Annotated in this window: 264 protein-coding genes, 1 pseudogene, 2 riboswitches and 1 other annotated feature (1 of these 268 only partly in view); of the genes and pseudogenes, 45 read left to right on the top strand and 220 right to left on the bottom strand. The window is 40.4% G+C overall.

What is annotated here, in order from left to right; all coding sequences use genetic code 11:
• From spoIIIAF to MPH60_RS05820, 10 genes are all read right to left on the bottom strand, one after another.
• On the bottom strand, positions 1-472 hold the 5' portion of the coding sequence (spoIIIAF, locus tag MPH60_RS05865; protein WP_241589693.1) for a stage III sporulation protein AF. 137 nt of this gene lie to the left of the window's left edge; 472 of the gene's 609 nt are visible here — the first part of the coding sequence; its start codon is at positions 470-472; its stop codon lies beyond the left edge, outside the window.
• A 16-nt stretch (positions 473-488) separates the two neighbouring features.
• Positions 489-1,697 carry a stage III sporulation protein AE gene (gene spoIIIAE / locus MPH60_RS05860; protein ID WP_241589694.1) on the bottom strand — a complete coding sequence of 403 codons (1,209 nt, stop codon included), beginning with the start codon at positions 1,695-1,697 and terminating at the stop codon, positions 489-491.
• Between the two features lie 33 nt (positions 1,698-1,730).
• Positions 1,731-2,111, bottom strand: coding sequence for a stage III sporulation protein AD (spoIIIAD, locus tag MPH60_RS05855; protein ID WP_241589925.1), 381 nt, complete (start codon positions 2,109-2,111; stop codon positions 1,731-1,733).
• A gap of 23 nt (positions 2,112-2,134) precedes the next feature.
• On the bottom strand, positions 2,135-2,338 hold the full coding sequence (gene spoIIIAC / locus MPH60_RS05850) for a stage III sporulation protein AC (RefSeq protein ID WP_034308319.1): 204 nt from the start codon (positions 2,336-2,338) through the stop codon (positions 2,135-2,137).
• Between the two features lie 21 nt (positions 2,339-2,359).
• Positions 2,360-2,875, bottom strand: coding sequence for a stage III sporulation protein SpoIIIAB (gene spoIIIAB, locus MPH60_RS05845; protein ID WP_101222536.1), 516 nt, complete (start codon positions 2,873-2,875; stop codon positions 2,360-2,362).
• The gene (spoIIIAA, locus tag MPH60_RS05840) at positions 2,868-3,800 is read right to left on the bottom strand and encodes a stage III sporulation protein AA (protein WP_241589695.1); all 933 of its coding nucleotides are present in this window, start codon (positions 3,798-3,800) and stop codon (positions 2,868-2,870) included. The genes spoIIIAB and spoIIIAA overlap by 8 nt, the downstream gene beginning before the upstream one ends.
• 774 nt (positions 3,801-4,574) lie before the next feature.
• Positions 4,575-5,132, bottom strand: a complete 558-nt coding sequence (efp, locus tag MPH60_RS05835) for an elongation factor P (protein ID WP_034308328.1) — start codon at positions 5,130-5,132, stop codon at positions 4,575-4,577.
• Between the two features lie 26 nt (positions 5,133-5,158).
• Positions 5,159-6,220 carry a M24 family metallopeptidase gene (locus MPH60_RS05830; RefSeq protein ID WP_241589696.1) on the bottom strand — a complete coding sequence of 354 codons (1,062 nt, stop codon included), beginning with the start codon at positions 6,218-6,220 and terminating at the stop codon, positions 5,159-5,161.
• Complete coding sequence (gene aroQ / locus MPH60_RS05825) at positions 6,221-6,667, bottom strand: type II 3-dehydroquinate dehydratase (protein ID WP_137016305.1); 447 nt, start codon at positions 6,665-6,667, stop codon at positions 6,221-6,223.
• Between the two features lie 93 nt (positions 6,668-6,760).
• On the bottom strand, positions 6,761-7,273 hold the full coding sequence (locus tag MPH60_RS05820; RefSeq protein ID WP_241589697.1) for a YqhR family membrane protein: 513 nt from the start codon (positions 7,271-7,273) through the stop codon (positions 6,761-6,763).
• Positions 7,274-7,606: 333 nt separating this feature from the next.
• On the opposite strand from MPH60_RS05820, the gene MPH60_RS05815 reads away from it, so the two are divergent.
• Positions 7,607-8,560 carry a DUF1385 domain-containing protein gene (locus MPH60_RS05815; RefSeq protein ID WP_241589698.1) on the top strand — a complete coding sequence of 318 codons (954 nt, stop codon included), beginning with the start codon at positions 7,607-7,609 and terminating at the stop codon, positions 8,558-8,560.
• 138 nt (positions 8,561-8,698) lie between these two features.
• Positions 8,699-9,073, top strand: a complete 375-nt coding sequence (locus MPH60_RS05810) for an SA1362 family protein (protein ID WP_241589699.1) — start codon at positions 8,699-8,701, stop codon at positions 9,071-9,073.
• Between the two features lie 26 nt (positions 9,074-9,099).
• On the opposite strand, the gene MPH60_RS05805 is transcribed toward MPH60_RS05810, so the two are convergent.
• Both MPH60_RS05805 and splB read right to left on the bottom strand, forming a co-directional pair.
• Entirely contained in the window at positions 9,100-9,981 is an 882-nt protein-coding gene (locus tag MPH60_RS05805; protein ID WP_241589700.1) for a patatin-like phospholipase family protein, read from the bottom strand.
• A gap of 84 nt (positions 9,982-10,065) precedes the next feature.
• On the bottom strand, positions 10,066-11,091 hold the full coding sequence (gene splB / locus MPH60_RS05800) for a spore photoproduct lyase (protein ID WP_241589701.1): 1,026 nt from the start codon (positions 11,089-11,091) through the stop codon (positions 10,066-10,068).
• 143 nt (positions 11,092-11,234) lie between these two features.
• Here splB and MPH60_RS05795 point away from each other — a divergent pair, with 143 nt between their 5' ends.
• Positions 11,235-11,420, top strand: coding sequence for a hypothetical protein (locus MPH60_RS05795; RefSeq protein ID WP_241589702.1), 186 nt, complete (start codon positions 11,235-11,237; stop codon positions 11,418-11,420).
• Positions 11,421-11,571: 151 nt separating this feature from the next.
• Here MPH60_RS05795 and MPH60_RS05790 read toward each other — a convergent pair whose 3' ends face one another.
• Both MPH60_RS05790 and MPH60_RS05785 read right to left on the bottom strand, forming a co-directional pair.
• Entirely contained in the window at positions 11,572-14,142 is a 2,571-nt protein-coding gene (locus MPH60_RS05790; protein WP_241589703.1) for a vitamin B12-dependent ribonucleotide reductase, read from the bottom strand.
• Between the two features lie 388 nt (positions 14,143-14,530).
• Positions 14,531-15,367, bottom strand: a complete 837-nt coding sequence (locus tag MPH60_RS05785; RefSeq protein ID WP_241589704.1) for a lipoate--protein ligase family protein — start codon at positions 15,365-15,367, stop codon at positions 14,531-14,533.
• Positions 15,368-15,570: 203 nt separating this feature from the next.
• Between MPH60_RS05785 and MPH60_RS05780 the strand changes: the two genes are divergently transcribed.
• A complete protein-coding gene (locus tag MPH60_RS05780; protein WP_076365383.1) occupies positions 15,571-15,954 on the top strand; it encodes a rhodanese-like domain-containing protein in 384 nt (127 codons plus the stop codon).
• A 139-nt stretch (positions 15,955-16,093) separates the two neighbouring features.
• Here the strand turns inward: MPH60_RS05780 and gcvPB are convergent, their stop codons facing one another.
• From gcvPB to gcvT, 3 genes are read right to left on the bottom strand one after another with little or no spacing between them, the layout of a single operon-like run.
• Positions 16,094-17,551: an aminomethyl-transferring glycine dehydrogenase subunit GcvPB gene (gene gcvPB / locus MPH60_RS05775; protein ID WP_241589705.1), complete on the bottom strand. Its 1,458-nt coding sequence runs from the start codon at positions 17,549-17,551 to the stop codon at positions 16,094-16,096.
• Positions 17,544-18,890: an aminomethyl-transferring glycine dehydrogenase subunit GcvPA gene (gene gcvPA / locus MPH60_RS05770; protein ID WP_241589706.1), complete on the bottom strand. Its 1,347-nt coding sequence runs from the start codon at positions 18,888-18,890 to the stop codon at positions 17,544-17,546. Before gcvPA ends, gcvPB begins: the two co-directional genes overlap by 8 nt.
• 17 nt (positions 18,891-18,907) lie before the next feature.
• Entirely contained in the window at positions 18,908-20,014 is a 1,107-nt protein-coding gene (gene gcvT, locus MPH60_RS05765) for a glycine cleavage system aminomethyltransferase GcvT (protein ID WP_241589707.1), read from the bottom strand.
• Positions 20,015-20,154: 140 nt separating this feature from the next.
• A riboswitch (glycine riboswitch) is annotated at positions 20,155-20,238 on the bottom strand.
• A gap of 3 nt (positions 20,239-20,241) precedes the next feature.
• Positions 20,242-20,329: riboswitch (glycine riboswitch) on the bottom strand.
• Between the two features lie 376 nt (positions 20,330-20,705).
• Between gcvT and MPH60_RS05760 the strand changes: the two genes are divergently transcribed.
• Both MPH60_RS05760 and MPH60_RS05755 read left to right on the top strand, forming a co-directional pair.
• Positions 20,706-22,394: a DEAD/DEAH box helicase gene (locus tag MPH60_RS05760; protein ID WP_241589708.1), complete on the top strand. Its 1,689-nt coding sequence runs from the start codon at positions 20,706-20,708 to the stop codon at positions 22,392-22,394.
• A complete protein-coding gene (locus tag MPH60_RS05755; RefSeq protein WP_241589709.1) occupies positions 22,372-23,169 on the top strand; it encodes a YqhG family protein in 798 nt (265 codons plus the stop codon). Before MPH60_RS05760 ends, MPH60_RS05755 begins: the two co-directional genes overlap by 23 nt.
• Before the next feature lie 46 nt (positions 23,170-23,215).
• Here the strand turns inward: MPH60_RS05755 and MPH60_RS05750 are convergent, their stop codons facing one another.
• The 12 genes from MPH60_RS05750 to MPH60_RS05695 form a co-directional block, all read right to left on the bottom strand.
• Positions 23,216-23,401: a YqzE family protein gene (locus tag MPH60_RS05750; RefSeq protein WP_063233067.1), complete on the bottom strand. Its 186-nt coding sequence runs from the start codon at positions 23,399-23,401 to the stop codon at positions 23,216-23,218.
• Positions 23,402-23,518: 117 nt separating this feature from the next.
• Positions 23,519-23,905 carry a competence type IV pilus minor pilin ComGG gene (gene comGG, locus MPH60_RS05745; protein WP_241589710.1) on the bottom strand — a complete coding sequence of 129 codons (387 nt, stop codon included), beginning with the start codon at positions 23,903-23,905 and terminating at the stop codon, positions 23,519-23,521.
• Positions 23,898-24,380, bottom strand: a complete 483-nt coding sequence (gene comGF / locus MPH60_RS05740; RefSeq protein ID WP_241589711.1) for a competence type IV pilus minor pilin ComGF — start codon at positions 24,378-24,380, stop codon at positions 23,898-23,900. Before comGF ends, comGG begins: the two co-directional genes overlap by 8 nt.
• On the bottom strand, positions 24,328-24,666 hold the full coding sequence (locus tag MPH60_RS05735) for a hypothetical protein (RefSeq protein ID WP_241589712.1): 339 nt from the start codon (positions 24,664-24,666) through the stop codon (positions 24,328-24,330). Before MPH60_RS05735 ends, comGF begins: the two co-directional genes overlap by 53 nt.
• The gene (comGD, locus tag MPH60_RS05730; RefSeq protein WP_241589713.1) at positions 24,653-25,096 is read right to left on the bottom strand and encodes a competence type IV pilus minor pilin ComGD; all 444 of its coding nucleotides are present in this window, start codon (positions 25,094-25,096) and stop codon (positions 24,653-24,655) included. Before comGD ends, MPH60_RS05735 begins: the two co-directional genes overlap by 14 nt.
• A gap of 7 nt (positions 25,097-25,103) precedes the next feature.
• Positions 25,104-25,415 carry a competence type IV pilus major pilin ComGC gene (gene comGC / locus MPH60_RS05725; RefSeq protein ID WP_272492797.1) on the bottom strand — a complete coding sequence of 104 codons (312 nt, stop codon included), beginning with the start codon at positions 25,413-25,415 and terminating at the stop codon, positions 25,104-25,106.
• 78 nt (positions 25,416-25,493) lie between these two features.
• Complete coding sequence (comGB, locus tag MPH60_RS05720) at positions 25,494-26,528, bottom strand: competence type IV pilus assembly protein ComGB (protein WP_241589714.1); 1,035 nt, start codon at positions 26,526-26,528, stop codon at positions 25,494-25,496.
• Positions 26,512-26,961, bottom strand: a complete 450-nt coding sequence (locus tag MPH60_RS27700; protein ID WP_336275382.1) for an ATPase, T2SS/T4P/T4SS family — start codon at positions 26,959-26,961, stop codon at positions 26,512-26,514. The genes comGB and MPH60_RS27700 overlap by 17 nt, the downstream gene beginning before the upstream one ends.
• Before the next feature lie 180 nt (positions 26,962-27,141).
• Positions 27,142-27,792 (bottom strand): hypothetical protein, encoded by a 651-nt coding sequence (locus tag MPH60_RS05710; RefSeq protein ID WP_241589715.1) that lies wholly within the window; start codon positions 27,790-27,792, stop codon positions 27,142-27,144.
• On the bottom strand, positions 27,698-28,828 hold the full coding sequence (locus MPH60_RS05705; RefSeq protein ID WP_241589716.1) for an FtsK/SpoIIIE domain-containing protein: 1,131 nt from the start codon (positions 28,826-28,828) through the stop codon (positions 27,698-27,700). The genes MPH60_RS05710 and MPH60_RS05705 overlap by 95 nt, the downstream gene beginning before the upstream one ends.
• A 55-nt stretch (positions 28,829-28,883) precedes the next feature.
• Positions 28,884-29,120 carry a hypothetical protein gene (locus MPH60_RS05700; RefSeq protein WP_241589717.1) on the bottom strand — a complete coding sequence of 79 codons (237 nt, stop codon included), beginning with the start codon at positions 29,118-29,120 and terminating at the stop codon, positions 28,884-28,886.
• Between the two features lie 184 nt (positions 29,121-29,304).
• Positions 29,305-29,487 (bottom strand): hypothetical protein, encoded by a 183-nt coding sequence (locus MPH60_RS05695; RefSeq protein ID WP_241589718.1) that lies wholly within the window; start codon positions 29,485-29,487, stop codon positions 29,305-29,307.
• A 258-nt stretch (positions 29,488-29,745) separates the two neighbouring features.
• Here MPH60_RS05695 and MPH60_RS05690 point away from each other — a divergent pair, with 258 nt between their 5' ends.
• On the top strand, positions 29,746-29,958 hold the full coding sequence (locus tag MPH60_RS05690) for a helix-turn-helix transcriptional regulator (protein WP_336275662.1): 213 nt from the start codon (positions 29,746-29,748) through the stop codon (positions 29,956-29,958).
• Positions 29,955-30,590, top strand: coding sequence for a hypothetical protein (locus MPH60_RS05685; protein WP_241589720.1), 636 nt, complete (start codon positions 29,955-29,957; stop codon positions 30,588-30,590). The genes MPH60_RS05690 and MPH60_RS05685 overlap by 4 nt, the downstream gene beginning before the upstream one ends.
• A 441-nt stretch (positions 30,591-31,031) precedes the next feature.
• Here the strand turns inward: MPH60_RS05685 and MPH60_RS05680 are convergent, their stop codons facing one another.
• Genes MPH60_RS05680 through MPH60_RS05670 form a run of 3 tightly spaced genes read right to left on the bottom strand, consistent with a single transcriptional unit; the run spans position 31,032 to position 32,773 of the window.
• Positions 31,032-32,168, bottom strand: a complete 1,137-nt coding sequence (locus tag MPH60_RS05680; RefSeq protein WP_241589721.1) for a zinc-dependent alcohol dehydrogenase — start codon at positions 32,166-32,168, stop codon at positions 31,032-31,034.
• Positions 32,169-32,182: 14 nt separating this feature from the next.
• On the bottom strand, positions 32,183-32,545 hold the full coding sequence (locus MPH60_RS05675; RefSeq protein ID WP_241589722.1) for a spore coat protein: 363 nt from the start codon (positions 32,543-32,545) through the stop codon (positions 32,183-32,185).
• A gap of 12 nt (positions 32,546-32,557) precedes the next feature.
• Positions 32,558-32,773 (bottom strand): spore coat protein, encoded by a 216-nt coding sequence (locus MPH60_RS05670; RefSeq protein WP_241589723.1) that lies wholly within the window; start codon positions 32,771-32,773, stop codon positions 32,558-32,560.
• Positions 32,774-33,162: 389 nt separating this feature from the next.
• Here MPH60_RS05670 and MPH60_RS05660 point away from each other — a divergent pair, with 389 nt between their 5' ends.
• The gene (locus MPH60_RS05660; protein WP_241589725.1) at positions 33,163-33,462 is read left to right on the top strand and encodes a spore coat protein; all 300 of its coding nucleotides are present in this window, start codon (positions 33,163-33,165) and stop codon (positions 33,460-33,462) included.
• Positions 33,463-33,988: 526 nt separating this feature from the next.
• Here the strand turns inward: MPH60_RS05660 and MPH60_RS05655 are convergent.
• From MPH60_RS05655 to MPH60_RS05640, 4 genes are all read right to left on the bottom strand, one after another.
• A complete protein-coding gene (locus MPH60_RS05655) occupies positions 33,989-34,570 on the bottom strand; it encodes a cupin domain-containing protein (protein ID WP_241589726.1) in 582 nt (193 codons plus the stop codon).
• A gap of 115 nt (positions 34,571-34,685) precedes the next feature.
• The gene (locus MPH60_RS05650; RefSeq protein WP_241589727.1) at positions 34,686-35,834 is read right to left on the bottom strand and encodes a peptidoglycan-binding protein; all 1,149 of its coding nucleotides are present in this window, start codon (positions 35,832-35,834) and stop codon (positions 34,686-34,688) included.
• Between the two features lie 52 nt (positions 35,835-35,886).
• Entirely contained in the window at positions 35,887-36,159 is a 273-nt protein-coding gene (locus MPH60_RS05645) for a holin (protein WP_405389433.1), read from the bottom strand.
• A gap of 4 nt (positions 36,160-36,163) precedes the next feature.
• Positions 36,164-36,520 (bottom strand): hypothetical protein, encoded by a 357-nt coding sequence (locus MPH60_RS05640; protein ID WP_241589728.1) that lies wholly within the window; start codon positions 36,518-36,520, stop codon positions 36,164-36,166.
• A gap of 419 nt (positions 36,521-36,939) precedes the next feature.
• Here MPH60_RS05640 and MPH60_RS05635 point away from each other — a divergent pair, with 419 nt between their 5' ends.
• Positions 36,940-38,025, top strand: coding sequence for a GerAB/ArcD/ProY family transporter (locus tag MPH60_RS05635; protein ID WP_241589729.1), 1,086 nt, complete (start codon positions 36,940-36,942; stop codon positions 38,023-38,025).
• Between the two features lie 218 nt (positions 38,026-38,243).
• Here the strand turns inward: MPH60_RS05635 and MPH60_RS05630 are convergent, their stop codons facing one another.
• The 29 genes from MPH60_RS05630 to MPH60_RS05495 all read right to left on the bottom strand — a co-directional run bounded on the left by MPH60_RS05630 (position 38,244) and on the right by MPH60_RS05495 (position 64,163).
• Complete coding sequence (locus MPH60_RS05630) at positions 38,244-39,122, bottom strand: YitT family protein (protein WP_405390715.1); 879 nt, start codon at positions 39,120-39,122, stop codon at positions 38,244-38,246.
• Between the two features lie 107 nt (positions 39,123-39,229).
• The gene (locus MPH60_RS05625; RefSeq protein WP_241589730.1) at positions 39,230-39,763 is read right to left on the bottom strand and encodes an acyltransferase; all 534 of its coding nucleotides are present in this window, start codon (positions 39,761-39,763) and stop codon (positions 39,230-39,232) included.
• A gap of 86 nt (positions 39,764-39,849) precedes the next feature.
• Positions 39,850-41,256, bottom strand: coding sequence for a hypothetical protein (locus MPH60_RS05620; protein WP_241589731.1), 1,407 nt, complete (start codon positions 41,254-41,256; stop codon positions 39,850-39,852).
• 17 nt (positions 41,257-41,273) lie between these two features.
• A complete protein-coding gene (locus MPH60_RS05615) occupies positions 41,274-43,115 on the bottom strand; it encodes an Ig-like domain-containing protein (RefSeq protein ID WP_241589732.1) in 1,842 nt (613 codons plus the stop codon).
• A 38-nt stretch (positions 43,116-43,153) separates the two neighbouring features.
• Positions 43,154-43,354, bottom strand: a complete 201-nt coding sequence (locus MPH60_RS05610) for a hypothetical protein (protein WP_241589733.1) — start codon at positions 43,352-43,354, stop codon at positions 43,154-43,156.
• Positions 43,351-43,608, bottom strand: a complete 258-nt coding sequence (locus MPH60_RS05605; protein ID WP_241589734.1) for a hypothetical protein — start codon at positions 43,606-43,608, stop codon at positions 43,351-43,353. The genes MPH60_RS05610 and MPH60_RS05605 overlap by 4 nt, the downstream gene beginning before the upstream one ends.
• A gap of 10 nt (positions 43,609-43,618) precedes the next feature.
• A complete protein-coding gene (locus MPH60_RS05600; RefSeq protein WP_241589735.1) occupies positions 43,619-46,510 on the bottom strand; it encodes a phage tail spike protein in 2,892 nt (963 codons plus the stop codon).
• A gap of 12 nt (positions 46,511-46,522) precedes the next feature.
• A complete protein-coding gene (locus MPH60_RS05595) occupies positions 46,523-47,239 on the bottom strand; it encodes a distal tail protein Dit (RefSeq protein WP_241589736.1) in 717 nt (238 codons plus the stop codon).
• 4 nt (positions 47,240-47,243) lie between these two features.
• Entirely contained in the window at positions 47,244-48,542 is a 1,299-nt protein-coding gene (locus MPH60_RS05590) for a peptidoglycan DD-metalloendopeptidase family protein (RefSeq protein ID WP_241589737.1), read from the bottom strand.
• 34 nt (positions 48,543-48,576) lie between these two features.
• Positions 48,577-51,777, bottom strand: coding sequence for a phage tail protein (locus tag MPH60_RS05585; protein ID WP_241589738.1), 3,201 nt, complete (start codon positions 51,775-51,777; stop codon positions 48,577-48,579).
• A complete protein-coding gene (locus tag MPH60_RS05580) occupies positions 51,778-52,011 on the bottom strand; it encodes a hypothetical protein (protein ID WP_241589739.1) in 234 nt (77 codons plus the stop codon).
• Positions 52,012-52,103: 92 nt separating this feature from the next.
• Positions 52,104-52,625, bottom strand: coding sequence for a hypothetical protein (locus tag MPH60_RS05575; protein ID WP_241589740.1), 522 nt, complete (start codon positions 52,623-52,625; stop codon positions 52,104-52,106).
• A gap of 70 nt (positions 52,626-52,695) precedes the next feature.
• A complete protein-coding gene (locus MPH60_RS05570; RefSeq protein ID WP_241589741.1) occupies positions 52,696-53,265 on the bottom strand; it encodes a hypothetical protein in 570 nt (189 codons plus the stop codon).
• Between the two features lies 1 nt (position 53,266).
• Positions 53,267-53,677, bottom strand: coding sequence for a minor capsid protein (locus tag MPH60_RS05565; protein WP_241589742.1), 411 nt, complete (start codon positions 53,675-53,677; stop codon positions 53,267-53,269).
• Positions 53,674-54,168, bottom strand: coding sequence for an HK97 gp10 family phage protein (locus MPH60_RS05560; protein WP_241589743.1), 495 nt, complete (start codon positions 54,166-54,168; stop codon positions 53,674-53,676). Before MPH60_RS05560 ends, MPH60_RS05565 begins: the two co-directional genes overlap by 4 nt.
• Positions 54,168-54,533: a hypothetical protein gene (locus tag MPH60_RS05555; RefSeq protein WP_241589744.1), complete on the bottom strand. Its 366-nt coding sequence runs from the start codon at positions 54,531-54,533 to the stop codon at positions 54,168-54,170. Before MPH60_RS05555 ends, MPH60_RS05560 begins: the two co-directional genes overlap by 1 nt.
• A complete protein-coding gene (locus MPH60_RS05550) occupies positions 54,534-54,893 on the bottom strand; it encodes a hypothetical protein (RefSeq protein ID WP_241589745.1) in 360 nt (119 codons plus the stop codon).
• Positions 54,894-54,902: 9 nt separating this feature from the next.
• Positions 54,903-55,070 carry a DUF7210 family protein gene (locus MPH60_RS05545; RefSeq protein ID WP_241589746.1) on the bottom strand — a complete coding sequence of 56 codons (168 nt, stop codon included), beginning with the start codon at positions 55,068-55,070 and terminating at the stop codon, positions 54,903-54,905.
• A gap of 36 nt (positions 55,071-55,106) precedes the next feature.
• Positions 55,107-55,367 carry a hypothetical protein gene (locus MPH60_RS05540; protein ID WP_241589747.1) on the bottom strand — a complete coding sequence of 87 codons (261 nt, stop codon included), beginning with the start codon at positions 55,365-55,367 and terminating at the stop codon, positions 55,107-55,109.
• A gap of 18 nt (positions 55,368-55,385) precedes the next feature.
• Complete coding sequence (locus MPH60_RS05535; protein WP_241589748.1) at positions 55,386-56,405, bottom strand: major capsid protein; 1,020 nt, start codon at positions 56,403-56,405, stop codon at positions 55,386-55,388.
• 44 nt (positions 56,406-56,449) lie between these two features.
• Positions 56,450-56,809: a hypothetical protein gene (locus MPH60_RS05530; protein WP_241589749.1), complete on the bottom strand. Its 360-nt coding sequence runs from the start codon at positions 56,807-56,809 to the stop codon at positions 56,450-56,452.
• A gap of 11 nt (positions 56,810-56,820) precedes the next feature.
• Positions 56,821-57,468 carry a phage scaffolding protein gene (locus MPH60_RS05525; protein WP_241589750.1) on the bottom strand — a complete coding sequence of 216 codons (648 nt, stop codon included), beginning with the start codon at positions 57,466-57,468 and terminating at the stop codon, positions 56,821-56,823.
• A gap of 77 nt (positions 57,469-57,545) precedes the next feature.
• Complete coding sequence (locus tag MPH60_RS05520; RefSeq protein ID WP_241589751.1) at positions 57,546-58,661, bottom strand: phage minor capsid protein; 1,116 nt, start codon at positions 58,659-58,661, stop codon at positions 57,546-57,548.
• A 6-nt stretch (positions 58,662-58,667) separates the two neighbouring features.
• Positions 58,668-60,281, bottom strand: coding sequence for a hypothetical protein (locus tag MPH60_RS05515; RefSeq protein WP_241589752.1), 1,614 nt, complete (start codon positions 60,279-60,281; stop codon positions 58,668-58,670).
• 57 nt (positions 60,282-60,338) lie between these two features.
• A complete protein-coding gene (locus MPH60_RS05510; protein WP_241589753.1) occupies positions 60,339-61,112 on the bottom strand; it encodes a TRADD-N-associated membrane domain-containing protein in 774 nt (257 codons plus the stop codon).
• A gap of 83 nt (positions 61,113-61,195) precedes the next feature.
• Complete coding sequence (locus MPH60_RS05505; RefSeq protein WP_241589754.1) at positions 61,196-62,473, bottom strand: PBSX family phage terminase large subunit; 1,278 nt, start codon at positions 62,471-62,473, stop codon at positions 61,196-61,198.
• Positions 62,460-63,302, bottom strand: coding sequence for a terminase small subunit (locus MPH60_RS27695; protein ID WP_272492798.1), 843 nt, complete (start codon positions 63,300-63,302; stop codon positions 62,460-62,462). Before MPH60_RS27695 ends, MPH60_RS05505 begins: the two co-directional genes overlap by 14 nt.
• A 244-nt stretch (positions 63,303-63,546) precedes the next feature.
• Positions 63,547-63,681 (bottom strand): hypothetical protein, encoded by a 135-nt coding sequence (locus tag MPH60_RS27690; protein ID WP_272492799.1) that lies wholly within the window; start codon positions 63,679-63,681, stop codon positions 63,547-63,549.
• 59 nt (positions 63,682-63,740) lie between these two features.
• A complete protein-coding gene (locus MPH60_RS05495) occupies positions 63,741-64,163 on the bottom strand; it encodes a hypothetical protein (protein ID WP_241589755.1) in 423 nt (140 codons plus the stop codon).
• A 360-nt stretch (positions 64,164-64,523) separates the two neighbouring features.
• On the opposite strand from MPH60_RS05495, the gene MPH60_RS05490 reads away from it, so the two are divergent.
• Positions 64,524-64,907 (top strand): hypothetical protein, encoded by a 384-nt coding sequence (locus tag MPH60_RS05490; RefSeq protein ID WP_241589756.1) that lies wholly within the window; start codon positions 64,524-64,526, stop codon positions 64,905-64,907.
• Between the two features lie 42 nt (positions 64,908-64,949).
• On the opposite strand, the gene MPH60_RS05485 is transcribed toward MPH60_RS05490, so the two are convergent.
• The 21 genes from MPH60_RS05485 to MPH60_RS05385 form a co-directional block, all read right to left on the bottom strand.
• Positions 64,950-65,372 carry an ArpU family phage packaging/lysis transcriptional regulator gene (locus MPH60_RS05485; protein WP_241589757.1) on the bottom strand — a complete coding sequence of 141 codons (423 nt, stop codon included), beginning with the start codon at positions 65,370-65,372 and terminating at the stop codon, positions 64,950-64,952.
• Between the two features lie 873 nt (positions 65,373-66,245).
• Positions 66,246-66,641: a hypothetical protein gene (locus tag MPH60_RS05480; protein WP_241589758.1), complete on the bottom strand. Its 396-nt coding sequence runs from the start codon at positions 66,639-66,641 to the stop codon at positions 66,246-66,248.
• The gene (locus MPH60_RS05475; RefSeq protein ID WP_241589759.1) at positions 66,638-66,829 is read right to left on the bottom strand and encodes a hypothetical protein; all 192 of its coding nucleotides are present in this window, start codon (positions 66,827-66,829) and stop codon (positions 66,638-66,640) included. Before MPH60_RS05475 ends, MPH60_RS05480 begins: the two co-directional genes overlap by 4 nt.
• A gap of 161 nt (positions 66,830-66,990) precedes the next feature.
• The gene (locus MPH60_RS05470; protein ID WP_241589760.1) at positions 66,991-67,542 is read right to left on the bottom strand and encodes a crossover junction endodeoxyribonuclease RuvC; all 552 of its coding nucleotides are present in this window, start codon (positions 67,540-67,542) and stop codon (positions 66,991-66,993) included.
• The gene (locus MPH60_RS05465; protein ID WP_241589761.1) at positions 67,520-67,675 is read right to left on the bottom strand and encodes a hypothetical protein; all 156 of its coding nucleotides are present in this window, start codon (positions 67,673-67,675) and stop codon (positions 67,520-67,522) included. Before MPH60_RS05465 ends, MPH60_RS05470 begins: the two co-directional genes overlap by 23 nt.
• A complete protein-coding gene (locus tag MPH60_RS05460; protein WP_241589762.1) occupies positions 67,675-67,812 on the bottom strand; it encodes a BH0509 family protein in 138 nt (45 codons plus the stop codon). Before MPH60_RS05460 ends, MPH60_RS05465 begins: the two co-directional genes overlap by 1 nt.
• Positions 67,805-68,077, bottom strand: coding sequence for a MazG nucleotide pyrophosphohydrolase domain-containing protein (locus MPH60_RS05455; protein ID WP_241589763.1), 273 nt, complete (start codon positions 68,075-68,077; stop codon positions 67,805-67,807). Before MPH60_RS05455 ends, MPH60_RS05460 begins: the two co-directional genes overlap by 8 nt.
• Entirely contained in the window at positions 68,077-68,295 is a 219-nt protein-coding gene (locus MPH60_RS05450) for a hypothetical protein (RefSeq protein ID WP_241589764.1), read from the bottom strand. The genes MPH60_RS05455 and MPH60_RS05450 overlap by 1 nt, the downstream gene beginning before the upstream one ends.
• Before the next feature lie 4 nt (positions 68,296-68,299).
• A complete protein-coding gene (locus tag MPH60_RS05445) occupies positions 68,300-68,917 on the bottom strand; it encodes a sigma-70 family RNA polymerase sigma factor (protein WP_241589765.1) in 618 nt (205 codons plus the stop codon).
• Complete coding sequence (locus MPH60_RS05440) at positions 68,898-69,173, bottom strand: hypothetical protein (protein WP_241589766.1); 276 nt, start codon at positions 69,171-69,173, stop codon at positions 68,898-68,900. The genes MPH60_RS05445 and MPH60_RS05440 overlap by 20 nt, the downstream gene beginning before the upstream one ends.
• Positions 69,174-69,289: 116 nt before the next feature.
• Positions 69,290-69,778, bottom strand: a complete 489-nt coding sequence (gene ssb, locus MPH60_RS05435) for a single-stranded DNA-binding protein (protein ID WP_241589767.1) — start codon at positions 69,776-69,778, stop codon at positions 69,290-69,292.
• A 102-nt stretch (positions 69,779-69,880) separates the two neighbouring features.
• Positions 69,881-70,060 carry a hypothetical protein gene (locus MPH60_RS05430; RefSeq protein WP_241589768.1) on the bottom strand — a complete coding sequence of 60 codons (180 nt, stop codon included), beginning with the start codon at positions 70,058-70,060 and terminating at the stop codon, positions 69,881-69,883.
• Positions 70,041-70,550, bottom strand: a complete 510-nt coding sequence (locus tag MPH60_RS05425) for a hypothetical protein (RefSeq protein ID WP_241589769.1) — start codon at positions 70,548-70,550, stop codon at positions 70,041-70,043. Before MPH60_RS05425 ends, MPH60_RS05430 begins: the two co-directional genes overlap by 20 nt.
• Positions 70,551-70,552: 2 nt before the next feature.
• On the bottom strand, positions 70,553-71,470 hold the full coding sequence (locus MPH60_RS05420) for a hypothetical protein (protein ID WP_241589770.1): 918 nt from the start codon (positions 71,468-71,470) through the stop codon (positions 70,553-70,555).
• On the bottom strand, positions 71,445-71,723 hold the full coding sequence (locus tag MPH60_RS27685) for a DUF3310 domain-containing protein (RefSeq protein ID WP_241589771.1): 279 nt from the start codon (positions 71,721-71,723) through the stop codon (positions 71,445-71,447). The genes MPH60_RS05420 and MPH60_RS27685 overlap by 26 nt, the downstream gene beginning before the upstream one ends.
• A 146-nt stretch (positions 71,724-71,869) precedes the next feature.
• Entirely contained in the window at positions 71,870-72,553 is a 684-nt protein-coding gene (locus MPH60_RS05410) for a hypothetical protein (RefSeq protein ID WP_241589772.1), read from the bottom strand.
• Between the two features lie 13 nt (positions 72,554-72,566).
• Positions 72,567-72,911: a hypothetical protein gene (locus MPH60_RS05405; protein WP_241589773.1), complete on the bottom strand. Its 345-nt coding sequence runs from the start codon at positions 72,909-72,911 to the stop codon at positions 72,567-72,569.
• 17 nt (positions 72,912-72,928) lie between these two features.
• Positions 72,929-73,753 (bottom strand): DnaA ATPase domain-containing protein, encoded by an 825-nt coding sequence (locus MPH60_RS05400; protein WP_241589774.1) that lies wholly within the window; start codon positions 73,751-73,753, stop codon positions 72,929-72,931.
• Positions 73,713-74,510: a DnaD domain-containing protein gene (locus tag MPH60_RS05395; protein ID WP_241589775.1), complete on the bottom strand. Its 798-nt coding sequence runs from the start codon at positions 74,508-74,510 to the stop codon at positions 73,713-73,715. Before MPH60_RS05395 ends, MPH60_RS05400 begins: the two co-directional genes overlap by 41 nt.
• A gap of 97 nt (positions 74,511-74,607) precedes the next feature.
• Positions 74,608-75,276: a Rha family transcriptional regulator gene (locus MPH60_RS05390; protein ID WP_241589776.1), complete on the bottom strand. Its 669-nt coding sequence runs from the start codon at positions 75,274-75,276 to the stop codon at positions 74,608-74,610.
• Positions 75,276-75,482: a helix-turn-helix domain-containing protein gene (locus MPH60_RS05385; RefSeq protein ID WP_241589777.1), complete on the bottom strand. Its 207-nt coding sequence runs from the start codon at positions 75,480-75,482 to the stop codon at positions 75,276-75,278. The genes MPH60_RS05390 and MPH60_RS05385 overlap by 1 nt, the downstream gene beginning before the upstream one ends.
• Before the next feature lie 164 nt (positions 75,483-75,646).
• Between MPH60_RS05385 and MPH60_RS05380 the strand changes: the two genes are divergently transcribed.
• Positions 75,647-75,868 carry a helix-turn-helix domain-containing protein gene (locus MPH60_RS05380; RefSeq protein WP_241589778.1) on the top strand — a complete coding sequence of 74 codons (222 nt, stop codon included), beginning with the start codon at positions 75,647-75,649 and terminating at the stop codon, positions 75,866-75,868.
• 29 nt (positions 75,869-75,897) lie between these two features.
• Here MPH60_RS05380 and MPH60_RS05375 read toward each other — a convergent pair whose 3' ends face one another.
• Genes MPH60_RS05375 through yyaC form a run of 4 tightly spaced genes read right to left on the bottom strand, consistent with a single transcriptional unit; the run spans position 75,898 to position 77,645 of the window.
• Positions 75,898-76,296: a hypothetical protein gene (locus MPH60_RS05375; protein WP_241589779.1), complete on the bottom strand. Its 399-nt coding sequence runs from the start codon at positions 76,294-76,296 to the stop codon at positions 75,898-75,900.
• A complete protein-coding gene (locus tag MPH60_RS05370; protein ID WP_241589780.1) occupies positions 76,293-76,505 on the bottom strand; it encodes a hypothetical protein in 213 nt (70 codons plus the stop codon). Before MPH60_RS05370 ends, MPH60_RS05375 begins: the two co-directional genes overlap by 4 nt.
• Positions 76,506-76,552: 47 nt before the next feature.
• Positions 76,553-77,071, bottom strand: coding sequence for a hypothetical protein (locus MPH60_RS05365; protein ID WP_241589781.1), 519 nt, complete (start codon positions 77,069-77,071; stop codon positions 76,553-76,555).
• A 31-nt stretch (positions 77,072-77,102) separates the two neighbouring features.
• Positions 77,103-77,645 (bottom strand): spore protease YyaC, encoded by a 543-nt coding sequence (gene yyaC / locus MPH60_RS05360; protein WP_241589782.1) that lies wholly within the window; start codon positions 77,643-77,645, stop codon positions 77,103-77,105.
• A gap of 657 nt (positions 77,646-78,302) precedes the next feature.
• Here yyaC and MPH60_RS05355 point away from each other — a divergent pair.
• Positions 78,303-78,542, top strand: a complete 240-nt coding sequence (locus tag MPH60_RS05355) for a hypothetical protein (protein ID WP_241589783.1) — start codon at positions 78,303-78,305, stop codon at positions 78,540-78,542.
• A 430-nt stretch (positions 78,543-78,972) separates the two neighbouring features.
• Here MPH60_RS05355 and MPH60_RS05350 read toward each other — a convergent pair whose 3' ends face one another.
• The 9 genes from MPH60_RS05350 to MPH60_RS05310 form a co-directional block, all read right to left on the bottom strand.
• Positions 78,973-79,179 carry a hypothetical protein gene (locus tag MPH60_RS05350; RefSeq protein ID WP_241589784.1) on the bottom strand — a complete coding sequence of 69 codons (207 nt, stop codon included), beginning with the start codon at positions 79,177-79,179 and terminating at the stop codon, positions 78,973-78,975.
• Between the two features lie 91 nt (positions 79,180-79,270).
• On the bottom strand, positions 79,271-79,702 hold the full coding sequence (locus MPH60_RS05345; protein WP_241589785.1) for a hypothetical protein: 432 nt from the start codon (positions 79,700-79,702) through the stop codon (positions 79,271-79,273).
• A 26-nt stretch (positions 79,703-79,728) separates the two neighbouring features.
• Entirely contained in the window at positions 79,729-80,352 is a 624-nt protein-coding gene (locus MPH60_RS05340; RefSeq protein ID WP_241589786.1) for an ERF family protein, read from the bottom strand.
• Between the two features lie 77 nt (positions 80,353-80,429).
• Positions 80,430-81,002: a host-nuclease inhibitor Gam family protein gene (locus MPH60_RS05335; RefSeq protein ID WP_241589787.1), complete on the bottom strand. Its 573-nt coding sequence runs from the start codon at positions 81,000-81,002 to the stop codon at positions 80,430-80,432.
• The gene (locus tag MPH60_RS05330; RefSeq protein ID WP_241589788.1) at positions 80,999-81,178 is read right to left on the bottom strand and encodes a hypothetical protein; all 180 of its coding nucleotides are present in this window, start codon (positions 81,176-81,178) and stop codon (positions 80,999-81,001) included. The genes MPH60_RS05335 and MPH60_RS05330 overlap by 4 nt, the downstream gene beginning before the upstream one ends.
• On the bottom strand, positions 81,171-81,638 hold the full coding sequence (locus MPH60_RS05325) for a YopX family protein (protein WP_241589789.1): 468 nt from the start codon (positions 81,636-81,638) through the stop codon (positions 81,171-81,173). The genes MPH60_RS05330 and MPH60_RS05325 overlap by 8 nt, the downstream gene beginning before the upstream one ends.
• Complete coding sequence (locus tag MPH60_RS05320) at positions 81,635-81,931, bottom strand: hypothetical protein (RefSeq protein ID WP_241589790.1); 297 nt, start codon at positions 81,929-81,931, stop codon at positions 81,635-81,637. The genes MPH60_RS05325 and MPH60_RS05320 overlap by 4 nt, the downstream gene beginning before the upstream one ends.
• Before the next feature lie 47 nt (positions 81,932-81,978).
• Complete coding sequence (locus MPH60_RS05315; protein WP_241589791.1) at positions 81,979-82,167, bottom strand: helix-turn-helix domain-containing protein; 189 nt, start codon at positions 82,165-82,167, stop codon at positions 81,979-81,981.
• Positions 82,168-82,210: 43 nt separating this feature from the next.
• Positions 82,211-82,396, bottom strand: a complete 186-nt coding sequence (locus MPH60_RS05310) for a helix-turn-helix transcriptional regulator (RefSeq protein WP_241589792.1) — start codon at positions 82,394-82,396, stop codon at positions 82,211-82,213.
• Between the two features lie 199 nt (positions 82,397-82,595).
• On the opposite strand from MPH60_RS05310, the gene MPH60_RS05305 reads away from it, so the two are divergent.
• From MPH60_RS05305 to MPH60_RS05300, 3 genes are all read left to right on the top strand, one after another.
• A complete protein-coding gene (locus tag MPH60_RS05305; RefSeq protein ID WP_241589793.1) occupies positions 82,596-82,931 on the top strand; it encodes a helix-turn-helix domain-containing protein in 336 nt (111 codons plus the stop codon).
• A gap of 188 nt (positions 82,932-83,119) precedes the next feature.
• Positions 83,120-83,251 (top strand): hypothetical protein, encoded by a 132-nt coding sequence (locus MPH60_RS27680; protein ID WP_272492801.1) that lies wholly within the window; start codon positions 83,120-83,122, stop codon positions 83,249-83,251.
• Entirely contained in the window at positions 83,220-84,341 is a 1,122-nt protein-coding gene (locus tag MPH60_RS05300) for a site-specific integrase (protein ID WP_241589794.1), read from the top strand. Before MPH60_RS27680 ends, MPH60_RS05300 begins: the two co-directional genes overlap by 32 nt.
• Positions 84,342-84,404: 63 nt before the next feature.
• Here the strand turns inward: MPH60_RS05300 and MPH60_RS05295 are convergent, their stop codons facing one another.
• Entirely contained in the window at positions 84,405-85,061 is a 657-nt protein-coding gene (locus tag MPH60_RS05295) for an ATPase, T2SS/T4P/T4SS family (protein WP_336275383.1), read from the bottom strand.
• Positions 85,062-85,157: 96 nt separating this feature from the next.
• Entirely contained in the window at positions 85,158-85,538 is a 381-nt protein-coding gene (locus MPH60_RS05290) for a Spx/MgsR family RNA polymerase-binding regulatory protein (protein WP_241589795.1), read from the bottom strand.
• A gap of 214 nt (positions 85,539-85,752) precedes the next feature.
• Here MPH60_RS05290 and MPH60_RS05285 point away from each other — a divergent pair, with 214 nt between their 5' ends.
• Positions 85,753-86,454 (top strand): helix-turn-helix transcriptional regulator, encoded by a 702-nt coding sequence (locus tag MPH60_RS05285; RefSeq protein WP_241589796.1) that lies wholly within the window; start codon positions 85,753-85,755, stop codon positions 86,452-86,454.
• Between the two features lie 85 nt (positions 86,455-86,539).
• Positions 86,540-86,782 (top strand): DUF2626 domain-containing protein, encoded by a 243-nt coding sequence (locus tag MPH60_RS05280; protein ID WP_076365317.1) that lies wholly within the window; start codon positions 86,540-86,542, stop codon positions 86,780-86,782.
• 52 nt (positions 86,783-86,834) lie between these two features.
• Here MPH60_RS05280 and MPH60_RS05275 read toward each other — a convergent pair whose 3' ends face one another.
• A complete protein-coding gene (locus MPH60_RS05275) occupies positions 86,835-87,935 on the bottom strand; it encodes a class I SAM-dependent methyltransferase (RefSeq protein WP_241589797.1) in 1,101 nt (366 codons plus the stop codon).
• Positions 87,936-88,272: 337 nt separating this feature from the next.
• Complete coding sequence (locus tag MPH60_RS05270; RefSeq protein ID WP_241589798.1) at positions 88,273-88,899, bottom strand: MBL fold metallo-hydrolase; 627 nt, start codon at positions 88,897-88,899, stop codon at positions 88,273-88,275.
• Between the two features lie 233 nt (positions 88,900-89,132).
• On the opposite strand from MPH60_RS05270, the gene MPH60_RS05265 reads away from it, so the two are divergent.
• A complete protein-coding gene (locus tag MPH60_RS05265; RefSeq protein ID WP_034308396.1) occupies positions 89,133-89,306 on the top strand; it encodes a DUF2759 domain-containing protein in 174 nt (57 codons plus the stop codon).
• 41 nt (positions 89,307-89,347) lie between these two features.
• On the opposite strand, the gene MPH60_RS05260 is transcribed toward MPH60_RS05265, so the two are convergent.
• From MPH60_RS05260 to MPH60_RS05240, 5 genes are all read right to left on the bottom strand, one after another.
• Positions 89,348-90,520 (bottom strand): hypothetical protein, encoded by a 1,173-nt coding sequence (locus tag MPH60_RS05260; RefSeq protein ID WP_241589799.1) that lies wholly within the window; start codon positions 90,518-90,520, stop codon positions 89,348-89,350.
• Positions 90,521-90,693: 173 nt separating this feature from the next.
• The gene (locus MPH60_RS05255; protein WP_241589800.1) at positions 90,694-91,860 is read right to left on the bottom strand and encodes a M14 family metallopeptidase; all 1,167 of its coding nucleotides are present in this window, start codon (positions 91,858-91,860) and stop codon (positions 90,694-90,696) included.
• 134 nt (positions 91,861-91,994) lie between these two features.
• Positions 91,995-93,848: an LTA synthase family protein gene (locus tag MPH60_RS05250; protein ID WP_241589801.1), complete on the bottom strand. Its 1,854-nt coding sequence runs from the start codon at positions 93,846-93,848 to the stop codon at positions 91,995-91,997.
• A 179-nt stretch (positions 93,849-94,027) separates the two neighbouring features.
• Entirely contained in the window at positions 94,028-94,999 is a 972-nt protein-coding gene (locus tag MPH60_RS05245) for an ROK family glucokinase (protein ID WP_241589802.1), read from the bottom strand.
• Between the two features lie 14 nt (positions 95,000-95,013).
• Entirely contained in the window at positions 95,014-95,223 is a 210-nt protein-coding gene (locus MPH60_RS05240) for a YqgQ family protein (protein ID WP_101222565.1), read from the bottom strand.
• 215 nt (positions 95,224-95,438) lie between these two features.
• Between MPH60_RS05240 and MPH60_RS05235 the strand changes: the two genes are divergently transcribed.
• The gene (locus MPH60_RS05235) at positions 95,439-96,296 is read left to right on the top strand and encodes a hypothetical protein (RefSeq protein WP_241589803.1); all 858 of its coding nucleotides are present in this window, start codon (positions 95,439-95,441) and stop codon (positions 96,294-96,296) included.
• Here MPH60_RS05235 and MPH60_RS05230 read toward each other — a convergent pair.
• From MPH60_RS05230 to MPH60_RS05210, 5 genes are all read right to left on the bottom strand, one after another.
• Positions 96,291-97,829: a rhomboid family intramembrane serine protease gene (locus MPH60_RS05230; protein ID WP_241589804.1), complete on the bottom strand. Its 1,539-nt coding sequence runs from the start codon at positions 97,827-97,829 to the stop codon at positions 96,291-96,293. The genes MPH60_RS05235 and MPH60_RS05230 overlap by 6 nt on opposite strands.
• A gap of 165 nt (positions 97,830-97,994) precedes the next feature.
• Positions 97,995-98,183 (bottom strand): hypothetical protein, encoded by a 189-nt coding sequence (locus tag MPH60_RS05225; RefSeq protein ID WP_101222568.1) that lies wholly within the window; start codon positions 98,181-98,183, stop codon positions 97,995-97,997.
• Between the two features lie 75 nt (positions 98,184-98,258).
• The gene (locus tag MPH60_RS05220) at positions 98,259-98,831 is read right to left on the bottom strand and encodes a 5-formyltetrahydrofolate cyclo-ligase (RefSeq protein ID WP_241589805.1); all 573 of its coding nucleotides are present in this window, start codon (positions 98,829-98,831) and stop codon (positions 98,259-98,261) included.
• 155 nt (positions 98,832-98,986) lie between these two features.
• The gene (gene rpmG / locus MPH60_RS05215; protein WP_028391797.1) at positions 98,987-99,136 is read right to left on the bottom strand and encodes a 50S ribosomal protein L33; all 150 of its coding nucleotides are present in this window, start codon (positions 99,134-99,136) and stop codon (positions 98,987-98,989) included.
• Positions 99,137-99,254: 118 nt separating this feature from the next.
• Positions 99,255-99,863: a hypothetical protein gene (locus MPH60_RS05210; protein ID WP_241589806.1), complete on the bottom strand. Its 609-nt coding sequence runs from the start codon at positions 99,861-99,863 to the stop codon at positions 99,255-99,257.
• A gap of 424 nt (positions 99,864-100,287) precedes the next feature.
• Between MPH60_RS05210 and MPH60_RS05205 the strand changes: the two genes are divergently transcribed.
• Together MPH60_RS05205 and MPH60_RS05200 are read left to right on the top strand one after the other, a co-directional pair.
• The gene (locus MPH60_RS05205) at positions 100,288-100,668 is read left to right on the top strand and encodes a hypothetical protein (protein WP_241589807.1); all 381 of its coding nucleotides are present in this window, start codon (positions 100,288-100,290) and stop codon (positions 100,666-100,668) included.
• Positions 100,669-100,670: 2 nt separating this feature from the next.
• Complete coding sequence (locus MPH60_RS05200) at positions 100,671-101,123, top strand: hypothetical protein (RefSeq protein ID WP_241589808.1); 453 nt, start codon at positions 100,671-100,673, stop codon at positions 101,121-101,123.
• A 69-nt stretch (positions 101,124-101,192) separates the two neighbouring features.
• Here MPH60_RS05200 and phoU read toward each other — a convergent pair whose 3' ends face one another.
• From phoU to MPH60_RS05155, 9 genes are all read right to left on the bottom strand, one after another.
• Positions 101,193-101,846, bottom strand: a complete 654-nt coding sequence (phoU, locus tag MPH60_RS05195; RefSeq protein ID WP_241589809.1) for a phosphate signaling complex protein PhoU — start codon at positions 101,844-101,846, stop codon at positions 101,193-101,195.
• A gap of 20 nt (positions 101,847-101,866) precedes the next feature.
• Positions 101,867-102,688, bottom strand: coding sequence for a phosphate ABC transporter ATP-binding protein PstB (gene pstB, locus MPH60_RS05190; protein WP_405390713.1), 822 nt, complete (start codon positions 102,686-102,688; stop codon positions 101,867-101,869).
• A 21-nt stretch (positions 102,689-102,709) separates the two neighbouring features.
• Positions 102,710-103,588, bottom strand: coding sequence for a phosphate ABC transporter permease PstA (pstA, locus tag MPH60_RS05185; protein WP_241589811.1), 879 nt, complete (start codon positions 103,586-103,588; stop codon positions 102,710-102,712).
• Positions 103,589-103,591: 3 nt separating this feature from the next.
• Positions 103,592-104,491 (bottom strand): phosphate ABC transporter permease subunit PstC, encoded by a 900-nt coding sequence (pstC, locus tag MPH60_RS05180; protein WP_241589929.1) that lies wholly within the window; start codon positions 104,489-104,491, stop codon positions 103,592-103,594.
• Between the two features lie 138 nt (positions 104,492-104,629).
• Positions 104,630-105,592 (bottom strand): PstS family phosphate ABC transporter substrate-binding protein, encoded by a 963-nt coding sequence (locus tag MPH60_RS05175; RefSeq protein WP_241589812.1) that lies wholly within the window; start codon positions 105,590-105,592, stop codon positions 104,630-104,632.
• 207 nt (positions 105,593-105,799) lie between these two features.
• Positions 105,800-107,968, bottom strand: a complete 2,169-nt coding sequence (locus tag MPH60_RS05170; RefSeq protein WP_241589813.1) for a peptidoglycan D,D-transpeptidase FtsI family protein — start codon at positions 107,966-107,968, stop codon at positions 105,800-105,802.
• Positions 107,969-108,162: 194 nt separating this feature from the next.
• Positions 108,163-109,383 carry an MFS transporter gene (locus tag MPH60_RS05165; protein ID WP_241589814.1) on the bottom strand — a complete coding sequence of 407 codons (1,221 nt, stop codon included), beginning with the start codon at positions 109,381-109,383 and terminating at the stop codon, positions 108,163-108,165.
• 699 nt (positions 109,384-110,082) lie between these two features.
• A complete protein-coding gene (gene sodA / locus MPH60_RS05160; RefSeq protein ID WP_034308436.1) occupies positions 110,083-110,691 on the bottom strand; it encodes a superoxide dismutase SodA in 609 nt (202 codons plus the stop codon).
• Positions 110,692-110,833: 142 nt separating this feature from the next.
• Positions 110,834-111,319, bottom strand: coding sequence for a DUF456 domain-containing protein (locus MPH60_RS05155; RefSeq protein WP_241589815.1), 486 nt, complete (start codon positions 111,317-111,319; stop codon positions 110,834-110,836).
• A 162-nt stretch (positions 111,320-111,481) separates the two neighbouring features.
• On the opposite strand from MPH60_RS05155, the gene MPH60_RS05150 reads away from it, so the two are divergent.
• The 4 genes from MPH60_RS05150 to ispG all read left to right on the top strand — a co-directional run bounded on the left by MPH60_RS05150 (position 111,482) and on the right by ispG (position 114,511).
• Complete coding sequence (locus MPH60_RS05150; RefSeq protein ID WP_241589816.1) at positions 111,482-112,249, top strand: DUF1189 domain-containing protein; 768 nt, start codon at positions 111,482-111,484, stop codon at positions 112,247-112,249.
• Between the two features lie 347 nt (positions 112,250-112,596).
• Complete coding sequence (locus tag MPH60_RS05145) at positions 112,597-112,740, top strand: anti-repressor SinI family protein (RefSeq protein WP_336275661.1); 144 nt, start codon at positions 112,597-112,599, stop codon at positions 112,738-112,740.
• A gap of 114 nt (positions 112,741-112,854) precedes the next feature.
• A complete protein-coding gene (locus MPH60_RS05140) occupies positions 112,855-113,187 on the top strand; it encodes a hypothetical protein (protein ID WP_241589817.1) in 333 nt (110 codons plus the stop codon).
• 214 nt (positions 113,188-113,401) lie between these two features.
• Positions 113,402-114,511, top strand: coding sequence for a flavodoxin-dependent (E)-4-hydroxy-3-methylbut-2-enyl-diphosphate synthase (gene ispG, locus MPH60_RS05135; RefSeq protein ID WP_241589931.1), 1,110 nt, complete (start codon positions 113,402-113,404; stop codon positions 114,509-114,511).
• Positions 114,512-114,602: 91 nt separating this feature from the next.
• Here ispG and MPH60_RS05130 read toward each other — a convergent pair whose 3' ends face one another.
• Complete coding sequence (locus MPH60_RS05130) at positions 114,603-115,073, bottom strand: DUF308 domain-containing protein (RefSeq protein ID WP_241589818.1); 471 nt, start codon at positions 115,071-115,073, stop codon at positions 114,603-114,605.
• A 168-nt stretch (positions 115,074-115,241) separates the two neighbouring features.
• On the opposite strand from MPH60_RS05130, the gene MPH60_RS05125 reads away from it, so the two are divergent.
• Complete coding sequence (locus tag MPH60_RS05125) at positions 115,242-115,826, top strand: 5' nucleotidase, NT5C type (protein ID WP_241589819.1); 585 nt, start codon at positions 115,242-115,244, stop codon at positions 115,824-115,826.
• Positions 115,827-115,862: 36 nt separating this feature from the next.
• Here the strand turns inward: MPH60_RS05125 and MPH60_RS05120 are convergent, their stop codons facing one another.
• From MPH60_RS05120 to MPH60_RS05110, 3 genes are read right to left on the bottom strand one after another with little or no spacing between them, the layout of a single operon-like run.
• Positions 115,863-116,288 carry a Fur family transcriptional regulator gene (locus tag MPH60_RS05120; protein WP_241589820.1) on the bottom strand — a complete coding sequence of 142 codons (426 nt, stop codon included), beginning with the start codon at positions 116,286-116,288 and terminating at the stop codon, positions 115,863-115,865.
• A 15-nt stretch (positions 116,289-116,303) separates the two neighbouring features.
• Positions 116,304-117,137: a metal ABC transporter permease gene (locus MPH60_RS05115; RefSeq protein ID WP_241589821.1), complete on the bottom strand. Its 834-nt coding sequence runs from the start codon at positions 117,135-117,137 to the stop codon at positions 116,304-116,306.
• Between the two features lie 21 nt (positions 117,138-117,158).
• Complete coding sequence (locus MPH60_RS05110) at positions 117,159-117,923, bottom strand: metal ABC transporter ATP-binding protein (RefSeq protein WP_241589822.1); 765 nt, start codon at positions 117,921-117,923, stop codon at positions 117,159-117,161.
• Between the two features lie 214 nt (positions 117,924-118,137).
• On the opposite strand from MPH60_RS05110, the gene MPH60_RS05105 reads away from it, so the two are divergent.
• Complete coding sequence (locus MPH60_RS05105) at positions 118,138-118,398, top strand: DUF2624 family protein (protein ID WP_076365270.1); 261 nt, start codon at positions 118,138-118,140, stop codon at positions 118,396-118,398.
• 96 nt (positions 118,399-118,494) lie between these two features.
• Here MPH60_RS05105 and MPH60_RS05100 read toward each other — a convergent pair whose 3' ends face one another.
• Positions 118,495-119,391, bottom strand: a complete 897-nt coding sequence (locus MPH60_RS05100) for a deoxyribonuclease IV (RefSeq protein ID WP_241589823.1) — start codon at positions 119,389-119,391, stop codon at positions 118,495-118,497.
• Positions 119,392-119,403: 12 nt separating this feature from the next.
• Positions 119,404-120,717 carry a DEAD/DEAH box helicase gene (locus tag MPH60_RS05095; RefSeq protein ID WP_098369785.1) on the bottom strand — a complete coding sequence of 438 codons (1,314 nt, stop codon included), beginning with the start codon at positions 120,715-120,717 and terminating at the stop codon, positions 119,404-119,406.
• A 401-nt stretch (positions 120,718-121,118) separates the two neighbouring features.
• Here MPH60_RS05095 and MPH60_RS05090 point away from each other — a divergent pair, with 401 nt between their 5' ends.
• Positions 121,119-121,805, top strand: coding sequence for a YqfQ family protein (locus tag MPH60_RS05090; RefSeq protein ID WP_241589824.1), 687 nt, complete (start codon positions 121,119-121,121; stop codon positions 121,803-121,805).
• A 104-nt stretch (positions 121,806-121,909) separates the two neighbouring features.
• On the top strand, positions 121,910-122,854 hold the full coding sequence (locus tag MPH60_RS05085; RefSeq protein WP_048685698.1) for a 4-hydroxy-3-methylbut-2-enyl diphosphate reductase: 945 nt from the start codon (positions 121,910-121,912) through the stop codon (positions 122,852-122,854).
• Between the two features lie 51 nt (positions 122,855-122,905).
• On the opposite strand, the gene MPH60_RS05080 is transcribed toward MPH60_RS05085, so the two are convergent.
• The 26 genes from MPH60_RS05080 to rpsU form a co-directional block, all read right to left on the bottom strand.
• The gene (locus MPH60_RS05080; protein ID WP_241589825.1) at positions 122,906-124,024 is read right to left on the bottom strand and encodes a Nif3-like dinuclear metal center hexameric protein; all 1,119 of its coding nucleotides are present in this window, start codon (positions 124,022-124,024) and stop codon (positions 122,906-122,908) included.
• Positions 124,021-124,728 carry a tRNA (adenine(22)-N(1))-methyltransferase gene (locus tag MPH60_RS05075; RefSeq protein ID WP_241589826.1) on the bottom strand — a complete coding sequence of 236 codons (708 nt, stop codon included), beginning with the start codon at positions 124,726-124,728 and terminating at the stop codon, positions 124,021-124,023. The genes MPH60_RS05080 and MPH60_RS05075 overlap by 4 nt, the downstream gene beginning before the upstream one ends.
• Positions 124,729-124,944: 216 nt before the next feature.
• Complete coding sequence (cccA, locus tag MPH60_RS05070) at positions 124,945-125,313, bottom strand: cytochrome c550 (RefSeq protein ID WP_034308472.1); 369 nt, start codon at positions 125,311-125,313, stop codon at positions 124,945-124,947.
• 219 nt (positions 125,314-125,532) lie between these two features.
• On the bottom strand, positions 125,533-126,069 hold the full coding sequence (locus tag MPH60_RS05065; RefSeq protein ID WP_241589827.1) for a hypothetical protein: 537 nt from the start codon (positions 126,067-126,069) through the stop codon (positions 125,533-125,535).
• Positions 126,070-126,245: 176 nt separating this feature from the next.
• Complete coding sequence (gene rpoD / locus MPH60_RS05060; protein WP_034308477.1) at positions 126,246-127,379, bottom strand: RNA polymerase sigma factor RpoD; 1,134 nt, start codon at positions 127,377-127,379, stop codon at positions 126,246-126,248.
• A 35-nt stretch (positions 127,380-127,414) separates the two neighbouring features.
• On the bottom strand, positions 127,415-129,220 hold the full coding sequence (gene dnaG / locus MPH60_RS05055) for a DNA primase (RefSeq protein ID WP_241589932.1): 1,806 nt from the start codon (positions 129,218-129,220) through the stop codon (positions 127,415-127,417).
• 51 nt (positions 129,221-129,271) lie between these two features.
• The gene (locus MPH60_RS05050; RefSeq protein ID WP_101223469.1) at positions 129,272-129,727 is read right to left on the bottom strand and encodes a YaiI/YqxD family protein; all 456 of its coding nucleotides are present in this window, start codon (positions 129,725-129,727) and stop codon (positions 129,272-129,274) included.
• Positions 129,728-130,239: 512 nt separating this feature from the next.
• Positions 130,240-131,049, bottom strand: a complete 810-nt coding sequence (locus tag MPH60_RS05045) for a pyruvate, water dikinase regulatory protein (RefSeq protein WP_101223470.1) — start codon at positions 131,047-131,049, stop codon at positions 130,240-130,242.
• Between the two features lie 28 nt (positions 131,050-131,077).
• On the bottom strand, positions 131,078-131,716 hold the full coding sequence (locus MPH60_RS05040; protein WP_034308483.1) for a helix-turn-helix transcriptional regulator: 639 nt from the start codon (positions 131,714-131,716) through the stop codon (positions 131,078-131,080).
• Between the two features lie 160 nt (positions 131,717-131,876).
• Positions 131,877-133,946 carry a glycine--tRNA ligase subunit beta gene (gene glyS / locus MPH60_RS05035; RefSeq protein ID WP_241589828.1) on the bottom strand — a complete coding sequence of 690 codons (2,070 nt, stop codon included), beginning with the start codon at positions 133,944-133,946 and terminating at the stop codon, positions 131,877-131,879.
• Entirely contained in the window at positions 133,933-134,829 is an 897-nt protein-coding gene (gene glyQ / locus MPH60_RS05030) for a glycine--tRNA ligase subunit alpha (RefSeq protein WP_034308488.1), read from the bottom strand. The genes glyS and glyQ overlap by 14 nt, the downstream gene beginning before the upstream one ends.
• A 97-nt stretch (positions 134,830-134,926) precedes the next feature.
• Positions 134,927-135,103, bottom strand: a binding site (T-box leader).
• A gap of 58 nt (positions 135,104-135,161) precedes the next feature.
• Positions 135,162-135,914, bottom strand: coding sequence for a DNA repair protein RecO (recO, locus tag MPH60_RS05025; RefSeq protein ID WP_241589829.1), 753 nt, complete (start codon positions 135,912-135,914; stop codon positions 135,162-135,164).
• Positions 135,915-135,947: 33 nt separating this feature from the next.
• A complete protein-coding gene (locus MPH60_RS05020; protein WP_076365246.1) occupies positions 135,948-136,091 on the bottom strand; it encodes a YqzL family protein in 144 nt (47 codons plus the stop codon).
• A gap of 99 nt (positions 136,092-136,190) precedes the next feature.
• Entirely contained in the window at positions 136,191-137,120 is a 930-nt protein-coding gene (gene era / locus MPH60_RS05015) for a GTPase Era (RefSeq protein ID WP_241589830.1), read from the bottom strand.
• A complete protein-coding gene (locus tag MPH60_RS05010) occupies positions 137,113-137,511 on the bottom strand; it encodes a cytidine deaminase (RefSeq protein WP_214743874.1) in 399 nt (132 codons plus the stop codon). The genes era and MPH60_RS05010 overlap by 8 nt, the downstream gene beginning before the upstream one ends.
• Before the next feature lie 39 nt (positions 137,512-137,550).
• Complete coding sequence (locus MPH60_RS05005) at positions 137,551-137,928, bottom strand: diacylglycerol kinase family protein (protein ID WP_089361538.1); 378 nt, start codon at positions 137,926-137,928, stop codon at positions 137,551-137,553.
• Positions 137,906-138,382 (bottom strand): rRNA maturation RNase YbeY, encoded by a 477-nt coding sequence (gene ybeY / locus MPH60_RS05000; protein WP_241589831.1) that lies wholly within the window; start codon positions 138,380-138,382, stop codon positions 137,906-137,908. The genes MPH60_RS05005 and ybeY overlap by 23 nt, the downstream gene beginning before the upstream one ends.
• The gene (locus MPH60_RS04995; protein WP_241589832.1) at positions 138,379-140,541 is read right to left on the bottom strand and encodes an HD family phosphohydrolase; all 2,163 of its coding nucleotides are present in this window, start codon (positions 140,539-140,541) and stop codon (positions 138,379-138,381) included. The genes ybeY and MPH60_RS04995 overlap by 4 nt, the downstream gene beginning before the upstream one ends.
• A 178-nt stretch (positions 140,542-140,719) precedes the next feature.
• Positions 140,720-141,682 (bottom strand): PhoH family protein, encoded by a 963-nt coding sequence (locus tag MPH60_RS04990; protein WP_241589833.1) that lies wholly within the window; start codon positions 141,680-141,682, stop codon positions 140,720-140,722.
• Between the two features lie 3 nt (positions 141,683-141,685).
• Positions 141,686-142,873: a sporulation protein YqfD gene (yqfD, locus tag MPH60_RS04985; protein WP_241589834.1), complete on the bottom strand. Its 1,188-nt coding sequence runs from the start codon at positions 142,871-142,873 to the stop codon at positions 141,686-141,688.
• A gap of 15 nt (positions 142,874-142,888) precedes the next feature.
• Positions 142,889-143,173 carry a sporulation protein YqfC gene (yqfC, locus tag MPH60_RS04980; protein ID WP_034308511.1) on the bottom strand — a complete coding sequence of 95 codons (285 nt, stop codon included), beginning with the start codon at positions 143,171-143,173 and terminating at the stop codon, positions 142,889-142,891.
• A gap of 131 nt (positions 143,174-143,304) precedes the next feature.
• Positions 143,305-143,799 (bottom strand): hypothetical protein, encoded by a 495-nt coding sequence (locus MPH60_RS04975; RefSeq protein ID WP_241589835.1) that lies wholly within the window; start codon positions 143,797-143,799, stop codon positions 143,305-143,307.
• A gap of 22 nt (positions 143,800-143,821) precedes the next feature.
• Positions 143,822-144,811 (bottom strand): flotillin-like protein FloA, encoded by a 990-nt coding sequence (gene floA / locus MPH60_RS04970; protein WP_405390709.1) that lies wholly within the window; start codon positions 144,809-144,811, stop codon positions 143,822-143,824.
• A 50-nt stretch (positions 144,812-144,861) separates the two neighbouring features.
• Positions 144,862-146,187 (bottom strand): NfeD family protein, encoded by a 1,326-nt coding sequence (locus MPH60_RS04965; RefSeq protein ID WP_241589836.1) that lies wholly within the window; start codon positions 146,185-146,187, stop codon positions 144,862-144,864.
• Positions 146,188-146,484: 297 nt separating this feature from the next.
• Positions 146,485-146,928, bottom strand: a complete 444-nt coding sequence (locus tag MPH60_RS04960; protein WP_241589837.1) for a GatB/YqeY domain-containing protein — start codon at positions 146,926-146,928, stop codon at positions 146,485-146,487.
• A gap of 14 nt (positions 146,929-146,942) precedes the next feature.
• Entirely contained in the window at positions 146,943-147,116 is a 174-nt protein-coding gene (gene rpsU, locus MPH60_RS04955; protein WP_028391853.1) for a 30S ribosomal protein S21, read from the bottom strand.
• 235 nt (positions 147,117-147,351) lie between these two features.
• On the opposite strand from rpsU, the gene MPH60_RS04950 reads away from it, so the two are divergent.
• The gene (locus tag MPH60_RS04950) at positions 147,352-148,284 is read left to right on the top strand and encodes a Na/Pi symporter (RefSeq protein ID WP_241589838.1); all 933 of its coding nucleotides are present in this window, start codon (positions 147,352-147,354) and stop codon (positions 148,282-148,284) included.
• Positions 148,285-148,916: 632 nt separating this feature from the next.
• On the opposite strand, the gene deoC is transcribed toward MPH60_RS04950, so the two are convergent.
• The 13 genes from deoC to gpr all read right to left on the bottom strand — a co-directional run bounded on the left by deoC (position 148,917) and on the right by gpr (position 164,102).
• The gene (gene deoC, locus MPH60_RS04945) at positions 148,917-149,588 is read right to left on the bottom strand and encodes a deoxyribose-phosphate aldolase (protein ID WP_241589839.1); all 672 of its coding nucleotides are present in this window, start codon (positions 149,586-149,588) and stop codon (positions 148,917-148,919) included.
• A 163-nt stretch (positions 149,589-149,751) separates the two neighbouring features.
• On the bottom strand, positions 149,752-151,089 hold the full coding sequence (mtaB, locus tag MPH60_RS04940; protein WP_241589840.1) for a tRNA (N(6)-L-threonylcarbamoyladenosine(37)-C(2))-methylthiotransferase MtaB: 1,338 nt from the start codon (positions 151,087-151,089) through the stop codon (positions 149,752-149,754).
• A 6-nt stretch (positions 151,090-151,095) separates the two neighbouring features.
• Entirely contained in the window at positions 151,096-151,848 is a 753-nt protein-coding gene (locus MPH60_RS04935) for a 16S rRNA (uracil(1498)-N(3))-methyltransferase (protein ID WP_241589841.1), read from the bottom strand.
• A gap of 138 nt (positions 151,849-151,986) precedes the next feature.
• Positions 151,987-152,928, bottom strand: a complete 942-nt coding sequence (gene prmA, locus MPH60_RS04930; RefSeq protein ID WP_241589842.1) for a 50S ribosomal protein L11 methyltransferase — start codon at positions 152,926-152,928, stop codon at positions 151,987-151,989.
• A 36-nt stretch (positions 152,929-152,964) separates the two neighbouring features.
• Positions 152,965-154,080: a molecular chaperone DnaJ gene (gene dnaJ / locus MPH60_RS04925; RefSeq protein ID WP_241589843.1), complete on the bottom strand. Its 1,116-nt coding sequence runs from the start codon at positions 154,078-154,080 to the stop codon at positions 152,965-152,967.
• Between the two features lie 302 nt (positions 154,081-154,382).
• On the bottom strand, positions 154,383-156,221 hold the full coding sequence (dnaK, locus tag MPH60_RS04920) for a molecular chaperone DnaK (protein ID WP_241589844.1): 1,839 nt from the start codon (positions 156,219-156,221) through the stop codon (positions 154,383-154,385).
• 37 nt (positions 156,222-156,258) lie between these two features.
• On the bottom strand, positions 156,259-156,849 hold the full coding sequence (grpE, locus tag MPH60_RS04915; protein WP_336275385.1) for a nucleotide exchange factor GrpE: 591 nt from the start codon (positions 156,847-156,849) through the stop codon (positions 156,259-156,261).
• A gap of 99 nt (positions 156,850-156,948) precedes the next feature.
• Positions 156,949-157,977, bottom strand: a complete 1,029-nt coding sequence (hrcA, locus tag MPH60_RS04910) for a heat-inducible transcriptional repressor HrcA (RefSeq protein ID WP_034308538.1) — start codon at positions 157,975-157,977, stop codon at positions 156,949-156,951.
• Positions 157,978-158,101: 124 nt separating this feature from the next.
• Entirely contained in the window at positions 158,102-159,253 is a 1,152-nt protein-coding gene (hemW, locus tag MPH60_RS04905; protein WP_241589845.1) for a radical SAM family heme chaperone HemW, read from the bottom strand.
• An 89-nt stretch (positions 159,254-159,342) separates the two neighbouring features.
• The gene (gene lepA / locus MPH60_RS04900; RefSeq protein WP_241589846.1) at positions 159,343-161,178 is read right to left on the bottom strand and encodes a translation elongation factor 4; all 1,836 of its coding nucleotides are present in this window, start codon (positions 161,176-161,178) and stop codon (positions 159,343-159,345) included.
• Positions 161,179-161,352: 174 nt separating this feature from the next.
• Positions 161,353-161,676 carry a YqxA family protein gene (locus tag MPH60_RS04895; RefSeq protein ID WP_241589847.1) on the bottom strand — a complete coding sequence of 108 codons (324 nt, stop codon included), beginning with the start codon at positions 161,674-161,676 and terminating at the stop codon, positions 161,353-161,355.
• A gap of 21 nt (positions 161,677-161,697) precedes the next feature.
• A complete protein-coding gene (gene spoIIP / locus MPH60_RS04890; protein ID WP_241589848.1) occupies positions 161,698-162,897 on the bottom strand; it encodes a stage II sporulation protein P in 1,200 nt (399 codons plus the stop codon).
• 86 nt (positions 162,898-162,983) lie between these two features.
• Positions 162,984-164,102, bottom strand: coding sequence for a GPR endopeptidase (gene gpr, locus MPH60_RS04885; protein WP_241589849.1), 1,119 nt, complete (start codon positions 164,100-164,102; stop codon positions 162,984-162,986).
• 274 nt (positions 164,103-164,376) lie between these two features.
• On the opposite strand from gpr, the gene rpsT reads away from it, so the two are divergent.
• Positions 164,377-164,643: a 30S ribosomal protein S20 gene (rpsT, locus tag MPH60_RS04880; RefSeq protein ID WP_034308554.1), complete on the top strand. Its 267-nt coding sequence runs from the start codon at positions 164,377-164,379 to the stop codon at positions 164,641-164,643.
• An 88-nt stretch (positions 164,644-164,731) separates the two neighbouring features.
• Here rpsT and holA read toward each other — a convergent pair whose 3' ends face one another.
• Positions 164,732-165,745, bottom strand: a complete 1,014-nt coding sequence (holA, locus tag MPH60_RS04875) for a DNA polymerase III subunit delta (protein WP_241589850.1) — start codon at positions 165,743-165,745, stop codon at positions 164,732-164,734.
• A gap of 343 nt (positions 165,746-166,088) precedes the next feature.
• Between holA and MPH60_RS04870 the strand changes: the two genes are divergently transcribed.
• Positions 166,089-166,223: a YqzM family protein gene (locus MPH60_RS04870; protein WP_034308559.1), complete on the top strand. Its 135-nt coding sequence runs from the start codon at positions 166,089-166,091 to the stop codon at positions 166,221-166,223.
• 76 nt (positions 166,224-166,299) lie between these two features.
• Here MPH60_RS04870 and MPH60_RS04865 read toward each other — a convergent pair whose 3' ends face one another.
• From MPH60_RS04865 to MPH60_RS04855, 3 genes are all read right to left on the bottom strand, one after another.
• Positions 166,300-168,606, bottom strand: coding sequence for a DNA internalization-related competence protein ComEC/Rec2 (locus MPH60_RS04865; protein ID WP_241589851.1), 2,307 nt, complete (start codon positions 168,604-168,606; stop codon positions 166,300-166,302).
• Positions 168,607-168,624: 18 nt separating this feature from the next.
• Positions 168,625-169,185: a ComE operon protein 2 gene (locus MPH60_RS04860; RefSeq protein ID WP_241589852.1), complete on the bottom strand. Its 561-nt coding sequence runs from the start codon at positions 169,183-169,185 to the stop codon at positions 168,625-168,627.
• A 78-nt stretch (positions 169,186-169,263) separates the two neighbouring features.
• Positions 169,264-169,899, bottom strand: a complete 636-nt coding sequence (locus MPH60_RS04855; protein ID WP_241589853.1) for a helix-hairpin-helix domain-containing protein — start codon at positions 169,897-169,899, stop codon at positions 169,264-169,266.
• A gap of 109 nt (positions 169,900-170,008) precedes the next feature.
• On the opposite strand from MPH60_RS04855, the gene comER reads away from it, so the two are divergent.
• Positions 170,009-170,839 (top strand): late competence protein ComER, encoded by an 831-nt coding sequence (gene comER / locus MPH60_RS04850; protein WP_272492802.1) that lies wholly within the window; start codon positions 170,009-170,011, stop codon positions 170,837-170,839.
• A gap of 103 nt (positions 170,840-170,942) precedes the next feature.
• Here comER and MPH60_RS04845 read toward each other — a convergent pair whose 3' ends face one another.
• Genes MPH60_RS04845 through MPH60_RS04810 form a run of 8 tightly spaced genes read right to left on the bottom strand, consistent with a single transcriptional unit; the run spans position 170,943 to position 175,956 of the window.
• Positions 170,943-171,686: a class I SAM-dependent DNA methyltransferase gene (locus tag MPH60_RS04845; RefSeq protein ID WP_241589854.1), complete on the bottom strand. Its 744-nt coding sequence runs from the start codon at positions 171,684-171,686 to the stop codon at positions 170,943-170,945.
• Entirely contained in the window at positions 171,683-172,039 is a 357-nt protein-coding gene (gene rsfS, locus MPH60_RS04840) for a ribosome silencing factor (protein WP_101222622.1), read from the bottom strand. The genes MPH60_RS04845 and rsfS overlap by 4 nt, the downstream gene beginning before the upstream one ends.
• Positions 172,039-172,611: a bis(5'-nucleosyl)-tetraphosphatase (symmetrical) YqeK gene (gene yqeK / locus MPH60_RS04835; RefSeq protein ID WP_241589855.1), complete on the bottom strand. Its 573-nt coding sequence runs from the start codon at positions 172,609-172,611 to the stop codon at positions 172,039-172,041. Before yqeK ends, rsfS begins: the two co-directional genes overlap by 1 nt.
• Positions 172,601-173,170 (bottom strand): nicotinate-nucleotide adenylyltransferase, encoded by a 570-nt coding sequence (locus tag MPH60_RS04830; protein WP_241589856.1) that lies wholly within the window; start codon positions 173,168-173,170, stop codon positions 172,601-172,603. Before MPH60_RS04830 ends, yqeK begins: the two co-directional genes overlap by 11 nt.
• An 11-nt stretch (positions 173,171-173,181) precedes the next feature.
• Positions 173,182-173,472 (bottom strand): ribosome assembly RNA-binding protein YhbY, encoded by a 291-nt coding sequence (yhbY, locus tag MPH60_RS04825; RefSeq protein WP_241589857.1) that lies wholly within the window; start codon positions 173,470-173,472, stop codon positions 173,182-173,184.
• Positions 173,466-174,308, bottom strand: coding sequence for a shikimate dehydrogenase (gene aroE, locus MPH60_RS04820; protein ID WP_241589858.1), 843 nt, complete (start codon positions 174,306-174,308; stop codon positions 173,466-173,468). The genes yhbY and aroE overlap by 7 nt, the downstream gene beginning before the upstream one ends.
• Before the next feature lie 20 nt (positions 174,309-174,328).
• Positions 174,329-175,438 carry a ribosome biogenesis GTPase YqeH gene (gene yqeH, locus MPH60_RS04815; protein WP_405389378.1) on the bottom strand — a complete coding sequence of 370 codons (1,110 nt, stop codon included), beginning with the start codon at positions 175,436-175,438 and terminating at the stop codon, positions 174,329-174,331.
• Entirely contained in the window at positions 175,435-175,956 is a 522-nt protein-coding gene (locus MPH60_RS04810) for a YqeG family HAD IIIA-type phosphatase (RefSeq protein WP_101222627.1), read from the bottom strand. Before MPH60_RS04810 ends, yqeH begins: the two co-directional genes overlap by 4 nt.
• A 465-nt stretch (positions 175,957-176,421) precedes the next feature.
• On the opposite strand from MPH60_RS04810, the gene MPH60_RS04805 reads away from it, so the two are divergent.
• Positions 176,422-176,562 (top strand): sporulation histidine kinase inhibitor Sda, encoded by a 141-nt coding sequence (locus MPH60_RS04805; RefSeq protein WP_034311351.1) that lies wholly within the window; start codon positions 176,422-176,424, stop codon positions 176,560-176,562.
• Between the two features lie 52 nt (positions 176,563-176,614).
• Here the strand turns inward: MPH60_RS04805 and MPH60_RS04800 are convergent, their stop codons facing one another.
• Positions 176,615-177,400, bottom strand: coding sequence for a phosphatidylserine decarboxylase (locus tag MPH60_RS04800; protein WP_241589860.1), 786 nt, complete (start codon positions 177,398-177,400; stop codon positions 176,615-176,617).
• A gap of 136 nt (positions 177,401-177,536) precedes the next feature.
• Between MPH60_RS04800 and pssA the strand changes: the two genes are divergently transcribed.
• Positions 177,537-178,076, top strand: coding sequence for a CDP-diacylglycerol--serine O-phosphatidyltransferase (gene pssA, locus MPH60_RS04795; protein WP_241589861.1), 540 nt, complete (start codon positions 177,537-177,539; stop codon positions 178,074-178,076).
• 65 nt (positions 178,077-178,141) lie between these two features.
• Here pssA and MPH60_RS04790 read toward each other — a convergent pair whose 3' ends face one another.
• Positions 178,142-179,932 carry a M3 family oligoendopeptidase gene (locus MPH60_RS04790; protein ID WP_241589862.1) on the bottom strand — a complete coding sequence of 597 codons (1,791 nt, stop codon included), beginning with the start codon at positions 179,930-179,932 and terminating at the stop codon, positions 178,142-178,144.
• 161 nt (positions 179,933-180,093) lie between these two features.
• On the opposite strand from MPH60_RS04790, the gene MPH60_RS04785 reads away from it, so the two are divergent.
• A complete protein-coding gene (locus tag MPH60_RS04785; protein WP_241589863.1) occupies positions 180,094-180,396 on the top strand; it encodes a hypothetical protein in 303 nt (100 codons plus the stop codon).
• A 192-nt stretch (positions 180,397-180,588) separates the two neighbouring features.
• On the opposite strand, the gene sigK is transcribed toward MPH60_RS04785, so the two are convergent.
• The gene (gene sigK / locus MPH60_RS04780; protein WP_034308596.1) at positions 180,589-181,311 is read right to left on the bottom strand and encodes an RNA polymerase sporulation sigma factor SigK; all 723 of its coding nucleotides are present in this window, start codon (positions 181,309-181,311) and stop codon (positions 180,589-180,591) included.
• A 180-nt stretch (positions 181,312-181,491) separates the two neighbouring features.
• On the opposite strand from sigK, the gene MPH60_RS04775 reads away from it, so the two are divergent.
• The gene (locus MPH60_RS04775; protein WP_241589864.1) at positions 181,492-181,677 is read left to right on the top strand and encodes a hypothetical protein; all 186 of its coding nucleotides are present in this window, start codon (positions 181,492-181,494) and stop codon (positions 181,675-181,677) included.
• A 299-nt stretch (positions 181,678-181,976) separates the two neighbouring features.
• Here the strand turns inward: MPH60_RS04775 and MPH60_RS04770 are convergent, their stop codons facing one another.
• The 6 genes from MPH60_RS04770 to MPH60_RS04745 form a co-directional block, all read right to left on the bottom strand.
• Positions 181,977-182,117: a YrzI family small protein gene (locus tag MPH60_RS04770; protein WP_072273247.1), complete on the bottom strand. Its 141-nt coding sequence runs from the start codon at positions 182,115-182,117 to the stop codon at positions 181,977-181,979.
• A 485-nt stretch (positions 182,118-182,602) separates the two neighbouring features.
• A complete protein-coding gene (locus tag MPH60_RS04765) occupies positions 182,603-182,869 on the bottom strand; it encodes a YrhC family protein (protein ID WP_241589865.1) in 267 nt (88 codons plus the stop codon).
• A 105-nt stretch (positions 182,870-182,974) separates the two neighbouring features.
• Entirely contained in the window at positions 182,975-184,111 is a 1,137-nt protein-coding gene (locus MPH60_RS04760; RefSeq protein ID WP_241589866.1) for a bifunctional cystathionine gamma-lyase/homocysteine desulfhydrase, read from the bottom strand.
• A 1-nt stretch (position 184,112) separates the two neighbouring features.
• Positions 184,113-185,036 carry a PLP-dependent cysteine synthase family protein gene (locus MPH60_RS04755; RefSeq protein ID WP_241589867.1) on the bottom strand — a complete coding sequence of 308 codons (924 nt, stop codon included), beginning with the start codon at positions 185,034-185,036 and terminating at the stop codon, positions 184,113-184,115.
• A 94-nt stretch (positions 185,037-185,130) separates the two neighbouring features.
• Positions 185,131-185,826, bottom strand: coding sequence for a 5'-methylthioadenosine/S-adenosylhomocysteine nucleosidase (gene mtnN, locus MPH60_RS04750; protein WP_241589868.1), 696 nt, complete (start codon positions 185,824-185,826; stop codon positions 185,131-185,133).
• A gap of 16 nt (positions 185,827-185,842) precedes the next feature.
• Complete coding sequence (locus MPH60_RS04745; protein WP_241589869.1) at positions 185,843-186,481, bottom strand: class I SAM-dependent DNA methyltransferase; 639 nt, start codon at positions 186,479-186,481, stop codon at positions 185,843-185,845.
• 159 nt (positions 186,482-186,640) lie between these two features.
• Here MPH60_RS04745 and MPH60_RS04740 point away from each other — a divergent pair, with 159 nt between their 5' ends.
• Positions 186,641-186,853 carry a DUF2536 family protein gene (locus MPH60_RS04740; protein WP_241589870.1) on the top strand — a complete coding sequence of 71 codons (213 nt, stop codon included), beginning with the start codon at positions 186,641-186,643 and terminating at the stop codon, positions 186,851-186,853.
• Between the two features lie 63 nt (positions 186,854-186,916).
• On the opposite strand, the gene MPH60_RS04735 is transcribed toward MPH60_RS04740, so the two are convergent.
• The 8 genes from MPH60_RS04735 to mltG all read right to left on the bottom strand — a co-directional run bounded on the left by MPH60_RS04735 (position 186,917) and on the right by mltG (position 195,280).
• Positions 186,917-187,621: a YrrS family protein gene (locus tag MPH60_RS04735; protein WP_241589871.1), complete on the bottom strand. Its 705-nt coding sequence runs from the start codon at positions 187,619-187,621 to the stop codon at positions 186,917-186,919.
• Positions 187,622-187,708: 87 nt separating this feature from the next.
• Positions 187,709-189,460 (bottom strand): peptidoglycan D,D-transpeptidase FtsI family protein, encoded by a 1,752-nt coding sequence (locus MPH60_RS04730; RefSeq protein WP_241589872.1) that lies wholly within the window; start codon positions 189,458-189,460, stop codon positions 187,709-187,711.
• 123 nt (positions 189,461-189,583) lie between these two features.
• Complete coding sequence (greA, locus tag MPH60_RS04725; protein ID WP_101222638.1) at positions 189,584-190,060, bottom strand: transcription elongation factor GreA; 477 nt, start codon at positions 190,058-190,060, stop codon at positions 189,584-189,586.
• 301 nt (positions 190,061-190,361) lie between these two features.
• Positions 190,362-191,000, bottom strand: a complete 639-nt coding sequence (gene udk / locus MPH60_RS04720; RefSeq protein ID WP_034308619.1) for a uridine kinase — start codon at positions 190,998-191,000, stop codon at positions 190,362-190,364.
• 1 nt (position 191,001) lies between these two features.
• The gene (locus tag MPH60_RS04715; protein ID WP_241589873.1) at positions 191,002-192,273 is read right to left on the bottom strand and encodes a peptidase U32 family protein; all 1,272 of its coding nucleotides are present in this window, start codon (positions 192,271-192,273) and stop codon (positions 191,002-191,004) included.
• Between the two features lie 32 nt (positions 192,274-192,305).
• Positions 192,306-193,235: a peptidase U32 family protein gene (locus MPH60_RS04710; RefSeq protein WP_241589874.1), complete on the bottom strand. Its 930-nt coding sequence runs from the start codon at positions 193,233-193,235 to the stop codon at positions 192,306-192,308.
• Positions 193,222-193,887: an O-methyltransferase gene (locus MPH60_RS04705; protein ID WP_241589875.1), complete on the bottom strand. Its 666-nt coding sequence runs from the start codon at positions 193,885-193,887 to the stop codon at positions 193,222-193,224. Before MPH60_RS04705 ends, MPH60_RS04710 begins: the two co-directional genes overlap by 14 nt.
• A gap of 256 nt (positions 193,888-194,143) precedes the next feature.
• Positions 194,144-195,280 carry an endolytic transglycosylase MltG gene (gene mltG, locus MPH60_RS04700; protein WP_241589876.1) on the bottom strand — a complete coding sequence of 379 codons (1,137 nt, stop codon included), beginning with the start codon at positions 195,278-195,280 and terminating at the stop codon, positions 194,144-194,146.
• A gap of 430 nt (positions 195,281-195,710) precedes the next feature.
• Between mltG and MPH60_RS04695 the strand changes: the two genes are divergently transcribed.
• On the top strand, positions 195,711-195,866 hold the full coding sequence (locus MPH60_RS04695; RefSeq protein ID WP_241589877.1) for a hypothetical protein: 156 nt from the start codon (positions 195,711-195,713) through the stop codon (positions 195,864-195,866).
• Between the two features lie 58 nt (positions 195,867-195,924).
• Here the strand turns inward: MPH60_RS04695 and MPH60_RS04690 are convergent, their stop codons facing one another.
• The 14 genes from MPH60_RS04690 to cymR form a co-directional block, all read right to left on the bottom strand.
• Positions 195,925-196,215: a DUF1292 domain-containing protein gene (locus tag MPH60_RS04690; RefSeq protein ID WP_063232962.1), complete on the bottom strand. Its 291-nt coding sequence runs from the start codon at positions 196,213-196,215 to the stop codon at positions 195,925-195,927.
• 11 nt (positions 196,216-196,226) lie between these two features.
• A complete protein-coding gene (gene ruvX / locus MPH60_RS04685) occupies positions 196,227-196,652 on the bottom strand; it encodes a Holliday junction resolvase RuvX (protein ID WP_034308633.1) in 426 nt (141 codons plus the stop codon).
• The gene (locus tag MPH60_RS04680) at positions 196,652-196,921 is read right to left on the bottom strand and encodes an IreB family regulatory phosphoprotein (protein WP_034311358.1); all 270 of its coding nucleotides are present in this window, start codon (positions 196,919-196,921) and stop codon (positions 196,652-196,654) included. The genes ruvX and MPH60_RS04680 overlap by 1 nt, the downstream gene beginning before the upstream one ends.
• Positions 196,922-196,987: 66 nt before the next feature.
• Positions 196,988-199,624 carry an alanine--tRNA ligase gene (gene alaS, locus MPH60_RS04675; RefSeq protein ID WP_241589878.1) on the bottom strand — a complete coding sequence of 879 codons (2,637 nt, stop codon included), beginning with the start codon at positions 199,622-199,624 and terminating at the stop codon, positions 196,988-196,990.
• 310 nt (positions 199,625-199,934) lie between these two features.
• Complete coding sequence (locus MPH60_RS04670) at positions 199,935-201,011, bottom strand: AI-2E family transporter (protein WP_241589879.1); 1,077 nt, start codon at positions 201,009-201,011, stop codon at positions 199,935-199,937.
• A 226-nt stretch (positions 201,012-201,237) separates the two neighbouring features.
• Entirely contained in the window at positions 201,238-201,453 is a 216-nt protein-coding gene (locus MPH60_RS04665; RefSeq protein WP_034311361.1) for a hypothetical protein, read from the bottom strand.
• The gene (locus MPH60_RS04660) at positions 201,443-201,901 is read right to left on the bottom strand and encodes a PRC-barrel domain-containing protein (protein ID WP_241589880.1); all 459 of its coding nucleotides are present in this window, start codon (positions 201,899-201,901) and stop codon (positions 201,443-201,445) included. Before MPH60_RS04660 ends, MPH60_RS04665 begins: the two co-directional genes overlap by 11 nt.
• A 146-nt stretch (positions 201,902-202,047) precedes the next feature.
• On the bottom strand, positions 202,048-202,815 hold the full coding sequence (locus MPH60_RS04655; RefSeq protein WP_241589881.1) for a TPM domain-containing protein: 768 nt from the start codon (positions 202,813-202,815) through the stop codon (positions 202,048-202,050).
• On the bottom strand, positions 202,815-203,384 hold the full coding sequence (locus tag MPH60_RS04650) for a LemA family protein (RefSeq protein ID WP_373567490.1): 570 nt from the start codon (positions 203,382-203,384) through the stop codon (positions 202,815-202,817). The genes MPH60_RS04655 and MPH60_RS04650 overlap by 1 nt, the downstream gene beginning before the upstream one ends.
• A gap of 80 nt (positions 203,385-203,464) precedes the next feature.
• Positions 203,465-205,870, bottom strand: a complete 2,406-nt coding sequence (recD2, locus tag MPH60_RS04645) for an SF1B family DNA helicase RecD2 (protein WP_241589882.1) — start codon at positions 205,868-205,870, stop codon at positions 203,465-203,467.
• A gap of 36 nt (positions 205,871-205,906) precedes the next feature.
• Positions 205,907-206,572, bottom strand: a complete 666-nt coding sequence (locus MPH60_RS04640; protein WP_241589883.1) for a tetratricopeptide repeat protein — start codon at positions 206,570-206,572, stop codon at positions 205,907-205,909.
• A 122-nt stretch (positions 206,573-206,694) separates the two neighbouring features.
• On the bottom strand, positions 206,695-207,810 hold the full coding sequence (gene mnmA, locus MPH60_RS04635) for a tRNA 2-thiouridine(34) synthase MnmA (RefSeq protein ID WP_101222649.1): 1,116 nt from the start codon (positions 207,808-207,810) through the stop codon (positions 206,695-206,697).
• Positions 207,811-207,839: 29 nt separating this feature from the next.
• Positions 207,840-208,985, bottom strand: coding sequence for a cysteine desulfurase family protein (locus MPH60_RS04630; RefSeq protein ID WP_241589884.1), 1,146 nt, complete (start codon positions 208,983-208,985; stop codon positions 207,840-207,842).
• 60 nt (positions 208,986-209,045) lie between these two features.
• Positions 209,046-209,465: a cysteine metabolism transcriptional regulator CymR gene (cymR, locus tag MPH60_RS04625; RefSeq protein ID WP_034308657.1), complete on the bottom strand. Its 420-nt coding sequence runs from the start codon at positions 209,463-209,465 to the stop codon at positions 209,046-209,048.
• Positions 209,466-210,052: 587 nt separating this feature from the next.
• Here cymR and MPH60_RS04620 point away from each other — a divergent pair.
• The 3 genes and pseudogenes from MPH60_RS04620 to MPH60_RS04610 all read left to right on the top strand — a co-directional run bounded on the left by MPH60_RS04620 (position 210,053) and on the right by MPH60_RS04610 (position 213,819).
• Positions 210,053-211,033: a nuclease-related domain-containing protein gene (locus MPH60_RS04620; protein ID WP_241589885.1), complete on the top strand. Its 981-nt coding sequence runs from the start codon at positions 210,053-210,055 to the stop codon at positions 211,031-211,033.
• Positions 211,034-211,240: 207 nt separating this feature from the next.
• Positions 211,241-211,990, top strand: a pseudogene (locus MPH60_RS04615) (AAA family ATPase); the annotation flags it as partial.
• A gap of 521 nt (positions 211,991-212,511) precedes the next feature.
• Positions 212,512-213,819, top strand: a complete 1,308-nt coding sequence (locus tag MPH60_RS04610; protein ID WP_241589886.1) for a replication-associated recombination protein A — start codon at positions 212,512-212,514, stop codon at positions 213,817-213,819.
• A gap of 506 nt (positions 213,820-214,325) precedes the next feature.
• Here the strand turns inward: MPH60_RS04610 and MPH60_RS04605 are convergent.
• Entirely contained in the window at positions 214,326-216,575 is a 2,250-nt protein-coding gene (locus MPH60_RS04605) for an AAA family ATPase (RefSeq protein ID WP_241589887.1), read from the bottom strand.
• A 526-nt stretch (positions 216,576-217,101) separates the two neighbouring features.
• Between MPH60_RS04605 and MPH60_RS04600 the strand changes: the two genes are divergently transcribed.
• A complete protein-coding gene (locus MPH60_RS04600) occupies positions 217,102-217,509 on the top strand; it encodes a hypothetical protein (protein ID WP_101222655.1) in 408 nt (135 codons plus the stop codon).
• Positions 217,510-217,728: 219 nt separating this feature from the next.
• Here MPH60_RS04600 and MPH60_RS04595 read toward each other — a convergent pair whose 3' ends face one another.
• Both MPH60_RS04595 and MPH60_RS04590 read right to left on the bottom strand, forming a co-directional pair.
• The gene (locus tag MPH60_RS04595) at positions 217,729-218,460 is read right to left on the bottom strand and encodes a DNA-methyltransferase (protein WP_157831005.1); all 732 of its coding nucleotides are present in this window, start codon (positions 218,458-218,460) and stop codon (positions 217,729-217,731) included.
• A 733-nt stretch (positions 218,461-219,193) separates the two neighbouring features.
• The gene (locus MPH60_RS04590; RefSeq protein WP_101222657.1) at positions 219,194-220,858 is read right to left on the bottom strand and encodes a DUF262 domain-containing protein; all 1,665 of its coding nucleotides are present in this window, start codon (positions 220,856-220,858) and stop codon (positions 219,194-219,196) included.
• A gap of 177 nt (positions 220,859-221,035) precedes the next feature.
• On the opposite strand from MPH60_RS04590, the gene MPH60_RS04585 reads away from it, so the two are divergent.
• A complete protein-coding gene (locus tag MPH60_RS04585; protein WP_101222658.1) occupies positions 221,036-221,347 on the top strand; it encodes a helix-turn-helix domain-containing protein in 312 nt (103 codons plus the stop codon).
• Positions 221,348-221,742: 395 nt separating this feature from the next.
• Here MPH60_RS04585 and MPH60_RS04580 read toward each other — a convergent pair whose 3' ends face one another.
• The 7 genes from MPH60_RS04580 to copZ (MPH60_RS04550) form a co-directional block, all read right to left on the bottom strand.
• Entirely contained in the window at positions 221,743-222,009 is a 267-nt protein-coding gene (locus MPH60_RS04580; protein ID WP_241589888.1) for a hypothetical protein, read from the bottom strand.
• 336 nt (positions 222,010-222,345) lie between these two features.
• On the bottom strand, positions 222,346-222,678 hold the full coding sequence (locus MPH60_RS04575; protein ID WP_101222660.1) for a (2Fe-2S) ferredoxin domain-containing protein: 333 nt from the start codon (positions 222,676-222,678) through the stop codon (positions 222,346-222,348).
• A gap of 27 nt (positions 222,679-222,705) precedes the next feature.
• The gene (locus MPH60_RS04570) at positions 222,706-223,575 is read right to left on the bottom strand and encodes a hypothetical protein (protein ID WP_241589889.1); all 870 of its coding nucleotides are present in this window, start codon (positions 223,573-223,575) and stop codon (positions 222,706-222,708) included.
• Between the two features lie 27 nt (positions 223,576-223,602).
• Positions 223,603-226,023 carry a heavy metal translocating P-type ATPase gene (locus MPH60_RS04565; protein ID WP_101222662.1) on the bottom strand — a complete coding sequence of 807 codons (2,421 nt, stop codon included), beginning with the start codon at positions 226,021-226,023 and terminating at the stop codon, positions 223,603-223,605.
• A 91-nt stretch (positions 226,024-226,114) separates the two neighbouring features.
• Entirely contained in the window at positions 226,115-226,354 is a 240-nt protein-coding gene (copZ, locus tag MPH60_RS04560; RefSeq protein WP_101222663.1) for a copper chaperone CopZ, read from the bottom strand.
• Positions 226,355-226,473: 119 nt separating this feature from the next.
• A complete protein-coding gene (locus tag MPH60_RS04555) occupies positions 226,474-226,641 on the bottom strand; it encodes a cation transporter (RefSeq protein ID WP_405389360.1) in 168 nt (55 codons plus the stop codon).
• Between the two features lie 154 nt (positions 226,642-226,795).
• Positions 226,796-227,002 carry a copper chaperone CopZ gene (copZ, locus tag MPH60_RS04550; RefSeq protein ID WP_241589890.1) on the bottom strand — a complete coding sequence of 69 codons (207 nt, stop codon included), beginning with the start codon at positions 227,000-227,002 and terminating at the stop codon, positions 226,796-226,798.
• Positions 227,003-227,120 lie beyond the last annotated feature (118 nt).

Below are 227,120 nucleotides of genomic sequence, written 5' to 3'. Positions count from 1 at the left end.
CCTCTATCTCCGAGTTTTCTTTCCCTTCTGCCTTTTCCAATGAGATGGTTATGTTCTGCAGATCATCAGCACCAGGTGCTTCCTCATTCTTGACCCCTACATCAATTGAACTAATTTTCATGTTATAATCCACCATCAGCTCCTCTTCCACTTCTGCCTGTAAGTCAACAGCCATTTGTTTTAAAATATATGCACCCTGGGTAGCTTGTATTTCTTTTTTCTTCATTTCTGTCAAATTTCCTAAATCTTTTTTTTTCTGATCCTCAAATTCACTAGTAGCCGCAGTGAGAATATCATCAAAATCCTTGTTGAATAATCCCAATATAGGAGTGATGATGATCGCAATCAGTAAAAGCCCGATAACCATTTTGGCATACTTTTGTAAAGCTGAATTCGGAAGAAGCATATCGATCACAGTAGCCAGCAATACAAATATGATGATGTTGGATACCCAGCCAGCTAAAAAACTCACCAAGCCTTCCTCCTTTCTAACGAACCATCAGAGTAATGTTTCCAGATGCGATAATTACTGTGATACTTAAAAAAAACATGAGTGAGACAATGGCCAATGCAGCGAAAATATAAATCATGCTTTTACTAATAATGTCGAGGCATTTTATTACAGGTCCTCCGCCAAGCGGCTGCAAAAGACTCGCTGCCAATTTATAGACAAAAGAAATCATCAGGATTTTTATGGCGGGAAACGTGGTAATGAGCAAGAGTATGATGACGCCAGACAAGCCGACTGTATTCTTCAAAAGAACGGAGGCACTTATGACCGTATCGGTTGCATCGGTAAACATGCGCCCTATTACCGGTATAAAGTTACCTGTCACGAATTTGGCCGTCCTGATCGTCACTCCGTCAGCTACAGCAGATGATGCCCCCTGAACGGATATTACACCAAGAAATATGGTCATGAATGCCCCAAGGATCCCGATGGCAAAATTACGGAGAAGCTGTGCCAGCTGTGTCACTTTATAATGTTCGGTCAGCGTGCTGACGATGCTTAAAATCGCTGAAAAGAATAATAACGGAAGGACGACAAACTGGATCAAGATACCGCTTGTATTCATCAAAAACATTAATACCGGGTGAAAGAAAGCTGCTGATACAAGTCCCCCTGAAGCAGCTATCAATGCCAAGAGTAAAGGGATGAGCGCCATTAAAAAGGAGATCATCAAATCTATCGTATCTTTTGTATATTCAATCGCCACATGAAAACTGTTAAGTGCCAAAATGATCAGCACCATATAAACGATTGCATAAGCGACCTTACTCACGGAGCTCTGCTCGAACGCATTCTGCAAAGACTGGAGGAACATACTGAAGACGGTTAATAAAATGAGTGATCCCAGCAGCTTTCCATTGACGAGCAGTTCATGAAAAATGAATTTTGTCATTCCCTTCATCCATTCCTCAAAGGAAAATTTCTTATCGCCGCTTACGAAGTCCATAAAGCTCCCTTTCTGGCTTTCCGGTAGAAATCCTCCATATTCCGTAACGATGTCATCCCAATATTGTTTTAGCTCATCGACACCAAGCCTTTCTATTTGGGCTTGTACCAGCTCGGACTGCATGATCGGCTCTTGTTCGATTTCACCATTTTCAGGATTTTCGGCAGCTTGTCCAATAGATGCATGCAAAAAAAAGAGTAAAACGAATAGAATGGATAAGTAAGGCATCCGCTGCTTCATACATTCACCTCATTGACTAGTAGGAGTAATCCGTTAACTTGGGAGCATCTGTATAATCGTTTCGATAATGACCGTTAAAATCGGAATCGCCATGGCAAGAATCAAGATTTTTCCGCTTAATTCTATTTTGGAAGCGAGCGAACCTTGCCCTGCATCTTTTGTAATTTGAGAAGCGAATTCTGCAATATAGGCAATTCCGATTATTTTTAAGATGGTCTCTAGATACACGGTATTTACATTCGCATTAACCGCAATTTTTTCTAACATTAAAATAATTTCGTATATTTTGTCAGCTAAAAAAAGAAAAATGGAGCATCCTACAAAAACGACAAGCAGGAATGCGAAATTTGGTTTTTGCTCTTTGACGATCAGTGCCAAAAAGGTGGCAACTAGGGCAATGGCCACGATTTTTATGATTTCAATCGCGAATCCCTCCCTTACTGAAATAGAAATACAGATTTAATTTTTTGAAATAAATCCTCTACTACAGAAGCTACCATGAATAAAATATAGATGAATCCGAAAAGTGTCACCCACTGGGCATATTCCTTCTTCCCAACCTGATCGAGTATCGTGTGAAGAAATGCCACTACTAGCCCCACACCCGCTATTTTAAATATGATGTCCACATCAATGCCCATTTTCATTCCCCCTACATATTCCTACATCAGCAAGATGATCAATAATAACCCTGATAAAAATCCAAGACTTTTCATCATTTTTTCATATTTTCCCTGTCGGTCGAGTGCATCGCTCTCTTCCCGTTCCAAGTGTGCCATCGTTAGCATGATTTGCTTTTGCTGGTGATATTTATCGCTTTTTCCAAGCGTCTCTCCAAACTGTGAAAGAATCTCGAATTCTCCCTGTTTTAAAGCAAGGGATTGCCATATTTTCTTCAAACTATCATCCCATGCTTCCTTGACAGTGGTCTCTCCGGACTCGAGTCGGTTTGCAAATGCATCGAAAAAGATGGATAAAGGTTTGGCCATCTGTTTGGAAAGTTTCCTTGCCGCTTCTTTCAAAGGTGTATGGCCAAACATGATTTCGGCTTCAAGCGATTGCATGGCGACTTTCAGCTGTCTCAGTTGACGAGGCCTCATACTTAATTTTTTCGCAGCTTCGAAACCTGCCCATGTCGTTGCAATGATAATGATCGCTGCTCCTATTAACTTAAACATGCGGGTTCACACTTCCCCCCAAGAAAATGGGAACTCCGGCAGCATCAAGGACATTGTAGCTCCTCTTACCGGATTTACTTCTCTGTAATTCTATAAATCGTTCAAAGATGTTTTGCTTTAATATTTCAGCGATAAAAGGTCGCTTTTTAATTTCATCCAGTGTATGGCCATGTGTAGTTATCATGAGTTTAATACCTGCGTTCACGGCTTCCAGCACAGCCTGCGTATCCGCTGCGCGGCCTATTTCATCCACAATCAAAACATCCGGGGACATCGAACGGATCATCATCATCATCCCTTCCGCTTTAGGACATCCATCGAGCACATCAACCCTTGTTCCAAATTGGAGCTGCGGCACACCATGAACACATCCGGCAATTTCCGAGCGCTCGTCCACTATCCCCACCTTTTGAGGGGCAATGCCCTGTTTTTCATTACCACTGGATATCATTCTTGCAATATCACGTAATATGGTCGTTTTTCCCGTTTGCGGAGCACCGATCAACATTGTATGCTGCCATTCCCCGTCATATAAGTAAGGAGTGAGCGGTTCAGCTGCACCTATTTTTTCACGTGCAACCCGAATATTGAATGAGGAAATATCCCTGATCGCTTTGACCGTTCCATTTTCGAGAATCACCTTGCCAGCAAGCCCCACCCGATGTCCGCCTGCTATTGTTATATATCCTCGCTTTAATTCTTCTTCAAGTGTATATAACGAAAATTGGCCTATTTGATTCAATAATTGATCCGCATCCGAATGGGTCACTTCATATGAAAAGAAGTACGGTTCCCCTCCTACAATGACCTCAAGCGGCCTTCCAACCCGAATTCGCAGTTCTTCCATCTTATCGATCATCATCGGTGTCATACCCCGGAGTTGCTCGTATAATTTTTTCGGTAAAAAAGAAAGAATCGTTTCCATTTTGACAATCCTCCTGTATACACCACTTTCAATAAAATATATGCCGACCAGCCTGCAATGATGACAGGCTATTAAAGAAACAGACCATTTATTGATTTTTTATATCTTCCTGGATAAAAAAAACAAAAAAAGACCGAGAAATTAATCCCGGTCTACAGTCTATAGACAAATTCGAAGAAAACGAGTTTGCCTAAGTTTTTTTATGGCTTGTACAATTTGGACGTTGCTTATAACGTAGGGCACTCTCTTTCCGCGGGCGGTCCGGGAGCCTCCTTGGCGCCTTTGTGCCTGTGGGGTCTCCCTTGGACACGCTATTCCCGTAAGAGTCTCGTACCTTCCGTTCCCAATCAACTTTGGTTTAACATTAAGATAGACCCCTTCCTACAGTCTTTTTAAAATAGGAGGATAAAAAAACTTGAGGTGAGAGGATTCTTTTTAAAACATGATTCTATTGAGCGAAATCAGCTTGAAATGATTACTGTAGACCAGATGGTGCCAGCTTGTAAAATGGAGATTAAAGAGGGCTATCGTGTGTACAAATCATCCTAAACCATTTGTGCGACTCGTTCATTTTTATCACAGTGTACAGAAAGTAAGGACCATCAGAAAGTGGTGACACTCCTTATTTGGCAAGAATAAATGGAAGAAGCAGATCCTCTACGTCATCATGAAGTCCAATCCAATAAAAAATCAAAAAGGTTTCGGAATAAGACCATTCCGAAACCTTTTTGTCTAAAATTTGAGGCCGAGAAATTAATCTCGGCCTCCTTTCATTTATGCACGTGAAACGTAAGAACCTTCATTAGTGTTGATCAATAGTTTGTCACCTTGGTTGATGAAGAATGGAACTTGAACCGAAAGGCCCGTCTCAAGTACGGCTGACTTCGTGCCGCCTGAAGATGTATCGCCTTTAATTCCCGGCTCCGTTTCCGCCACTTCAAGTTCCACTGTGTTTGGAAGCTCGACCCCAAGTGTTTCCGCTTGGAAAGTCATGATATGCACTTCCATATTTTCCTTAAGGAATTTAAGTTCACGTTCTATGCTTGATGCAGGAAGCTCGATTTGGTCATATGTTTCGTTATCCATGAATACATGGCTATCTCCACTTGCATAAAGATACTGCATCTTGCGGTTTTCAATATGTGCTTTAGCAACTTTTTCACCAGCACGGAATGTTTTCTCTTGGATTGAACCCGTACGAAGGTTACGAAGTTTAGAACGTACAAAAGCTGCACCTTTACCAGGTTTAACGTGTTGGAACTCGATAACCTGCCAAATTCCATTATCTACTTCAATCGTAACACCCGTGCGAAAATCGTTTACAGAAATCATAAATTTGTCCTCCTACATGTACATGTTTACAGAATGATTAACTCTTTGGTTGAATGAGTAAGTGCTTCGTTACCATCAAGTGTAACGATTGTATCATCTTCAATCCGCACTCCGCCTACCCCCGGTATGTAAATGCCCGGTTCAACGGTTACGGCCATACCTGGTTCTAAAATGATATCAGACCTAAAGGATAATGCTGGACCTTCATGAACTTCAAGACCGATTCCATGTCCGGTCGAATGTCCAAAATACTGCCCATATCCCTTTTCTTCAATTAGATTTCGAGTTAGTGCATCCGCTTCCCTGCCAGTCATACCAGGTTTGATCCCAGCCATCCCTCGCAGTTGAGCTTCTAAAACAATGTCATAAATATTAATAAGTTCTTCACTTGGCTTGCCAACCGCTAATGTCCGAGTGATGTCAGACACATACCCATTATAGTATGCCCCGTAATCCAATGTGACGAAATCGCCTTTTTCAATGATTTTATCCGTAGCCACTCCATGCGGAAGTGCGGACCTTAAGCCGGATGCTACAATAATATCGAAGGAAGAAGAAGTTGCCCCTTGTTTCCTCATAAAGAACTCAAGTTCATTGGATACATCCAGTTCCGAGATCCCTGGACGCAGGAAATCCAGAATATGTGTAAACGCAGCATCAGCAATAGCAGCCGCTTCCTTTAATATCTTAATCTCTGATGAAGTCTTTATCAAGCGTAAATTCTCAATTACCCCCGACACCGGCAAAAGTTGACCATCAATGGCCGCTTCGTATGCCTTATATGTAGCATAAGTCAGGTGTTCTTGCTCAAAGCCCAGCTTGCCAATATTCATCGCTTTAGCCTGCTTGCCGACTTCTTCGATGATGGTTCCTTTGTGTTGAACGATCTCATAGTCCGGCGCCTGCTTGCCCGCTTGTTCCACGTATCTGAAATCAGTGATGAATTTAGCTTCTTTTTGGGAAATAAGCACAACGCCTGCACTTCCCGTAAAGTTGGTCATGAAACGACGGTTATATGTACTAGTAATCAAAAAACCATCAATGCCCGCCTTTTCCATTGAGGCTCTTAAGCGCATTAGTTTATTCATTTAATTTCTCCCCTTTGCAATCTTTGTGATCGCCTGCAACGCCAATTCATATCCGTGTATCCCCAAGCCGACAATCTGTCCCGCCGTTACCGGTGCGGTCACTGATTCATGCCGAAAGCTTTCACGGGCATGTATGTTCGAAATATGCACTTCCACCACTGGAACATCAATTCCGGCTATTGCATCACGAATCGCATAGCTATAATGAGTAAAAGCTCCAGGATTAATGATAATCCCGTCGATCCCATGATCCTCTGACCAATGGAGCTTGTCGATAATCGCTCCTTCATGGTTCGTTTGAAAAGAAGTCAATTCCACATCTAACCCTTGAGCTTGCTGCATTAATTGCGCTTCCACATCCGCAAGCGTCGAGGATCCATAATGCGCAGGTTCCCGCTTCCCCAAGCGATTTAAATTCGGACCATTGATTAGTAAGATTTTTGTCATCATAAACACCTGCTCATGTTAAAAGAATGCTTTCCATGAACATTCTATCATAATTACAAATTGTCTTACTACTTTTTTACAACCAAGAAGCAATCAGCTTTCCGATTGCTTCTCGGCTTTGATTTTTTGACGGATATATTCCTGTTGATCGTATGATATAGAAAATCCTACAAAAAGACCGTATATAATAAAAATGCATACACTAGTTATAACCGTATTTGCTGACATTTTAGAAAAGGTTGGAAAATCGACGAACATCGGTTTCAGGACAAATACCAGCAAAGCCCAGCAAACCACCCCCAAAATAATACCCGGAAAAATACTCTTCATCCTTTTAAAAAGACTATAGTATATAAAAGCGATCCCCACGGATAGAATTCCGAACAAAATTATGGTCATTACCGTACCGAGCCAATGATCGATCCAGGTCATATTGGACCACGAAGTAAGTATGAATTTTGGGCTAAAATCCATAAAGTTAATATAATGGGCTAGGATGCCGATAAAACTGGCTAAAGCCCCCCCAACAAAACCGACAGCTAGTACATTGTAGATTAACATGCTTTGATATTCCTGTTGAATTTGTCCTTTTTCATTAGAAGACATATCAATCACCTCCGCTACGTAGTATGCCCTTTGATAAATAGAACTATTTTTTTTTATTCTTAGGAAGGAGAATCACTAGAGGTTTTGTGATTTATTCTGTATGATTAAATCATAAATAATCTGCTTTTTTCAGAGGAAAATACCCATCCTCTGTTGAAGTTTATAATGTACACGGGATACGACTTTCCTGTGATTCAACATTCATAAAGTACTTGCAGGGTTAAAGCTTCCATTCAATTTTTGGAGGAGCGCCTTTACCCTTGTGATGCTTGATAATAAACATGTTAGCACCCTTGAGAGAGCTACGTGAATAACTATTAGGTTGGTGTAGAAATGTCTGAGGTTCAAAAACCCGTTTACGGAGGGCAGGCTGTTGTGGAAGGCGTCATGTTCGGCGGCAAACATCACACAGTCACTGCGGTACGCCGCAAAGATTCGACGATTGTATATTATCATCTGCCTCGTGAATCGAAACCTGTTGTCAACAGCTTAAAAAAAGTACCTTTTTTACGGGGTATCGTATCACTGGTTCAGTCAAGTGCCACCGGTTCGAAACATCTGAACTTTTCAACTGAACAGTATGAAGAAGAAGACGGGGAAAAGCAGGAAGAAAAGAAAAATGAAACGAAAGAATCTTCTAAAATGAGTGTATGGCTTGGAGTTGCCGTAATCGGCGTTCTTTCCTTCCTATTCGGGAAGCTGCTTTTCACTTTGATTCCAGTCTTTCTTGCTGAATTGACAAGACCCATCTTCAGTGGCCATATGGCTCAGGTTTTAATGGAAAGCTTGTTCAAGTTGATCTTATTGCTGGTATACATTTACGTAGTATCCATGACGCCATTGATCAAGCGGGTCTTTCAGTATCACGGAGCAGAGCATAAAGTGATCAATTGCTTTGAAAGCGGAAAAGAATTGACCGTAGCAAATGTGCAGGCAAGTTCACGCCTTCATTATCGCTGTGGCAGCAGCTTTATTTTATTTACAGTCATTGTAGGCATGTTCGTCTATATGCTGGTTCCGACCGATCCATTATGGCTCCGTGTCGTGGATCGCGTTTTGCTTATCCCCGTCGTGCTTGGCATTGCCTTCGAGGTATTGCAGTTGACCAACAAAGTAAGGGATATTCCCATTCTGCGATATCTTGGCTATCCTGGCCTTTGGCTTCAGTTATTGACAACCAAAGCCCCGACAGATGATCAAGTCGAAGTCGCATTAGCCTCATTCCAAGAACTGTTGAGAATGGAAAAGGAGACCAAAAAAGGTTTAGAATCGGATGTAATTGTGTAAAACATCTATACACATTTTGATTATGAAAAATCATATACTAAACTAAGGGAATAACCTTCATTTTTTTCAAATATTTTACATGAAGAATGTTTAAAATAAGCTAAAAATGCTTATGATGCTCTTAAGGAGGTGTCTTTGTTGAAACGTTTCATATCTTTCATGATATACGGAATCATCGCCCTCGGAGTCCTCGGACTATTGAGCCGACTATTTAATGACCCGATTGGCTTTTTTAGAAACATTCTCATAATAGCCATTGTCGCAGGGATTATTTATATGATTTATACCGGATTAACAAAGGGAAAACCAGTTAAGAAAGAGCAGCAAGCATTCCGAAAGGCTGCCCGCCAATCGAAAAAAAGGCAAAAAAACCGAACTTCGAAAAAAGATAATGTGGCTAGCTTCTCTGCAGCAAAATCATCAAAGAAAATAAAATGGAGAAAGAAAACGGATAGTCACTTAACCGTCATCGAAGGGAAAAAGAATAAAAAGAAAAATCGGGCTTCTTTTTAAGAGCCCGATTTTTTTATTTATCATCATCAATAAGTCCAAGTTTTAAGGAATTCTTTCGTGTATTGTCTGCCCCGTTTCATCAATTCACCCTTTTGTTCATCATTCAGATTGAAATCCATTGCAGAAATTCCTTTCATCGGAATAAATACAATATTATGGACGTGTTTCTTGGAGATATATCGTGCATCATGGGCATCTTTCATCGTTTTGAATAGTGCGGAGAACAATTCAACCGCATTATCCACCTCATGCGGTTTCCATATCTCATCGACACTTAGCCGCAAGCCTATGACCGGCCGTTCCTTCCTTACATGATCTGAATTGAATAACCACATAGGAAAATTGCTCAAAACACCTCCATCAACAAAAAGGAATTTGCTTTTTCCGACATCAAGTTTGACTGGCTCAAAAAAATAAGGAATGCTACAACTCATTCTTACTGCCTTTGCAACTGGAAAAGTGATCGGATCAATGCCATAGTTCGGTAGATCATCAGGCAGAACCACCAATTTCCCATTTGTGATGTCAGAGGTTATGATACGAAGGGATTTCGGTCGAACATCCTTAAAGGTGACTACATTCCTTTCGGCAAGTTTACTGGCAATCCACCCTTCCAATGCGTCCCCCTTATAAAGGCCAAGTTTCCAGTATACCAGGAGCCATTTGGCAAGCGGGATAGGCAAAAGACCACGCCTTTTATCCAGCAGGCCGCTTAAATCTATATCAAGAAATAGCTTTTCCATTTCTTTTCCGGTGTACCCAGCTGCCACGAAAGCTGCAATTATGGATCCTGCACTTGTACCGGCTGTCCGATGGAATACAAAACCCCGTTCTTCTAATTCCTGCAGGGCTCCCACTAAACCATAGCCTTTAATCCCGCCTCCGGAAAAAACGCCGTCAATAATCATAGCTGCCCTCCCCTAATCCGGTCTTTACATTTTTAAGCAGGATTAGAGGGATTTATGACAGTTTTAAATAGAAAAATGCCTACATTAGGTAAAATACTGAATTTCCGCTTTCGGGAAAAATTCCGCGATATACCCACGAATGGTCGTTTCCAGTTCTGCGGCTTCTTCGTTTTGATAAACATATTTACCAATGCCATATCGGCCCCATTTATATTTACGCTTCGTTTCGTCCAGTTCCAATTTAGTTTTCGGGTAGTTTTTTTGAATCACTTTTTTTGCTGGACCAGTGAACCGATGCTGGATTAATTCAAAAGTCAAATCCGGTATATCCACCCCTTTTAAAGCCTCACTCAATCGTTCGTATAATTCGTGATACCCCTCCTTCCATGCTTCATGGCGATATATTGGAGCTACGATAAAACCCAGGGGATATCCGGCACCTGCCACTTTGCGTGCAGCTTCCATCCTTTCCTCGAAGCTCGAAGTGCCTGGCTCGAAATTCTTTATCACAAAACGCGAATTTATACTGAACCGAAATCTCGTTTTCCCATTATGTTCAGCATCCAACAGATGATCGACATGATGAAATTTAGTTACGAACCTTAAAACCCCATATTCACTTTTTCCAAAATATTCTATGGCCCTTTTTAAAGAATGCGTCAAATGGTCAATTCCGACAATATCCGATGTACAGGCTGCCTCAAAACGGGTAATTTCAGGCTTTCTCTCATTTATATATTTTTCGGCTGCCTCGAAAATCTCGTCAAGATTCACATATGTCCTAATATATGGTTTCGATCCGAGTGTCGTCTGTAAATAGCAATAGTGACAATGCCCCATACACCCTGTAGCAAGAGGTATGGCATATTCAGCAGATGGCTTTGAAGAATCGAATTTCAATGTTTTTCTGATTCCTACCACAAGCGTCGATTTTGCGACACGATATTTTTGCAAATCATTTTCCCCAGGAAGATCCCTAATTTGGTTATGTGATGTGGTCTCACGGATTTCAATGTTCAAATCTTCGAATTTCTTTTTCAATTCTTGGCCAAGCGGGTATTCCAATGCCCTGGGCTCGATATAAACTAACTGCGGCATAAATGGTTTCATTTCGTTCTCCAATCTTTTATCGATTTGTTCATACTTTCAATCGAACTACACAATCTAATTCCTAAGGATAGTTTTTCTTTATTCTGTTATCCTCATCATTGTTTTTACTTGGAAATTCAAAATGAAGGAGAAGGAGATGCAATATGGCTAATAAACGAGACTTCTTGACAAATGGAACGGGGAAACAAACAATCACCGTCCAAACAGATAATAAATATCCAAATCCAAGGAATATACCTGGTGACTCTGTCGATGAATTTTCGGTATTGAAAGATGGCAATCAATATCTAGCCGAAAAGGAAATAAGGCAGCAAAATGAAAATGGTTGATTGAACGCAAAAAGAAGACCGAATTTACGATGATTCGGTCTTCTCTATTGGCATGTAAGTGAATAGACTGTTCCTAAAAAACATGTAAAGCACTAAAAAAAGCCGTTAAGCTAGCTTTGCAGCATACCTTAACGACTTCCCTTACTTCAGCTTATAGCCCGCATTTTAATTGTGCTCCGCAATTCGTGCAAGTATTGCATCCGCCCATTTCCTGGACTTCGCCTTTACGGCACACCGGGCAAGTGTTGCCCACTTCCGACCCAATCGTAACGTTAGTCGAACGCAGTTCATTTATCGTATCGACCAATACGACTTTTTTCTTTACTTCCACATCTGTCAATTCATCCATTTCAAGCTGCTCGTCCATTTGGTTTTCTTCCGCTTTGAGCGTAAGAACCTGACTGTCACGGCTGCCATCCACATATACCGTACCGCCTTTTGCTCCGCCTTTGTATAGACGTTCATATACTTTTTCAACTTGTTCGACAGTATATCCTTTTGGAGCATTTACCGTTTTACTGATCGAGCTGTCAATCCAGCGTTGAATGATGCATTGAACATCAGCATGTGCTTCTGGAGCTAATTCCATAGCGGAAATGAACCATTTTGGAAGCTCTTCTGTATCGGCTTCTGGATGGCGGTCCAAGTATTCCTGTACAATGTCAGCCTTAACTTCAATGAATTTACCAAGACGGCCGCTGCGGAAATACGTGAAGGAGAAATATGGTTCAAGACCTGTTGATACTCCAACCATCGTTCCTGTGCTTCCTGTAGGAGCCACTGTCAATAAATGAGAGTTACGGATCCCATGTGCAGCAACACTTTCCCTGATATCTTCAGGCATTTTCTCCATAAATCCGGTTTGTGTGAAACGCGTTCTTAGCTCATCGGTTTCTTTGTCCGTTGACCCGATCAGGAACGGGAAACTGCCTTTTTCTTGAGCAAGTTCCACGGAAGCCCTGTAAGCTGTCGTCGCAATCGTTTCAAACACCTTGTCAACCAGGATATTTCCTTCCTCAGAGCCATATTCCGTCTCACAGTAGATCAAAAGGTCATGCAGACCCATGACACCAAGTCCAACCCGTCGCTCGCCCAGTGCCTGTTTTTTGTTTTCATCCAAGAAATAAGGAGTTGCGTCAATGACATTGTCCTGCATACGCACACCGACTTCGACAGTCTGCTTAAGCTTCTCGAAATTAACCGTTTTGCTTTCTTTATCAGCCATTTCAGCCAGATTGACAGCCGCAAGGTTACATACTGAATATGGGGCCAATGGCTGTTCTCCACATGGGTTCGTGGCTACGACCTGTTGACCGTATGCTTTGGCATTCGTCATTTCATTAGCATTATCGATAAAGAAAATACCTGGTTCAGCAGAATATGTTGCACAAATGTTTATTAAATTCCAAAGCTCTTTAGCTCGGATTTTACGGTAAACACGGACTTTGTGCCCCATTTTCTCCCATTCGCGAACATCGCCGACATTATGCCATTCTTCATTGTAAATGGCCATTTCTTCGGCATTATAGCTTTCAACATCAGGAAAACGCAACTCGTATTCCGCATCTTGTTCCGCCGCTTCCATAAATTCCTTAGTCAGGCAAATCGAGATGTTGGCTCCAGTCAGGAAATCAGAATTATGGACACTGTACGTTCCCCCTGTACGGAGCTTTTCCTCTGCATCCCTAATAATTTTCTCGCTAAATCCGCCTTGGCCAGGAATCTCCTTATAATTAATGATCCCTTGATACATTGCCGTTTCCTGTTCCGTGTGCGGCGTGAATTTCAATTTATCCGTCGCATATTTCTTGATGGCTTCATCTTTAGTATTTTCCACTAGGTAACGCAGAATCCTTGGGTTTTGCATTTTAGAAATGATGAACTCTGCAATATCAGGATGCCAATCAGCAAGCATGATCATTTGCGCGCCCCGTCTGCTACCGCCCTGCTCAACAAGATGCGTCAGTTTTGCAATATCGTCAAGCCATGAGACTGAACCGGAGGATTTTCCATTTACCCCTTTTGCCAGAGTGTTTCTAGGACGCAGTGTCGACCCGTTCGTTCCCACTCCGCCGCCGCGGCTCATGATTTCCATCACTTGTTTCCTATGTTCTGAAATCCCTTCGCGTGAATCCGGTACGAATGGCATTACATAGCAGTTGAAATAAGTAACATCCGTATTGGAACCCGCACCGTATAATACTCGACCTGCCGGGACAAAATTAAGGTTCTTTAATTCTTCATAGAATTTATTGAACCATTCCGTTCTCTTTTCTTCCGTGGTTTCCACTGATGCCAATCCCGTTGCATTACGTTTCGCAATTTGTTCATAGTATATTTCAAGCGGCTTTTCGATTATATCCAACGGACGGTTAACAATTCCCGTCTCCACTTCTTCCGGATTATCCAATACGCCACGGAATTCTTCATCCACCAATACTTTGGCTTTTTTGGTTTCCCAATCAATTTCAACGATGTAACCGAGACCCCTTGCCGGGAATTTCGGATCTTCCTTAATCGTCAACACGACGAAATCGCCTGCCGAGAGTGTGATTTTTTCAGTATCCTTAAAAGAATAGCGGTCAAGCATGACTAGACGGGACACTCCCTTATGCGCCATTTTCATATCAGCAGTTACAGGGTGAACCTGGGGAAATAAAGAAATATCCTTATTCAACCTTTCTAGATCAACCTTTAAAGCTTCTTTTATTACAACCGACATAATTCCCTCTCCTTTATATGTTTCAAGATCCGTTCTTGCTGCCGCAAAAATCCTTATGTAACCTTACATGTCCGTTTCGCTTAACAAGTACCCTAAATTTATCATAGCGAAACTCAAAAATCAACATATAGTGTCGCATTAAATATTTCAACCACTATATATTGTGTTTGTTTTGAATAACTTTTTATTTTGTCAAACGATAAATCAATTAATATAGTTAGCAAAAGGGAGGAAAATGTCGATTTACAATAATTTTTCATCAGATTTCAATTAATTTGGACCTTGCTTTTTCCCCATCCCTTTTAGGGCTTATCCCTGCAAGGGATGTGTTATTTGGTCAAACAAATCTGAAAAAACTTTTTTATTATCCACTCTGATTTTGCTTCCTCTATCTCATGAGATTCCATTCATCGCTTCCATATTTGCTTTCTGCAATGGCCTTCACTTCCAGCAATTGCTTTTCGGTAAGGACGTATGGTTCTAAATCGACCGAAAGTCCTTCGGCAAAACCTTTTTCAAAAGCTTCTTTCGCCTCAGGGATGGTAATCCTTCTCCCTGCAATGTCATTTATGGCCACAGCTTTGTTTTTTAGGTTTTTTTGCATTCTCTCTCTAACCCTGTCATTTGAGAATTTAAATACGCTAAAGAGCTTATCATCATCAAGGTCAAGCAAAATGGATCCGTGCTGAAGGATGACTCCTTTTTGCCTGGTTTGAGCGCTGCCAGCGACCTTCCTGCCCTCAACGACCAGTTCATACCAGCTTGGAGCATCAAAGCAGACCGAAGACCTGGGCGATTTTAAAGCTGCTTTTTCCTGATCGGTTCGAGGCACGGCAAAATAAGCATCCAATCCCAGATTCCTGAATCCCATTAATATTCCTTCAGAAATGACACGATATGCTTCAGTAACGGTAGTCGGCATTCCCGGATAGGATTCTGGAACGATTACGCTATAAGTCAATTCATGCTCGTGCAGTACCGCCCGTCCTCCTGTTGGCCTGCGGACAAAACCAAGACCCTGCCTTTTGACCTCTTCCATATCAATTTCCGCTTCCGCCTTTTGAAAATAACCGATCGACAATGTAGCTGGATCCCAGCCGTAAAAGCGTATGATTGGCGGAATTTCCCCTTTGCTTTGCCAGTTTAACAGCGCTTCGTCCAGCGCCATATTAAAAGCCGGTGAACAATACCCCGAATCTATAAAACCCCATTTATCTTTAGCCATCCTTACCCCTCGTTTCGATAGACTGTTTTTCAATACCCCACAAAAAACTCACATGTAGTAGTTTAACAGACTTTAACACTCTAAAAAAGAAAGTACTATCAAGTCGATGAAGAATTTGATGAAAATTCTTTTTGATTATTGGGTAAAGCAATTATATAATAAAGATTGTCTGTATTCGTTAAGGTAGAAGGGAGTTTTTATGTTTGGAAATATTATATACACTGCTCATCATCTTAGGAGTGGTTATTGCGTATTCACTTTTTAATTGGTACCGCCAGCGTAAAATCGTTAAAACACTAACACAGGACGAATTTATCGCTAACTACAGAAAAGTGCAGCTAATCGATGTGCGGGAGCCGAATGATTTCGATAATGGTCATATCTTAGGCGCAAGAAACATCCCTATGACTCAAATGAAAACACGCTTGGTCGAAATTAGGCCGGACAAGCCTGTATATTTGTACGCTCAAAGCGAAATCATCAGCGGCAGAGCTGCAGCCATGCTATACAAAAAGGGCTACAGGGAACTTTTTCACCTAAAGGGCGGTTTCAAAATGTGGACCGGGAAAATCAAAGCAAAGAAGTAAGACCCCATCTCCGCATGGGCTCTTTTTAATTCAATGGCTCAAGGAAAGAAAGTTAACTGTTGGACTTTAATGAAATCTTACATAAACATGAAAAATCCCCGCCGGCAGGCAGGGATTTTTTTTCGTATAAGCTATCAATCTAGGCTTGATAACGCAGTACAGGTTTTCTTGCAGCAAGAGTTTCATCAAGCCTTTTTATAACGGTTGTATGCGGAGCTTCCTGAACGATTTCAGGGGTTTCTTCCGCTTCCTTGGCAATCTGGATCATCGCATCGATGAACGCATCCAGCGTTTCTTTTGACTCGGTCTCAGTCGGTTCTATCATCATTCCTTCTTCCACGTTCAACGGGAAGTAAATGGTTGGAGGATGGTACCCGAAATCCAGCAATCTTTTGGCTATATCGAGAGTCCTTACCCCCAATTTCTTTTGCCGGCGTCCGCTTAATACGAATTCGTGCTTACAATGACGATTATATGGCAGATCAAAAAATGGTTCCAACTTACGCATCATATAATTGGCATTGATGACAGCATTCTCGGTGACGGCTTTAAGGCCATCAGGACCCATTGAACGAATGTACGTATATGCCCTCACGTTTATCCCGAAATTACCATAATAAGGTTTTACCCTGCCAATCGATTGCGGACGATCATAATCAAGAACGAATTGCTCCCCTTGCTTGACCACAAGCGGTTTAGGCAAGTAAGGAATCAAGTCCGCTTTCACTCCGACAGGGCCAGAACCCGGACCGCCGCCGCCATGCGGGCCTGTGAATGTTTTATGGAGATTTAAGTGAACCACATCAAAGCCCATGTCACCCGGGCGTGCTTTTGATAGGACTGCATTCAGATTGGCTCCGTCATAATAAAGCTTCCCACCTGCATCATGGACAAGTTCTGCCATTTCCAAAATGTTTTCTTCAAACAATCCCAATGTATTGGGGTTCGTCAACATCAAGGCCGCCGTATCCGGTCCGACAACACGCTTTAAATCTTCAAGGTCGACTAAACCATTTTCATCGGATTTCACTGTAATCGTTTCAAGTCCGGCAACAGTGGCAGAGGCAGGATTCGTACCGTGTGCAGAATCGGGTACAATCACTTTCGTCCGTTCTGTATCGCCATTCGCTTCGTGAAAAGCGCGAATCATCATTAACCCTGTCCACTCACCATGTGCACCTGCTGCAGGCTGTAATGTCACTTGGTCCATCCCGGTGATTTCCGTTAAGTGTTCCTGCAAATCAAATAAGAGTCCCAATGCTCCCTGAACGGTAGCCGGATCTTGATATGGATGAATATGGGCAAAGCCGTTGAAGCGTGCCACGTTTTCATTTATTTTCGGATTATATTTCATCGTGCATGAACCCAGCGGATAAAAACCCGAATCCACCCCATGATTCCGTTTGGAGAGTGCTGTATAGTGACGCATGATATCCAGTTCGGACACCTCAGGCAGCTCTGCCTCTTCTTCACGGATGTAGTCGGCAGGAAGAATTTCTTCGAGCGGGATAGTTGCAACATCCATTTCTGGCAGACTGTACCCGATTCGACCGGAAGTACTGATTTCAAAAATGAGTGATTGATCTTGATTATTCATGTTGATCCCCCAATTCCTGCGCAAGTGCATCAATTTCTTCTTTTGTTCTAAGTTCAGTTACCGCAACCAGCATATGGTCTTTCAGCTCAGGATAAACCGTCCCTAAATCAAAGCCGCCGATCATCCCTTTTTCAAAAAGGTTTTTATTGATTTCTGAAAACGAAGAAGGCAGTTTAATGACAAATTCATTGAAAGAAGGACCATCGAATATCACTTCCACCCCTTTTGCCATAATTGCTTTTTTTGCATAATGAGCTTTTTGAATATTTTGCACGGCCATTTCTTTGACACCCTTTTTCCCAAGCGCGGTCATTGCAACAGAAGCTGCCAACGCATTCAAAGCTTGATTGGAACAAATGTTGGAAGTGGCTTTGTCACGGCGAATGTGCTGTTCACGGGCTTGAAGCGTCAGTACGAATCCCCTTTTACCATTTTCATCCACTGTTTGACCGACGAGTCGGCCCGGAACTTTCCGAACAAGTTTATTAGTAACGGCAAAATATCCGCAATGAGGACCACCGAATGCCGCTGGAATGCCGAATGGCTGAGCATCCCCCGTTACGATATCTGCACCAAGTGCACCTGGGGATGTCAAAGCTCCCAATGCAAGCGGATTACTGGAAACGATAAACATCGATTTGACACCATGTATGATTTCTTCCATTTCTTTCAATGGCTCGATGCGGCCAAAAAAGTTCGGATATTGCACGATCACTCCTGCAACTTCCTCATTCGCCAATTCCCTTAAAGCAGCTAAGTCCGTCACACCGTCTTTATAAGGAATTTCGACCACTTCCACGCGTTGACCTTTCGCATATGTCTTAACGACTTCTCTTGATTCAGGATGAACGGTTCCTGAAATGAGAATCTTCTTGCGTCGTGTCTGGCCTGAAGCAAGCATGGCTGCCTCAGCTAGCGCCGTCCCGCCGTCATACATGGAGGAGTTAGCTACATCCATGCCCGTCAATTCACATATCATCGTTTGATATTCAAAGATCGCCTGAAGCTCCCCCTGTGAAATTTCAGGCTGATAAGGTGTATAAGCCGTATAAAACTCAGAACGGGATAAAACATGATCGACGATGACCGGCGCGTAATGGTCATAGACACCCGCACCAAGGAAGGAAGCATAGTTTTTAAGGTCTGCATTCTTGGCAGCAAGCCTTGATAATTCTTTCATTAATGCCGGTTCCGATTTAGCAGGCTTTATATCGTATTCTCCTTGAAAACGAACGCTTTCAGGGATATCATTGAAAAGTTCTTGAACAGAAGATACCCCTATCGCTTCCAGCATTTCTTGTTTATCTTGCTCTGTCATGGGTAAATAACGATGTTTCATCTAATGACCATTCCTCTCTATTTACGTGGTTTTTTATAAAAAGGTGTTTGTATGATAACGGCTTTCAAACGTTTGGAACGGATTTCCACTTCGACTTCCGCTTCCAGCACCGAAAATTCCTTATCGATAAGTACCAATCCCACGTTTTTCTTCAACGTTGGTGATTGGGTACCGGTCGTGACCTCGCCAATGACTTTATCACCGCTGTAGACCTTGTACCCATGACGAGGAATGCCACGGTCAATCATTTCAATTCCCACAAGCTTGCGGGGAGCTCCTTTCTCCTTTTGCTCAGCAAGAACGGCTTTCCCGAAAAAATCCACTTCCTTATCCACTTTTACTGCAAAACCAATCCCGGCTTCTATCGGGGTGATGTCCGCTGAAAGCTCCTGTCCATACAGCGGCAGTTTCGCTTCAAAACGCAGGGTATCACGAGCACCTAAACCAATCGGCTGAACCCCCTCTTCCTTTCCGGCATCCATAATCGCCTTCCAAAGGGCAGGACCATTTTCACTGTCACTATATATCTCAAAGCCATCCTCACCAGTGTATCCAGTACGGGATACCAGCGTGGACATACCGTTGATCAGGACATTTTCCTTGAACTTGAAAAATCCAATTTCACTTAAGTCAGTATTTCCCGATAGTTTTTGTAAGATCTTTTCTGCAGAAGGTCCTTGAAGTGCCAGCTGTGTATAGTCACTCGATACATTCGTTATTTGGACATCTTCCGTTAAATTAGCTTGCAGCCAATTGAAATCTTTTTCTGTATTCGCTGCATTGACCACGAGCAGATAGTCGTCCTCGGCCCTTTTATACACGATAAGATCATCGACCGTGCCTCCGTTTTCATAACACATGGCGGTATATTGGGCACCGCCCTGTTGCAGCTTTGATATATCATTGGTCAGCATCTTCTGTAAAAAGGAAAGGCTCCCAGGTCCCTTAACATCGACTTCCCCCATATGGGAAACATCAAATAACCCCGCTTTTGTTCGTACGGCTTCATGTTCATCCTTTATACCCGAAAATTGGACAGGTAGTTCCCAGCCGCCAAAATCAATCGTCTTGCCTCCGTATTCACGATAAACCTCAAATAGTGGCGTTCTTTTTAAATTGGTCAAAAAATGACCCCCTTCAGATTTTTTTAAAAATTAATTGGCTTCATTATCAAAAGCTTCTTGTCATTACGCATCAGATACATCCTGATTCATGATGTGAAAAAAGCACAAAAAAGGACAGAGAAAGCCCGTTTGAGCTTTTTCTCTGTCCTGAAACCTGAAAGTTTACCTATGTAATAGGTTTTCCCCTTTGGTGGCCGTCCCATAACGGGCGGCGCTCTCCAGAGTTGCGTCCAATAAGAGTTCTTTTGCCTGAGAGATTCACTGCTAAGTTTGCTCCTTCGGCGCTACATCCGTAGTCTCTCCCCTTACCTTCACCCGCATATAAATGGTCTACCATTGAAAGGAAGCGAATAAGCCCCAAGCAACGGTAAAACCTTTGAGCATAAATGGAATGCATTCCCTGCCAATTCTCCTGAAACTTCAGAAACCGTTTGACTGATCTCCTTCAGTAATCTTGGATAAATTAGGAGCCTATAGCCCATACTAAGAAAACGCGAACTGCAAAATCGATGTACAAACATTCTTTGTAGCGTTTGGAAATTGGAATTTTCTAAATATACTTATATCCTACCCTAAGAAACTTATCTCTGCAATATCTTTTGAAGAGAAATATTTTTCTTACTTCACATATGGAATGTTCGGGTTTTGACCTTATATTAAGGAAATTATGATTTGAGAGGGAGTTATTTCTATGAAAATCAATATATCCTTCAACTCTGAATGGAATGATGAGTTTCTGCAAAAGATGGAAAATGACGGTCCATGGGGAAATTGGGAACTTTATAAGCTGGCGGTTCAAATGGAGGAAAACCTTATCATCCCTGATTTTGAAGGTTTACAGGCGCCCAAGCACCTTCCGCAGTTAACCCCGCTTCCCCATCAATTGGAAGCGGCCAAGCAAGTAGTGGAAAAGATGAATGGAAAAGCCATTTTGGCTGATGAGGTAGGGCTGGGAAAAACAATTGAAGCAGGCTTGATCCTAAAAGAGTATATGATTAGGGGCCTTGTAAAAAAAGTATTGATCCTTGTTCCGGCTTCCCTTGTTACACAATGGGCATTTGAATTGAATACCAAGTTTCATATTCCGGCAGTCGTTCAGAGAAAAAGTTATGTCTGGGACTCCTGTGATGTGGTCATTTCATCCATTGATACAGCGAAACGCGCTCCACATCGAGATATCATCTTTACTCAAGAATATGACTTCATCATTATTGATGAAGCTCATAAACTTAAAAATAATAAGACGAAGAACTATGAATTCGTCCAAAATCTGAAAAAGAAATTTTGTTTACTCCTGACAGCCACTCCGATTCAAAATAAAGTCGAGGAGATTTTCCACCTCGTTTCGTTATTGAAACCGGGCCACTTGGGAAATGCCTCACTCTTTTCGGAAAAGTATAAAGGGAAAGGCCGGAACATCATTGAAGATGAACACCTAAAGGAACTGGTCAACACTGTCATGATTCGGAACCGGCGGGCCGATACTGGCATTGAATGGACAAAACGGCATGTGGAAACCATCACCATTGAATTTTCTCCAACGGAACAAGCATTGTATGATGCTGTTTCCAAATTCAAGCCAATTTCGGATGGAACAAAAGGAAGCGCCTTTTCGGCCCTCACTCTTCAAAGGGAAGCATGCAGCAGCAGAGAGGCGGTCTTTTATACATTAAAGAATATGAAAGCTAAATATGATCAGCCTTCCCCTGACTTCTTGGCAAAACTTGATGATTTATTTTCTAAAGTGAATGAAACGGTTCAGAACTCCAAGGCTGAAAAAGCTTTGGAACTGATCAAGAAAATTGATGATAAAGTCATTATCTTTACCGAATACCGGGCGACGCAGCTTTATCTACAATGGTACCTACAGCAGAATGGAATTTCTTCAGTTCCTTTCCGAGGCGGCTTTAAGCGCGGAAAGAAAGACTGGATGCGAGAATTATTCCAAAAGAATATACAGGTATTAATTGCAACAGAAGCTGGCGGGGAAGGGATAAACCTTCAGTTTTGCCATCATTTGATTAATTTTGACCTGCCATGGAACCCGATGAGGCTCGAACAGAGAATTGGACGGATACACCGCCTTGGTCAGGAAGAAGATGTGATGATTTATAACTTTGCCACGAAAAATACAGTAGAAGAACATATTCTGAAATTACTATATGAAAAAATAAATTTATTCGAGAAAGTAATCGGCGAATTGGATGATATTCTAACCAAACTGGATATTAACAACATTGAAGAATATTTGATTGATGTGGTCGGCGAATCCAAAACTGAGGGCGAAATGAAAATCAAGATGGATAATTTTTCATCGTTAATCCAATTCGCTCAATCAATGAAGGAAGGTGAGGTTCATGCAGCAACAGGAAATTCATGATTTTTTATTAACATACTTCAAAGCCAATGATTGTGAAATACTGGATAATGCACCAACCCACCTTACAGTCCAATTGACGATTGATATGGATAAAGAATTAATGAACAGACCCTTTTATTGGCATTATCTAGAAAAAACAGGTGGCGTTCCGAACCCGGCACAGATGACTTTCATTACCGATCCAGAACAAGCTCCATCCGATTTAAAGGGAGAAATGATTCATTTTGGCTCCCCTCGCCTTCACCAGATTATTCAATCTACCAAAAAGCTGGCAGGGTATACTAGACTTTTTGAGGATACCCCTCCAACAAAAGGGGGAAATAATCCTTTGTATCCTTGGCTGACCCTGAATGTGAAAATATCCTATCAATGCGACCGTAAAAAGGATACCTTCATGTCGATCGGACTGAATTTAATCTCAGGTGAGATCATGGAAAGGTTTCACCATCGGGTTTTACCGATAAAGGTCACCCCAAAAATACCTGATTACTCCTTTACGCTTTCACCGCTCATCATGCCCAAGAGCGGATTGGCAAGACTGGATACTTACATCAGGACCAGTTTCGAGGATGATGACCATTCCTGGGCAGAGGAAGCAATGCTTCGCTGGCAGAATGACTTGAATTTATTGGAGCATTTTTACAAGGATATGGACGAAAAAAGTGAGAGCTATTTTACCGAAAAAGATGCCTTAAAAGCTCAATATGAACCCAACATCCGAATATCCATCATCAACGGAGGGTTATTTTACCTTTCAGATAGGGCATTGGGATAAGTAAAGAACAATAATAAAACAGATGCCCTAAGTAAGGACATCTGTTTTATTTTTTGATATTTTTCCTTACGAACATCGACAAAGCAAAAGGGACAATGCCAAACCAATGGGACATACCATGATTTTTATCCTCTTTTCTGTGACGGCGCTTTTCTTTTCGTTCTTTTTTCGTCAGATTAAAATACTCGACAAGCTGCTGAGTCAGATATTTAATATAAGCGTTTGTAGACATATAAAATCATCACCCTATGCAAAGTATGCCCCGTTTACGCTTCTTTTATTCCTTCGCTTGTTCGCTGAACACGTGTACCTGTCGCTTTCCACTTTATAAGAATGTTGATTTTGCGCATTACACAGCCTGCTTTTCCAACCATTCTTTCACTTTTCCCGCTTCTTTATCGTATTGAATGATGACTCTTCCCTCGCGGTCATTTTTAGTCGTGGAAGAAAACTCGATATAAACGTAAGGACCTTCTTCTTTCATTAAAGAATACTGCACCACACCATTAGGGTATGAAATTTCCCCCTGGATGATTTGCGGGATCTCTTCGCCCCACTCTGCCGTCACATCCTTGATCGCTAAATGGACGAGATGGTCGGCCACAAGCGATTCTTCCACTTCTTTATAAAACTTTTTATCAATGATAAACTGATCGATCATTAGTATCGTGAACATGATGAAAACACTCGCTACAATCATGACCATTGGGAAAACGACTCCTTTTTGATTATTCATCGACTTTCGTGACATTCCTGAAGAAAGGATGAAATCTTCGACTGAAAGTAGTCCCTGCTTTATCCGTAATATTTATAACAATGACACTGCCATCCTTCTCAACCCGGAATTTCGAAATGTTCTGTAAGATGACCTCATGCCCCATGCCATTCACTCGTCTTCGGACCTTATCTTCATATTGTTCAAACGATGATAATTGTTCACCTGAAAGCAGCAAATATAATTTATTTCCCATTACATCCTGAGCTTTGGAACTCCGGACCTCCTGCTTCATTTGCATGGTAAAGACCTCCCACTCTTTAGGATGCAATTTATCAACGGACCCCATCTGGGTGTGAAGGATTGAAAAAAGCTGTAGTACAAAAAGGGACGTCGTCATTAATATCATTAAAGAAAAAAGCATTTCGATCATCGTAAAGCCATCATTTTTTCGCAGCATCACAAATGGATTCAATATTACCCGATTCATCTTCATAACGTACACACCCTTCAATCATCCCCGGGAAATCCCCATGGTCCTTCCAAACCAATTCATAGGATCTTTTTTTGTAACTGATTTCCTGACCGATTGCTTGTATCTCCCCGTCCATGAACGCCGTCAATCTTTCATATAATAAATGGTGGGCTTCTGTCCTTACGGCAATATCTTTCCGATGCGTCATTAACTCTTCAAGAATCGGAAAAATGGCAAGGACCAGGAAAATACAAATGGAAAATGCGGCCATCAGCTCAAGATATACGTAACCTTTACAATTTCTCAATCCTGAACCTCCCTTTACCGATATTGAGGACCAATTTGTACATTCCCTTTGACGTGTCAATCATAATCGTTCCGGCTTTTGAAGCATTTCCATACTGATTAAAATGGAAGCTGAACCCCAAAGTGCCACTTAAAAACTGAATATCCTTTGGTATGCTCCTCTCTAGAATGATTCCTTCCTTATAAGACGAAACGGTATAAACCTTTTTGGCATTATTAATATGGAGGTAAATCAAGCTCTCATGACTGATGGCATACTGCTGTGCATAGAAGAGATCTTCATGGAATTGAGAAAGAAATAGCCTATTTTCCATGCCTTTAGTAAAGCTAGGATATAGATTAGGACCGATGGAAATCAGGAGTACAAAAATGACGAGGACAATTAGGGTTTCAGATAGTGTATACCCCCCATTGGAATGCCGTATATTCACTTCTCTCCTACTCAACGACCGTTATCTTTCCTTTACTATCCAAACTAATATCATCCCCATTAGGACAGGATGTCTGTTTGAGATAGCCTTGACTTTCCAATTCACCGATACTTGCGGGCAGTTTAGCATTATCAATCTCATAAGCCTGTACCTGTGCTTGGGCCATCTTCACGAATGCTTCACATCCTTTGGACTGAATCGTAGATTGGTTCTTTGTGATATTGGGGATTGTTATAATCAAAAGGATGGAAATTACCAGTAAAACAATAAGCATTTCAATTAGTGTAAAACCACGTTCATTCATCACTTTCTTCAACATATCCATCATGCTCCTGAAACCATCCGAATACCGGATGACCCTCGAGCATTTTCACCTCTGGAATACAATAATAAAATCCTATATACTTTCGAGCAGAGAGAACATCGGCAGCAAAACCGCCAAATAAATGGACACGATCAACAGACCTATCAGTGAAAACATGAGAGGCTGAATGATTTTTAAGATTGCATTCATTCTCTCTTCAATTTTCTCCAGTATAAAACGACTGTAATGAAGTAGCTCCGCATCAAGTCTGCCGTATTTTTGACCATTGGCAGCGACCACCGGCAAATTACCATCAAAATATGGAAGCTCCCGAAAAATCAATTCAAGTGATCTGCCCTCGATTAGATCATCCTTAATAATATTGCATAGTTTTTGGTAAAAAGGCTGCTGTTGATTTATCGAGAATAATTTAATGCTATCGTTAATAGATAGCCCTCCGGAGAGTAAGCCACTTAATTGGCTTGTAAAAAAATAGGTTTCGTATAATTTGATGAAGGTCCCGAATATCGGAATCCCCATTAAAATCCTCCGCTGCCTTAATGGGCACAATCCGTTAAACCAAAATCGTTTGAGTACATACAGGAATAGGAGCAATCCTAGAAAAAGGAAGGGGAGTGCTGGAAGAATGAATGTGGAAGCTGACATTAATCTCAAGAGTGTATGCTGATCGACATCCATCGTGAAATAGATTGTCTGGAATTTAGGAAGGAGAACACTCTGAAGAATATAAAAAACGATACCTACAAAAAAGATTAAGAATACAGGATACACCATTAACTTTTTTACTTTATCCATATCCTCGGATCTTTTCTTCCAATATCGCCCTCCTTCTTTCAACGCCCGTTCCAGGTCGCCGTATTGTTCTCCATAAAATATATAACTTACAAGCTGCGGATGAAAATTCAGATGGGTCAGCACCAGGTGCAGCGGGAATCCGTTCCTTAAATCGGCTTTAGCCTGAGTGAAGTCTTCCGCTTTCTTCTTTGATTCCTGAAATTCAAGAAAATGTAAAGCCTCCGCCAAGGGATAACCATGCTTCAATAATTCACCTAGCTTCGAAATAAAGACTGCCTGCTCTTTTACCCTCCATTTACTTTTTGGTTTCATGGTATACCAGCCGTTCATATTCCTCTGAATCCACATAGCCCATCGCAACAGCTTTTCCGATTTCATCCTTCAATTGGCGGTAGCTGACCGTTGCCATTCCTTTTTCATCTCCCATTATCCCGAGAACCTCAGCCAGGCTTTTTCCATAGAGCAATTCGTATACACTGGCCCTTTTATTCCTGGCAGTCATTTTGCAAGCAAAAGTACAGTCCCCTTTACATGGAAGACATCGCAATTCAACCAGCCGCTGTGCTGTCACGCCAATCAAACTCTGTTCAACCTCAAGCAAGCTGACACCAAATTCCAATAACCTGGAGATGGCGCCCTTAGCATCCCTTGTATGCATGGTTGTTAGAATCAAATGACCGGTTAATGCGGCACGCACTGCGATTTTGGCAGTTTCTGCATCCCTGACTTCCCCAACCATGATCACGTCCGGACTATATAATGAAATAACGATAGTTTCACCCGGTCAACGATACACTCCAAAATACTGATATATCAACGGTTTAACTTATTACTCCCCTTCTATTTATAAAAACCAATTAACGCTAGTTCATACTAGTGTGTGAGCAATTGTGTGGTCATTTGGTCAATCTTAAATGATTGACCACTATTTTATTTCATTGAATGTTTTTACTTCCCCTCTAAAATTATACTGCTTCATCCACCCCTCAAATTTACGTTTTCTATCTTCCGTTGAAGTGAATACGTAAAGAGCTGGTATCAATCCAAGTCTATCCTTCACATCTGGAAAAACATCGACATAAGATTCAATTTTGCTTTTGTTATCTGCCATTCCCCTTATGTTATCAACTTCAATTAAATGGAGGTATCCGTTACGGCTAAACGAGGCATCACAAACAACTTTTTTCTTATTTGATAAGGATAATCCGTTGAATTGTATTCCAAATGATGAATGGACCGTTTCTTTTGTTTCAATTACATACTCAGTTTTCCAATCCAAAGGACAATTAAAGTATAGATAAGCCTCGTTACATAAAAGAGTGTGCTCGATTAACATGTTCTTTTTCACTTCTTTTTTAGATCCAATCAATTCACGACCTTCTTTATTGAGGTAAATTACCTTTTCTTTATTAAACATTGTTTCATGGATATAAGGAGATAGTTGTTTAATCACACGGCAAGCATTGCTGTAACTCTTCAACTCATGAATTTGTTGCAGGTGGCGTATTTTCGTCATACTCAGCCGGTCGATTGTCATTAACAGACTTTCTATTCGTTGCTGGGTGAATGATTTCATTTTCTCTTTCCTCCATTTTTTCAAACATATATTTATCGTCAATATATGGGACTTGAATGACTCTTTTCTTCTCAATTTTATAAATGGCCCGACCAGGTATGCTCGGTAAATCCTCTGCTCCCTTTTCATCTAAAATGACCATGCTGGCAATTTGTGCTGCAGCTATGAATGAGATCCGTGCTACAATGTTCATTTTTACCTGCATCGGAACCGCCTCTTTAGTCGGGTATTGGGTGCAATATATAAGACGTAACCCTAACCCTCCACCTATTCGGGATATTTCAGATAAGGCAGCCTGACAGAACTTTGCGTACTTCTTACCATTCCCAGCAATGATATTAGGTGACAATTCGGCACCTTCATCCACTATTACAAAGGTTCGCTTCTTTATAGGTGTATCAACTATATTTGTATATCCCTTCGCCCGAAACATCTTTTCACGCTTCTTTAAGTCATCCACAATATCGGATAATACTTCTGCTGCTTCAAATACATCACTGGCTACTGCTTTCACTTGTGGCAAACCCAGATATTTTCCAAACTCTAAACCGCCCTTCAAATCCAAAAAGTAAAACTCGACATTTTGCATCTGATTCATAAGCAACGTGTAAAAAGCTTCTTTAATTAATACTGTTTTCCCAAATCGCGTTACTCCACCAACAAGCATGTGAGGGTACTTTTCAAAATCGTGATATAAAGTCCCTTTGTGATTTTTCCCGACTGGTATTTCCCATGTATCAGGCCGTAATAAGGTATCATCGTAATTCCAGCTTTTCGGAAGTCCTTGTTCAAATACATTGATTTTTAACACTTCGTCAAAGTCGATTTCCACATCTTTATAAAGTCCATCTTTTAATACAGGGATAAAGGATTCAAAAGCTTCTGAAGGTACGCCTAATGGCAAGGAGTAAATATAAGTGGTGTAGGTGGTGTGGTTGTATTTTCGGATTAATTTAGGATGTAGGAAATTTTCACCTTTATTAATTCCAACTTTTCTGTTTTCAAATATTTGTTGGATTTTCTTTTCATCTGACATTTTACCTTTTGGGATGAATGCAACTCCGAAAGCTAAGGCAGGTATTGCTAACCATTCAATCATTCCAATTCCTCCAATCCTCGATTTCGCCTTCTGTGGACCCATCATTAAAAATGTTAAAGTATTCTCGGGTTCCGAAGTGCTTGTAATACGTTTTTTCTTCATCGTGACACATGTACATGTATTGGCCTAATGTTTCATCAACTTCCTCTTTGTTATTACTCCAATCGTCAAGAAACTCCTGTAAAGGTTTAAATGCTTTCTTTTTACTACGATGAATTTTAGAATCCATCCTCTTCACTCCTTTTTTTTTTGAAATCCAATCTTTTCTGGATGGAACAGACAGAAAAGAGATATGTGAAACATATCTGTCGCAAAATCAAAACACAAATCAGGACAGGCCAGACAACAATATATAATTAACATTCCACACTATAATCCACAATCAACATACTGGAGTATATAATCCAGTGTACTTACAAGAATAGAACCGATAGTTTTTTCAATAAATACAGGATGCTGCCGTACTTGGCAATTTCCATCACGATCATGATTACATCCTCATTAATCTTAACTCCACCCTTTTCCAAAAAGGCTAAAGCCACCAACGAAAAACCAGTTACACCAGTAAAGACCATTCCAAAAGTAAACGGATCCATTTATCCCACTCCCTTTATTTATTACATTCTGTACATCTAAATAATCCCTCGTGCTGCGTTTCCTTTCCACAGATGCCACAATAGGCGAAAAACCATCTGATAAAAAGACGTTTCATACTCCACTCTCCCCTACTTTGTATACTGTAATATATGGTCTTAAGCCTATTGAATGCGTGTCCTTTACAAATATTTTTGGATTTTTACAAATTAATTTGTAAAGGCAATAATATCCTTGGTGTCGAATGTATATAATGGGTGATGTACATGATCGTTGTATTAATAGGAGATTGGATTAGGCAATCGAAATATAGTCGAAAAGAGATATGTGATATATTCGGCATATCTCAAAATACTTTATCAAACTGGTGTACAGGAAAAACTTATCCATCTGTACCACACTTATTGAAACTATGCCGACTTTTAAACGTAAAGGTAGAAGACTTGTACAAACTGAAGGAGGAAGATAATTGAAAAGATTATTAATGGTTGGTCTATCCGCTTTGGTGTTGGCTGCATGTGATAATGAAGAAACAACACAAAAAGAACCAGAACAAAACACCGAGACTACATCTGAGCCTACAGAAGAGGTTTCGACGGATAAGGTTATTAGTGAAACGCCAATCAATAAAACAGTTGAAATAAAACCATTTAAGGTGAATATCGAATCCATTTCACTAAAGAATAGAAGCAACTTAACTGAAGATGAAATATTAGATATTTCAACCACAACCGGTGAGGATCTATCGAACACAGATAATTTCAACTACATGGACATCAAATACAAAGTTGAAAACACTGTTGATGAAACGTATATTTTCACAGGTATCCAAGAGGTAGCTTGGGTTATAGATGGTAAGCAGGAACAGATTGACATCTTTAACGATGAAAAGGATTTCATTTTAGATGATGAAGAAAATGATGGTGGGGAATATCTGGGTAAAGTTAATAAAAAAGGAGAAGTCGGGGTTATAATCAAATCAGATCCTACAAAGATTAAGAAAATAAGAATGATTATAGGCCACTCGATGAAAGAAGAGGAAGATGGTTCATTTTTAGGTGTTGGAGATGAACAAACAATTGAACTCGACTGGCTTTTTATTTAAGAAATAATCAACCTCATCACCAAGTTTTTTATTTAAAGCTTTATGTACTGGCATTATCAATGCTGCTTGCCATTTAACGAGACCTCTATCACGAATTCTACTCATCAAAAAGATCCCTCCTTTTCATCTATTATACACGAACAAATGTTCTTGCATAAGACAGAATTAAATTCCTTCCCAAAATAAGTTCGGACTAGAGAAATGTTAATTTTTAAACAAAAAAAGAGACCACTTAATGTGGTCTTCCTTTATTCTTTATAAAACTAAAGCACCGGTTAGTTTAAGTACAAACCTTCACAATCTGCTTCTTTTATCAACCCAAAAACATTGAAAAATTAGTGAAATCCTAATTTCTTAATAATTAGATAGGTTTTCCAAAATTTCAACACTCATTGAAGTTGTAAAATCTATTTTTCCAAATGAAAACAAAAACAACCAACTTTATGGCTTAAGGACCACTTTAATACATCCATCTGTCCTTGTATCAAATACTTCATACCCATGCTTTGCTTGGTCAATTGGAAGTACATGGGTTACAACATCGCCAGGATCTACCTTTCCTTCTGATATTAGTTTATAAAGGTAGGGCATATAAGGAATAACTGGAGCCTGCCCGGTTTTAATATCCACGTTTCTTTGGAAAATATCTCCTAGGGGGAATCCATTATAACGGCCGCCATAAACGCCTGTTATTTGAATGGTTCCTGCCTTACGCACGGCTTGGGACGCAATGACAATCCCTCCCATGGCTCCCCCATGTAATTTAAGACCCGATGCTAGATATTCCATCGGAGTCATTTTGCCACTCATCCCGGAACAGTCAATAACGATATCTGCACCACCTTTAGTGATTTCTTTAAGGTATTCCCCAGTGTTTTCATATTGTGCAAAATTTACGGTTTCGACTTTATTCGTCCTTTTTGCATGCTCTAAACGATAATCGAGATGGTCGACAGCAATCACTCTTTTCGCCCCTTTTAACCAAGCGAATTTTTGAGTCAGTAGACCTACAGGACCACAGCCTAAAACGATAACTGTATCGCCAGATTTAACACCTGCGTGATCTACACTCCAGAATGCTGTGGATGCTGCATCAGCGAGCAACACCAATTTTTCATCTTCAACCTCGCAGTCTTCTGGGATTTTGAAAGGGGTAAAGTTTCCATAAGGAACACGCATATATTCAGCTTGCCCGCCAGCATACCCACCAGTTGTTTCCGAGTATCCAAAAAAGCCACCCATTTCCCCATGAGGATTTGAATTATCGCACTGACTTGTAAGGTCGTGGTCGCAATACCAGCAGCTCCCGCAGCTCACGTTAAAGGGGATAATGACTCGGTCTCCCTTCTTTAACTTAGTTACACCTGGTCCAACTTCCTCAACAACCCCCATTGGCTCATGACCAATCACATAATCTGTAGGCATATTGGGAATTAATTGATGAATTAAGTGCAAATCCGAGCCGCAAATCGCTGAAGTAGTGATTTTTACAATAATATCATCCGAATTTTTGATGGTTGGGTCTTTAACTTCTTTAACCTGTACATTTTTATTGCCCTGGTAAGTTACGGCTTTCATATGCTTTTCCTCCTTTATTTATTCGGCGTTGCGAACATGCCGAGTCTGTCAGTATCATTCGGGAAAAGATTCATCCCAGCGATACTAACCGCCATATCGGCTGATTTCAAATCTAATTCGACCTGTTTACCTACATCGTTCGGATAAAGCCAGCCCTTACTGATCATTAAATCGGATAACTCACCATGTAAATCAATAGATTGCTCCATTTGCTGGTACAATGCTTTTCTTAATGCGGGATTCGCTGTTTCAGATAATGCAATACCATAAGTATGAATCCCACTTTTGATAGAGAGTAGAAAATCTAGCGCGAAAGAGGAATCAGCCATTTCCGGCATATGTTCAGCGCCTTGAGGATCTAAAAAATCCATCTCCATTTAAATTTCACCTCATTTTTCATAGTTTGTTCGGGCACCAGTATAAAAACCCTTTAGCTCGTTTATAGCAGCTATAGATTGTTGTACGTCTTTTTCCATTAATGCTTTTAAGTCATTATCAAAGCAAATTCCTTGCATTAATTTTGATCGCATTAAACCTATTGTTTTTAAATTTAAAATTTCATGCGTTTCCATGGTTTCATGAAAGGCCAAGTTTTCATTTTCCATAGGTTCACCTCCCTAATCTATATAACAAAAATACCTTTCCCAGTTCATCTGTTTGTTATACGGAGTATTAACCGATTTGTAGTTTATTTCGCAAAGTACACGTTACCTTTGCAAATGATCATGTATAAAAACTTTTGTATTACGAAAGATATGTAAATGAATTCTCAATGAAATGGAGTGAAAAATATGACGAAAAATTTAGGACTGCATGAAACTTTAGAGGCGCACGAAATTTTAACTTTCAAGAGTCTTTGTCTAACAAAGTCCTCTACAATGAGCAGTTTAGTGCAGGATACAGAACTACAAAATATTCTATTAAAAGACATGAGCACTGGGACACAAGATATTCAACAACTGCAGGAAATTCTGACGAATCGAGGGAAACATTAATGACAAATTTTTTGCAAAATATGGCGGGTATGGGTGGCATGACTGATCAGGTGATTGCAACGGACTTCTTAATATCCGCAAAATCAGGAATTAGAAATCTTGCATTTGCCATTACAGAAACAAAAACACCTGAATTGAAAGCAGCATATAGAGAACAGCTTCGTGTCGCTGTAGAAAGACACGGAGAGATAAGTAACTATATGATATCAAAAGGTTACTATCATCCACATGATTTAAGTGAACAAATACAAGTTGATATAAATACAGCAAATACAGCCCTAAACCTTCCTCAACAATAAAGACAACTCATGGATGTGAAAACAGACAAATCACACAGCGGTAGTGCAAATGGAAAAAAGCAATGAATTTCTCGAACTTGAGATACATTGCTTTTTTTAGGGGTATGCTATAAGGCAATAATCTATAAACCCCATAAATTAAAGAGACAATTAAAAATGATCCAAAATAGTTATAAAGCATCTATGTTTGATTCTCTGTTGAATGTCTCCATATTCTTTTACTATATGAGTAAAGATTACATCAAAACTATTCAAATTATAAAATATTCTGCATTCCCTCTTATGGAACTAATTTTACCCACTCCTTTTGTCTACTACTTTCGACAAAATTATCGATAATACTACAACTATTTACCTCTAATACAAATAAAAAAGCCCTCTCACTAAGTGAAAGGCCTTTTTCAATGGTGGTGTACTATTGGGGATAGTACCATAATAATTATCTCCATTTAAATTCTAATTATTCGTCGCAAAAAATAAAATGACCCCCTCTCGATTGGAGTAGGGTATTTTTTAAAGACTTGATCTATTGCCACAACCGCTGCCCTTCTTCCGTAGCCATTGCGTCTGCCTTGGTAACATGAACAGTACCAAATGGATGGTTAGGAGGAGCATATATCGAATAGAGTTTTAGAGGAGTATTACCTGTATTGGTTACATTATGCCATGTGCCAGCAGGTATCATTATTGCATAATCATCATAGATGTTTTTTACAAAGTTTAAATTATCCTGGTTATTACCCATTTGAACAACCCCTTGACCTTGTTCAACACGTAAGAATTGGTCAACGTTAGGGTGAATTTCTAAACCAATATCTTCACCAACATTAAGACTCATCAATGTAACTTGCAAATGTTTTCCTGTCCATAATGCGGTACGGTAGGTAGTATTTTGTTTTGTAGCTTCATTGATATCCACTACAAATGGTTTTGTTCCATAATCTTTAACCTCAATATTATTTCTTCCGTTTGATGATTGTAAAAAACCCAAGTGGTTCGCATTATTAACACACCCATAATCAGGATTTCTTACATAGTTATATATAGGCACATTAACATAATAAGGATTTTGATATTGATTGGGATGGATATAAGGAACATAGTACATTTTTCTCAACCCTTCATAGTTTATAAAATAATTATATGCACTAGTTAAGTGAATGTACTTGAAACACAGCTGTAAATAAAAAATGCCCCTACTCAAAGCGAGTAAGGGCTATTTATTATTCTGCAAACAATTCAGTGAAAGTAGCTTTTCCTGCCTGCTTATCTGCAGAGATTTTAAGTGCCTTCTGGAACTTTAACAAGGCCGTTTGAGTGCCTTTTCCAAAGACAGAATCAAGTAATCCAGGATTAAATCCTTCGGTGTAAAGCGCAGCCTGCAGAATCCAAGTAAGATTGCCTTTTGCCCCTTCTTTGACAGTGACGATGGCATCCTTAGTCTTAGTTCCCCATTTCCCATCCACAACTAGATTTTTGTTGAATTGCTTATTAAGTTCCGTTTGTAGAGCTTTAATAAGCGCCGATTTGGTTTTAGGTCCTTTAAATCCATCCACTACAAGACCAGCTTTATAACGGCTATTTAACGTTTTTTGAATGGACCTAACCACTTCATCTCCACTGTCTGCAGTTTCGGTTTCTTCTTTAGGATCAGGTTGAACAATAACCTCTTTTGCATTTCCAAAATTGATTTTCTGACCTATTTTTAATTTATTTGGATCGATACCAGGATTTGCTTTAATTAAATCTTCAACTTGAACGCCCCCTGCTCCGTCTTTATGTGCAATGCTCCATAATGTGTCTCCTTCTTGGATGGTATAAACATCAGGAGCCGGTGTTGGTTTAGCTGGAGTTTTAGATCCTTTCCAATCAAAAGCATCTCTGTAGTTATACTCGCAACAAGCCTTCCAACTATATCCTGGCATTTCATTATGGGCTTTATCATATTTCCCTATCACATCTTTAACGAGTGCAGCGTGAAGCTCTGCAATACTTGCAATTGTAGCTTCGTCCATCTTGTCATAACGATAATCACCAGCAACACAGATTCCAAGTGAGAATTGATTGCTGTTGCCCACATGATAGGTCCGTCGATTAATATCATTTGCATATACAATCCTTGCCCTTTTTCCGTTTGGAGTATTAATTATATTCTTTGGTTCGATAATGAAAGCATAACCGCATCCAGGCCACCCCAGAGTACCTACATGATATGCAGCAAAGCTTGCAGCATCAGAACCGGCCAAATCCTTTTTGGTTAATGAGTGATGCCATACACGATGAGTAATTGATTGGGTGCGTTTTGAATAAGTACCTTTTGTTTTTAATTTACCTCTCATATCGACTAATTGTGGAAGGTTAGTAAAGTTCATTTTTCCATCGTCTCCTTATAATCTAAAATAAAAAGCCACCCCGATGGGCAGCTTATTTTGAAGTTCCTTCTCTTTTGGCAACTAACTCATAAAGACCAGTTCCACCTAGACCAGCGAAAGCCCCGGCCCATAACCTTAATACAATGTCCATCTCTGTGAATGGGAAGGCAACTGAACCTACTCCCAGTCCGACCACCAAGCTTAGGATTGGCAGTATGTTGTTCGGCAAAGTAACCGTCTGTTTAACCACCTGAACCATCGCTGCTACGATTGGTGCTAAAATAGTTGTAAAAATTAATACTTGTTGCATGACTTCGCTTTCCATATAATCAACCTCCGAAGGATTTTGTAATTTCTTCCCAAAATGCAATTATGGCAGTGAGGATACCAACAAAACCCCCACCACCAAGTAAACCTAAAACTATTTCCTTGCGTGAACTAATCTTTAATTTAGAAACTTCTCCTTTAGTCTCTTCTTGCTTAACGGTAATCCCAAGGCTGTGCTCAATTAATTTATTTAGCAAGTCTTTCTGATCACCAGAAGATTTAAGAACTACGTTTTGAATTTCTAATTGACCCTTTTCCATGCTATTGATCTTATCGATAACCTCACCATAATTGGTTTCCAACTTCGATATTCGCTGTTCATGGTCCTCTAGCCGTTGTGGCACGTCTATCTCCTCCAATGTCCATGACCCCCTTTAACATATAATTCTCTTTATCTCTCTTTATCTCTCTGTATATCTAGGATGTATCCATAATAAAAAGCCGCCCCTTTTGGGACGACTTGAATTGTAATAAGTGTTCTATGCCTATTCTTGTCTTAAAAGGCATTTTCATTGGTACAAACCTACCCTTTTTCATAAACTACAAGTGTAATGAAATCTTAATGAAGGGATGTAATATTGATGTTTTTTCGTAATAGTGGAGGAAATAACCCCAATGTAATGGGCGCATCAACCTGTAAACACTCCAACGTATACATACGGAATAGCGCAAAGTTTGTTCCCTTTATACTTATCATTGAAATCTTTTGAATAGATTTCACATCTTTTAGCCAGATTATTAACATGAGAATTATGAGCGATACAAATGAGGGTCTTATATGAACCAAGCTATTGTAGATAAAAAGTATATGGTTCCACCATTCTATGTGTTTTTTTTAATGCATTCCATGCAAATTGGATTAGGTGTATTAAATTTCCAAAGGGATTTAGCTAAGGCCACAGGAACGGATGGCTGGATCTCCATTATCCTAGCCGGACTAATAGTTCATGTATTAATTTGGATAATATATAAAATTTTCCATATTGTTCCTGGAGATCTTATTACCGCGAATAATCATACTTTAGGTAAATGGATTGGGAATTTCATCAGTTTGTTATTCATTTTTTATTATTTCATCCTTGGTATGACTATCATAACCGGTTATATAAACGTCATACATAATTGGATGTTTGTAGGGGTTCCTTCTTGGGCTTTTTCATTGGTTTTTCTATTTTTGATTTACTATATAATTACGGGTGGTTTCCAAACAATAACAGGTATTACCTTTTTAACTCTATTAGTTTCATACTGGTTAGTGTTTGTACCTTTTTATGATTTTAGATACGCTGATTTTTCGAATGCACTTCCAATTTTTAATCATACATTATCAGAAATATTGAAAGGAACAAAAAGTATGTCATTATCAATGCTTGGTTTTGAAATGATCTTGATATATTACCCTTTCATTCAAGATGCCAAAAAATCACAAAAGTATGCTCATGGTGGAACCTTAATGACAACATTATTGTTGTTATTATTATATTTTGTAGCGGTAGTTTATTATTCGAAAAATCAGTTAGAACTTACCATTTGGCCAACTCTAACAATGTCTAGTATTATTGAATTGCCCTTCATTCAACGGTTCGAATACATACTCGTTTCTTGGTGGGCAATCGTTATCATACCCAATATGGTCATTCCTTTATGGGCTGCCAGTAGGGGTTTTAGACGATTATTTAATGTCCAACAAAAGTACCCGTTACGTGTTATGTCCATAATTATACTATTAGTCAATATATTTTTTCTCGATGTCGATATTATATATATATTAGGTAAAGTTATTAATCCATATTCGGTGGGCTTCTTTATAATATACTTACCAAGTCTTTTACTTTTCGTGAAAATTAAGAAAAGATTAAATTAGTTAAAAGTTCACTAACAATCCTGCTTTTCAATTTTAACAGTTTTTAAGTAGTATGAGCTTGACCAATTAGATAAAAGATAGCTTTAATAATTCATTCAGCAATGAGGAAGTACCTGCTACATCTCTTCCTTACTTTGTATATTGCGCAGTTTGTTCCAGAGTGGCATAAAAAAAGCCAGCATCAAAATGTTGGCTTTTATAAGTAATTATTTTATAAATTAATGAATATCTCTCTTTTTGAACCTTCCTCCACGTACTTCCGCGATAGTTGCCATTGCTAAGAAAGATGAAGGGTCGATCTCTTCAACAATTGTTGTTAACTTAGATTCTTCAAGTCTTGTAATTACACAGAAAATAACCTTCTTGTCTTCTCCAGTAAAAGCACCTTCACCATGTAAATATGTTACACCCCGCCCTAATCGGCTATTGATTGCATCACCTATCTCTCTTGCTTCATCGCTAATTATCCACACTGACTTTGTTTCTTCCATTCCAGTAATAACAATGTCAATGGCTTTAGCAGCTATTACATAAGCTAAGATTGAATACATAGCTCTATCCCATGTGTAAACGAATCCGGCAGAACCAAGTATAAATAGATTGATGAACATAACAATTTCGCCAACAGAAAAAGGCACTTTTTTACTTATAACAATCGAAAGTATTTCTGTACCATCCAGCGCACCACCGTTACGAATTACCATTCCTACACCTACACCTAAGAAAATGCCGCCAAAAATTGTAGCAAGTAGGATATCCTCTGTGAAGGGTGGAATTGGATGGAAATACGTTGCGAAAATGGAAAGCATTATAATCCCATATATAGTAGATATAGCAAAAGTTTTTCCAAACTGTTTATATCCTAGATATACAAATGGTAGGTTCAAAAGGAAAAGAAAGATTCCCAGTTTTATACCTGTAACGTGAGAAAGCATAATAGAAATACCTGTAATGCCTCCATCAATTACATGATTGGGAATTAAAAATATTTCCAGTCCAGTGGCCATTAGCAAAGCACCAATTGTAATAAGAATGATTCGTTGGATAATTATCAAACGAGGTAACTTTCTATGATGCTTTTTTAGTGCTTCCGTCAGAAAAATCACACCTTTTATTCATTTATTTCTATTATATCCTAATATGAAATTAGGAAAAATAAATATAAATAAATAAAGAAAGAAACCGCACAGTTTGTTCCTACTGTTTACAAAACATGAATTTGGTGTAATTCATCTTCTAATAATCTTATCTCTTTTGCTGGGACACCTGCGTAGAGAGTGTTTGGTTTGCAGTCTTTAGTTACCACTGAGCCTGCAGCAATGACACACCCATCCCCTAAAATGACTCCAGGGAGAATAGTTGCCCGTGCTCCTACCCAACACCCTTTCCCAATCACTATTGGTTTCCTGTCGGAAACCCCAGCTCTTTTGAATGATTCTCCAATCTTATGGCCTGATGTGCAGATTAAAACATCAAAGGCAATTGCTGCATTCTCCTTAATCAAAACCTTTTCCCAACTATCGATAAATACATTATGGTTAAGAAAAACACCCTTTTCAATTACAAGGCCTTTTCCGCGAAATGTGCAACCAGATCGTATGTTTGACGAAGAAGTTCTCATTCCGGCCATTTTATATAGCGTGTATCGTAGTTTTTGAGGTACCAATATAGATTTCCCTAAAGTATTTACAAACACATTCCATATAATTAATGATAAGTAGCTTTTTAATTTCGACATGACTTGAATAACCCCTTCCTACATTCATTTATTCAACGAATGATGGGTTATTACCTTTCTATAACTAAAATAAAAACCAGTTCTATTCAAAGTTTCCCCAAACTAAATTTATATCCTTTGTAATCCGTAAACGCATATACTTGGCCGTCAGATATGGAAACGCCCTGCATATCTCCAGTAGCATTTAAAATTGGCCTGTATTCGCTATCGAAATACCCATTATTTAAAGGGATACACTTCCTAATGTTGTTCGCTCCTTTGACGCCCGTATAAATGTATCCTTCGTGAAAGAACATGCCACCTAATGTATCGACGGTCCTAGAGTACCAGGTATTTAAAATGGAGTAGCTGCCATTATATCTAGTTGCTGCAGATCCTTCTATAAAGGTACCACTCCCTAGATTATTCGTCCCTTTACCTAAAAGAATCTTCCTCAGGATTCGGTTATCATTGGTGAACAAATAGACAATATCGCTGGAACCATAGCCCCAACATAACTGCCCCTTCCATTCCCCGACCAATTGACTGAAGTCTAATTCGATTTTATCTACCGCATTAAAATCAATCGTAGTCCCAACTAACAAGGCGGCAAAATTGGGAAGTATCCACCCTTTAGGTAATAATGTGAAGCTCTTTGAACCATTACCCACAATCAAAGAATCTTTAACTGCACTATAATCTGGCGCATTCATATGGCCTAGATTATGCGTAATTGTTTTTATGGTAGTGTTAGGATTAGTTTTGGAAACCGCGGTTATATTCATAAAATCCGTGTGTTCATCGTTAGAATGATAACATTTATAAATATTATCACCTACAATAAACGTTCCCTGAGTAGATCCGGTATTAGATATCAATTCCCCTTCAAGTTCTTTTACAGGAATCCCTAAAGAATCGCCACCGTATACGCAATAATGACTTAACAATCCTCCTACAATACCCAAGGTGTTATATAAAAGTAAATATTCGTTTTGCGACACCGCCACATTTCCCCAGCTACCATTTTTAATCGATACGGTATTAGTTGTAAGGTTATAAATTAAGGCGTCGCTTTCTTCTAAAGTCCCATCAGCCAAGTCTATAGAAGTGTTACCCGTCCCTGATGGCTTCCATACAAACAACCTTCTATATCTATTTGTGTCTAAAGTTGGGAATGAATAATTAACTTTTGTAGTATCTGTATCTTTTTTTACATTGACAACGCCACCCCTTAAAGAAAATATAGCGTGGCCCCTTCCGCTAACGGAGACGCTTTCTCCGCCGCCACCGCCTGTTGCGCTTAATACCCCGTTATTCATCGCCAATCCTGTTCCTACTTTAACGCCGCCTAAAGTTGTGGCCGATGCTGTAGGAAGTTGATAAGAACTACCACCGCCACCACCAAGCGTCCCATCTTGAATGGCTTGTTTTAGTGTTATAGCTGGTTCTACATAAACAGCTTCTGCAACCGTTACTGGGAAAACTCCGTCAAGTACTTTTATTTGTCCATCCACTCAACAACTCCCCCTTTTTATACGTAATATATCTTCAAGTTATTTTTAGTCAAGTAGTCAATTACACCAGCTGCATCTCGACTTATTAATGTCCCAATTGGTAAAACCATCTCCATCATTCCGTCTGTATTAACCCGCACACTCGGTTTTACGCTACCATGAATGCTGCTTGATCCTGCTTCAACAACAGTGTAACCATTTGATGAAAAGAATCTATTACTAATAGATATAGTTGGCACATAACTTCCAATTCCATCAACTAATCTGAATTTGACATATTCAAACCCGGCAACCACACCCGAAGTTCTAGTTTCAAAAGAATCAATATTAGGCGTGATTGTAAGAACTTTATAAGAGTTTGATAATTTTATTTTCATTCGTAAACCTGAGTTTTGCAGATAGGTTGCAATTTCCGTAGCTGTTGCCCCTTTCACTGTCGACACTTTCAATATGATCCTATGAATAGGCGAACCTGTTGTGGCAATCGTTACACATTCATACGGATATGTTGATGTAGGCATACCGACCACGAATGGTTTAAATGGATAGCCATTGATTAATACAGGATCGCCGTTTGTTGTTGTTTCATCGAATAGCGCGGTTAATATTTGTGATCCGCTTGTCATGCCAATATAACTAGCATCTGCATAACCAGTCAAACCAGCCCATGGATATTGCGTTATAGGCATATTCAAGTAACCATTATCCTCATATACTTCAGCCGTTACCGGACCTGGTGGCGTAACTATACCCTCATTTATCGTTAATGCACACGTTGCTTTAAAGTTTCCATCGGTTGTTGTGGCTGTTACAACTGCACTACCTGAGGCAACTGCCGTTACTAATCCACTGCTGTTAACTGTAGCTATAGCTGTGTTTGAACTGCTCCATGTAACAGCTTTATTCGTAGCATTAGAAGGTGATACTGTTGCCGTTAGTTGTGAAGTATTCCCCTTCGTGATAGTTAAAGTAGGATTATTTAATGTTACACCTGTTACTGGAACATTGCTTACTTGCGCGGTTACTGTGATCGCGAATGTTAAAATGTTACTCGACAATCCTTCACTATCCGTAACTTTCAACGTCAAAGTATGATTACCTACCGCTAACAATCCGACATTCCATGTATTGGCACCTTTGTTCACAGTCTTAGTCGCAGAAACAGCATTTTTCGTTTCAGTAACAGTTAAAGATGCAGTCTTGTCATCTGCAATTGAATAAGGAATCGAAAGTGTAGTTTTGTCATCTATAGTAACCGGAACAAAAGAGGACGTTAATGTTGGCGCAGTATTAGGTGAAGGTGTTGATCCACCAATAGTAAACGATTCACCATTAATTACGTCTCTTACATTAAATCCCGTACCACCTCCACCACCACTTTCGATAATGTCTGCAATATCAGCTAGTCTTTCCAAATCATATTCTTTAAGGAATTCCCCAGCTGCTATCGCCTGATTGAGAACTGGCCATTCATTTGTACTTTCAAGTGTTTCTCCACTCAAGATCCCCTTTTGAGTGAAATACTTAAATTCTTTCGTAACAATTACTGCATTACTTCCTACATATACCATTACTTCTGCTTCATGATCCCCTGATACATTATAAGCTTGGGAGTCTAGTATAAACGTACATTTACCATTTAAAGCATCAACAATGGTCCCCTCTTGGAATACTGTTTTTCGGTCAGGTTTTTTCACGGCTAATCGTACCGCTGTGGCTCCCGTTAAATTAACCGGGACACCTGCTTTGTTAATAGTAATAAATAATTTTAATGTGTTTAAATCATTTGTATTCACTGTAAACACTGCATTTCTTACACTCTTTGCTACATCAACAACTATTAAAAATTCTTTAAGCATCTCGCACCCTCTTTCATGGCAATAAAAAAAGCCTGTTATTAGGCTGTAGTTTCTTCAGTAGGCAAAACCTCTGTTATTGTGTTAATGCTTCTTGCATCGATGACTACACTTCCGATAAGGATCATGTAATTGCTATTTAATGCATTTTGCATCTGTTGGAAGGTATCAGCAGCACTGTAATTTTCCACTTCTGTTAAATGCGTTTTCCCACTATGCTCTACAATTTGTATTGTTGTCATTCAGGTTTTACCTCCTTTTTAGGAACAGGTCCAGCGTGTTTTGCTTTTTCCTCAATTAGTTTTTGTTCCATTTCAGTAAGTTGCTTCGATAGGTTTTTAATTGTTTGTTGATTTTGGGCATTGAGAGCAACCTGCACAGCCTTTTTATCAGCTAAATCGGCCACTTGTTGTTTCAAATCCCCAATGACTGCAATATAAAAAGACTGAGCATGTTGAAGTTCAGCCTGTTGCTGTTCTGTTAATTTATCAGACATAATAAACCTCCTACGCAATCATTTCGAGATCACTTACTCTTTGTTCTAAACTATCAATAATAGATTGTTGTTCTTGAATAGCCTTGACTGAATAGCTCAACATTTTGTACATATTTACCGCCAATCCTTCAGGAGTGGCAACCTCTGGACTAAGTTCACTAATAACTCCGACCTGCCAGTTATCATAGACACCACTGTCTACATCTGATTGCAATACGTATTTTTTTACTTGAAGTTTGTTGATTATATCAAGACCTATATTCTCTAAATCTTCTATGTTCGTTTTATAAGTGATACTGGATCCATTCCGGTATTCACTTGACCTAATTGGCATAAATGAATTATTTTCAGTATCTTTTACATGGGTTTCTGATGATGACCGCAGAATAATGTAATCTCCAAAATAACTAGTTACATGCATATTGCGTTGGTCATTCGGTATCCCTACAGCACCCTGCCAAGTTTTATCCGAACTTTGGAAGGTCAATAATGAACCTGATTCAGATGTATATGGTGTTTTCCGTCTTAATGAAAGGATATTGTTGTTTGATTCAATTGCCACTCCCCCACCAGAATCAATAGTTAAATACTGATTTGCCCCTGTCTTGATGTCCATATTATAAGCTGCTTCTATTAAGGTATTTTGTCCAGAATAGATATGCATACCTAAACCAGCTACATCACCATTTAATGTCTCATCTGCAAAGAAATCGATAAATCTTGCATTCTTATAATCAACAGATCCCGAGTGCACTTCACGTTGAGAAGTAATGGTCTTATCGGTAAAAGTAAGCCATCTTTCCTGCGTGTTTTTCTTTACACCATTAACCCTCTTTTCAGTAATCCTTGCTCTTAACGCTCCATCGTATGAATCGATGAACGCAGTATAGGATGCTGTGTTATTGCCGAATGTTCTAGTGAAAGAACCAGACGTATGGAACTCTCCACCTGAAATTTCAGTTTCAGTACCACCTGATCGACTTATTATAGTACTACCATTAATGGTTACTCCGGTAATATCAATTCCGTTTAAAGTACCGACTTTAATTTTATCTGCGGATATATTAGCAATTTTTGCATTATCAATGGCCAAATTAGCAATTTTTGCATTAGTTACAGCTAAGTCTTGTATTTGTGCTTGACCTACAGAAAGGTTATCAAGCTTTCCATTAGTGACACTAAGATTTTGAATAGCAGCAGCCCCTACAGCTAAAGCTGCAATAGCTGCATTTTGTGCTGTAATAGATCCTGCAGCCATTAATTTATCATCAATTGTACCGTCAGCCAGGAGTTTAGCTGTCTTACTTAATTCTCTTAATTCGGCAGCTACTTCCACACCGAATAATATATCATCCGAAATTATTCTAGCTGTGTTCGCTGTAACTTGTTCAGATAACGGACCAGCCACACCGTGCGTGTTTACAGCCCTTACGCGAAAGTACCATTGTTCATTTCTATTGGCCTTATGCGTATACATGCTTGATTTGCCTTTCCAAGCTAAATTCGAGATATCGGGGGCGAAACCAGATACCTGCGAAGCATATACCTCATAGTTTGCAATATAAAGAGCATTAACAAAATCCCATTCCACTAAAACATTTTGGAATAACCCTGTAGCAATGACGTTCTCAGGTTTAGCAGGTGTTATGTTTTCAATTTTCCCATCAGTTATCGGTTTATTCCCGCCGTTGTTCCAAATCCCTGTGTTGTCGTTCAACTTTGCCTCAATCTGATCAAGTCGATCATCGTCAGAATACAGGTCGATAAAATTACCTAATTCAACTACACCTGAATTATCCGGGTCTGAAATATCATACTCAAAGCTAATAATTCTCTCTTCAACCTCTATGGGTTTAGAAAAGGAACGGTCAATAGCGAAGGTCGTATCTCCAAGACGAACTTTCTCGTGATCATACCCGGTAAGGTCTTGGAGTAAAAATACATCCATTTCATAATTTTCTATGGGTTTCTTTTGTTCTTGCAAAGCTTCCCAAGTTTCTTTAAGTAACAATTTAGGATCTTCTTGATCACTACTTTCATAAACTCCATTACGATGTCGCAAAGAACCATCATCATTTTTTCGACCATACAATTCTAATGCTGTTGGATCGCCTACCCATTCCTGACCTGCCGGCTTATTAACTGGATCTCCATTAGCTACTGACCACACTACATCTGCAAAGGTTATTTTGCGGGTAAACTCTTCAACCTCAGAGTTATCATCATCAGTCACCGGCACGGATGATCCCCGTCCCCATAAAGCTGTTTTGGGATAAGATTGAGTCCTGTTAGTGATTTTTAAGATATCCTTATCTATCTCCCACCGCTTACCTGTATCAACTCCACGCCTTGGAAGGATATCAATGAAACGGCCTGTAATTTTATTATCTTTTATCTCAACCCTGTCCCTAAGTTCGCCACCCCATGTATTTATTACTTGGGTGATCGCTTCAGTAACATTGATGTAGTAAAAGTTAGTAGAATTCAGACCTAATTCTGCTATTTCACCAACTTTCCACCGGGTACCAGATAAAGCCCGGGTAACTGAATCTTTAAGCGTTGTATTGTATGGTCGGACATCTTTTATGATTTCATCATTCAATTCCAACATTGCCGCCGCACACACTGCACGAATGGTTGGGCCGCTACTATCATTTATCTTTTCTGGCTCACTAATGACGAAAAGACGAAATGCTCCGTCCTTATCTTTGAATGCCACTTGGTTTTGAGCCACAATGGATCGTGCGTCTTCATGATCGGCAGTTGTGGTGAATTCGAATGTAGACCCTTGATTTATCCGTTCTCCAAAAGGAGCATCCCAAAACGGACATGCTCCTTCTGAATTATTAGATAAAACAGCTAAAAGGTTATCATATGGGTCGAATATATATAAATCTGACATAACTACACCCCCTTAGAGCCACCTAGGACTAAAAATTATTGTTGTAGTGGCTCCCGAACTTACGGTTATTACATTATTACCTGGTTGAAGGCTAAACCAAGTGCTATTCAAATCTAAAGTTGTCATCCTCACATTGTTATTAATGGTTATTTTACGTTTATCCATATCTACTACCAATAAGTCATTGGCTACGAAGTTAAAAATAATTCGCACAAACTTTCCTTTATCGTTAGTGAAAGTGAATTCACTTGCCGCAGCTGAAAATTTAACAGAAAAAATAGGACTCGCTTCCACTGTCCCCTCATTTCGAATTGGATAATTTCCTAAAATTATAGATTCTTCATAGCCGTACTTATAAGGATTAGGACAAACGAAAGGGATGGTACCTTTCCCGAAAGTGACTATATCCTCCGGGTTAAAAGCTCCATCCACTACAGCATAATAAATGCGATTTGGTTCATCATCGAATACCAATGGTTTAGGTTCATCGTGAATGAGCCATTCTGCTAATTCCTCTTTTAATTCATTGTAATCTGTATCAAGATCATGGATCAGAACAGGAACATTTATATTCCTTTGCTTTACGACTCTTTTATTCCTCATATATACGCCCGCTCGACCTGGCACATCCTGATACTGACGTTCAATAGGTGCCCATGGTTCCCGATTATTACCGAATAAGGGAATCACAAAATCTTTCCTTATATCATTAAAGGTGAAAGTCCTCATCTTATCACCCCCTTATTTTCCCTTTTATGTTATTTCTAATTATTCGTTTCTCTTGGTTTTGATACTCTGTGATAACCTTATGTGTTCCCTTTCCAATCTCTTTGCTATCCATATACAAATGGTTTTCAATTATGATTTCACGTTCTGAGGCATAAGGTGAATCGCTATTGTATGACCCTGACAATCCACTGCCTGCTTGCTGCCATTTATCAAACGAACGATTTCCTATGTTGGCCATAATGCTACCATCGGAAGTTATTTGAGAGAACGTTTCAAAAGCTCTTATAATTCCATCTAAGTTGATGTTTTTTATAAAGTCTTGGATGCTTGACCATACTTTAGTTCCTGCTGGCAAGTTAGGGAATAATGTAGCCCTGTTAGGACTCAACCCCATTTGTCCATTAGGTAACATGAATGGTTCATTCTTACCCCCGTCACCTAAGACCGCACTGCCGCCAATGTGACTGTCAGTCCCTTTTGCATACCAATGATGTTTTTTCCACCAGCTCATGGCTTTTTCAATCGTTTTGTATCTACCCTTGATGTATCTAATTCCGTGATAAACATTGTTTACAGGATCATAAGGATTACCTTTATAGTTGAAATCTTTAAGTTGCATCAATCCTTTTGCAGTCCCGGTACTTGTAGGTGCCCCAGTTGCATTTGGGTTACCACCTGATTCTTTTTGTATGATGGAATTCAACCCTTGCATCCAGTTAGGACCGGATACACCCGCACGAGTCATGCCGGCACTGATCCATTGTCCCAACTTACCGCTAACCTTTCCTCCAAAGCTTGGGATACTGTCTGGATTAATCGCAACACCATTTTTCCTTACTTCATAGTGGACATGTGGGCCGGTTGAGTTACCAGTCGAGCCAACTAATCCTATAGTTTGTCCAGGTGTCACATTCTGTCCAACAGATACTAGGTTTTTACTGTTATGTCCGTATAGGTGTTCATATCCCCCACCGGCATTGACAATAATCGCGTTTCCATAACCGCCTCTCACACCACTAAAGCTGACACGGCCGCCTGTTTGAGAAGGAATTCGTGTACCTGCTGGAGCTGCCCAATCCACACCTTTATGATTCGTGGATCCAATGCCTCCTGGTGATTTACGCAGACCGAAATTACTAGTGCGCCTGAAAGCAGAACCGAAACCGAAACCACCGCCGAAAGTAGGCATATATTCAGCCATCTTATTCTTGATAAAATCAATGGCCCCGTCTTTCACTTTGCCGATTGAAGCTTTTCCGATTTCTTTGGCTGCACCCGTAACATTAGGAAGACCTAAATCCATACTCCCGAATATTTTCTTCATGAGCTTTCCGGGATTAGTGGCATAACTCCACACATCGAATTTCTTTGTCTTTTAGCCAAGATAAAGCTTTTCCTACACCATTTTTGTATTTAGGAATTAATCCTTCAGATGCTAATTGTTGCGTTTCTTTCCCTGAGAATACTTTCGTCCCTTTAGGTAGGTTCATTAAAGTATCTGTTGCAGGACTCATTCCTGTTTGACCATCAGGTGTTACAAACAATTCCTTTTGTTTTCCATCACCAAGGATTGCTAAACCACCCGGATGGCCATCTGTACCTTTTTTGTATCCCGGAATATCCAACTTAGGAATGCGAAACTTTTTGGCAACACCAATCTTACTAAGAACCGTATTAATACCGTCCTGAGTAATGGCATTAATGGCGCCTTCTAATCCTCCTGCCATTTTCTTAGCTAGAGATTTCACCCCATCAAGTGCTTTACCTGACATGCTCTTAATCCCGTCACCAATTCGTTTTGGCATTCCTTTTGCTGCAGAAACCATATCATCAATCAATTTTTTCGTTTTTGTCTTCGCTGAAGTCCACATTTCACTTACTTTGTCGCGGACTTGACCCATTTTTGTCGATATTCCTGACCTCATGGATTCAAATTTATCAGCTACCGTTTTTCTTATACTCTCTACCAAATCGCGTGTTTTCGTTTTGGCACTAGTCCACAAATCATTAATTTTATTTCGTATTGCAGTCATTTTATCGCTTACGGATTTTCGCATAGACTCAATTTTATCCGTAGCTGTTTTTCTCAAGCCCTCAACTAGATCACGTGTTTTCGTTTTCGCTGAAGTCCAGATATCCACAATTTTATCTCGGGCTGCAGTGATTTTGTCACTGATGCTTTTACGAATGGATTCGAACTTTTCAACGACTATTTTTCTGGCCAATTCAAGGATTTCTTTGGTTTTAGATTTTATTTTATCCCAGTTCTTTATGACTCCATAAACCGCTAAACCTATAGGCCCCATTAAGGCGGCTAACATCAAAGGTCCCCATTTAGCAAAGAAATCAATGACTGCATTATATTTTTCTTTTGTCCCCTTTTTCAAGTCATCCCATTTTTTGATCACACCGTCTTTTGCATCACCAAACCATTTAATAAGATTCTTAGTCCATTTCGGAATGGTTTCGGTAAAGAAATCTGCTGTAGCTTGCCATCCTTTTTTAATGCCAGCCCAGGCTTTATTTACAATAGTCCGGAATGTCTCACTCTTTTTATAGGCTATTGTAAGAGCCACGCCCAATCCGGCTAATAATGATACAACCAACAAAATTGGATTGGCTTTCATAGTTAGGTTTAAACTCTTCATTCCTAACGTCATAACCGCAAGAACGCCCTTTACTCCGCCTCCTGCTAATGCAAAGGCAACAGTCGCCGCCCTATAAGCTTTCATAAGCAGCGTCGAAGCTTTTGTAACAATCCCCCATGCCTTTTGCGCTGTTGTTGTGGTGATCAATATCGCTTTATATGTTGCGAATGCTGTAGCTAATCCAGCTACAATCGGGATGAACCCTTCCCATTCAGTCATTTTGGTGACGAAATCGGTAATGTATGGAGTGATTGTCATGATTGTTGCGGATATATCGTTAATCACTCTAGCGATTTTGTCACCGAGTGTTTGCCAAAACGATTCCATGCTCTTTCCGTCGCTACCTACAAAAGTGTTTAGTAAGGATTTAAAGCCACCACTCAATTCCTGAAATGCCTTTACAAGTGGTTTGGCTATCTGACCCCCTGCGTCTTTTAAAGTAGCCCATAATGCACCTGTTGCGTATCTAAGGTTTTCTGAATGATTCCAGAGTTTCATCATGGCCCCACCTATTAAAACTAGACCGCCAGATAATACCGATGCCATACCTGCAATTCTTAAAAAACCTGTTACAAATGGTTTAGCAATTAACATCAAACTTGAAAAGGCTGCTTTCATCCCTTTTGCTCTACCAATACCAATTGCCATTGGAGCTAAGATCACGGATATTCCCGTGAATAAAAAAGAAAACATTCCAACGGCTGCTGAAATGCTCGGGTTTAACTCATTCACTTTGTTTATAAATTCACCGACTGCTGTAGCTCCTTTTACTACACCCAATGCTACGTCAGTCCAGACTTTAGCAAATGGAGTTAACGCTTCTAACCAGGTTTCTTTGAATGTGTCAAAGGCCGGCCCTAACCGTCCATCAACCGCTTCACTCAATTTGATCATACCAGCAGTATAACCAGCAATCGCAATGCCACCCGCTAACGCAACAGAATTCATTCTCATTAGTCCTTGGTTGATTAGCATGATCCTATCTTGGAGATCCTTCATGCTTGCGTCTTTGCCCAACATAGAAATAGCTAAATTTGCAGCCGTTCCTTGTTTAGCCATATTTTCAAGCCTATCACCGACCTTCAAAAATACACGGTCAACAGATGCGATCATTGAAGTTTCATCCAAGATTTTCATCATTTTAGATGATTGTGATGCCCTGGCATTCATTAAATCAACTGAATTCAGAAAGGCATCCTTATAACCTTCCATACGAATGGCTGCTTCATTTGCCATGTCTGAAGTGACTATACCCATTTTTCGCAATTGTTGAGTGTATAACCTACCACCGCGGTCAACCGCTCTAAATGAATCGTCAACCTCTCTTAATTTCCGGTTTAATACTTGCATCCCGGCATTATAAGAGGCCATGTCTCCAGCGTCCTTGATGCCTTCTAATGACTTCTTGGTCTTTTCAATTTGCTCACGGAACTCTTTTATTTTCGCTTCTGACTCTTGTGTGGATAGTTTCATGGTTCCGTCTTTATTCAGACCCATAACAGCAAGTTTTGTTTCTTTTACGCTTCCAGCCAACTCTTGAATAATCTTCGTAGCTTTCTTCCCGGAATCCGTTACCGAGGTCATTTTGTCCAAAGATGTTGCAGTTTTCAAAGCTGAACTGCTCATCTCATCTAAACTTTTGGCCCCTTGCTTTTCCGTTTTGATTAGTTCTTTTCGTGTGGTGTTTAACGACTCGTGGAAAGGTTTAAGGTGATCAGGCAAGTTATCCAATTGGCGATACATTTTTTTGAAGGATTTGTTCGTGCCGTCAAAAGAACGTTCCGAGTTACGGCCAAATGTTCTAAATTCACTGGTCGCAGATCTCATTGATGTTCTAAGCCCGTCAACCTGCGCGGTGAATCTCGCTTGTAATTCCCTTACTGTAGCCAATTATTTCCCTCCTTCCTGTTGAGCCTTTAATTGTTTAAGAAGTTCAATATCTGTTTCATATTTAGGAACCGGATTATGTACCGGATTGTTTTTAGGTTTAGGTTCAATGAGTTTCATGAAGTTAGTTCGGGCCTTTGCATCTGCCTCTGGATGAGAGTTGATTAGAGAGAAGAAGGAAATCCACCTTTCCATGTCTTCTTTTTGAGCCTGAGCCTCGTTCTCTTCACGTAACATCAGCAAATACCCGAGGCTTTCAACTATAGGAGTATTTAAAACCTCTGTACGTCCTCCCAGACGTGTTGAAAGGTTAAATACAAGAGTTTCTATTATTGAACTGGTGTCGGAGTCTCTGGAGTCCCTGTTACCTTCTTGACCAGGTTCAAGAATTTCATTTTTCCTTGAGTCAGTACGAAAGACTTTTTTACGCGTTTGATTAATTTATCCACATCATTTTCTTCTAGGATTGCATCGTAAATATTAAGGATGTCATCAAACTTCTGTTCTTTAATAACGTTTACTTCTACTCCGCTTAAAACAGATAGTAGTTCAAAAGCCCTGTTAGGTAATTTAATCAATATTGTCTCGAATGAATTCACACCGTTTGTAATGAATTGGGAATTCACTTGCGCTAGATCAATATCTTGAATGTCTACATCCCACAAATCTGCATCACCGAATATCGTACTGAATAAACCTTGTAAAGATTCATCATCACGCAATTCTTTAATGATGTTGTTTACCACCTTCATAACACCTTCAAATTGGAACCCGTTCAATTCTTCAATCTCATGCTGAATAACTTTTTTTCCGCCTTCTTCATTCTTGATTTTTAAATTAATAGTTGTCATGTAGTTTCCTCCAATTATAAAGACACCCCGAAGGGTGCCCGGTTTTTTCAGTATTTTTTTATAGTTTAAATTAAGCTACAGCGTTCGGATCTTTCCCACCGATATAGAAGAAGTTTCCTGGTTTGCTTACATCGAATCCATCGCGCGGGAACATGGAGTATTCAATAGGGATATTACTTTGCTCATTTTTGTATGATCGAGTGAATTCACCAATTGAAGCCATTTTGTAGATAGTGATGTCGTAAGATTTATCCGTACCCATGATACGCGGATGGATAGTAACTTTCCCAGCTCTCGACCTCATTGAGGTGCCAATTTTGGCATCCATCAAACCTACAACATTCCCAGGCGTTGCCGTGTCAGTGATTGTATCTAAATAACTCATAGCCGCTTGCAGAACTTTAATTGACTCTTGTCCTGCTGAGAAAGTTACCGTTCCATCATAGGCTGTGATGTATTTGTCATAAACAGACTCCCCAAAATCAGCAAATTGAATATCAGAAAATTGAGGTGTCAAAGTAACTTCTCCGCCTTCCACCTGCATATTCTCTTTTCCGTCAAATTTAATTGTATCCCCAGCTGCTGTTGTTACCGTGATATCAGCCAACCCAAACGGTACTTTGATTTCGCCTTCTGCCATGTTAATTTTCCTCCCTTAATGTCGCTCTTATATTTATGGAATACTCCATCTTGTCATCCGATACACCTAAACGAATAGGCTCAGACAACGCAAATAAAGACTGAACATAAAATGCTCGGTCACTAAAAATATCACTGTCTTTTACAAATAATCGTTCCTCAACCCTGAAATCTTTATTATCATGAAACAGATCATAAACTTTTTGTGCAATCAACTCCGCTTTATCCCAATCGGATGATCGGATAAATATCATGTATTCAGGATATCTCCATTTAAAATCGTAGGTATCAGGATTTCCTCCACCTTCTGTAAAAATGGTTCCTGTATCCATATTCCCGGTATAATAGTTGATGGTCCACAGAAAATCAGGGAATTCCCTTTCTGCTTCAGTTTTTAAATATCGGTGAATCATTCCTTGTCACCGCCTAAAAGTCTTTCTAATATTCGTTCGTTCATTTTGTTGTAATCTTCTTCGGTGGCATTGATTGCATTTTGGAGGAACTTACGACCTGCTTTGTAACCTCTCCAAGTTGGTTTTCGGAGCGTCTTGCGCCCTTTACCAGCAATGTAATAATTATCGAACTTTGCTCCATTGTCGAACTTGTCACGTATCCCCATTTTACTAGGTTCTTCGTGACGCCTTAGGGCATACTCAAGATTAGAACCACCTTCAACTACGATTAAACCGCCTTCCCTTGTAGCTGGACCAAAGTTTATACTCTGTTCAAGATCACCAGTATCTTTAGGAGCTAAAGCTTTGGTACCCTCTTCAACAAGTAAGCCGTATTTAGTCATTTCCACTTTGGCTATACGTTCGACCTCATCTTCCATCCCGAAAAGTAAATCCTCAAATTCCTCAAGACCATCCCATTCTAACCGGATTACATCGTCTTTTTCAGACATTAGTTTAACCTCGGTGATTTATTGACGTAAATCGTTCGATAATAAACTTTATCGCCGCCATAATTTAGGGTTTCTTGTATGCCCTCAATCGAACCTTTGGTTACCTTTCCGAACCGATCAACCCATTCGACTTGATAACCCTCTTCCACCTTTGTTTCTGGAGGGATCTTGATGATCAGAACGTTTTTAATTACTTCACCATCTACTTCCAGATCAACATCTGTCGTGTGTTTAACACGAGCTTTTGAGCTTGTTTTAGTGTAGGATGGTCGACCGTAATCATTAACCTTCCTACCATAATCATCTACCGGACTTCCACTTGGGCTAGAGATAGTTATAACGTCCTTCATAGGAGGTTTTGGCATTTAAATCAACCTTCCTACATAAGCACGAGTACTACTTTTTGTCGTTTCGGTAACTTTGGCTATGATGGATATAACCTCCGGGGAAATGTTGCCTGTATCAAACGAGAAGGATATTTCATCCACCTTCATGGATTTCACACCTTGTCGTTTAAACTTGGCAAACTCTTCATCTTCACCTTCAATCATATAAATGGTTTGCAAGGCGATTATTTTATCCGAGAGTAAAGTTTCATCGAAATGATTCTTTAACATCTCTTCTGCCGTGAATGCAATCTTTTCACGAAGGTCTACAGGAAGATCAGTATAATGCTTTGTATAATGCAACTTATGAAGATACTCATCTATTTCAATGAACGCCATATCATTCACCTACTTTTCTTGAACTACATCCACATTCTTTGTTTTTCCAGCTTCCGTTTTAGCAGAAACTTTATCACCAAGATGATCCGCTTGGTCTTTTGTTAGTTCCACATCGTCACCAGTTTGGATAATCTTTCCGTTGTGTAGTAGATATTCATTAGCAATATATTTTGGCATGATGTACCCTCCTTTAAAGTGAAGAAGACAAAGAAATTAATCCTTGTCTTCTGCTTTTATTTCTACATATCCGATAGATGCGTAATGTTCAGCTGCACCTTTCGGAAGTTCCGCTTCTTCCCCTGGTCCTTTATCGCCAATGTAGCAATCCAGGACTTTTACTTTTACAGTATCAGGACCTTCAACAGAATCAACCGGTGATTCTTCTGGTGCTTCTTGGGTTTCAGTAACATCATTCAGTTCTTTTTCATTCAATTCTTCTACATTAATTTCTTGTTCTTTTTTAGCTTTAGCCACGTTCATTCCTCCTTTAACTTAAGCAATCGTGAATGCATCGATGTGGTGGATTAATGATGGTGTTTCAAGGATTGGGAAACCTGCTCCAACTGTTCTGATCACTGATTGAATCGGCTCTTTTTTATCATAAGCATCCATATAAATTCCTGGTTTGAAGTTATTTTCAAGTGTTGGGCCTAATTTGTACTCATTCCCTCTACCTTTGCCAAGCATAACGATTCGGTTAGCTGGCATAAATTCTTTCACCACTTTTTGACCTGTGAAGTTGTCTTTATATGATGTTGTACGTTCTTGGATCACTCGGATTGGTGGTAATCCGTAAGTATCCAGAACTCCATTCAATTGTTCAACAGATACCCGTGTAGCAGTTGATTCCCGTCCCGCTTCAGCAATAATTGTTTGGTTGCGTAGCAATCTAGCTTGAATTTCACGGGAAATCCACATAACTTCAGGAAGTTGACCATTAAGCGCAACATATTTGTCCACTTCAGCCATAAGACCACCAACTACATCGAAATCAACAGTGTCTAAATCAGCACCAGTTGTCCAAACTTTCTTGTTTTCTGCTGGAATATCATAGTTGAAAGCAACCTTAATATTCCCTTGCGCTTCGAAACGCCCTTTAGTTAGTGCTTCCATCTTTGCAAGTTGAATTAATTTAAGGGAACCCTTAACCAAATCCACAGATGTTACTGTTGTAGCATCAATAGCAGCACGGTGTTCTGCATCGTTACGTGCTTCATTTAAGGCTTGAAGTTCTTCGTATGTCATGATGTGTTTTAGACCGAAGTAAGCAATTTCCCCTGCTTTGCTGGCAATTGCGTTACGATCTACTACCGGCGGTTCTGCACCATACCCCATGTATTCAGCAATGAAGTTGTTATTTTCGATAATGTCATAAGCAAACCTACGATTAAAAGTTGTTACTGTTGGAATGAATTCATCTGCAATGGATAACGGCGCTTCTTCCGTTGTGATATCCACCAATGCTTGAAGTGCTGGTTTTTGAAATTCCTCTAAGTGCGTAATTCCTGCCATTATTATTTCCTCCTAATATTCCAAATAATTTTTATAGTTATCTATTAACGAGAGATGTAACGGATCATTGGTGTTTTTGTCTTAAACTCTGCTGTAACGGATGCAGGAAGTTTAGCAGCGTAAACCGAACCACGTGTAAGAACTTCACCGACCACTGTATTTGATGCAACATTAACCACATCGACATTAAGAATACCTAAATCAGCGTAAGTAGCCCCATTCACATATTTGACCCATAGCCCTTGGTCTGCTCCTGATGCTACTTTACCGATTGCTTCACCTAACGCATAGGCAGAACCGCCTTTAAGTGTTGCACCGACTTCGATATATTGAAAATGTTCGGAAGCTAGAATGTTTTTACCGCCAGTGAATGCGGTTTTTGTTTGATCCAAATTGTATGGCATTGTTTTTCCTCCTATAATCTAATTTGTTTTCTTTCTTTCAAGTCTTTGAATCGTTCTTTTGCACGAGTGTATGCATCTTCTGGTTGTGGATTATTGCCTTTTTGTTGGGCACCCGGTACATATCCGTTTGGTTTCGGTTCACCAAGAACACTAACTAAGTACGGTTTATCCGCAGCCAACTGTTCAAGTGCCTCTTTGACACCCTCTACTGAACCATCTTCTTTCACAGAAAAAGAAGACTTATCCACTAACTTATCCACAGCTTCCAAATCAACTAGGTTCAATTCTGTTCCAATGGCCTTGATTTCAGCTTGAATCAATCGGTCATTAGCTCGTTTTTCAGCCGCCTGGGCTTGTTGTTGAGCTGTTGATAATTGTTTTTCAAACTCCACATTGGGATCAGGGTTAATTCCTAATGCTGTGAACATTTTGTTGATTAGTTCCTGCTGTTGATTAGTTGAATTAGTTTCCAATTCCTTTGCTTTAGTCCGATACCTGGCGCTTTCTTCCCTTAATTTCCTTACATATTCCTCATCGTACACTTTAGGTGCTGGTGGGTCTGCTGGCGGGTCTGCCGGTGGATCAGTTGGTGGTGGATCTGCAGCAAAGAATTGTATATTCAACTTTAACAACAGTAATTTCTTTTTAATGATATGCATCAAGCATCCTCCTTTTATAGCCACCTGGACTATCCCTAGCTTTTAAACGTCATCAGGGTTGGACAAAATAAAAAAGCCTATGAAATAGACTCTCGGGCTTTGCTTCTATACATGCTTTGTAACTCCTGATATTTAAGGGAGTTAGATCGTTTCATTCTTCTGAAAGCCCCCAACGTCTTTGGTGCTTCAGCTCCCAATACACTTTGATATCGAATGAATTGTTTCTTTTCCTCATTGGCTTTCCTGCGAATTGCCTGTTCTTTTTCATAAGCTTTGCGTTGTGCCGGGGTCCTGGTGTCTTTCTCAGGCTCCCATTTTTTCCACTTATCCTTTTCAGCTTGAATCTCTTCAGGCGTTTTAAATTCTTGAACGTATGGCCTCGTGGTCCCTCTGCAATTAGGATGATAAGGCGGAAGCCTCACTTCATCCTTGGTTTTAAATCCTTTTGTTTCTCCAGATAAACTTACAACCATTCCGCTATATTTGGAGCATATAGGGCATGTATCGCTGTTCTCAAATATCTGGGTTAAATCAACGCCTGCTTCTTGATAACGCTGATTAGCACCAGTAACATGAGCATCGCGTGTCTTTGTCGCAACCGTTGTGGCTGCGTAAAAGTCTAAGGGTAATTTCTTGCCATCCCTTGTAATGAATGAGGTCATTCCCTCTTCTGCAAATTTCCTCATGACTTTTGCAGTAACTCTTTTACGAGTTTCACCGGTAATAGCACTCTTTACCAGTTCAGTTTTTATTTCTTCAAGTGTACCCAAGATAGTGGTATTAACACTCTTTTTAGCTTTCCTTATGGCTGCTTGCATATCTATAATGGTCTTCTCAGTCATAGCGTTAACAGCTTCTAAATGAATCCGTTTCTGTATGGCTGTAGGATCTGATTCTAAAGCTTTCAAGATAACGGCAGCCTTTTCAGTTGGGCTTATACCTGCTAACATCGCACTAGCCACCACTTCACGTAAGGCAACCGCAGCTTCATCCATACCCTCGTTATAAGCATCATTTAAAAGCCCGGGTATGATTTCTACTAAGGTCAATCCTAAACGGTCTAATGATCCTGTAATGGACTTGATAAGCTTTAATTTCTTCTTATCGTTTAATAGGTCATCAACAGATGAAGCACTGTTGAATATATCTTCCATTACTCCATTGATGTGTTTGATAAGTTGTTCTTGATTCATGGGTTATCACCCTTCATCCTCAATCACATTACCTTGTGCATCCCGGTTATCCTGTAGGTTAGTTAATGTCTGCCGGCCGACTGCTAATGAAGTGGAATCATCAGATTGTTTTTCCTCTTCAATACGTGCCAACTCTTCCTCAATCCATTCTTCAGAGGCATGAGGGTTATTCCTTCGGACAGTCGTTTCAAGTGACTGTGCTGATCTTCCGTTAACACCCACACCATTAAAGGCATTCATGTTCTCTTCAATAAGCTCTTTCTTACTGATTGGAATCATGCCGTTTAATTGAATTTCCGGTTCTTCAATGGTTACGTTATCGTCATCATTATTTGCTAACCACAAACAGTTTTCATATAGCTGCTGCAAGAACGCCACATATTCGCTTTGTAGTTGTTCTGCTTTAATGATGGAGATAAATAAGTCATAGAACTTAGCAACACCTGAGATTGAACCGTTTGCTCCAGAATCCATATAGAAATCCACGGCCTTTTCAGATGTCTTCGTTTCCATTAACATTAATTTGATTTGGTCTTTAACCCATTCCATATTACCAATCTTGGTTATATCAATCTGGATAACTTCCATTGCTTTTCCGTTATCATCGAAAGTAGTTAGTTCCAAGTCTCTATGATCTAATGGGGCACCTTCAAATCCGTATCTCTCGAAAGCTTTTTCTTTTAATGCTTCGAATATCTCTTTTGATATAGCTATTCTCGGCTTACCATTACGCATGAACGTCAAAGCAGCACTTGTTAATGTCCAGTTGATTTCATCTTGCTTGCTTTCTTGGTTCTTTAAGCATGATGAACCTAGTGGAGACATGAAGTTCTTTTCATTGGCCCAATAAACAATAAACGGCCGTGATCTTCCGATATAGGTGATTTCCAGTTGATCAATGCCTAACTTTTCTTTAACTATCCCCGGATCCTTAATCTCTTCGGTTGCATCGCCTTTAAGCTCATATAAGAAGTGATTTGATTTTAGGTTGTTTCCTTCTATCCGCTCACGATAAACATGGAGATATTTCACTTCGTCTATTCTTCTCTCATAAGCAAGATCGGCACCGAGTCCGTCCTCATGTGGAAAATAAACATCCCTCATTTTGAAGTCGATCCGTAAGCCTCTTTCGTCTTTCCAAGGAACACCAACAATCCCACCGTCAATTTGATGCTGCAGGATATTTCCGTAATGTTCAAACTGGAGATTGCTGTTCTTTGTTATTTGCTTGATTAATTCATCCTGCAAATTATCAATCTCTGAGTTATTAGCACCCTGGGCACCTTCGATAATTTCATCTGTTTCAGCATTAGCTGCTTTGTTCTGTTCATCAGTTGATGCAATAGATGACTTTATCTTCCCTATGGTCCTTGATACCAACATGGCCGGTATTTCCGGTATAAGTTTAGATACGTTAGCAATAATATAGGGCGCCTGAACATTCAAGGTCTTTTGTCTGCCCTCTAAGATATTGCCAACAATTTCACCCTTTTCTATAAGGTCATTTGCCCTTCCGAACAACTCAGCGTGATCACCGTTATAAAGCTTGCGATAAAACCAGACTTTATCATGATGTTTTTCCACCACTGTTTTATTCCAGGTCGTCCAATTGATTGTCATGATAACACCTGCCTTAAAATAAAAAGACCCTTATTAAAAAGGTCTTCTTTGAAATATTCATTCGGTTTTAGTCTCTACACTCTTATTTATACTTACTGCCAACTCAACAAGAGCATCTTCTCGCTTATCTTTATTCTCAATTTTTGATAACAAAAAATTCGCAAAATGAAAATGGTGAGTATTTACAAATCTGTTATGGAATTGTGTAAGTGAATTTACAGTTTCAGAATGCATTTTCAAATAAATAACTGCAATAAAGTTTGACAATATAGCACCTATAGCTCCTACAGATGCAATGATTATTTTATTTTCCAATTCGTTTGATATGTTTGTAATTAAGAAATAAAAGGTTACTCCTATTATTATGAAACCTATCAAGATACAAATTAACCCAACAATAAATAACCATGAACTTTGCTTTAAATTTTCATCATAGTATCTCTTTAGTTCAAGATGGTGATGTTTAAATAATTTTTCTGACCTCTCTTCAATAGAAGCATGCTTTAAAGAAAGTAAATCCAATTCATTTTCAATTTCTTGCAATTCCATTTTGTAAACACCACCATTAGTTCTCATTAATGGAAAAAGAAAAAAAATCAAAGCATATAAAATAAACATAAAGTTTAAAATTGATATCTTTGATCCACCGATGGAGTTTATAAGAAATGGTGTTGGAAAAATATTAAATATTAATGGGAGTATAAGACATAAAATCCCCATAGCATTACACAATCTATTGAATCCTCTTAATCTTTCAATCCTCTTCTTTAAATCGGTTTTTCTTGATTGCAAAATTTCTTTAAGTTCGATTTGTTCTTGGTATTCTTCCATATTGACCTCGCAAAATCATTTTTTCAAATAATATCATGATTTTACCAATAATTCACTTGAAACTTTTCTTTTTCATCTTATTTTTACCAGGCTGAATTATTACTAATTCCAGCAGTAGGAGCGAATATAATCGTACTAATAAAATACCTGTCACTATCCATGTGATGGTCATTTTGTTTAATGGGTTTATCCTCACCGCGATCAGCTGCCTTTGCATCCCAAATATAAGAAGAGAACTCACGGAAGGTTTCTTTGCAGCAGTCATTATAAAGAATGAACTTTCGGTTCAGTGCATTGGCTACATTCCTTATTCCGTCCTCTACTGCATTTTTTGCTTTGATAACATAAAAGCGATCTTTCTTTAATTGAGCAATAAAACTCGCTGCAGATGGATCCACGATAACCCCGGATATCCGTATACCTTGAACAAATCCTTTTAAGTCTTCACTGTACTCGGCATCAGTACGCTGTTTAGATTCTTTTCGGCCTTCATAGTGATATTCCTTCACTTTGTACCAAGTCTTGTTATGCATCCCCCAAAGTCCAAATACTGTTGGATTCTGTGTACCATAATCAATCGAGACATAATACTTGGAGTATGGCCTGTCAATCGTTGGGACTTGGTGTTCATCCTTGTTAAACATGTCGTATATGATGCCTTCTGCAAGCACCCACAACCCTAATATATAGCGCTGAAAGAAAACACCGCTGTACATTCGCTTGTAACGCTCTTTGACCCGCTGTGACAACGAAAGGTTATCATCCATTGTGAAATGCAAATGGAACATGTTTTTTTCTTTTAACTTATCCAGGTACTCAAGCTTGAACCAATGATAAGGTCCTGCTGGGTTGCAGTTATACCAAAGCTTTGAACCGTCCACTGAACAACGGGCGGTTGCTTGGTTAACAAAGGATTCAGGCATCAATGCAACTTCATCAAAGAACATGCCAGCCAATGTTATCCCTTGAATTAAATCTTGAGAACTTTCATCTTTACCACCAAAGATATAAAAGTGATTTGTTTTGCCACGGAAAGAAATCGACAGGTAATTATCCGCTCGATGATCTTTGACCTTGTATTTTCTGCTTCTCAGCATTCTTTTTAATGGGGTAATAACGTTACGACGTAAAGCTCCAATAGTCTTTCCTGACATTCCAAGGTTTTCATCGTGAAAGGTATCCATAGCCCACATTACATAAGATAAGGACATTACGACTGTTTTACCGGCACGTACAGAACCATCACAAATGATTCCATCTTTATCTTTGTGTGGAGATCCATCACGCCACCACTTGAGAACCTTTAGCTGCTTTTCGCTAAATGGCTTAAAATTGAACAGGGCCGGTTTAAGCTTCTTCATCCCAAACCACATCCTTACCGTCCAATGCTTCTAAGAATCCATCGTCCTCATATTCTTCCTCATCTTCACCATTCACTCTTCGTTGAGCAAGCTTAAGTTTTTCTGACTCAATTTCACGCTTGAACTTATCAGGGAATAGGTCGAAGTATAAGGAAAGTTTATCGAGTGCTTTCATCTTGTCCTCTAACTTAATTGAAACCCCTTCTTTGCCTTGCTTCACTTCAGCTATTATAGATCCGTCAATGGCATCTGAGTTTTTAAAATCAACGTGATTCACTTCTGCCATAACCGGCTCTCCATCTTCATCCAAACCAACTTCAATCTCTTTTCTACCGAACGTAAGGTAATCTGTTATATCTGAAAAGGCAATCTTAATGTATTTGTTCAATACATCCATAGCATCAATGAACACACCTTGAGCCATATCGCTTTTTATACGTTTAATTTCTGATGCAATCTTAGGCTTTCTTAGGAGTCGATGTCCTTCTACGTGGGCACTTGATGGAGCATAACCCGCTTTAATCATTGCTTGGGTAGCGTTGAATGATTTAACATAGTACAAACAAAATAGACTTTGCTTATCGGTTAATTCATCCCACTCCACAATAATCTCTTTCACCTTGACTTGTTTCGTTTTAATTGTTGCCTCTTTCGCACCTTTGGTTGCATCCTTCTTTATGGTTGCATCCTTTTTGGTTGCATCCCTCGACCAACCTTCACGGCTTTTCCTACTCTTTAAAGTACCTAGTTTTATATCATGCTTCTCAGCTAAGTCTTTTAATGTAAGGTTTGATGACTCGTATTCTATTCTGATATTTTCCCAATTCATTTACATCACACCTCAACCCCCAATTAAATATCAGAAATATATTTCTTTTATTAGTTTTTTTTGGTATATTTATCTTAGATGTAGAGTCAGATTGCGGTCTCACCCACCGTAAATCGTATCTGACTTAAAGGGTGAAAGACTATGAAAGTATCCTATAAGGACTTCTCTTTTGAAGTGACCAGTGCATTTGTCGCTGTTCTTGCTGGATTAGTAGCAGGCTTGTTCCTATAAGGGACAGGCTTTTTTATTTCCTCCTTATCGCTCCACCGCGGCCCCTTACATATGTGGCAGCATTCATATTCATTAACTCTTCAAGATCTCGGCGACTTAGCTTTTCTTTCTTTTTAACAGGTTCCTTTTTCTTTACAGACGGCTTCATTTTTCTCACCCCATAAAAAAAGCAACCAAGTTAATGGATGCTCTCTGTTCTTTTTATTTCTAAGGACGTAATGTACCATCTTGGCCGCGTGGGTTCTCAGGCGATATATCTTCTCTTCTAAGGTTCTTCCAATTAGTTATTAGTTTCTTGTCTAAAACATCATAAGAAGTGATTGTTAATATTTCATATTCTTTAACCTGTTCAATAAAGGTTCTGCCTGTCCGGCATAACCAATCATGAATTTTTACATCTTTCAAATTACATGGACCATTTACCAGTGCAGTACCAGAAACCCTCAACTCTAACAGAGGTACATCTTTTTTTGTAAAAAATACACCTTCAAAGTCTGCTGTTCTAGGGCTTGGAGAACATTTAATTTCATCTTCCCTTGCCTGTTCTCTTCGTTTTTCTTCTGCATCTCTTGCTCTTACGATTGCTTGTTGTTGGCCAGTTTTATCTCTCATATCATATCTAAAACCCATATTTTTCATCTCCTTATAACAAGAGATTCGACAAAAGGGACTATTTCCCTGCTGATATTCACTCTAAACTAGGCACAAGGTTTTTACTTGAACGTTTACTTGTTAGCGATCATGTAAGCTACATGCCTAGTTTACAAAGAATATGGACGGCACCCGGCCAAAGGTACCGTCTCACAAATATGCAAAGTGGTTTCCCCTCCTTTTGAGAGGGTGATATTGTCAATTCTTCATTTTATCATCTTACTACGTATTTTCCTTTAATGTAATGCGTTTTTACTGCGTTTTTCTGCCATTAATAATTTTAAAAATGAACCGATATAAAACTGAATTCATTTATTGCTGGTAGGAGGTAAAGAGTTGTTGAAAAGTATATGGAATTTATTTTGTATTCTTTTAGTTCTAGGAGCATTAGGATCAATTTTTATGGGACCGATTTCTGACACTTCTAGTGAAGGAACAACAGATAATAATATGGTATCAACAGAATCTGAAGGTTCGAATTTCGATTTAAAGACTGCAAATGGAGATTTATGGCTTAAGTTATCTTCAAATGAAAAAAACTCTCTAATAAATCAAATCACAGATAGTATTAAGATTGCTCATAAATCTGAGATTACTGTTGGACCTGAATATTTTGTAGAAGCTTTAGATGCCTTTTATGGTGGGACAGAAGAGAATAAACAAAAGGTTTTAGAAATGGTAGTCCTGATCGGTGCCAATGAGGGTGTAATAACTCTAAATTAATAATAAAAAGAACCCTATACAATGGGGTTCTTTTAGGTTTAATTAATTTAAATTAAAAACGTTGGCCACTACATTAATCATCTCTCTTTTTAATCTGTAATATGTTCTATCGGTAATATCTAAATCATTATAAACCTCTACATCTCTTTTCCCGAGAATATAACGATCTTCCCATATATGCTGCTGGATGAGTTTTAAGCTATCGTACACCAGATTCAACTTCCTCTTGGTCCTTACATATTCTTCAATCTCAAATTCTGTTATAGCTGCATCCTCTACTGAACTATGAAACTGGTTACCTCTTTGGATCTCACTTGGTTCCGGGTTTTGTGTCATCCTTGGTTCAAGGTCTAACTTTCTACTCTCAATGAGGGCATCCAGTATCTTATACCTGCTCATTAACTTCTCCGCCTGACGTTTAGCTTCTTTGCTGATGGATGTATTTAAAAATGATAACTGGTTCATGTTATTCCTCCTACACTATCTATTCTTACTGTGAACTAACTATCAACATTCCATCGGAACCTTTTGTCCTTTCTAACATATACTTTAATTAGAGTTTTCACATTTTATATTTCCTTTCGGATTAGTAACTATCTTTTGCCTGGATAGTTACTTTTTTGTGTCCAGGTTTAGTCGAACTATGAATTAAATTCTTTTCAAATACCCACAATAAGATTATCTTTAGTAAAAGGAGTGGCAGCACTGGGCTTTCTAAAATTTATACTTTACATACTCTTAGCTATCCTATTAATATCATCCCTAGGTTTTATCTTTTATAAGATTTTTAAAACTGAAGGGAATGGGCTCTCTTGGGCTTTCGCTGCGTATGGAATAATCCTTATTTTTACGTTAGCTTTTTGTTTGATCTTTTATTGGATTTAATAGTTTATTCGTACTGTTCGGTTAAACCGAATACTTCATATGTCATATCCATAACGTTTGTTTTAATAAATTTCCTTAGCAAGAATACTCCTTCGCCTTTTTGGAATAATAACGCTACAATCAAAATATGGAGGTTCTATATGCGATTAAAATTCCCCCTGCTCTTTTCAATTCTTGGCATTATTGTTGCATCTTTATATGGCGTTATTATGATTTATCAAGCCCTCAGCAAAAGTAACCTTTCTTAGTTACTCATCATGTGTCAGCTCCGCAACGAACTGTGAACTATTTCTTTTTGAATAGTCTCTCTTGTTTCCCCTTTAGAAAGCTTAGTCCAAACCGCAATAGCCTTAGATTCACATTTCTCACAAAGCCATCTACTAGGGTCTATCCAATCACACATTCAAGACAACTAGCCATTTATTTCACCTTCTTCTTACTTCACAGTTTGTGTCAACGACGACTCGATCCATCCTCTAAACTGATTCTCACCTTATACTTAAGTGCATTGATTTCCTCTCGAGTGCTCTCAAACGCGTTATTCCATCTTTTCATATTCCCGTAGGCAACAGCTTCTTCTTCCCTTAAATCGATTACGGCCAATTCTGCCATTTGTGTTTTACTCTTTGTAGCTGCAAGATATGCTTCTGCATGAACTCTTTTTCTGGTGGCGTAAATCCGTTTGTACTGTTCGGAAAACTCACCTGATAATTTACCAATGAATACAAGGATCTTGGATAGAATTTCTATGCGAGCAATTTCCATACCGTCGTAAGGGAGATAATCTAATTGCTTTTGATATTTCATAATTTCTGCAAGGTGTTTATCTATCCATTCAGGATTAGTCATTTTACTTTCCGTTCTTTGGCTGTAGTTCTATAATCGACTACCTGATGAAGAGTATATCCACGTGGTATCTTAAAAATAATCCTTAGGGTTAGATCGTTAACAGGCTTGCCGCTCAATGTAATTTCCTTCACAACATTCCTTTTTATTTCCTGACCTGTTTTTTGGTGGCGAAATATATAATCAATCATCCTTTTCTCCCTCCTCACTTTCTTTGATTTTTCTATATGCCAACAGCAACCCCAATGCGCAAAACCATGCGGAGTGTGATATTATTTCTGACATCTCTCTTGTAATTGCTCCATTCAACGCATTTATTGCATCACAAACCATAAAAATTATGATAATTATGTTAATTATCCTTTCCTGCATGTTTATCATCACTTTCGTCATAAGATTTTTTTAAGACTTCAATTTGATATTTTGTTAATTGAGAAACTTCATGAATTGCCTCAGCCATTTTAGATAACACATAAGCATCACGGATATTGTCACTGTTACTTTCAAATCCCCAAAGCTTGTATATAGGAAGTACCATGTTGTCCTTTTTCACATTTCCTTTACCTGTTGCGAACTTCTTCACCGATGTTGGTGGGACTTCGATAACCTCAAAGCCCTCGTTATATAGCATGTAACGAATAATCCACCCTATTCCATATTGAGTGCTAACTCCTTGTCCTTTTGATCCATAAGAGAAGCCTTCGATACAAATTACATCATCAGGTTCTAAATAACTAAGAATCTGGGTGGCTATATCCTCAAAACGTTCAATATCTGTTGTTTTTTTTGTTGTGATCTCAGCAACTAACCCTTCTGTATGCTCATCGTAAAATTTACTGTTTTTGTTATATAAAATTGATAATCCTGTTTTTGTACTTGGATCAATTCCTACGTATCTTTTCATCTATTACAACCTTCTCCCGGTACAGTTTTTCAATCTCTTTCGGTTTTAAGGAAAGCAGGTAACTATCACTGTATTTGGTCACATTTGATAATTGGAATAACATGTCCCAATAGTCTTTGTTGATTTTTTTCATTATTCCAGACTCTCCCCAAGTGAATCTAAGTAGTAATTTTCTAATTCTTTAATGCTCATTTTCTCTAAGTAGGATTTACTGTAGCCCATTTTTATCGTTAAAAATCCAACAAGGAAATCTCTATCTTGTTCAGACACTGTCCTGCTGCTCCTTTACCTGTTCAGCAATAGCAGATGCAACAGCCGCTACATGAGTTAATTCCATATACAGATCACTGGCATCGGTATCTTTTCCCCATCCTTTTTGTTTCTGCATGGCTTGGGCTACTTCTCCTACTTCCTCAATTAAGATTTGTAGCCAAGCGCCCATATCATGTCTCTGTAAGCCCCACTTTTGGTTTTGACGCACTCTTTCTGTTAACACATCTTGATTTACTGATTGCATTAATTGGGTAACTTTCATTAACTTATTTCCTCCTTGACGCTTTCAAATTGCTGCATGAAGTATTCCGCTATTTTTAAAGCCGTTTTCTCCCCAATTCCTGGCACAGTATCGAGGTTACTAAGCAATTTCGCAAACTCTTCGACCATTTGTTCTTTATTTCTTTTGATTCCTGCTGACACACCCATGTTGTAAGCTTTTAAGACGGTAGGATCCAATGGAGAAATAGGCTGTTTCATTCGGTTACGCTCCTTTTCTCATATTATTTACCGCTCTTGTGTACGACTGACCAACTGCTTGATGGCTTATACCGCCTAATATTTCGCCAATTTCAACGTCGTTATATCCTTCCAACTTCAACATGATTACTTCCTTTTGACGATCAGTAACTCTTTCTATTAACAGTTCGATCATCATTTTGTTAATGACGTACTTCTCAACGTTTGTATTCGCTGTGAAAAAGTCGATAAGCTCTGTTTCGCTACTTGTTTCAGCGTGATAACTAAACTCATTACACAGATCTCTTTTTTTGGCCGTTAAAATGGTTATGAATTTACCAAACTCGTGTTTGACTACCATGAAAATAAAGGATGAAAAGGTCATTCCTCTTCCAGTTTCAAAACGGTCTACAGCTCTGAATATCTCCATCCGTCCCATTTGCATGAAGTCTTCAATGTCTAATTTGTAAATGTTTTTCATCCGTTCTACATTCACAATGCCTTGAATACAGCTGTTAATCACCCGGTCAAATAAATTCCTATTTAACATTTCCTCGACTACCTTCCTCAAAAGAGAAGGAGGGCAGTCGGGATCGTGTTTTGTAATGGTTTCTAATTGTTCGTCAGTTGCCTTCAGAAACATGTTCTTCCTCCTGAATAATTTGATCTTTATTTAAGAACTTCCCAATTTCACCAATCAACTTTTCAGTCATATTTTTCTGCTCATAATATCTATTGTCCGCTGCTTTTCTCTTTTGTTCCGCTCCTTGTACCGCAGCTTGATAAGCTCCATTAATTGTTTGCCGAATGTCACTACTGGCCTTTTCGCTCAATTGGATGCCATGTTCTTCCTGGATGCAATGTTTAAGGTGGTTTACGAATTCCGATGGTAATTTCATCCTTCCCACTCCTTAAATTGCGATATATGCCCGGTTCTGAATCCGAGCTGTTCGTTCTTAGGTAGGTTTAGTTAATTGGGTGTGCTTGGTTTATAAATTCTTTAGTACGTTCCTGTTCAAAAGGGGAGATCGTCGTCACTGATATCCACTGTTCGTCCGTCGTTTGAAAAAGGATCATCTTCAACCCTTGTATAGTTATTATTTTGCTGCTGTTTCCCGCTGTTGCTTCCATAACTGTTGCCACCTGTATTTGTATTGCCTTGGTTATTCCCACCTGTATTCTGGCTTTTAGGCTCTAAAAACTGTACCGCTTCAGCTAGGATTTCCGTCACATATACACGTTTACCGTCTTGTCCTTCATAATTGCGTGTTTGGACCTTTCCATCCACTCCTGCAAGTGAGCCTTTTTTTAGGAAGTTCGCTGCATTCTCTGCCGGTTTTCTCCAAACCACACAATTTATAAAATCTGCTTCACGTTCACCTTGCTGATTGGCAAAGTTGCGGTTTACTGCTAATGTAAATGTTGCCACCGGCACTCCGTTGGGCGTGTAGCGCAACTCTGGATCTTTTGTAAGTCTTCCTACTATTACAACGCGATTCATCATGTGTTTTTCCTCCTGTTCGGGGTTGACGTTCGCCCCTTTTGTTGACGTATAATTATTATGGGATTTTATACGCTCTTTTTGTTTGAAGAGAATAAAACCCAGTCATTTTGTTCCTTCATACCGCCATGTATCACCTTCTTGAATCACCATGCCTTTTATAGTGGACCGCAGCCCCAATTCTTTTATGACCTGCTTTCTGTTTATAGCAGTTGGATAAACCGTTACCACTTGTAAAGATGCGCCCTGTCTTCTGTATTGAGTTTCAGTTACGTATCTTCTCATTCCCTTCCCCCTCCATGAAAGCTTCAAGTAAATCTTCCGTAGGGCTCGAAATTAAGCCTTCCATCCATAGGTCGTAAGCATCTTTAAAGTAATGAGATCCAAATATCTTTTCGTGAGCTTCTTTCCACGCTTTGTCTACTGTTTCAATATTTTTATGAGGTCCTCCATCTCCAGTGTGATGGTATCCGCATAAAGGAACCAGGTTGCGCCAAACACCTCGGCCACCGATCCCATAGCCTTTATGGGTAACGTGGTGCAACTGGTATTCAGGACTCATACAAACCGCACAATGTTCACCATAGAAATGTAATGCCTTAATCGCTTCTTTCTTTGGTACTGCCCCTCTTTGCTTCCAGTGTGGGATCCGTCGGTTATGAAACATGAGAACATTTGTATTTTTCTTTTTTGGCTTTTTCTTAGGCCGCCGTTCCTTATATCTCGGCTTTTCCTTCGGTTTAGATACTGGCTTAGGCACCGGGCGAAATTCCATCCCTACAACACCTCTTTCAACAATGCTCTATAAAGCCCTATCTCCTTCACCTGACTTTCCAAAGCATTCCGGGTGTCTTTGTATTGGTTGACCATTATCTCGTTCTCACTGGCATAATACTGGGCTTTCTGTTTCCATTCATTCGAATCTTTTTTCAAAAGTTCCACTTCATCTTTCAGATCGCCGATTTCATCTTCCAAATCTCCCGCAGCATCTTTTAACTGTTTGATTACTTCAGATTTTTGATCTTTCAAGAGTAATAGTCTGCTATTTTCATTGCCCAGGTGTATGTTTGCTTCTTCAAGTTTTTCTACCTTATTGATCAACTCTGGATATTCCTTTGCTTGTTGTTCTAATTCTGTAATACGTAACCGCAAAAGTTTTTCCGCATTCTCATCAACCGCTACAACAGCTGCCACTTTTTCCTTTACTTCCTGATACTCTTTTGTTTGACTTTTAGGTTTTGTTTGTGGATCCTGCTTTGGGTACCATTTCTTTTTGTAATAATTGATTGTTGCTCCTGTTACCCCGATTTCTTTCGCGATTTGGCCATCAGTTTTACCCTTGTATTTAAAAGCTTCGTATTCGCCTTTACTTATTTTCATATCCTTATTAACCTCCCGTTTCCCTTTTTTTAGTCCGATGTCATCTAAAAATTTTATAAACGGAACTTCCTTCATCCCTAATGCTTTTCTGATATCCATCTTCCTAGCACCTGACTCGATTAGATACCGGACATCACCAGTGGTCATATCTTCATCTTTACTGAGCACCTGACGAATCTTTTTTCCAACGCTATCATTTTTCAAAGGATCACTTAATTTTTTAATCTCCGCACATATTGGACACCTTTTGTCTTTGCATTTAATGTAATCCCCATGCTGATCAATAAGGTTATTTATCCGGACTATTGACTTCATGAGCTTCCTCCAGCTCGATTAATTTATTTAAATAATTCGCAGCCTTCTTTAAATCCTCCACACCATTTTTGTTCTGATACCTTATTACGTATTTCAAGACATTGCCGATGAAAAACCCCTGAGAGACACTAGTCGGATACTTCATAGCTAAAAGTGCTATTACATCTAAACCGCCGTTATTATAATGTGAAGGTCTGTTTATGACATCATTAGGAATGTCCTCATAGTTAATGTTTTGATTTGGTTGATCCACGTTCCAACGCCTCCTTCCAAATTCTTTCAAGTTGCGGTTTTCTCGTCGTTTCCCAATCAAGGAGGCATGAGCAAGGGGTTACTTGCCAAACCCCTCCAATTACCTCTGTGTGTATGTGTTTATGGCTTTTACATTTAGCGCAAGAATCAATAGTCATCGTGTTCATAACCATATTCAACTTCAATTTCTTCTTCATCTACAATCAACTTCGAACCATGTGTGTATATTTTGAAGAGAGTTTCTTCTATACCGTGCAATCCACCCATGATGACGTTGTTTTTGAATTCCTTATCGTTAATTTTTACCGTATTGAGCTTCCCTTCTTTATCTATTGAAATCCGATATTTGCATTCATATTTCGACTTTCCTTCTTCTGGATCAAAGGAAATGAACCTCAACACCCTGACGTCTTCATCGTCATGGAAAGAAATTCCTGTTCCGTAAAGATCATCGTCATATTCCACAGCTTTTTCCTTCATTTGACTAATTAATTCAGAAAGCTTATATTCACTTTGAACATCTGAAAGCATGTCATTTAACGATTCTTTTAATTTTTCAACGCCTTGCAAGTGTGTTGCTTCATCCATTTTCTCTTTGATTACATTAAGGACCATAGTATTGTAGGCTGCTATATCAAGCTGTTCAAAGTTGATATTTATTTGTTTTTCAACTTCAGTTTTAAGGTTTTTACTAAAATCACTCCAAGTTCCAAAAACACCTTCTACGATTGACTTAACTGTTGATGCCACTTGCTTTTCAACTATTGTAGTAACTGTTCCTTCTGCTTCCATTTTCGCTAAACTTTCAATCACCATTTTATTCAAATCCATTTTTATTCCTCCATTACTTCATTTTTTTCTTCGGCTTACCTTCGATCAAATACGTCATATATTCCCACCGATTAACCAACTCATTAAAAGCCGATTCATCTTTAGTTGATAACGCTAGATTTATAAGTTCGTAGATATCTTCACCTGTCAATTTAACCGGCAGCAATTTCACATCGTATTTATTAACCCATATCACATTGTTTTCAACTGGTTTTCCATCTGGATGAAAGGTTGGTATGAAACCCACTTTGTACTGCATAACACCGTCCAAGTAACCAACCATTCCTTTTCTAAGTCGAGAGGCATGATAATGATTAGCATCTAATTCCACCCAATCTCCAACTTTGAATGTATCCATATGGATCCTCCTTTTAGTTAGAAAGGTACATTCTTAACTCGCTGATCCTCTGTCTTTGCGAAAACCACGTATCGAGGATTCTTGAATAATCTCGATATAATCTTCTTATCGTATATACTCTTTAATTGAACACTGGAGAGGTTTGAAGTTGTGATGGTACTTTTATCTTGTCTGGCATTCAAAACTGCTCTCAGTACCCTTTGTATAAAGTCAGTGGCTTGTTTGGTTGTGTCAATGCTGCCAACCTCTGCTCCTAAGTCATCCAATACTAGGAAATCAACTTCCGATAGCAGATTAACAAAATATGATTCTGTAAATTTACTTTCTTTGTTGTTGAATGAATCCTTGATTTTCCGAATCATTTCGTCAATGTCGATGTATAAGCAGGATACTTGGTCCGAAGAATCATGAATATTTTTCAATAAGCTGTAGGCTAAATGGCTTTTACCTGCGCCTGTAGTCCCTTGAATAAAGATGTTAAATGTATGTCCATCTCGATATTGTTCAGCTAAAGTCATAACCTTCTGTTTATTTGTCCTTTGCTCGTCCTGATTTACTTCATAAGTTTCGAATCTGGCATCAAGGATTGTTTTATCGCTAATCAAACTTTCTCTAATTAACGTGTTGTGTTTAATAAGGCGTTGAGCGTTGTCATAGAAGTGTTGCTGTTCTTCCCTTAGTAACTCGTCCTGTTTCTCTTTTTCGCACCGTGGGCAAACTTCTAAGTCGTCAATTAACATCATCTGTACTGGTTTGATCACTTTTTTTCCCAAAGCAACTATTTCATGTTTGTCACATGTTTTAGAAAGGAAGTTCAACCCCACCGAATATGGAAGTTTCATCTTTTCCAGCTTGTCCGCCCCCTTTGCGATTTAATTCGTGTGATAGAACATCATTAATCGTTCTTAAGTTAAGACTGTTCCAGTTTTTAAGGATTGCTTCTATATAGTTCCAAGTCCGTTTGTTTTGTGCTAAAGCTCTTTTCATAGCTTCAATAACAACTTCTGGTGATAAGTCTTCTTCCCACGCTCCTATGGTTTCTACAAGGAAAGGAGAGATAACTCCGAAATTTTCTTGATAGAAGACAACCGCGTCCGGATTATTATTTTCTTTTTCTTTTTCTTTTTCTTTTTCTTTTTCTTTTTGTCCACGTATCGTCGACGTATCGTCACACGTTTCGTACACGCATCGTGAAAACTCATTAGAAATGGATTCGTTAGGGATATGATTCATAATCTCCCAGAGTAAAGTCTTATCTTTAACTTCTGACAATTCTTTCTTCACACAATCAAGGACAGGCTTTCCTGCTTTATTGAGGTTGTATTTCCCCCAATGGATGATAGCTAATTCCCTAGTCTTGTCGTTGTACTTAACAAGTTTGTGCAAATTGATAAACCGTTCCAATAAGCTGCAGATTGATTCTGTTGAATATCCCAAATCAAAAGCCATTTGTTTTTTTGTTATCTGATAAACACCAATTTGAGTAGTGTTAGGATTGGTTAGTAGGTATAAATAAAAGTATTTATCCTCAGGAGTCATTTCTTCTAACACTTTTGGATCTTGCCAAAACTCAACATGAATGTGTCTGTATTTAGCCATATTTTTTTAGCTCCTTATGCATAAGCTTGTTCAAATTTGATATAATAGTAGTACAAAGTTTTCTTTTGGATCCGATGTTGGTAGCATCGGGTTTCTTTTATATAAGTGGTCTCCATGATTTCACCCACGATACAGCTTCTTCATAATCTTTACGTTTTACAAAGATGTATTTAGGAGCTGAGAACGCCCGCCTTAAATGACTATGAATCTGAGAATATATTTCTCTTTTGGTTAAGTCGTAATCATCCTTGATTGATTCAACACGTTTTTTAATTTCATGGTGTAATGTTTGCTGCTGACCGTGATTTAATGTGATTTCCTCGCTCACCTGGTGTTTAATCAATTCCACATCGTTTTTGATTACTTCAATTTCTTCTGCTGTTTCCAGTGATAATTTCATGGAAGCAATTAATTGTTCCCGATCCGATAAAACTCTGGGTTTAGTAATCTCCTCTTTTATTCTTTTGAATTCCTTAATAAATTTAACTTTGAACTTCATTGCTTCTGGCGTTACATAAGACATTGCAATTAATGTGAACGCATCTTCGGATAACAAACAGCAGTCATATTCTCTGCCTCGTTCGTTTTTATAAGTTGACCGCTGAAAGTTCAGCCGTGAAAATTCCTCTTCACCAGCTACAACCAATTTCCCGATTTGATTAACGATATCTGCCATTACATTTTTATGTTCTTTACCGAACACTTCCGCGATTGTTAAACTACTCGTTACAACCTGTCCATTCTCGATGTAAACTAATTGATTCATTAAACATCCTCCTTTAAATGTAGTAAATCTCCAATTCCGCAATTTAACTTATCGCACAATGTAACCAATAACTCTTTGTCAAATGTCTTTGTTTGATTGTTAGCTAGTTTAAGAACTGCCATGTAGCTAAGATCATGTTGATTTGCAAAATCCATGATAGACTTGTAGCCATTTTTCACTAAAAGCAATTTCAAATTCACATTCATTTCATCCACCTCCTGACTTGGTAACAAGTACCTCTATCTATTTCTAATTGTAATGGATATAATAATTAATGTAAATGATATGATAATAATATTTTTGAATTTGATAAAAAACTTTTCATATTTTATAATTGACTGCATATACTAATTGAAAGAAGGGTTGTCCAGTGTCTAAAGTTTTAAAAAACAACCTCCGAATCCTAATGGCTAAAAAAGGCGTTCGTACTATGGTTGAACTAGAAGAAAAGGCTGGAGTTAGCCGACAAGTTCTGGACCGATTCGATAAAGATAAATCCAAACGATTGGATTTTGATACGGTCGTGAAGTTATGTAACTTTTTTGAGTGTGAAGTTGGCGAACTCTTATATTTGGAAGAAGAGGGAGAATAAAACTCCCTCTTCATTTTTTTTGCGACTTCTTATTGTTTTCCACCTTGAATAGTTTCCTGATTTTTTGTTCCCATAGCCACCACACCAGCAATCACCAATAGAATACAAGGAATGAAGAGTGATATATTGATAACGAAAATTCCAATGCCTAACCACAATAGCCACAATCCGTTTTTCCTTTGATTAACCTCTATATTTTTCGGGAGGCTTTTAAATAAAGCGATACCAAAACCAGCTGCCGTTATTAGTGATTGGAACAAGGTCACGATAAAACCAAGTCCGTATTGACCATCCGTAATATAATAATCACCTGATGCTCCCATGAAGACCCCACCCCAGAAATTCGTTCCTAAGAATAACCAGATAAGTGATCCGAGTAATCCCAAGACGGAACCGATTAAACCTACAATAAATGTTGTGTTTTTCATTTGTTTTCCTCCTTTAATGGTTCGTTCAAAATGAATCCAACAGGATCTAACTTGTGATAGGCTCTTTTCCATTTTTCGTTCTCTGCCCTTAATTGTTCATTTTCCTTTTGTTGTTCTTCGGTTTTTTCAATAATCCATCGGACGTTGTCAGGAATTCTACCTGTTCTATATGCAAAATAATCCTTTAATTCTTGCAATTGTTTTTCCATCCAAAGCCCCCCTTATCATGTTTTGAATGTATCAAGACACTAACCCATTACATATCAGCAGTAACTTTATTCAACTCCGCTGTAGCTTTATCTAAATGCTGCCCGCCTTCCGTCATTGCATCTACGCATGTGCCTAATAACTCTACATCCACATTGTCGATAGCATTTGGATAGTTATCCACTACATATTGAAAGGAATCCATTGCTTGCAAAACATGATCATGTGATTTCTGAACTTCCGCAGGAGCATCCACGGATCTGATATTATTTATGTGTTCTTCCATAGTTACCAGGGATAAGGAAATATCCATGATCCAATCATCCGTAAGCATGATGGATGGATTGTTTGCTGCTTCCGAGTTTAAATTACTGAAGTCGGTCATTGTAACAGTGAAATCATTTAGATAACCTTCCATTTCGGTACCGTAATCAGCTAGTTCGGTGTTGCTTGTAGGCTCTGTTACTTCTTCCGTCGTATCCGAATCAGTTACCGTTGTTTCCGAACACCCTGTAAGCATTAAACCCAACGTCATTCCAGCAGCGATAATCCATTTGTTTTTGATCATGTCATTCTCTCCCTTTGGGTGAAGTTTTTGTTTACTCAGCCAATAAAGACGGCCGATAATCATTTTTCAATTCCTTATATAGAAAGCCGAGGAAAAGTTCTTGTTCCTGTGGTAGCACTTTGACCACCCCCTCGACAATCTCTGCTGCCAGATCCATGACTACTGAAAGGCGTGTGCTTTGTAATGTGAGATAATCCATACCACCACTGACATTCACAATACCTTGAATTGAAACATCTCCAATTGGAGATAATTCTTTCCCGACGCCTGCTCCTGGTTTCAAGGGACCACCATGGACATGTACTTCACCAACACTTTTAATTCCCCCCAGACATGCATCCACTGCTATAATGAAGTGATTAGAATATATGTTTCTTGCCAAGGTGATATTCTCATCAAGATTCAAAGCGTGTACCGGGCTTTTGAGTGTGCCCAGTACATTGTATCCCTTCAATGATAATTGAGTGCCTACGAGAGGTCCTAAGCTGTCTCCGGTTGAACGATCCGTACCGATACAGAAAAACAATACTTCCTGGTCAGAGGGCAGGAGCTGGGCAAGTTCCCTTTGAAACATCTGTGTCCTCCTTCATGTTTGTTCGAATAGCTTATTACTCGAATTACAAATTATCTAATGATTTAAGTTAATTTCTTTTGTAAGTCATAAAGGAATGATTGTATTTTGTGTTTATTGAACTTGTATAAGGTATCTACAGCAATTGATACTCATTTCCGGTCCCCTTTCGTAATATATAATTCTGCGCTGGTAGCTTACAACTGCCTGCCTCAATTATAATCGACATCGATATTTGGTCCGGCTGTACTTTCGCCTTAAATACTGCTTTTTACGTAATTTATAGTTATAAAACTCGATACATCAGTGTATCAAAATGAACGCTAACACCTTACAATTCCTCGAAATCCTTGACACGGCGGACCTGCTATCTTACCATCATCCCCCGCCGCCAAACTTTCCTCCTGCAAAACTTCGTAGTTTCCCAAAGTTGATTTAAAATTTCCGGCATATTATCGTAAGGCGTTTGTATCTGATATTCAACTTTTATTACCACACTTTTTTTTCGGACTGTACGGCACGATTCCCAAAAATGTAACTTTTTGTAAAACAGAAATAATATACATTCAAATTTCAGAATGTTATAGTGAGAGAAAAATATATATCTGGGTCCTACCAGACTGTTATTAGTCACTTCCCATTTATGGAAAGGAGACAAGTATGACAGTCGAACATGTAAAGAATTTACTTTCAGAATTATGTTATTTTAGTGAAGTAGATATTACCCAAACTTTTTCTTTTAATGGAATTCGCATTTTGCAAGTAAAATGTATAACCATGAATTCTCTAAATACATTTGAATTAACCTATCCAGATAGCGATAAAGTAGATACTTTTAGTGATATAGATAAAGCTGCTAAAGTAGTTACAAATATTATTTCTAAAAGAACTCCTGTTTAGGAGTTTTTTTGTTTGCCTCACAGTTTGTGTCAAAAGCTCAGTCGTTTGGATAGTCATTGTAGTAAAAATGTTAAGTTTTTATTAAAATCCTATTCAGATGTTTTTCCATGATAAAATTGTGGAATTGCAAAGTATAAGTCGCAAAGCTCAGTTATTAATATATTTTTTGATGGCTTATAATCTATTAAAAAGAGGTTTTTTATATGTTAATCCCTACTATTTATTCAACTAGTACAGAAGATAGACACATAGTTAAAGACAAGAATACTTTTGAATGTGGAGCCAGATACAATGTATTTCCTATGTTAACAAGACGAGATCTTAGGAAGATTAGATTCATGCATTACGAAGAAGTAACATGTCCAGGATGTAAAATGAGTGTCATGAAAAGTCAATATTATTCCTAAACCCCTAATGTCACAGTTTGTGTCTACTCTTCATCATCCACTTTAAATGCGATCAATGGATCCTTTGAATCTTGCCTCTTTTTGATTATCTTTGAATAGGCTGGGGACAACAGATATCTAATGGTTGAAATTTTTACTCCTAAGTAAGCAGCACACTCTTTTGCTGTCCCTAAGCAAAGGAATTCATCGCCTTTGTACACTGCGTACTCACAAGTTTCCGGTCTGGGCATTAATCGCACCCACTTTCATCTTTCATGACCAAGGCACTAATAAATCCAATGCCTATGACTATGAAATAGAGTAGCAACCAATCGATCATTGTCATTTGGAATCTCCTTTCAGTTGCTTCTCGTCTAAAAGACCGATATTATATGCTTGTTTGGCGGTTTGATGGTCTACTAATTGCCCACCTACTGTATTTGCATAAGGAGATATTTTCCCTTGGTAATAACCTGTTTCTAATTCCTTTTCAGAAAATGGATGTCCAGGCTTCAAAACTGGATCACCACTATATTTGTGTTTCTTTTTAGCCCATGGGTAATACTTGCGTTTCCCTGTTAAATACAAGGTGTTCCCTTCTCTATCGGTGTAATACCAATCGTAAAGCTCTGGCCCGATTTCACTTGCTCCGCATCCATAACAATGATATGGACCGCATTGCACCATTCCCACACCAACGTCTACCCAATCAGCTTCACAATCCTCAAACCCGCAATAAGGACAAGGTTTGGATGGAGTATCGTATGCTCCCATAATGTTTTACCTCCCATTCAGAGGGCTTAAGCCCCCTTATTTAATGATTTATTAAGTAAAGTAATTGCTTGGCTGGCATCGTCGATTGTGTACCACTCCATATCCTTTTTAAAGCGATCCTTAAGCGTTTTATAAGCCGCGTCAACAGATATGCCTTTGTCGGTTGAAACGTCCTTCAATAGCTTGTTAATGAGGTTTAATTGCTTCTCGGATGCTAATGGTTGTTGACTGCCAGAACTTTGCTTTTGAGGCGCATTGTCACTTGCTTCGTTACCATCATCATCAACGTCACTGACAATCCCAAATGCAGCTGAAAGTGAATAGCGTTTTGCGTAGGTCAAGGCAGAACCTACTCCCTGAGCTGTCTTTTTATCCAAAGGAAGAATGAATGGATCGAATTCGAAAAACTGACCACTTGAGTGAAACATAATGGTTACGACTCCAATCCCTGTTGCGTCACTGACAGGCATTTGCGTGTAAGATAGACCATGTTTAGGAGCGCATTCATTAATAGCCTTCACGGTCCCATCCAGCGTCACATACTTGGATTTAAAATGAGGATTGTTCCCATCCTTTTCAGGTTGCTTAACCTCAGATTGGAATCCAGCTAAAGCCTTGGCAATCTCCACAATGTTTTCAGAAGTTTTCATACTGATCATCCTTTCGTGTTATAATGTTTGCGAATATGTTTTCCTATGGGGTAGAAGAGATGGCCGTCTCAACTACCTCAACTAAGTTTCAAATCAAACTTTTCACCACGTTCGACAACCTTAACCCCAGGAACAACCATTCCGTTTTCATCTATTAAAACTCCTTCATGTACCTGCGCTTGCTTCTTGATGGTTTCCCAATCCAACGATTCTTTCACTTTGACAAATCCATTTTCTTTGGCGTATTCAAGTAAAGTTGCATCATCCTTTTGATATTCTGGTTGCTGTTTCTTTAATGAGATTTTTCCGTATGGAAGGGAAATGGTTTTCTTCGGTTTCTTCCCTGCATCAATCTGCTTTTTGACCTCTTCGCGCAAATACATTTCAAGAAGGTTTGAATAGTGAGCATGTTTTTTGATGTGCTCTTTCTTAGCTTCTTCGCCCCACGCTTTGATTTTTTCAATCTTTTCAAGGAAAGGCGCAATTTGCTTTTCAATGATGGAATCAATTTCTTGATTTCGTTCCTCAAAATATGAAATCCTGCGGCTTGCTTCTGTAGCTGTTTCTAAATCAGTTACAGCAAACACCTGTTGAAAATCTAACTCTTCATTTTGATTAATTTCTTCAATAACGTTTTCTAATGGCTTCATATAAAAACCCCTCCTATTTTGATTCCATCCATTTCATGAATGTTGGTAAAACTTTTTAATTCTTGCTGCAACACATCCCAATCGGTTTCAGGAAACTTATCGGATAAAGTATCGAAGTCCGGAATGAACCCTTGATCGTGGCAGTAGCAAAGGAAGTAAAAGATTTGGTCATCCATGGTTCAACAACTCCGAATTTTCGTAAATGTTTCCAACAACAATCAAGTCATTCGTAAAATCTAAAGGAACATAAATATCTTCTTTTCTACCTGCCAAATGTTTATTTGTTTCATACGTGAACCATGCTCCTTTAAAACTCACAATGCCTAGTTGGGAAAAACCATCAATTCTATCGAAGTCAATGATTCCACCGCCAGAATCTTGATTTGGCACGTGTTCATCTTCTTCCCAAGTACGAACTATATCCCCTTCATAAATCTCCACCCCTTTTTTATCTTTTAATCCGGTGTATTGCCGTAAAATTGCATCACCGTAGTCTCCATCCAAAGAATAATGACACCAGTCGTTAATACTTCCACCAAAACTCCCAGAGACAATTTTGCTATTAAAATTAATTGTTACAGGTGTGAAATGGTCTCCTGTTGGCTTGTAGATTGCATCGAACTTGATTTCCCTCATACCGCATCCTCCTCTTGCCAGATATCTTCTTCCAGGTATTCATTTTCCGGTGGTACATAACTGAAGCAAAGGCGAACATTATCCGTTCTTATGTGGAAACTATCTTTAATGATTTCCTCCACTCTTACCGCTAACGTTTCAGCAAGGTCTTTCACTTTTTCCTCAACATCATTTTTGAACACCGGTACAAATTCATCTGTCTCATAATGAGAAAAGTGGATATCGATATGAGCTTTCTTATCCAAGGCTTCTGAAAACAGCTCCATTAATTTTGCTTTTGTTTGTTGATCCATTAGTTTTTCCTCCCCCACCTTTTTTTGTGTGCAGAATCCTTGCAGCATCAGCTCACATCTTTCTTCTTTTCCAGCCAATTAAAGAAATCTTCTCGATTTACATACTTTGAACGACGGATACGGATTAAAGGAAATCCGTTTTCATCCATGATTTCATATGCTACTCGCTTGCTAATCCCTAAGATTTGGGATAAATCCTCTGCTGTTAAAACCATTGGGTAGTCTTTTTTTTCCATTTTTTCTCCTCCTTTTTGGGTTGAACTATAACTCAACTACACCTTAAAAAAATAAATCGTCTAATGAACAATCAAGTGCTTTGGCTATTCTAACGGCTAGTTTTAAGCTAGGAGTACCTAAACCTTTTTCAATTTTTCTCAGATGACTTACGGAAATGTTGAGTTTTTCGGCAAACTCTTTATGGCTTAATCCTCTTCTAGTTCGAAAATCTTTGATGTTGTTGACCAATAGTGAAACATCCCCCTCATAAAGTTTCGTTATAGCTCAACCCTTATTTGTAGTATATACGAAAGTTGAATTATAAGTCAACAAGCAAATAGTAAATAATTCTAATTAACTTTTGTGTGGGAAATAAAAGTTGATGTATTGCTCAATTTTAGCCATAATAAAAGATGGAGTTATCGTTGTCCTAAAGGGGTGAATGTTAGTGAATGGGTATGGAGAGAAAATAAAACTATACCGAAAATTAAGAAATTTAAGCCAAGACGATTTAGGCGATAAATTAGGAGTGACTAAATCCTATATCTCTAAGTTAGAAAATGAAAAAACACCATTAAGTTTAGAAACGCTCGGCAAGATTGCAGAAATTTTATCTGTAGATCCAAAACAACTAATTAATAACAAAATTCAAGAACCACCGGACGATTTAAAGGAAGCCGGAGCAGAATGGATAATACTGGGCAAAAAGATGGAAGAACAAGGTATTACACCAGAACAGATAGAACAATGGGTGAAGATAGTTAAGGCTTACGAAAAGGACTAATTTCGGGCTATCTTTACCCGTTTTTTTGTCCCTATTTTCACTTTGTCGATTATTGTCATAAAATGAGCAACTAACAACTAGGAAAAAGTACCCCGAACCATCGTTGTGTATAGTATACTAAAGTAGAATCGAATTACAAACATATGTTCTTATTTATGTTCTTATTTTAGTATCGCGGGGTGCGTTTGTTGAAGAATATCATCTATGTATCAGAACTTCCTGCCGGTGTATTTATTGAAACTAAAAATTGCTTTCTTGTCGGGACAAACCAAGAAGGAGATGTTGAAGATGAAAGGTTATGTCCGCAAGAGGGGAAGTAAGTGGAGTTATACCGTTGATGTAGGAAAAGATCCAATAACAGGCACAAGAAAGCAAAAAACAAAAAGTGGGTTTAAGACAAAAAAAGAAGCCGAAGGCGCCCTTAATCAGTTGGTCTATGAGTTTAACAAGGGCGAATGGATTGCACCAAAAAATGTATTATTAGGGGAATTTGCAGAAGAGTGGATAAAAAGTTATCGCCATCGTTTAAGAGACACTACGGCCGAACAGTATGAAAACAAAATAAGAAACTGGATTGGTCCGCTTTTAGGACATTATAAGGTTCAGGAGCTAAAACCTATTCATGCTCAAGTTTTTTCTGGGAAGTTGTTGGAATCTCTGAATGATAATACGGTTCATAAAATTTACGCAATAACAAAGCTCATATTAAACCATGCTGTCAAATTAGAACTGATTAACAAAAACCCTTTTAATAATCTATCTTTGGTCAAGGAACAAAAAAGAAAAGTCGTGACTTGGAGCTTCGATGAATTAGAACACTTTTTAAAAGTAGTGAAAAACCATCATTCGTTTTATTATAGGATTTTTGTAACTGCAGCATATACAGGATTACGTAAAGGTGAACTGTTAGCATTGAAAAAGGGTGACATTGATTGGGAGAAGAAGCGAATAAAGATTTCGAAGAGTGTTTCTGAAACAAAAAAAGGTGTTCAACTTGGGGAGCTGAAAACACCTTCTTCTCACAGAAATGTAGCTATTGATGATTTTCTAATTTCTATTTTAAAGGAACAGGTTATCAAAAACAATGAGATGAAGTTAAAACTTGGTGATTCTTACAATGACCAACAACTAATCTTTTGTCATGAAGATGGTGTTATTTTTAGGCCATCAAGCTTAAATAGAATCTTTGGCCGTTACATTGAAAGGTCTGGTTCACCTAAAATTAGGTTTCACGATCTTCGACATACACACGCTACCCTTTTATTAGAGTTAGGTGTGAACCCCAAAATCGTTTCCGACCGATTAGGTCACTCGTCAATAAAAATCACTCTTGATACGTATTCTCATGTTTCTTTAGATTTACAATCAGACGTGGCTGACGTCTTCTCAAAAAGAGCAAGAAAAGCCTAATGTGGTCAAAATGTGGTCAAGCCTAAAATTTTATAGCTATAAACCCTAAAAAAACAGCATGTTTTAGTCTATAACCACGATCACGTCCGGGTCATGCCTCAGGACAGCTTTTAGACCGACAGAATACGTAATGCCCGCCTTTTCATTGATTTGGACCTGCAGTACCTTTTCGGATACATTTTCAATGGGATCTTCAAGTGTAATGATATTTCGATTGATCATTTCGTGGGCATGGTGAAGCAGGGAATATAATGTCGTGGTTTTTCCACTGCCAGTCGGACCGGTAAAAATAAGCATGCCATGGGAATGCTTCAGGAGTGCAATCAATTTTTGGACGGTGTTTGGAAATAAGGATAACTGTTCGAGAGGTAGGATATTCTGTTGGGGTATTAAGCGGATGACCAAACTTTCAAGATGGGCAGTGGGTAAAGTGGAAAGTCGGAGCCCGACAACCTGGTTAGCCAAATTAATGGTGAGGGCACCGCTCTGGGGCCTCCTTTTCTCCCCTATATCCATCGAGGCAAGGAACTTCAAATGAGCGATCAGCCTTTCAGCTTCAAAGAATGATAATGTTTCCTGGGGTACAAGCTTATTGTCTATCCTGAATTGGATGAGTGGTCCCTCCCTCCGAAAAAAGATGTGGATATCCGATGCAGATTCCTGAATGGCACGGGTTAATATTTTTTCTGCGGTCTTTTCAATCGATATCAATTCATTCATCACCTCCTATATTTCTTGTTGTAAGGATTCGACAATCCACGACAAATTCCTGCTCCAGAATAAAAAAAATTCCCGAAAAGAAATTCGAGAATCATGTTACATGCTCACTTTCCATTCAAGCCTTTGGGAAACCAAATTTCTTAAAGCGTCTACATTATGACCTATCACCAGTTTTTCCCCGTCTATGAGGATGGGTCTTCTTAATAACTTCGGTTCTTTTGTTAATAATTGGATGACATCAGATAGCATCATTTCGTCAATATTAACTTGTAAGTCTTTGTAAGCTTCACTTCTTGTTGCCAAGACTTCATCAAGTCCTTCCGTTGTCAATTCAAGTATTCTTTTTAACTCTGCTGCAGTTGGAGTTTCTCTGAATAAATGTCGTTCTTCGAAGGAAACATGATTGGCCCTTAACCATTTTTTTGTTTTTCGGCAAGATGTACAACTTGGGTACGAAAAGAAAGTTAACTGTGCCATACTAATCACTCCCCGTTCACATTTTGTATACAATTTTAATATATATAATGATTGTATAACATTTGTACAATTTATGTATATTTTTTTGCACTATAAAACAGGTTAATTTGTGAACTTTTTTTAAACTAAGAGGAGTTAGCCCTTTCTATTATTCCATTTTTTTCTGCCTGCATTATAATGGACATAGGTAAACTATGGAATACAGGAGGGTGTAATGGAACAAACGTTAAAAATAACAAACGTGTTAGCAGATCCCACCAGATATTATATATATCAGCATATTGTGAACAACCATGGCGATGTATCGGTACAGCAAATTGCCGATTCTTTTAACATTCATCCAAATGTTGCCCGTCTACATTTGTCAAAGCTTGAAGATATCGACATGTTGACCTCGGATGCCCGAAAGACCGGTAAAGGCGGTCGCCCGAGCCGGCTTTATCGATTATCTGATAAAGTCATTCAGCTTCATTTTCCATACAGGAACTATCAGCTGCTTTCTAGGATTGCAATCCAGACGATGATGACATTAGGGGAACAAGGAAAAAAGGCTCTTCATGAAACGGGAAAAGCTTTCGGGGAGGAACTGATCAAGCAGCAACTAGCCCTGAACTCGAAATCGATCGATCGAATTGGTTTTGCGGAAAAAGTCAGCATGCTTAAAAATGCGGCTACCATCGCAGGGTTATCTCCTGAAATACAAGCAAGCGAAAAAGAAAATAAAATATATTTTCGTATCTTCAATTGCCCGTTCAAGGAAGTTACTGAAGTGGAGCCAGGGACAATCTGCTCCATGCACAATTCATTTTTAGAAGGTATGTTCGAAGCCTTGTTTGATAATGTCAATATTGTGGAATTAGAAAATATGATGTCCAATTGTGCAGCATGCTCATACCAGGCTTCGGTTCTCACATAGAAACAAAAGGCATCCTTTACATTACCTTACAATTTCATTTATAATTATTTAGAATGTACACGACTAGACATAAGGAGGGATTCGGATGGAACGCATGTTCAGAGTATGTGGATTTTGGACAGGAATTATGGCAATTTTCTTTTATCTTGGCCATATGCATCAAACGTCTTTGCTTTTCTTTGCACAAACGATCTTTTTTGTACTTTTAAGTTATTTGAAATTATCTGAGCGCATGTATATTTATGTTTTCGGCGCCTATCTTACCGTTTTCTTTGCAGGATTTTCCTACTGGAGCGTATTTATGATGACTCCGGGTACTGCGCATTAAGAACTAGCAATATTACATAACCCATGAATTTTGATTCATGGGTTTTTACTTGTCACCATTCAGGAAAGACCCTTACATCATCTGCTAAATTCTTCGATTGAAGCAACACTTTGAAATGTTCACTAAATCCCCCTGGAACGATTAGCCCGCGAATTGCACGATTCCGCTTCGCCGTTTTCGAGAATGGATCAGTTCCTTGATGGTCCCTCAATTCCTCTAATATGCCTGCTTTAAGCAAGAATTCATTTTGAAGAAAAAACCCCTGATTGGAAAGATCCTTTCTTTTCCCAATCTCGATTAATGTATCAAAATGGATATGTGTCGTCAGATCCATATCACCAGGATACATAAGTGGATCTTTAATCATTTGGTGCTCATAATAGCCCCTCAAGCTCCCTTGAAGATGAGCTGGCTCCTTCCATTCCCTTTCGGTATAGCCATAATCAATCGTAAGGAGTATCCCCGATTCGATACAGGAAACGATCTTCTCATATTCACGGACCATTTTTAGCGGAACTTCGTATCGTTGTTTTTCATTCAGGGTGATAGTTCGTTCTGTAAGGTAAGAAAGAATGGCAGGGTTGTCCAAAGGTTCCCTTACCTCTACCAAATCGCCCTCCTTTTCAGTAACGAATACCTCTACGAGGGCTCCCTTATACTTTTCAATCACATGTACAGGCAACGCGTCGAAAAGTTCATTTGAAAAGAGGATCCCATTTACCTTCGTCCATTTTTCTAAACTGGCAGCAGAAACGGCCTGTTTGAACATCCCTAAACGTTCTTGCTGAAGCCTTCTATGAAATGGACTTTCATCCACAAGGATATAAGTCAAAGAGTCCCATATCTGCGGTTCCATTTCCTTCATGGAAACGAGGATATCATAAGCGAGCTTACCGTCCCCCGCGCCGACCTCGATGATTTTTGGTGATACTCCACAGCTTTTTATTAAATAAACGAACCATCTGGCCAGAGATCTCCCAAATGCATCCCCAACATTGCCAGACGTATAAAAATCCCCTCTGGAGCCGATCTTCTTTTTTGTGCGTACATAGTAGCCTATATTTGGCGCATATAAAACAGCTTCCATATAGTCATGATAGGAAATTCTTTTTTGGGGGCTTCCTGCAATCAATTCCTTTAAGTGATTTTTCAACACAATGCCTCCGTCTCCATGATCTTCCATCATATGAAAATAAATGTTCTTTTCTTTACAAAACACATAAATACGTAGTTTATCGACAATCATACTCAAAACTAAAATTTAAAGTTCACAAAATGTTCAATTTTTTCATCCCGCAGTCATAAACGTGCCATCATTACAAAATGAATGTTTTCGACAAATCTTAGTTCAGAGCTGAATCAAAGTCATGCACACAGGGGCAAGGCCCTGGTTTTTATATTCAGTATAGTTCTGGATATGAACCATTTCAATATTTTTACATAATTAAGAACTTAAAAAAACAGGTGCCATACGGCACCTGCAAAAGTCATTATCTCAAAAAGGGATTAGTATTCTTTTCATCCAGAATGGTCGTGACAGGCCCATGACCAGGAAAAACGATCGTATCATCAGAAAGTGTCAGCAGCTTCGTTTCAATGCTATTTAACAGCACTGCCTCGCTTCCGCCTATTAAATCGGTTCTGCCTACGCTTCCTTGGAACAAGACGTCCCCTGAAAAGAGGAGCCGTTGTTCTTTGGCATAATACGAAACGCTCCCTGGTGAGTGTCCAGGGGTTTCGAATACTTCGAAAGTGAATCCGCCAATAGTAAGTTCTTGCTCATTTGCCAGGAAGTGATCGGCAGGCTTCATGCGCATTGGATTTTCCGGGAACCAGTTTTGAGAGCCATTCAATGCGGGATCAAGTAGCCACTTGGCCTCTTTTTCATGAATATATGCAGGTATCCCATAATGATCCCGAATAGCATCAAGAGCACCGATATGGTCAAAATGCGCATGTGTCAATAAAATCGCCAAAGGTTTTAAATTTTTTGTTTGTATGTACTGTATGATTTTCTGCGGCTCTTCACCCGGATCGAAAATGATGCAATCCTGTCCATCGGAAACTACATAACAATTCGTTTGCAGCGGGCCTAGAGGTAATTGTGTCCATTTCATTTCCATCAACTCCAATATGATTTTCTATCTTCATCTTACACTAATTAAGCTGCTAATGTTAATCCAGTATACTCAAGTCATAGAAGTGTCACCTTTTAAACCTCGACAAATAATTGAAAAAATATTAAGATATTAACAAATGCAATCTTTTCTACATATTTTTGGTAGTTGCTTTATTCTCTGGGTATATTATTAGGGATTAGGTATTCATTACGAAAAAAGGGGGTTTTGACATGATATTAATGGTTGTTTTCGGACTTGTGGCTATTTTAGGAGTAGCAGCTGTGTTTACCTCATTAAAAAAGAGAAACTTCTTAGGATTTATTTTTGCAGCCGGCAGTGCAGTCGTGTTTGGCTGGTTTACCGTCATGACTGTCATCAACAGCGGTTTCCCTGTTGCCCATTGAAGAAAAAAGCTCGCCATCCGGCGAGCTTTTGTTTTAAGTAATCATGTTTGTTTGAACAATCTTTGTATTTGATGGGTTTTCATATCAATGATTTTCTCAAATTGATATCCATATAAGCAGAAGTTGCCATCAAGCGAACAGCTTAATGGTTCATTTTCCATGTCCTTCATCAATTCTTCTTGTGTGCCTTTTTCCCAATTAAATTTAGTTAAGGTAAACCTTCCCTCATATTGGTCCGCATCTTTTGATTCATTAGGAATAAATGTTATCAATTCCTTGTCTTTTTCAATGAAATCATAGGACGGAATCACCCAATCTGAAAAGCTTTTCAATAGCGGCACGGAAAAAGAGTGGATCGGCTTGTTTGTTGGATCATAAAATGCATATGTACCCCGATCTTGTTTTTCTGTCTCCACTTGAATCGTCATCAGCGCTTGTTTCATTTTTTTAAAGTGAATGACATCGAGCATAAGGCTGTCCGTTCCATCCCCATTAAGCGCTTTTCTTTCTAGGGGTGCCGTCAAAGCAGGTTCTTCCCTGTCCCAATCGAGAAACAACAAATCTTTTTCACTTGCCCATTGAGCAAAGGGCTGCGGAAAGTCCAGAGTTTCCATTGTTTGTTCATCTGGATTTAACACATAACTGTTGTATGTCCAATCTTCATAAAAACTCGATAAAAACAGCTGGCCATCTTTAAATGAATTCCACTCATAAGCTAATTCATAGGCTGGGATTGCCACGGAATACAGTGGATTCCCCGTTTTATCGAGTATTGTGATGGATGCTTTACCCGAAGAGGTGAAGGACGATAACAAAATATGCGTTCCAGACGGACTGATCGATACTTCAGAAGATTCAAAAGCCGGTTGATAGAAAACGGAAGTATCATTAGTTTCCAAATTCCATGCCATCAACTGGGATAATTCATTACCATCCCGCTTCACAGAATATAAAATGGTTTTAGAATCCAGCCATCCAACAATGGCTTCGATTTTATCCGTTTCTGCAGTCGGGACCTTTAAATTTCTTACTGAAGTTTCCAGGTTTGATTGGGAGTGTTCTTTTTCCGTATCATTTACGGGTTTACTAAGGTCCTTGGAAGGCTCACAAGCCGAGATAAGAAGGATAGTGGAGATAAATAATGGGATGAAACACAACATCTTACAAATGGAAAGCCGCATACAAAGTGCTGCTTTGGATACTTTAATCTCCACACACCTCCCACTTCAAAACTAAAACGCCTGGCATATGTGAGCGAGACATTAGAAAGAGAGTAAGGATTAACCAATCGAATCCTTACGACTTTCATTATAAAGTAAAAAAGAGAAAATGTGGCGAATAATGATCTTATATTTTTTTGGAAGTATATCCCTTAGGGGGAAATGTATCACATATAAAGGCCTGCCACCAATATCTTGACGGTATCTTCATATATACCAGGCAAATGGGATAGCGGAAGCGGATTGATGCCCTTTCCCAATTCGATTGTGAAACCGCCGCGTTTGAATTCCTGAATGAACCAATCTTTATACCCGGCATGGCTGTCAACGTATTGTACGGCCCGATATCCGCTACGGTCCTCAAACTCCCTTGCAACATTCGCTGCCTCTTCAGGTTCATGTCCCTCATATCCCCAATAGAATTCTTTTCCCTGGGTGTGAAGTGCAAGCACTCTTTCAAAATTCCGCCTCATTGCCAGCTCCTTCATGGCCAATGCTTCTGGTTCTGATAACGCGGTCTCTCCTGGAAAATCTCTTGGGGCAGGGGCTTTTGGAATCTTTCTACGCTTTTCAATCTCCCAATTGGCAGGATATTGATTATTCAGGTCTACACCGCGGATATTGGCTTTCCAAGCATAAAAGGCAGGATTGCCATTGTTTATTTTTAAAACATCGACCTTCCCCTCTGCAGCCTCCTCCCCCTTTAGGACAAGCTCGACTCCATCCGGATTCACCATTGGAACCATCGAAATCGTCATATCCCGATAGAAGGGCATACAATCCATTCCGCAAAGTGCACGATCATTCGTTACTGCCAGCAGAAAATCATTCAGCCATTTCATCAAAACTGCCGAAGTGATCCATTCATTAGCATGGAATGAACCGTTATAATGTATGATCTTATCGCCTTGACCGATCCTTACCTCAAGAAGTTCTTTTCCCAACACACTCCTTCCGATCGATTCAACTTTAATAAACGGGTAATGAAAAGATAGGGTATCAAGATCGTCAAGAAGTGATTGATAATCATAGGGCTTGTCGGTGACAATCATGGGATTCATGACCCGGACGGGTACGGAAAAAGGTTTTTGTCCACCCTGATTCACCAATGATACCCCATCGATGGGCAGGTGATATTGTAAAGCAATTTCGGCAAAATCGATATCTAACCGGGACTCTTCCTGAACAATGTATCCAGGTATCTGTACTTCTATGCCATTTGGCAAAACCCCGCCAGTAATGGCGGGATTGGCATCCTCTATCAAAACCCGGGGAATTTGGAACAATTGACTGTAATATGCCAAATCATCCCCGCTTCTGCTCACGACTTTCATTCAGCCTCCGCCCCTTTCATTGTTTATCTTTATGAAGCGAAAGACAGAAAGATGTTCAGGAAGTCTCACGTGTTTCATAATTGCTGATTTTCCTGTAAAAACAAAAAAACCTGGATTGCGCCAGGTTTCTTTTTTCAACGTTGCTCATAAAATCGGAGCAAATCCCCGTAAATGATTTTGTCGGAGTAATCAAGCTCCTGTTTCGCCTTTTCCAAATACTTCTCACATGAACCCTTTTCAGTCGCCGCTCCAGTCTTTTTATCATAGCAGGTATCCATCGTATAGAGATAATCCTTCGTGATGAAACTGCTATCGCGAAGAACGGTGAATTCTAATTTCTCTTCAGAAAATAGATCTTTGCCGAATTCGATATAATCATCATTTTCAATCCCCAATAAATGAAGGAGTGTCGGCCTTACATCAATTTGGCCTGAAACGGTGGAAATCGTCTTTCCCTTCTGGCCGGGGATATGTATGATGAGCGGGACACGCTGAAGTTGGATGGATTCGAAGGGCGTGATTTCCTTCCCAAGGAACTGGCTCATGGCAGAGTTGTGATTTTCCGAAATTCCATAATGGTCCCCATATAGCACAATTATGGAATCCTCATATAAGCCATCACGTTTCAAATCACCGACAAATTGTTCCAAGGCTTCGTCCGTATAACGTACGGTCGGAAAATATTGATTCAATGTTTTGGAATTTGAATCGTATGGCTCCAAGGTCCGTTCTTCCTCATTCAAAGTGAATGGAAAATGATTGGTTAACGTTATGAATTTGGCATAAAAAGGCTCAGGCATCCTCTTCAAGTGAGAGATTGATTGTTTGAAGAACGATTTATCATTCAAACCCCAATTGATGGAATTCCCTTCAGAGACTTTGTATTCATCACTGTCATAAAAACGCTGGTACCCAAGAGAATCATACATTATGTCACGATTCCAAAAGCTTTTATTATTGGCATGCAAGGAAGCCGTATAGTAACCTTCTTCCGTTAAGATTTCGGGGGTGGCTTTGTATTCATTTTGAGCATGAGTGAAAAATACTGCACCTCTACCTAATGGATAGAGGGAATTCTCGATAATGAATTCAGAATCGGATGTTTTCCCCTGGCCAGTTTGGTGATAAAAGTTTTTGAAATAATAGCTCTCTTTAATGAATTCGTTCAGAAAAGGAGTGATTTCTTCACCGTTGACTGTTTTATTGATGACAAAGCTTTGAGTGGATTCCAATGATACAAGTATCACATTTTTCCCTTTTGCCAGACCATAAAGATCATCATTAACCTCTTTTTGATTGGCACGGACATAATTTTCAATTTCCGACAATTCACTGCCATCCGCAAGGGCACGCTGAGCTGATGATTTCGTCTGTAATATTGCATCATAGAGGTGATAATGGTACGTACCGATATTCTTAACGAGGATTTCGCGGTCAAACGTTCTTGTCAGTAATTCAGGACGCGCCGCTTCAGCTAAAGCTAAGTTAAAAAATGTCACTCCTAAAGCGATTAACATAAAGAATTTACGATCCTTTGGATTGCATCGACATTCATGGAATGTTTTTGGTTTGTATTTCAGCAGCAGCATCAAGAAAAGAATATCGGCAAAATACAATAGGTCACTCCGATTGATCAATTCATGCACGCTGCTTCCAAGATCGTTCATATTGCTCGTTTGAAAAAGAACGGGAATGGTTAAAAAGTCATTGAAAAAGCGAAAAAAAACAAGGTTGGCAAAGAGGACGAAGGTGATGGAAAAACTCATGATCAATAAATATGCTGTCCTTCTATTTTCTTTTAAAAATATATGCACGCCAAGAGTAAGCAAAAGGAAACTGACAGGATTGATGAATAGTATGAACTCCTGGAACCAATTATCAATATCTATCTCAAAGCTTGTTTTATAAGCAATATATGTTTTAAGCCAAAGTGAAATGAATACGACCCAAAACAATGAATATCCCTGTTTTTTGAAGACCCTTTTCAATCCTGGTCCCTCCTCATCGAAGAAGCGCTGGAGCCATGCCAGAGCGCCTCAATCATGGGTCATGGTTCTCCCCTCTATTTAAATGCAGGAACGATTGCCCCCGCCCCTCAAAAGGAGGTATTTTTTGAAGATTCCATCTTTTTTTCTCATAACCCTGTTAACACAGGGCAGCAAGGGGATCACGTATTCAGTCGGCTTTTAATGAGCCATGCTCCACCTATCACCCCTGCATCATTGCCTAGTGTGGCCAGGCTGATTTTCGTTGATTTACTAACCCGTTTGAATGCATACTTTCCGAAGGCGGCACGGACAGGATCAAGCAAAATGTCTCCCGCTTGTGAAACTCCCCCGCCAATGACGATTTTATCTGGATTCATGACATTCCCAACATGTGATAGAGCCAGCCCCAAGTAATTGCCTACCTCATCCACCACAGCTTTGGACAAAGAATCACCTTCTGCAGCGCATTGGAATAACAGTTTGGAAGTAACCGCATTTCCCTCGTCGACTTTCTGCTGAAGCAATGACTTTTCATTAGCGGTATTCAAGGCTTCTAAAGCCATTCGGACGATTCCCGTTGCCGAAGCAACCGTTTCCAGACAACCAGTCTTGCCGCAATTGCATGGTGCCCCTCCGTCCGTTACGACCGTTATATGCCCTATTTCTCCAGCAGCCCCACTGATACCATGGACGATTTGCCCATTATGGATGATCCCGCCGCCTACACCCGTTCCCAGAGTGACACAAACGAGGTCTTTGGCACCATTACCGGCGCCTTTCCACATTTCTCCCAAAGCTGCCATATTGGCATCATTATCGATCACAGCTGGAAGAGATGTCTCCACTTCCAGTAAATCTTTTAAAGGGTAGTCCTTCCAGCCTAAATTGACAGCTTCATATATGGAACCGTTAACAAATTTCACAGGGCCTGGAGCACCCATTCCTATCCCTACTATCTTACTCTTCGGTTCATTAAGTTCCACGAGCTTCGCATCAATTGCTTTGGCTATATTAATCGTAATGAATTTTCCCTTTTCGGAGATGTCCGTGCCGATCTCCCATTTATGAATAATCTCTCCGTATAAATTGATCAGAGCCAGTTTGGTAGTTGTACCGCCTAAATCCACACCCATGAGCCACTTTTCCATCATTCTCACCTTTTTTATCAATTTTTTTTCTGTTTCTCCCTTTCTAAAGACAATTGCTGTCTAATTAAAAGGATCGCCATTTGATAATCTTTCGTATCCATCATCTGCATACGGTGGATTTCCCTTATTTCGGCTTCCATCATTTCAAGCTCGGCTAAGCGATCACCAATATAGATAAATGTACCGAATCTTTTCAAGTATTGTTGAAGATCATAATATGTTTTCATAGTAAACCTCTTTACTCTTTTCTTTAGGGAAAGTATATCGAATCAGCCTTTTTGTAACAAGCGACCAATTCCCCTTTTGATAATTTCCACCATCCCCCTCATACATGTCCAACTGTATTCATATGATGAAATATCAAGAATGTGGGACTCTTTCAATTTAATTCAACCAATTAATGTTTTTAACCACTCATCATGCGTAAAAACGGAGGGGAATAATGAAAGTACAATTGAAATATACCGTCTTTTTGGTCTTGACCACCATTTTTGTCATCCTATATTTATCAAATCATAAAAGGGCAGAGGAAACCATCATTTTTTTTCCCATCGATTCCTCACTCCATTTTGAACATGCTTCCACCCACCTGGCACCGGAGAGTACCGGGGATTCAACCTATACCATCACTTGGAGGGTGGATTCTTCATTGGACCAGACAGCATACTTGCGTCAGGACGTATCGCTTTTATACAAAAATGGGAAATTATCAGGAGCTTTAAAAAATTGGCGCCAAAATAAACAAGAACTCTCTCAAAAGGCGAAAACTAAAGAAACCCAGAGCGGTCGTTATGAAGCGATAACATTTCACTATGCCGAGGTTCATCCGAGTGACACAATTTTCACCAGTGCCCAGCAGCTCAGTAAAGATAAACTCTATACAGTAACGACACCGGTTTTTCAATATTTCCACCGTCCCCTGTCAGAAGAACAGGTTCAATGGAAAAAAACGCTGGACGGCTTGACTGATCAAACGGTTCGAACTGGTTTGGAAAAAGCAGGTCAAGCATTTCAGGTTAATCTGGATCAGTATAAAATCATCTCTTTAACAGATCTGCCGTCAAAGAAAAATCAATGGCTTGCTGACTTCCCCCAATTCAAACGGGAGGAAATTGTGGGGAAACTGTGGGAAGGACTTTACAAAAATTATGTGTTGGGAATCAAAAAGGAGGATGGATCCACTGTGAGTCCACAAGGCAGCACCATCCCCCTATTGCTTATGGCGAACAATCAAAGTGAAATACTTGTCTTGTTTACCCTGAAAGACGGTTCCCCAATCATGCTGCGTCAAAAGTTATAGTCGATTTTCAATTTCTTCCAACAGTTTAGTATATGATTTATTATCCGGGGCAAGCTCAATAGCCTGAACAGCTTGCTCCTTAGCTTGATCGAATGATTCGAGATTCATGTAGGCTAAGGCAAGATTGTAATGGGCTTCATGCAAATCCGGATTGCTTTCGATCGCTTTTTCATAATAATCCCTGGCTTTATATATGTCCTTATTATCAAAAGATAAATTTCCCAGCATAAAAAGCGATAGCGGTGCATCAGGATTTGCATCAACATAATTGTTTAGCATCTCTTCCGCTTTATCCTCTTCATCATCATCAATATACTTTTGGGCCAGCATGGCCATCGTATTATCATCTATAGCTGCACTTTCCTGATGATTGAAACCAAATTGAAGCAGGGCATAAGTCAGTATTGCCGCCCCGATCAGAAAAGCCAGCTGCCGAAAGATATTCCTGGATTTTGGCAGATGCACAACTCCAGCAGCCAAGAACCCTCCGATCAACCCTCCGATATGCCCTGCATTATCGATTCCCGAAACGGTGAAACCATAAATTAAGTTAATGATGATCAACACAATCACCGATGAGCCCATCGAGCGCATGAATAATTTCGGATAGACGATGCCGAAGTACAGAAGTGCCCCAAAGCAGCCAAAAATGGCTCCGCTCGCCCCTGCGGAAAGATTCGGGGTCATGATGAAGCTGCCTAGAGTTCCAGCGAAACCAGCGAATATATAGATGAAAAGGAATCTGGCATTACCGTAAATCCTTTCAACTTCAGCTCCGATCAAATACAATGAAAATGTATTCATCAATAAATGGATGAACCCAATATGGACGATCATCGGTGTAAAGAACCGCCACCATTCCCCTTGTATGATATAAGGGGAAAATTTAGCGCCAAACTCAATCAAAGTTTTGGAATTGGTGCTGCCCCCATTAAACTCCATCAAGATGAACACAGCTATTTGTAACGCCATGAATATATATGTAAAGAATGGCTTATTGGCATTTTGAAATACCTTCTGTTCAGCCTTAGCCTTTTTGACTGACTCTGAGATGGCGTCTTTCTTTACTGCGAGAATCTTTTCCTCATCTATTTCATTATCTTCAAGAACTTGAATTGAAAGTGGTTTTTTCAAAACATGTTCAAGGTTTTGCAACGAATCATGAAAGTTTTCACAAGTCAGAAGAAACGTGTTAACATTCGTTTTTTTAAAGGAAGCCACACGTGAGCTAAAGTCATGATCATCCACCGGGGCGAATTTACTAACATAAATACTTAATATGTTAATGGGCTTTTTGTATAATTTCCTTCTGATCCTTTCCCCATTCTGCAAAGTTCGGTCGATATCGCGTTTCAGCCAATTAGCCCAATCCAAATCATGTCGAATGAGTCTTATGACTGGAAATTCTTTATTCTTATCGCTCTCAAGCCAAATCTCCTGATGGTTTTCCGTGACAGTGATCATTCGATAATCATAATGGGCAGACAACTCCCTTATGGTTTCCCAAAACAAATAATCCTCTTTAAATCCCAATGCCTTCCCCACTTTCCAATGAAACTTAAGCTTCTAAAATTCCTGTTTCTTAATTAAAACTATAGACGAAATCATGAAAAAAGTAAAAAAGGAGACTGCTTTCCCGGTCCTTAAAAATAAAAAAAGGAACCCCTGATCAGGTTCCTTTTTAAGATACCGGCATTCTCATTTGGTCTGACTGAACATGCTTTGCATCATTTTATCCCTGAACATTGGCATATCCAAGGATTTAGTCACTAGAAATCTTCTTAAAATGCCATTGGACAAGGCAACATTTATCAGGCGGTACCGGTTTTTGTAACCTGCATAAACAGCTAAACCAACCAAGAAGATTTGAATAATTAATCGAAGCATAACAATCCCTCCTATCAATAGTGTGATACAGGACAGGATTTTTATGAGCTAAAAGTGATATTTAATAAACTTCTTCTAATGTGCATACGTACGTATTACCCTGGAAGGGGTAATGAGTTTGCCTACTGCTATATCATGAACCTCTATGGGGAGCTCATCCATTAATTGAAGCTCGTATGTAAGGGCCAATGTAACTCCTCGGTAATAAGATAGGAAACGGTCGTAATAGCCGCCTCCAAAGCCTAGGCGATACCCTTCCTTGGTAAAAGCAAGACCGGGTACGATCAAGGCATCCAACTCCTCTTTCCGAGCCTTGGCTGTTTCAGACACTGGTTCAAGCAACCCGTAATAAACAGACTCCAGCTGATTGAAGGACGAGATTTTCTTGAATTCCATTGTCTTTTTTTCAGGATCACATTTTGGTACTGCCACTTCTTTTCCTTCACTCCATGCTTGTTCGATGATCCGTACCGTTGGAACTTCGGGCGGTATGGAGACGGTGATGCCAATGGTTTTTGCTTTTTTCCATTCCTCCAGTGAAAATAAGTTTTCAGCGATTCGGTTCGATAGTTCCTCATGTTCCTCTTTAGTCAGCACCATCAAACGGGACTTAACTTCTTGGCGGAGCTTTTTTTTGTTTTCTTTCATCTCTTCCGACTCCTTTAGTCTACTTCTATCATTATCTCATAATATTTGTTCAATTACGAAAATACGGTGTCGGAAATCGCCGAATCATTAAAGGAAAGAGAGGAAGTAGGGTTTAAAAAAATACAAAAAAAAAACAACAGGAAAAATCCTGTTGCTTACTTTGTTTCACGGTGAGTCGTGCTGCGTTTTTCTCTTGAGCAGTATTTTTTAAGCTCAAGACGGTCTGGATTGTTACGTTTATTTTTTTTAGAAATATAGTTACGGTCTCCACATTCAGTGCAAGCTAATGTAATATTTACGCGCATTGTGTATTTCCCTCCAAACATATTGACTTTTTCACATAGGACTTTTCTATAATAGCATTATTCGATGCGAATTGCTAGTATGTTTTTTGGGAAATCCAACTTTAACTTTTTTGAATTCTTAATTGTTTACGTTTTGCATCGTCAGGAGGAGCTGATTATTTATGACTTTCGCTTCCTCTTTCGTTTCCGCATGAATGACCCAGGCAACAGCTTCCACACATTCCTTCGGCAAGATTTCAGTCTCTAGCGTAAACACGCTGGTAACTTCCCCTTTGGCGAGCGGTGAATAAGCCAAGAGCCCCTCTTTCAATGATTTGAAGCATCCCTCTTGATAAAGGCTACCCTTACCTTGGATGCAATATTGAGAAATGCTTTTTCCTTTCACCAATCCACCCAATAAGGCAATCGATTGAGGGGCTACATGTAAAATCGCCCGTTCATTCGGGCTGTAAAAAGCCACCGCCTCTCTTTCGAAAGCGTTTTCATAGTGAAAAAACACTTTTGGGCGCTTAGTCTCGAATGAGGTATTTCTAATCGTGAACTTCGAAAATGTCACCTGCCCTTGGGTATATGTTTGTGAAAGCGTCCGGATCTCTCCATTAGGATGACTCATCATATCTTCCTCAGGATACCAATCAAAACTCTCATCCATCCATAACCCAGCTTTTAATCCCTTACGAAATATATCCGGGTTATCCTGCGGCATATACGCGAATAGCGAATTCATATTATCATCCCTTCCCTTCTTTATCCTTATATAGCTTATCGTTAGGCGCTGACAGTGAGATTATCCACTTTAGAAACTGCACACCATTTTCTTATAGGTTTATTGATTTTTAACTATTCAAAATATTTTGTTTTTTCGATTTATTCTATCTTTATGTTAGCACTGAATTGGCTGATGGACAATAAACACATTTTGTCGAATTTTATGTATGTTATCTCTTAAAGGTTTTTTTGCCATTTTAATTCCTGATTTTTTTTATTCAACGACGGCCATAAAGCTTTTCGACAATATTTGAAAAAAAATAGACAATAAATGAAGTTTACTGCCCACTTCGGAAAATATAAAAATATGAAAATCTCCATTTTTTTAAAAATATGTGTAAAATATAAATATATTGTCGAAAATTAGCTTCTGAGGTGAAAACATGGAAACACTTATCATCCTTCTTTTTTCATTAGCGATCGTCCTTCTCGTCATTTCCTTTTTCGGTAAAGATAAAGTTGCCAAATTAGAGGAAGATTTGGAGCAGTTGACACTAACGTATATGCAGGATATCTACCAATTAAAGAAGAAGGTGAAGATTCTTGAAGAGGAATTCGTTATCCAGGACGAACCTGTTCCCCCTGTAAAGGTTAAATCAACTGTCATATCCAATGATAGCGAACCCATTCATGAAATTCTAAAAAGCCAGGTTCTATCTTTATATAGTCAAGGTCTTTCTTTGGACCAGATCGCCAGACAATCCTCGTTAACGAAGGAACAAACCATTGCAGTGATCGAGCAGCAAAGATTGCGGGGCGAATGAGAATGAACAAAGCGAGACTGCAAGGTCTTTCCGCCGGTATCATTATTACAACAACACTCTTTGCTGGCTTTTATTATGGCACCGGATTAATCGAAGGCACCACTCCCACTGCGGATGAAGCTGAGGAATTGCTCGTGAAGAAAGGATACGTCGTGACACATCCTATGGAGGAAGCTAAAAAGACCGTCCAACCAAAGGATCCGGATATGGATTCAATGGAGAAAGGGACTTCAAAAAAAATCCCCTCCATCGTCACCTATACAATTAAAGTGAAAACGAATATGACCACAACCGAAATTTCCGATAGCCTTGCCAATGAAAAAATCATCGATGATGCTGCTGAATTTGAAGCTTACATGAATGACCATGATTTCTCAAAAAAAATACAAATCGGTGAGTTTGTTGTTACGAATAATATGACATATAGACAATTGGCCAATACTTTGACCCATTAATGAATAAGAGAGACTTTTAAATGGACGATGTCCGAGAAAAAGCCTCTCTTTATTTCAATTAGGATGGGTTCATTCATTCCTGCTGATATATCTCCCTCTTACCAGGAAGTAAATATTCTCTGCGATATTCGTTGTATGGTCCGCTGTTCTTTCCAAATATCGAGCAATTAAGGAAAGCTGTGTAACCTGCTGAAGGTTTTTTTCATCTGAAAGGCGAAGGAGACTTCTAATCATATCTCCATAATAGCGATCAACCTCGTCATCCATTTCAATGATTTCTCTTGAAAGAACAACATCTTCCTTCTCAAAAGCTTCTATTGAAAGTTGAATCATCTTTAATGTAATATCATGCATCTGCTTTAATGGTGTTAAAGGCAGAATAAATGGCTGGTCACCGATCCGGATGGCTGATTTAGCGATATTCACACCAAAGTCCGCCATCCTTTCAATATCAGAGGCGATTTTTATGGCAGCAATGATACGCCTTAAATCAATCGCAACCGGCTGCTGCTTAGCAATCAGTAAAATCGCAAAGTCATTAATTTCCTCTTCCAGTAAATCAGCGATTGTATCATCATCAATAACCTCAAGAGCATCATCCACATTATTGCTTTCCAGTGCGGCATATGATTTTGATATCGCACTTGACGCTAAATTAGCCAACTTTACGATTTTCTCCTGTAACTCTTTCAATTGAAGCTCGAAATTTTCACGAACGATCATTATCGCATCTCCCTTTCTCTTTAACCGAAGCGTCCGGTAATGTAATCTTCTGTTCTTTTATCATTCGGATTAGAGAAGATGGTGTTTGTATCAGAATATTCGATGACTTCCCCATTTAAGAAGAAGGCTGTTCTATCAGAGATACGTGCTGCCTGCTGCATGTTATGGGTAACGATGATGATGCTGAAATCCTTTTTCAGTTCTTGGACCAATTCTTCTATTTTTAAAGTGGATATCGGATCAAGGGCAGAAGTCGGTTCATCCATTAAAATGACATCAGGTTCAATTGCCAAACATCTGGCAATACAAAGGCGCTGTTGCTGTCCACCTGAAAGTCCATAAGCATTTTCATGCAGTCGGTCTTTGACTTCATCCCAAATGGCGGCCCCTTTTAAACTCTTTTCAACGATCTCATCAAGAATTTTTTTATTTTTAATTCCATGGATTTTTGGTCCGTATATAACATTTTCATAAATTGATTTAGGAAAAGGATTAGGCTTTTGGAAAACCATTCCCACCTGTGTCCTTAAATCTTCCACCTTATAGGACTGATCGAGGATATTCCTGTTCCTATATTTAATCTGACCTGTCGTTTTAACATCCGGGACTAGCTCTATCATTCGGTTCAATGTTTTGATGTAGGTGGATTTCCCACATCCTGAAGGCCCAATGATGGCGGTCACTTCATTTTGGTGCATATCCAGATTAATATTTTTCAAAGCATGGTTTTCTCCATACCATAAATTGAGATTGGATGTTTCATACACTTTTTCCTTCAAGGCAGCTGATCCGACATTTTCGATTCCGATTGCCGGTGACTCTTTTTCTCTCGTTAAGGTCATATTCATGCTTCCTTCCTCCTATCAGTATCTTTTCTGGAATTTATTCCGAATTATAACCGCTATTGAATTCATGAATATTAACAGGATGAGTAAAACGATGATTCCCGCGGCAGCAACCTGCTGGAATTCCTCCTGCGGACGAGATGTCCAATTATAGATTTGCATCGGCAGCACTGTGAATGTATCCATGACCGTTTGAGGTAAAAAGGCGATGAACATTGGGATGCCAACCACCACCAATGGAGCCGTTTCACCGATTGCACGTGATAAAGCAAGTATCCCCCCAGTTAAAATACCAGGTATCGCAGCAGGCAGGACCACTTTCAATATTGTTTGCCACTTTGTTGCACCCATTCCAAACGAAGCTTCCCTTAAATCACGAGGTACGGCACGTATGGCCTCTTGGGCAGCTACTATGATGACAGGAAGAACAAGTAGGCTCATCGTCAAGCCTGCTGCCAATATGGACCGGTCCAAGGCTAAAGCACGAACGAAAACCGTTAAGCCCAAAAGTCCAAATACTATTGACGGGACACCTGCCAGATTGGAAATATTCACTTTGATAAAAGTGGTGATCCAATTCTTCCGGGCATATTCCTCTAAATAAATGGCCGTTCCCACACCAAGCAGCAAGGAAACCGGGGCCACCACTACCATCAACCAAATTGAACCGATCAACGCTGCCTTTATACCAGCCTCTTCAGGTTTCCTGGAAGCGAAATTCTGGAAGAAATCCCCATTCAGACTGCCAATTCCTTGAGTGAATATCCGATAAAATAAGATGGCCAATACGAGAAGGCCAACCAATGTTGCCAAGAAGAATAATCCTTTACAAATCGTGTTAACAGCCAGCCTAGCAGGCATTTTTTTTGCAACATGACTTTTGTTTATCAGTTTCATGTCTTAATATTCCTCCCTGAACTTGCGAGAGATGAACTGCGCCAGTAAATTCATGATAAGCGTAAAGACGAACAGTGTCATTCCAACCGCATAAATGCTGTAGTAAATCGTTGTCCCATACCCTGCATCCCCCGAACTGACCTGAACGATATAAGCTGTCATCGTTTGAATCGATGAAGTGACATCCATGCTCATATTTGGGGTCGAACCGCCGGCAACACTCACAATCATGGTTTCGCCGATCGCTCTCGATAGAGCAAGAACGATGGATGCCACAATTCCTGAAACGGCTGCTGGCAATACCACTTTAATTGTCGTTTCGAGTTTCGTTGCTCCTAAGGCATACGCACCTTCGCGAATCGACTTCGGTACTGACACAAGGGCATCTTCCGACAAAGAGGCTATCATCGGCATGATCATGATTCCTACAACGATCCCAGGACTTAGAGCATTGAACATGTCAAGGGAAGGAAATAAATCCCTTAAAACCGGTGTTACAAAAGTTAAGGCAAAGAAGCCGTAAACGATAGTAGGAATTCCAGCTAAAACTTCTAAAATCGGCTTGATGATTCTGCGTGTTTTCTCTGATGCATATTCACTCAAGAAAATGGCTGTTGCAAGCCCTACTGGAACTGCAACCACCGCTGCTATGACTGTTATCTTCAACGTTCCCACTATAAGCGGCATAATCCCATAGGACGGTGTAGATGCAAATGGCAGCCATTTAGCTTCTGTAAAAAATTCGACGATAGATACTTTGTCAAAAAAGATAAATGTTTCAAATATAAGCGTCAGGATGATCCCGATTGTAGTAAAAACGGAAATTGCCGCCGTAAGGAACAAAAGCTTAGGGATGACTTTTTCCATATTCATTTTTTTCTTACTTTTCTTTTCCAGGATCATTTGCTGTACAGAATAGGTTTCTGTTTTTCTAAGTTCCAACTTGCATCCTCCATTTCAGACACACAATATTTGGATTTACAAGCTGTTACCCCCGCCTTAATCGTGTCAAGGCGGGATTTCAGTAGCCTGTAATATCGTTTATTTTTCCAATTCTTTTAATTTATCTAGATCTTTCTGGTACTCTTCTTCCGGCAAGCTGATATAACCCACTTCTTCAGCAAGCTCTCCTGCATTCTCAATGACGAATTGAGTATAATCAGCAACTTGTTCTTTTTCAGCTACCGACTTATTAGCTACATATGTGTAAAGTGGACGTGATAATGGTGCATACTCCCCACTTTTAATCGTTTCATGTGTTGGCTCTACAGCACCTTTTCCGTTGTCGATGGAAATGATTTTTAACTTATCTTTATTTTCAGAGTAGTAGGCATAACCGAAGAAACCAATCGCATTTTTATCACCTTCTACACCTTGTACAAGGACATTATCATCTTCTGAAAGCGTAGCATTTTCCACCATCGGTTTTTCTTCAAGGATCACTTCATTGAAATAATCATATGTGCCTGAATCTGTTCCCGGAGAGTAGAATTTAATTTCTTCCTTCGGCCATTCAGGACGTATATCAGACCATTTCTTCACCTTACCATTATCAACCCACAGTTTTTGAAGTTCTTCAACTGTTAGTGAATCGATGAATTCATTATCTTTATTGGCGACGATTGAAATACCGTCAAATGCCAGTTTCAACTCTGTATATTTAACTCCCTTTTCATCAAGTAAGGCAGTTTCTTCTTCTTTTACCGGGCGGGATGCATTGGCTAGGTCCGTATCACCAGCGATGAATTTCTTGAATCCCCCACCTGTTCCTGACGATCCCACTGAAACCTTCACATCAGGCTGTGTAGCCATATATTCTTCTGCAACTGCCTCCATGATCGGAAAGACCGTTGATGAACCATCCGTAATTACTTCTCCCTGCAGTTGGCCAGATCCTTTTCCTTCACTGCTGCTTGTCTTAGTGTCATCGGATCCACAACCCGCCGCTACTGCAATTACTCCACCCATCATTACAGTCATTGCCATACCTTTGAAACGTCTCATTTTGTAAATCCCCCTAAGAATTTTATATGAATATTTTGTCCTACTCTCACATCATACTTTTAGACTGTAAACTCCGTTTGAAGCAAATGTAAATATTCAGTAAATAATTGTGTGCTAATTGTAAAGACGAAAGAACTTTACTGATCTAGGTCTTAAAATGCAAAAAAACACGTTTCCGGTTTTACCCAAAAACGTGTTTTTAACCTTTTATTCATTTTCCTGGCTTTTTCTAACTTCAGCCTGGTCCTTTTGAACGTCTTTACCATTCTCCACTTTCAAATCAGTCGAGGTTTCGGTATTTTCCTTCTTAGCCCGTTCTTTTTTCAGTTCGAAATAAGTATCCATGATTTCTTCACCTATTTCTTTGCTCATGCTGTGGCCCGTATGTCCTTGATATGCCCACGGGACAACGACCGCAAAAGCGACCTCAGGATTTTTGGCTGGGGCATAGCCGACCAACGTGATATTCATCGTATCTTGAGGTTCACTATAATCCGCTCGGTTCGGACCATCATAGAACGCTTGCGCCGTTCCGGTTTTAGCTGCCACTGTATACGATTTATTCCCAAAATAGGTATAAGCCGTTCCGCCTTGTTCCATCGAAACTTTCTCGAAACCGCTCTGCACACGTTCAATCCATTCTTCCTTCATCTCAAGACGATTAAGGACAGTCGGTGAAACGTCTTCGGCAACAGGTCCCAATTCCTCATTATTATCAACCGGATCGCGGATTTCCTTAACCATATGCGGCTTCATGCGGTTACCGCCATTCGCAATCGCTGAAACATATTGCACGAGCTGCATTGGTGTGTACGTATCATACTGTCCGATGGCAAGGTCAAGCAGCTTACCTGGAGATGTTTCGGAACCTTTGAATCCGCTCATTTCATTAGGAAGATCAATTCCCGTGCGGACACCCAAGCCAAACTGGGCAAATGAATTACGCATGGTTGAAAACGCGCTTGAACTAATATTCAAAGGTTCATTCGGCACATAATGCGCACCTGCAATATTAATTGCCGTTCTGAACATATAAACGTTCGAAGATACTTTTAGGGCAGTCAAATCATTAATGTTCCCGAAGTTACTATATGATCCTTTTTCCTTTGTACCCTTAATCTTCAGCTTCGTATCATAAAAGTATGTACCTGGCTGAATGGCTCCTTGCTGATAACCGGTCAAAACAGTTGCGCCTTTTACTGAGGAGCCCATTGTATAGGAAGTCGTAATATTCCCTAATGCAAAGTCCTCTATGGAAGATTTCCCTGTTTTTGAATCCTTCTCATATTTCTTACCCGCCATCGTTAAAATTTCCCCTGTATTAGGATCCATCATGACGACAAAAGCCCTATCCAAGAATTTGGTGTTACCCATTTTTTTCTTGGCAATCAATTGCTTTTCAATGATTTCCTCAGTTGCAAGCTGTAAATCCATATCAACTGTCAATATAAGATCTTTTCCTCGTGAACCTTCATTAATCACTTCGGAATCGACAACATTTCCTGATTTATCGGTCACATTCCTTACTTTCGCTTTCTGCCCTTGGAGGATATCTTCATATTCCGCCTCGATATAACTTTTACCTACACGGTCATTCCGGCTGTAATCACGTGCGAGATAGTAGTCCAGGCTTTCACTAGGCAACCCTTCTTCAGAAGAGGAAACTTTGCCCAATACAGATTTAAGTGTTTTATTATATGTATAAAAACGATCCCAATCTGTAGATACATCGACCCCTGGGAGTGAATCAAGGTTTTCACTCACCTTGGCGAATTCTTCTTTTGTTACTTTCTTGTTTTTCACAATTTGCGGGGTAAGGGCATATCCGCTTGCAAATTCCCTATAGATGGCAAGGACTTCCAGATCTTTTTCCGAAAGCTTTGTTTCTTCTTCAGTAATCCGATCAAGCTGAAGCTTATACAAATCACTTTCTTCCATCTCGCCCTCTTCCACTTTTTTCCGCTCTTTATCGGTAATCTTTTTCTCGGCCAGCTTTGGATTCTTCAAAATCCAAAAATCCTTTTTATCGCGTTCAGTCACTTTGTCTGTTTCCTTTTCGATCAACTTCGCGAGTTTCTCAGCCGTTTCCACCATTTCTGTTTGTTTCGTACCTTGCTTTCGTGTATATGTAATTGCATCCAGTGGTTGGTTATCGACCATCAGTTTTAAATTACGGTCATACATTTTCCCACGGGGCACCGAATTATTCACGGTCACTTCCTCTGTTCTTTCAATCTCACGCCGGTAATCATCACCATAAACAATCTGTACAACACCCAAGCGTAAAATTAAAGCGGAAAACAAAACAAACACTAAAAAGAAAAGAATATTCAATCTGAAAGGCACATGCGTCTTTTTCTTTTTCTTTTTATTCACACTAAGCCACACATCCTTTTTACATAGTCATAATAGATCCTATACTATTCTATAGAACATTTATATTTTTTTCTACCTTAGTGTTCTAGAAATATTAAACATCTAACGAACTTTACATAAAAAGTGACTTACGGCTCATAAATCCTACAACCGTAGGTCCTGTAATTGGAAAAGAGGCCTCTAAGGCCTCTTTTTCAATCTTGGTCAATGATATCGATTTTCCGTACAAACCAATATATCACGGTATGCCCTGCCCCGACGATCAACAGATAAATCGGCAGTAATTGCTTTAGGTCGAATAACATGACGGAAAGTATGAACCCTGATATCGATACAATCCTTCCAATATGAACGAACAATTCCCGGACAACGATATATTCAATCCTCATTTCAGCTGCTTTCCAAGCCCGGCCAATAATATCATAGGTCAGTGATATATAAGGGACCAAGAGAATAGGATAAGCGGTTGCGACAATTGCCCCATAAATGAGAAGCTTCCCGAATGTGATATCAAATGCAATCAATAAGACCCCTGCATACAACAGGATTCCTCCAATAAGGATCGCCTTTTTGCGCATCGGCTGTTTTATATATCGTGAAGCAAAAAAATACGCAACGAATGATATGGCAGAATTTAATAGACCATAGCTTCCTAAGGCAAGTTCACTATCCGTTTGAATGAAAACGGTAATCGAAATGATGAACATGAAGGTGCCCTCTCGTATCCCTTGAAAAAAGTGAGCACGAGTGATCAAGAGCCAATTCCGATTATTTTTCCGTTCCTGCAATATCCGAAAGAAGCAGTACCTGCCATGAGCCGGACGTCTTTTTAGCGAAAAGCTAAGAAAAACCGCAACGGAAAACAATAGCAAAGACAATCCGAATACAATGGAATATCCCGTGAATTTTTCAAGCCTCGAAATGATGAACCCTGAAAGAATCGGACCGACCATTCCCCCAAGGGATGACAAAATCCCTAAAAAACCATTGAAGAAATCCCTTGTTTCTGGTTCAGTTATCTCAAAAGTCAACACATTATAGGCAAGCCAATAAAACCCATAACCGATTCCTAACAGTCCACCAAGCAACCAAAGAAAATCCGTTGCCCGTGTACCGACCAATAGGACTGATAAATAAAATAGGGCCAAAAAGATAACACCTAGACGCAAAACAATGATTCGATCCACTTTTTTCGCCAGCCTGCCGGCAAAGACAAAGGTAAGCGGTTGAAAAAGCACCACGGTTAGATTATATACGGCAATATCCACAATTTGACCGGATTGTTTCCACAAGTACACATTAACGAATGTATTGGATAAAGCAATACTTAGGCTGTACAGCCCTCCAATAAACAAAAGGAGGTGCAGATCCTTCTTTCCCCCCGCTTCACCCAACCATCTCTCTAAAATACCCATTGTTTTAACTCTCCTTTAAATTCCACTCTAGTGTTTGAAAAAACAAAAGAATTTATGTAAAAAAAGGTAAAGAAAACTCTTCGACTGGCGAAGACAGAGAAGTAGTTGCCCTTACACTGTTTTCCTTTTGAATTTGAAAAAGAACAGTGTAAAGAAAACTCTTTGATTGGCGAGCCAGGATGGCGAAGGAAGAAAAGCAGTTGCCCCTATACTGTTTTCCTTTTGAATTTGATAAAGAACAGTGTAAAGAAAACTCTTCGATTGACGAGCCAGGATGGCGAAGGCAGAAAAGTAGTTGCCCTTACACTGTTTTCCTTTTGAATTTGAAAAAGAACAGTGTAAAGAAAACTCTTTGATTGGCGATGACGAAGGGGATGTTCATGAATTTGGAGTGTTTACTCGTGAGTTTTGAGCTTTTAGTCGTGATTTTCCAGCTTTTACTCATAAGATTTAGGATTTCACTTGTGAGTTTCGAGATTTCACTCAGGAATTGGAGTGTTTACTCGTAAATTTTTGCGTTACTCGTGAATTCGATGCTTTTACTCGTGAATTTCGGACTTTTACTCGTGAGTTTTGAGCTTTTACTCGTGAATTTGAAGAGTTTACTCGTGAATTTGTGCGTTGTTCCGTTCGGATTAAAGAAACAAAAAAGACAGGATTCCTTTTCACAAAAGGAATCCTGTCTTTTTTAATTACAAATTATTTTGCAGCGCTGTAACGTTTTGCAACTTCATCCCAGTTTACAACATTCCAGAAAGAATTGATGTATTCAGGACGACGGTTTTGGTAGTTTAGGTAGTAAGCATGTTCCCAAACGTCCAATCCAAGAAGCGGTGTTTTACCTTCTGATAATGGATTGTCTTGGTTTGGTGTGCTCGTTACTTCCAACTCACCATTGTTGACTGCAAGCCAAGCCCAGCCAGATCCAAAACGAGTAGTAGCCGCTTTAGCGAACTCTTCTTTAAAGCTGTCAAAGCTTCCGAATTTTGAAGTGATAGCATCCGCTAATTCACCAGTCGGTTGTCCGCCGCCGTTAGGTGAAAGGATTTCCCAGAATAAAGTGTGGTTAGCATGTCCGCCACCATTGTTACGTACAGCTGTACGAACAGCTTCAGGTACTGCGTCAAGGTTAGCGACAATTTCTTCAACGCTTTTGCTTAGAAGTTCTTGGTTACCTTCTAGGGCATTGTTCAGGTTTGTCACATATGTGTTGTGATGTTTAGTGTGGTGAATGTTCATTGTTTCTTTGTCGATGTGTGGTTCTAATGCATCATATGCATACGGTAATTGTGGAAGTTCAAAAGCCATAATAAAATTCCTCCCTATGTAAGCTGTTTTTTTGAGGGCTTCAGTTCTCGAAAGATCCTAAAGCTCGCTAGAAATAGAGTATCAAATTTTTGTAACCGTTTCAAACCTTATGCCTCATTTTTTCATTTTTCGATTATATTTCCTATGAGAATACCACGAATAGAAAATATCCAATCATAAGAAGTTGGATGATGCCTTTGGTAATGACACTGCTTATAAAGCCTACAACGGAACCAAGGCCGATTTTCGAAGCAGTAACCGGGTCTTTTTTATGTACTAGGATTTCTGCCAGGAATGCCCCGATGAATGGTCCTATTAATATTCCGAGGAACGGAATTACGAATGGCCCGACCAGAAGACCGATCGTACTGCCCCAAATTCCCGCTTTCGTCCCTCCATACTTTTTGACCCCGACCATGTTCGCAATATAATCAGCTGCGAATAAAAGGATGACGAATAAAATTTGGACCGTCCAGAAAAACCAGCCAAATGGTTCAAAAGAATAAAAAAATCCATAGAGCAATATTCCGGCGAAAATGAATAATACACTTGGGATGATTGGAAAAATCAGACCGACAAACCCCATTATGAACATGAGGGCAATTATTATCCAAAATAGTGTATCCATTACTAAACGCCCCTTTCTCATTCGATATATATTTTGACTTTATCTCTCCATAATTACCTCATTACTGATGGTTGAAACCAATGAAGCAGAATACAGGTTGTTTTATTTTTCCCATATAGTTAAAATTGGTTAGGAATCTTATATAGTTAGGTGCTGAAAACATTGAACATATTCAAACAACTATGGGTAAGCTTGTATTCTCCTAAAGATATCGCTTCCTTTAAAAATCAAGGTATCGGGAAAACGATTTTATTCGTTTTCTTTATAAGTCTCATCGCCTTTCTCCCATCAGCTTTTTATTTCGGGACAATGGTAGTTGACGGGATAGATGCCATGCACGAAACAGTATCCGAAGACTTACCGGCATTTGAAATCAAAAATGGCACGTTAACAACTGAACAAGATGAGCCATTTAGCCTGAATAAAAACGGATATCAAATTTTTGTAGATGGCACGGGAGCCTTGACCCCGGAAGAAGTAGCCGCAAAAGCTGATGAAGCTGTCGCGCTTTTAAAGTCTGATCTGGTTTTCGTATCCGGAGGCAACGTTCAATCCTCTCCTTATTCCGTTCTGGAGGGAGATAATCGGGAAATATCCACTTGGCTTGATTCAGTTGAATCTGTGCTGCCTATCATCCTTCCATTGCTTCTACTTATATTATACCTGTTTACCGCTAGCGGAATCTTCATTAAAGTGACTATCCTTGCCGCTTTCGGTCTATTTTTCAAAAATGCTCTTGGCCGTCCTCTTTCCTATAGACATCTATGGAGAATCGGTGCTTACAGCATAACGCTTGCCACCGTATTTTTCACCATCATGGATGCTTTTCAAGCAATGGTACCGTTCGCTTCCATCATTAGCTGGTTTGTGACATTGATGATGTTATATTTATCCATTAAAGAAACATCAGTCAATAAGATCGGAAATTGACATTAACAAGATTGGACTCAGACTGTAGGCAAACTTGATGCGAATCGAGTTTGCCTACAGTCTTTTTTTGCTTTGTAAAATTAGAACGTTGATTGAAACCAGGGCGGTCTTTGCGCCTGCGGGGTCTCCTCTCGCACACCTGTTCAATCACCTTGTTTAAAATTTAGATAGAACCCCATTTGTCTACTGGGATTCGACCACCTGGCCCGGTTTTGCTTAAGCATAAAATCGGGTAATCCATGCCTTTGCAGCATATGACTACAGTCATCATTTTTTTATATCTACTTAATTCGACAAAATACTCACTAAGTTATTCCTATACTTATGGTTGAAATAGTATTTAAGAGGTGATAGACGTGAAGGAGAGTCATATTGATGTACAGTGGTTATTACTCATAATGGAGGCAAAAAAGAGTGGTCTGACCCCAAAGGAAATTCGCTCCTTTCTTAACACTCATTCAAATAATAATGATGTTACTCAATTGAAATAGAAAAATTTGAATGGCCACTCTCACATTTCATTTAAAAAATCGCCCATTTTTAGGCATATTTTTTGCCCCCTCCAAGTATAGATGAAGTAAAGACAAGCTTGGGAGGATGGAAAATTGAAACGGCTACTGCTTTTTATCTCATTCTGTTTCACTTTATTTATTATTTATTTTGATTTGACTACAGGTACCCTGCCGGCTTCCCATCCACCGGCCTCAACAGGCGAACAGGCAGTCCCGGCCAGCCAGCCTGCATCCGCACCATCTGCTGCTTATAAAGAAATTACCATGAAACCGGGTGATACTTTACTTTCAATCGTCGAAACGGAAAAAGGCGGATCCAATCAGCCAATCGAAACGATCATCACTGACTTTCAAAGTTTGAATGAAGGATTGAAGCCCGAGGATATGCAGATTGGCAAAACATATAAGATTCCCGTTTACAAATAACCCCCAAAATAGGAATCTGCCCCTTCACAAGAACCATCAAGGGGATTTCCCAGCACTTATTTTATCCAAAATCAGGAAATTACTCATGATGAAAAAAACATTATGCGTCCTATTTCCTTGTCAAGCGGTATGTACATTGATACAATATTTCTGAGAAACAAATTAAAAATCAAAACTGATTTTTTCCTAAAGGAGAGAATTCCACTTGAGTGAAATCATACATCGCACCAAGACGCGGCCAATTAAAGTCGGAAACTTAACGATTGGCGGCAATAATGAAGTTATTGTACAAAGCATGACAACGACAAAAACACATGATGTTGAAGCAACGGTTGCAGAGATCCTTCGCCTTGAAGAAGCTGGATGTCAAATCGTACGTGTCGCCTGCCCGGATGAAAGGGCAGCTGATGCAATCTCTGAGATAAAAAAACGGATAAACATCCCTCTTGTAGTCGATATTCATTTCGATTATAAACTTGCTCTGAAGGCAATCGAGGGCGGAGCTGATAAAATCAGGATAAATCCTGGTAACATCGGTCGCCGTGAAAAGGTTGAAGCAGTGGTGAAAGCTGCGAAGGCTAAAGGAATACCAATTCGCATCGGGGTCAATGCTGGTTCTCTAGAGAAGAAGATCATCGAGAAATATGGCTTCCCGACTGCTGATGGAATGGTAGAAAGTGCTTTACACCATATCAAGATCCTGGAAGATCTAGATTTTCATGACATTATCGTTTCCATGAAGGCTTCCGATGTGAATTTAGCCATCGAGGCATATGAAAAAGCTTCAAAAGCATTCGATTATCCCCTACATCTTGGGATCACGGAATCAGGTACACTGTTTTCAGGAACCGTAAAAAGCGCTGCCGGACTAGGTGCCATCCTAAGTCAGGGCATCGGAAGCACGATGCGTGTTTCCTTAAGTGCCGATCCCGTCGAAGAGGTGAAGGTGGCAAGGGAGCTTCTAAAAGTATTTGGCCTTGCTTCGAACATGGCCACTTTAATTTCCTGTCCTACTTGCGGTCGAATCGAGATTGATTTGATTTCCATCGCCAATGAGGTTGAAGAGTACATCCAGACGGTTAAAGCGCCAATCAAGGTATCAGTGCTTGGTTGTGCGGTAAACGGCCCTGGGGAAGCCCGTGAGGCTGATATCGGCATTGCCGGGGCACGTGGTGAAGGTTTACTATTTAGAAAAGGTCAAATTGTTCGTAAAGTGCCTGAAGAAACGATGGTCGAGGAACTTAAAAAGGAAATTGACAAAATCGCGGAAGAGTACTATGAAAAACAAAGAGCCGAAGCTGCTGCAGCTTTACTAAATAAATAAAACAAAAAAAATCCCGAATTTTCATTATCGGGATTTTTTGTTTTAATCCATTTGAAAACCCTTTGATGCATTTTCAAAGGGTTTAATGATGTTAAAAGAACGGCAGGATGAATATGCCAACGATGATGGAGATTGCACCAATGACGATGGCCCAAGTACCCAAGTTCGATCCCCGGCTTCTAGCCACTATCCCTACAATGATACCCACAATCCCTAAAAGGAAAGGCATCATGAATAAAGATAATATGGAGATGATCAAAGCTATGACACCAATCGCTTTCCCTCTTGATGCCACATCCCCAGAACCATTATCCTCTGCAGGCCCATCATTTTTATATGACCTGATTCGCTGAGGCGGTGTTGAAATTTCGGCAGACGTTTCTTCCTGATACCGGTTATCCATATTGGTTATGGTCCCACGACTTTCATATCGTCTGTCATCTTCAGGTGTATCTTCATTATAATACCGCTCATGATGCTGATCATCCACAACGGTTGGTTCACTGCCGTCTTTCGCCAATTGCATTTCATCGTCAATACTGGAGTATTGATCTTTTTCCATTCGTGCATCCCTCACTTTCATTTGTGAAGCATTTATAGTGTATGTAAAAAACGCGGAACCCATCGTGAAAATGGTTTCATGTCTTGGAAATAAATACGGGTTTTTACCAAAGCTATGATGGGATATGTTACACTATTACAAGTATTGAAAATGAGGGAGAGATTCATCATGAAAAAACGTTTTGGCATCGATATAGACGGGACTGTTACAAGACCTGATTCCATGGTCCCCTTTTTAAATAAAGCTTTTCAGCTAAATTTAGCTTATGAAGATATTACCGAATATGACTTATTCCCCTTCGTGAATGTTCCAAAAGAGGATTTCACTAAATGGTTCATTGAGAGCGAGCCACTCATCTATTCCGAATCATTATTGGCTGAAGGTGCGAAAGATGTATTGGAAAAATGGACAGAACAAGCCAACCTTTATTTCATCAGTGCCAGAAGCAATCGTTTAATGGATGTAACCAAAAATTGGTTCACGTCTAATGAAGTCCTATATGATCATATTGAGCTTGTAGGCTCACACGATAAAGTGGCTGCAGCCAAAAAATTCGAAGTCGATCTCTTTTTAGAGGACAAGCACGATAATGCAGTGGCGATTTCGGAAGAGTGTAAAATACCCGTGATTTTATTTAATACTCCTTACAACCAAGATCCCGTGCCTGAAAGGGTGATTCGGGTCAACAATTGGCAAGAAGCCTCTGCCTGGGTGAATATTTGGATGGCAGGGCAACCGGCAACCATAAAATGAAACAAGAAAAAACCATTGACTGGAGGTCAATGGTTTTTATGCTTCCAAAGATACGCTGCATGCGGGACAGCGTCCGTAAATTTCAAATTTATGCCCCGAAACATCGTAGTCCTTCAAACTTTCCTGAAGTTCCTGCATCGGGCACACTTCGATTTCCTTCGTTTTTCCACAATTCAAACAGATAAAGTGGTGATGATGGGAGGAATGACCGCATGTAAAACGAAAACGCTTTTCCCCTTCCAACTCGGTCGCTTCAAAGATGCCCAGTTCGACAAATAAGGAAAGATTTCTGTAAATCGTATCGAAGCTTAAACCTGGATAATCCTGTTTCATATTTTCCAATACATCTTTGGCCGTTAAATATTTATCACTGGAAGAGAAAAGCTGAAGCATTTCTTCCCTCTTTCCTGTATGCTTAAAACCTTTATCTTTTAATAATTGCATGGCAGTAGTTACGTTCATAATACATCACCCCATCTATCGATTTTTCCACTTATCAAACAAAATTGACAAGATGAGAATTAGTACAGCTATTACTACAATGGTCCCGCCAGGAGCGAGGTCAAGATTGTATGATAAGAATAATCCGCCTATGACGGAAACTTCACCGAATAATACCGAATAACCGATCATCTGCTTAAAACCCTTCGCAAAGCGGAGACTGGCAGCTACCGGGAGGGTCATGAGCGAAGAAACAAGTAATATGCCAATGATTTTCATGGAAGCGGCAATGACCAATGCGACCATGACGATAAAAATAAAATGAATCGCCTTATAAGGTATTCCAGACGCTTTCGCATGCTCTTCATCAAAAGATAACAGAAATAATTCTTTATACAACAGGGTGAGCATCAAGGCTACGACTATCCCCACTGCCAAAATGACATACAAGTCCGCCCGACTGACGGCACTGACACTTCCAAATAAATAACCGTATAAATCGGTATTGAAACCATCTGCAATGGATATGAAAATGACACTAAGACCCATGCCGCCTGACATTATGATCGGGATTGCAAGCTCTTGATAATGCTTGTACACCCCTCTTAATTTTTCAATGAATAATGAACCACCTACAGAAAATGCCATTCCTATATAAAGCGGATTCAATCCTGCTAAAGATAGAAAGCTCTTCTGCAGCAATAAACTACACGCTATTCCAGCAAGCGCCACATGACTGAGCGCATCGGAAATCATCGACATCCGCCTTACCACGACAAAAACGCCCACTAATGGCGCGATCGCTCCGATGATGATCCCGGTCAAGAAAGCGTTCTGCAAAAATTCAAATTGCAATATCCCCGATATCATTGGGCTATCCTCCAAAACATATTAATGATCATGATTTAAAAATTGGACTCCATGTCCATAAATGGACGAGAGCTCACCTTCATCCAACTCATTATATTCACAAGCATCCCCGTGAAAATGAAGCTTTTTATTTAAACAGGCGACATGTGTGACTTTATCGGTCACAGTACCAACATCATGGGTTACTAAAATCAAGGTTATTCCTAATTTTTTATTCAACATCTCAAGCATTTCATAAAATTGGTGGACGTTTTTTGAATCAACGCCAACCGTGGGCTCATCCAATATCATCAATTCCGGCTCGCTGACCAGTGAACGGGCAATGAACACCCTCTGCTGCTGGCCTCCGGACAATTCCCCGATATTTCGGCTCTGATATTCAAGCATATCCACGGATTCCAGAGCCTTCTTCACCTTTTGCTTATCCTCTTTGCCTGCAAACTTAAACAAGCCGATTTTTTTGGTCAACCCGCTCTGAACTACTTCAAAAACTGTGGCAGGAAACCCAGAGTTGAAGGAGTTCGCCTTTTGGGATACGAAACCGACCTTTTGCCAATCTTTAAAGCGTCGTATGTCATCCCCGAATATTTCAATCTTTCCTTTTTGGAGCTTGAACAGACCAAGCAGCAACTTCAAAAGCGTTGACTTACCGGATCCATTCGGCCCAACGATTGCTAAGAAGGCCCCTCTAGGGATTTCAAGCGAAACATGTTCCAGCACTAGATCTTTTGTATATTTGTAAGATATATCTTCAAATTTAACTATGGGGTTTACTACATTATCCAAAGAGATCACCTATTTTTTAAGAATCATTACGATTAACAATCGTTAGTATAAATCAAAGAAGGCCAGATGTAAAGAATCCGGTCCTCTGAACACGTATCGGCACGCCCTGAACCACAAAAAAATGTTAGCCGAACCAAACTTACCTTAATCAAACAAAGTTTCATGTTCACATACGTCTTCCTTCTTCATATGTTTTAACAAAGGAGGAGATGTTTTGAAATTATTTGAAATGATGGTTAATCATAAAATCAACAATATACGCCCCGATGAACTGCTTTCACTTGCTAAACAGCATAAGGTTGCACTTACTCAAAAACAAGCACAGGATATCACTGCACTTCTAGCAGGTAAAAATATTAACATTTTTGATATACGTCAAAGACAGAACGTGCTTGGTCAAATTACAAAAGTTGCCGGAGCAAGCACAGCCAGGGAAATTGAATCCCTCTTCAACAACCTTACTTCCACTTTTTAAAGATTTTAATCCAGCTGCAGTCTTTATTTGTGCATACTTAATCCAATTGCAAATGAAAGGACGATTCATCTTTTTCGATGAATCGTCCTATTATGATTATTGTTGAGATCTGATCTTATCCAATAGATCTTCATCAAATTGATTATTCTTGAACATATCAATTTCAAATTTATATGGTGCCTTTTTGTCTTTTTTGTCTTCCCCTACATAAGGTGTTTCCAGGATTTTCGGAACACTGCTCAATTGCGGATGGTGGACAATAGCATTCAACGCCTTAAAACCAATATGACCAAATCCAATGTTTTCATGGCGGTCCTTGCGCGTGCCGCGTTCGTTTTTGCTATCGTTTATGTGAAGGACCTTGATGCGGTCAACACCGACCAATTTATCAAATTCATTCAGTACGCCATCAAAATCCTCGATGATATTATATCCGGCATCGTGAGTATGACAAGTATCGAAGCAAACCGATAATTTTTCATTATGGGTTACACCATCAATGATCATCGCCAGCTCCTCGAAAGACCTGCCGCATTCAGAACCTTTACCCGCCATCGTTTCAAGGGCAATCTGAACTTTATCGTCTGCAGTCAGCACTTCATTCAAACCTTCGATGATTCTCTTGATTCCCAGTTCACTGCCTGCACCAACATGCGCACCTGGATGAAGTACGATTTGCCTTGCTCCAATCGCTTCGGTCCGATCGATTTCGCTGCGTAAAAAGTTGACTCCAAGCTCATATGTGGCTGGATTCGTGGTATTTCCTATATTAATGATATACGGAGCATGGACTACGATATCGCTGATTCCATTCTCCTCCATATGCAGTCTTCCGGCTTCGATATTTAAATCCTCGATTTTTTTACGTCTCGTGTTTTGAGGGGCTCCTGTATAGATCATGAATGTGTTGGAGCCATACGAAGCCGCTTCTTGACTCGCAGCAAGAAGCATACCTTTCCCGCTCATTGAAACATGCGATCCAATCTTCAGCATCTGATTTCTCCCCTATTTCTTTCTCTGTATACGACGTTCACGTTTTTTAAAGTTTTCCACATCACGTTGAATTTTCTTCTTGTATCCTGGCTTGACTTTAGTCGGCTTCTTGACGTGCCTGCTCGCTTTAACATCGATATCAGATTTTTGTTTTTTACGGTTTTTCCGTTTATTACGTTCGTCGATATCAACCCAATCACCATTTTGGATATCGGCATCACGGAACTGAATGCCCATTTTTTCAAGACGGTTCAATGAATCTTCATCAGAAGTATCGTAAATGGTAGTGGCAATGCCTGAATATCCGGCACGAGCCGTCCTACCCGTCCTATGGATATAAAAATCCAAATCTGAAGGCAATTCATAGTTAATGATATGACTTACACCTTCAATATCGATTCCACGGGAAGCCAGATCTGTCGCAACGATGAATTGATACTCCAAATCATTGATTTGCTTCATCATTTTTTTACGCTCACGAGGCGTTAAATCCCCATGAATACGACCGACATTCAATCCTTTTTCGCTCAAGGAATTAGCCACATGATCCGCCATTTTCTTTGTGTTCGTGAAAACAATCGCCAAATATGGATTATAACGAACGATGATATCGTGAAGTAACTGCTCTTTGTTACGGTGACGAAGCGGTATAAGAACATGTTCAATTTTCGAAGCGGTCGCCTGCTTGGGATTCACTTGAACATACTTTGGATTCTCCATATATTTATTCAAAAACGGCTTCAATTTTTCTGGAATGGTTGCCGAAAAGACAAGCATTTGAATTTTTTCAGCCATACGTGATGCAAATAAATCGACATCTTCAATGAAGCCCATGTCAAGCATAAGGTCCGCTTCATCGACTACAAGCATTTTTGCTGTATACACCTGTAATGCCTGAGCTTCAACCAAGTCCTTGATCCGGCCCGGCGTACCGATTACCAATTGCGGCTGTGTCTTCAATTTATCTATCATTCGCTGTTTATCCGTACCACCGATGAAACAACGGACTTGAATCTGCTCATCCTCAGGGAAATGGTCAGCAATTTTCAAAGCTTCTTTGTAGATTTGGTTCGCTAACTCACGGGTTGGTGCGGAAATAATCGCTTGAACTTCATTCTTACCGGCATCAAGCCTGTTCATGATCGGCAGCAAATAGGAATGTGTCTTTCCTGTTCCTGTCTGCGACTGTCCAATTAAGCTACTTCCCTTTAAAAGCGACGGAAGCACGCGCTCTTGAATTTCCGTCGGCTTATCGAACCCTAAAGTACGAACCGCATCTAGAATGTAGCTTTTCAAATTAAATCGTTCAAATTGATTTTGTTTCATCAAAAAACTCCTTTATCCTGTCAGTCATTAGACATGTCCTGTTATTATAATAAATTTTACACAAAAAGCGCAAGCGCCTGGGTTGCTCGTGAAGAAAATAGGGATTGTCCCATAATGGTCAGGCCCTCTACTTTTTTCCCTGTGGCCCATTTACTTAAGTCAAAAAAGCGCAAGCGCTGAGGTTAGTTCTCTTAAAATGGACTCTTGCAAACGAAAAGCCCCTGTCCTGGTCATAGCGTATCCCCCGCAGACATGGAGCTAAAAGACTACCGTTACCATCTTACCTTCTTTCCGGTTACTTCACAACTGCCCAGTCACTCTTTCCTCAAACCTTTTTAGTCGAGTTGCATAATTTATATAGAAGATTACATCAGCATATAATATCTGAGGAGGTGAAACCAATGTTCCCAAATAGAAATCGTCAACCCGGACCCGGTTTTCAGCCACCCAATGGCCGAAGGATGCAGCAGCACCCTGCACCATTCAGACAGTCACCGCAAATCCCCCACCCTTATCAGCAGATGCAGCGGCCGATGGTACAAAACAGACGGCAAGTGCCACAGGGACCTCAAGGTTTCCGCGGCCCTTTCAACCAGCCGCAGCGGCAGGAGATGCGGCCAGCAAAGAAAGAAGGGTTATTGTCAAAAATACTAGGTAAGTCGAAACAAAAAGGAGCTTCGCCAAATTTATTTGCGCCAGCCGCTTCCTCTAACCAAAGTTCTTCAAGAAGCAGCGGAGGCGGTATCTTAGAAACATTAAAAAACCCCGAGTCCCTTAATAACATGCTTTCCAACACGCAAAAAGTGTTACAAGCGGCGGAACAATTCACGCCTATGGTGGAACAGTACGGACCCGTGATTAAAAACCTGCCTTCCATGTGGAAGGTTTTCCGGAGCATTTCATCAGCCGGTGATAACGAGGATGAAGGAGCTTCCGTTGAAAGCGAGCCAAATGTTGAGGTACAAAAAAACATTGAGGTAAAAACGGATTCGAAGAAAAGAGAAGAAGCCATTGAAGCTAACCCCATCGCCCAAGTCCGTACCGAAACCAAAAGGGAAAGATCATCCGGTCCGAAGCTTTATATATAAAGGCCGCAAAATGTAAATATGATGTTTTGTAATATCATCTATGGTCTTATATAATAGAAAGGTATAAAAAGTGAGAGTTTCTTGCCTTGAAGGAGGACACATAGATGAAAGTAATTAAAATTTCCCCGCGCGGCTATTGTTATGGCGTTGTCGATGCCATGGTCATCGCCCGTAATGCGGCTTTAGATAAAACCTTGCCACGTCCCATTTACATTTTAGGAATGATTGTTCATAACAAACATGTGACGGATGCATTTGAAGAAGAAGGCATCATCACGTTGGACGGCAGCAACCGCAACGATATCATCGAACAGGTGGACAGCGGAACCGTCATCTTTACTGCTCACGGCGTTTCACCTGAGATTAGGAAGATCGCCGAGAAAAAAGGTCTTGTCACGCTCGATGCTACATGTCCCGATGTTACCGCAACACATGACTTAATTCGGGAAAAACAAGCGGAAGGCTATCAAATCATTTATATTGGCAAAAAAGGCCATCCGGAACCAGAGGGTGCTGTCGGAGTTGCTCCCGATGTCGTTCACCTGGTTCAAAAGGATGAAGATGTGGAAGCCTTGACTTTGAATAGTGATAAGATCATTGTCACCAATCAAACAACGATGAGCCAATGGGATGTATTGGATATCATGGATAAGGTCAAGGAAAAGTTTCCACATGCCGAAGTCCATAAGGAAATTTGTTTAGCGACACAGGTTCGCCAAGAAGCGGTTGCCGAGCAAGCTGGCGAAGCTGATGTTTTAATCGTTGTCGGAGACCCCAAGAGTAATAATTCAAACCGCCTTGCACAAGTTTCCCAAGAGATTGCCGGCACAAGAGCTTATCGGATCGCTGACATTTCCGAGCTGAACCTTGAATGGCTAAAAGATGCAGAAACAGTTGCCGTCACTTCAGGAGCATCAACACCAACTCCGATCACGAAGGAAGTTATCGCATTTCTGGAGCAATATGAAGCAAATGATGAATCGACTTGGAATACCGAAAAGAAAACGCCATTGCATAAAATTTTACCCAAGATTAAAGTGAAGAAATGATTTCACAAAAAAAAGAAAGGCAGCCACTAATGGCTGCCTTTTTGGTAATATTTAAATGAAACGGAAAGGGTCTGTATTCAGCCTGGATGGAATGAATTCCACATCGTAGTTCTTTTCGCGGCACATTTTTTTAAGGATTCGTGCCACCCCTTTTTTCATCACCTTTTCAACATTGTGGCCTGGATCCACGATATTCAATCCAAGCATCATCGCGTCATGGGCTGTATGATAATACATGTCACCTGTAACGTATACATCAGCTCCCTTGAATTTCGCTGTCGTAAAGTATTTATTGCCATCTCCGCCCAACACGGCCACTTTTTTGATTGGGCTTTGCAAGTCACCAACGACACGCACCTTTTCAACATCAAGTGTCCGCTTCACATGTTCGGAAAATTGTTCAAGTGTCATTTCTTCAGGAAGTACACCGATCTTCCCTAAGCCAAGAGACTCCCCTTTATTCTCCAGTTTATATATATCGTGAGCAACTTCCTCATATGGGTGGGCTTTGATCATCGCAGCTAGCACTTTCTTCTCGATATTTTCCGGAAATATCGTTTCGACCCGCATTTCAGCTACTTCTTCAAGCTTTCCTTGCGAGCCAATTACCGGCTCACTGCCATCACCTGGCAAGAAGCGTCCGGTACCTTCCCCGGAAAACGAACAATTGCTGTAATTCCCGATCGCTCCGGCCCCCGCCTTACCTAAGGCTTCCCTCACCTTTTGTGCGTCGGCCTTTGGAACATATACGACCAATTTCTTTAGAGCTGTCTCGGTAGTTGGAATCAATACTTCTGTGTCCTGCAATTGCAGCGCTTCGGCAAGTAAATCATTTACTCCGCCCTTAGCCACATCCAAATTGGTATGCGCAGCATAAACAGCGATATCATGTTTGATCAGCTTTTCGATGATGCGGCCTCCAGCTGTGTTTGTGTCGATCCTTTTCAAAGGTCGGTAAATAAGCGGATGATGGGCGATGATCAATTCCGCGCCATGTTCTATCGCTTCGTCTACAACCTCTTCCAGCACATCAAGGGCAATCAGCACTTTAGTAACCGGCTTATTGAGCTGACCTACATGCAGTCCGATCGGATCTCCCTCCATTGCATAATGCTTTGGGGAGAATTGTTCAAACGTTTCAATGATTTTGAGACCATTCACTGTCTTCACCCTTTAAGCACCTCCTCAATTACGGAAATTTGGGATTTTAATTCATTGCGCTTCGTTTCCAGTCCGCTTCTTCCGCTTTCATCCAATTGTTCGATGATTCTTTCCAAATGTTTTTTCTCTAGCTGCCATTTTTTTATGAAAATGTCACTGAATTGCTCTCTTAAGTATGGACCGAATGTGAGGCCGGCTTGCTTGTTTACCCGATAAGGGCGGAGCGGGTCCCCTTTTTCAGCAATTAAGATTTCATAGATTTTCCCATCTTCCTCAAGGATTTCCTCTCCACTAAGTTCCCAGCCGTTTTCAATTAGCCAGCTGCGAACATTCGCTGCACCGACATTAGGTTGAAGGATAAGCCTTTCTGCCTTGCCGAGTTTCCCTTTTCCGCTTTCCAATATACTTGATATTAAAGTACCTCCCATGCCTGCAATCGTAATGCATGTCGCTTCATTGGGCTTCAATACTTCTAGCCCGTCTCCTTTACGGACCTCTATCTTGTCCCCAAGCCCTGTCATTGCAACTTGCTTGCGTGCTGACTGATATGGCCCTTCTACAACCTCCCCTGCTATTGCGCTGTCACACAAGCCGTTAGTCACAGCATAGCACGGCAAATAAGCATGGTCGGAACCTATATCTGCAAGGATGCTTCCTTTTGGTATATGTATGGCAACACGTTCTAATCTCATCGATAGTTTTTCATGGTTCATATTTATCAACTCTCTTAATTCAAATAATTTCTTTCTATATTTCGTTTCCCTTTCGATTATACCAAGTTCAATCGGAAAATTACAGAAAGGAGAAAAAGGACTCTTTCTATCAGTGGGCAAAAGAAACTTTCCATCTGGAATCTTCCTTTTCAGAATAAATGAAAAACTGACTCAAAAAGTTCGCTTTCCAACGATTTCTTGAGTCAGTTTCATGAATTATTTCAGTCCATGAATATATTCGGCCATGGCGTCAATGTTCTGTTCTTCGACTAAACCTGGTGGCATCGCACCTCGTCCATTAGTGATCACGTCTTTGACCTCGTCAACCGACAGACGATCGCCAACTCCTTTTAGGGCAGGCCCGACGCCGCCTTGATAGGCGTCACCATGACAAGAGATACAGTTTTGCTTATAGATGTCCTCAGGTGATGCTGAGGCACTTTCTGTTTCTTCTGTCTTTTCGCCGCCCTCTTTTTCCTTAGCAAGATCTTTGGCATCACCCAAACCTTTAAACGAAAGTAAAAACATAAGTCCAATACCAAAAACCATGATAATAATAAAAGGCATTACTGGATTGCGATTCATAGTATTTCCTCCCCTATGTAGAACCTAAACTTACCATATTTAATATTATATACAAACAGCTATATATTATTTTACTTGAAAAGAGTTTCAAGTAAAAGCCCAAAAATAGAAGATATTATATAATTTCTTAAAATTGTCAAAAACTTATGTATATTTCCAAACACTTTTACTTTTTCTTACATATATTTAATAATACCCTAAAACTACTAATTAAAACCGCTAGAAAGTCCTAAAAAAAAAGTAAAGAGTGACCATTGCTCCCAGGCCTCCCGCTATGGAAAAATGGAGCAGCTTCAGTTTTTTGCCCAATAAAATCCAAAGTCCGCAATTAATGAACAAGAAAATATAAAGGATATTCACTTGGCCGGGTGCCATGAATTCGGCAAAACTGACTGTTAATAAAAGCAAAGATAGCGCCATTCCCATCAAGGCCATTTGAAAAATGATTTTCCTGCCGGTAAAGCGGCGGACCGCCAGCCCAAAGACAAGAATTGAAATTGTTGTCATAAGCATTTGCATTCTTATGGGTATTTCAGTAAAATAATTCAAAAATACAATAAATGCAAAAAGGGCTCCAATCAACAACCCGGAAAAGAAGTCGTTTTTTTTGCTCCCGGTTTTAGCCGAATTGGATGGCGGCAGTTCGCCTTGACAGTATAAGGCTAGCAGATAATTACAATATTGCTCCGGAAGCATACGACTTTCCTTCCAGGAGTTTATTTCTTGAATGATGATTTTCTTTCTCATCTCATCCATGAATCTCACATCCTCATGATGATCATTTCTTTTAACGACTTAGCTTTTAAAATTTTCTACATTGAATGGGTAAAGGAAATCATTGTTCTTACAGGATATTTTTACATCGAAACTAAAAAAAAGAGCCGCTCCCGAACGCTGGGCATTCAAAGAGGGCTCTGTGAAGGGCATATATTCTATTCCAAGAAATCTTTCAAGCGTTTGCTGCGGCTTGGATGTCTCAGTTTACGCAGCGCCTTCGCTTCGATTTGACGGATACGCTCGCGGGTGACCCCAAATACTTTACCTACCTCTTCAAGAGTACGGGTACGGCCATCATCAAGTCCAAAGCGGAGTCTCAAGACGTTCTCTTCACGGTCAGTAAGAGTATCCAATACATCTTCAAGCTGTTCTTTCAATAGTTCATATGCTGCATGCTCCGATGGAGAGGTTGCATCCTGATCTTCAATGAAATCACCTAAATGTGAATCGTCTTCTTCACCTATTGGCGTTTCCAATGAAACCGGTTCCTGAGCTATTTTCAAGATTTCACGAACTTTTTCAGGTGTTAAATCCATATCCTCCGCGATTTCTTCCGGAGAAGGTTCACGTCCTAAATCCTGAAGAAGCTGTCTTTGGACACGGATCAATTTATTGATGGTTTCCACCATATGCACCGGTATCCGGATCGTTCTAGCTTGGTCGGCAATGGCACGGGTTATCGCTTGGCGAATCCACCATGTTGCATACGTACTGAATTTGAATCCCTTGCGGTAATCAAATTTTTCCACTGCCTTGATAAGTCCCATATTACCTTCTTGAATCAAATCAAGGAAAAGCATTCCGCGTCCGACATAGCGTTTGGCGATACTGACAACAAGTCGAAGGTTAGCTTCAGCCAAACGGCGTTTCGCTTCTTCATCTCCATCTTCGATTCTCGTCGCCAGAGAGATTTCCTCTTCTGCCGATAAAAGGTCGACCCGACCAATTTCCTTTAAGTACATGCGTACTGGGTCATTGATTTTAACGCCAGGAGGAACACTTAAATCATTTAAGTCAAACTCTTCTTCTTTTGCAAGCTTCTTCTCATCCGGATCATCTTCATCCTCGTCTTCCTCACCATCAGTGAGTATTTCGACGCCGTTTTCTGCTAACACCTCATAGAACTCATCCATTTGATCGGAATCCAATTCAAAACCGCCAATCATTTCAGCGATTTTTTCTAAAGTCAAAGAGCCTCGTTTTTTACCTAGCTCTAGTAATTTTTCTTTCACCTGTTCAAGGCTAAATTCATTATCAACTTGTTTGGAACGTGCTGGTTTTTCAGCCATTAGTTCCCCTCCTTCCAGGACTTACACCTAAACGACTACAACAACTTACGCAATTTAATGATTTCCATGGCAATTTGTGCAGCAGTGACATAATCACTTCGCCTAACTGCATCTTTTTCTTCAACTTGTTTTTCTTTTATCTTTAACAACTTTTCATATTTCAACACTTGATTTATACAATCGGTCAGTTCTTTATCGGTAACTTCCTCATTCACTGACATCATTTCTATTTCCGAAACGATCCTTCTCAAGTTTGGATCCGGTAAATAAGTAAGGAAAAAGCTTGTATCCGGTTCGTGTCCATCTTCATAGAACGCATATAAATAGGTGATGATTGCCTGATGTTCATCTACATGAAAGACCGTTTGTCCAAGCAATTGCTGAATTTTGAAAGTCGTATCCCTGCTTTTTAGCATATGGGCGATCAACTTCATTTCAGCATTATGGTGAGCAGGCTTTAATTTATGCTCATATTGCAGGGACATTTGCTTTTGGGCTGCAGGCTGCGGCAGTGTCCCCTTCTTGCGTTCCGTAAAGAACACCTGACGCTGCTGCTGTTCCAGCGCATCCAATGATAGGGAAAATTCAGAGGATAGCTGCCGAAGATAATGATCCCTCTCCACTGCATTTGGCAATCGTGAAATTTCTTTAAGGACTTCTTCGATATATTGAATTCGATCTCCTTCATTATTTACATTTTTCCCTCGACGCAAATAATGCATTTTGAATGCCATGTAGGTTAAACTGGCCCCTATTACTTCAGAAACAAAGCTTTTTTCACCGAATTCCTTTATGTAGTCATCGGGGTCCAAGTTATCAGGCATGAGAGCGACTTTCACGGAAAATTCATGGTCCTGTAGCATATTAACTGCACGATTGGCAGCGTTCAATCCCGCAGAGTCCGAATCGTAGCATATAAGTATCTGGTCAGTATTTCTTTTTAAAAGCTGGATATGCTGGTCCGTCAGGGCAGTACCCATTGTAGCGACCGCATTCTCCACACCTGCGCCAACAGCTGAAATGCAATCGGCAAAGCCTTCAAAAATGACTGCTTGTTCTTTCTTTCGTATGTGTGGTCTTGCATGATGGAAATTATATAAAGTTTTACTTTTATTAAAGATTGGCGTTTCAGGACTATTCAAATATTTGGGCTCATCGTCCCCCATCGCTCTTCCTGAAAATGCAATCGTATTTCCTTGATGATCCATAATTGGAAACATGACTCTATTTCTGAAACGGTCAAAATATGACTCGTCTTTTTCCCTGTAAATAATAAGCCCTGCCTGCTCCATGTATTCCGCTGGAAACCCGCGTTTTAAAAGAAACTTGGACACGAAATCCCATGAATCCAAAGAGTAGCCAATTTGGAACTTTTCTATCGTCTCTTCAGTAAACCCGCGTTTAAGTAAATATTCGAGAGCATCCTGCCCCTCTTTCGTATTAACGAGGAGATGATGATAAAACTTCCTCAGCAGGTCATGTGCCTCAACCATTTGCTGCGAGCCTGCCGGCATGTTAGAACGCTTGGAATCCTTATTGATTTCAACATCCAAAGGAACATTTCCTTTTTCGGCTAAAACTTTTGCAGATTCCACAAAGCTGTAGCCTTCTATATCCATTAAGAAGGTAAAAATATTTCCCCCTGCCCCGCAACCAAAACAGTGAAAGATTTGTTTTTCCGTTGAAACGGAAAACGAGGGCGAGTTTTCACCATGAAAAGGACATAGGCCAAAGTAATTGCGGCCCTGCTTCTTTAACTGGACATACTCCCCAATTAAATCAACAATGTCAACTGCTTCACGAATTTGATTAATTTTCTCATCTTCTATACGGCCATTTATCATTTTTCCACCTTGCAATATTGGTGATAGTTTTTAATTCGATACTGTTTCCTAATTCCCTGCAAAGTTCGACAATGTTTTCAAAAGTTTATTTGTAAAACAAGCACGATCTTCCTTCGTGAATGCTTTCGGCCCTTTTGTATGCTTACCCTGTCTGCGGAGTTTCGCCGACTGATAACGCATATCCAAGAGCATGAAAATATTCTCGTCCGTGTATTCTTTTCCCCTTGGCGAAAGGACATAAACGTTTTTCGGAAGCAGGGTTCCAGCCAAACCAATATCTGCAGTAACGACAATATCACCCTTTTTTACTGAGTTTACTATATAAAGATCTGCCGCTTCTTTGTCTGCATCGACATATACCCATTTACCTTCAGGGTTATTCATCATATTTTTATATGATGCAACAAAACAGACTTCAACATCGTGCAAACTTGCACAATGAAGGATTTCGTCTTTCACCGGGCATGCATCGGCATCGACGTGTATCGTAGGTTTATTATTCATAACTTCTAATTCTACATCTTTCTGCATAATCCTTTTTCTCCCCTAAACTTTATGAAGATATGGTGAATTTTCAGCATTGATCCAGAGAGTTTCCTCTAAAAGCGCACACATTATTCTCCAAGGAATACCTGCTCATTTAAGTGAAAGCGCATCTTTTGCCTTGAAAAAGACCGGCCCCTCCTAAATTATACGGAACATGTCGAATTATTTTTATGATAAAAACCTTGACATCTCATTAACCTTTAGTTTATTCCTTATTAATTAAGTCTAAACCTTAAGATTACTTTTTTCTCACAATTTTTTATTATAGTCTATTTGTTTAGAAGATGCCAACATTTAAATTCCGATTTTGTTTTCATGCAAATTAAAGGATTTACGGTTGAACACAACGAGGAATTTTATGTAATTATTTTGAACTTATTCTTTTTATTCCCTATTTAACCTTGGCATTAAAATGTGAGCTGACACATAAAGTGCCTAGCTCACATCTTGATTTACCTTAATTATAAGGATCAACGGTTTTTGTTTTGAAGAATATTGATTATCAAATTGGCTGTTTCTTCAACAGCTTTATTGGTTACATCAATGATAGGACAGTTCAACCTTGAAATGATGGTATCAAAGTATGTCAATTCTTCTTTTATGCGCTCCACATTTGCATAAATCGCATGATCATTAAGCCCAAGCGACTTTAATCGTTCTTTACGAATATGGTTCAGCTTTTCCGGGCTGATCTTTAAACCAATGCATTTCTCAGGAGGTACCAGGAACAGCTCTTCTGGAGGTTCCACTTCAGGCACTAAAGGTACGTTCGCCACCTTATATCGTTTGTGGGCTAAATACTGTGATAACGGTGTTTTGGAAGTGCGTGAAACACCGACAAGGACGATATCTGCACGTAATATGCCCCGAGGGTCACGTCCATCATCATATTTTACAGCAAATTCAATGGCTTCCACACGCTTGAAATAGTCATCATCCAGCTTTCTTACAAGACCAGGTTCATTAAGCGGCCCTTTTGGCGCCCTTTCCTCAAGGATGTCCATGAGCGGCCCTAAAATGTCATAAGCAGACAAATTTTCTTTCTCGACCTGTGCTTTCATATACGCTCTAATAGCCGGCTTCACAAGAGTATAAGCAATGATTGCCCCATCCAACTTAGCCAGTGATATCACTTCATCCACGTTTTGTTCATCTTCAATATACGGAATTCTCTTTATGGAAAATGCAGATCCCGAGAACTGGCTTGCAGCGGCTTTTGTAACCAATTCCGCTGTTTCCCCTACTGAATCCGATACAACATATATAATAGAACCGTTCATATTCTCCGTCATTCCTTTTGCAAGCCCCCTAATAGCCTTCATCAGCCAAAGCTACGAATGCTTTCGTAATATTGGTTTTTGTAATCCTTCCAATTACTTCATAGCCTTTTTCTGTGTCTTTGACGACCGGTAATGAGTCGATTTGTTTATCAATCAATTTTTTGGCCACATCAATCAAAAGGTCCTCTTTTGAACACATTGTAATATTGGGCATCCTAGTCATGATGATATTGACTGGAATGGAGTTAAGCTCTTGTTTCCCAATACTCGCACGCAACAAGTCTTTCCTCGATAAGACACCAACAAGCAATGCATGCTTATCGACCACGAACATTGTTCCGACATCTTCTAAAAACATCATGACGATTGCATCATATACGGAAATGCCCTCGTCAACAACGACGGGTATCGATTGGTAGTCTCGTACATAAAGATGGTTAAGGCTGTCGGTCAAAAGCTGTGTCCCTGACCTGCCTGTATAAAAATACCCCACTCGCGGCCTGGCATCAAGAAAACCTGCCATCGTTAAAATGGCTAGATCTGGACGAAGTGTCGCCCTGGTAAGGTTCAATCTATCCGCAATATGTTCTCCAGTAATCGGGCCGTTTTCTTTTACAATTTGTAAAATTTGCTCCTGACGCTTATTTAATTGGATTATAATCACCACCCCACTGCTTTCGCAGAGTAAAGTAACAAAATTTATTCATTTAATAATTATATACTAAATTATTTAATAAGGGCATTTTTGTCCTAATTATTGACCATTATCTTTTTAAGAAATCGGAAACCCTATTTAAAGTGTTTCCGATTTCCATACATCCTTTCGATCATGTAAGGATGATTTTATTCATGGCAGCAAAGCCTGCAACCAAATCACTGATTTCCTTCATTAAGGATAAACGGTTATTACGGATTGCTTCATCATCTGCCATGACCATTGTATTCTCGAAATATGACTCTATTTCCGATTGTAGCGAAATAAGCTGTTCAAACCGCTCATTCTCATCTTTAGATTCCATATAACGGATTGCCACATTTTGATATTTTACATATAACGCATTTTCTTGATCATTTTCAAAGGCAGAAGGATTAACTGTCACCTTATTGTCACATTTAACAGCAATGTTCATGACCCGACTTAATGCTTCCAGGCTTTCTTTAAACCCTGCTTCGTCCTTTTTAGCATTCAAGACATGTGCACGTTCCACGATAGAGTGGATATAACCGATCTCATTGAACAGAACTGCATCAATTAAATCGTAACGGATTTGCTGTTCTTGAAGCAGGTGTTTGACACGTGCTTTAAAGAATGTGAACATATCCGCTTTAACTTCTTCAAGATCACGTTTTAAGATGCCTTTTGATTCCAGTCCTTTAAGGCCTAAAACAATAAGCTCCTCTAGAGAAATATTCCATTTCTTCTCCGCTAGGATTTGGACGACACCGCTCGCCTGCCTTCTTAATGCGTAAGGATCCTGGGAACCTGTCGGAATGACGCCAATAGCGAAGAATGAAGACAAAGTATCCATTTTTTCAGCTAAACTCACAACCGCACCAATGACTGAAGGCGGTACATTGTCATCCGCATGTCTTGGCATATAATGTTCATTGATAGCCGCGGCCACTTCTTTTGCTTCACCTTTTAAGAGCGCATATTTTTCACCCATATACCCTTGCAATTCAGGGAATTCATAAACCATTTGACTCACCAAATCGAACTTGGCAATTGCAGCTGTACGAAGCGCCATTTCTTTTTCCGCCTTTAAATTCAAAGCATCCGCAAGGTCACCGGTCAAAGCAGTTACCCGGGCAGTTTTCTCGGCTAATGTACCGATTTCTTCATGATAAACGATGCTGTCAAGCTTTTTCAAAGCATCCGAAATTTCTTTTTTCTGATCTTCTTTGTAGAAGAATGCTGCATCCGATAGGCGGGCACGCAATACTTTTTCATTCCCTTTAGAAACCTTATCCAAATGGCGGTCATCGCCGTTACGCACGGTTACAAAGTGAGCAAGCAGTTTCCCGTCCTGATCCTTAACAGGGAAATAACGTTGATGTTCCTTCATCGATGTAATAAGCACCTCAGCTGGAAGCTCAAGGAATTCTTCTTCAAAATTCCCAAATAAAACCGTTGGATACTCCACCAAATTATTGACTTCTTCAAGCAGGTCTTCATCGACTGGGATGATCCAGCCTTTCTCCTGCTCAAGCTCTTTAATCTGATCCATTATAACTTGCCGGCGTTTATCTGGATCCGCCATAACAAATTGCTCTTTTAGCGTATCTTCGTACAGTTCCGGCAGTTCGATGCTAGCGCTATCGCCCAAGAAACGGTGTCCTTTTGTTTCTCGGCCCGTTTCCACATCAGCAATGCTGAATGGCACAATGTCATTGCCGAATAAGGCAATCAGCCATTTAATCGGACGGACGAAGCGGAGCTCCTGATTGGCCCAACGCATATTTTTCGGGAACGTCATGCCGCTGATGATTTCAGCAAGCTCAGATAAAAGCTGAACGGTCTGCTGTCCTTTTATGAATTTATTCACATGGACATATTCCACACCCTTTAGTTCTTTAAAATAAATGTCCTCTGAAGTCATGCCTTGACCCCTGACGAATCCCAATGCGGCTTTAGACCAGTTGCCTTCGCTGTCCAAAGCGATTTTCTTAGCCGGGCCTTTTGCTTCTTCTTCGATATCCTTTTGGGACTCTTCCACGTCTTTCACCAGTACGGCCAAACGTCTTGGGGTGGAAAAAGCCTCAACCGTTCCGAATTCAATCGCTTTTTCCGTTAGCCATTGCTGCACCTTATCTGACAACTGTTTCATTGATGCTGTCACAAAACGGGCAGGCAGCTCTTCCAATCCAATTTCCAATAACAAATCACGCTTGCTCATTTGTATTCTCCCCTTTCACTTTCAGAATCGGGAAGCCTAATTTTTCCCGCTCTTCATAGAAGGTTTTGGCAACCTTGCGCGCTAGGTTACGGCACCGGGCAATATAACCCGTTCTTTCCGTCACCGAGATGGCACCTTTGGCATCCAAAAGGTTAAATGTATGTGAACATTTCAAAACATAATCATATGCGGGATGTACAAGTCCTTCTTCCATTTGGCGATGCGCTTCCTTTTCATACATCGTGAAAAGCTGAAACAGCATATCAAGGTCGGAGGTTTCGAACGTATACTTCGAATGTTCGTATTCCGGCTGTCCAAATATATCCCGAACTGTGAATCCATCTGTCCATTCCAGGTCAAATACGTTTTCCTTATCTTGAATGTAAGAGGCGAGACGTTCGATCCCGTATGTAATTTCCACGGAAACCGGCTTGCACTCAAGGCCGCCCACTTGTTGGAAATATGTAAATTGCGTGATTTCCATTCCATCAAGCCACACTTCCCAACCGAGACCAGCACATCCTAGTGATGGATTTTCCCAGTTGTCCTCCACAAAGCGAATATCATGCTCAAGCGGATTTATACCTAATGCGCGTAAAGAATCCAAATATAACTCTTGGATATTGTCAGGTGACGGCTTCATGATCACTTGGAACTGATGGTGCTGATACAGTCGGTTAGGGTTCTCACCATAACGACCGTCAGCAGGACGGCGTGAAGGCTCCACGTAAGCTACGCTCCAAGGCTCCGGTCCAATGGCTCTCAGGAACGTGTATGGGCTCATCGTTCCTGCCCCTTTTTCGACATCATAAGCATTCATTAATATGCAGCCTTGTTCAGACCAATGCTTTTGTAACGTTAAAATCATATTTTGAATATTCATCGTACACCTCCAGGTTATTTAAAACGGCTCTTTTTAAAATCAGGTCGGAACCCATCACATTTTGGCAAACAAAAAACTCCCGTCCCTATGCGAAATGCATAGGGACGAGAGTTTACCCGCGGTTCCACCCTAATTGCCGTTTATTAAACGGCCTCTTTTTAAAGCAACATGCTCCGGAAACGCCCTTCCCTGTAAATCCATATCCCGGCTTCCACCGTCCCGGGTTCGCTTTTTATGGAGAATGACAGATACTCTTTTCCATCAACGCAATCTTCTTATTTTGATGATTAGAATTTTATACAAACTAGCATGGAATGTCAATAGGTCAGATCCTAAAACATATCTTTCATCGTATCAATCTGCTTCAGGAACTTTTTTGATTTCAAATTCAGACCAGAATATTCCTCATAATAAGCATCGATGATCTTCCGCAGTTCTTTTTTTGTTTCAGGCTTGACGGAAATGTTTCCGAGCCTTGATAAATCGAAATAATAAAAGATCCGCAGCAATTTGACGGCTGCAGGTGAAATTTTATAATGATAAGGGTCCTTCCCTAGGCAGCGGTGACAGATGAAGCCCGCTTCCCGAAGCGAGAAGGAGAATTCCCCTTCCGTTTCACCACATACAGCACATTGATTCAGCACTGGGTTAATCCCATTGACGGGCAGCATCTTCATTTCAAAAATGAATTTCAATACCTCTGCGTCATATTCTTCGTTTATGTAATGCAAGGTTTGCGAAAGCAACTCATACAAATATGGATTCGGTTTCTTATCCTCAACGCTTTTATCAAGTAATTCAACAATATAAGAAGCATAAGCAGTGGCAAAAAGATCCTCCCTTATGAAACGGAGTGAATCGACCATTTCGCCTTGCTGGAGACTTCCGAGTCCGGTAGACGTAGTTACAAGAAAATACCCGGAGCAAAAAAGCTGTGTGACGGCAGAAAGCCTGCTGTTAGGTTTACTGGCTCCTCTAGCCATAACGCCAATCTTTCCTAGCTCACGGGTATATATAGTAATGATTTTGTTATTTTCTCCATATGCAGTTCGCCTTATGACAATGCCCTCACATTTTTGGAGCATACCAAGACACCACCCATGCTCGCCAAGGCTAACCTATGAAACAGGAAAATCAATTTCTGCTAGCTCATCATTCAATACCAAGTGTCTTTCCTGTCTTTCGACTTCTATCTCCTTAAACAGCAAATAGGTGTCCACATTACCTGTTTCAGTAAATAACTCCCAGGTAAAATCCAACATATAAAGCCCACCTTTCATTTTTAACTAGCAATATGAATATCCGACCATATGATTAGCTTGACCGTTTTCCAAACTTTCATGACGCGTAAATTTTGTTAATTAATACTCGCTCTCATTGAAGCCATAATCGCGAAGCTGGCTTGCTTTGTTACGCCAATCCTTCTGCACCTTCACCCACAGTTCCAGGAAAACTTTCGAGCCCAATAAGTTTTCGATATCCACTCTGGCACGGCTGCCGACTTCTTTAAGCATTTTCCCTTGCTTTCCGATGACAATGCCTTTTTGTGAATCACGTTCGACAACGATCGTCGCCATGACATTAATGGTGTCGCTGTTATCCATTTTTTTGATTGAATCGATGACAACAGCCACCGAATGCGGAATTTCTTCCCGTGTCAGGTGCAGCACCTTCTCGCGGACCAATTCGGAAATGATAAAACGTTCCGGGTGATCGGTCACTTGATCAGCTGGATAAAACTGTGGACCCTCAGGCAAGTGTTCCTTGATTTGTTCAAGCAATGTCTCGACGTTATTTCCTTCAAGTGCAGAAATCGGAACGACTGCCGCAAAAGGGTAAAGCTGTTGGTATTTTTCAATGATCGGAAGTAAATCATCTGGATGCATCGCATCGATTTTGTTTACCACCAGGAAAACAGGCGTTTTTACGGATTGAAGTTTTTCAATGATAAACTCGTCACCGCGTCCGTATCCTTCAGTGGCATTGATCATGAAGAGAATCAAATCGACTTCCTTCAATGTATTCGTGGCCACTTTCATCATGAAATCACCAAGCTTATGCTTTGGTTTATGAATGCCAGGTGTATCGATGAAAATCATTTGTGAATCGTTTTGCGTAAGTACACCTTGGACCTTATTTCTTGTAGTTTGCGGTTTATCGCTCATGATGGCGATCTTTTGACCGATGACCCGATTCAGAAATGTACTCTTTCCAACATTAGGTCGTCCAATAATCGAAATGAAACCTGATTTGTAATCTTTTACTTGTGTATCATTAAATAATTTATCCATTCAAATCCTCCGGTGAAAAAGCTCCTGGAAGCAATTCCTGTACTGTTAGTTCTTTTATATCCCCATTTAAGTTGGTCAAAACAACCGGCATATCCTTTTCGCACAGCTCTGAAATAACCTGCCTGCATGCCCCGCATGGGGAAACGGGACCATCGGTATCTGCCACGACTGCAAGTTTAGTGAATTTTTTATCGTCATGGGCATAAGCACTGAATAAAGCTGTCCTTTCGGCGCAATTACACATGCTGTATGCTGCATTTTCTATATTACAACCATGATAGACCTTTCCATCAGCGGTTAAAAGGGCCGCCCCCACCTTAAATTTGGAGTAAGGCACATAGGCTTTATCCCTTGCTTTTTTAGCTTCCTCAATCAATTCTTTTGTATTCAATTCACATCTTCCTTTCAAATTGAGTACCATTTCGGCAATCTACAGGCCAAACTTAGGCAAAAAGATAATCAATCCAACTATTATAGAAAATATAGCATATATGAATACAGCTCCGGCTGCAATATCTTTTGCCTGCTTGGCAAGCGGATGAATTTGATCCGTTACCAGGTCCACTACTCTTTCAATAGCTGAATTAACGAGCTCCAACGTAATCGTACCGGCTATGGCCGCCAAAATGAAAAGCCACTCCATCCCATTCAATGAGAAGTACCAACCAAAGAATACGACAATTGCCGTTAACGCGAAGTGAATCTTGATATTGCGTTCAGTCCGAACAGCCTCCAAAATTCCCTGACAGGCAAAAGAGAAACTTTTTAATAAAGGATACCTTTTTTTACCCTTCTCTTGAAAGTCCATATTCTTCCAAGATCTCCTTTTGTTTTGTGAACATCACTTTTTCATCTTCTTCATTCATGTGGTCAAATCCTAATAAATGAAGAAAACCATGCAGTGCCAAAAATCCAAGTTCCCGGTCAAATGAATGACCATATTCTTCAGCCTGTTCTTTCGTGCGCTCAATGGAAATGATGATATCTCCTAACATGCGGGGCATTTCGGCCCCGACAATTTCCACTTCATCTTCTCCCATTTCTTCAAGTGCAAATGAAATGACATCTGTAGCTGAATCTTTATTGCGATATTCTTTATTGATTTCCCGAATCCTATCATTGTCTACAAATGTGACTGACAGCTCGGTGTCTTTTTCAATGTTTTCTTTTCTTGCCGCAAATTGCAGAATGCTTTCAACAAGGTGCTGAGCTTCCTCCGTTACTTCATTCGTTTCATCCATAAAATCGATAGCTAAAATCATTCTTTCACCTTCTGTCCTAATTTATCCGACTCCGGATATTCAATCCTGGAGTGGAAGATACCATTAAGCGATTCACATAAGGAATGCTTCACGATACTCAATTCTCTCATAGTAATGTCACATTCATCAAATTGACCATCCGAAATCCTGTCCTGAATGATGAAACTTACCAGTTCTTCAATCTTCTCGGGAGTTGGGTGCTTCATCGATCTCACTGCAGCTTCCACACTATCGGCTATGCCGATGACGGCTACTTCCTTCATTACCGCCCTCGGCCCGGGATATCGGTAGTCCGCCTCGAGTGTGGACTCATCTTGTTTTTTTGCCTTATGGTAGAAAAATTTCAATAAAGTGGTCCCATGATGCTGCTCTGCAATATCCACGATCTCTTTCGGGAATTTGTGACTGCGAAGCATCTCCCCGCCGTCTACGGCATGGGCAATGATGATATCCCGGCTCGTTTCCGGCTGCAGCCGATCATGCGGGTTCTCTTCATTCATCTGATTTTCGATGAAGAAATGCGGCCGCTTCGTTTTACCGATATCATGATAATAACTGCCGACCCTTGCCAGCAATCCATTCGACCCAATGGCTTCACAAGCCGATTCCGCCAAATTGGCCACCATCACGCTATGATGATATGTGCCCGGAGCCTCTATCAAGATCCTTCGAAGTAATGGATGATTGGGATTCGCTAGCTCGATGAGCTTAATCGATGATAAGATCCCGAAACCAGCCTCGAAAAACGGTAACAGCCCCATTGTCAAAACAGCTGAACCCACTCCAGAACCCATCGCAGCAGCAGCATAATACAAGTACTCCATTCTAGTATAATGGCTGTCCATAATAAAGATGAGCGAAAAAACAAATGCCATATTGATTAAAGCCAATAGCAGCCCCGCTACCAGTACCTTTGATTTGAAATTTGGCCTGGATAGAATGATGATTGCCGTCAATCCCCCGAAAATGATATAAAGCCCCATCGAGAAATCCAGATTTCCAGGTGTATCGCCATTAAATATAATCGTACCATACGAACCTAACAATATGATCATTGCCACCGCTAACTTATCATTCAATAATATCTTGATGAGCATCGCCGCCATGGCACCTGGAAAAATGTATTCCAGGTTCGAGTTTTTCAGGTCTGCCAGAATGCTGACCGTTTTCATGGTAGCCATCGAAAGGATAAAGACAAGACTGAAGATCATTAACTGATTGTACTTGTTATCCTTTTTGGAAACGGAATAGTAGAAATAGTAATAAAAAGCGGCAAAAGTCAGGAATATGAATAACAGCAGGCCGATATACGGGTAAATGGTAGACTCCGTATTTAAGAAACCTGCCAGTTCAAGCTGCCTATATACATCCCTGTCCACTAATTGATTTTCTTCAACGATGATTTGACCTTGAAGGATCCTGATTGGCTCCACGCTTTCAACCGCTTTCCTTCGCTGTTCTTCGGTTTTGTCCTTATCGAAAAATACATTCTGAATGATTGCCGTACGTGCAAGGGAAGTGGAGGCTTTTTTCATATCGCCGCTAATGCTCATATAACCCAATTCCTCTACAACTTTCTTCTTGGCATTTTCGACGTCACTTGCAGCGATTCGGGAGCTCATCACATTATTCACGGCTGTAATGGTTGAATCCTTCGCTATTTTCAACTCATCTTCATCCGCCTGCACTAATGCCAGGAAAACAGATTCCTCGATATTTTTATTCACTTCATCGGTCAATTTTTCTTTTAAAATGGAAACTTTTTGAGCATCCGTCTTTACGGGCTCTTTTTCGTCATCTTCTTTATGATCTTCATCGGGGTCCGTTTCCTTATTCACCTCTATTGCTGAATCGAAAATGGATGAAATCAGATCGACTTTATTTTTGGCATATTCTTTTTTTAAAGAATAAACATCCGCCACCTGTTTTGAAATCTCTTCTTTTTCCTGTTCCGTCTTATAGGTATCTTCCACAGTCTTTGTTGAACGTATGGTTTGTTCCGCAGGCTTAAAAAGCTCTACCTGGACCCTTTCCGGCTTGACATTGGAGAACATTAACCCATACGCAAACAAACCAAGTATGATGAACAAAAGCACTTGAAAAAAGCGATGGACCAACAGCCCTTTTATTTGAGTGAAAAATTTCTGGATACGATTCAAGGAAGGTCCTCCTAAAAAAATGATGTTTATTATTCTATATATGTAAAATCATAACAGTTTTTATGTGGATTTTCACCTTCGTATTGATAAATGAAGCTTCATATCCACTTTTTCCCCATAAAGTTTGTCATTTAGACACATCACGAAAAATCCGCCGATTGAAATGGCGGATTTTTTCTTATGACTTCGCCTGCTCGTAAGCAGTAATGATTTTGGCGACAAGCGGATGTCTTACTACATCACTTTGTTCAAAATAAACAAAGGAAAGGCCTTTAACATTCTTCAAGATCTCTTCTACCCGGACCAGACCCGACTTCATACCTTTCGGAAGATCAATCTGGGTCCGATCACCCGTAATGACCATTTTCGATCCGAAACCAAGCCGGGTCAAGAACATCTTCATTTGCGCTTCCGTCGTATTCTGGGCTTCATCCAATATGACAAAGGCATCTTCAAGCGTACGGCCCCTCATATAAGCCAGTGGAGCTATTTCGATCGTTCCGCGCTCTATCATCCTTAGCGTCTGTTCCATCCCTAGAAGGTCATGGAGAGCGTCATACAGCGGCCGTAGGTATGGATCTACCTTCTCCTTCAGATCACCAGGCAGAAAACCAAGGCTTTCCCCTGCTTCAACGGCAGGCCGTGTCAGGATGATCCGTTTAACATGTCCATTTTTCAATGCATTGATGGCCATCACTACAGCAAGGTAGGTCTTCCCGGTTCCGGCAGGCCCAATTCCAAATACAAGATCCTGTTTCTTTATAGCCTGGATATAGTATCTTTGCCCGATTGTTTTGACTTTAATGGATTTCCCCTTAGCCGTTTTAGCGATTTCTTCATCATATAATTCACCGAAATACTCCAATGTGCCTTTTCTTGCCAATTCAATTGCATAAAGCACATCTCTGGAACTGATTGCAATTCCTTTTCTGACCACTGTCAATAATGCCTTGAGGATTTCCTCCCCCATCGTTACCCGCTCGATATCCCCGGCAACACTCACCGCTTCACCCCGGGTAATGACGGAAATGCCTAGCTCCTCTTCGAGCACTTTTACATTTGCATCTCCATTGCCCAATAAAGCGATCGCTTCATTAGGTGATTCTATTTCCAGCTTAATTACTTTCACATCATCTGCCATTCGTTAGTCTCCTTGAATGATTGGTTGTCCAATCGCTATATCTTCAATAACTTGGTAATGTATAGATAATTTAACTTTACCATTCTCCATGCTTTCGTGCAAAATTTTTTCTTCGACGATTTCATCTTCCTCGTCTAAATGCTTTTTCAATTCAGCTTTAGCCATTTTCCTGCCTTCCTTCACCGCTTCTTTCTCCGTATAACTTCGTACAATATCTTCCTTGCTCCTTAAAGTCACTTGTTTATAGGAAATGGGCAATTCCCATTGAAGAAAGTGAAACGGCCTCATTGTCGTTTCTTTTTCCTGTTTTTCATATCCCGGATCCTTGAAACCCCATACCGGAAGGGAAAAGCCCCCCATTTTTAAAAAGTGCCTGCTCGTTTCATCTCCGTTAAAAACAGAAAACTTGGTTTTTAACGGAACTTCCACTTTTGCTTTATACCACGTTTTCCCTTTTATTACTCCCTGTGCGGATACAATTTCCTGTTTATCCTCTTTTCCAATCAATCCTGAAACAAGAAGCTGTCCCTTTCCTACATAATCATTCACATTAACAATAGATTGTCCTTTTTCAACGAACATATCAGTGATGATCGCTTTTTTAGAAGCTACCAAATTCTGTGGAGATGTTTTCTCGACCTCTTTAGGCTGACGTTTTTCTACAACCCGAAAATGGTATGTCGTTCCCTTTAGCTCTACCCCTACCCATGTCAATGCACCAATCCGGTCCGACAGCTTACGCTGAATCGTATCCACATCATCAACAAAGAATTGCACTTTACCGATCTTCACGCCCATCTTGTCCAATTCTTTCCGGATGGCATGCTCGGTTGCCGGTTTGGCATCTTGAACCTCGATGCCCCATACCATATTGGAAAGTACGAATATGCAAAGCAGGAAAGCGATCATCCCCGCTAAAAATCCGCTGTTTTTCATAACTCTCTTCAATAGGAAAGGGAAACCCTTTCCCTGCATGAACTTTACTTTACAATCACTCTTACGCATGACCTGACGGAGTTTTGGGATATCCCTGATATCCATATGGAAAATCAGGGATTCACTTCCGACACGCTTCACATCCCAAATATGAAGCCCCCTTCTCGTCAGCATATTGATCAGCCGTTCTGCACCTTTGCCATAAGCCTTCACCTTTACATAGCCTGTATAATAGTTTGTCCATTGGTTTTTCATGGAGACCTCCCGGGATCATTCATTGATAAAATAAACCTTATCAATTTTGCCTTCGAGCATGATTTCTTCCGGCAAAATCGTCTTTATGACAAAGGCATTTCCCTTTATCAGCAACTGCCCATTTTTCAGCATCAATCGCACTTCGCTGTCTGTAAAAGCCAATAAGCCACGATGGTTTTCAATATAAATATGTAATTGTCCAATCATTGTAATTCGCGGCAGGTCCATCATGACATCTTGCGGAAGGTCCATTGTTTTGGTCATAAGCTGTTTCACTTTTTTTCCCCAATTGCGTGCCATAAAAAAGAACCCCCTTTCATCTCAATGTATGAAATGAAAGAGGGTTCTAGCACAAAATTATAAGGGAATGAAAGTCTATTTTTTCATGCTCATTTAATGACGGGCTTAAAAAAGCCCCGGGCTCTGAATAATCACCTTCTGGACCTCTGAAGACTTCTCTTTGCCCTTGGCGGTCCCAGCACTTCTGACATGATGATGCCATCAATCAGCTGTTTTTTACCAAAAGACGGCCCTTGGCGATAGACCGGACTTTTATTATCAGAAATCGTTGATGTAAGTTGATCCGCCTTCGCTTTTTGATATAAACGCTCCTGGTCGTACTTCTGCTGAAGCCTTCTAAGCTCCGCAATTCTTTTGTTCGCATCGTTCGTCGTCTCATCGATCACTTCAACAGCCTGAGCTGCCTGCTGTTCGACTTTCCTTACAGGAGCAGGGGCTGGCCTTTGCTGCGGATTTCCTTGCTGCATTTCACCTTGAAGCTCCCGCATGACCTCCTGCCATTTCTTTTTCGGAGGCGTGTTAGGATCTTGATTCTGCTTTTTCTTTCCTAACATGGACGTTAAAATACCGATCAAGACAATGATAAGGAATGGGTTCTGGAGAAAGAAATCAATAAAATCTCCCATTTAAAGACCTTCCTTCCCTGACCTAATTATTATTATGGTTATTGTTGTTATCTTTTGGATTGTCTGAAATTTTACTGATGGAACCGCGCATATCCGTATCGGCCGTGATGTTTTGGATATTCATATAATCCATCACTCCAAGGTTTCCGCTTTTCAGTGCGTCGGCCATGGCCAATGGAACTTCCGCTTCGGATTGAACAACCTTCGCTCTCATTTCCTGAACACGGGCAACCATTTCCTGTTCAAGTGCAACAGCCATGGCACGGCGTTCTTCGGCCTTTGCCTGGGCTATTTTCTTATCGGCTTCGGCTTGGTCCGTCTGTAATATGGCCCCGATATTTTTTCCGATATCCACTTCAGCGATATCAATGGAAAGGATTTCGAATGCCGTTCCTGAATCCAACCCTTTCGATAAAACCGTTCGTGAAATCAAATCGGGGTTCTCAAGTACATCCGTATGCATTTTTGAAGCACCGATCGTCGATACGATCCCTTCACCTACACGGGCGATGATCGTCTCTTCACCGGCACCACCGACAAGGCGTTCAATATTGGCCCGGACCGTTATCCTTGCCTTCGCTTTCACTTCAATACCATTCATCGCCACACCAGAGATGAACGGAGTTTCGATCACTTTCGGGTTAACGCTCATTTGAACGGCTTCCAGTACATCACGGCCTGCAAGATCAATGGCTGCACCCCGTTCGAAAGGCAGCACGATATTGGCACGTTCTGCAGCAATTAATGCATTCACCACTCGATCGACATTACCGCCTGCAAGGTAATGGCTCTCCAATTGATTCGTTGAAACATTGATTCCAGCTTTATGGGCCTTGATAAGCGGGTTGACGACCCTGCTTGGTATAACACGGCGAAGCCTCATCCCAACTAATGTAAATATACTGATTTTGACTCCTGCCGCTAAAGCGGAAATCCATAGCATTACTGGTACGAATGTGAAAAATACTGCCAATACGATGATGGCAGCAATCACTGCCAGTACAATAAATATCGTTCCTGAAGTTATCACTTAATGATTCATCCTTCCTGTATCTTTTAATTTTAATTTGAATCCGGAATTTCCCGGACGACTACCCTTGATCCTTCAACTTTAACGATGACGATTGACGAACCTTTGGAAATAAAGCTTCCTTCAGTCACGACATCCACTCTTTCGTCTTTGACCAAGGCTGTTCCTGAAGGCCTCAAATCTGTAAGGGCCTTCCCTTCAACACCTAATAAATCCAAACGATTCGGATTGCTGACATACCCTTGTTCCGTTTTTGTTGCATCGGTTAATATCATTTTCCTGAAAAATTTCATCTGTTTTCCAAACACCTTTACAAGTAGGATGAATACCAAAATGGATACGGTGACCGCAATTAGCAAGGATATCGTCATATGGACCGGATCTCCTGTCGCGAGGAAAAGACTCCCCACTATCGCTGTAAATCCGAGCAGCCCGATAATCCCCCCTGGGATAAAAAATTCAATGAGTACGAGAATGACCCCAATGATGAACATCGCTAACGATTCGTATCCGGTGATACCAGCGACAAGATGACCATAGAAGAATAAGACAAGACTGGTGATTCCAATGACCCCCGGAATTCCAAAACCGGGTGAAAACAATTCCATCACAATCCCGATTCCCGCTATCGTTAATAAAATGGGAACGACGATCGGGTTGGTCAAAAAGCGGGCAAGTTTCTCAGGAAAGCTTTCTTCGATTGACCGAATATCAGCATCCTCAACTCCAAGTATACTATACAGCTCCGCTTTCCCAGAGACGGTGCCTTCACTATATCCAGCCTTTTTTGCCTGTTCGGCTGTAAATGTCAGCAACTTCCCTTTTTCCGCTCCATATTCGGGTAGATCGATGTCAACATCCGCCATCGCCTGGGCGTATATAGGATCACGTCCATTTTGTTCTGCAGCAGTCTTCATGGCAGCTAACCAATAAGATTGCGCTTTCTTACCTGCAGCGTTCCCCGTTGAATCAATCACAGCTGCAGATCCCATGGTGGCACTCGGAACCATATAGATCTCATCTGCACTAAGAGAAATGTATGCCCCTGCAGATAAAGCCCTGTTATTGACGTAGGCAACTGTCTTGATTGGTGAATCCGACAGTAACTTTGCAATTTCCCCTGCTGCATCCACAGCACCTCCAGGGGTATTCACCTCGAAAACGACAAGATCTGCATCAGCTGCTTCAGCAGTGGTAAGCGCGCGTTCCAGAAAGGCCGAGAGTCCCTTTTCCACCGTTTCTTCTATCGGTACATGGTAAACGATTTCCTGGTTTGCAGATACCGTCGATCCCCCAAAAGAAGACATGGTGAACAGCAATCCAAATAAGAATACAGATAAATAACGCCAAATTTTCAACGGAACGCCCCCTTTCCCGTATTAAACGCGGTAAGTGCCTCCAATTCTCAGGAGGAAAACCCACCAGTAAATTCAGCACTCAACTAAATTCGAATAAGGAGCAAATGAGCACCCCTTTACTCTGTTCTTTAGTTATTACGTATGTATATGAAAAAGGTTTCAAAAAAAGCAAATAAAATTAAAAGTGCCCCTATTATCATGGGCTTCTTTTCAAGAATATACGCATAAAATTCATGAAACACACAAAAACCACAGGCAATTTGCCTGCGGTTAGGTTTCGAGTTTTAAGTTTAGAGTTTAAGATAGATGTTGTTGTACTAATTTGTTTACTAGAGAACCATCCGCTTTACCTTTAACTTTAGGCATTAAAGCTCCCATAACTCGCCCCATATCTGCTTTGGATGTTGCATTGACTTCTTCAATCGTTTGTTTAACGATAGTAGAAATGTCTTCTTCTGAAAGTTGCTCAGGCATATAAGCCTCTACGTATACTAGTTCGGTGCGGACTTTATCCACGAGATCTGAACGACCTGCGTTTTCAAACTCCTGGAGGGAGTCTTTGCGTTGTTTTAATTCGCGAGAGAGCACTGTCAATTCTTCATCATCTGTTAAATCTTGCCTCTGCTTCAAGGCTTCGTTTTGAATGGAAGCCTTCAGCATCCGAATAACAGATAGTTTGTCCTTTTCCTTGTTCTTCATCGCTTGTTTCATATCATTATTTAAACGCTCGAGAAGACTCATCTTTCCACCCTCTCTTAGAATTTACGTTTTCTTGCAGCTTCAGACTTTTTCTTACGTTTTACGCTTGGTTTTTCATAAAATTCACGCTTCCTAGCTTCCTGAAGCGATCCTGCTTTAGATACAGTACGTTTGAAACGACGAAGAGCATCTTCAAGCGATTCGTTTTTACGAACGACGGTTTTAGACATCTCTTTCCCTCCCTCCGAAAACAACACACTAACTCAAGTTGTCAACATGTTATACATGTACTAAACAATTATAATATATCATCTTTAACAGGTCAACTAATAAAATTAAACTTATTTTGAATATTATCATGTTCTTATCATAATTTTTCACTAAACAATCATTCAACTTGCATGAAATCCAATTTATAGCATGTCTCCTGTTAATGGGCCATAAGCTTATTAAGAGGTGACAGTCATGCATGAGCTATTTTTATTCTTATTATTCATTGCGATATTTTTGGCGGGTATGTCAGTATTACGAATCGGACTGTTCAATATGTCCGGTGCAGCATTAAAAAATTTTCTCTCGAAGGTTACGGATAAGCCATGGAAAGGTTTCATGGCCGGAACCATCTTTACGGGGATCCTGCAGAGCAGCTCGGCGGTCATGGTCATGACGGTCGGCCTTGTTTCCGCAGGAAGCTTAACGTTCCCGCAAACAATCGGGATTATTCTTGGAACGAATATCGGGTCCACCTTTACAGCAGAGTTCATGACCTTTTCCTTGGATCGTTGGATCATCCCCGGTGTCGTAAGCGGCGCTTTCCTTTGCTTCATGCCTAAAGCATTACCGAGAAGCATAGGGATGTCCCTGATTGGAATCTCGGCCATCTTCGCGGCGATGAGTGGTTTTAAAATGCTTTCGACACCGATTGCAGCCTATTCTTCGATACAAACGCTCATCCATTACATAGAGGGCCATATGAGTTATGCCCTATTAGCCGGGATATTATTGACCGCACTCATTCACTCCAGTTCGGCAACCATCGGGATAGCCATGAGCTTTTTGATGAACGGGGAGTTATCCGTCTCCTCCGCAATCATCATCATGCTCGGATCGAATATTGGCACTTGCATCACCGGATACATGGCCAGCATCGGTTCTGGCAGACAAGCTGCCTTCACAGCTTATGCACATATTTGGCTAAACGTCATCGGGGTTGCCGCATTCCTGCCTTTTGTGGACATTCTGGAAAGCGCTGCTGCCTTTTTCACCGAAAACAAGGGGGCACAGCTCGCCCATGCCAGTGTCATTTTCAATATCTTGACTTCTTTGGCCGTCTTGCCATGCGCACGGCAATTCTCCAACCTCATTCTTTTGGTGCATCGGCAACACTTAAAGAAATAAGGGCTGTCCTAAAAGTCAATGGCTACTGACTATGGGACAGCCTTATATAAGATAGACTCAAACGCATAGATATTAAGGGTGGTAAACGATTTTAGCTAATCTTTTTATAATTAGTCTTATGGTTTAATAAGCTCAAACAACTTAATATAACAGCAGCTATTATCAAAACGAACAAACCTTCATTAGAAAAGGATGTTAGATAAAAAAACGTTACTGCCAATATAAATGAAACGGTTATTAAAGTGTTAAATACCCAAAATTTCACCATAGTTTTCACCACTCATCGTAGGTAGTTTTTGTTGATAAAAGAAAATTAAAAGCTCGTTTCTTCATATTCCTTTCCCTACTTTATGAATTTAATATATTCACGTTTACTTCCTCATGCCCCTTAATATCATTGAATACACAATAAGCTTTTTTTCGTATGTATGGGGTCCAAAAATGAAATATACAAATTCAAAAATGATACGGGTCCTCTTTTTTCATGGAATCATTTCACATTGGCAGGTGAGTTTCCATTTAGATTACAATCCAATTTTATTTATAAAATCAATAAAAAACAGGCGGAGAAAAATAATTCATTTTTCTCCGCCTGTTTTATTTCAGGGACTTATTATACGGTCCTTACAAAATCAATAATCTGAATCAGCCGTTAAGCCCTTTACGATTGAGACACCTGCACTCGCACCAATTCTTGTTGCACCGGCTTCAATCACTTTCTGGGCATCGCTTGTGTTGCGGACTCCGCCTGAAGCTTTGACACCGATATCCGGGCCAACTGTTTTTCTCATAAGCGTGATATCTTCAACAGTCGCTCCGCCGGTCGAAAAACCAGTTGATGTTTTCACATAATCCGCTCCGGCTTTTACGGCCAATTCACATGCACGGACTTTTTCTTCATCAGTCAATAAAGAAGTTTCAATGATCACTTTTGACAGAGCCTTACCAGTGGATGCCGCTACAACAGCACGAATATCCCGCTCTACCAACTCATCATCCTTGTCCTTCAATGCGCCGATATTGATCACCATATCGACTTCGTGAGCGCCATTGGAGATGGCGTCTTTCGTTTCAAAAGCTTTGGTTTCCGGTGTGGTTGCACCTAGAGGGAAGCCGATAACGGTACAAACTTTCACTTCTGAACCTTCCAAAAGTTCGCTTGCATATTTCACCCAAGTTGGGTTCACGCATACGGAAGCAAAGTTATACTCTCTTGCTTCTTCGCATAATACCTTTATTTGCTCTTTGGTTGCATCTGCTTTTAATAACGTGTGGTCAATTAAACCTGCTACATTTTGTGACATTAATAAATCCTCCTCAAAAACAATCTATACCTAGTTGTACGTACCTCTCATAATACCATAGTTTATCCACTTTGACGATATATATAGTCTTTACCCGAAAGTACCAAGATAACACATCTAAAAAGAGGATAAAAAAAAGACAGCGATTTACCGCTGTCTTAGATTAGATATTGGCTGCTTGTTGCATAGGAAAATCCTTCACGACCGTCACGAACTGACCTTCACTAAATGGATAGCCAGACTTTGTAATCTTCACTTTGACGATTTCACCGACCATTTCTTCCGAAGCCGGGAAGACGACTTTCATGTAATTATCGGAATAGCCCTCATAAAGGCCATTTTCCAACTTCGTTTCAGGAATGACTTCAAGAACTTCCCCCTCGAATCGGGAGGCATACTCTTTTGCCAGCTGATCCGACAACGTGATAAGGCGATGTACGCGTTCATTCTTGACATCTTCATCAACTTGATCTTCCATACGGGCAGCCGGAGTCCCTGTCCGTTTTGAATAAGGAAAAACATGAAGTTCGGAGAATTTATATTTTTCTATAAAGTTATATGTCTCCATGAATTCTTCTTCTGTTTCACCTGGAAAACCTACGATGACATCAGAAGTAACAGCAAGACCCGGAAGCGCAATTTTCAACTTCTCGATCCGATCCCCGAAGAAATCCATCGTATATTTACGTCTCATCCGTTTTAGAACGGTATCGGAACCCGATTGGATTGGAATATGCAAATGACGTACCACTTTTTTCGAATTCGTCAGCACTTCAATGATCTCATCTGTAATCTGGCTGGCTTCGATGGATGAAATACGGATACGCTTCAATCCATCCACTTTTTCCAAGTCACGCAGCAGCATCGCCAAATTATAGTCTTTCAAATCGTCTCCGTAGCCGCCAGTATGAATTCCGGTGAGGACTAGCTCTTTATAGCCTGCCTCGACAAGCTGTTCAGCTTGGTGAACGACTTCCTTTGGATCGCGGGAACGCATCAAGCCACGGGCCCAAGGGATGATGCAGAAAGTGCAGAAATTATTGCAACCTTCCTGAATCTTAAGTGAAGCTCGTGTACGGTCTGTAAAAGCAGGTACATCCAACTCTTCGTAGACACGGTTTTTCATGATATTTCCTACGGCATTGATTGGCTCACGCTCAACCTTGAATTGCTCGATATAATCAAGGAGTTTAACCCTGTCCTGTGTTCCTACAACAATATCCACACCTGGTATGGCCATGATTTCTGCCGGTGATGTCTGTGCGTAACATCCCGTTACCGCTATGACGGCATTCGGATTTTTACGAATGGCACGACGGATGACCTGACGGCTCTTCTTATCGCCAGTGTTTGTCACCGTGCATGTGTTGATGACATATACATCGGATGTATTTTCAAACTCAACACGATCATATCCTCCAGTTTTGAATAATTGCCATATAGCCTCTGTTTCATAATGATTCACTTTACAGCCTAATGTATGGAAAGCGACCGTTGCCATTTTTCATCACCTCAAAAGTTCTACATGATAAGAAACAGCGGAAAGTGCATATAAAGGTGCTGTTTCAGTTCTTAATATTCTTGGTCCAAGACCGCAAGCCATAAAACCGGCATCAGTCAGTTTTTCAATTTCCTTATCTGCTAAACCACCTTCAGGCCCAAAAACGAATAGGATGGATTGCCCAGCGGTGATATCTTTCAAGACAGAAGCGAGTACAGAAGTTTCCCCCCGTTTTGCCACTTCTTCAAAAGCGATTAATTTATGATCGAAACCAGTTGCATAACCAGCTAGCTGATCTGCTGTCATCGGTTCCTTGATGGCAGGGATAACCGTGCGGTGAGATTGCTCAGCCGCCTCTTTTGAAATCTTCTGGAGCCTCTCCAATTTCTTACCTACCTTTTTGTGGTCCCATTTTACCACCGAACGAGCAGCAATAAAAGGGATAAATTCAACGGCACCCAGTTCAGTACCCTTTTGAACGATATATTCCAACTTATCCCCTTTAGGCAGACCGCTCGCTATCACAACCCTTACAGGAAGTTCCTTTTCTTCATTCTTCCATTCGTTAACGGTCCCTATAACAGCATCATCAGTAATTTCCGAAATTTCCGCGACAGCTGTCATACCATTACTTTTTACCGTAATGATCCGCTCCCCTGGTCCCATTCTCATCACCCTGGCGATATGGTGAAAATCATCGCCTGATATCGTCACCGTGTTTCCGTTGATGTCTACATCGTTAAGAAAATACCGTTGCACACTGCCACCCACTTCGTCTAGTCTAAAAAACTCACAGGCTAACAGTCAGGAATCCAGAATGCAAGCCATGCAAAGATTCAAGCTAAAAAAAGGTACTCTGACTATCAAAATACCCGATAATCAGAGTAACTTTTTCAATTAATCATTTCTTTTCGCTATTATTGCCACCCAATCTTCCATCAAGATCGTTTCCTCAACCGTGAAACCAGATGCTATAATCGCATCCTTCACATCTTGTTTCTTAGTTTGAATGATTCCGGAAGCGATGAAATGTCCGCCAGGTTTAACGACTTTCGCTACATCATCCGTAAAACGCATGATCACCTCGGCGAGAATATTAGCCACGACGATATCCGCTTGTTCATTCACACCATCCAGCAAATTGCCTTGTGAAACGGACACTTTATCCTGCACGTTATTTATTTCAACGTTTTGGATGGCTGACTGTACTGCCACTTCATCCAAATCAAGGGACTGGATTCGTTTTGCGTCCAATAATGCAGCTGCAATGCTTAGAACACCAGAACCCGTTCCTACATCAACGACTAAATCCCCAGGCCGTACTGTACGCTCCAGCGCTTGGATGCACATGACCGTAGTCGGATGTGTACCCGTTCCGAAAGCCATGCCTGGATCAAGTTCAATGATCAATTCGTCACTGCTTACTGGAGTGTAGTCTTCCCATGTTGGCACGATGGTAAAACGTTCGGATATCTTGACCGGATTATAATATTTTTTCCAAGCCGTCGCCCACTCTTCCTCATGCACTTCACTAATTGAAACAACATTTTTCCCAAGGTCTATATCAAAAAGAAGGAGATTATTGATTGATTCCTTAATAGCATCAACTGTATCGTTAAGGAAGCTGTTAACGGGCAGATAAGCCTTGATGACTACACCTTCATCCGGATAATCATCTGGGTTTAAGTGGTAGATTTCGCCAAAAACATTTTCACGTTCCTTGACTAATTCTAGAGGATCCTCAATGACAACACCGCTCGCACCTGCCTCATGAAGAATATTCGAAACAGGTTCAACCGCTTCATTCGTTGTTTGGATTGCAAATTCAGACCACTTCATAATCTACCAACTCCCAATTTGTTCTTTTACTTTTATTCACCTATCTTTAAAAGCACGCTTTACTTTTGAGAAAAAGCCATCATCTTGTTCATCTACGCCTTGTCCGCTGATATCACTGAACTCACGAAGCAAGTCCTTTTGTTTTTCCGTTAACTTCTTGGGTGTGACCACTAATACGACCACATGCTGATCTCCTTGGCCATATCCTCTTACATTCGGAACACCTTTGCCTTTTAATCGGAAACGAGTGCTTGTTTGTGTACCTGCCGGAATCTTCAGCTTCACTTTTCCATGCAGCGTCGGAACTTCTATTTCATCGCCCAATGCTGCCTGGGCAAACGTAACCGGCATTTCACAATAAATATCATCGCCATCCCGCTCAAAGAATTCATGGCTGCGTACATGGAAGACTACATACAGGTCTCCTGCCGGACCTCCATTGATTCCTGGCTCTCCTTGGCCGGTTACACGCAACTGCTGGCCATCATCGATTCCTGCCGGCACCTTGACTTGGATCTTTTTACGTTTTTGGACTTTTCCGTCGCCGCCGCATGTTGAACATTTATTAGGAATGATTTTTCCTGTACCTTGACAATGGTGACATGCTCTCCGGTTCACAATCCTTCCGAACGCTGTGTTTTGTTCAACATTCAATTGACCGGTTCCCTGACAATGTGAACAGTTTTCCACTTTTGTACCAGGTTTGGCACCGGATCCTTTACAAGTATCACAATTCTCTTCACGCGGAATTTCAATCTCAGTTTCTTTACCGAATGCAGCCTCTTCAAAAGAAAGCGTCATCGTATACTGTAAATCCGCCCCTTGACGCGGTGCATTAGGATCTCTCCTGCGACCGCCGCCACCAAAGAAGCTACTGAAAATATCTTCAAAACCGCCGAAACCGCCAAAGTCCTGACCGCCAAAGCCCTGATTTGGATCTGTATGTCCGAATTGGTCATAATGGGCCTTTTTCTGTTCGTCACTCAATACTTCGTAAGCTTCCTTGATTTCCTTGAATTTATCCGCAGCATCGTCCGCTTTATTAATATCAGGGTGATATTGTTTGGAGAGCTTTCGATACGCTTTTTTGATTTCATCCTTCGAAGCACTTTTCGAAAGGCCTAACACCTCATAATAATCGCGTTTACTCATATCTAAAATCCACTCCCGATTCGATTCACATAAAGGTAATATTATCACTGAACGAAGATAATAATCAACTAGAAAAGTACAAACGGCTTTGACACATTTTTGTAATTGGTACGACCAGCCCCGATTTGCACATCTTTTTCTCTAAAATCCCTTGATTCCCCACCAGCGATTGCAACACTTCCTGACAATGATTCCATCCATTGTAAAAAAAGCCAAAGTCAAGATAACCTGACTTTGACTTTTTTAAAATGGCAGGCAGAAACTAACTGCCCAATATTTCAGTGCCCCGATTGAGTCACTTTTTATTTTTTCTCTTTCTCTTCTTCGTTAACTTCAGTGTATTCAGCATCAACCACATTATCATCTTGAGCTGATTCGCCAGCACCGGCTTCTCCAGCTTGCTGAGCTTTTGCCGCTTCTTCATAAAGCTTCATTGTCAAAGCTTGAACGATTTCGTTAAGCGCATCTTTTTTCACGCGGATTTCTTCAAGCTCGTTTTTCTCGATTGCAGCTTTCAGTTCATCCTTCGCTTCATTCGCTTTTGTTACTTCCGCTTCGTCCACTTTACCTTCTAGATCTTTTAGCGTTTTTTCCGTTTGGAAAACTAATTGATCAGCTTCGTTACGAAGTTCAACTTCTTCTTTACGTTGTTTATCGCTATCGGCATTTTCTTCTGCTTCACGTACCATGCGTTCGATCTCTTCATCAGAAAGTCCTGAAGATGATTTGATAGTGATCGCTTGTTCTTTGTTCGTGCCCAGATCTTTCGCACGAACGTTCACGATACCGTTTTTATCGATATCGAATGTCACTTCAACTTGCGGTACTCCACGCGGTGCCGGTGGAATGTCACTCAATTGGAAACGGCCAAGAGTTTTGTTATCCGCAGACATTGGACGCTCACCTTGAAGGACATGGATATCAACTGCCGTTTGATTATCAGCTGCTGTCGAGAATACTTGTGATTTACTTGTCGGAATCGTAGTATTACGGTCAATCAGTTTCGTGAATACTCCGCCCATCGTTTCAATTCCAAGTGAAAGTGGTGTTACATCAAGAAGGACAACGTCTTTAACATCCCCTGTTAATACGCCACCTTGAATTGCAGCACCCATAGCCACCACTTCATCAGGGTTTACACCTTTGCTTGGTTCTTGACCGATTTCCTTTTTGATCGCTTCAACAACCGCAGGAATACGTGTAGATCCACCAACAAGGATTACTTTGTCGATTTCAGATGCGGAAAGACCAGCATCTTTCAATGCTTGACGAGTTGGTCCCATAGTGCGTTCCACAAGACCTGTAGAAAGCTCATCGAATTTAGCTCTAGTCATCGTTACATCCAAGTGAAGCGGGCCAGCTTCTCCAGCAGTGATGAATGGTAAAGAAATTTGAGTTGACGTTACGCCGGAAAGATCTTTTTTCGCTTTTTCAGCTGCATCTTTCAAACGTTGAACCGCCATTTTATCTTTTGAAAGGTCGATTCCGTTTTCTTTCTTGAATGCTTCAACCAGGTAATCAATGATGACTTGGTCGAAATCATCCCCACCTAGACGGTTGTCACCAGCTGTGGATTTAACTTCGAAAACGCCGTCTCCAAGTTCCATGATCGACACGTCAAATGTACCGCCGCCAAGGTCGAATACAAGGATCGTTTGATCTTCTTCCGTTTTATCCAAACCGTATGCAAGTGCTGCAGCTGTCGGTTCGTTGATGATACGTTCCACTTCAAGGCCGGCAATTTGACCCGCATCCTTAGTTGCTTGGCGTTCTGCATCATTGAAGTAAGCAGGTACAGTGATAACCGCCTTAGTGACTTTTTCGCCAAGATACTCTTCAGCGTATGATTTCAAGTATTGAAGGATGATTGCAGAAACTTCTTGAGGTGAGTATTCTTTTCCTTCAATTACTTCTTTATGGTCAGTACCCATATGGCGTTTAATGGAGATGATCGTATTAGGGTTTGTAATCGCTTGGCGTTTTGCCACTTCCCCTACTTGCCTTTCTCCATTTTTGAATGCCACTACGGATGGAGTTGTACGGTTTCCTTCCGGATTCGGGATTACTTTTGGTTCCCCGCCTTCAAGTACAGATACACAAGAGTTTGTTGTACCTAAGTCAATACCAATAATCTTGCTCATAGTTTCACTACCTCCCAATTATTTATATGTAAAAATCCTATTCGTTCACTTTTACCATTGCAGGTCGAATCACACGGTCTTTAAGAAGGTATCCTTTTTGGAACTCCTCGACGACAATGTTCGAACCGAAGTTTTCATCTTGAACTTGCATGACCGCTTGATGCAAACGCGGATCGAACTCTTCGCCAACTGAACTGATCGGTTCGATGCCTTCTTTAGACAATGCATCAGTAATCGCTTTATAGACCATTTCCATGCCGGATAGCAAAGATTTCGTCTGTTCATTTTCAGCTTCGATTTTTGTAGCTCTTTCAAAATTATCGAGAGCCTCCACTAAATCACTGGCAATGCTTTGAACTCTATATTTTTGAGCCGCCTCCATATCAAGCTTGGCACGGCGTCTTGAATTATCAAAATCGGCCTGCAGACGAAGATAACGGTTATCCATTTCCTCGATTTTTGCCTCAAGTTCAGCAATCTTTTCATGAGCCAATTGAAGTTCATCTTTTTCAACCGGACCTTGGTTTTCTTCCGCTGGAATTTCTTCTTCAGCGAAAACTGCTTCTGCAGCGCTTTCCTCGATTGTTTCATTTTCCAATGTTTGTTCTTCGTTTTTATTTTCTGTCACAATCTCACCTCCCTAAAAGGGTTTTACAATTTATGCTAAAGTAATATGCCAGGCCGCGGAATATACTCCTCCGCCACCTTAACAATATTACCTTTGCTACTATTTTTGATACAGTTTTGTCATCAGGGCCGTTAAATCTTTGGAGAAAAACGAAAGCAAACTGATCACTCTCGAATATTCCATTCTCGTTGGACCCAATATGGCCAATGTGCCCACTTGCTCCTGCCCGATTGAGTAGGTTGCCGTAATCAAACTGCAGTCATCGAGCACTGTGTTTTGATTTTCACGGCCGATCTTGACGTGGATGCCCGATGGATTTTGAGTGATCAGCTCATAAAATCCCTGTTCCTGCTCAATCATCGATAAAAGCGTGCTTACTTTAGCAATATCATGGAACTCCGGCTGCCTCAGCATATTCGTTTTCCCGCCGAAAAATATTTTTTCGGGCTTTGTGTCCGTCAGTGTCTCCGCAAGGATCGAGACCATCGATCCATAGTTATGAATGTGGCGGCTCAATAGAACTGCCACTTCCTTATAGATCTTATCCTTTAGATCAACTAGCGGAACATCGACCAAACGGGAATTCAATATGTTCACCATCTTTTCAATTTCGTTTATATCAAAAGACGGCGGTAAGGAAATCATACGATTTTCCACATGACCTGTATCGGTAATGATGATGGCTATTGCCGTTTCAGGACTCAAAGGAATGATCTGGATTTTTTTCAGCTTATGCTCATTCACTTTTGGCCCCAGTACAATCGCCGTATAATTCGTCAGTTCCGAAAGTATCTTCGCTGACTTCTGAACGATCTTTTCCAATTCATAAATTCGTTCTACAAAAACGGACTTTAATATCTTCACTTCATTCTTTTTCGGAGCTTGAGGAGAAAGTAAATGATCCACATAATATCTATACCCTTTTTCAGAAGGGATCCTACCGGAAGAGGTATGGGTTTTTTCTAAAAACCCCATTTCTTCAAGATCGGACATTTCGTTACGAATTGTGGCAGAGCTGAACGTAATTTCATCTTTCTTCGACAAGCTTCGTGACCCGACTGGTTGGGCAGAATGGATGAAATCCTCGATTATCACTTGTAGAATCAATAATTGACGATCAGTTAGCATGTATGATCACCTCTGTTAGCACTCTATCTCATCGAGTGCTAATATACTAATAAATTATCAAATGAAGCTTATGATGTCAACAATGAAAACCGCTAATTCACCGTTAAAATAACTTGGATTTCCTTCAATCGGGATCAATAACGCCCAAAAATGATTGGAACACTTCATTTCCAAGCAGTTTGCCCCGCTCAGTCAAGCGTACGAACCCGCCTTCCACCTTAAGCAGACCCTTTGCCGTTCCTTCTTCGAGCGGTTTCCTGAAAATCTCCGTCATTTCAACAAAAAATTTATTCTTGAAGATTTCCAATGAGACTCCTTCCGTTTTCCGAAGCCCCAAAAACATCTCCTCTTCCATCCGTTCATGAAGCGGTACTGGGTGTTCTTCCAATACTGGCAGCTCGTTCGCCAGCAATGGCGTGATATATTTCTTCACAGGACCATGATTGGCCACCCTTTTACCTCCAGTATAGCCATGTGCACCGGCACCAATCCCATAATACTCCACATTATCCCAATATGTCAGGTTGTGCCTGCTTTCAAACCCAGTTCGGGCAAAATTACTGATTTCATATTGGTGCAGACCGTGCTTCTCCATCTCTTCCATCAGTTTCTCATACATCGAAGCCTCGAGCTCCTGAGGCGGCAGGTTCAATTTACCCCTTCTCATCTGGTTATAAAAAACCGTCTTCGGCTCAACGATCAATGAGTAACTGGAATAGTGCGGCAATTGAAGGGCAATCGCTTTATCCAGCGTATCCTTGAAATCTTCCATCGTTTGGCCCGGCAATCCATAAATCAAGTCGATGCTGATATTTGTAAAGCCAACCTCTTGAGCCAAATGAATCGTTTCATATACTTCTAGAGCCCGGTGGGTCCGGCCAATTCGTTTTAACAATTCATCATTGAAGCTTTGCACACCAAAGCTAAGTCTATTGACTCCAGAATCATAAAGTATCTCCAGTTTTTCCCTCGAAAGATCCCCTGGATTGGCTTCGAATGTATATTCAGCCTTTTTAGGATCAAAGGGCAGGGTTTCATTGATCGCTTCACATAAGAATGCAAGCTGCTTTTCATCCAGAGAGGTCGGTGTCCCTCCACCGACGAAAACCGTATCCAAACCTGCAGTCGGATATTTGGAAAGCTGCATCACCATTTCCCTTTTCATCATCTGTAAATATTCTTCGACCGGCTGTCCCTGCAAAAATACTTTATTGAAATCACAATAGTGACAAATATGTTCACAAAATGGGATATGGAGGTAGGCGCTTTTAATCATTGTGTTCACAACCTTTTAATCGAATGAGTCGATAGAAAAAGAGGCTAGATTTCCTCTACCCTCTTTTTACTATCTATCGTTTATTTTATTTATTTCTTTGGTGTCGTATCATCCATTTTCAAAACAGCCATGAAAGCTTCTTGCGGAACTTCAACGGAACCTACCTGTTTCATCCGCTTTTTACCTTCTTTCTGTTTTTCGAGCAACTTACGTTTACGGGAAATATCGCCGCCGTAACATTTAGCCAACACGTTTTTGCGCATTGCACTAATTGAAGAACGGGCGATGATTTTTTGCCCGATTGCTGCTTGGATCGGCACTTCAAATTGTTGTCTTGGAATCAATTTCTTCAATTTTTCAACGATGACTTTTCCGCGCTCATAAGCAAAGTCCTTATGAACGATGAAACTTAAAGCATCGACAGTTTCAGCATTCAGCAAGATATCCATTTTCACAAGCTTGGACGGTTTATAGCCGATCAGCTCGTAATCGAATGAAGCATAGCCTCTTGTATTGGATTTCAATTGATCGAAGAAATCATACACGATTTCCGATAATGGTATTTCGTAATGAATGCTAACACGGGTCTCATCGATATATTCCATATCAATGAAGTTTCCGCGTTTATTTTGACAAATTTCCATGATTGCCCCGACAAACTCCGTAGGTGCCATCATCGTTGCTTTGACATATGGCTCCTCGACCCGTTCGATCTTTTGAGCATCAGGCATATTAGACGGGTTATCCACTTTCAGGACCGTTCCATCCGTTTGGACCACATCATAAATAACACTCGGGGCTGTGGTGATTAGATCGATTTTGAATTCACGTTCAATCCGCTCTTGGATAATTTCCATATGAAGAAGTCCAAGGAATCCGCAACGGAAACCGAAGCCCAATGCTTGCGAGGATTCCGCCTCGAACTGCAGCGCTGAATCGTTCAATTCCAATTTCTCCAACGCATCACGTAAATCATTGAATTTCGATGCGTCAATTGGGTATAAACCGCAATATACCATCGGATTCATCTTCCGGTAACCCGGCAATGGTTCTGTCGCACTATTCACGGCACTTGTAATCGTATCACCAACAGTCGTATCGCCAACGTTTTTAATGGATGCCGTAAGGAAACCTACATCACCTACGTTCAGTTCATCCAACAGCTGGGTCTTAGGGTTGAAGACACCCAATTCGGTAACATCGAATTCCTTGCCAGTGGACATCATTTTGATTTTGTCGCCGACTTTAACGGAACCCTCAACAACACGGATATAGGCAACTACACCGCGGTACGCATCAAACAGTGAATCGAAAATAAGCGCCTTGAAAGGAGCATCCGGATCACCTTGAGGAGCTGGAACCAATTCAACGACCTGTTCCAGAATCTCCTCGATTCCGATTCCCGCTTTAGCCGAAGCCAAGACTGCATCGGAAGCATCCAACCCGATCACTTCCTCGATTTCTCCACGCACCCGTTCCGGATCTGCACTCGGCAAATCAATTTTATTGATGACCGGAATGATTTCCAGGTTGTTGTCCAATGCTAAATAAACGTTTGCAAGCGTTTGGGCCTCAATACCTTGTGCCGCATCGACAACAAGGACAGCTCCTTCACAAGCTGCAAGGCTTCGTGACACTTCATACGTAAAATCGACATGTCCCGGTGTATCAATAAGATGGAAGATATATTCTTCTCCATCTTTCGCGTTATATTTCAATTGAATCGCATTCAATTTAATCGTAATTCCACGCTCACGCTCTAAATCCATGGAATCCAACAGCTGACTCTTCATTTCACGCTGAGTCATGGCGTTCGTTTTTTCAATGATACGATCCGCCAATGTAGATTTACCATGATCAATATGAGCGATGATGGAAAAGTTACGAATTTTTGATTGTCTTTTTAATTTTTCTTCTCTATTCATGACGTTCACTCCCACTTGTCGACACAATACACTATTTTTTATTATATCAATAGAAAATGCAAGATTCAACAGAATAGTTACAAAAGAAGCATCATTGCAGGGCAACGGATAAAAAAAGGCTGCATTCCGGATTCGGATGCAGCCTTTTGGCAGGGTACACAGCATATTTCACACCTAAATCATATCAATAAGTGCTTGAAAGGCACCTGATATGGTCTCTCCAAGCGTCTTGCCGATCGATGAGAAAAAGTTGAAAGACTTCATTTCTTCAAGCTTTTCTTTTTTCGTCTCCAAATCATGACTCGTTACTTTTTCGCCAAGGATATCCGCTTCCATCTCCCCTTGGTCCGATTGGTTAATAATGAATGCACTATTCAAAGAGGGATCTTCATACCCCTTCATTTTTTTCATCCCGTCGTTCGCTTGCTGCATCCCGATTAGAACACCTAAAAATAATACGAGCACAATCCCTGTGCATTTCAACCAAAATCGAACCATGATAAGAGAACTCCTTTCAAATTACCGCGCTTCCGAATCCCCGGTCGGGTTATCCACTGCTTTGGCATCCCAGTAAAATTCACTGAAAACATCGGTAAAGGCATCAACGGTCAAGTACATTTCCTCGAAAGTATTATCAACACCGCCAATTTCCAACAGCATGGCATTGCCTGACAAATCCTGATTGTATACTCCATTATGTCCCGCTCCGCCTTGTTTCATAACCCCTCGTGAAATGCCAGGGTATTTTTTCTCCAAAGCTTTATGAAGCTTATTGGCAAGCGCTGCATTTTTTTCGAAGTTCGGGTTATTGCCCCCAACCACGAAGGCAATCTTGGCATACTCTTTACCGTTAATGTTAATGGTCGTATGTTTTTTTCGTTTAGAATCACGATGGATATCAATGATATATTCTAAATCTTTGTTATTGGCCAATGCCGTCTGGACGGATTTTCGTGATTCTTGATAGGATTTGGCATAATTCAATCCTTTATTATTCAGATTTCCCATGATATCCGTTTTATCGAGCGAGGAACCGATCCCCTTAGCGGCCATATCTTCAACCATCCGTTCCCCCAGTTTCGTAATATTGATTTTCGAATGATAGGCTAGATCCGGGTTAGTCACTCCTTTTAAATATGGAAGATATGACTCCCGGTTATGGCTATGGTATATCTCGACCACTTTCCGTCCATTTGTCGTTTGTTTCGGCTGATCGGCCACTCCTGTTTCCGGTTCTTCAATCTCATCCAGGTTTTGCAGGGATGCATCCCTTTCTTCATTCAGGACGTCGACTGGCGGCGAGGATTCGTATGGCATATTCGTATAATTCGTTCCTTCCCCGGCAACGAGGATCTCATTATCAAAAATCGAAAAGCCAGGAAGTTCCCTGCCAAGTAAGCTTCGCGGGTCCTCCAGCGAAATGTTGGTCGAAACTTTTATCAATTGATTCGTGATCATCGATTCCTGCTTACCTTCCGGCAGGGCATTAAAAAGGTAATGGTTTTCATTGGCCAGCATCGAGAACAGCATTTTTCCCGAGAATTGGTTGGCTACAGTATGTACGGAATTAGAAGATATCCGATACTCCGGTCTTAGGGAAGTCATGACCCCACTGACTGAAAAAACAAAAAGAAGCAAGGCGAGAATACCTAGAAAAGTTTTTATTATTGTTGATCCGTGAACGGCTGTTATGATTCCTGGGGAATTTCTTCTTTTCATCCTTCCACCCTCTCTATAGCTTGTCTATTAATACTTATGACTTTGCTAGAAAGGGTAGAACACCATTTTTGGGCACTAAAAATGATTTAACGGGTATAGTAGCCGGTATTATCTTGGTTTATTGAATGATGCAAGGCTGCATTTAACCCATTGGCTATTAAATTGGCCATATCCTCAATGAAAACATCGACTTCTTTCGGTGTAACCATTAAATTTTGACCAAGCGGTGACAGTACCTCATAAATCAATTTCCGTTTCTCTTCATCAGGGAGGACACCTATCATTCCCAAGAAGGTTTGACGCTCCTTTTCACCTGGCATATCCTCTTCGGTCAGCTTTGTGCGCTTTCCAAAACTGAATCCAGCGGGCGCTAACGAACGTGATGGTCTGTCCCCTTCATTCAGTTCTTTGCCAAAGTGCTTCAAAATATAATCGATCGTATCGCTGGCAATTGATACGGCATCCACGACGGTAGGTATACCAATCGCTATAACAGGAACTCCCAGTGTAGCCTGGCTCAATTCTTTTCGTTTATTCCCAACACCAGACCCAGGATGGATGCCTGTATCCGTTATTTGAATCGTCGAATTCACTCGTTCGATCGAACGGGCAGCCAATGCGTCAACGACGATCAAGAAATCAGGATTACTTTTTTCGATGACTCCTTTTATGATGTCACTCGTCTCGATTCCCGTAATCCCCATCACCCCGGGGGAAATCGCACTGACCGGCCGATAGCCTTCCTTGACGGACTCCGGCTGCAATTCAAACAAATGTCTTGTGACCACAAGGTTCTCAACGACTGCAGGCCCAAGAGCATCGGGAGTCACATTCCAATTACCAAGACCGACAACCAAACAACTGCTTTCTTTGGTGATTTTATTCCGCTTCAAAAAGGAAGCCAGTTCGTTGGCGAACACCTTTTCCACCCGTTGCTGCGTATCCGTATCCTGCTGGCGGATCCCCTGCACTTCAATGGTCAAATAGCTGCCCTGCTTCTTCCCGATTTCTTTTTCACCCTCTGCCGTGACTTCGACCAAGGATACCTTCAGATCATCCACTTCTTTTTCCTTAATAATGACCCCTTCAATACGGGATACATCCACTTCCTCTACAACACCTTTATGTTCAAGGGCAATTTCCTTTGCTTCAATCGCCAAATCTGTACGAATTCCGTATTCACTAAGGTCCAAATTATTTTCCATAACGGCCTCCTGATGTTTGAATTGAATCTAATCTAGTATTTTCAATAGTCTCTCTTAAACATTCTGTCGTTTTTGCTTTTTTATTATTCATTTTTTTGGTACAATGAGTGATGACGAGATGAATTTATTCCCGAAATTATAATTCCTTTTCGATTCTCAATCTGAAGTATTGCATATTTATGAGCAGTCTGATAGAATATCACTTGTGCTATTTGATATGGATTTGAAAAGTCGAGTTCATATAATCTCGATTTCTTTGTAGGAGGTGAACGGAATGCCAAACATTAAATCTGCTATTAAACGTGTAAAAATCAACGACAAAAAACGCGTTCATAACATTACTGTTAGATCAACTATGCGTACTACAGTGAAAAATGCTGAAGTTGCATTAGCTGGTGAAAACGTTGAAGCTGCTAAAGAAGCTCTTTTAACAGCTGCTGTGAAATTAGACAAAGCTGCATCTAAAGGATTAATCCATAAAAATGCGGCAGCCCGTAAAAAATCTCGTTTAGCGAAAAGACTTAACGCTCTTAACGCATAATGACAAAAAATTAAACGATCCAACCGGATCGTTTTTTTTGTGCCGTTTTTTGCATAAAAAAGGTGACAGGATATCTGCCACCTTTTTATCATCTTATTTTTAAAAGCAACAGCTCAAGTGTGATTGCCTTATCGGCTTGGCCGGTCTTCATTTTATAATCCGCTTCCGCTAAGTCGTTGATGATGCTCAACAGCTCGCGTTCCTGGAATCTCCCCGTCTTTTCAAGCGCCAGCTTTACCCTATAAGGGTGCACCTTCAGCTGACCTGCAATTTTTTGCTGGCTATAGCCCTGGCGGGAAAGCTCCTTCACTTGATACATGAGCCTGACCTGACCCGCCATGACGCTCAAGATTTTGATCGGCTCTTCATTCTGCCTGAGAAGATCGTGCAGTATCGTCATCGCACTCTCCATCTTTCGCTGTAACACATGATCAACAAGCGTGAAGATATTCTGTTCAAGGGATTTAGCAACCAGCTTTTCCACTACCTCGACCGTAATGTGTTTATCAGCTTCTACATAAAGCACCATTTTATCCAATTCATTCGTAAGCATCATAAGATTCGTTCCTGCAAGTTCAAGTAAAAGCTCTGTAGCCTGCTCATCTATTTGGACTGAAGAAGCTTCGACCCTCTCCTTCACCCACCCTTTTAACTCATGATCACCTAGCTTCTTCGCTTCAACGAGAACCGCCTTACGCTTCAGTTCCTTGGTGATCTTTTTCCGTTCATCCAGTTTCTCATAAGGTGCGGTCAATACGACAATTGAATAAGGAACCGGGTCAGCCAAATATGCTTCCAGTCTTTTCACATTATGTTCAACTCTTGATTTCGTTTTTTCCGCTGTCAAGAAAAATGGGTTTTGCATGAAAACAAGGCGCCTTTCCCCGATGAACGGGAGGGTTTCGACATCTTCAAGTGCAGTTTCAACAGGCGTCTCTTCTAAATCAAATTGAGAAAAGTTAAAATCCATCTCATCCTCGTGAAGGACATTCTCGATCAATAGCTGCTTCGTTTCATTAATTAGATAGGCTTCCGACCCATATAACAAGTATACCGGCGCGAATTGCCCTTTTTTTATACTTTTCCAAATGTCTAATACCAATAGAATCCGCCTCTTTACTATGTATTCTTCTCTAATGGTATAGGTGGATGGACCATTTGACAAGCTATAAAGGGAACTAGCCCTTTAAAAGGGCTAATTCCGGATCTATATGAACACTTTCAAGAAAGGCCCGGGTAATCTCCCTTGAAAGCGGGTAGAGTATTCATGTAGAACAAAAATTGAGCTTTTCTATTTCGCTTGCTTTGTTTGTACTGTTATTTTGGCCTCAAAATCCCAAACTATTTGTGACAACTCTTGTCAGTAAAGGAAATGAAGGAATGAAGCCTGTAGATTTTTTTTTGGTAATGTTTTATACTATTAGCAGAAATAGGAGGGGTAAACAATGAACGAATTCGAAAAGAATGTTCAATCAAAGACAGATGACGTCGCTGATTCCGCTATAGGTTTCATCGGTTCTTTTGTATTTTTCGCTGCCATGTTCACCATAGCTGTCGTCATTAAAGCTGTCGGATCCTGATTTCATTTACTACATGCACTTATTTTTCCTGATGGAGGCTGCCGCTGCAGTCTCTTTCTTTTTGATTTTCTACATACTATGGGAGAGTCTTCCGAAAGGTTCCACTGCTTTTGTAATACTTGTAAATAATAGAACCATCCTCGTCCGTCCTGAACACCCTTATGCCATTTATATCCAGATTCCCAATTACGTCTCGATGAGGGTGACCGTAGCCATTATCTTTTCCTACTGAAATAAGCGCCGCTTTCGGCTGCAGCTGTTCAAGGAAGGGCGTGGAGGAAGAAGTTTTGCTGCCATGGTGACCGACCTTCAAGATATCCGCCTGCAACTTCGGAAATGTTCTCAAAAGTTCACTTTCCCCTTCTTCTCCCATATCGCCGGTCAATAACCATGACAATCCCCCAAGCTCCGTGAATAGAACTATGGATGAATCATTCTTATTTTCTTCTTTCTCATATGGACTTAGCACAGCAAACGGCGCTCCGCCCGCCACCCAATGGTCCCCCCTTTTCACGACAGTCATTTTCATTTTTTTATCTCTTGCCATAGTCACAAAATCCATATTCCTGTATTGCTCTTCACTCCAGCCTCCAATGATGATCTCTCCAACTTTAAAATTTTCTATTAATTCTTTTGCACTTCCCATATGATCTGCGTCAGGATGGGTTAAAATCAGTTTGTCCAATTGGTGGATTCCCTTACTTTTCAATAATGGAATAATGATATCATCCGCGGTGTTGAACTTCTTTCGCTTTTCTGCCCACGTGTCGATTGGAAATGTAATTTGCCCACCCGTATCAATCAAATAGTTACCGCGGTTGAAAGGCAGGATAATTAAAATAGAATCACCTTGCCCAACGTCGATGATTTGCACTTCACCAAAAGGCGAGAACCTTTGTAAGTTATATTGCAAAAGTAAAAGGACAATTATTATTCCGCACCAGATTTTACTTTTTTCAAAGGATACTTCCCAAGTCAGGTATAATCCTAAAAGCGAAATAACAAGTAATAGCATCATGATGAAAGGTGGTTTTCCAAACGGAATGGAGGCCAGCGGCAATTCCGCTGCTGCATCTGCGGCTTTGTTGCAGAGTACGAAGGTGAAATTCAATAATGATATGAGAGGTTGACCAAAGGAAGGCAGTAATAAATGAATGAAGAGGGAAATCAGCGAAAATGGCAGCAATATGATGGAATAAAGCGGAACATACAATACGTTCAGAAACACGCCAAGTAAAGATACTTCAAAAAAATGAAAAAGCAAAATCGGAAGGGCTGCCAGTTGGCAGATGGAACTGAGGATGAACAGCTGCATCGATTTCTTCGGATATTGCAAGAAGATGCTTGAAGACATGATAATGGAGAATGTGACCGCGAATGAAAGCTGAAAACCTATATCATAGAGGATATTAGGCCGAAAAAACAAAAGTGCCATATAAGCCGATCCGATTGCGGCACCCGCCGAGATCCGCTTCTTGAATAGCAGGAGTAGAAAGAAAAGCATAGCCATTAAACAGGATCTCACGACTGATGGACTGGCACCTGAAAGTAACATGTAAACCGGAAGGAAGAGTATGATGGCCATCATCATTCTTTCCCGTGTAACCCCGATCCTGATGCCGATGTAAAATAACAGCCCCGTTAAAAAACTGACATGAAGACCGGAAATCGCCAGTAAATGAACCAACCCCAACCGCTGATAATTAGTAAGGTCCCCTTCATCTATATATGTCTGGTCACCGAATATGAGCGCTGTGACAAAACCGCTCGATTCTTCAGGAAAGTGTTCTCTAATATACGTAATCCCCTTCAGGCGCCAATTACGAATCGAAACTGGAATCGAGTTACCAGGCTTTTTGCATTCTTCAAATGAAATGGAATCGGCTTTTAATATCCAATGGGTGCCTTGGCGGTAAAGATAACGCTGGTAATCGAAACTGTTTTCATTCCTGTTTTTCTCGGGAATTTGCAATGTCCCTTCAGCCGGACAAGATAAACCGATTCGCAGAAACTGACCCAGCTTTTCCTGTTCCAATTCGGTCGTGATTTTATAACGAAGCACCAACCGTTCGCCTTTCTCACTGCCAATGAATCCTTTTAATGAATTTCCATCTATATTCGGTTGGTCGGTAAATGTGATGATAAATTGGCTTTCCGTTCCATGATAGGCAGTTTTGTTACGGTGGTCCGAGAAGGAGGCGGCCCCTAAAAACATCCCCATGATCACCAAATGAAAACTAAGGGCCTTCACACTTAATCCTAAAGAAAAATAAAGGAAACAGAGAAAAATAAGGATGATGATCAGCAGCCTTACATTTATAAAAGAATGGGCCGTAACACCAAATGTGGCCGAAACGGCTAATAAGATAAGGTGTCGAGCCATGCCTGCCCCCTGTCCTATTTAATTTTCAAAAATCTGATTGGCCTGCTTTTCCAGTTCCGATACAACTTCTTTTTCCATGCCTGTTCGTTCAAGTTGAGCTAACAACGAGAATACAAAGTCCTTTTTTTGTTTTCCATTAACATCGATGGCCCCTTTTGCTTCAACCTTCTCGGTCTTGACGCCAGCCTGTTTAAATAATTCAAGGGCATATGGATGATTTTTGTAATCTTCCGCATAATAAACAGCCTTTATGCCAGCTTGGATGAGTGATTTACAGCACTGAAGACACGGAAAATGCGTCACATATATTTCTGCCCCATCAGTAGGCACCCCAAATTTCGCACATTGTAAAAGTGCATTCATTTCTGCATGTATCGTTCTGACACAATGATTATCAATTACATAACAGCCGTCATCAATACAGTGTGTCCCTCCAGCAATGGACCCATTATATCCTCCCGCAATGATTCTGTTGTCCCTGACGATGGTCGCCCCTACAGTGAGGCGTGTACATGTGCTTCTTAAGGCTAATAAATGGCTTTGCGCCATGAAATATTGATCCCAACTAATTCTGTTCATGTTGTATCCCCTTACCACTAGAATGATTTTCTTCAATTTTACCCTCTTCCTGTCCATTTGTGTAGCCTATTCAATCATTCATTTCACGGAAATGGAATCCCGTAACCTTTCAAACGTTTTATCGCCGATTCCCGTAACCTTCTTCAATTCATCGACCTCCTTGAATTTCCCTACCGTTTCCCTGTATTCCAGGATCGCATTCGCTTTGGATGGTCCAATTCCCGTCAAGGTTTCCAAATCTTCCTGTGTAGCTGCATTCAAGTTCACCAGTCCTCCTGACGCCCCCTTAGCGGCAGCATCACCAGACGAACCGACTTGTATATTCTCCAAGTTCCCCATGACTTCTTCACCTATTTCCGGAACATAAATGACCATTTGGTCTTCGACGATTTGGGCAAAATTCACTTTATTTTTATCGGCCTTGTCCGTAAAACTGCCTGCAGCCGAAATTAAATCAATCACCCGGTCACCCGCCTGTGCAGTAAAAATGCCTGGGGACTTGACCGCTCCTTTAACGTCTACTTTAATGATCAAAGGTTCGGCAGCCGTTTCAATTTCACTTTTTTCGATTTCAGCCTCTTTTTCAGAAAGGGAAAATATATCTTCCGTATCCGCCGGACCCTCTCCTTGTTGCAAAAAAAAGTAAATGCCTGCTGCAACAAATGCCACCGCAACGGCAATCTTCGTCATTTTCCTTTTTAAAATTTCATCCATTTCTTTGCCTCCTTGTTGTATTTCGCACGACACATTGTCATAGGACAGATTAAAAATACATAGTGTTTTTAGGAGAATCAATCGCTTAAGTGAGAGGAGTTGATCGGAATTGAAGAAAATTGGTGTTATCGGAACAGGAAATATGGGGACCATTTTAATCGAGGCATGGCTGGAGGCAAAAATATTGAAGCCGGCAGATCTAGTCATTACAAATCGCACGCTTTCCAAAGCATTGGTGCTAAAAGAAAAACACCCTGGCATCAAGGTTGCGGAAAGCGCAGCCGAAATCGTCCAACAAGCCGACTTTATCTTTCTCTGTGTAAAACCATTACAAATTAACAGCCTATTACAAGGCATCAAACATCATATAAAAAGGGATCAGCTGGTCATTTCCATCACAAGCCCGCTTTCAGTCTCCCAGCTTGAATCGGCAGTGAATGCCCCCTGTGCCCGTTTTATACCGAGCATAACGAACCGTGTCGGTTCAGGGGTATCGTTACTGAGTTTCAGCAAGAGCTGCAGCAAGGAGAAAGTGTCAGCTCTATATGATTTGGCCTCCGCCATATCGGCACCGGTCATCATTGAAAATGATATCACCCGGGTAGCTTCCGATATCGTCAGCTGCGGTCCTGCCTTCTTCAGCTATTTAGCACAAGCTTTTATTGACGCGGCCTGCCAAACGACGAAGATTGATAAAGAAACGGCTACGACTTTGACTGAGAATATGCTGGTTGGCTTAGGGGAACTGCTTGGAAAAGGGGTTTATACATTGCCGACCTTGCAGGAAAAGGTTTGTGTAAAGGGTGGAATAACGGGTGAGGGAATCAAGGTTTTAGAAGCTGAAACAGGGGAAATGTTCCATCATCTTTTTCAAGCAACACATGAAAAGTTTGCAGAGGACCTAGACGAAGTTGAAAAGCAGTTCGGCCATCCTTATTAATATTCGTAATGTATATCTCATTTCCTTCTTAAAATAAAAAAATAAGAGGTCAGACCTCCACTCGTACAGGATGTTGTACGAACGGGGATTCTTGACCTCTTTATTATTTACTGGCTACAAACAAGATTCTTTCGGTTTCCGTTACGAGCGGCGCTTCTTCAAGATCCGCCAGAATTTCAGAAACCGTAAAACCTGCTTGCTCCAACCACTTTTTATATTGTTCAACCGGATAGGTCCGTTGATAATGCAACTCATCAAAACGGTCATACAGTCCGCTTTCATCGTCCCTTACGAAAAAACTTAAATCATGCTCAACGCTGTAAGGCTCAGCACCTGGAAAGCAGTCCCATATATAGGATACTTCTTCGCCGTTGACAGCAAACGTATTATCGCGAAAGATTTCTTCCATTTTATAAATAGAATGGATATCAAACAAGAATAATCCGCCATTCTTCAAATGCTCATGAACCCGGATGAACGTCTTGACTATATCCTCCTCATCGCGAAGGTAGTTCAGCGAATCACAAAAAATCGTGACACAATCAAATTGGCCAAGTCCCTCGAGTTCTGCCATATTCTGCTGGAAAAGCGGAATTGATAATCCAAGCTTAACCGCCTTTTCATTGGCAACAAGAAGCATTTCATCAGATAAGTCCACGCCGGTGACTTCGAATCCATGTTGCGCCAATTCAACGGTCATTTCCCCGGTTCCACACGCTAAATCCAGGACCTTCCTCCCGTCAATTCCATACTGTTCCAGCTTCGCCGTAAGGACCATCAGCCATTTTTCATAAGGTGCGTCCTTCATCAATTCATCGTATACATAGGCAAAGCGTTCATAAGTCATGTAGTCAGTTCACTCTCTAGATCTTCAAAGGGTGCATCTCCCCATAAACGTTCAAGGTTATAGTAGTTTCTTTCATCTTTATGGAAAATATGGGCCACTACATCGCCAAGATCCACAAGCACCCATTTCGCCTCGTCAAAACCTTCAAGACGTTTTACATTGATTCCTGATTCATCAGCCTTGCTCTTCATTTCACGAGCTATTGCTTGTACTTGTTTTTCAGAATTACCGTGGCAGATCAAAAAGTAATCCGCTACAAGGGAAATACCTTGCATGTTCAATGCCACGATATCCTCCGCTCTTTTATCATCCGCCGCTTTTGCTGCAATTACAAGAAGTTCACGTTCAGTCATTACATCTTCTCCTTCAAATTCATGATCAAATCATTATATGTCTTAAATGTGTCAGGGTAAATTGCCTGATTTCTTTTCATTAAAAAAACAACTGTATTCCTTAAAGCCTGGATGACAGCATGATCCAAGTTTTGCTTTGCCGTCTGCCTGACTTCTTCGACACCGGGAAAAGAACGTCCCGGCTCAATATAGTCGGCAAGGTATACGACTTTATCCAAAAGGCTCATGCCAACCCTGCCAGACGTGTGATAGGCAATCGCATCCAAGATTTCAGCGTCCTGAATGCCTGCTTCCTTTTTCACCAAATAAGCCCCGACAGGCGCGTGCCATAGCTCCATATTGTATTCAAGTAACGCCGGGTCCATTTTTTCAGCGATTATTATTTGCTCCATTTCCTCTTTTGGACGGAACTTTGCATAATCGTGGAAAATGGCTGCCAGTTCCGCTTTTTTTACGTCGGCACCATACCGTTCAGCAAGTTCAATCGCTGACTCGACCACACCCAAGGTATGAATGTACCTGCGCTCAGTGATTTGTTCTTTGACCAGCGCCAATGCTTTCTCACGATTCATATAAACCATTCCCTTTAATATACTTCACCACTGGATCTGCTATTAAATATTTCACGGTTTTCCCCGTTCTTAACTTCCTTCGTATCATGGAGGACGAAATGAACATCTGGGGGACTTTCACCATCGTGATTGGGTATAAGGTCTTTTCATTATATCCAGGGCGCTTCACCCCGACGAAATTCACCATATGCACCAGCTCGTCGATACGGTGCCAATTCGGTAAGTACTCAATCATGTCTGCGCCAATTATGAAATAGAACTCATTGGTTGGCTCAAGCTCTTTCAGCAATTTTATTGTGTCATACGTATAAGATGTGCCTTTTCTTTCTATTTCAATACCCTCAATATAAAAAGATGGGTTTCCGGCTATCGCGTTTTCCAACATAGCCAGCCTGTCCATATCGGTTACTTCCTCCGATTTTTCCTTATGTGGAGGAACGTGATTTGGCATGAACCTGATTTCATCTAGCTCAAGGGCATCAAGCACTTCATTCGCTATAATCAAATGCCCAATATGCGGAGGATTGAATGTACCGCCAAGAATTCCAATTTTTTTCATAGATAGGTTCCTTAAGGTAATTTAAGTTGTTTGTTTTCTTTTGATTCTTTATACAGCACAATTGTGTTGCCGATAATCTGAACCAATTCCGCCCGTGCACCCTTTGATAAAGAAAATCCCACATCATCGCGGTCCTCTTCACAGTTTTGCAGGATGCTGACCTTGATTAATTCACGTACTTCAAGCGCCTCACCAATTTGCTTGATGAGATTATCATTGACGCCGCCTTTACCAACTTGAAAAATTGGATTGAGATGGTGGGCCTTTGATCGTAAAAATCTTTTTTGTTTACCTGTTAACATGTGTTACCTCCTAGTTTGTTCAAGACAATATCTGTCATTCTTGCTGTATCCGGCATAATGCCTGTCCATATCTCAAAAGCGAGCGCGGCCTGGTTGATGAACATCCCCAGTCCATTTTGCGTTTCCGCCCCTTTTTCCCCCGCTTCACGCAGCAGTTTGGTTTGCAGAGGGTTATAAATGATATCACTGACAATGGCGCCGGTTTTAAGCTGGTCGACTTTTACCGGTGAATGATCCAATTCAGGACTCATTCCAGAAGAAGTCGTTTGGATGATTAAATCATATTGTGATAAGCTTTCTTCCGCTTCGATAATCGAGAGTGCCTTCGATACTTTATCATATGGGCAATCAGAAACAAGCTGGGCCGCCCTTTCCTTTGTCCGGTTTGCAATATCAACTTGCTTTACCCCTTCTTTCACGAGGGTAAAATAAATCGCACGCGCAGCACCGCCCGCTCCGATCACTAACGTTTTTTTAGCCTTGATGTCACCTGATATTTCATCGCATAAAGATTTGAAAAATCCTTTTCCGTCTGTATTATACCCTATAAACCGACCATTTTTGTTAACAACCGTATTTACAGCCCCGATTGCAAGGGCCAGTTCATCCACTTCATCAAGGAAAGGGATGATTGAAGTCTTATGAGGAATCGTGATGTTAAACCCTTCTATACCAAGGGCTTTCATGCCTTTTACGGCATCGTTCAAACGCTCAGGTGTCACATGAAAATGATGATAAACCGCTTCTATATTTTCTTTTTCAAAAGCATCATTATGAATGTCTGGTGACATCGAATGTGCAATTGGATCTCCCATTACCCCATATATCTTTTTCATAGACTAGACGACCCCTATATTTAGATTAATGATTTGCGAACGATCACATTGACGCCCTTTGGAACATGTGCAACGATTTTCGCTCCTGGCTCATTGACCGTCACCCAGCCAAGACCGGAAAACACAATATCCATTTTACCATCTTTCAAGGAGAATTCATGTGGAATCAGCTTCGGAAACTCCTCAATTTGTTCAGGCCGTGGGGGCGTCAATAATTCCCCGGCATGGTTTTTATACAATTCATTGGCATTTTCCAGTTTCGTACGGTGAATATTCAATTCATTGGAAAGGTAGCAAGTCAGTGAACGCCTTCCGCCTGAGACATAGTCCAGTCGGGCCAACCCTCCGAAAAATAGCGTCTGTCCTTCATTCAGTTGGTAAACTCTCGGCTTGATTTCCTTTTTCGGCATAATCACCTTGAAGTCCCGTTTGTCCACATAGTGAGCCATTTGATGATGATTGATGATTCCTGGTGTATCGATCAATGCCTGTTCATCATCCAAAGGAATTTCAATCATATCCAAGGTAGTCCCAGGGAAGTGGGAAGTCGTGATGATATCGCCTTCACCGCTCAATTCTTTTATAAGACGGTTGATGAAAGTGGATTTACCTACATTCGTACAGCCCACCACGTAGACATCTTTACCTTTACGGTACCGCTCAATCGCATCAGCCGCTTCCAGTATGTGCTTTCCCTTTTCCGCACTGACAAGCAGGACATCAACCGGGTTAAGACCCAATTCCTTGGACGATTGCTTCATCCAATTGATCAACTTGTTCGTTTTTACTGATTTAGGCAATAAATCGACCTTATTACCGATCAGAAGAACATCATTTCTTCCTACAAATCGATGAAGGCCAGGCAGCCAGCTTCCATTGAAATCAAAAATATCGACGATTTTGACGATTAAAGAGTCGGTTTCGCCTACTTTATTCAAGATTTTCAAGAAGTCATCGTCTGTTAAGGATACATCCTGAACTTCGTTATAATGTTTCAATTTAAAGCAGCGCTGACAGACGATCGTCTCTTTTTCCAGGGCTGATTTAGGGGCATAGCCCAACTCCTTCGGATCTTCAGTCTGGACCTTAACACCGCAGCCGATGCACGCTAATTCTTGATGTTTGTTCAATTGTGATCCTCCCATTCTATCATTCCTTTTCGTTTAAAAAACGCCATGATCTTTCTTTCAAAATAACGATTGATCCTTGTTCTGAATTCGTCGGTTTGTGCTACAGGGAGCACTAAGATCGTATGAAACCCACCTCTGTTCCCTCCCAATACATCCGTCAATAACTGATCGCCGATTACCACCGTTTCTTCCAATTTCAATCCCATTGACTTACGGGCTTTATTGAAAGCTCTTACCATCGGTTTTCTGGCCTGGAAGATAAACGGAATGTGAAGCGGATCGGAAAAAGCTCGAACCCGATTTTCATTATTATTGGACACGATCGTCACTAAAATCCCATGATCACGCAAATTGTCGAACCATTTGATTAAATCGGGGGTGGCAGTTGGCCTGTCCCATTCAACGAGAGTATTATCCAAATCGGTAATGACTCCCTTGATCCCTCTTTTTTTCAATTCTTGAGGATCTATATTAAAAATGCTTTTAACATGTTCACTCGGCAAAAATAATTTAAGCATATTGACACCTCTATATTTTCATTAAAATTTACCGTTTCCATCATATCGAATTTTTAGCTCACTTTCAAAAAAAATTAGGAAAGAAGGGCTGACGGTAAAGAAACATCATAATGGATGTTTTCAGATATGGAAAGGCATTTTTTATTAAATAATGGGAAATTTGCAGGCAGACCAGAACCAAAGAACCAATTATTCATAAAAGATTTCGACAAAAATTTCATTTGTTCAACCTGTGGATAACTTTACTAACATTTTCCATACTGATGTGCACCATTTCATTCACCTTGTAAACAACTTAACCACAGGTTATCCACTTTCAACTGTGGATAACAGAACGATTGTTCTCCACGTTTATTTCTGATACAGTAGGGGTACATCAAGGAAGACTTATCAATATATGCAGGTAAACACAAAATTATTCCTCGCAATCCCTACTGGAGGTGAGCAGCCGTAAGTGGCGTTCTGATGCAAAAACTATCTGATGACCTGTTGCTTGAATCCTATTTTAAAGCACAGAATTTAAAGTTGAGTACCGATTTCATCCGCCTCATAGAAACGGAAATTCATCGAAGATCCCTGACACATAAAATCCGATCAATATTTTAATATGGAATACATAGGCTGACATTAAATGTCAGCCTCTTATTTTCAATTGAAGTTAGACGGCCCTCATGAAACCGATCGTTTCACCTACACGGACATCTGCGGGAATGGATATGTTTCCTTCAAGTTCAAAACTGCCTTTTTCAAAAAGAAGCACCACTGTTGACCCAAAGCTGAAATAAGAAAATTCCTGCCCTTTTTCCAATTCATCCGATTCATCTGTAATGACGATCGAATTTATGAACATGGCCCCGACTTTCACCATCGCCAAACTTCCCGCTTCATTTTGAAGTTCAGTCACTGTCCGATAATTTTTTGATAAAGGCTCTTTTCCATATTTCATCCCCCATTTATTGACGGGGTACGATTTCCTTCCAAGGGTCCAGCGTTTGACTACGGAACCCTTGATTGGTGCATGGATCCTATGGTAATGACTCGGGCTTAAGTATAACACGAGATATTTGCCGCCTAAGTACTTTTCCAAAAAAAGCTCATCCCCGAGCATTTCCTCCATTGAATATACCTTTCCCTTAACGACGATCTTTTTATCAGCCCGTATGTCCCCTGAATCCTCGAGAACACCGTCTACAGGACAAGCCACCGCAGAAGGAACTGCCGTAATTGGCCTGGCGTCCGCCTTTAACTGCCTTGTAAATAGCTCGTGAAGATTGGTATAAGCTTTTAACTCCTTACCAAATTCTTGTTGATTAAGGTTGAATGTTTTTACATACAGTAAAATTAAGGGCCTGCTCCAACGAGATTGGCTAAAATGCTTTAATAATCCTGATGAATACTGACCATTCGTCAGTTCAATAAGAATGCGATATAAAGACTGAAACAAATAAAACCACTCCAAATTGTAAAATTATTCTAAAATTCCCTTGCATAAATTGTGTTAAGTAAAATATTATTATATAATAAATGCTTATGTTTACTATATTTTGTTTTAATTTGTTTCATTTGAAAGGAGTGAAAAGATGTTTTTATTACACGCCCTCGATCAAACCATTAAAAAAGTGAAAGCACAAACAGCAAATATACTTACTTTAATGAATTTATCCCTTGGTGGATTTGCAATAATTGCCGTGATGCACGGCCAATTGAATTTAAGCCTGCTTTTAATCTTCCTGGCTGCCCTTGCAGATCGCTTTGACGGTATGGTTGCACGGAAGTTCAACATTGAATCAGAATTGGGTAAGCAGCTTGATTCCATGTGTGACATCATATCTTTTGGCGTCGCACCAGCTCTATTATTATACCAAGGAATATTAATAGAATTCGGAGCACCCGGCACACTCTTCACCGTTTTCTATATTGGCTGTGGCGCATTTCGTCTCGCCCGCTTCAATATAAGTGAAAGCAATGGATATTTTACAGGAGTGCCAATTACGGTTGCGGGCTGCATCGCTACCTTAAGTTATCTCGCCATCCCGTATTTCCATCCGGTCTTTTTCTTATCCCTCATGATTATATTATCATTACTTATGGTCAGTCCATTTAAACTGAGGAAAGTTTAAATAAGAAAGCGGATGTCCTAAACCGGACATCCGCTTTTTTTCGTTCATATTCAGCCTAAAACCCATTATGCTTTTCGGACTAAGGGGTCGGTCAAACGCATGAATTCTTCAACATCCTCCATACAGGCATTGACCGCTTCTTCCCAAAAATCCCGGGTCTTCAAATCGACGCCTAAATGTTTCTCCGCCAGATCCTCGACCTTCATGGAGCCGGTATCCTTTAATAGAGCTATATATTTTTCTTCGAATCCTGCAGGTTCCTTCAAGGCATTCGCATATATGCCTAATGAGAATAAGTAACCGAAAGTGTACGGGAAATTATAAAATGGTACACCTGTAATATAGAAATGGAGCTTTGAAGCCCAGAACGTTGGATTATAATCACTTAACGCATCGCCATAAGCTTCTTTTTGGGCATCGACCATCAGTTCATTCAACCGTTCAGCACTAACATACCCTTGTTTCCTCTCGTCATAAAACCTTGTCTCGAATAAGTATCGGGCATGGATATTCATGAGTAATGCCACGGAACGCTGAATTTTATCTTCTAAAAGCACAAGCTTTTCTTCCTCACTGGCCGCTTCCTTCACAGCCGCATCCGCTACGACCATTTCAGCAAAGGTAGAGGCGGTTTCAGCAACATTCATGGCATATGACCGATTCAATGGATGAATATCCCTCATTGCATAAGAATGGAATGCATGTCCCAATTCATGGGCCAATGTCGATACATTGGATGGCGTGCCCGAATACGTCATGAAAATCCTAGACTGCTTATTTAATGGGAAGCCGGTGCAAAAACCGCCTGGTCTTTTACCTGGTCTATCCTCCGCTTCAATCCAGCTGTCTTCAAAAGCTTTTTGGGTGAAGCTTGCTAATTGAGAACCGAACTTCGAGAATTGCTGTATGATGAAGTCTGCACCTTCTTGATAATCCATTACTTTGGACTGTGCAGTAACAGCAAGCGGTGCATCCAAATCTGCCCAACTTAATTTATCCAAATCCAATAACTCCGCTTTCCTTTTTAAAAACCTCACAAGCGGCTCCTTATGATCGGCAATGACATTCCACATGCTTTCGAGGGTTTCTTTTTTCATCCTCCCTATTTCAAGAGGCTCTTTCAAAATATCATCCCAGCCTCTTTTTTCATTCACACTGAGACGGAATCCGGCCAAGTGGTTCAGTGTTCGGGCAAAAAGGTCACTCTTTTCCTCCCAAGCCTGTTCCCACGCGGTAAATAATTCTTTCCGGGCCCCTTCATCAGGATCAGAAAATTTATTCGCCGCTTGGCCTACAGATAGCTTTTCACCCTTATAAGGGATCGTCATTGAACCGACGATCGTATCATACATTTGGCTCCATCCTTCGAAACCATCCATGGCCAATTGGGTGATTAATGATTCTTCCTTTACGGAAAGCTTTTCCTTTGCCTTTTCCCGACGTTCATCCAATACGAATTTCAATTCATTCAATGGTTCTTTTTCGAGGATTTTTTCAAAAAATGCATCATCAAGCTGTATCAACTTTTCATCCAGCTTGCTTAACACCATTTTTAGTGAAGCGACTATCTTCATTTGTTTGATCCGCAGCTGACCAGCCTTTTTATCCTGCGCATTTTGAGCTTCCAGGCATCCAATGAATGCACTAGCCTGCTTGGATTTCATATTTGTATTTTTATAAAGATCAAATGCCTGGATTAAACTGCTTTCATCATTTCCTTCTGGATTGATATTGCTTACAACCCGGTCCAATTCTTTTACCTCTTCGTTCATTTCATCTAAAAAAATCAGGAACTCCTTAGAAGAGCTTCCTCCTTTAAAAAAGATATCCAAATCCCACGTCAAAGAATATCCCATACTAATTGCCCCCTTTTTATCACTAATCCCATTATAGAGGTTAATTCTGAATTTTTCTAATTAAAAGGAATTTTCAGTATTTTTTCAGAACATTTTTCTATATCCCAGATTAAAAGCATGTTATGATGAATATATTCTTGGGAAAGGGGTGGTTGATTCATATGAAATTCTTTATTCACATGTCTGCCATCATCCTGCTCCTTTGGACGCTGCCCATTCAGTTCCACCATCATGCACAGCAGCTAACCATTGAAGAACATACCGATGTTCACCATTGGGATAAGGCCGACAAGAAACAGCCTTTCGTGCCTTCCTTCAATTCCTGGCAGTCTCTTATCATTGTTCTAATTTTCGAATTTTCCATTTTGAGTTTTCTTTATTTTCACTCAAATCTACGCCTGCGATATCTCAGTCCGGTTTTTTTTCAGGCGAATTACGTGGTCCCACGCTCTGACATTTTATAAAAAAATAAAATGGAGGAGTGATTCATATGTGGTTCCGACTAATTATGATAGGGGTATTTTCTTTAACCGCTTCACGTCTTTTCCTTTTTCAGGGAATCGAGATTTATCATGCATTTACAGATTTGATCCGAAATAAATATTAAAAAAAGAGTGCGGGGAAATTTCCCCGCACTCTCTTTGACTTTATCATTCCTATCCTTTAGCTTTCTTTTCCTTCTCTTTTTCTGCTCTATAAAATTCGTGGAACATCTTCATCAAGGCACGTTTTTCGATCCTTGATACATAACTGCGGGAAATGCCAAGCTCCTTAGCGATTTCCCTCTGAGTTTTTTCCTTTTTCAAATCCAGTCCGAACCTGCCTACAATGACTTCCTTTTCGCGTTCATCCAAAATATCAATATACTTTTTCACTTTTTCTATTTCCATATTGAGCTGAATCGTATCGATGACATCTTCCGATTCCGATTTCAGTACATCGATTAAACTGATTTCATTTCCTTCTTTATCCTGACCGATCGGATCATGCAGGGAAATATCTTTCTTCGTTTTCTTTGTCGCTCGTAAATGCATCAGGATTTCATTCTCAATGCATCGCGCCGCATATGTGGCCAGCTTCGTACCCTTCCCATCCGAATAACTCTCAATGGCCTTTATCAAACCAATTGTCCCAATCGAAATCAAATCCTCTGTATCTTCGCCCGTATTCTCGAATTTCTTGACGATATGGGCAACAAGCCTGAGATTATGCTCGATCAGGATGTTACGGGCATCACCATCACCCTCACTCATAAGCTTCAGATATTTCTTTTCATCCTGAGATGACAGAGGCTGGGGAAAAGCGTTGTTTTTCACATAGGAAACGAATAAGTAAAATTCTTTGATAATATAACCGACAACTGTAAGTATTCCGGGCATTGGTTTCATCCCCCGTTTCTTTGGTTTCCCTATTCATACCTATGCAGCAGTGGGCTTGTTCGTGTCTGTCCCACTAAAAAAGTGTTAAATGTTCAAACCAGCCTGGAGGAATTCCCAAACGAACGAATGTAAATGTTCATATAATGATAGGGATTTTTTTAGGGAAAGGGGGTTTTTACGATGGGATATAACTATGGACCATACGGATGCAACTATTATCCGGCTCCTGCCCCTTGCTATGCAGGGTCCGGTTACGGCTTTGGTTATGGCCTGTTTATTGTCCTCCTGATTTTATTGCTCATTTTCGGGTTTTGGTGGTTGCCAGGATGTGGATTTGGTTATGGAGGATCAGGTCCGTGCTGCTGATTCAGGCAAAGAAAAAAACTCGGCCCGAGTGCCGAGTTTTCCTATTTTACATATTCATTTCTACTGTTGCAGTTCCGAGTTAGCATCTTTCCACTTTATCATGTTTCCAATGGCCTCTTCCAGCTGTTAATGTACAAACCATGATAATGCCGGCAATAAACCGGCAGACCCGTTAGCCGGTATCCTTCTCCTGCCAATAGCAACGCTTCTCCCCTTTTACGTAAAACAAGTTCAACATATTAACCTCCACCTTTCTTAAAATTATTTTTTAATGAACGGGATACCAACCTCGTATATTTTTAGAAAAAAGGACGGTGCTTCATCGCTTTATCTAGATGTTCTTCTCGAATCTTGTGGATTCTCTCCTGCTGCAAACATTCCTCGGCAGTCATTTTTTTCATTTTAATCGTGATCGTGAAAAAAAGCATATTCAGTGTCATAATATCACCTCCTTTTAAGGGAGCGGCCCAACAAAAAGGCATAAAAAGGCCGCAGAAAGTTACGTCCTCCTGCGGGTTCTTTTTGGAAATATAAAAAGGCCGCAGGATAAAACACATCTCCCTGCGGCCGCTATGTCTGAATGATTAATAAAGCCAAATTGCTTTAGAAATATTCCGCTTGGCACAGGTCGAATGTTATTTGATTGTCATTTGAAACGGACTGGCTGATTGCGTCGACTCCATATAGATACAATGTCATTTTCTTCGACCTCCTTTGGAATATTTTTTATTACTTGGTAAGTATATCCACAAATTCAATATTTGTAAACGACTTTTGCCTATTTATTTGAAAATTTCGATCTTTTTACCCATTTTCAAGAGCTATTATTACCTAAAATGGCACGCAGTATGATAAATCTCCCCTATTGGGCAACAACGTTAGAAAAATAAAAAAACCTGATTCTTTTAAAGAATCAGGTTTGCTTTTATTGTTTTAAAGAGTCCTGGTCATCCATTTCGGCCAAGATCCTTTTATATTTTTTGGATAATGAGAAAAATACTATGGATATGCCCAGGAACGTTATTGTCGCTCCCATATAGACATATGTGTCAATGATCGCTTTGTCGCCAGAGGGAAGGATGGTTCCTAAATAGAAGAACGAACCCACACATAACAAAGTGATCGCAAAATATTTAAAATCGACCATTTTCGAACGCAGCAATGCAACCGTTTGTTTTTTGCGGTTTTTCATGCCATTCCACCTTCTTTCAAGCTAATAAGATATCGATATCTCATTCTACCATATTTATTCCAAATGACAGGGTGTAAATAATGGCAGTAAGCTTGGAAGCTCCGATTATCCTTGTAGCGCTTGTTCCAAGTCTTCCAACAGGTCTTCAACATCTTCCAGGCCAACTGAAATGCGAATCAACCCATCCGTTATTCCTAGCTCTGCACGGCGCTCAGCCGGAATGGAGGCATGTGTCATCAAGGCCGGAATCGAAATCAAGCTCTCCACTGCTCCTAGACTTTCCGCAAGGGTAAAGAATCTCACTTTATTCAAAACGGATGCGGCTTTTTCGGCACTGCCGACATCAAATGAAACCATACCGCCGAATCCACGCGATTGTTTTTTGGCAATATCATGATTTGTGTGGCTTTCAAGACCAGGGTAATAGATTTTCGTAACGTCTTTATGCCCGGAAAGGAAACGGACGATTTCAGCTGTATTTTTTTCATGTTCTTCCATCCGGATACCCAGCGTTTTAATGCCTCGCATCAGCAGCCATGAATCCTGGGGCCCTAGCACGCCTCCTGTAGAGTTTTGGATGAAATGAAGGTCATTGCCAAGTTTTTCATCATTCACCACGACAAGACCCGCTACAACATCGCTGTGTCCCCCCAGGTACTTCGTAGCGCTATGAAGCACGACATCGGCTCCTAGTGTAAGTGGATTTTGCCAGTATGGCGTACTGAAAGTATTATCAACAATGGTCAGGATGCCGTTTTCTTTAGCTATTTTTGATACTTCCTCCAGATCGGTGATTTTCAATAATGGATTCGTCGGGGTTTCAATGAACAATGCCTTCGTATTGTCCTTTATCTCTTTTTCGATCGAGTCCATGTCACTCGTATTGATGAACGTAGCCTCCACCCCGAAGCGGTTAAGCACTTTAGTGATGACCCGGAAAGACCCTCCATAAACGTCATCGGTCATCAATACATGATCACCTTGATTGAACAGCATCATAACCGCGGTCATCGCTGCCATTCCTGATCCGAAGGCAAAGCCTCTTTTTCCTTCTTCGAGGTCCTTGATCAACTCTTCAAGGGCATGGCGGGTTGGGTTGCCTGTACGGGAATATTCATATCCCCGGTGATTTCCCGGTCCATCCTGTTTATAGGTGCTCACTTGATAAATCGGCACCGAAACCGCTCCTGTTTTTTCATCACCAGCAATGCCGCCATGGATCAATTGTGTTTTTTTTCTCATTTTACATACCTCCCTGATAAATTTTTTTGCTTAAGTATCGTTCACTGGAATCCGGAAAAATGACGACGATATTCGACCCACGGGAAGCCTTGGCTGCTTCTTTCATGGCCGCTGCAAATGCCGCGCCCGAAGAGCTGCCGACAAGGAGGCCTTCTTTAAGCGCCAATTCCTTTACCATATGGAAAGCATCCTGATCGCTTATCGTATGGATTTGATCAAAATACGTTTCATCCATATAGGCTGGCAAAAATTCCATCCCGATGCCCTCTGTTTTATGGGGTCCTGCTTTGCCGCCGTTTAAAATCGATCCTTCTGGTTCGACAATGACCGTTTTGACAGCAGCGTTCTTTTCTTTTATATATCGCGATGTTCCCATGAATGTCCCACCCGTCCCGGCACCGGCAACAAACACATCTACATCGCCTTCCATCTGTTCCCATATTTCAGGTCCCAGCGTTTTATAATATGCATCAGGATTGGATGGGTTGGCGAACTGCTGGGGACAATAAGATCCCGGAATTTCAGCCAGCAGCGCCTTAGCCTTGGCAATCGCTCCTGTCATTCCTTCCTCTGTCGGGGTCTGGATTACATTGGCTCCAAGAGCACGCATCAATTCCTGTTTCTCGGCACTGAATTTCTCCGGAACGCAAAAAATCACGTCCACGCCACTGTTTATCGCAGCCAACGCCAAGCCAATACCAGTATTTCCGGCAGTCGGTTCGATGATCGTCCCGCCCTTTTTCACCTTCCCTGTCTGCAACGCTTGGGCTAACAATTCCTGTCCAAGCCGATCCTTCACACTGCCTCCTGGATTAAAGTATTCCAGTTTGGCAAAGATGCGGACTTGATCTGGAAGCGGGAAATGGGTGATTTCCATCATCGGTGTTTTCCCTATCAGCTCATGAATGTTTTGAAAGACTTTCATATTCGGACATCCTTTCATAGTTATCCTACCAACTTAATGAGAATTATGCAATAAAGAATGATCAGCGGAAAGGCTGCCGCTGATCACCTACCATTCATTTCATTTTTTCAACCATTTTCAAAATCAGTGCCGCTGAATGAAGAGCCGCAGTTTCCAGGAATTTATCAAAGGAAATATTGGACTCCTTACCTGCGATATCCGAAAGGGAACGAATGATGACAAACGGTGTTTTGAATTGGAAGGCTACCTGTGCAATGGCTGCCGCTTCCATTTCCACCGCGTATAAATCAGAGAATTTCCCCCTGACGAAATCAACCCTGACAGGATCATTCATGAAAGAATCCCCCGTAACGATCAACCCTTTCGCCACTTGAATATCCTCAATTTCTTTTGCTGCTTCTTCTGCGATTGCGAGAAGCTTTTCATCCGGGATGAAAGCTGCCGGAAGCTGAGGGACTTGACCGTACTCATATCCAAAAATCGTCACATCGACATCATGGTGGCGAACTTCCGTGGATATGACCACATCCCCTACATTAAGTGCTGGATGATATCCGCCGGCAGAGCCTGTATTGATGACTGCATCCGGTTTGAATTTTTCTAACAGGATCGCTGTGGACATTGCCGCATTCACTTTACCGATTCCCGATTTAAGCAAAATGACCTCGACACCATTCAGTGTTCCTGTATTGAACTCTGAACCGGCAATGGTCACCCGCTCCAAACCTTCCAATTTATCACGTAAAATCGTAACTTCTTCTTCCATTGCTCCGATTATGGCTACCTTCATTAGTAAAAACCTCTTCCTATAATTTTTCCGCCTCCATAATCCAGACAAATTGATTGCAGCGCTCGAAGTTCACTTTATATCCATTTGCTTCAAGTGCTTTTTCCAAAAAAGGAATCGTAGTATAATATTCCGTTTGCAAATCGTTCGCCAAATTATGAAAGCCTGCCTGCCTTGCATCTTGAATCGCTCGTTCATGCGCTTCCCTTGATTGATACATCGTATCCGCAAACACTATTTTACCACCAGTATTCAGTAACTTTCCATAGTTGGCTATCGCTTTTTCTTTTTCTTCATCGGTTAAATGATGAAAGGCATACGTGCTCACGATCGAATCAACCTGTTCCGGCTTCGGAAAATCGATAAAATCCCCATCTTTAATTTCAGTTTTCCCACGCAGTTTGCTTACCGCTATATCCCTCATCGCAGGTGAGGGTTCAATTCCCGATACCTTTAGGCCTTTCCTCAAAAGCCTTTCCGTCAAATTCCCGGTACCTACGCCGAACTCCAGCACATGACCATGAGCCCGGTCCGTGACGCTATCCAATATCCTATCATAATGTTTAAAAACCTCTTGATACTCAATATCGTGTCCACTAACCGTATCATCATACGATTTCGACCATTCTTCAAATAAATCGATAAATTCTCTGCCCATTTTTAATCACCTTTTTATGATAAGATAATAAAACCTATAAGCATAATATGAAATAAACACAAAAACAGTTCTTCTTTTTTAGGCAAATCCATCATTCGGTTCAGATTAGGCGAAAATGGTGTTAAACTAACAGTATCTAAATGTTGGAGGGGAACAGTCATGAGTTTTCAACTTGACTTAAACTTGTTCGAAGATAAAATAGAATTTTTCGAGGCAGAAGGCATCAAGAATCTTGAAGAAAAAATCCAATCACAAATTGAAATCAATAAAGCGATCATGCTTCAGGTGGAGTCCGTGTCACACCAAATGTATGTTAGTGAGGAAGGCAGACGTTTTTATAGTGCAGTCGTCCACTTTAAAGCAAAAAAGTGATCACGATGAAAAACCCCCGAAAGTGAAATTCCTTTCGGGGGTTTTTCGTTTATGATTTGAACATTACCTTTTATCGTTTGTCTTCAGTTCTTCAACTTTTACAGGTTTCCAACCCGATCCGTCCACCCATTCAATATAAACACGGAAGGTTTTAGGATTATCTCCTTCAGAAACGGTTCCGATTGCCGTGTTTGGTGAACCGCCGTTTTGAAGCCACCATAGCTTCATGCTGCCTTCATCGATTCCAGCTCCGCTTGCTATGGCTTTACTCATTTCATTCCAATCGACCGAGCCCTTTTCGAAGCTTGTGGTGTGCTCTCCGGATTGCTCTGTTCCTACTGGTTTCCAGCCTTCACTTGTATATGTGGCCGCAACATTGCCATCGCCGCTGCCTTCCACTTCCACAAGTTCAGCCTCCCCTGCTTTTTCTGGATCTGCACCATCTTCAACCTTCTCTTCTGAATCTTCCTCTGTTGCTTTACTATCTTCTTCTGCATCTTCCTCTGTTGCTTCACTATCTCCTACTGCGTCTTCCTTCTCTGAATCCGTTTCTTCCTTTTTGCCAGCAGGCTTGTCCGCTACTTTCCCCGAATCTGTATCGGCGATTTGCTTTGGTTCAGTCGTGGCTTTTTTTGTTTCGGTGCCATCGTCACTTAAGAAAATCGTGACTGCGACAATGACGATTAAAATGGAAACGATGGTGATAGCAATATTATATATTTTATTTACTTTTCTTTTTTGATCTCTCTGATTAAAACGTGAGCCCAAGGTCCATTCCTCCCTTACCTTTTCTTACTGCCTCATTTTAACATGATTTAGCTAGAGATAGAAGGGAAGGGTTTCCTACACTTTTCGTCAATTCTCGCTATTGTCCTGGTCCTTGGAGTACAGTACTTTTACAATATCTGAAAAAAGAGGCGCCATACTGGAACTATTTTCCTTCGTTTCAAAACTTACGGTAACAAGAGCATATTTGGGATCTTTATATGGAAAGTAGCCCGCAAACCATTTATTGAGCTCTCCTTTTTCGATATTGGTCTGGGCTGTTCCAGACTTGCCGGCGACCTCAACAGGCAAATTTCTCATGGCAGCGCCCGTCCCCTTCTCTTCCGTCACGACCTTCCTAAGAAGATGCTGCATCTTCATAGCCGTATATGGAGACAGTGTCTCGCCGCCAATACTTTGATTGGGAAAATCGACTACGGTCGTACTGTTGTTAAATTCGACCTTTGAAACGGCTTTGACCTGTTCCTTCTTGCCGCCGCGTGCAATCGTCGCCATCATATTCGCTATCGCGAGCGGAGTCGTTTGGACATCCTGCTGGCCAATGGCTGTTTTGGCAATCATTTTGGGATCTTTTTTTAAATCGTCATCATGCCAGACCTTACCGGATTGTTCATGATGCAACTGAGTGACTTCGGTGTGATACACGTCCCCTTGCCAGCCCGTTTCACCAACCAGCCCTAACATTTTTGCATATTTGTCCAAAAAGTCCGGATCCTTCTCAGCTATTTCCTGTGATAATTCGGCAAACGTCCTGTTGCAGCTTTGGGCAAAGCTGTTTTCAAAATTAAGCGTGCCCAATTCCCTCTGTTTATCCGTTTTGCCGTCAATCGTCAAATTACAATTAAATGTCCTGGTGGGACTAGCGGCTTCATAATCGATGGCAGCTGCTGCCGTGACCGTTTTGAAGACTGAACCCGGCGTTTTTTGAGTCAGCATCATATTGACGGCCCCTTCACCATTCGGATCTTTTATATTAAGCGCCGGACGTGATACCATCGCGACGATTTCACTTTTTTCGATATCGATCAGTACGAGACCGCCTTTTTTTATCCCGCGTTCATCGACGAGCTTCTCCGCTTTTTCCTGAATTTCTTTATCGATCGTCGTCATGACCTTCACCGGGTAAAGCGGATTTGCAGGTTCCACATATTTAACATCAACACCGAACATTGGTCCCCCACTGGCGTCCACATGAAAAACGAGCTTTGATTCCCCAGCGGAAAGCAAGAACTCATCGAAGGTCCTTTGCAGTCCCGTATTGCCTATTTTCGTTTCAGGAGATAAATTCATGTCAGGATAACGTTTTTTCTTTTCCGCATCCGATATATTCGTCGTGCCGATCAATTGCGCCGCAGGGGTTCGATCATGATATAATTTCTCGTTCACGGCAAAGACCCCGGGAATCTTCAGTTCATTGATTGCCTTCGATTGGCTGGACGTCAACTCTATCGGTTCATCCCCGCCAAATACGAATGGTTCCTCCGCTTGCTCTATCGCCCGTTTTAACTCCGCTTCCGATTTGCCTATTATCGAGGCCACCTCATCGATAGGCCATGTCATTTTTTTCAAGAAAGGAAATAGGACGAGCGTAGGGATTTCTTCGTGTGCAAGCGGTTCTCCATTTCTGTCATAAAACTTACCGCGTCCATCATCAATCTTTAATATCTGTGAACGCTGATTCACGCTTGCCTCTAATAGGTTCACATCATGCTTTGAAAAAGATTCTGTCGATACAAGTTGGATGTAGGCAAGCCTGCCTATGAGCATCAGCATGAAAGCCGTCAAAAAAAGAGCCAGCAACCTCATTCGTTTCTTTTTCATAAAAAACACCTCGTAAACATTGTTGACGAGGTGCGAATTTTTAAACAATTATGAACAAATTTAACGCGGCATTTTTCCGATATAAAAAGGGGATGCCCCATGGACATCCCCTTTTGCATGTAATTAGTCGATGGATACAATCTTTACGCTCATTTCGCCGCCAGGTGTCATGATCGATACCTTGTCGCCGACCCTTTTCCCTATCAGGCTTTTCGCGATCGGTGAATCATTGGAGATTTTCCCTTCGAATGGATCCGCTTCAACGCTTCCTACGATGGAATATGTTTCTTCGTCACCATTTGGAAGTTCAACGAATGTTACCGACTTTCCAAGTGAAACTGTGTCTGTATTCGAATCATTGCCTTCAATGATTTTTGCATTACGGATCATGTTTTCGATCGTGGTAATACGTCCTTCAACGAAAGCCTGCTCTTCTTTTGCGGAATCGTACTCTGAGTTCTCGGAAAGGTCCCCAAAGCTGCGGGCGATTTTGATTCTTTCCACCACTTCTTTACGTTTAACCGTTTTTAACTGTTCCAGTTCCTGTTCAAGCTTTAACTTACCTTCAATAGTCATTGGATATTCTTTTTCAATTGCCAAAACCCTTCACTCCTTCAAATTCTTTACAGCAAGCATTCGCTGACAAGTTTATGTACTATATAGCGCTTAACCCTGAAATAGAGTCAAAATATATAATTGCGCGACTTAAAAAGTACGCGCTTCGATACTAAGAAACATCCGTTCCTTAGTATATAAACCGACTGCGGTGTGCAGCCGGTTCGTTTTGTATCAAGAATAGAGTATTGCGTTTTCCAACATTTGTCCAGTCTTTCCCAATAAATAAATGGGATTATTTAAATAAACGGAGGAAATGGCACCTATCATTATTTATGCTATGTTATTACAAAAAAGACTTTTGTTCAAGGATTGTTTGAATTTTTGTCACCATGAGGTCAATCGCCACATGGTTCTGACCGCCTTCTGGAATGATGATGTCGGCATAACGCTTCGTCGGTTCTATGAACTGATTATGCATCGGACGGACGACACTGATGTATTGTTCGATGACGGAATCTATGGAACGGCCGCGTTCTTTAATATCACGGGTCATCCGGCGAAGGATCCGCAGGTCTGCGTCCGTATCGACATATAGCTTCATATCCATCAAGTCTCGGAGGCGCTCGTCCTCCAGCACAAGAATCCCTTCAAGGATGATGACATCCTGGGGCTCAACTGTGATGACTTCTTCCGAACGCGTATGGATCGAATAATCATAAACGGGTTTTTCTATCGTTTCATAGCGCAGCAATGCGTTAATGTGATCGATTAGCAAATCATTATCAAATGCAAGCGGATGATCATAGTTCGTTTTCAAGCGCTCTTCGAAAGGCAGATGACTTTGATCTTTATAGTAATAGTCTTGTTCGATCATCAAGATGGAATGTCCTTGAAAGAATTCAAAAATGGAACGGGTAACACTTGTTTTACCTGATCCAGACCCTCCGGTAACTCCGATGACCACTGGTTTCTTTCTTGTCATGTCAATTCTCCTTCCGCATCATATTGTTCACATAAACTCTATTATCTACTTGAATGCGGACAATTTGAAGCGGATGGCGGGCTGCCTCCAGCTCCTTACCTGACTCATCCCAGATCGTACCGATTTTTTGAGTGAAGTTTTCGATTTCCGGTCCAAAAAACTCCACTTCATCTCCAGGCTTGAAGAAGTTACGTTGCTGCATGGTAACGATTTTACTTTCCTCGTCGTAATCAAGCACCAACCCTGCGAAGTCGAAGCGAGTCTTTACGGTATGATTCCCGAACATTTGCTGTTTATACCCAGGTATTTCACCTTCCATGAACGATGATGCCGTCTCACGATTCGCACACTTATCAAGCTCTTCCAGCCATTCTTGTTTAATCTTGAAATTATCCGGATCCGCACAATACGCATCAATTACTTTACGATAGACGCTGACAACTGTTGCAATATAATGAATGGACTTCATTCTTCCTTCGACTTTTAAACTGTCTATGCCAATTTCAATCATGCCTGGCAGTGATTCAATCAGCTTCAGGTCTTTTGGGCTCATTGCGAATGGAGCATCTTCTTTATCGAATAAAGCCATTTCCCCGTCTTGATCCAACTCATATAAATCATAATCCCAACGGCAAGACTGACAGCAGCCGCCGCGGTTCGAATCACGCGCCGTCATATGGTTCGAAAGGGTGCATCGTCCAGAATAGGCAATGCACATGGCCCCATGAACGAAAGCCTCGATTTCGATATCGACCTTCTCCTTCATTTCACGGATTTCATCAGCACTCGTCTCACGTGCCAAAACAACCCGCTCCAAGCCTTCCTCTTTCCAATACTGAACAGCCTTCCAGTTCGATAGCGATTGCTGTGTGCTCAAATGGATCTCGACGTTCGGAGCGACCCGTTTACAGGTTTCGATGATTAATGGATCGGCGACGATGATACCATGAACCCCAGCATCCTGAAGTCCTTCCAGGTATTCATCCAAACCATCTATATTTTCATTATGCGCGAAGATATTTGTCGTTACATATACTTTAGCGCCATACTTTTTAGCGAATTCGACGCCTTCCTTCATTTCCTCAAACGTGAAGTTGCCGGCATTGGAACGAAGACCATATTCCTGACCGCCAATGAACACGGCATCCGCGCCGTAATGGACGGCAATTTTTAATTTTTCAAGGTTGCCGGCAGGAGCCAGCAATTCCGGTTTTTTTACAATGACTCTCTTTCCATCAACGATCTTGGAAATTTTATCAGCAATAGCATTCAAGGCTATTCCTCCTCTTTCTCTTACCCTTTTCTTTAATAAACCGATTCTTTAAAGAAGAACCCAGTATCCAACTCGCGGTTATCCAGCTGAACCGCTTTGACTTTTTCAAAGAGCTCAGATTTCATATCATCGTAGCGGTCAGGGTCTTCAGCACATACGTCAATCGCTTCCCGATATAGCTTTGTCATTTCAATGATATATTCCGGTGTTTGCAATAGCCCTTCGATTTTAAGTGAATCGATTTCCGCTTCAATCAATTCCTGAAGTTCATCAATCATGCACATATCATTCGGACTCATGATATGTGTACCATTTTCATCTTCATAAATCGGATATTTATTTTCACGTTCCTTATCATGCAAGAACATATTTCTATTTTCCTTCCGATTTTCCACTTCCAAGGCCTTGCCTTGATATTCAAAGTAATTACCTAGAAGCGTACGCTTCGATTGGAACATGCATGTCATGCCGTGCACTTGCACTTCAATCTCCACTTCAGCATTTTCCTTCATTTCCACTATCTCGTCCAGACTTATCTCACGGGCAGCCACGGCACGGACAGAACCGCGTTTCCCCCAGTAATTACATGTGTACCAGTTCGTTACCGTCATCTCTGTATTCCAGTGCAGGGGCATATCAGGTGCCACGGCACGGACAGCCATTAAGACTGCGGGATCACCGAATATGATCCGGTCGGCACCAGCTTCTTTAAGGAAAGTGACATACCCTTCAAGCTCGTCCACTTTTTCATTATGAAATATGGCGTTCATGGATACGTACACTTTCTTGCCCGCAGCATGTACAAGCTCAATCGCCTTCTTGACATCATCCCGTTTGAACTCTCCTGCCAGCCTTAGTGCATAACGTTGTTCGCCAATGACGAAGGCGTCAGCGCCGGCATCGATGAGTTTTGTTATATGATCGACACTTGTCGGAGTCACGAGTAATTCAGGCTTTTTCATTTTTGTCACCTCTATGTTTACTTATGGCCACACCATCGCCAATCGGCAAAATTACGGTATCGAAATTGGGATGGTCTTGTAACCAGATGTTAAAGTCTCTGATTTTTTTGATGAGAGCTCGCTTTCTTCTCGTCATTTCCATTTCTTCAATGTTTTCGGCAACCAGGCCTTTGAATAAAACATTATCAGTAATGATAATTCCAGCACCAGCCAGGAATGGTTCAAACAGTTCAAAGAATCGCTTGTACTGCCCTTTAGCTGCATCAACGAAGATCATATCAAACGGACCATGTTCCATGACTTTCGGTCCCGCTTCAAGGGCATCCCCTTCAATGAGGGTGATCCTTTCCGACAGTCCCGCCTTCGTGAAGTTAGCTCTTGCTTGCTCAATACGGGCTTCATTCCGTTCAAGTGTGACGATTCGAGCTTCTGGAAGGGTCTCAGCCATCCTTATGGCCGAATAGCCAATCGCCGAACCTACCTCCAAAATCGCCTTAGGCTGATGAAGCCTTAAAATCTGAAGCAGCACCTCAATGCCTTCGGGCTCCATGATTGGCACATTATTTTCCATTGCAAAATCTTCCAACTCCTTAAGCAAACCCGTACGCTCCGGAATCAAGGAATGAAGATATTGTTCTATTTTTCCGTTCAAAACGTTTCCTCCAATTATAAGGAAAACAAAAGCGCTTGGTCAGTAACATGAAGAAATTAATAGGTCAATTTCCTCACAAGGAGCAGCTGAAACAAGTATGCTTGACGATCTACATTTCCTTATCTTTCAAAATAAAACCCGGCATTCGCCGAGTTACGTCACCGATAGGAATCGGATCTAAAATTCACTTGTACTATTCTATCATAAAAACAAGGGGAAAGTAATATCTCTCCCCCCTCAGTCTCATTGCATTTATTTATTTATTGGAAATATGCTCTGCCTTTTTGATATTGTGGTCATCCAAAGTCTTCGAGTAAAGGACTTCCCCTTCAGGTGTTGCCAAAAAGTATAGGTAATCCGTTTTCTCAGGTTTCAGTACCGCATCTATCGATGTCGTTCCGGCATTGGCAATCGGCCCTGGAGGCAGCCCCTTATTCTTATAAGTATTATAAGGCGATTTCACCTCAAGGTCTTTATAATACACCCTGCTCTTATGTGAACCTTTGGCATACAAAACGGTCGGATCCGTTTGAAGCGGCATATCTTCCTCAATACGATTGTAAAAGACGGAAGCTATTTTTCCGCGATCGACCTGTGCCGTCGCCTCTTCTTCAACAAGCGAAGCGAAAGTCAGCATCTCATGTACGGAATAATCGTTTTTGTCCATCTGGGTCTCGTATGCCTGCAATGTCTCTTCGGTTTTCTTCAGCATCTCGATGACGATCGATTCCAGTGTCGGCTTTTCCTCATAAAAGTCATAAGTAGCTGGGAAAAGGTACCCTTCAAGCGGATATAAAACCTTTTCATTTTCGATTTCCGAGGTCAAGAGCTGCGGAAATTTCTCTTGCATGGAATTAACGAATTTCTTATCATTCAATTTCTTAAAGACCTTTTTCGGATCTTCACCCGTCTTCACTGCGATGATATCGGCAATTTGGACAAGTTGCTTTCCTTCAGGAATCGTTATTTTCATTGCAGCTTCCTTCATGAGTTTTCCGGTTTTGATGCTTGTGACGATATCTTCAATTGGCATGGAAGGTGATAGTTTATACTCACCTGCCTGAAAACCGGATTCATTGCGGAATTTAATATAATATTTGAATACGCGTGCGTCCTTGATTATCCCCTGCTCTTCAAGCAGTGTTGAAATTCCGTTAACGGAAGAACCAATTGGGATTTTCACTTTCTTGATGGTGTCATCTTCGGGATCGACTGGTTTCATGGCTGAGTTGATATATAAAAAGCCCACAAGACCAACTACCCCAATTAGTACAATAAGCGAAGCTATCGTAATCATGATGATTTTACGAACCAGCTTGGCTTCTCCTTGCTGTTCTAACAATTTCATTCGGATATGTTCCTTTTTAGATAAATTTTTATCTTTTTCATCCATTTTCATTCCCCCTGCAAACTCACACCAACTACAGAATGGTTTCTAGATGATGCTTTCTCTAATTATCTTTGCTTCGAACATTATACTAAAATCAACAAATAATTACATGTTTTTTGCAAAACTACATTCATCACTACTCTATTTATGGCAAAAATGCACTAGTTTTGTCAATATACAGGTGTAATTTAATAGGAAAATAGTGATATCTTTGTCTACAGTTTTTTTGAGGGTATGTTGATTTCCACACCAGGCACTCCCTTTGACGCGTTTTCCCCGCAGGAGTCTCTCACCTTCCTCTCCAAACAACTTTGTTTTACTATTACTCAGCTTAAAATTTGTTTCCTGCATGTGTTAGGCATTTCAGGAAATGACAGGAATATTCATGTAGGAATGGTATTATTGATTTAAGATAAAGAAAGGTGTGAAGGAGTTGGATCATTCTTATTTTGTAGGTTGGGGGACATTGGCACTCATAAACGCCGGACTTGCTCAAGGTAAAAATAGAACGGCCTTGAATTGGTTCTTGCTATCATTATTTTTGGGTCCGCTCGCCACTTTTATGCTTTTATTCGCAGAGAAAAGATAAGGTGTTACTGGTACATAAATGAAAAAACCGACCTTTAAGGGCCGGTTTTTTTCTAATATTATTCTTCTTCTGCTTCTTCTTGGTCAAGGAATGTATTTAACATTTCTTCGACTAGATCCCACTCTTCTTCTGTTTCGATTGGTGTAAGTTCACCATCTTTATTATCTTCGCTTGGTACGAATGATGAAGCGTGGATTTCGATTTCTTCCTCATCATCTTCCGCAGACATCGGATAGTAAAGTACATAAGATTTGTTGAATTTATCTGAATCGAATGTGAAAAGGATTTCGCAAAGCTGCTCGTTTCCGTTTTCATCTACTACTGTAATGTTGTTTTCGCCGTGTTCCATTTGTATTCACCTCATATTGAATTTGTTTGTCTGTCCAAGAATCCTTGCAGAATCATGACAGCTGCCATTTTATCAATGACTTTCTTGCGTTTGCTTCGGCTCACGTCCGCCTCAAGAAGGACACGTTCAGCCGCCATAGTTGTCAACCGTTCATCCCAGAGAAACACCGGCAGCTTGAATTTGTTTTCTAATCGTTTAGCGAAATCTTGGCTGATCTCGCCACGCGGTCCAACGGTCCCATTCATGTTTTTAGGTAAACCGAGGACAATTTTAGAAACATCATGCTCTTTTATGATTTCATTGAGGCGTTTAAAGCCGAAGTCATTTCCTGCTTCGTTAATTTTGATCGTTTCCAATCCTTGTGCAGTCCAACCCATCGCGTCACTCAGGGCGACGCCGATGGTTTTTGAACCTAAATCAAGTCCCATTGTGCGCATTAGTATTCCTCTCGATGGTTCTTAAGATACGACTTAACCAATTCCTCGATGATTTCATCGCGTTCAAGCTTACGAATAATGTTTCGAGCATCCATATGGCGCGGGATGTAGGCCGGGTCACCAGATAATAGATAACCGACAATCTGGTTTATCGGGTTATAACCTTTTTCCTGAAGTGCAACATACACTTGAGACAATACTTCTTGTACATCTCTTTCGAATGGTTCTTCGGGAAAATTAAATTTCATCGTTTTATCAAAGGAACTCATAAACATGCACCTCTCCTCAGCGTCCAGAATCCACTATTACCTACATTGTACAACACTTTCCATTGATTATGAAATCGATAAGACCCATTCTTCAACAAAATTAAGCGCTGCATCCAATTTTTCAGGGTCTTTTCCGCCGGCTTGGGCCATATCTGGACGTCCGCCACCGCCACCGCCGCAACGGGAAGCAACTTCTTTGACCAATTTACCAGCATGGAAGCCGCGGTCGATGTAATCCTTAGTCACTCCGGCAATCAAATTGACTTTATCACCTTGTGCCGAACCTAATACGATAATGACAGAATCGAGCTTTTGTTTCAAATCATCCGCCATGGCACGCAGATTATTCATGTCGGTAGCTTGAACCTTCGCCACCAATACTTGTACGCCATTTACGTCTTTTACGTTAGAAACAAGGCTGCTTGCTTCAATATTACTTAATTTTGCTGTAAGGCTTTCATTCTCACGATGAAGATCCTTCACTTCAGCCAGTACCGTTTCAATTCTTGAAGGTACTTCTTTCAAGTTCGTTTTCAATTTGGCAGCCGCGTCTTTCAAGACACCGATTTGATCAGTCATCAATTTGTATGCCCCAGCACCCGTTACCGCTTCTATACGGCGAGTACCTGCACCGATGCCGCTTTCGGATACGATTTTGAACAAGCCGATAACGGCTGTATTCGGAACATGTACACCGCCGCAAAGCTCAAGGCTGTAATCGCCGATTTGAACGACACGGACAATTTTGCCGTATTTTTCGCCGAACAACGCCATTGCGCCCATAGCCTTCGCTTCTTCGATGTTTTTATAGTCCGTATTCACTTGTAAGCTTTGCCAAATCTTTTCATTTACAATCGTTTCGATTTGTTCAATCTCTTCCGCCGTTATCTGGCCGAAATGAGAGAAATCGAAGCGAAGGCGCTCAGCCTGAACGAGTGAACCAGCTTGGTTGACATGTGTACCAAGAACATCTTTCAAAGCCTGATGCAGAAGATGCGTCGCTGTATGGTTTTTCGTGATATGGATCCGATTTTCTTGATTTACCGCAGCAACGATATTGGAATCTGTTGTTAAAGTGCCGGCAGTAACGGTTACACGGTGCAGATTTTGGCCATTAGGAGCTTTTTGGACATCAAGGACATCAACCTTCACGGATTCACTGGCCATCGTTCCTATATCGGCTATTTGTCCGCCGCTTTCCGCGTAGAAAGGAGTCTTGTCCAGGATCACTTGAACTTCTTCACCTTCTTGTGCCTCCGTTACAAGCTCGCCATTTTTTACGATGGCAGCAACTTTGGCTTCGACAGCGACCTGGTCATAGCCGACAAATTCACTTTCAACTTTAATATCGCCCAATACCCCGCCTTGGATCTGCATGGAATCCACATCTTGACGCGCTGAACGGGCACGTTCACGCTGTGCATCCATTTCCTTTTCGAATCCAGCTTGATCGACCGTCATGCCTTCTTCTTCTGCATATTCTTCCGTTAACTCTATCGGGAAGCCATATGTGTCATATAAACGGAATGCATCACTGCCAGGAATGGTCGTATTGCCTTTTTCCTTTTCCTTTTTAATGACTTCAGAAAGGATGGAGAGTCCATCATTCAGGGTTTCATGGAAGCGTTCCTCTTCATTCTTGATTACTTTTGCAATGAACTCTTTATTTTTGAGGACTTCAGGGTAGAAGTCTTTCATGATTTCACCGACGACCGTCACAAGCTCGAACATGAATGGTCGATTGATGTTGATTTGCTTAGCATATCGAACCGCTCTGCGGAGTAAACGGCGCAATACATAACCGCGTCCTTCGTTCGATGGGAGAGCCCCGTCACCTACTGCAAAGGCTACCGTACGAATATGGTCGGCAATGACCTTGAACGCAACATCTTTTTCTGTATCAACACCATACTTCACATCGGAAATCTCTTCGACTGCCCGGATGATTGGCATGAATAAATCTGTATCATAGTTCGTCGCCACATCTTGAACGACGGAAGCCATACGTTCAAGGCCCATCCCTGTATCGATATTTTTCTTTGGAAGCGGTGTGTAAGAACCGTCCGGATTATGGTTGAATTGAGAAAACACAAGATTCCAGACTTCAAGATGACGTTCATTTTCCCCGCCTGGATATAGTTCCGGATCATTCGGATCATCGCCATATGCCGGTCCGCGGTCATAGAAAATCTCTGTATTCGGACCGCTTGGACCTTCACCGATATCCCAGAAGTTCTCTTCTAGGCGAATGATTCTTTCAGCAGGAACACCGATTTTCTTATTCCAAAGTTCGAATGCTTCATCATCTTCAGGATGGATCGTCACAGCCAATTTATCTTTGTCGAACCCGATCCATTTTTCATCGGTCAAAAATTCCCATGCCCATGTGATGGCTTCTTCTTTGAAATATTCACCAATGGAGAAGTTTCCGAGCATTTCGAAGAACGTATGATGACGTGCCGTTTTCCCCACGTTTTCAATATCATTTGTCCGGATGGCCTTTTGAGCATTCGTAATCCTTGGATTTTCTGGAATCACCCGTCCATCAAAATATTTCTTTAACGTCGCCACCCCGGAATTGATCCAAAGCAATGATGGATCTTCATGAGGAACCAATGACGCACTTGGTTCGATGTTATGTCCTTTTTCACTAAAAAAGTCTAAATACATTTGGCGGATTTGAGCACCCGTTAAATACTTCATATATATATCCTCCTTTTAAAAATTATGTAATTTTGAGCACACAAAAAACCCCCATCCCAAAAACAGGGACGAGAGTTGACTCGCGGTACCACCCTGATTATGGACGCAGGAATTGATCCCAGGCCCATCACCTTCATAAAAGCCTTAACGCGGCGTGACGGCAGGTATTAGCTGCTCTCAGGACTAGCTTTCTGCTGCTCTTCACCTGGCAGTCCCTTTCAGCCTGGGGGACCCCTCTCTTTAGATGGACTTCAGCATACTTCATCCTTCAACGAATTATCTTATGTTATGGATTATATTCACAAGACTTTTATTTGTCAATAAGGGGCGGCTTCTTTCTAAAGTGAACGCGGGCATGTAGGACAAAAACTTTTAAGACAGCCAAGATGGGAATCGAAAGGACCATGCCCGCGATACCACCTATTTCACCTCCAGCCAATAATGCAAGCATGATGAACAGAGGATGCATATGAAGGCTTTTACCGACTATTAGCGGTGACAGGATATTTCCCTCAAGAAATTGAAGTACAAGCACGATGACCGCGATGATCAACACCATTTTAACGGACATTGTCGCGGCGATGACCAGTGCAGGAATGGCCCCAATAATCGGTCCGAAATACGGAATGACATTCGTTATTCCGATTATCGCCCCCAAAAGAAGCGGATATTTCATTCCGACTATCCAGAAGAGCAGCGAGGAAATCAAACCGATCACGACACAGACGATGATTTGGCCGCGGATATAGCCGCCAAGCGACGCATCCACATCACGAATGAAAGCCCGTCCCTGATTGCGCCATTTTTTCGGCGTCATATACCAGGCCATTTTTTTTAACACAGTGAAATCTTTCAAAATATAAAATGCGATGAATGGAATCAACGCAATCAGGACGATGAAATCAATCATCTTCATTGCATACTCCATCGCCTTTTCAGGTATACGCTTCAGCCAATCTTCAAAAAGGGTGACACCTTCTTCGAATCTTTCATGAATTCCGAACGGCCAGGAAGCCGTTTGATGATTGAGTTTATCAATGCTGCCCCGGTACTGTTCAACCAGTTCCGGCACGCTTTCCGACAGCTCGCGAACCTGGCTGACGATCACTGGAATGCCTTTATAAACAGCAAAGCCGATCCCTCCGAAAAACAACAAATAGATGATCGTAATCGAAAGCCAGCGTCGCATCCCTTTCTCATTTAAATATTCCACTACAGGGTGCAGCAAGTAACTGATGAACGCACCAATCAAAAAAGGCAGCAGTACCGTCACACATACAGTAACGACAGGTCCCCACATGGGCTTAAGTTTCATAAAGATATAGATAACGAAAAATAAGAGCAATAAAAAACCCAGGCGATAAAACCACTTAAGACGAATACTCACAATAAACACCTCCCGCTCCTTTATTCTTCGAATGGCGGAAGGTTTTCATACATAAAAAAGAGTGCCCTCATTATCAGGACACCCATTCCTGCTATAATAATGACTTTAATCTTTTGCGTATTTTCTTCATGTTCCGTTTAAACATCTTCGAGTTCATCAAGTCCGAACCCATATTCATTAGAGTATTGCGTGAACGTCTAGCCATTGCAAACACCTCTTCCGTTATTTACATACCGAAGCGGCGGTCATTTTCCTCAAACAAATCGTCCAATGAGCTTAAACTTCCATCTTCCTCGACTTGGTGCGTATTTATGAGCCCTTCGGATAGGGTCATTTCAATAAAGCAATTCCAACAATAATATTGATTCACGCCAATCTTCCCAACATCTTTACTGCGGCAATTCGGACATTTAATTTCCAAAATGGACACCTCACTGTTCATAAACTGAAACAATGATGGTATCCTTCCCTAATGCAGGCGGCTGTTTTGATTCTATCACTGTCGACTCCGAGAAAAACCCATCCGTTGTTTCATACGCTATAATCGTGCCCATTTTCTCCTTGAAATATACATCCTGCAGTAAACCAAGTTCTTCGCCCATTTCTGATAAAAGCATGCGTCCCAATAATTCGTCCTTCGAAAGGCAAATGGAATCCGCAGGCATTTTCCTTAAGGTTGAATCCTGTTGCATGATGACAATCCCATCTGGACCGAATGAAGAAATATCGTCGAGTTTCAAATGAAAGGCTCTTTTGAACAATGCTTGTTGATGAACGACCAAGCCTGTTACCTGTCCCATTTCAGAAATTGATAAATCGTGGACCGTGCCGATTCTTTCTCCTTTGATTGTAAAAACCGGCATCCCTTTCAATAAAGAAAACGTCCGCAAGGTCATCCCGCCTTTCCGAACATTTTTATTATCTCTTTACTAATGTAAATAGATGTGCTGAAAGGTTTTCCATTGTTGGTCCCTCTTCAAGTAATACAGAAACCAGGCAAAAAAAAAGACCGGTTTCCCGGTCTAATACACTTACCTTACCATCCTCTGCTGGCACCGCCGCCACCGGAACTCCCTCCGCCGCCGCCCCGTGGACCGCCGCCTCCACGGCCGCCGCCACCTCCGCGACTGATGAATATCAATAAGATATTGATTAGTGTTTGAAGGAAAAATCCTTTAAAGAACTTGGCATCGAGGATGAATACGACGATGACAACGATGATAATGAGGAAAATCTGTAAACCTGATGGCTGAAAGGTTTCTGACTCGGGCTGAACGGAGAGATCTTGATAAAATTCGTCACCTAGGTTGTATTCTTTCGTGACATCGTTATATACAGCCTTATAGGTCTCCGTCAGGGCAACATCATATTTACCCGCTTTCAGCGCAGGGATAGCCACATCATCCAAAATCTGTCCAGATCTTATATCGGTAATGGCCCCTTCCAAACCGTACCCCACTTCAATGCGGATTTTCTGTTCTTCCATGGCCAGCACAATGAGGACTCCATTGTTCAACTCGGCATCACCAAGCTCGAATGATCTAAACGCCTCGACCGAGTACTCCTCGATCTCGGATCCTTCCATCGAATCAACCGTCAAAACGGAAATTTGTGCTTTTGTGGCATCATCCAAGCGTTTCCCAAGTTCGATGAGTTCGGATTTTTCCTGATCATCCAGGACTCCGGCAAAGTCCTGAACATATATATCCCCAACTGGTTCTGGGATGTTAGGTTGTGCTGCGGCTACGTTTGCTAAACCGAACGTGAGAATGAAGAATAGCGCAAACACAGCAAGTTTTTTCATTATTTATCGCTCCCGAAATCAACCTTTGGCGTTTCTTTTTCTTGATCGGTCACTTCAAAATATGGTTTGGCATCGAACCCGAACGCTCCTGCCATCATATTCTTCGGAAAGCGTTTAATCATTTTATTATAGTTGGTAACTTCATCATTATAGTCTTTTCGTGCTACCGTCAGCCGATTTTCCGTTCCTTCCAAACTATCCATGAGACCCTTAAAGTTCTCATTGGCCTTTAAATCCGGATAGTTTTCGACAACCACCAAAAGACGGCTCAAGGCCCCACTCAATTCTTGATCGGCATCAATCGCATCTTCAGTCGAATTGGCACCGGCCAGCTTCGAGCGTGCATCACTCACCGCTTTAATGGCTTCCGTTTCATGCGAAGCATAACCCTTCACCGTTTCGACAAGATTTGGAATCAAATCCGCTCTTCGTTTTAATTGGTTATCCACCTGTGACCATTTATTGTCGACGTCCTCACTGGCGCTTACAAGACCGTTGTATGAAGAAGCCCCATAAATGACCAGTAAAACGACAACGACTATTCCTATTATCCAACCTTTTTTCATCAAATCCCCCCTACTCTTTCACATATTAGTTATAGTTCCACCAAAACTATGAATTTTAAACAAAATTCATCCAAAAGAACCCGCTACATAAAATCATAAGGCGTGACGTTCTCCATCCCGATCATCGGGTCAGCATGCATGAGAATATCAAGATAACTTGATTGTTGAGGTACCTCTCCCTTTTCCGCCGGCATTTCTTCTTCACTCAAAATTTCCCGCAGCTTTTCACGCAAAGTCGTTTTGCGGCGCATCTCATCATTACGCTCGATCCCTAACCGGAATGCATCTTCCTCACCGCAAAGGATCAAGAAATTTTTACTGCGCGTAATCGCCGTATACAATAAATTACGTCGGAGCATCCGATAATAGCTTTTCACTACAGGTAAAATGACAATGGGGAATTCGCTTCCCTGTGATTTATGGATGGAGCAGCAATAGGCATGTGTGATCTGGTTCAAATCCTGCTTCGTGTATGTCACTTCGATGCCTTCGAACGATATGATTACTTTATCGACATGATCGGTATTTTCTTTAGCGAACAATATGGACACGATTTCTCCCATATCGCCATTAAAGACACCCTCCTCTGGCTGGTTCACCAGTTGAAGCACCTTATCTCCCGTTCTGTATATTACCTCTCCGAATTTTATTTCCCGCCGCTTTTCATCCGCATTGCTATTGAACACTTCCTGAAGCATTTTATTCAGTGCATCAATCCCGGCAGGTCCTCTATACATGGGAGCAAGCACCTGTATATCCTTGGCAGTGAAACCTTTCGTCCTGGCATTGGCAACGACTTTCTCGATTACTTGGGCGATTTGACCGGTTTGGCAGCGAATGAACGATCGATCTTCTTGCTGTTTCGTGACATCATCCGGAAGCCTTCCTTTTTTGATTTCATGGGCCAATTCAATGATCGACGAGCCATCGGCTTGACGATAAATATGTTCCAGACTGACCGTCGGTACACAATTCGATGCAAGCAAATCCTTTAAAACCTGACCAGGGCCAACAGATGGCAGCTGATCTTCATCACCCACCAATATCACCTGGACATTTTCCGGCAGAGCTTTAAACAATTGATGGGCCAGCCACGTATCCACCATGGAAACCTCATCGATGATTACGATACGGCCATCCAGCTGATTATCCTCATCATGGGAAAAGCCTTCACTCCCGTTCCACCCGAGCAAACGGTGGATCGTAACAGCGGGGAGCCCAGTCGATTCGGCCATGCGTTTCGCTGCCCGGCCAGTAGGAGCCGCAAGAACGAATGGAAATGGATCGCTTCCTTCTTTTTTATAATCGTTAATGTCCATGGATACGCCATGCAGCTCTGCATATAGCTCAACGATGCCTTTGATGACAGTCGTCTTACCGGTACCCGGTCCCCCCGTCAAGATTAACATGGGTGATTGCAGGGCCGTTTGGATCGCTTCCTTTTGGGCCGGGGCATAGGATACATCCAATCGCTCTTCCAGCTCACCAAGTGCAAGCAAGAACTCCGATTCCGGGAACTGGTCCTCATACTCGGTTTGAGCAAGCAGCCGCTTGATGTTCATCACGATTCCCTTTTCCGAATAGAATAGTGAAGGCGGATAAATTCGTTGATCTTCGACAACTATTTTCCCCTCTTGCGTCAATTCGATTATTTCCGAGGAAATGTTCGTGAATTCAATGCGATCCCGTTTATTTTCCTCCAGCAGCCGTTTGACCGCTTCCAAAAGCTGCTCGGCTTCTATGTAGATATTTCCATCCTGGAGGCATTGTGATTCAAGCGTATACAAGCACGCAGCCTTGATTCGGTCGGGATGGCTGCCGGAAATGCCCAGCTGATGCCCAAGCTCATCCGCCCGTCCAAAACCAATCCCTTCAATATCCTCTACGAGCTTATACGGATTTCCCTGAACCATCGTGATCGTATCCTGTTTATACATTTGATAAATCTTCATCGACAGCTGCGGACCAAAGCCATATTGATTGAGGGCGATCATCACCTGCTCCAGACCTTGATGCTCGACCAATGTATCATAGAGGCCCTTTGCCTTTTCACCGGATAGCTTCGGGATATCATCAAGTAGCGAGGGCTGAGCCAGAATTTTTGAAATTGCCTTTTCACCCAGTGTCTCAACAATGCTTTCCGCTGTTTTTTTCCCAATGCCCTTAAAAAGGTCACCTGATAGATAACTGACGATGCCTTCCTTGGATTGAGGCAGATCCTTGCGAAAATGCTCTACATGAAATTGAAGGCCAAAACGCGGATGTTCCTTCATGGCCCCATAAAAAATATAGATCTCATCCTCATGCATCCTTGGAAAATAACCAGTTACGACCGCTTCCTTCTCTTCATAATTCAGATTCGTTTCATGCACACGAATTCTTACAACCGAGTACATATTTTCTTCATTATGAAAGATCGTCACTAAATGACTTCCTTTCATGAACATTTTCTCTTCTGAAAACAAATCCAACGAATCTTGCTGGCTCAACGCTTCTCCCCACCTTTCCATGCATATGCTTTTTATTTACTCTGCATTCATTTCTTCCAACAGTTTCTTACCGTGCGCAGCAAGCATATGGTCAGGCTGTGCTTCCAAAGCCTTGTCAAAATAAGCCATCGCTGCTTGCGCATCCTCACGATACCCTGCAAACGCCACACCTAAATTATAATAAGCATCCGCATGGCCCGGATCCTGTTCCACAACTAAATTCAGCTGATTGATCAATTCATCATATAATTCCGCATTAGCAAGACATAACGCATATTGGAATCTTGCATCAACGTCCTCAGGGCTCAGCTCCACCGTTCTCTGTAAATAAGGCATCGCCAATTTCGGCTGATCTAATGCCATCAATGTCAATCCAAGCATGAAGTAAGCATCGCTGTTATCCAGTCCTAATCGGATTGCCTTTTCGAACATATCCTTCGCTTCGACTAGTTTAGAATCTGATTCATAATATAAGTTTCCTAATGAATAGTAAGCCGCTGCTGCATTTTCATCCAGCTCGATCGCCTTTTTGTAAAACTTGATCGCTTTATCCGTTTCACCAACGGCAGTCAATACATTCCCAAAGTTTATGTAAGCAACAGGCTCATTCGGATTTTCCTCGATCGCTTCATTAAAAACCTTTGCCGCTTCTTCGTATTTCCCTTGCTGCATATATTCAATTCCTTGTTGATTCTTATCCATATCCATTCACACTCCATTTTTATATTAAAAAGTATAGCATAAGCCAGTGGTCGAATTCAGGCGGTATACCCGCAATCCAAAAGAAGTCCCCAACCGCAAACACAGCTGGGGACATGCTTATTTTACCCTACGTAAGTCAGTTTTTCACCTTTTTTAAATACTTCATCAATCGTACCGCCGCCAAGGCACACTTCACCTTCATAGAATACGACTGCTTGTCCAGGTGTAATCGCGCGGACTGGCTCGTCAAAGATGACTTCGACATCACCATTGTCCAAGACCTTCACCTTAACACCGCTATCCTCTTGACGGTACCTGAACTTTGCCGTACATGTAAACTCACCCGCAGGTATATGTTCCGCTACCCAGCTGACATTCACTGCACGAAGGGAATTGGAATACAGCACATCATTATCAAAGCCTTGACACACATATAAAACATTGCGCTTCAAGTCTTTTCCCGCAACAAACCAAGGTTCGCCGCTGCCGCCAATCCCTAGTCCGTGACGCTGACCGATGGTGTAATACATCAATCCGTCATGCTTGCCCATGACCTTGCCATCCATCGTGACCATATCACCGGGCTGAGCCGGAAGGTAATTGCTTAAAAATTCTTTGAAATTGCGTTCACCGATAAAGCAGATGCCTGTGGAATCTTTTTTCGTTGCCGTGGCAAGACCCGCTTCTTTCGCAATTTCACGGACTTCCTTCTTATCAATGTGTCCAAGCGGAAACATGACTTTTTCCAACTGTTCTTGAGTAAGCTGGTTCAAGAAGTACGTTTGATCTTTATTATTATCGACACCGCGAAGCATTTTGTATTCGCCATCCCGGTATTCAACCTGTGCGTAATGACCTGTAGCCACATAATCGGCACCAAGGCTTACGGCATGTTCAAGAAAGGCCTTGAACTTGATTTCCTTATTGCACATTACATCCGGATTCGGGGTGCGCCCCGCTTTATACTCATCCAAGAAATATGTGAAAACTTTATCCCAATACTGCTTCTCGAAATTGACCGCATAATAAGGGATGCCGATTTGATTACAAACGGCAATTACATCATTGTAATCTTCCGTTGCCGTACAGACTCCGTTTTCATCTGTATCATCCCAGTTCTTCATGAAAATCCCGACAACATCATAGCCTTGATTCTTCAATAGCAGGGCTGACACAGAAGAATCGACGCCTCCTGACATACCCACGACGACGCGGGTGTCCTGTGGTGCTTTTCTCATTCTGTCACCTCATTTATTTAAAGTGAGAATTATCTTCCCACTAATCTATTAACGATTTTAACGGTGGTTTCAGCTGCCTGCCTTACTTCCTCTTCCGTGTTGTTCAGACCGAAGCTGAAACGAATCGAATTCTTCGTCCGCTCCGAATCTTTCCCGAACATCGCCACAAGCACATGCGACGGATCGATTGACCCAGCAGTACAAGCGGATCCGCTCGATACAGCAACACCTGCCAAGTCCATATTAACGAGCATCGATTCCACATTCGTACCCGGAAAACTAATATTCAGCACATGCGGCAGCGACTGTTCCATAGATCCGTTAATTTCATATTGTACATCCGCCTCATCAAAGACGGCAAGCAATACGTCTTTAAATCGCTTGTATTGCTCCTTTTTCTCATTCATCATGCTTTGCGCAATTGAAACGGCTGCTGCAAAACCGGCAATGGCCGGCACGCTCTCCGTTCCAGCACGGCGCTTGCGTTCTTGTTCCCCGCCATATAATTGCGGATTCAGCTTCAAGCCTTCACGCATATAAAGAAAGCCGATTCCTTTTGGACCGTTGATTTTATGCGCAGATACACTAAGCAAATCCACATCCAGCTCTCGAACATCGATCGAGATCAAACCATATGCCTGAACTGCATCCGTATGGAAAATGGCTTGATGCCCCTTTAGCAGCTGTCCGATTTCAGCAATCGGCTGGATCGTTCCAACCTCATTATTGCCGAACATGACCGAAACCAAAATCGTATCATCCCGCAATGCCGCCTTTAAATCGGCAATTGAAATAAGCCCCGCTTCATTCACAGGTAAATATGTGACCTCAAAGCCAGACTTCTCAAGGTATTGGCATGTATGCAAAACCGCGTGATGCTCAATCTCCGTCGTAATGATGTGCTTTCCTTTTTCTTTATAAGCATTCGCAACACCAATGATCGCCGTATTATCCGCCTCGGTTCCGCCGCTCGTGAAAATGATTTCATTCCGCCCCGCACCGATGCTCGCCGCAATACTCGAACGCGCCTCATCCAAAACATGGCGCGCCTCCCGCCCGAACGCATGGATGCTCGATGGATTCCCGAAGTCATGGCTCATGACCGTCATCATCCTATCGATCACATTCGGATGCATCGGTGAAGTCGCAGCATGATCTAAATATATTCTGTCCACTTTTTTGTCGCCTCCATTAAAAAACGCAAGCGCCTACATAATAGGCGCATTGCTAATCACTTAAATATAGTACATATAAGAATCGATTTCACCCGTATCCTTGTAGCTCGCCAAATCCATAAGCGTCGTATTATCCAATACATCCTTCACAGCATCGCGAATCCTAATCCAAAGCTGGCGCTTCACCGGCTCCTCATCCTCAATTCCTTCAACAGGGGTAATCGGCCCTTCCAATACACGAATGACATCACCCGAAGTAATCTCCTGAGGATCTTTAGACAAGACATACCCGCCATACGCACCGCGCACACTCTTCACCAATCCCGCATTACGAAGCGGCGCAATCAACTGCTCCAAATAATGCTCCGACAGATTATGCGTCTGGGCAATCGATTTCAAACTCTTCGGGCCTTCTCCATAATGTTTAGCAAGCTCGATCATGATCGTCAAACCATAACGGCCTTTAGTAGATATCTTCATACATATACACCTCAAATTATTTATCCGTTTCTAAATTCTTTTGAAATTATAGCATATTCCCGCCGGAAATGCATTCACCCGCCCTTCATTTGTCAAATTATCCTAATTGGAGAGGTAGGAATGTAACCGCTCGGCTGACGAATTTTATACAGCATTTCGGGTTAAGAACGGATTTTTCGCTCGGACGGTCTGATTTAGGGTACGGATTTTTCGCTCGAAGCTGGATTATTTACGCTAGGTCGGATTTTTCGCTCGGACGGCCGAATTATTGCGGGGGTAGGTCGATTCTTTCGCTCGGACGGTCGGATTATTGGGAGGATAGGTCGGATCTTTCGCTTGGACGGTCGATTATAGGGTACGGATTTTTCACTCGAAGCCGATTATTTACGCTAGGTCGGAATTTCCGCTTGGACGGTCGGATTATTGCGGGGGTAGGTCGATTCTTTCGCTCGGACGGTCGGATTTTTGCGAGGATAGGTCGGATTAATACGTAGGTACGTTACATGCCACATTTAATTTCACTAAAATACAGGAAATCACTTTATCGACCGAGAATACTTCACTTAAATCTATAAGGAGTGGTTATCATGATCATTAAAAACTGCAAGAGGCCTTTAAAAATAGACATGCTCGAAGCTCTGATGAGACGCTTACCTCCTGGGCATGCGAAGCAACCGGCAATAATTGAGGATATCAAAAAAATCAAGGCTGGATACAACGGTGAAAACAGAGTCTTCCAATCTCTTAAATCCCTTCCTGAAAAAGAGTATCTACTCTTTCATGACCTCCGACTTATTGGATCATCTTTTCCCTTCCAAATGGACATCCTCATTCTCACATCCTCTTTCCTTTTAATCCTTGAAGTCAAAAACATGGCTGGTGAAATCTTTTTCGATAATGCATTCAATCAACTTATCCGTACAAATCCAGATGGAAAAACCGAAGCTTTTGATGATCCCCTATTACAAGTGAGCCGGCAGCGCCAGCACTTGTTAGACTGGTTAAAAACAAGAAGAACGAACAACCTTCCAGTTGAAACTCTCGTAGTCAGTGCCAATTCTTCAACAGGGAATACGGATATTAATAGAAAAGTGATTCGTAAGGATCGGATTCTGCTTAAAATTGAGGAATTAAAAAACAAGTATAACGAAGCGGTCCTTTCTACTAGATCAGTGAAACGATTATCGAATTTATTGCTTGATGGTCACATCCCTTATATTCATAAACCGCTAGAGAATTATAGAATTCCGATTACCGCCCTCCAAACCGGAGTATTCTGTGACAAGTGTCATGCATTTACCATGGAGCGGAAATCAAGAAAGTGGGTTTGCCGTACCTGTTTGGATATTTCCCTCGATGGTCACATATCGGCACTTTATGATTATCTATACCTCGTCAAACCTACCATTACCAACAGGGAATTTCGAAACTTCCTCCAACTCCAATCCCCTTCCAGTGCAAAAAAACTATTACTTTCACTAAACCTGAATCATTCCGGCCATACTAGAGGGAGATTTTATCTATTAAATTCTCTCTTAGAAGGAGAGGTCGGATTTTTACGTCGGTAGGTCGAATTAGTCCACTGGTAGGTCGGATTTTTACGCCGGTAGGTCGAATTAGTCCACTGGTAGGTCGGATTTTTCCACCGCTAGGTCGAATTATCGATCTCACAGCACAAACGGACTACTATAATAGGAATTCACCCTCTTTTACAGCATAATCAGCGCATTTCCCCCATCAGTTGTGATACCTTATATAAAAAGGAGAGGTGCGCAATGAATATTAAACCGCTTGCTTTCCGGATGCGGCCTCGGTCGATAGATGAGATCATCGGGCAGGAGCATCTGGTCGGTGAAGGGAAAATTATCGCAAGGATGGTGAAAGCCAAGCAGCTTTCTTCCATGATCCTTTATGGTCCGCCGGGAATTGGCAAGACTTCGATTGCAAGTGCGATTGCCGGAAGCACGAAGTTTGCTTTTAGGACACTGAACGCGGTGACCAATAATAAAAAGGATATGGAAATCGTGGCTGCCGAGGCCAAGATGTCCGGGAAAGTGATTCTGCTGCTTGATGAGGTTCACCGACTCGATAAGGCGAAGCAGGATTTCCTATTGCCTTATCTTGAAAACGGGATGATCACCTTGATCGGTGCAACGACAAGCAATCCCTATCATGCAATCAATCCGGCCATCCGAAGCCGGTGCCAGATTTTCGAGCTCAAATCATTGGAAACCAATGATTTGACCAAAGCTCTGGAACGGGCACTTCATGATGAAGACCGGGGGCTTGGTGCGTATAAAACGGATGTCAGCCTTGATGCCCTTACCCATTTCGCGACGGCTTCGAACGGAGATGTCCGCAGTGCGCTTAACGCTCTTGAGCTCGCCGTCATTTCCACCGAACCTGATGAATCCGGAATGATACATATAGATCTGCAAATTGCCGAGGAATGCATGCAGAAAAAAAGCTTCTCACATGACAAGGATGGAGATGCCCATTACGATGTTCTGTCGGCTTTTCAAAAAGTATATGTACATTTTTATATGAGATTTAATAACAAATTCAGTATTACCAAAGGGAATATATATTTTCCTCACTGAAAATATATTATTTTTGAGATTAATTATACTAATAATTGGATTATAAACACTACAACACCTAAGTGTTCTTTTTAAGTTAAAATAATAAAAAACTTCTACACTTCCATCAAACATTCGCATTTAAATAAAAAAATTTTCTTCTTGGTTTATCTCATTATGACTAAGATTGTTACATAACCCTCTCTTGAATTCATTATTGACAAATTTCTGATTTTCTTAGCAATAAAACCAAACACTATTAAAAATCACTAATAGATCGGAATTCACATTCCATATATTGTATTTGGCCCTAATCTAATTCTTGATATGTCTAAATTTCTTAAGGTATATTTACTTCGCGAGGATGTAGTTGTTACCCATACATTTAGTTTTTTGTTTTTTCAAGGATTTCCGTATGTAAGTTATAATAATGTATAAGTTTTAAATGAAGGAGGAAATACTTTAGAATGGACCTATTCGATATACAAATAGAGAATAATATGCCCCTTTCATATAAAATGAGACCACGAACTATTAATGAAATAGCTGGGCAAAAACATATAATTGGAAAAGATACTGCTTTATATAAAATGATTGTTAACGGTTTTGTTCCTTCCACCTTACTTTATGGACCGCCAGGGGTAGGAAAAACCTCAATAGCTAAAGCGATAGCCGGAACAATTAACATACCTTTTATATCAATTAATGCTACAACTGCTGGTAAAAAGGATATGGAAAACGCAGTTGAGCATGCAAAAATAGAAGGTAAACTAATCTTATTTATTGATGAAGTTCACAGATTTAATAAAGCTCAACAAGACTACCTTTTACCACATGTAGAAAAAGGATTAATTACCTTGATTGGAGCTACCACGGAAAATCCTTTCCACGATGTAAATCCTGCTATTCGGAGTCGCTGTGGACAAATTAAGGAACTTAAAGCGTTAAATCCTAAAGATATTAAAGAATTGCTTTCCCGTGCTTTATCTGATGATGAAAGAGGACTTGGAAAGCAAGATATTAACATATCGGACGAAGCAATTGAAATTATTTCAACTTCAACTAATGGCGATGCTCGTTCAGCTTTAAATGTTCTTGAAGAAGTTGTATATGCGTCGCAAGTTAATGAAGATAACAGAATAGTCGTAGAAATAGATTTAGTTAAGGAATGTGTACAAAACAAGGGGTTCTCTCATGATAAGCGTGGCGATATTTTATATTCTTTACTCTCTTCGCTACAAAAATCAATAAGGGGAAGTGATACTACGGCAGCTTTGCACTATCTAGCTCGTCTAATTGAAGGAGGGGACCTAATTTCAGTTTGCCGTAGATTAATTGTAATTGCATATGAAGATATTTCACTAGCAGCTCCGGAAGTGGGTGTAAGAACTGTTGCTGCGGTAGATGCAGTAGAAAGGCTTGGTCTTCCCGAGGCTCGTATTCCACTTGCTAATATTGTTATCGAACAATGCTTATCTCCAAAAACAAATAGTGCTTATAAAGCCCTTGATTTAGCCCTAGAAGATGTAAGAAATGGAACATATGGAGAAATACCATTGCATTTAAGGGATGCTCACTATAAGGGGGCCGCTGTCTTGGGGCATGGCCATGGATATAAATATCCTCATGATTATCCCAAGTCATGGGTTAATCAGCAATATTTACCTGACGAATTGTTAAGCAGAAAGTATTATCACCCAAAACAAAATGGACAAGAAAAACATTTTCAGAAAGTATACGAAAGACTAGAACAGCTAAAAGGGAATAAAGAGTGATATTTCAAAAATTATAAATAGCACATTAAATCTGGAATATATATATAGAAGCATTTTTGCAATTTGCGAAATGGAAATTTATTGGTTTTTTATGATAGACAGAAAAAGGGCCACTTCTTATTAGAAAGTGGTCCTTATACATTTATTTATTGAATCATTCTCAGATCTTAATAACTTTTTAACATTTTAAGACAGTTAGAATGGCAATTCCTCGAAGGGAGAAAAGATGGATTCTTTGAAGTTTTTGGATTAACCCTCCTCCGGGTCTTATTTCTTGGCAACTGTCCTCCTCCAAATAGTATTCTTCTCCATCCCATCTACGGCCTTTTATTAATGGATGATGGTACGGAAGATCAATTACGTAAACCACAACTTCTTGGAATCTTTCCATTTTGGTCACCTGTTAGTTGGGTATTATCCGACGGTAAAACAGTAAAAAATATATCTGTGATATTCTTACCTAGTTTTTCTCTATTTTTATCAAATTTATCAAAGTCCAATGATCTTTATTTATAAGAAAAGTGATGTTTCGTTAAAATAAGTTCATCTCTCCAGATGGCCTCATAAGCTGCTTGATTCACTATGTGTTCTGCCTCTGCTCCGGTCTTCACCCTACTTCCAATAATGTCAATCAAAGATGCGTCATATTCAAATCCTGATTTCTTTAAATAATAACTAACCATTTCTTTAGCTTCAATAAGATTAGCAATCGAGACAGTTATATGGATATCAAATCTCCCAGGCCTTAGAACGGCTTCGTCAAGAATGTCTAAATAATTTGTTGTTCCTACCACTAAGACATCAGTTAATGCATCAAATCCATCCATTTGTGACAAGAGTTCATTTACTAAATCATTTCCCCCTTTATTTTTCAAACGACTAGGGGCTATTGCATCTATCTCATCGATTATAATCATAGCAGGGGCAAGTTCTCTAGCTTTTTCAAAGTATTTTTTAAGGTTGCCTGCAGAATCACCTTGATATTTGGATAATACATCGGAACCTTTGAGAGAAATAACATTCATACCGAGTTCAGTGGCTAATGCTTTAGCAAGGTATGTTTTTCCAGTACCTGAAGGACCGCTAAATAAAATCCCTTTCGTTTTCCTGATATTTCTATAAAGGTGTGCAGAACGCCATGGTTTAATTACCTTTTTCTCAAGTTCCTCTTTTACTCGGTAACAGCCAATTACATGATCCCAATTAACAGTTGGAGTATATGCCAACACTTCACGACCGGCAGTAGGAACAATTTGCTTTTTAGCCTGTTTGAAATCTTCTAAATTTACTTTCATTTCATTCAAAGCTTTAGTCTCTAGGTTCCCGTCAAGTAATTGTCTTCTTAAAGATTGTAAAGCGGCCTCCTTACAAAGAGCTGTTATATCTGCTCCAACGTAACCATGTAAAGTAGACGATATATCTGTTAAATTCACTGACATATCCAACGGCATTTTTTTAGTATGCACATCCAGTATTTTCTTTCGACCTTCTTCACTTGGAGGGCCAATATAAATCTCTGTATCAAGTCTACCGGGCCTCCGAAGAGCTGGGTCTAAACTGTTTGGACGATTTGTCGCTGCCATAACAATAACTTGGTCACGTGATTCCATCCCATCCATTAAGGTTAAAAGCTGAGTAACTATCTTGCTGTAATGAGAATTTGTTGAATCCTCGGTTCTTTTTGAACCAATGGCATCAATCTCATCAAAAAAGATAATGCTTGGTTGTTGTTTTTTTGCTGTTTCAAAGATATCTCTTAATTTTCGCTCAGATTCTCCAAACCATTTATCAAAAATTTCAGGACCACTTACCTTAAAAAAATTCATTTTAGACTCATTCGCTACTGCTTTTGCTAATAAAGTTTTTCCTGTTCCAGGCGGACCAAACAACAAGATTCCTTTATAAGGAGTAATACCATAATGTTCAAAAAGTTCTGGATGTGTTATTGGGAGTTCTACACTTTCACGAATCCGCCGGATTTCTTCTTCTAAACCACCAATATCCTCAAAATTAATATTTGTTTCAACCGGTGCTATTTCTTCTTCTTCATCTTGTTTATAATTAAAAGATAGGGGCTGTTTAGAATCTTGCAAAGCTTCATATTCTGCTTTTGTACGAAGTTTAGGAGGTGTTGTTTCTTTATCAACTACATATTCCTCTTGATCTACCAAGTTAATATTATTAGGTAATGTATTTATTAAGTCATCTATCCGATCAATTGAAAAATGTGGACATATTGAAATTCTTTTTTGATCAGCCTCATTATTTAATAAGGTTTTTATAGCTTCTTTATCTATGGTAAAAGTTTTAAAATCCTCATCAAATGTTCCATAATGATACCAAACAGTATCTTCTCTATAATATGATCTACCCGTGATCTCTGGATAGCGTACAACACTATTTAATTGGTTACATGCAAAATATTTTTCGTTTTTCCCTTCATCATGCCCTTCACAGTACCGATTTGGTAAGAGCGATCGTTCTCGATTTTTTGCACATTCCATAACTCTTCGAATCTCAAAAAAATGAATTCCTACAGCCAGTTCATCTTGGATATACATTTCAGTACTCTTCCAATTTCCAACAGTATTCCAAAGTTTCTCTGCCTTTACGTAATTTTCGTAAGAGTAAATAGCCTTATGTATAACAAACTTTCCTTCATCACTTTCTGTATAGTTGTCAGCACTTCTTTTAGCCTGTCTGATTGCCATGGGATAATTTTGTGAATTACTTTTCCCGAACAAAATTGTGATCATAATTTTAATATCCCTTCTCTCTTAATTTAACTACCCCAAGTTTAACCCATTATTCAGATGACACCTATAAAAACAAATAATTCAAATGTTGAGTATTCTATCTGTGTTCCTTTAGAAAAAGAGTTATCATCACAGCTCTATAGCACCGGTAGTTATTGGAATTGCATTTTTATATTTTTTTTCAAAAAAAGGCATTTGTTTTGATGATTTTATGATACTTTCCATTTAAGTTTTCAACCTTTAACCAAACTATTGATATATTAACTTATACAAAGTTTTATTTTTATCCCAATTTAGTATAATATATGATATATAAATTATTGGAAATATAGGTAATATTTATTGGTATGGTGACATATCCCTGATCAAGATAAGACTCTCTAGAACGAAGTTCTAAACCTTATAGGAGAAATACTTATGCGAAAGACGCAAAATTGCTCTTAAACCGATTTCAATTTAAACTTTAGGTATTAGAAATGCTAAGCGGAATAAAAGACATATTTTTTAATGGAAGGAGAAAAATAAAATGAACAAAGATATAGTTTCATTTCAACCAAAGGAATTAAATTGCATTAGGCTTCCATATGATATTGAACTTGATAATTTAATGGGGAAACCAACCAAATTTGAAATGCCTGTGCATGGTGGCTTATGCGATGAAACAGTTCGAATTTTCACTTTCAAGATAAAAGATAATGAAAACTCACTAGTTGAAATCATATTTGACGAACAAAACAAAAGCTTTTGCAGAATTGATTTCTTTTTTCCAGGTATTGAAAGGTTAAGTGATGAGGCCTATTGGAAAATAAAGAATAGAATAAAAAAGGAGGAATTATCCATCATTAAACAAGCTCTTATGATATTGAAGGGAATTAAACGAACTAGAGTATATTGTAATTCATTAGAAAAATCATTAAGAAATATAATACGGTAACTTGAATGGATGCCTAAAGACCATTTGAGTATTAAGAATACACAATAGGAGAAGGATAGTCAGTCTTTCTACTTTGCTTACCCCTTGTTCCGCAGATATTCCTTACTCAAAATCAAGAAAGACATCGTTTTACGATGCCCCTTCCCGGTGCTATACAGTTTTGTCCCAAAGACAGTATGATAGGCACTCATTTTATAATAGGTTTCAACTGCAACAATATCATTTACCTTTCGGTATTTTTTTTAAAGCATTTGAAGCTTGGTTAAAGTAGGCATTATCTAATTCGAAACCAATAAAGTTCCGATTTAGATTTATAGCAGCCTGTCCTGTTGATCCTGATCCCATAAAACAATCTAATACTGTTTCACCTTCATTGGTATGAGTTGCAATGATTTTTTCAAGAACAGGAACTGGCTTTTGACAAGGATGAAATCTCACTTTTCCGCTAACTATAGGTGATTCATAAGAAGCCTTATCATAATAAGAATTAAATGTTCTTTTTTTCCCTTTAGTATAGGAAATAAAATACTCTCTTGAATTTGACAAATAATTTACTTTCGCATTTATTGGGACCGGATTGGTTTTTTCCCAAATCCCTATTCTTTGTTGTTTCAACTTCAGATTTTCCGCAACTTTTGATATATCACTCATTTTAAAAATATCGTAAAAAATGACCATTGTTCCACCTGGAACTAGGACTCTTTTAAATTCTTGTAAAAGAGAAAACCAATTTACACTATTCTCTTTTAAATCCCATACACCAAATTCCATTGAAATAGAACCATATTTTTTTTGGTCACCACCGCCACTTTTAAAATTCGTCTTTCTAGATATAAAATATGGCGGATCCGTACAGATTAAATGAACTGAATTACTATCAATCTTTTTAATTTCATTAATGGCGTCACCATTTATTAAATTCAATTTTCTTGCTGATCTATGTACAGTCACTTTATTTATCCCCAATCTGATTTAATTCTCTTAGTTAGCTAAGGTGTTTGAATTAAATCCGATATGCCTAATAAAAAACAAGGGGATACATAAACTTCTTTAATAAATTTATTATTTCTTCTCAAAACCTCCGCCTTTGAAGGGCGTTTTTTAGGTTTTTAACTTTTATCCCGTTAAAAAAGCTACCAATGATGGCAGCTTACTTATAGGAGTGCACCTAGGGAAAAAGGTGACCGCAATTCACTTTGATAATGCAGTTATATCTCCCCTTTACTGACGAAAAGTAATTATTTTTACTTTTCCTCACCTCTATATTTCTACTTCTTCTTGAAAACACGTATAACATTCTAAGTCTTTTTTCATCGTTTCCCTAGGAAATGTTTAACATATTAACTTAAAAATAAGTGGGTATACGACGAAGAAATCCTGAGATATAATCTTCAACTAAAGAATTGAACGAAACATTCCTTAAGCACCCTATATAAAAAACTCTCCGATTTTCACTAAAGAGTTTTTTTTCAAATATTAACAAATGGATTTTTCAAACCCATCCCCTTATAAATGTACAGAACTAGAAGGTATTTGTGGAGCGTGTACATAGTGATGCCAAGCGATTAAATGGCATAACTTGGATTCACTACCGTGCCCGCAACTTAAATTATTAATTACCACAATAGTCTAATAACTATTGCGCTAAAGAAAGACCTGTGAAAGAAATTTTTTTGAATTCTTTTTATACTAAATTTTTAAAACTCCATATTTGCTTTGCAATATCTGCGAGGTATTTACTTCTGTTTATGATCTCATCAAAATCCCACTTCTTTTTCTTACATAGTTCTTTTGTTAATAGAATATTGGACTGACCATATCTCTGTTTTTTTTCTTCAAATGGATTATTTGAAGCCCCAATATTCAATTCACTTCCCAAAAGAGTTAGGTTACCAATACGATTAACAAATAGTTGATGCTCAGAAGCTCTTGATCCTAGCTCCTTTTCCCAGGTGCTAACAATTACTTTAGATCTTTTTCGCAATTCCCTAGGCATTATATGTTCTATATGAACATCAGTTCTCGAACTAATCATTTTCTCCTTTGTATTGTTTGTTAAAGCATTTTCAATCATTTCCAAGATATATTTTGTCTGTGGGGACCTTGTAAAGTCTCTACTTTGGAAACTCAAATAGAACTCGGTATCACTCGGGGTCCGCTTTTGTAAGTACCCAATTATATAGTTTATGGGATCTTCTTTATCAAATGCTTCCAAAGACAGGTGATTATAAATCCTGTCAATATCCCTAGTAGAAATATTGCATATACTTCTTCTAAGGGTGAACACTTCAATAGCCTTTAGAATTTTTAATAATTGCTCATTCTTAAGTTCCATCGAAACGCATTTTATTAGCAATGGATAGCAAGTTGTAGCCTCAATACGAACTAAGGTATTTAATCTTTCATCAACTTTTTTTACACCTAAAATTCCATTGTACAACTTTACGTACACTTCCGATTTAAGCCATATATCCTCAACAAGATTTAAAATATCGTCTGTATTATCAATGAGTTTTTGAAATCTGGAATACAATTTTGGAATAGGGACTATACCGTATTCAATTGAGAATAAATAGTGCCTAAAAAACCGGACCTTATCATGCCGGACAGATTCTATTTCTTCTATATTCTCAATAATTCTATCCCATATCTCTATACATTCTTCCAACATAGATTCATTAGAAGCGATCGTACTTAGAAGGTAGTTTTTTATTAAATCCACTGAAGAAAGAGACAATCCTCGATTATTTAGTGTTTCAAACAGCCTAAATGCATCGTAGTAGGAATCCGTTACCATTAAAACAAGATCAAATGACTCCAATAATCTCGTATACACATTCTGCCACTGTATACCTTTTTCTTGAAGTTTTTCTTTAAAAAAGAAATATGCTTGAATTATTTTTTCTGATTTAGCCTCGTCTTTTGTTACCCGTTTCTCCACTAATCTTTTGAATACCTTATTGTCTTTTCTACCCAGAATGAGTTTAGCTTCTTGGTCATCTATTGTTGAACTCTTTAAAAAATAGTTATTTATATATCCAGCTCGGTCTTTGTCTATTTCCTCCGCAAAATCTCTGATGGCTGTCAGTGCTATTAAGGCAGTAGTAATGCGTTGCTGACCATCGACTACTTCAAAAAAACTAAACCCTTTTTTGCGTTCCGAACCAATGGTAATAACAAAACCAAGAAAATGCGTTTCTTCTCCTTCAAGCTTAATCAAATCCTCCCATAAATCATTCCATTGATCCTTTCCCCAATTATAGGTTCTTTGATAAAGGGGTATCCGGTAAACCTCATTAACACTTCCGAGCATTTTACCAATACTTAATCTCTTTGTATCAATTGACATATTTCCCTCACTCCTAAAGTTGGAACAAATAACAATAAATACATTATGTGCACAAACGCACGATTTTAAACATATTTTGAGCGTTTGCGCTTTTTTTATTTTTTTTTGAAAAATTTTTGTTATGATTATTCCAAAAATATAAATAGGAATTCTATTAACTATGGAGAGGTTTTAATAATGTTAAATATAGGGGAAAAATTAAAGACTTTAAGGCAAGAAAAGAGCTATTCACTAATCAATTTAGAAGAATTGTCAGGTGTTCATAGAACTACTATAAATAGAATAGAAAATAATACACAATCTCCATCGATTGAAACCTTATTAAAGCTTTGTAATTCTTTAGAAACCTCCATTACTTATTTTTTTGACAGTGAGGATATTTCAGCAGATATGATGAACTTAATTGATACTGCAAAAAAACTGTCACCAAAACAGAGACAGAAAATAACTGAAATGATTGAATCCCTTATATCGGGAAAACAGTGTTAAAGAAAATCTATACTAATAAAGGCTATTAATCTTGGAATTTTCTTAGGATATTACAAAATTGTGGTACTTAAAATAAAGAAACATTGTTATCTTTTTATTGGGGAAATGTTCCGGATAATGCTATAAATCAGATAAAAGGCCCTTTTTCTGTTATCAAACAATCAGCTGAATAAAGATTGCTGTTGTTGCTCCACTAATAGACTGTTGTCACTGCTCCTATTCCTAATAGCAAAGGTGTGTATCTAATATAAAACGTATATTTGGACTGAACTTAGTTTCAACAATAGAATCAGAATATTTAACAGAAGAAATTTGAAATAAAGATCAGAAGATATTTAATTTCAAAAGGACCACTTATATTTGGTTTGTCGTGGTCCTCCTCATTTTTTCTTAAGCTACAATTTCGCTTGTTTTTTCTCTAGCTCTATATCATTTAATAGATACTCATAGTAAATATCCATTTCGAGTTGTTTTAAGGTTTTCACTTCAATTTCTAAGAAGTACATAAGTATCCATCTTGTTTTGTTGCTTAAATTATTTGATAGATGTAATGTATTATCTAAAAAATTTCGAAACAAGTAATACTGAGCTGGTATGCTCAATTCCTCTATTTTATTTATAATTTGATTACTCCAATCATCTTCTGAATTACTAAAAGTCATTTTATTTTACCCCCATCGATCATTTACTCTTAGCTGACTAAGGTATCTGAATTAAATTCTATTTATTCCCTAGAAACAAGGGGATAATAATAATAATAATATTTTTTATGAACTTTTAATAATAAAGACCACTATTAAACATTGGTCCAAACCGATATATGAAGTAGTTGCTTGTAAAGTAACCATAAATTCGCAATACCCGGTTTGAGTTGCCTATATAAATCAATAGCCTTATTTTGACATTTATGCATTTGTCACTCGACAAATCTTTACAGTAAAAAAGCGTCCTGTTATACAGAAACGCCTTTTTAGATATTAGAGATAAGATGTTACAGTTTACTCATTCTCATAGTTCTTAAATGTTTTCCCATCATGGTAATAAAGTTCAGAGCCTAAATTAATATTTCTTTCTTCTTTCAATTGACGAATAAGCTCTTCACTTTTTGCTTTATTCATTTCTTTATACCAGGTTCCTTGTGGATATAGAACAGCGATCGGACCATGCTTGCATTGGCCGTTACATAATGTCTTTGTTGTGTGGATCTCCTTTTGCAGCTCTAAGTTTTTCAATTCTCCCCTAATGGTCTCTGTTACTTCTTCTGCTCCATTTTTCGTGCATGTTTTCCCGTTGCAAATTAATAGATGTTTGCTAACCCCATCTAAGTTCATAAAAAATTCCCCTTTATTCTTCGAAATTTATTTGACCTCTATAACAAATGGATAGCTATTGACTTTACCATCAAATTTAAATTCTCCCCATACTTTGTAAATCCCAGGTTTATCAAATTTTGTTTCAAAGACTGTCTTTTCTTCTGATGTAGGGTGCACATGAACAAATTTATCACCCTTATCATCCAAAATAACAACATGCCCTAGAGCACCCAGATAGGGCTCTGGAGTAACCCCTTTCGTATCAAAACTTAACGTAACATCCTTGTTTATTCGCAGCTCTGTAGTTGTTAATTCAACGGTATTTTCATTGATTGTTTTTATTAAGTTTGTATCAACCTTTAGTGAGTTTTCCTTATGTTCACCATGACCTTTACCCACTTCCAGCTCTATCGGCCTAACCTGGTAGGCAAGGTTTTTGGGTTTAATATCAACAAATGCTTTATAAGAGTTTTCAGGTAGGTCGAATTTCAGATTATAAACGCCATTTCCTTTTTCCTCAGGATGTAAATGATAATAATCTTCTAAGTCTGCACTTACAATAATTAAATGCATTATTTTTTCATGTGATATTTCTAATTTAGGTGAATTTTGCTCTTTATCCTTCACATCGATGGTAATTATACCTTCTTCATATTTTACGTTTGTGACCACTTCACTTTGTAATTGATCTACATGATCTGAATGCCCTGTATCCTCACCATCACTTTTTTGGCTTGTATGATTATCGTTATGTGCTTGCTCATTAATAGATACTTTTTCTTCGTTATTTGCCGCATGGGTATCCGTGTGATCATTATTACTGCCCAAGCTTGCAAATACGGTATATCCGCCAATTACTAACCCGAGATAAACAATGGCTGAAATCGCCCAGGTCAACATGTTTTTTTGTTTCATAAAAACACTCCTTTCTTTATAGATAGATTATCCTTTTAACTTAATCCTTTGTAATCTGAGTGCGTTTAAAACAACTGAAACAGAACTGAATGCCATCGCTACTCCTGCAAGCCACGGTGCCAGAAAGCCTAGGGCTGCAATTGGAACTCCTATAGCATTATAGGCAAAGGCCCAAAATAAATTTTGCTTGATATTTCGAATGGTCATTTTACTCATAAAGATGGCATCGGCAATACTATTTAAGTCTCCTCTGATTAAGGTGATATCTGCAGCTTCCATTGCTACATCCGTACCCGTACCGATGGCCATACCAATATCAGCAGTAGCTAACGCTGGAGCATCGTTAATTCCATCACCGACCATTGCCACTATCTTTCCAGCTTTTTGAAGGTTTTTAACTTCCTCTGCCTTTCCTTCAGGCAGGACTTCTGCTATAACATGGTCAATTCCGACCTCATTTGCAATTGCTTGAGCTGTCTGCTTGTTATCACCGGTAATCATGACGACTTCCAGACCCATCTCTTTTAACCTTGCGATAGCTTTTTGAGAGGTTTCTTTAATTGTATCCGCGACTGCAATCACTCCAGCAAACTGGTTATCAATGGCTACTAGCATTGCAGTCTTGCCTTGTTTCTCTAAGTTTTCCATCTTGGGTAATATACCCCTAATATCAATGTTATTTTTCTCCATAAGTCGGCGTGTTCCGATAAGCAAGGATTTACTTTCAACTGTAGATTCGATACCAAAACCCGGTATTGCTTCAAAATGTTCAGAGCTGCCTAGTTCAATCCCTTTTTCTTTAATGCCCTCAACAATTGCCTCAGCTAAAGGATGTTCAGAATTTCTTTCTGCTGCACCGACTAACTTTAAAAATTCCTTTTCTTCAAACCCATTTGAGACAATAACATCTGTAAGTGTTGGTTTTCCATTTGTTACAGTTCCCGTTTTATCAAGAATCACTGTATTCACTCGATGAGTCGTTTCAAGATGCTCCCCGCCTTTAAATAATATCCCATATTCAGCTGCGCGACCTGATCCAGCCATTATGGACGTCGGAGTAGCTAGGCCTAGAGCACATGGACAGGCGATAACTAATACAGCAATTAACTTTTCAAGAGCTACCGCAAACTCTCCCGGACTTACAGCAAAGTACCACACAAGAAACGTAATAATCGCTATACCCACTACAATAGGGACAAATATTCCTGAGATGACATCGGCTAATCGTTGAATAGGCGCTTTTGATCCTTGTGCCTCTTCGACTACTTTGATAATTTGAGCTAAGGCGGTATCCTTTCCTACCTTTGTTGCCTTGACCTTCAGAAACCCGTTTTTGTTAATGGTTGAGCCAATTACTAAATCTCCTGCTGTTTTATCAACAGGAATACTTTCACCTGTAATCATTGACTCATCCAGGGCAGATCTCCCTTCAAATATTTCTCCGTCTACAGGCACCTTTTCACCTGGTTTAACATAAATGATATCTCCAGCTATCACCTCTTCGATAGGTAAATTCATTTCTTGACCGTCTCTTAAAACTGTGGCTGTTTTTGCTTGCAAACCCATAAGCTTTTTAATGGCTTCCGATGAACGTCCCTTTGCTTTTGCTTCAAATAACTTTCCTAATATAATGAGAGTAATTAACACGGCACTTGTTTCAAAATATAATTCCACCATGTGTGCATCGGACCCTATTGACAGAATGCTTAAGTAAACACTATAGAAATAGGCTGCAGAGGTTCCAAGTGCAACTAAAACATCCATGTTTGCACTTTTATTCCTTAAGGCTTTAAAGGCGCCTACGTAAAACTGACCTCCAACTAAGAATTGAACAGGAGTCGCAAGTGCGAGTTGTACCCATGGATTCATGAACATCTCTGGTAGCCAAATAAAAGATGTAAATTCAAAGTGACTGACCATCGCCCAGAGTAAAGGGATGGATAAAATAGCAGAAAAAATAAATTTTCCTTTTTGCTTTTCAATTTCTTTTTGTCTATGATCAACCTTTTCTCCTTCAACTTCTTGCTTTTGTTCTAAACGATAGCCCAATTTCTTGATGGCTTCCTTCATATCTGCGACCGAAACTTCATCAGGATTATATTCAACAAGAGCAGATTCTAAGGCGAAATTTACAGTTGCGTTTTGGACGCCATTTAACTTGTTTAAACGTTTTTCAATTTTGTTAGCACACGCTGCGCATGTCATGCCACTTATATCAAATTCAGCTTTCTCACTTATTACTTTGTATCCTAAAGATTGCACTTTTTCTTTAAATTGATTTACATTTACTTTAGACGGATCAAACGTTACTTTTGATTTTTCTAAAGCAAAATTCACGCTTGCATCCTCTACTCCATCTATTTTTTTTAGACCTTTTTCTATTCTCACTGCACAGGCAGCACACGTCATGCCAGCTATTTGAAGTGTTGTTTCTTTTTTATCGCTCATAACCTTACACTCCTATCACCACATACTATAGTGGGGTATATTTTTAGGGAAGAAAACGTGCCGGGACGAGACAGCACGTTTTTTCAATTCCTTAGTGACAACTTTGATCTTTAGATAATTTACTCAGCTCTACATCATAACCTTGGCCCTCTATCATGTCAGTAATTCCCTTTAAAGAAACTACTTTCGGATCAAATGATACCTCTACTTTTTCTTCATTTAAGTGAACCTTTACAAAATGAACTCCTTTCATTTTTCCTACGTTCCCTTCAATTGAATTAATACAATGCCCACATGACATTCCTTTCACTGCTAATATTACATTCTCCATTCTTTTGTCCTCCTTAATTTATGTTAGATGATCGATTTTAATAACATAAACCATACCCTGGTACAGTATATGAATTTTAGAAAGAAATCGTGCTTTAATCAGCACGTTCTTTATTAATATTATTTTATATCATAACCTTGATCTTCTATAACGTCAGTAATTCTCTTTAAAGAAACCATCTTCGAATTAAATGATACTTCTACTTTTTCTTCATTTAAGTGAACTTTTACAAAATGAACACCATTTAATTTTCTTACATTTCCCTCAATTGAATTTATACAATGCATGACATTCCTTTCACTGTTAAAATTACATTCTCCATTTCTTACTCCTCCTTATTTTATGTCAGATGATCTATTTTAATAACTTAAACCGTACCCCTGTATAGTATATTAATTTCTGTAAGAAATCGTGCTTTAATCAGCACGTTCTGTATTAATTTTATTGTACATCATAACCTTGGTCATCAATTGTTTCTTTGATCTTATCAATACTAACTTCGTTCGGATTAAACACTACACTAACAGTTCCAGAATCTAAGTTTACTTTAACAGTGGTAACTCCAGATAATTCGCCTACATTGCCTTCAATTGAATTTATACAATGCCCACATGACATTCCTTTTACTGTTAATATTATATTCTCCATTTCTTACTCCTCCTTATTTTATGTCAGATGATCTATTTTAATAACTTAAACCGTACCCCTGTATAGTATATTAATTTCTGTAAGAAATCGTGCTTTAATCAGCACGTTCTGTATTAAT

The sequence above is a fragment of the Peribacillus sp. Aquil_B1 genome, assembly GCF_022603275.1.
GTDB lineage: Bacteria > Bacillota > Bacilli > Bacillales > DSM-1321 > Peribacillus.
Note: the sequence above shows the minus strand (reverse complement) of the source record. Positions and strands in the feature narration are given on the sequence as shown.

Excerpts from the sequence above, each read along its gene's own strand:
- MPH60_RS05045 (WP_101223470.1), bottom strand. The coding sequence starts at position 131,049 with ATGAACGGTTCTATTATATATGTTGTATCGGATTCAGTAGGGGAAACA.
- MPH60_RS05425 (WP_241589769.1), bottom strand. The coding sequence starts at position 70,550 with ATGGAATTTCGCCCGGTGCCTAAGCCAGTATCTAAACCGAAGGAAAAG.
- MPH60_RS04805 (WP_034311351.1), top strand. The coding sequence starts at position 176,422 with ATGCAAAAACTATCTGATGACCTGTTGCTTGAATCCTATTTTAAAGCA.
- MPH60_RS04690 (WP_063232962.1), bottom strand. The coding sequence starts at position 196,215 with ATGGAACACGGCGAAAACAACATTACAGTAGTAGATGAAAACGGAAAC.
- MPH60_RS05375 (WP_241589779.1), bottom strand. The coding sequence starts at position 76,296 with ATGAAAAACACAACATTTATTGTAGGTTTAATCGGTTCCGTCTTGGGA.
- glyS (WP_241589828.1), bottom strand. The coding sequence starts at position 133,946 with ATGAGCAAGCGTGATTTGTTATTGGAAATTGGATTGGAAGAGCTGCCT.
- mnmA (WP_101222649.1), bottom strand. The coding sequence starts at position 207,810 with ATGAGAAAAGCACCACAGGACACCCGCGTCGTCGTGGGTATGTCAGGA.
- MPH60_RS04865 (WP_241589851.1), bottom strand. The coding sequence starts at position 168,606 with ATGGCTCGACACCTTATCTTATTAGCCGTTTCGGCCACATTTGGTGTT.
- MPH60_RS05505 (WP_241589754.1), bottom strand. The coding sequence starts at position 62,473 with ATGAAGAAGCTTAAACCGGCCCTGTTCAATTTTAAGCCATTTAGCGAA.
- MPH60_RS04755 (WP_241589867.1), bottom strand. The coding sequence starts at position 185,036 with ATGAAAGTCTTTCAAAACATTCATGAGCTGATAGGGAAAACACCGATG.
- MPH60_RS05290 (WP_241589795.1), bottom strand. The coding sequence starts at position 85,538 with ATGGCACAGTTAACTTTCTTTTCGTACCCAAGTTGTACATCTTGCCGA.
- MPH60_RS04610 (WP_241589886.1), top strand. The coding sequence starts at position 212,512 with ATGGACCTATTCGATATACAAATAGAGAATAATATGCCCCTTTCATAT.
- hemW (WP_241589845.1), bottom strand. The coding sequence starts at position 159,253 with ATGATTAAAAGCGCCTACCTCCATATCCCATTTTGTGAACATATTTGT.
- gcvPA (WP_241589706.1), bottom strand. The coding sequence starts at position 18,890 with ATGAAACATCGTTATTTACCCATGACAGAGCAAGATAAACAAGAAATG.
- udk (WP_034308619.1), bottom strand. The coding sequence starts at position 191,000 with ATGACAAGAAAGAAACCAGTGGTCATCGGAGTTACCGGAGGGTCTGGA.
- MPH60_RS05515 (WP_241589752.1), bottom strand. The coding sequence starts at position 60,281 with ATGACAATCAATTGGACGACCTGGAATAAAACAGTGGTGGAAAAACAT.
- rpmG (WP_028391797.1), bottom strand. The coding sequence starts at position 99,136 with ATGCGCGTAAATATTACATTAGCTTGCACTGAATGTGGAGACCGTAAC.
- MPH60_RS05315 (WP_241589791.1), bottom strand. The coding sequence starts at position 82,167 with ATGGAAAAAAAAGACTACCCAATGGTTTTAACAGCAGAGGATTTATCC.
- MPH60_RS05670 (WP_241589723.1), bottom strand. The coding sequence starts at position 32,773 with ATGGAAAATGAAAACTTGGCCTTTCATGAAACCATGGAAACGCATGAA.
- MPH60_RS05430 (WP_241589768.1), bottom strand. The coding sequence starts at position 70,060 with ATGAGAAGATACGTAACTGAAACTCAATACAGAAGACAGGGCGCATCT.
- MPH60_RS27690 (WP_272492799.1), bottom strand. The coding sequence starts at position 63,681 with ATGAAGCCGTCTGTAAAGAAAAAGGAACCTGTTAAAAAGAAAGAAAAG.
- MPH60_RS04640 (WP_241589883.1), bottom strand. The coding sequence starts at position 206,572 with ATGGATAAGAATCAACAAGGAATTGAATATATGCAGCAAGGGAAATAC.
- MPH60_RS04605 (WP_241589887.1), bottom strand. The coding sequence starts at position 216,575 with ATGATCACAATTTTGTTCGGGAAAAGTAATTCACAAAATTATCCCATG.
- rpoD (WP_034308477.1), bottom strand. The coding sequence starts at position 127,379 with ATGGCTGAAAAACCAGCACGTTCCAAACAAGTTGATAATGAATTTAGC.
- MPH60_RS04740 (WP_241589870.1), top strand. The coding sequence starts at position 186,641 with ATGAGTTTTCAACTTGACTTAAACTTGTTCGAAGATAAAATAGAATTT.
- MPH60_RS05690 (WP_336275662.1), top strand. The coding sequence starts at position 29,746 with ATGTACATGATCGTTGTATTAATAGGAGATTGGATTAGGCAATCGAAA.
- MPH60_RS05090 (WP_241589824.1), top strand. The coding sequence starts at position 121,119 with ATGTTCCCAAATAGAAATCGTCAACCCGGACCCGGTTTTCAGCCACCC.
- MPH60_RS05295 (WP_336275383.1), bottom strand. The coding sequence starts at position 85,061 with ATGAATGAATTGATATCGATTGAAAAGACCGCAGAAAAAATATTAACC.
- MPH60_RS05660 (WP_241589725.1), top strand. The coding sequence starts at position 33,163 with ATGACAAATTTTTTGCAAAATATGGCGGGTATGGGTGGCATGACTGAT.
- MPH60_RS05610 (WP_241589733.1), bottom strand. The coding sequence starts at position 43,354 with ATGACAACAATACAAATTGTAGAGCATAGTGGGAAAACGCATTTAACA.
- MPH60_RS05400 (WP_241589774.1), bottom strand. The coding sequence starts at position 73,753 with ATGAAACTTCCATATTCGGTGGGGTTGAACTTCCTTTCTAAAACATGT.
- MPH60_RS05600 (WP_241589735.1), bottom strand. The coding sequence starts at position 46,510 with ATGTCAGATTTATATATATTCGACCCATATGATAACCTTTTAGCTGTT.
- MPH60_RS05210 (WP_241589806.1), bottom strand. The coding sequence starts at position 99,863 with ATGAATTCGCTATTCGCGTATATGCCGCAGGATAACCCGGATATATTT.
- MPH60_RS05555 (WP_241589744.1), bottom strand. The coding sequence starts at position 54,533 with ATGCCAAAACCTCCTATGAAGGACGTTATAACTATCTCTAGCCCAAGT.
- spoIIIAB (WP_101222536.1), bottom strand. The coding sequence starts at position 2,875 with ATGTTTAAGTTAATAGGAGCAGCGATCATTATCATTGCAACGACATGG.
- ssb (WP_241589767.1), bottom strand. The coding sequence starts at position 69,778 with ATGATGAATCGCGTTGTAATAGTAGGAAGACTTACAAAAGATCCAGAG.
- MPH60_RS05205 (WP_241589807.1), top strand. The coding sequence starts at position 100,288 with ATGGAAACACTTATCATCCTTCTTTTTTCATTAGCGATCGTCCTTCTC.
- MPH60_RS05155 (WP_241589815.1), bottom strand. The coding sequence starts at position 111,319 with ATGGATACACTATTTTGGATAATAATTGCCCTCATGTTCATAATGGGG.
- MPH60_RS05535 (WP_241589748.1), bottom strand. The coding sequence starts at position 56,405 with ATGGCAGGAATTACGCACTTAGAGGAATTTCAAAAACCAGCACTTCAA.
- glyQ (WP_034308488.1), bottom strand. The coding sequence starts at position 134,829 with ATGAATATTCAAAATATGATTTTAACGTTACAAAAGCATTGGTCTGAA.
- comGG (WP_241589710.1), bottom strand. The coding sequence starts at position 23,905 with ATGAATAATCAAAAAGGAGTCGTTTTCCCAATGGTCATGATTGTAGCG.
- MPH60_RS05680 (WP_241589721.1), bottom strand. The coding sequence starts at position 32,168 with ATGAAAGCCGTAACTTACCAGGGCAATAAAAATGTACAGGTTAAAGAA.
- yyaC (WP_241589782.1), bottom strand. The coding sequence starts at position 77,645 with ATGTTTCAAAGGGAACTTGCCCAGCTCCTGCCCTCTGACCAGGAAGTA.
- MPH60_RS05790 (WP_241589703.1), bottom strand. The coding sequence starts at position 14,142 with ATGTCGGTTGTAATAAAAGAAGCTTTAAAGGTTGATCTAGAAAGGTTG.
- mtaB (WP_241589840.1), bottom strand. The coding sequence starts at position 151,089 with ATGGCAACGGTCGCTTTCCATACATTAGGCTGTAAAGTGAATCATTAT.
- MPH60_RS05595 (WP_241589736.1), bottom strand. The coding sequence starts at position 47,239 with ATGAGGACTTTCACCTTTAATGATATAAGGAAAGATTTTGTGATTCCC.
- MPH60_RS05785 (WP_241589704.1), bottom strand. The coding sequence starts at position 15,367 with ATGGCTAAAGATAAATGGGGTTTTATAGATTCGGGGTATTGTTCACCG.
- sodA (WP_034308436.1), bottom strand. The coding sequence starts at position 110,691 with ATGGCTTTTGAACTTCCACAATTACCGTATGCATATGATGCATTAGAA.
- MPH60_RS05440 (WP_241589766.1), bottom strand. The coding sequence starts at position 69,173 with ATGAAATTACCATCGGAATTCGTAAACCACCTTAAACATTGCATCCAG.
- rpsT (WP_034308554.1), top strand. The coding sequence starts at position 164,377 with ATGCCAAACATTAAATCTGCTATTAAACGTGTAAAAATCAACGACAAA.
- MPH60_RS05075 (WP_241589826.1), bottom strand. The coding sequence starts at position 124,728 with ATGAACCATGAAAAACTATCGATGAGATTAGAACGTGTTGCCATACAT.
- MPH60_RS05565 (WP_241589742.1), bottom strand. The coding sequence starts at position 53,677 with ATGATTCACCGATATTTAAAAACTGAAGCAGAAAGGGAATTCCCTGAT.
- MPH60_RS05220 (WP_241589805.1), bottom strand. The coding sequence starts at position 98,831 with ATGAAAGAAAACAAAAAAAAGCTCCGCCAAGAAGTTAAGTCCCGTTTG.
- MPH60_RS04665 (WP_034311361.1), bottom strand. The coding sequence starts at position 201,453 with ATGAACAGTGAGGTGTCCATTTTGGAAATTAAATGTCCGAATTGCCGC.
- MPH60_RS04585 (WP_101222658.1), top strand. The coding sequence starts at position 221,036 with ATGTTAAATATAGGGGAAAAATTAAAGACTTTAAGGCAAGAAAAGAGC.
- MPH60_RS04870 (WP_034308559.1), top strand. The coding sequence starts at position 166,089 with ATGAACGAATTCGAAAAGAATGTTCAATCAAAGACAGATGACGTCGCT.
- MPH60_RS05050 (WP_101223469.1), bottom strand. The coding sequence starts at position 129,727 with ATGAATAATAAACCTACGATACACGTCGATGCCGATGCATGCCCGGTG.
- cccA (WP_034308472.1), bottom strand. The coding sequence starts at position 125,313 with ATGAATCGCAATCCAGTAATGCCTTTTATTATTATCATGGTTTTTGGT.
- MPH60_RS05575 (WP_241589740.1), bottom strand. The coding sequence starts at position 52,625 with ATGACAACTATTAATTTAAAAATCAAGAATGAAGAAGGCGGAAAAAAA.
- MPH60_RS05650 (WP_241589727.1), bottom strand. The coding sequence starts at position 35,834 with ATGAACTTTACTAACCTTCCACAATTAGTCGATATGAGAGGTAAATTA.
- MPH60_RS05395 (WP_241589775.1), bottom strand. The coding sequence starts at position 74,510 with ATGGCTAAATACAGACACATTCATGTTGAGTTTTGGCAAGATCCAAAA.
- ybeY (WP_241589831.1), bottom strand. The coding sequence starts at position 138,382 with ATGATTTTAGCTATCGATTTTATGGATGAAACGAATGAAGTAACGGAG.
- MPH60_RS05510 (WP_241589753.1), bottom strand. The coding sequence starts at position 61,112 with ATGGAAGAATACCAAGAACAAATCGAACTTAAAGAAATTTTGCAATCA.
- cymR (WP_034308657.1), bottom strand. The coding sequence starts at position 209,465 with ATGAAGATATCTACTAAAGGCCGTTATGGTTTGACGATCATGATCGAG.
- MPH60_RS04600 (WP_101222655.1), top strand. The coding sequence starts at position 217,102 with ATGAACAAAGATATAGTTTCATTTCAACCAAAGGAATTAAATTGCATT.
- MPH60_RS05235 (WP_241589803.1), top strand. The coding sequence starts at position 95,439 with ATGAAAGTACAATTGAAATATACCGTCTTTTTGGTCTTGACCACCATT.
- MPH60_RS05385 (WP_241589777.1), bottom strand. The coding sequence starts at position 75,482 with ATGAATGTGAATTTGAAATTGCTTTTAGTGAAAAATGGCTACAAGTCT.
- MPH60_RS04810 (WP_101222627.1), bottom strand. The coding sequence starts at position 175,956 with ATGCTTAAATTATTTTTGCCGAGTGAACATGTTAAAAGCATTTTTAAT.
- MPH60_RS04655 (WP_241589881.1), bottom strand. The coding sequence starts at position 202,815 with ATGAAAAAACTTGCTGTGTTTGCGCTATTCTTCATTCTCACGTTCGGT.
- sigK (WP_034308596.1), bottom strand. The coding sequence starts at position 181,311 with ATGCCCGGAATACTTACAGTTGTCGGTTATATTATCAAAGAATTTTAC.
- splB (WP_241589701.1), bottom strand. The coding sequence starts at position 11,091 with ATGAAACCATTTATGCCGCAGTTAGTTTATATCGAGCCCAGGGCATTG.
- MPH60_RS04960 (WP_241589837.1), bottom strand. The coding sequence starts at position 146,928 with ATGAGTCTTCTCGAGCGTTTAAATAATGATATGAAACAAGCGATGAAG.
- MPH60_RS05605 (WP_241589734.1), bottom strand. The coding sequence starts at position 43,608 with ATGTCTGATAAATTAACAGAACAGCAACAGGCTGAACTTCAACATGCT.
- MPH60_RS05340 (WP_241589786.1), bottom strand. The coding sequence starts at position 80,352 with ATGAAAACTTCTGAAAACATTGTGGAGATTGCCAAGGCTTTAGCTGGA.
- MPH60_RS05675 (WP_241589722.1), bottom strand. The coding sequence starts at position 32,545 with ATGGAGATGGATTTTTTAGATCCTCAAGGCGCTGAACATATGCCGGAA.
- MPH60_RS05245 (WP_241589802.1), bottom strand. The coding sequence starts at position 94,999 with ATGATGGAAAAGTGGCTCATGGGTGTGGATTTAGGCGGTACAACTACC.
- MPH60_RS05615 (WP_241589732.1), bottom strand. The coding sequence starts at position 43,115 with ATGCTTAAAGAATTTTTAATAGTTGTTGATGTAGCAAAGAGTGTAAGA.
- comGB (WP_241589714.1), bottom strand. The coding sequence starts at position 26,528 with ATGAAACCAAAAAGTAAATGGAGGGTAAAAGAGCAGGCAGTCTTTATT.
- MPH60_RS05485 (WP_241589757.1), bottom strand. The coding sequence starts at position 65,372 with ATGAACCAGTTATCATTTTTAAATACATCCATCAGCAAAGAAGCTAAA.
- MPH60_RS04775 (WP_241589864.1), top strand. The coding sequence starts at position 181,492 with ATGGGATATAACTATGGACCATACGGATGCAACTATTATCCGGCTCCT.
- MPH60_RS05420 (WP_241589770.1), bottom strand. The coding sequence starts at position 71,470 with ATGAAGTCAATAGTCCGGATAAATAACCTTATTGATCAGCATGGGGAT.
- MPH60_RS05445 (WP_241589765.1), bottom strand. The coding sequence starts at position 68,917 with ATGTTTCTGAAGGCAACTGACGAACAATTAGAAACCATTACAAAACAC.
- MPH60_RS05115 (WP_241589821.1), bottom strand. The coding sequence starts at position 117,137 with ATGATATCGGGGATATTGCAATTTGAATTTTTGCAGAACGCTTTCTTG.
- rpsU (WP_028391853.1), bottom strand. The coding sequence starts at position 147,116 with ATGTCTAAAACCGTCGTTCGTAAAAACGAATCGCTTGAAGATGCTCTT.
- MPH60_RS05755 (WP_241589709.1), top strand. The coding sequence starts at position 22,372 with ATGCAGCAACAGGAAATTCATGATTTTTTATTAACATACTTCAAAGCC.
- MPH60_RS05450 (WP_241589764.1), bottom strand. The coding sequence starts at position 68,295 with ATGAAACAGCCTATTTCTCCATTGGATCCTACCGTCTTAAAAGCTTAC.
- MPH60_RS05390 (WP_241589776.1), bottom strand. The coding sequence starts at position 75,276 with ATGAATCAATTAGTTTACATCGAGAATGGACAGGTTGTAACGAGTAGT.
- MPH60_RS05470 (WP_241589760.1), bottom strand. The coding sequence starts at position 67,542 with ATGAAAAGATACGTAGGAATTGATCCAAGTACAAAAACAGGATTATCA.
- MPH60_RS04570 (WP_241589889.1), bottom strand. The coding sequence starts at position 223,575 with ATGAAACAAAAAAACATGTTGACCTGGGCGATTTCAGCCATTGTTTAT.
- ruvX (WP_034308633.1), bottom strand. The coding sequence starts at position 196,652 with ATGCGCACAATGGGACTTGATTTAGGTTCAAAAACCATCGGCGTCGCC.
- MPH60_RS05815 (WP_241589698.1), top strand. The coding sequence starts at position 7,607 with ATGTCTGAGGTTCAAAAACCCGTTTACGGAGGGCAGGCTGTTGTGGAA.
- MPH60_RS05285 (WP_241589796.1), top strand. The coding sequence starts at position 85,753 with ATGGAACAAACGTTAAAAATAACAAACGTGTTAGCAGATCCCACCAGA.
- rsfS (WP_101222622.1), bottom strand. The coding sequence starts at position 172,039 with ATGACTGAACGTGAACTTCTTGTAATTGCAGCAAAAGCGGCGGATGAT.
- lepA (WP_241589846.1), bottom strand. The coding sequence starts at position 161,178 with ATGAATAGAGAAGAAAAATTAAAAAGACAATCAAAAATTCGTAACTTT.
- yhbY (WP_241589857.1), bottom strand. The coding sequence starts at position 173,472 with ATGTTAACAGGTAAACAAAAAAGATTTTTACGATCAAAGGCCCACCAT.
- alaS (WP_241589878.1), bottom strand. The coding sequence starts at position 199,624 with ATGAAGTATTTAACGGGTGCTCAAATCCGCCAAATGTATTTAGACTTT.
- MPH60_RS05085 (WP_048685698.1), top strand. The coding sequence starts at position 121,910 with ATGAAAGTAATTAAAATTTCCCCGCGCGGCTATTGTTATGGCGTTGTC.
- MPH60_RS05370 (WP_241589780.1), bottom strand. The coding sequence starts at position 76,505 with ATGGAAAAACAATTGCAAGAATTAAAGGATTATTTTGCATATAGAACA.
- hrcA (WP_034308538.1), bottom strand. The coding sequence starts at position 157,977 with ATGCTAACTGATCGTCAATTATTGATTCTACAAGTGATAATCGAGGAT.
- MPH60_RS05300 (WP_241589794.1), top strand. The coding sequence starts at position 83,220 with ATGAAAGGTTATGTCCGCAAGAGGGGAAGTAAGTGGAGTTATACCGTT.
- MPH60_RS04575 (WP_101222660.1), bottom strand. The coding sequence starts at position 222,678 with ATGAACTTAGATGGGGTTAGCAAACATCTATTAATTTGCAACGGGAAA.
- MPH60_RS04830 (WP_241589856.1), bottom strand. The coding sequence starts at position 173,170 with ATGAAAAAAATTGGAATTCTTGGCGGTACATTCAATCCTCCGCATATT.
- deoC (WP_241589839.1), bottom strand. The coding sequence starts at position 149,588 with ATGTCACAAAATGTAGCAGGTTTAATTGACCACACGTTATTAAAAGCA.
- MPH60_RS05355 (WP_241589783.1), top strand. The coding sequence starts at position 78,303 with ATGACAGTCGAACATGTAAAGAATTTACTTTCAGAATTATGTTATTTT.
- MPH60_RS04710 (WP_241589874.1), bottom strand. The coding sequence starts at position 193,235 with ATGAAAAAGCCTGAATTACTCGTGACTCCGACAAGTGTCGATCATATA.
- MPH60_RS05165 (WP_241589814.1), bottom strand. The coding sequence starts at position 109,383 with ATGGGTATTTTAGAGAGATGGTTGGGTGAAGCGGGGGGAAAGAAGGAT.
- MPH60_RS05760 (WP_241589708.1), top strand. The coding sequence starts at position 20,706 with ATGAAAATCAATATATCCTTCAACTCTGAATGGAATGATGAGTTTCTG.
- MPH60_RS04745 (WP_241589869.1), bottom strand. The coding sequence starts at position 186,481 with ATGGGCAGAGAATTTATCGATTTATTTGAAGAATGGTCGAAATCGTAT.
- spoIIIAE (WP_241589694.1), bottom strand. The coding sequence starts at position 1,697 with ATGAAGCAGCGGATGCCTTACTTATCCATTCTATTCGTTTTACTCTTT.
- MPH60_RS05475 (WP_241589759.1), bottom strand. The coding sequence starts at position 66,829 with ATGATTGATTATATATTTCGCCACCAAAAAACAGGTCAGGAAATAAAA.
- MPH60_RS05100 (WP_241589823.1), bottom strand. The coding sequence starts at position 119,391 with ATGCTGAAGATTGGATCGCATGTTTCAATGAGCGGGAAAGGTATGCTT.
- MPH60_RS05120 (WP_241589820.1), bottom strand. The coding sequence starts at position 116,288 with ATGAACGTAACTACTGCCATGCAATTATTAAAAGATAAAGGTTTTAAG.
- comGF (WP_241589711.1), bottom strand. The coding sequence starts at position 24,380 with ATGAAGATGAATCGGGTAATATTGAATCCATTTGTGATGCTGCGAAAA.
- mltG (WP_241589876.1), bottom strand. The coding sequence starts at position 195,280 with ATGGATGAAAAAGATAAAAATTTATCTAAAAAGGAACATATCCGAATG.
- MPH60_RS05795 (WP_241589702.1), top strand. The coding sequence starts at position 11,235 with ATGGCTAATAAACGAGACTTCTTGACAAATGGAACGGGGAAACAAACA.
- pssA (WP_241589861.1), top strand. The coding sequence starts at position 177,537 with ATGTTTTTATTACACGCCCTCGATCAAACCATTAAAAAAGTGAAAGCA.
- gcvPB (WP_241589705.1), bottom strand. The coding sequence starts at position 17,551 with ATGAATAATCAAGATCAATCACTCATTTTTGAAATCAGTACTTCCGGT.
- MPH60_RS05520 (WP_241589751.1), bottom strand. The coding sequence starts at position 58,661 with ATGAATCAAGAACAACTTATCAAACACATCAATGGAGTAATGGAAGAT.
- MPH60_RS05200 (WP_241589808.1), top strand. The coding sequence starts at position 100,671 with ATGAACAAAGCGAGACTGCAAGGTCTTTCCGCCGGTATCATTATTACA.
- MPH60_RS04565 (WP_101222662.1), bottom strand. The coding sequence starts at position 226,023 with ATGAGCGATAAAAAAGAAACAACACTTCAAATAGCTGGCATGACGTGT.
- MPH60_RS05700 (WP_241589717.1), bottom strand. The coding sequence starts at position 29,120 with ATGGATTCTAAAATTCATCGTAGTAAAAAGAAAGCATTTAAACCTTTA.
- MPH60_RS05365 (WP_241589781.1), bottom strand. The coding sequence starts at position 77,071 with ATGATCAAAAACAAATGGATTATCGCTGCTGGAATGACGTTGGGTTTA.
- MPH60_RS04730 (WP_241589872.1), bottom strand. The coding sequence starts at position 189,460 with ATGAAAAAGAAACGAATGAGGTTGCTGGCTCTTTTTTTGACGGCTTTC.
- MPH60_RS04895 (WP_241589847.1), bottom strand. The coding sequence starts at position 161,676 with ATGGTTCGATTTTGGTTGAAATGCACAGGGATTGTGCTCGTATTATTT.
- pstA (WP_241589811.1), bottom strand. The coding sequence starts at position 103,588 with ATGAAACTGATAAACAAAAGTCATGTTGCAAAAAAAATGCCTGCTAGG.
- phoU (WP_241589809.1), bottom strand. The coding sequence starts at position 101,846 with ATGATCGTTCGTGAAAATTTCGAGCTTCAATTGAAAGAGTTACAGGAG.
- recO (WP_241589829.1), bottom strand. The coding sequence starts at position 135,914 with ATGCTCCAAAAATGTGAGGGCATTGTCATAAGGCGAACTGCATATGGA.
- MPH60_RS05495 (WP_241589755.1), bottom strand. The coding sequence starts at position 64,163 with ATGGGTTTTAGATATGATATGAGAGATAAAACTGGCCAACAACAAGCA.
- MPH60_RS05095 (WP_098369785.1), bottom strand. The coding sequence starts at position 120,717 with ATGAAACAAAATCAATTTGAACGATTTAATTTGAAAAGCTACATTCTA.
- MPH60_RS04790 (WP_241589862.1), bottom strand. The coding sequence starts at position 179,932 with ATGGGATATTCTTTGACGTGGGATTTGGATATCTTTTTTAAAGGAGGA.
- copZ (WP_101222663.1), bottom strand. The coding sequence starts at position 226,354 with ATGGAGAATGTAATATTAGCAGTGAAAGGAATGTCATGTGGGCATTGT.
- MPH60_RS05705 (WP_241589716.1), bottom strand. The coding sequence starts at position 28,828 with ATGTCAGATGAAAAGAAAATCCAACAAATATTTGAAAACAGAAAAGTT.
- MPH60_RS04555 (WP_405389360.1), bottom strand. The coding sequence starts at position 226,641 with ATGCATTGTATAAATTCAATTGAGGGAAATGTAAGAAAATTAAATGGT.
- MPH60_RS05645 (WP_405389433.1), bottom strand. The coding sequence starts at position 36,159 with ATGGAAAGCGAAGTCATGCAACAAGTATTAATTTTTACAACTATTTTA.
- MPH60_RS05345 (WP_241589785.1), bottom strand. The coding sequence starts at position 79,702 with ATGGGAGCATACGATACTCCATCCAAACCTTGTCCTTATTGCGGGTTT.
- MPH60_RS05175 (WP_241589812.1), bottom strand. The coding sequence starts at position 105,592 with ATGAGACGTTTCAAAGGTATGGCAATGACTGTAATGATGGGTGGAGTA.
- MPH60_RS05350 (WP_241589784.1), bottom strand. The coding sequence starts at position 79,179 with ATGCCCAGACCGGAAACTTGTGAGTACGCAGTGTACAAAGGCGATGAA.
- MPH60_RS05330 (WP_241589788.1), bottom strand. The coding sequence starts at position 81,178 with ATGGATGACCAAATCTTTTACTTCCTTTGCTACTGCCACGATCAAGGG.
- MPH60_RS04620 (WP_241589885.1), top strand. The coding sequence starts at position 210,053 with ATGATCATTAAAAACTGCAAGAGGCCTTTAAAAATAGACATGCTCGAA.
- MPH60_RS04770 (WP_072273247.1), bottom strand. The coding sequence starts at position 182,117 with ATGACACTGAATATGCTTTTTTTCACGATCACGATTAAAATGAAAAAA.
- MPH60_RS04765 (WP_241589865.1), bottom strand. The coding sequence starts at position 182,869 with ATGAAAAACCGCAAAAAACAAACGGTTGCATTGCTGCGTTCGAAAATG.
- efp (WP_034308328.1), bottom strand. The coding sequence starts at position 5,132 with ATGATTTCTGTAAACGATTTTCGCACGGGTGTTACGATTGAAGTAGAT.
- MPH60_RS04950 (WP_241589838.1), top strand. The coding sequence starts at position 147,352 with ATGCATGAGCTATTTTTATTCTTATTATTCATTGCGATATTTTTGGCG.
- MPH60_RS05695 (WP_241589718.1), bottom strand. The coding sequence starts at position 29,487 with ATGGATCCGTTTACTTTTGGAATGGTCTTTACTGGTGTAACTGGTTTT.
- gpr (WP_241589849.1), bottom strand. The coding sequence starts at position 164,102 with ATGGAAAATAATTTGGACCTTAGTGAATACGGAATTCGTACAGATTTG.
- MPH60_RS05590 (WP_241589737.1), bottom strand. The coding sequence starts at position 48,542 with ATGGATTTAGGTCTTCCTAATGTTACGGGTGCAGCCAAAGAAATCGGA.
- MPH60_RS27695 (WP_272492798.1), bottom strand. The coding sequence starts at position 63,302 with ATGAATTGGGAAAATATCAGAATAGAATACGAGTCATCAAACCTTACA.
- spoIIIAC (WP_034308319.1), bottom strand. The coding sequence starts at position 2,338 with ATGGGCATTGATGTGGACATCATATTTAAAATAGCGGGTGTGGGGCTA.
- MPH60_RS04785 (WP_241589863.1), top strand. The coding sequence starts at position 180,094 with ATGAAATTCTTTATTCACATGTCTGCCATCATCCTGCTCCTTTGGACG.
- MPH60_RS05270 (WP_241589798.1), bottom strand. The coding sequence starts at position 88,899 with ATGAAATGGACACAATTACCTCTAGGCCCGCTGCAAACGAATTGTTAT.
- aroQ (WP_137016305.1), bottom strand. The coding sequence starts at position 6,667 with ATGACAAAAATCTTACTAATCAATGGTCCGAATTTAAATCGCTTGGGG.
- MPH60_RS05130 (WP_241589818.1), bottom strand. The coding sequence starts at position 115,073 with ATGGAAAAAGATCAATACTCCAGTATTGACGATGAAATGCAATTGGCG.
- yqfD (WP_241589834.1), bottom strand. The coding sequence starts at position 142,873 with ATGAAAAACCAATGGACAAACTATTATACAGGCTATGTAAAGGTGAAG.
- MPH60_RS05625 (WP_241589730.1), bottom strand. The coding sequence starts at position 39,763 with ATGTCGAAATTAAAAAGCTACTTATCATTAATTATATGGAATGTGTTT.
- pstB (WP_405390713.1), bottom strand. The coding sequence starts at position 102,688 with ATGACCTTAACGAGAGAAAAAGAGTCACCGGCAATCGGAATCGAAAAT.
- MPH60_RS05020 (WP_076365246.1), bottom strand. The coding sequence starts at position 136,091 with ATGTTGGATTTTACCTGGGAGTTATTTACTGAAACAGGTAATGTGGAC.
- yqeK (WP_241589855.1), bottom strand. The coding sequence starts at position 172,611 with ATGAATCGTGAGAAAGCATTGGCGCTGGTCAAAGAACAAATCACTGAG.
- MPH60_RS04580 (WP_241589888.1), bottom strand. The coding sequence starts at position 222,009 with ATGACTTTTAGTAATTCAGAAGATGATTGGAGTAATCAAATTATAAAT.
- MPH60_RS05240 (WP_101222565.1), bottom strand. The coding sequence starts at position 95,223 with ATGAAAACATATTATGATCTTCAACAATACTTGAAAAGATTCGGTACA.
- MPH60_RS05820 (WP_241589697.1), bottom strand. The coding sequence starts at position 7,273 with ATGTCTTCTAATGAAAAAGGACAAATTCAACAGGAATATCAAAGCATG.
- mtnN (WP_241589868.1), bottom strand. The coding sequence starts at position 185,826 with ATGAAGGTAGCCATAATCGGAGCAATGGAAGAAGAAGTTACGATTTTA.
- MPH60_RS05710 (WP_241589715.1), bottom strand. The coding sequence starts at position 27,792 with ATGAAATCATTCACCCAGCAACGAATAGAAAGTCTGTTAATGACAATC.
- MPH60_RS05655 (WP_241589726.1), bottom strand. The coding sequence starts at position 34,570 with ATGTACTATGTTCCTTATATCCATCCCAATCAATATCAAAATCCTTAT.
- MPH60_RS05570 (WP_241589741.1), bottom strand. The coding sequence starts at position 53,265 with ATGGCAGAAGGCGAAATCAAAGTACCGTTTGGGTTGGCTGATATCACG.
- MPH60_RS05265 (WP_034308396.1), top strand. The coding sequence starts at position 89,133 with ATGATATTAATGGTTGTTTTCGGACTTGTGGCTATTTTAGGAGTAGCA.
- MPH60_RS05750 (WP_063233067.1), bottom strand. The coding sequence starts at position 23,401 with ATGTCTACAAACGCTTATATTAAATATCTGACTCAGCAGCTTGTCGAG.
- prmA (WP_241589842.1), bottom strand. The coding sequence starts at position 152,928 with ATGAAGTGGTCTGAATTTGCAATCCAAACAACGAATGAAGCGGTTGAA.
- MPH60_RS05635 (WP_241589729.1), top strand. The coding sequence starts at position 36,940 with ATGAACCAAGCTATTGTAGATAAAAAGTATATGGTTCCACCATTCTAT.
- MPH60_RS05455 (WP_241589763.1), bottom strand. The coding sequence starts at position 68,077 with ATGAAAGTTACCCAATTAATGCAATCAGTAAATCAAGATGTGTTAACA.
- MPH60_RS05480 (WP_241589758.1), bottom strand. The coding sequence starts at position 66,641 with ATGACTAATCCTGAATGGATAGATAAACACCTTGCAGAAATTATGAAA.
- yqfC (WP_034308511.1), bottom strand. The coding sequence starts at position 143,173 with ATGGCACGCAATTGGGGAAAAAAAGTGAAACAGCTTATGACCAAAACA.
- MPH60_RS05255 (WP_241589800.1), bottom strand. The coding sequence starts at position 91,860 with ATGAAAGTCGTGAGCAGAAGCGGGGATGATTTGGCATATTACAGTCAA.
- MPH60_RS05410 (WP_241589772.1), bottom strand. The coding sequence starts at position 72,553 with ATGGATTTGAATAAAATGGTGATTGAAAGTTTAGCGAAAATGGAAGCA.
- MPH60_RS05525 (WP_241589750.1), bottom strand. The coding sequence starts at position 57,468 with ATGCATATCATTAAAAAGAAATTACTGTTGTTAAAGTTGAATATACAA.
- MPH60_RS05580 (WP_241589739.1), bottom strand. The coding sequence starts at position 52,011 with ATGTTACGTGAAGAGAACGAGGCTCAGGCTCAAAAAGAAGACATGGAA.
- spoIIIAA (WP_241589695.1), bottom strand. The coding sequence starts at position 3,800 with ATGGAAACGATTCTTTCTTTTTTACCGAAAAAATTATACGAGCAACTC.
- dnaJ (WP_241589843.1), bottom strand. The coding sequence starts at position 154,080 with ATGAGTAAACGCGATTATTATGAGGTGTTAGGCCTTTCGAAAAGTGCT.
- MPH60_RS05830 (WP_241589696.1), bottom strand. The coding sequence starts at position 6,220 with ATGAATAAACTAATGCGCTTAAGAGCCTCAATGGAAAAGGCGGGCATT.
- MPH60_RS04990 (WP_241589833.1), bottom strand. The coding sequence starts at position 141,682 with ATGGCAGATGATGTGAAAGTAATTAAGCTGGAAATAGAATCACCTAAT.
- MPH60_RS05805 (WP_241589700.1), bottom strand. The coding sequence starts at position 9,981 with ATGATTATTGACGGCGTTTTTTCCGGAGGCGGGATTAAAGGCTATGGT.
- MPH60_RS05125 (WP_241589819.1), top strand. The coding sequence starts at position 115,242 with ATGAAAAAACGTTTTGGCATCGATATAGACGGGACTGTTACAAGACCT.
- MPH60_RS05005 (WP_089361538.1), bottom strand. The coding sequence starts at position 137,928 with ATGGACTTTCAAGAGAAGGGTAAAAAAAGGTATCCTTTATTAAAAAGT.
- MPH60_RS05405 (WP_241589773.1), bottom strand. The coding sequence starts at position 72,911 with ATGGATACATTCAAAGTTGGAGATTGGGTGGAATTAGATGCTAATCAT.
- MPH60_RS04845 (WP_241589854.1), bottom strand. The coding sequence starts at position 171,686 with ATGACTTATGAACGCTTTGCCTATGTATACGATGAATTGATGAAGGAC.
- MPH60_RS05545 (WP_241589746.1), bottom strand. The coding sequence starts at position 55,070 with ATGCCAAAATATATTGCTAATGAATATCTACTACACAACGGAAAGATT.
- MPH60_RS05335 (WP_241589787.1), bottom strand. The coding sequence starts at position 81,002 with ATGAAGCCATTAGAAAACGTTATTGAAGAAATTAATCAAAATGAAGAG.
- comGC (WP_272492797.1), bottom strand. The coding sequence starts at position 25,415 with ATGTTGAAGAAAGTGATGAATGAACGTGGTTTTACACTAATTGAAATG.
- copZ (WP_241589890.1), bottom strand. The coding sequence starts at position 227,002 with ATGGAGAATATAATATTAACAGTAAAAGGAATGTCATGTGGGCATTGT.
- MPH60_RS05225 (WP_101222568.1), bottom strand. The coding sequence starts at position 98,183 with ATGCTTCGATTAATTATTCAAATCTTCTTGGTTGGTTTAGCTGTTTAT.
- era (WP_241589830.1), bottom strand. The coding sequence starts at position 137,120 with ATGGATAAATTATTTAATGATACACAAGTAAAAGATTACAAATCAGGT.
- MPH60_RS04680 (WP_034311358.1), bottom strand. The coding sequence starts at position 196,921 with ATGAGTTCCTTTGATAAAACGATGAAATTTAATTTTCCCGAAGAACCA.
- dnaK (WP_241589844.1), bottom strand. The coding sequence starts at position 156,221 with ATGAGCAAGATTATTGGTATTGACTTAGGTACAACAAACTCTTGTGTA.
- MPH60_RS05065 (WP_241589827.1), bottom strand. The coding sequence starts at position 126,069 with ATGGATGAGATGAGAAAGAAAATCATCATTCAAGAAATAAACTCCTGG.
- spoIIP (WP_241589848.1), bottom strand. The coding sequence starts at position 162,897 with ATGAAAAGAAGAAATTCCCCAGGAATCATAACAGCCGTTCACGGATCA.
- MPH60_RS05280 (WP_076365317.1), top strand. The coding sequence starts at position 86,540 with ATGGAACGCATGTTCAGAGTATGTGGATTTTGGACAGGAATTATGGCA.
- pstC (WP_241589929.1), bottom strand. The coding sequence starts at position 104,491 with ATGATCCTGGAAAAGAAAAGTAAGAAAAAAATGAATATGGAAAAAGTC.
- MPH60_RS05465 (WP_241589761.1), bottom strand. The coding sequence starts at position 67,675 with ATGAAAAAAATCAACAAAGACTATTGGGACATGTTATTCCAATTATCA.
- MPH60_RS04975 (WP_241589835.1), bottom strand. The coding sequence starts at position 143,799 with ATGGGAGATTTTATTGATTTCTTTCTCCAGAACCCATTCCTTATCATT.
- aroE (WP_241589858.1), bottom strand. The coding sequence starts at position 174,308 with ATGAAAAAGATATATGGGGTAATGGGAGATCCAATTGCACATTCGATG.
- MPH60_RS05560 (WP_241589743.1), bottom strand. The coding sequence starts at position 54,168 with ATGTCTGAAAAAGACGATGTAATCCGGTTAGAATGGGATGGTCTTGAG.
- MPH60_RS04860 (WP_241589852.1), bottom strand. The coding sequence starts at position 169,185 with ATGAACAGAATTAGTTGGGATCAATATTTCATGGCGCAAAGCCATTTA.
- MPH60_RS04590 (WP_101222657.1), bottom strand. The coding sequence starts at position 220,858 with ATGTCAATTGATACAAAGAGATTAAGTATTGGTAAAATGCTCGGAAGT.
- MPH60_RS05530 (WP_241589749.1), bottom strand. The coding sequence starts at position 56,809 with ATGCCATACAATTTGGATCAAACAAAAACCGCATTCACTGGCGGTAAA.
- MPH60_RS04760 (WP_241589866.1), bottom strand. The coding sequence starts at position 184,111 with ATGAGAAAAAAAACACAATTGATCCATGGCGGCATTGCTGGTGATGAA.
- MPH60_RS05320 (WP_241589790.1), bottom strand. The coding sequence starts at position 81,931 with ATGGATCAACAAACAAAAGCAAAATTAATGGAGCTGTTTTCAGAAGCC.
- MPH60_RS04855 (WP_241589853.1), bottom strand. The coding sequence starts at position 169,899 with ATGGATGAAATTTTAAAAAGGAAAATGACGAAGATTGCCGTTGCGGTG.
- MPH60_RS05325 (WP_241589789.1), bottom strand. The coding sequence starts at position 81,638 with ATGAGGGAAATCAAGTTCGATGCAATCTACAAGCCAACAGGAGACCAT.
- MPH60_RS05550 (WP_241589745.1), bottom strand. The coding sequence starts at position 54,893 with ATGGCGTTCATTGAAATAGATGAGTATCTTCATAAGTTGCATTATACA.